Origin of the sequence: Vibrio sp. HI00D65, from assembly GCF_001635455.1 — a bacterium.
Taxonomy (GTDB): domain Bacteria; phylum Pseudomonadota; class Gammaproteobacteria; order Enterobacterales; family Vibrionaceae; genus Vibrio.
In genome coordinates this window covers 115,344-346,029 of the sequence record NZ_LWEH01000013.1, presented here as the reverse complement: position 1 = coordinate 346,029, position 230,686 = coordinate 115,344, and the positions used below count along the sequence as shown (strand labels likewise).

Annotated in this window: 207 protein-coding genes, 6 pseudogenes, 1 riboswitch and 1 other annotated feature (2 of these 215 only partly in view); of the genes and pseudogenes, 86 read left to right on the top strand and 127 right to left on the bottom strand. The window is 44.1% G+C overall.

Annotated elements, in window-relative coordinates; translation table 11 throughout:
- The 6 genes from A3712_RS04730 to idi form a co-directional block, all read right to left on the bottom strand.
- Positions 1-620, bottom strand: partial view of a lycopene cyclase family protein gene (locus A3712_RS04730; protein ID WP_082856172.1) — the 5' portion only. Its footprint begins 616 nt before the window's first position; only the first 620 of its 1,236 coding nucleotides appear in the window; its start codon is at positions 618-620; the stop codon falls past the left edge of the window.
- Complete coding sequence (locus A3712_RS04725) at positions 601-1,521, bottom strand: phytoene/squalene synthase family protein (protein WP_063522512.1); 921 nt, start codon at positions 1,519-1,521, stop codon at positions 601-603. The genes A3712_RS04730 and A3712_RS04725 overlap by 20 nt, the downstream gene beginning before the upstream one ends.
- A 2-nt stretch (positions 1,522-1,523) precedes the next feature.
- Positions 1,524-3,131: a phytoene desaturase family protein gene (gene crtI / locus A3712_RS04720; RefSeq protein WP_063522511.1), complete on the bottom strand. Its 1,608-nt coding sequence runs from the start codon at positions 3,129-3,131 to the stop codon at positions 1,524-1,526.
- Complete coding sequence (locus A3712_RS04715; RefSeq protein WP_063522510.1) at positions 3,112-3,984, bottom strand: polyprenyl synthetase family protein; 873 nt, start codon at positions 3,982-3,984, stop codon at positions 3,112-3,114. Before A3712_RS04715 ends, crtI begins: the two co-directional genes overlap by 20 nt.
- An 81-nt stretch (positions 3,985-4,065) precedes the next feature.
- Positions 4,066-4,878 carry a bacteriorhodopsin-like gene (locus A3712_RS04710; RefSeq protein WP_063522509.1) on the bottom strand — a complete coding sequence of 271 codons (813 nt, stop codon included), beginning with the start codon at positions 4,876-4,878 and terminating at the stop codon, positions 4,066-4,068.
- A gap of 467 nt (positions 4,879-5,345) precedes the next feature.
- Positions 5,346-5,921, bottom strand: coding sequence for an isopentenyl-diphosphate Delta-isomerase (idi, locus tag A3712_RS04705; RefSeq protein WP_063522508.1), 576 nt, complete (start codon positions 5,919-5,921; stop codon positions 5,346-5,348).
- Between the two features lie 382 nt (positions 5,922-6,303).
- Between idi and A3712_RS04700 the strand changes: the two genes are divergently transcribed.
- The 5 genes from A3712_RS04700 to A3712_RS04675 all read left to right on the top strand — a co-directional run bounded on the left by A3712_RS04700 (position 6,304) and on the right by A3712_RS04675 (position 11,185).
- On the top strand, positions 6,304-6,729 hold the full coding sequence (locus tag A3712_RS04700; protein ID WP_063522507.1) for a GNAT family N-acetyltransferase: 426 nt from the start codon (positions 6,304-6,306) through the stop codon (positions 6,727-6,729).
- A gap of 636 nt (positions 6,730-7,365) precedes the next feature.
- Complete coding sequence (locus A3712_RS04695; RefSeq protein ID WP_063522506.1) at positions 7,366-7,779, top strand: hypothetical protein; 414 nt, start codon at positions 7,366-7,368, stop codon at positions 7,777-7,779.
- Positions 7,780-8,120: 341 nt separating this feature from the next.
- On the top strand, positions 8,121-8,528 hold the full coding sequence (locus tag A3712_RS04685) for a hypothetical protein (RefSeq protein WP_063522504.1): 408 nt from the start codon (positions 8,121-8,123) through the stop codon (positions 8,526-8,528).
- A 524-nt stretch (positions 8,529-9,052) separates the two neighbouring features.
- Positions 9,053-10,303 (top strand): tetratricopeptide repeat protein, encoded by a 1,251-nt coding sequence (locus A3712_RS04680; protein ID WP_063522503.1) that lies wholly within the window; start codon positions 9,053-9,055, stop codon positions 10,301-10,303.
- A 453-nt stretch (positions 10,304-10,756) separates the two neighbouring features.
- On the top strand, positions 10,757-11,185 hold the full coding sequence (locus A3712_RS04675; protein ID WP_063522502.1) for a hypothetical protein: 429 nt from the start codon (positions 10,757-10,759) through the stop codon (positions 11,183-11,185).
- Positions 11,186-11,439: 254 nt separating this feature from the next.
- On the opposite strand, the gene pheT is transcribed toward A3712_RS04675, so the two are convergent.
- From pheT to A3712_RS04645, 6 genes are all read right to left on the bottom strand, one after another.
- Positions 11,440-13,842 (bottom strand): phenylalanine--tRNA ligase subunit beta, encoded by a 2,403-nt coding sequence (pheT, locus tag A3712_RS04670; protein ID WP_063522501.1) that lies wholly within the window; start codon positions 13,840-13,842, stop codon positions 11,440-11,442.
- Positions 13,843-13,860: 18 nt separating this feature from the next.
- A complete protein-coding gene (gene pheS, locus A3712_RS04665; protein ID WP_004741591.1) occupies positions 13,861-14,844 on the bottom strand; it encodes a phenylalanine--tRNA ligase subunit alpha in 984 nt (327 codons plus the stop codon).
- A gap of 430 nt (positions 14,845-15,274) precedes the next feature.
- A complete protein-coding gene (locus tag A3712_RS04660) occupies positions 15,275-16,531 on the bottom strand; it encodes a hypothetical protein (protein ID WP_063522500.1) in 1,257 nt (418 codons plus the stop codon).
- A 9-nt stretch (positions 16,532-16,540) separates the two neighbouring features.
- Positions 16,541-17,347, bottom strand: a complete 807-nt coding sequence (locus A3712_RS04655) for an outer membrane lipoprotein-sorting protein (protein WP_063522499.1) — start codon at positions 17,345-17,347, stop codon at positions 16,541-16,543.
- Between the two features lie 44 nt (positions 17,348-17,391).
- Positions 17,392-19,854, bottom strand: a complete 2,463-nt coding sequence (locus A3712_RS04650; protein ID WP_231891762.1) for an efflux RND transporter permease subunit — start codon at positions 19,852-19,854, stop codon at positions 17,392-17,394.
- A 171-nt stretch (positions 19,855-20,025) separates the two neighbouring features.
- Positions 20,026-20,811 (bottom strand): TetR/AcrR family transcriptional regulator, encoded by a 786-nt coding sequence (locus A3712_RS04645; RefSeq protein WP_063522497.1) that lies wholly within the window; start codon positions 20,809-20,811, stop codon positions 20,026-20,028.
- A gap of 529 nt (positions 20,812-21,340) precedes the next feature.
- On the opposite strand from A3712_RS04645, the gene A3712_RS04640 reads away from it, so the two are divergent.
- Positions 21,341-22,138 (top strand): hypothetical protein, encoded by a 798-nt coding sequence (locus tag A3712_RS04640; protein ID WP_063522496.1) that lies wholly within the window; start codon positions 21,341-21,343, stop codon positions 22,136-22,138.
- Positions 22,059-22,811 carry a hypothetical protein gene (locus A3712_RS04635; protein WP_063522495.1) on the top strand — a complete coding sequence of 251 codons (753 nt, stop codon included), beginning with the start codon at positions 22,059-22,061 and terminating at the stop codon, positions 22,809-22,811. The genes A3712_RS04640 and A3712_RS04635 overlap by 80 nt, the downstream gene beginning before the upstream one ends.
- Positions 22,812-22,922: 111 nt before the next feature.
- On the opposite strand, the gene A3712_RS04630 is transcribed toward A3712_RS04635, so the two are convergent.
- The 5 genes from A3712_RS04630 to A3712_RS04610 form a co-directional block, all read right to left on the bottom strand.
- Entirely contained in the window at positions 22,923-23,417 is a 495-nt protein-coding gene (locus A3712_RS04630) for an outer membrane beta-barrel protein (RefSeq protein ID WP_063522494.1), read from the bottom strand.
- A gap of 143 nt (positions 23,418-23,560) precedes the next feature.
- Positions 23,561-27,601, bottom strand: coding sequence for an ATP-dependent RNA helicase HrpA (gene hrpA / locus A3712_RS04625; protein WP_063522493.1), 4,041 nt, complete (start codon positions 27,599-27,601; stop codon positions 23,561-23,563).
- A gap of 285 nt (positions 27,602-27,886) precedes the next feature.
- Positions 27,887-29,098 carry an L-lactate MFS transporter gene (locus tag A3712_RS04620; protein ID WP_082856177.1) on the bottom strand — a complete coding sequence of 404 codons (1,212 nt, stop codon included), beginning with the start codon at positions 29,096-29,098 and terminating at the stop codon, positions 27,887-27,889.
- Between the two features lie 23 nt (positions 29,099-29,121).
- Positions 29,122-30,168 carry an alcohol dehydrogenase catalytic domain-containing protein gene (locus A3712_RS04615; RefSeq protein ID WP_063522492.1) on the bottom strand — a complete coding sequence of 349 codons (1,047 nt, stop codon included), beginning with the start codon at positions 30,166-30,168 and terminating at the stop codon, positions 29,122-29,124.
- Positions 30,169-30,567: 399 nt separating this feature from the next.
- Entirely contained in the window at positions 30,568-31,884 is a 1,317-nt protein-coding gene (locus tag A3712_RS04610) for a MipA/OmpV family protein (protein ID WP_063522491.1), read from the bottom strand.
- Positions 31,885-31,964: 80 nt separating this feature from the next.
- Between A3712_RS04610 and A3712_RS04605 the strand changes: the two genes are divergently transcribed.
- From A3712_RS04605 to A3712_RS04595, 3 genes are all read left to right on the top strand, one after another.
- Complete coding sequence (locus A3712_RS04605) at positions 31,965-32,429, top strand: hypothetical protein (RefSeq protein ID WP_082856171.1); 465 nt, start codon at positions 31,965-31,967, stop codon at positions 32,427-32,429.
- A gap of 23 nt (positions 32,430-32,452) precedes the next feature.
- Positions 32,453-34,444, top strand: a complete 1,992-nt coding sequence (locus A3712_RS04600) for an alkaline phosphatase D family protein (protein WP_063522536.1) — start codon at positions 32,453-32,455, stop codon at positions 34,442-34,444.
- A gap of 110 nt (positions 34,445-34,554) precedes the next feature.
- The gene (locus A3712_RS04595) at positions 34,555-35,004 is read left to right on the top strand and encodes a tellurite resistance TerB family protein (RefSeq protein WP_063522489.1); all 450 of its coding nucleotides are present in this window, start codon (positions 34,555-34,557) and stop codon (positions 35,002-35,004) included.
- 117 nt (positions 35,005-35,121) lie between these two features.
- Here A3712_RS04595 and A3712_RS04590 read toward each other — a convergent pair whose 3' ends face one another.
- The 5 genes from A3712_RS04590 to A3712_RS04565 all read right to left on the bottom strand — a co-directional run bounded on the left by A3712_RS04590 (position 35,122) and on the right by A3712_RS04565 (position 40,470).
- Positions 35,122-35,559, bottom strand: a complete 438-nt coding sequence (locus tag A3712_RS04590) for a hypothetical protein (protein ID WP_063522488.1) — start codon at positions 35,557-35,559, stop codon at positions 35,122-35,124.
- Positions 35,549-36,466: a transcriptional regulator gene (locus A3712_RS04585; RefSeq protein ID WP_063522487.1), complete on the bottom strand. Its 918-nt coding sequence runs from the start codon at positions 36,464-36,466 to the stop codon at positions 35,549-35,551. Before A3712_RS04585 ends, A3712_RS04590 begins: the two co-directional genes overlap by 11 nt.
- A 65-nt stretch (positions 36,467-36,531) precedes the next feature.
- Positions 36,532-37,212, bottom strand: a complete 681-nt coding sequence (locus A3712_RS04580; protein WP_063522486.1) for a hypothetical protein — start codon at positions 37,210-37,212, stop codon at positions 36,532-36,534.
- Between the two features lie 1,101 nt (positions 37,213-38,313).
- Positions 38,314-38,844, bottom strand: coding sequence for a 3'-5' exonuclease (locus A3712_RS04570; protein ID WP_063522484.1), 531 nt, complete (start codon positions 38,842-38,844; stop codon positions 38,314-38,316).
- A gap of 87 nt (positions 38,845-38,931) precedes the next feature.
- Positions 38,932-40,470 (bottom strand): sensor domain-containing diguanylate cyclase, encoded by a 1,539-nt coding sequence (locus A3712_RS04565; protein ID WP_063522483.1) that lies wholly within the window; start codon positions 40,468-40,470, stop codon positions 38,932-38,934.
- Between the two features lie 350 nt (positions 40,471-40,820).
- Between A3712_RS04565 and A3712_RS04560 the strand changes: the two genes are divergently transcribed.
- From A3712_RS04560 to A3712_RS04550, 3 genes are all read left to right on the top strand, one after another.
- Positions 40,821-41,453, top strand: coding sequence for a DUF2760 domain-containing protein (locus A3712_RS04560; RefSeq protein ID WP_019822547.1), 633 nt, complete (start codon positions 40,821-40,823; stop codon positions 41,451-41,453).
- A complete protein-coding gene (locus tag A3712_RS04555) occupies positions 41,453-43,399 on the top strand; it encodes an Hsp70 family protein (RefSeq protein ID WP_063522482.1) in 1,947 nt (648 codons plus the stop codon). The genes A3712_RS04560 and A3712_RS04555 overlap by 1 nt, the downstream gene beginning before the upstream one ends.
- Before the next feature lie 153 nt (positions 43,400-43,552).
- Positions 43,553-46,405 carry an Hsp70 family protein gene (locus A3712_RS04550; protein ID WP_063522481.1) on the top strand — a complete coding sequence of 951 codons (2,853 nt, stop codon included), beginning with the start codon at positions 43,553-43,555 and terminating at the stop codon, positions 46,403-46,405.
- A 156-nt stretch (positions 46,406-46,561) separates the two neighbouring features.
- On the opposite strand, the gene A3712_RS04545 is transcribed toward A3712_RS04550, so the two are convergent.
- A complete protein-coding gene (locus A3712_RS04545; RefSeq protein WP_004741541.1) occupies positions 46,562-46,777 on the bottom strand; it encodes a hypothetical protein in 216 nt (71 codons plus the stop codon).
- A gap of 504 nt (positions 46,778-47,281) precedes the next feature.
- On the opposite strand from A3712_RS04545, the gene A3712_RS04540 reads away from it, so the two are divergent.
- Positions 47,282-47,938, top strand: coding sequence for a sensor domain-containing diguanylate cyclase (locus tag A3712_RS04540; RefSeq protein ID WP_231891761.1), 657 nt, complete (start codon positions 47,282-47,284; stop codon positions 47,936-47,938).
- 220 nt (positions 47,939-48,158) lie between these two features.
- Here A3712_RS04540 and A3712_RS04535 read toward each other — a convergent pair whose 3' ends face one another.
- The 7 genes from A3712_RS04535 to A3712_RS04505 all read right to left on the bottom strand — a co-directional run bounded on the left by A3712_RS04535 (position 48,159) and on the right by A3712_RS04505 (position 55,607).
- Positions 48,159-48,632 (bottom strand): DUF2947 domain-containing protein, encoded by a 474-nt coding sequence (locus tag A3712_RS04535; RefSeq protein ID WP_063522480.1) that lies wholly within the window; start codon positions 48,630-48,632, stop codon positions 48,159-48,161.
- A gap of 141 nt (positions 48,633-48,773) precedes the next feature.
- Complete coding sequence (gene rimJ / locus A3712_RS04530; protein WP_063522479.1) at positions 48,774-49,361, bottom strand: ribosomal protein S5-alanine N-acetyltransferase; 588 nt, start codon at positions 49,359-49,361, stop codon at positions 48,774-48,776.
- Positions 49,362-49,379: 18 nt separating this feature from the next.
- Positions 49,380-50,924: a transcriptional regulator TyrR gene (gene tyrR, locus A3712_RS04525; RefSeq protein ID WP_063522478.1), complete on the bottom strand. Its 1,545-nt coding sequence runs from the start codon at positions 50,922-50,924 to the stop codon at positions 49,380-49,382.
- 144 nt (positions 50,925-51,068) lie between these two features.
- A complete protein-coding gene (locus A3712_RS04520; RefSeq protein WP_063522477.1) occupies positions 51,069-52,142 on the bottom strand; it encodes a YcjF family protein in 1,074 nt (357 codons plus the stop codon).
- Between the two features lie 15 nt (positions 52,143-52,157).
- Positions 52,158-53,531, bottom strand: coding sequence for a YcjX family protein (locus A3712_RS04515; RefSeq protein ID WP_063522476.1), 1,374 nt, complete (start codon positions 53,529-53,531; stop codon positions 52,158-52,160).
- Between the two features lie 208 nt (positions 53,532-53,739).
- The gene (locus tag A3712_RS04510; protein WP_004741549.1) at positions 53,740-53,925 is read right to left on the bottom strand and encodes a hypothetical protein; all 186 of its coding nucleotides are present in this window, start codon (positions 53,923-53,925) and stop codon (positions 53,740-53,742) included.
- A 164-nt stretch (positions 53,926-54,089) separates the two neighbouring features.
- Positions 54,090-55,607, bottom strand: coding sequence for a fumarate hydratase (locus A3712_RS04505; RefSeq protein WP_063522475.1), 1,518 nt, complete (start codon positions 55,605-55,607; stop codon positions 54,090-54,092).
- Positions 55,608-55,860: 253 nt separating this feature from the next.
- On the opposite strand from A3712_RS04505, the gene pabB reads away from it, so the two are divergent.
- Entirely contained in the window at positions 55,861-57,237 is a 1,377-nt protein-coding gene (gene pabB, locus A3712_RS04500) for an aminodeoxychorismate synthase component I (protein WP_063522474.1), read from the top strand.
- A 134-nt stretch (positions 57,238-57,371) separates the two neighbouring features.
- Here the strand turns inward: pabB and A3712_RS04495 are convergent, their stop codons facing one another.
- Positions 57,372-59,090: an ATP-binding protein gene (locus tag A3712_RS04495; RefSeq protein ID WP_063522473.1), complete on the bottom strand. Its 1,719-nt coding sequence runs from the start codon at positions 59,088-59,090 to the stop codon at positions 57,372-57,374.
- Between the two features lies 1 nt (position 59,091).
- Positions 59,092-59,634: a heme NO-binding domain-containing protein gene (locus A3712_RS04490; protein ID WP_063522472.1), complete on the bottom strand. Its 543-nt coding sequence runs from the start codon at positions 59,632-59,634 to the stop codon at positions 59,092-59,094.
- Between the two features lie 267 nt (positions 59,635-59,901).
- Between A3712_RS04490 and A3712_RS04485 the strand changes: the two genes are divergently transcribed.
- The 3 genes from A3712_RS04485 to A3712_RS04475 all read left to right on the top strand — a co-directional run bounded on the left by A3712_RS04485 (position 59,902) and on the right by A3712_RS04475 (position 63,546).
- Positions 59,902-60,501: a CoA pyrophosphatase gene (locus tag A3712_RS04485; RefSeq protein WP_063522471.1), complete on the top strand. Its 600-nt coding sequence runs from the start codon at positions 59,902-59,904 to the stop codon at positions 60,499-60,501.
- Positions 60,502-60,809: 308 nt separating this feature from the next.
- Positions 60,810-62,063, top strand: coding sequence for an aromatic amino acid transport family protein (locus A3712_RS04480; protein WP_063522470.1), 1,254 nt, complete (start codon positions 60,810-60,812; stop codon positions 62,061-62,063).
- Positions 62,064-62,184: 121 nt separating this feature from the next.
- Positions 62,185-63,546 (top strand): L-serine ammonia-lyase, encoded by a 1,362-nt coding sequence (locus A3712_RS04475; protein ID WP_063522469.1) that lies wholly within the window; start codon positions 62,185-62,187, stop codon positions 63,544-63,546.
- A 103-nt stretch (positions 63,547-63,649) separates the two neighbouring features.
- Here the strand turns inward: A3712_RS04475 and A3712_RS04470 are convergent, their stop codons facing one another.
- Positions 63,650-64,792 carry an amino acid permease gene (locus A3712_RS04470; protein WP_157618705.1) on the bottom strand — a complete coding sequence of 381 codons (1,143 nt, stop codon included), beginning with the start codon at positions 64,790-64,792 and terminating at the stop codon, positions 63,650-63,652.
- 98 nt (positions 64,793-64,890) lie between these two features.
- The gene (locus A3712_RS27290; RefSeq protein ID WP_157618703.1) at positions 64,891-65,061 is read right to left on the bottom strand and encodes a hypothetical protein; all 171 of its coding nucleotides are present in this window, start codon (positions 65,059-65,061) and stop codon (positions 64,891-64,893) included.
- A 477-nt stretch (positions 65,062-65,538) separates the two neighbouring features.
- On the opposite strand from A3712_RS27290, the gene A3712_RS04465 reads away from it, so the two are divergent.
- A complete protein-coding gene (locus A3712_RS04465; protein WP_063522467.1) occupies positions 65,539-67,161 on the top strand; it encodes a methyl-accepting chemotaxis protein in 1,623 nt (540 codons plus the stop codon).
- 109 nt (positions 67,162-67,270) lie between these two features.
- On the opposite strand, the gene A3712_RS04460 is transcribed toward A3712_RS04465, so the two are convergent.
- Complete coding sequence (locus A3712_RS04460) at positions 67,271-68,761, bottom strand: SulP family inorganic anion transporter (RefSeq protein ID WP_063522466.1); 1,491 nt, start codon at positions 68,759-68,761, stop codon at positions 67,271-67,273.
- Between the two features lie 616 nt (positions 68,762-69,377).
- On the opposite strand from A3712_RS04460, the gene asnS reads away from it, so the two are divergent.
- Entirely contained in the window at positions 69,378-70,778 is a 1,401-nt protein-coding gene (asnS, locus tag A3712_RS04455; protein WP_004741585.1) for an asparagine--tRNA ligase, read from the top strand.
- A 128-nt stretch (positions 70,779-70,906) separates the two neighbouring features.
- Here the strand turns inward: asnS and A3712_RS04450 are convergent, their stop codons facing one another.
- Positions 70,907-71,113, bottom strand: coding sequence for a hypothetical protein (locus A3712_RS04450; RefSeq protein WP_063522465.1), 207 nt, complete (start codon positions 71,111-71,113; stop codon positions 70,907-70,909).
- Between the two features lie 136 nt (positions 71,114-71,249).
- Entirely contained in the window at positions 71,250-72,650 is a 1,401-nt protein-coding gene (locus tag A3712_RS04445; protein WP_063522464.1) for an aminotransferase-like domain-containing protein, read from the bottom strand.
- 219 nt (positions 72,651-72,869) lie between these two features.
- Here A3712_RS04445 and A3712_RS04440 point away from each other — a divergent pair, with 219 nt between their 5' ends.
- The 3 genes and pseudogenes from A3712_RS04440 (at position 72,870) to A3712_RS04430 (ending at position 75,015) form a co-directional block, all read left to right on the top strand.
- Positions 72,870-73,169: a hypothetical protein gene (locus A3712_RS04440; protein WP_063522463.1), complete on the top strand. Its 300-nt coding sequence runs from the start codon at positions 72,870-72,872 to the stop codon at positions 73,167-73,169.
- A gap of 178 nt (positions 73,170-73,347) precedes the next feature.
- Positions 73,348-73,622: pseudogene (locus A3712_RS04435) on the top strand (metal-dependent phosphohydrolase); the annotation flags it as partial.
- A 202-nt stretch (positions 73,623-73,824) separates the two neighbouring features.
- Positions 73,825-75,015: an amino acid aminotransferase gene (locus A3712_RS04430; protein ID WP_063522461.1), complete on the top strand. Its 1,191-nt coding sequence runs from the start codon at positions 73,825-73,827 to the stop codon at positions 75,013-75,015.
- A 104-nt stretch (positions 75,016-75,119) separates the two neighbouring features.
- Here A3712_RS04430 and A3712_RS04425 read toward each other — a convergent pair whose 3' ends face one another.
- Positions 75,120-75,764, bottom strand: coding sequence for a hypothetical protein (locus A3712_RS04425; RefSeq protein ID WP_063522460.1), 645 nt, complete (start codon positions 75,762-75,764; stop codon positions 75,120-75,122).
- A 150-nt stretch (positions 75,765-75,914) separates the two neighbouring features.
- Here A3712_RS04425 and A3712_RS04420 point away from each other — a divergent pair, with 150 nt between their 5' ends.
- Positions 75,915-77,804: a DUF294 nucleotidyltransferase-like domain-containing protein gene (locus tag A3712_RS04420; RefSeq protein ID WP_063522459.1), complete on the top strand. Its 1,890-nt coding sequence runs from the start codon at positions 75,915-75,917 to the stop codon at positions 77,802-77,804.
- Positions 77,805-77,809: 5 nt separating this feature from the next.
- The gene (locus A3712_RS04415; RefSeq protein ID WP_063522458.1) at positions 77,810-78,526 is read left to right on the top strand and encodes a 3'-5' exonuclease; all 717 of its coding nucleotides are present in this window, start codon (positions 77,810-77,812) and stop codon (positions 78,524-78,526) included.
- A 76-nt stretch (positions 78,527-78,602) separates the two neighbouring features.
- On the opposite strand, the gene A3712_RS04410 is transcribed toward A3712_RS04415, so the two are convergent.
- The gene (locus tag A3712_RS04410) at positions 78,603-79,295 is read right to left on the bottom strand and encodes an MOSC domain-containing protein (protein WP_063522457.1); all 693 of its coding nucleotides are present in this window, start codon (positions 79,293-79,295) and stop codon (positions 78,603-78,605) included.
- A gap of 66 nt (positions 79,296-79,361) precedes the next feature.
- Positions 79,362-79,604 carry a hypothetical protein gene (locus A3712_RS04405; protein ID WP_063522456.1) on the bottom strand — a complete coding sequence of 81 codons (243 nt, stop codon included), beginning with the start codon at positions 79,602-79,604 and terminating at the stop codon, positions 79,362-79,364.
- Positions 79,605-79,691: 87 nt separating this feature from the next.
- On the opposite strand from A3712_RS04405, the gene A3712_RS04400 reads away from it, so the two are divergent.
- The gene (locus tag A3712_RS04400) at positions 79,692-80,504 is read left to right on the top strand and encodes an AraC family transcriptional regulator (protein ID WP_063522455.1); all 813 of its coding nucleotides are present in this window, start codon (positions 79,692-79,694) and stop codon (positions 80,502-80,504) included.
- A gap of 90 nt (positions 80,505-80,594) precedes the next feature.
- Here the strand turns inward: A3712_RS04400 and serC are convergent, their stop codons facing one another.
- On the bottom strand, positions 80,595-81,689 hold the full coding sequence (gene serC / locus A3712_RS04395) for a 3-phosphoserine/phosphohydroxythreonine transaminase (RefSeq protein ID WP_063522454.1): 1,095 nt from the start codon (positions 81,687-81,689) through the stop codon (positions 80,595-80,597).
- Positions 81,690-81,852: 163 nt separating this feature from the next.
- Positions 81,853-83,115 carry a DUF945 family protein gene (locus A3712_RS04390; protein ID WP_063522453.1) on the bottom strand — a complete coding sequence of 421 codons (1,263 nt, stop codon included), beginning with the start codon at positions 83,113-83,115 and terminating at the stop codon, positions 81,853-81,855.
- A 183-nt stretch (positions 83,116-83,298) separates the two neighbouring features.
- Here A3712_RS04390 and A3712_RS04385 point away from each other — a divergent pair, with 183 nt between their 5' ends.
- The 3 genes from A3712_RS04385 to A3712_RS04375 all read left to right on the top strand — a co-directional run bounded on the left by A3712_RS04385 (position 83,299) and on the right by A3712_RS04375 (position 86,567).
- Positions 83,299-85,242: an ATP-binding protein gene (locus A3712_RS04385; RefSeq protein ID WP_063522452.1), complete on the top strand. Its 1,944-nt coding sequence runs from the start codon at positions 83,299-83,301 to the stop codon at positions 85,240-85,242.
- Positions 85,235-85,732 carry a response regulator gene (locus A3712_RS04380; protein ID WP_063522451.1) on the top strand — a complete coding sequence of 166 codons (498 nt, stop codon included), beginning with the start codon at positions 85,235-85,237 and terminating at the stop codon, positions 85,730-85,732. Before A3712_RS04385 ends, A3712_RS04380 begins: the two co-directional genes overlap by 8 nt.
- Positions 85,733-86,024: 292 nt before the next feature.
- The gene (locus A3712_RS04375) at positions 86,025-86,567 is read left to right on the top strand and encodes a hypothetical protein (RefSeq protein WP_004741569.1); all 543 of its coding nucleotides are present in this window, start codon (positions 86,025-86,027) and stop codon (positions 86,565-86,567) included.
- A gap of 140 nt (positions 86,568-86,707) precedes the next feature.
- On the opposite strand, the gene A3712_RS04370 is transcribed toward A3712_RS04375, so the two are convergent.
- Positions 86,708-87,289 carry a TfoX/Sxy family DNA transformation protein gene (locus A3712_RS04370; protein ID WP_063522450.1) on the bottom strand — a complete coding sequence of 194 codons (582 nt, stop codon included), beginning with the start codon at positions 87,287-87,289 and terminating at the stop codon, positions 86,708-86,710.
- A 356-nt stretch (positions 87,290-87,645) separates the two neighbouring features.
- Between A3712_RS04370 and A3712_RS04365 the strand changes: the two genes are divergently transcribed.
- The 5 genes from A3712_RS04365 to A3712_RS04345 all read left to right on the top strand — a co-directional run bounded on the left by A3712_RS04365 (position 87,646) and on the right by A3712_RS04345 (position 93,190).
- On the top strand, positions 87,646-88,566 hold the full coding sequence (locus A3712_RS04365) for an HDOD domain-containing protein (RefSeq protein ID WP_063522449.1): 921 nt from the start codon (positions 87,646-87,648) through the stop codon (positions 88,564-88,566).
- A gap of 39 nt (positions 88,567-88,605) precedes the next feature.
- Positions 88,606-89,511, top strand: a complete 906-nt coding sequence (locus tag A3712_RS04360) for a lysine exporter LysO family protein (RefSeq protein WP_063522448.1) — start codon at positions 88,606-88,608, stop codon at positions 89,509-89,511.
- 174 nt (positions 89,512-89,685) lie between these two features.
- Positions 89,686-90,213 carry a hypothetical protein gene (locus tag A3712_RS04355; RefSeq protein WP_063522447.1) on the top strand — a complete coding sequence of 176 codons (528 nt, stop codon included), beginning with the start codon at positions 89,686-89,688 and terminating at the stop codon, positions 90,211-90,213.
- 119 nt (positions 90,214-90,332) lie between these two features.
- A complete protein-coding gene (gene panP / locus A3712_RS04350; protein WP_063522446.1) occupies positions 90,333-91,976 on the top strand; it encodes a pyridoxal-dependent aspartate 1-decarboxylase PanP in 1,644 nt (547 codons plus the stop codon).
- Positions 91,977-92,335: 359 nt separating this feature from the next.
- Positions 92,336-93,190, top strand: a complete 855-nt coding sequence (locus A3712_RS04345; protein WP_004734686.1) for a MurR/RpiR family transcriptional regulator — start codon at positions 92,336-92,338, stop codon at positions 93,188-93,190.
- Between the two features lie 90 nt (positions 93,191-93,280).
- Here the strand turns inward: A3712_RS04345 and A3712_RS04340 are convergent, their stop codons facing one another.
- Complete coding sequence (locus A3712_RS04340; RefSeq protein ID WP_063522445.1) at positions 93,281-94,573, bottom strand: iron-containing alcohol dehydrogenase; 1,293 nt, start codon at positions 94,571-94,573, stop codon at positions 93,281-93,283.
- Positions 94,574-95,098: 525 nt separating this feature from the next.
- Here A3712_RS04340 and A3712_RS04335 point away from each other — a divergent pair.
- Positions 95,099-95,362, top strand: coding sequence for a GrxA family glutaredoxin (locus tag A3712_RS04335; protein WP_004741562.1), 264 nt, complete (start codon positions 95,099-95,101; stop codon positions 95,360-95,362).
- Positions 95,363-95,601: 239 nt separating this feature from the next.
- Positions 95,602-97,284, top strand: a complete 1,683-nt coding sequence (locus A3712_RS04330) for an aspartate:alanine antiporter (RefSeq protein WP_004741561.1) — start codon at positions 95,602-95,604, stop codon at positions 97,282-97,284.
- 204 nt (positions 97,285-97,488) lie between these two features.
- Here A3712_RS04330 and fabV read toward each other — a convergent pair whose 3' ends face one another.
- The 4 genes from fabV to A3712_RS04305 all read right to left on the bottom strand — a co-directional run bounded on the left by fabV (position 97,489) and on the right by A3712_RS04305 (position 102,798).
- A complete protein-coding gene (gene fabV / locus A3712_RS04325) occupies positions 97,489-98,691 on the bottom strand; it encodes an enoyl-ACP reductase FabV (protein ID WP_063522444.1) in 1,203 nt (400 codons plus the stop codon).
- A 210-nt stretch (positions 98,692-98,901) separates the two neighbouring features.
- Positions 98,902-101,184, bottom strand: a complete 2,283-nt coding sequence (locus A3712_RS04320) for an acyl-CoA dehydrogenase (protein WP_063522443.1) — start codon at positions 101,182-101,184, stop codon at positions 98,902-98,904.
- 56 nt (positions 101,185-101,240) lie between these two features.
- The gene (locus tag A3712_RS04315) at positions 101,241-101,870 is read right to left on the bottom strand and encodes a TetR/AcrR family transcriptional regulator (RefSeq protein WP_063522442.1); all 630 of its coding nucleotides are present in this window, start codon (positions 101,868-101,870) and stop codon (positions 101,241-101,243) included.
- 655 nt (positions 101,871-102,525) lie between these two features.
- On the bottom strand, positions 102,526-102,798 hold the full coding sequence (locus tag A3712_RS04305; RefSeq protein WP_063522440.1) for a hypothetical protein: 273 nt from the start codon (positions 102,796-102,798) through the stop codon (positions 102,526-102,528).
- Between the two features lie 302 nt (positions 102,799-103,100).
- On the opposite strand from A3712_RS04305, the gene A3712_RS04300 reads away from it, so the two are divergent.
- The gene (locus tag A3712_RS04300; protein ID WP_063522439.1) at positions 103,101-104,408 is read left to right on the top strand and encodes a TolC family outer membrane protein; all 1,308 of its coding nucleotides are present in this window, start codon (positions 103,101-103,103) and stop codon (positions 104,406-104,408) included.
- The gene (locus A3712_RS04295) at positions 104,408-105,019 is read left to right on the top strand and encodes an OmpA family protein (RefSeq protein WP_082856176.1); all 612 of its coding nucleotides are present in this window, start codon (positions 104,408-104,410) and stop codon (positions 105,017-105,019) included. The genes A3712_RS04300 and A3712_RS04295 overlap by 1 nt, the downstream gene beginning before the upstream one ends.
- Before the next feature lie 207 nt (positions 105,020-105,226).
- Here the strand turns inward: A3712_RS04295 and nhaA are convergent, their stop codons facing one another.
- The 5 genes from nhaA to A3712_RS04270 all read right to left on the bottom strand — a co-directional run bounded on the left by nhaA (position 105,227) and on the right by A3712_RS04270 (position 112,404).
- Positions 105,227-106,390, bottom strand: a complete 1,164-nt coding sequence (gene nhaA / locus A3712_RS04290) for a Na+/H+ antiporter NhaA (protein WP_063522437.1) — start codon at positions 106,388-106,390, stop codon at positions 105,227-105,229.
- Positions 106,391-106,664: 274 nt separating this feature from the next.
- Positions 106,665-107,813, bottom strand: coding sequence for a lipocalin-like domain-containing protein (locus A3712_RS04285; protein WP_063522436.1), 1,149 nt, complete (start codon positions 107,811-107,813; stop codon positions 106,665-106,667).
- Entirely contained in the window at positions 107,803-110,256 is a 2,454-nt protein-coding gene (locus tag A3712_RS04280; RefSeq protein ID WP_063522435.1) for an ABC transporter permease, read from the bottom strand. The genes A3712_RS04285 and A3712_RS04280 overlap by 11 nt, the downstream gene beginning before the upstream one ends.
- Positions 110,237-110,908 (bottom strand): ABC transporter ATP-binding protein, encoded by a 672-nt coding sequence (locus A3712_RS04275; protein ID WP_063522434.1) that lies wholly within the window; start codon positions 110,906-110,908, stop codon positions 110,237-110,239. Before A3712_RS04275 ends, A3712_RS04280 begins: the two co-directional genes overlap by 20 nt.
- A 122-nt stretch (positions 110,909-111,030) precedes the next feature.
- The gene (locus tag A3712_RS04270) at positions 111,031-112,404 is read right to left on the bottom strand and encodes an MATE family efflux transporter (RefSeq protein ID WP_063522433.1); all 1,374 of its coding nucleotides are present in this window, start codon (positions 112,402-112,404) and stop codon (positions 111,031-111,033) included.
- Positions 112,405-112,500: 96 nt separating this feature from the next.
- Here A3712_RS04270 and A3712_RS04265 point away from each other — a divergent pair, with 96 nt between their 5' ends.
- Entirely contained in the window at positions 112,501-113,961 is a 1,461-nt protein-coding gene (locus tag A3712_RS04265; protein WP_063522432.1) for a DUF2867 domain-containing protein, read from the top strand.
- A gap of 131 nt (positions 113,962-114,092) precedes the next feature.
- Here A3712_RS04265 and A3712_RS04260 read toward each other — a convergent pair whose 3' ends face one another.
- From A3712_RS04260 to rsuA, 3 genes are all read right to left on the bottom strand, one after another.
- Positions 114,093-114,755 (bottom strand): DUF2913 family protein, encoded by a 663-nt coding sequence (locus A3712_RS04260; protein WP_063522431.1) that lies wholly within the window; start codon positions 114,753-114,755, stop codon positions 114,093-114,095.
- Positions 114,755-115,972, bottom strand: a complete 1,218-nt coding sequence (locus tag A3712_RS04255) for a Bcr/CflA family multidrug efflux MFS transporter (protein ID WP_063522430.1) — start codon at positions 115,970-115,972, stop codon at positions 114,755-114,757. The genes A3712_RS04260 and A3712_RS04255 overlap by 1 nt, the downstream gene beginning before the upstream one ends.
- A 154-nt stretch (positions 115,973-116,126) precedes the next feature.
- Entirely contained in the window at positions 116,127-116,822 is a 696-nt protein-coding gene (rsuA, locus tag A3712_RS04250) for a 16S rRNA pseudouridine(516) synthase RsuA (protein ID WP_063522429.1), read from the bottom strand.
- A 97-nt stretch (positions 116,823-116,919) separates the two neighbouring features.
- On the opposite strand from rsuA, the gene A3712_RS04245 reads away from it, so the two are divergent.
- The 4 genes from A3712_RS04245 (at position 116,920) to A3712_RS04230 (ending at position 121,442) form a co-directional block, all read left to right on the top strand.
- Positions 116,920-118,662 carry a DEAD/DEAH box helicase gene (locus A3712_RS04245; RefSeq protein WP_063522428.1) on the top strand — a complete coding sequence of 581 codons (1,743 nt, stop codon included), beginning with the start codon at positions 116,920-116,922 and terminating at the stop codon, positions 118,660-118,662.
- A gap of 158 nt (positions 118,663-118,820) precedes the next feature.
- Positions 118,821-119,219 carry a PepSY domain-containing protein gene (locus A3712_RS04240; protein ID WP_063522427.1) on the top strand — a complete coding sequence of 133 codons (399 nt, stop codon included), beginning with the start codon at positions 118,821-118,823 and terminating at the stop codon, positions 119,217-119,219.
- 79 nt (positions 119,220-119,298) lie between these two features.
- Complete coding sequence (locus tag A3712_RS04235) at positions 119,299-119,958, top strand: response regulator transcription factor (RefSeq protein WP_004741316.1); 660 nt, start codon at positions 119,299-119,301, stop codon at positions 119,956-119,958.
- 134 nt (positions 119,959-120,092) lie between these two features.
- The gene (locus tag A3712_RS04230; RefSeq protein WP_063522426.1) at positions 120,093-121,442 is read left to right on the top strand and encodes an ATP-binding protein; all 1,350 of its coding nucleotides are present in this window, start codon (positions 120,093-120,095) and stop codon (positions 121,440-121,442) included.
- 102 nt (positions 121,443-121,544) lie between these two features.
- Here A3712_RS04230 and A3712_RS04225 read toward each other — a convergent pair.
- The 3 genes and pseudogenes from A3712_RS04225 to A3712_RS04215 form a co-directional block, all read right to left on the bottom strand.
- A pseudogene (locus tag A3712_RS04225) lies at positions 121,545-121,897 on the bottom strand (VOC family protein).
- 237 nt (positions 121,898-122,134) lie between these two features.
- Positions 122,135-123,442 carry an LssY C-terminal domain-containing protein gene (locus A3712_RS04220; RefSeq protein WP_063522425.1) on the bottom strand — a complete coding sequence of 436 codons (1,308 nt, stop codon included), beginning with the start codon at positions 123,440-123,442 and terminating at the stop codon, positions 122,135-122,137.
- Between the two features lie 14 nt (positions 123,443-123,456).
- The gene (locus A3712_RS04215; protein WP_063522424.1) at positions 123,457-124,185 is read right to left on the bottom strand and encodes a glycosyltransferase family 2 protein; all 729 of its coding nucleotides are present in this window, start codon (positions 124,183-124,185) and stop codon (positions 123,457-123,459) included.
- Positions 124,186-124,540: 355 nt separating this feature from the next.
- On the opposite strand from A3712_RS04215, the gene rplY reads away from it, so the two are divergent.
- Positions 124,541-124,819 carry a 50S ribosomal protein L25 gene (rplY, locus tag A3712_RS04210; RefSeq protein WP_063522423.1) on the top strand — a complete coding sequence of 93 codons (279 nt, stop codon included), beginning with the start codon at positions 124,541-124,543 and terminating at the stop codon, positions 124,817-124,819.
- A gap of 248 nt (positions 124,820-125,067) precedes the next feature.
- Here the strand turns inward: rplY and A3712_RS04205 are convergent, their stop codons facing one another.
- Positions 125,068-125,943, bottom strand: a complete 876-nt coding sequence (locus tag A3712_RS04205) for a LysR substrate-binding domain-containing protein (protein ID WP_063522422.1) — start codon at positions 125,941-125,943, stop codon at positions 125,068-125,070.
- A gap of 391 nt (positions 125,944-126,334) precedes the next feature.
- On the opposite strand from A3712_RS04205, the gene A3712_RS04200 reads away from it, so the two are divergent.
- The 3 genes from A3712_RS04200 (at position 126,335) to A3712_RS04190 (ending at position 129,914) form a co-directional block, all read left to right on the top strand.
- Positions 126,335-126,829, top strand: a complete 495-nt coding sequence (locus tag A3712_RS04200; RefSeq protein ID WP_063522421.1) for a DUF4865 family protein — start codon at positions 126,335-126,337, stop codon at positions 126,827-126,829.
- A gap of 391 nt (positions 126,830-127,220) precedes the next feature.
- A complete protein-coding gene (locus A3712_RS04195; protein ID WP_063522420.1) occupies positions 127,221-127,910 on the top strand; it encodes a tryptophan 2,3-dioxygenase family protein in 690 nt (229 codons plus the stop codon).
- Positions 127,911-128,696: 786 nt separating this feature from the next.
- Positions 128,697-129,914 carry an MFS transporter gene (locus A3712_RS04190; protein ID WP_063522419.1) on the top strand — a complete coding sequence of 406 codons (1,218 nt, stop codon included), beginning with the start codon at positions 128,697-128,699 and terminating at the stop codon, positions 129,912-129,914.
- 70 nt (positions 129,915-129,984) lie between these two features.
- On the opposite strand, the pseudogene A3712_RS28150 reads toward A3712_RS04190, so the two are convergent.
- The 3 genes and pseudogenes from A3712_RS28150 to A3712_RS04180 form a co-directional block, all read right to left on the bottom strand.
- Positions 129,985-130,179 (bottom strand): annotated as a pseudogene (locus A3712_RS28150) (NTP pyrophosphohydrolase); the annotation flags it as partial.
- Positions 130,175-130,618 (bottom strand): annotated as a pseudogene (locus A3712_RS04185) (nucleotidyltransferase domain-containing protein); the annotation flags it as partial. The pseudogenes A3712_RS28150 and A3712_RS04185, both read right to left, overlap by 5 nt.
- 635 nt (positions 130,619-131,253) lie before the next feature.
- Positions 131,254-131,679, bottom strand: coding sequence for a TraR/DksA C4-type zinc finger protein (locus A3712_RS04180; protein WP_063522418.1), 426 nt, complete (start codon positions 131,677-131,679; stop codon positions 131,254-131,256).
- A 185-nt stretch (positions 131,680-131,864) separates the two neighbouring features.
- Here A3712_RS04180 and zigA point away from each other — a divergent pair, with 185 nt between their 5' ends.
- Positions 131,865-133,064, top strand: a complete 1,200-nt coding sequence (gene zigA / locus A3712_RS04175) for a zinc metallochaperone GTPase ZigA (protein WP_063522417.1) — start codon at positions 131,865-131,867, stop codon at positions 133,062-133,064.
- Positions 133,065-133,190: 126 nt separating this feature from the next.
- On the opposite strand, the gene A3712_RS04170 is transcribed toward zigA, so the two are convergent.
- The 6 genes from A3712_RS04170 to A3712_RS04145 form a co-directional block, all read right to left on the bottom strand.
- Positions 133,191-134,405 (bottom strand): CobW family GTP-binding protein, encoded by a 1,215-nt coding sequence (locus A3712_RS04170; protein WP_063522416.1) that lies wholly within the window; start codon positions 134,403-134,405, stop codon positions 133,191-133,193.
- A gap of 147 nt (positions 134,406-134,552) precedes the next feature.
- Positions 134,553-134,975: an NUDIX hydrolase gene (locus tag A3712_RS04165; RefSeq protein WP_063522415.1), complete on the bottom strand. Its 423-nt coding sequence runs from the start codon at positions 134,973-134,975 to the stop codon at positions 134,553-134,555.
- A 30-nt stretch (positions 134,976-135,005) separates the two neighbouring features.
- Positions 135,006-135,515, bottom strand: a complete 510-nt coding sequence (locus A3712_RS04160; protein WP_063522414.1) for an RDD family protein — start codon at positions 135,513-135,515, stop codon at positions 135,006-135,008.
- A 149-nt stretch (positions 135,516-135,664) separates the two neighbouring features.
- Positions 135,665-136,420: a nucleotidyltransferase domain-containing protein gene (locus A3712_RS04155; RefSeq protein WP_063522413.1), complete on the bottom strand. Its 756-nt coding sequence runs from the start codon at positions 136,418-136,420 to the stop codon at positions 135,665-135,667.
- Positions 136,404-137,168 carry a carbon-nitrogen hydrolase family protein gene (locus tag A3712_RS04150; protein ID WP_063522412.1) on the bottom strand — a complete coding sequence of 255 codons (765 nt, stop codon included), beginning with the start codon at positions 137,166-137,168 and terminating at the stop codon, positions 136,404-136,406. Before A3712_RS04150 ends, A3712_RS04155 begins: the two co-directional genes overlap by 17 nt.
- Positions 137,169-137,273: 105 nt before the next feature.
- On the bottom strand, positions 137,274-137,936 hold the full coding sequence (locus A3712_RS04145) for a DNA alkylation repair protein (protein ID WP_063522535.1): 663 nt from the start codon (positions 137,934-137,936) through the stop codon (positions 137,274-137,276).
- Positions 137,937-138,140: 204 nt separating this feature from the next.
- Between A3712_RS04145 and A3712_RS04140 the strand changes: the two genes are divergently transcribed.
- On the top strand, positions 138,141-138,662 hold the full coding sequence (locus A3712_RS04140; RefSeq protein WP_063522411.1) for a prepilin-type N-terminal cleavage/methylation domain-containing protein: 522 nt from the start codon (positions 138,141-138,143) through the stop codon (positions 138,660-138,662).
- An 82-nt stretch (positions 138,663-138,744) separates the two neighbouring features.
- On the opposite strand, the gene A3712_RS04135 is transcribed toward A3712_RS04140, so the two are convergent.
- The 9 genes from A3712_RS04135 to A3712_RS04095 form a co-directional block, all read right to left on the bottom strand.
- On the bottom strand, positions 138,745-139,278 hold the full coding sequence (locus tag A3712_RS04135; protein WP_063522410.1) for a GNAT family N-acetyltransferase: 534 nt from the start codon (positions 139,276-139,278) through the stop codon (positions 138,745-138,747).
- Positions 139,268-139,816: a GNAT family N-acetyltransferase gene (locus A3712_RS04130; protein ID WP_063522409.1), complete on the bottom strand. Its 549-nt coding sequence runs from the start codon at positions 139,814-139,816 to the stop codon at positions 139,268-139,270. The genes A3712_RS04135 and A3712_RS04130 overlap by 11 nt, the downstream gene beginning before the upstream one ends.
- 38 nt (positions 139,817-139,854) lie before the next feature.
- The gene (locus A3712_RS04125) at positions 139,855-140,373 is read right to left on the bottom strand and encodes a GNAT family N-acetyltransferase (RefSeq protein WP_063522408.1); all 519 of its coding nucleotides are present in this window, start codon (positions 140,371-140,373) and stop codon (positions 139,855-139,857) included.
- Between the two features lie 39 nt (positions 140,374-140,412).
- Positions 140,413-141,060, bottom strand: a complete 648-nt coding sequence (locus tag A3712_RS04120) for an HAD-IA family hydrolase (RefSeq protein WP_063522407.1) — start codon at positions 141,058-141,060, stop codon at positions 140,413-140,415.
- Between the two features lie 60 nt (positions 141,061-141,120).
- Positions 141,121-141,750, bottom strand: coding sequence for a LysE family transporter (locus A3712_RS04115; protein ID WP_063522406.1), 630 nt, complete (start codon positions 141,748-141,750; stop codon positions 141,121-141,123).
- 187 nt (positions 141,751-141,937) lie between these two features.
- Complete coding sequence (locus A3712_RS04110; RefSeq protein WP_082856170.1) at positions 141,938-142,426, bottom strand: hypothetical protein; 489 nt, start codon at positions 142,424-142,426, stop codon at positions 141,938-141,940.
- Between the two features lie 63 nt (positions 142,427-142,489).
- Positions 142,490-142,741, bottom strand: coding sequence for a TIGR03643 family protein (locus A3712_RS04105; protein ID WP_063522405.1), 252 nt, complete (start codon positions 142,739-142,741; stop codon positions 142,490-142,492).
- Between the two features lie 111 nt (positions 142,742-142,852).
- Positions 142,853-143,374, bottom strand: coding sequence for a GNAT family N-acetyltransferase (locus A3712_RS04100; RefSeq protein ID WP_063522404.1), 522 nt, complete (start codon positions 143,372-143,374; stop codon positions 142,853-142,855).
- A 154-nt stretch (positions 143,375-143,528) separates the two neighbouring features.
- Positions 143,529-143,957: a hypothetical protein gene (locus tag A3712_RS04095; RefSeq protein ID WP_063522403.1), complete on the bottom strand. Its 429-nt coding sequence runs from the start codon at positions 143,955-143,957 to the stop codon at positions 143,529-143,531.
- A 506-nt stretch (positions 143,958-144,463) separates the two neighbouring features.
- On the opposite strand from A3712_RS04095, the gene A3712_RS04090 reads away from it, so the two are divergent.
- Entirely contained in the window at positions 144,464-144,661 is a 198-nt protein-coding gene (locus A3712_RS04090; RefSeq protein ID WP_063522402.1) for a hypothetical protein, read from the top strand.
- 136 nt (positions 144,662-144,797) lie between these two features.
- On the opposite strand, the gene A3712_RS04085 is transcribed toward A3712_RS04090, so the two are convergent.
- Entirely contained in the window at positions 144,798-145,664 is an 867-nt protein-coding gene (locus A3712_RS04085) for a LysR family transcriptional regulator (RefSeq protein WP_063522401.1), read from the bottom strand.
- A gap of 140 nt (positions 145,665-145,804) precedes the next feature.
- Between A3712_RS04085 and A3712_RS04080 the strand changes: the two genes are divergently transcribed.
- Together A3712_RS04080 and A3712_RS04075 are read left to right on the top strand one after the other, a co-directional pair.
- Positions 145,805-146,179: a YybH family protein gene (locus tag A3712_RS04080; RefSeq protein WP_004742121.1), complete on the top strand. Its 375-nt coding sequence runs from the start codon at positions 145,805-145,807 to the stop codon at positions 146,177-146,179.
- Positions 146,180-146,487: 308 nt separating this feature from the next.
- Complete coding sequence (locus A3712_RS04075) at positions 146,488-147,225, top strand: HAD-IIB family hydrolase (protein WP_063522400.1); 738 nt, start codon at positions 146,488-146,490, stop codon at positions 147,223-147,225.
- Between the two features lie 62 nt (positions 147,226-147,287).
- On the opposite strand, the gene A3712_RS04070 is transcribed toward A3712_RS04075, so the two are convergent.
- The gene (locus A3712_RS04070; protein ID WP_063522399.1) at positions 147,288-147,500 is read right to left on the bottom strand and encodes a TIGR02450 family Trp-rich protein; all 213 of its coding nucleotides are present in this window, start codon (positions 147,498-147,500) and stop codon (positions 147,288-147,290) included.
- Between the two features lie 171 nt (positions 147,501-147,671).
- On the opposite strand from A3712_RS04070, the gene A3712_RS04065 reads away from it, so the two are divergent.
- Together A3712_RS04065 and A3712_RS04060 are read left to right on the top strand one after the other, a co-directional pair.
- The gene (locus A3712_RS04065; RefSeq protein WP_063522398.1) at positions 147,672-147,947 is read left to right on the top strand and encodes a nitrogenase-stabilizing/protective protein NifW; all 276 of its coding nucleotides are present in this window, start codon (positions 147,672-147,674) and stop codon (positions 147,945-147,947) included.
- A 134-nt stretch (positions 147,948-148,081) separates the two neighbouring features.
- Entirely contained in the window at positions 148,082-149,206 is a 1,125-nt protein-coding gene (locus tag A3712_RS04060; RefSeq protein ID WP_063522397.1) for a M14 family metallopeptidase, read from the top strand.
- Between the two features lie 130 nt (positions 149,207-149,336).
- Here the strand turns inward: A3712_RS04060 and A3712_RS28145 are convergent.
- Positions 149,337-149,411 (bottom strand): annotated as a pseudogene (locus A3712_RS28145) (PilZ domain-containing protein); the annotation flags it as partial.
- 61 nt (positions 149,412-149,472) lie between these two features.
- Positions 149,473-150,099, bottom strand: coding sequence for a LysE family translocator (locus A3712_RS04055; RefSeq protein WP_063522396.1), 627 nt, complete (start codon positions 150,097-150,099; stop codon positions 149,473-149,475).
- Between the two features lie 209 nt (positions 150,100-150,308).
- On the opposite strand from A3712_RS04055, the gene A3712_RS04050 reads away from it, so the two are divergent.
- The 3 genes from A3712_RS04050 (at position 150,309) to A3712_RS04040 (ending at position 152,793) form a co-directional block, all read left to right on the top strand.
- Positions 150,309-151,577 carry a DEAD/DEAH box helicase gene (locus A3712_RS04050; RefSeq protein ID WP_063522395.1) on the top strand — a complete coding sequence of 423 codons (1,269 nt, stop codon included), beginning with the start codon at positions 150,309-150,311 and terminating at the stop codon, positions 151,575-151,577.
- 286 nt (positions 151,578-151,863) lie between these two features.
- Complete coding sequence (locus A3712_RS04045) at positions 151,864-152,085, top strand: hypothetical protein (protein ID WP_063522394.1); 222 nt, start codon at positions 151,864-151,866, stop codon at positions 152,083-152,085.
- Positions 152,086-152,490: 405 nt separating this feature from the next.
- A complete protein-coding gene (locus tag A3712_RS04040) occupies positions 152,491-152,793 on the top strand; it encodes a thiamine-binding protein (protein ID WP_063522533.1) in 303 nt (100 codons plus the stop codon).
- A 29-nt stretch (positions 152,794-152,822) separates the two neighbouring features.
- On the opposite strand, the gene A3712_RS27670 is transcribed toward A3712_RS04040, so the two are convergent.
- Both A3712_RS27670 and A3712_RS04035 read right to left on the bottom strand, forming a co-directional pair.
- Positions 152,823-152,990 (bottom strand): hypothetical protein, encoded by a 168-nt coding sequence (locus A3712_RS27670; RefSeq protein WP_197465786.1) that lies wholly within the window; start codon positions 152,988-152,990, stop codon positions 152,823-152,825.
- Between the two features lie 108 nt (positions 152,991-153,098).
- The gene (locus A3712_RS04035; RefSeq protein ID WP_171368276.1) at positions 153,099-153,362 is read right to left on the bottom strand and encodes a DUF1289 domain-containing protein; all 264 of its coding nucleotides are present in this window, start codon (positions 153,360-153,362) and stop codon (positions 153,099-153,101) included.
- Between the two features lie 188 nt (positions 153,363-153,550).
- Here A3712_RS04035 and A3712_RS04030 point away from each other — a divergent pair, with 188 nt between their 5' ends.
- The 5 genes from A3712_RS04030 (at position 153,551) to A3712_RS04010 (ending at position 158,522) form a co-directional block, all read left to right on the top strand.
- Positions 153,551-153,997, top strand: a complete 447-nt coding sequence (locus A3712_RS04030) for an META domain-containing protein (protein ID WP_063522393.1) — start codon at positions 153,551-153,553, stop codon at positions 153,995-153,997.
- Positions 153,998-154,423: 426 nt separating this feature from the next.
- Positions 154,424-155,590 (top strand): ABC transporter substrate-binding protein, encoded by a 1,167-nt coding sequence (locus A3712_RS04025; protein ID WP_063522392.1) that lies wholly within the window; start codon positions 154,424-154,426, stop codon positions 155,588-155,590.
- A gap of 5 nt (positions 155,591-155,595) precedes the next feature.
- A complete protein-coding gene (locus A3712_RS04020) occupies positions 155,596-157,296 on the top strand; it encodes an ABC transporter permease (RefSeq protein ID WP_063522391.1) in 1,701 nt (566 codons plus the stop codon).
- The gene (locus A3712_RS04015; protein ID WP_063522390.1) at positions 157,262-157,912 is read left to right on the top strand and encodes an ATP-binding cassette domain-containing protein; all 651 of its coding nucleotides are present in this window, start codon (positions 157,262-157,264) and stop codon (positions 157,910-157,912) included. The genes A3712_RS04020 and A3712_RS04015 overlap by 35 nt, the downstream gene beginning before the upstream one ends.
- Positions 157,902-158,522 carry a CDP-alcohol phosphatidyltransferase family protein gene (locus tag A3712_RS04010; protein WP_063522389.1) on the top strand — a complete coding sequence of 207 codons (621 nt, stop codon included), beginning with the start codon at positions 157,902-157,904 and terminating at the stop codon, positions 158,520-158,522. Before A3712_RS04015 ends, A3712_RS04010 begins: the two co-directional genes overlap by 11 nt.
- A gap of 77 nt (positions 158,523-158,599) precedes the next feature.
- Here A3712_RS04010 and A3712_RS04005 read toward each other — a convergent pair whose 3' ends face one another.
- From A3712_RS04005 to A3712_RS03990, 4 genes and pseudogenes are all read right to left on the bottom strand, one after another.
- The gene (locus A3712_RS04005) at positions 158,600-159,553 is read right to left on the bottom strand and encodes a class I SAM-dependent methyltransferase (protein ID WP_063522388.1); all 954 of its coding nucleotides are present in this window, start codon (positions 159,551-159,553) and stop codon (positions 158,600-158,602) included.
- 8 nt (positions 159,554-159,561) lie between these two features.
- Positions 159,562-160,260, bottom strand: coding sequence for a TIGR01621 family pseudouridine synthase (locus A3712_RS04000; protein WP_063522387.1), 699 nt, complete (start codon positions 160,258-160,260; stop codon positions 159,562-159,564).
- Positions 160,261-160,431: 171 nt separating this feature from the next.
- Positions 160,432-160,798: pseudogene (locus A3712_RS28140) on the bottom strand (methyl-accepting chemotaxis protein); the annotation flags it as partial.
- Positions 160,799-161,296: 498 nt separating this feature from the next.
- Positions 161,297-162,730 (bottom strand): sodium-dependent transporter, encoded by a 1,434-nt coding sequence (locus A3712_RS03990; protein ID WP_082856169.1) that lies wholly within the window; start codon positions 162,728-162,730, stop codon positions 161,297-161,299.
- Positions 162,731-163,096: 366 nt separating this feature from the next.
- On the opposite strand from A3712_RS03990, the gene cls reads away from it, so the two are divergent.
- Positions 163,097-164,551 carry a cardiolipin synthase gene (gene cls / locus A3712_RS03985; protein WP_063522384.1) on the top strand — a complete coding sequence of 485 codons (1,455 nt, stop codon included), beginning with the start codon at positions 163,097-163,099 and terminating at the stop codon, positions 164,549-164,551.
- A 180-nt stretch (positions 164,552-164,731) separates the two neighbouring features.
- Positions 164,732-165,916, top strand: a complete 1,185-nt coding sequence (locus A3712_RS03980; RefSeq protein ID WP_063522383.1) for a cystathionine beta-lyase — start codon at positions 164,732-164,734, stop codon at positions 165,914-165,916.
- Positions 165,917-166,027: 111 nt separating this feature from the next.
- On the opposite strand, the gene A3712_RS03975 is transcribed toward A3712_RS03980, so the two are convergent.
- The 9 genes from A3712_RS03975 to pspA all read right to left on the bottom strand — a co-directional run bounded on the left by A3712_RS03975 (position 166,028) and on the right by pspA (position 174,891).
- A complete protein-coding gene (locus A3712_RS03975) occupies positions 166,028-166,498 on the bottom strand; it encodes a hypothetical protein (RefSeq protein ID WP_063522382.1) in 471 nt (156 codons plus the stop codon).
- The gene (locus A3712_RS03970; RefSeq protein ID WP_063522532.1) at positions 166,489-167,460 is read right to left on the bottom strand and encodes a winged helix-turn-helix domain-containing protein; all 972 of its coding nucleotides are present in this window, start codon (positions 167,458-167,460) and stop codon (positions 166,489-166,491) included. Before A3712_RS03970 ends, A3712_RS03975 begins: the two co-directional genes overlap by 10 nt.
- A 107-nt stretch (positions 167,461-167,567) precedes the next feature.
- Positions 167,568-168,134: a DNA-3-methyladenine glycosylase I gene (locus A3712_RS03965; RefSeq protein ID WP_063522381.1), complete on the bottom strand. Its 567-nt coding sequence runs from the start codon at positions 168,132-168,134 to the stop codon at positions 167,568-167,570.
- Positions 168,135-168,210: 76 nt separating this feature from the next.
- Entirely contained in the window at positions 168,211-171,321 is a 3,111-nt protein-coding gene (locus A3712_RS03960; protein WP_063522380.1) for an efflux RND transporter permease subunit, read from the bottom strand.
- Positions 171,314-172,399 carry an efflux RND transporter periplasmic adaptor subunit gene (locus A3712_RS03955; protein WP_063522379.1) on the bottom strand — a complete coding sequence of 362 codons (1,086 nt, stop codon included), beginning with the start codon at positions 172,397-172,399 and terminating at the stop codon, positions 171,314-171,316. Before A3712_RS03955 ends, A3712_RS03960 begins: the two co-directional genes overlap by 8 nt.
- Position 172,400: 1 nt before the next feature.
- Positions 172,401-173,435 carry an efflux RND transporter periplasmic adaptor subunit gene (locus A3712_RS03950; RefSeq protein WP_063522378.1) on the bottom strand — a complete coding sequence of 345 codons (1,035 nt, stop codon included), beginning with the start codon at positions 173,433-173,435 and terminating at the stop codon, positions 172,401-172,403.
- A gap of 157 nt (positions 173,436-173,592) precedes the next feature.
- On the bottom strand, positions 173,593-173,979 hold the full coding sequence (gene pspC, locus A3712_RS03945; RefSeq protein WP_008222647.1) for an envelope stress response membrane protein PspC: 387 nt from the start codon (positions 173,977-173,979) through the stop codon (positions 173,593-173,595).
- A complete protein-coding gene (gene pspB, locus A3712_RS03940) occupies positions 173,972-174,205 on the bottom strand; it encodes an envelope stress response membrane protein PspB (protein WP_004742066.1) in 234 nt (77 codons plus the stop codon). The genes pspC and pspB overlap by 8 nt, the downstream gene beginning before the upstream one ends.
- Positions 174,206-174,219: 14 nt before the next feature.
- Entirely contained in the window at positions 174,220-174,891 is a 672-nt protein-coding gene (pspA, locus tag A3712_RS03935) for a phage shock protein PspA (RefSeq protein WP_063522377.1), read from the bottom strand.
- A gap of 272 nt (positions 174,892-175,163) precedes the next feature.
- Between pspA and pspF the strand changes: the two genes are divergently transcribed.
- From pspF to A3712_RS03900, 7 genes are all read left to right on the top strand, one after another.
- Positions 175,164-176,186 (top strand): phage shock protein operon transcriptional activator, encoded by a 1,023-nt coding sequence (pspF, locus tag A3712_RS03930; protein WP_063522376.1) that lies wholly within the window; start codon positions 175,164-175,166, stop codon positions 176,184-176,186.
- Between the two features lie 102 nt (positions 176,187-176,288).
- A complete protein-coding gene (gene sapA / locus A3712_RS03925; RefSeq protein ID WP_063522375.1) occupies positions 176,289-177,911 on the top strand; it encodes an ABC transporter substrate-binding protein SapA in 1,623 nt (540 codons plus the stop codon).
- On the top strand, positions 177,911-178,873 hold the full coding sequence (locus A3712_RS03920) for an ABC transporter permease (protein ID WP_063522374.1): 963 nt from the start codon (positions 177,911-177,913) through the stop codon (positions 178,871-178,873). The genes sapA and A3712_RS03920 overlap by 1 nt, the downstream gene beginning before the upstream one ends.
- Positions 178,860-179,747: a putrescine export ABC transporter permease SapC gene (gene sapC, locus A3712_RS03915; protein WP_063522373.1), complete on the top strand. Its 888-nt coding sequence runs from the start codon at positions 178,860-178,862 to the stop codon at positions 179,745-179,747. The genes A3712_RS03920 and sapC overlap by 14 nt, the downstream gene beginning before the upstream one ends.
- Positions 179,747-180,748 (top strand): peptide ABC transporter ATP-binding protein, encoded by a 1,002-nt coding sequence (locus A3712_RS03910; RefSeq protein WP_063522372.1) that lies wholly within the window; start codon positions 179,747-179,749, stop codon positions 180,746-180,748. Before sapC ends, A3712_RS03910 begins: the two co-directional genes overlap by 1 nt.
- Positions 180,745-181,527 carry a peptide ABC transporter ATP-binding protein gene (locus tag A3712_RS03905; RefSeq protein WP_063522371.1) on the top strand — a complete coding sequence of 261 codons (783 nt, stop codon included), beginning with the start codon at positions 180,745-180,747 and terminating at the stop codon, positions 181,525-181,527. The genes A3712_RS03910 and A3712_RS03905 overlap by 4 nt, the downstream gene beginning before the upstream one ends.
- Positions 181,528-181,576: 49 nt before the next feature.
- Positions 181,577-182,356, top strand: a complete 780-nt coding sequence (locus A3712_RS03900; protein ID WP_063522370.1) for a DUF2927 domain-containing protein — start codon at positions 181,577-181,579, stop codon at positions 182,354-182,356.
- A 104-nt stretch (positions 182,357-182,460) separates the two neighbouring features.
- On the opposite strand, the gene A3712_RS03895 is transcribed toward A3712_RS03900, so the two are convergent.
- Together A3712_RS03895 and A3712_RS03890 are read right to left on the bottom strand one after the other, a co-directional pair.
- Positions 182,461-182,850, bottom strand: coding sequence for a DUF2750 domain-containing protein (locus A3712_RS03895; protein ID WP_004742050.1), 390 nt, complete (start codon positions 182,848-182,850; stop codon positions 182,461-182,463).
- 149 nt (positions 182,851-182,999) lie between these two features.
- Complete coding sequence (locus A3712_RS03890; RefSeq protein WP_063522369.1) at positions 183,000-183,905, bottom strand: manganese-dependent inorganic pyrophosphatase; 906 nt, start codon at positions 183,903-183,905, stop codon at positions 183,000-183,002.
- Between the two features lie 202 nt (positions 183,906-184,107).
- On the opposite strand from A3712_RS03890, the gene A3712_RS03885 reads away from it, so the two are divergent.
- Entirely contained in the window at positions 184,108-185,322 is a 1,215-nt protein-coding gene (locus A3712_RS03885) for a putative manganese transporter (protein WP_063522368.1), read from the top strand.
- 268 nt (positions 185,323-185,590) lie between these two features.
- Here A3712_RS03885 and torA read toward each other — a convergent pair whose 3' ends face one another.
- From torA to torE, 3 genes are read right to left on the bottom strand one after another with little or no spacing between them, the layout of a single operon-like run.
- On the bottom strand, positions 185,591-188,053 hold the full coding sequence (gene torA, locus A3712_RS03880; protein WP_063522367.1) for a trimethylamine-N-oxide reductase TorA: 2,463 nt from the start codon (positions 188,051-188,053) through the stop codon (positions 185,591-185,593).
- Between the two features lie 26 nt (positions 188,054-188,079).
- Complete coding sequence (torC, locus tag A3712_RS03875; protein ID WP_063522366.1) at positions 188,080-189,264, bottom strand: pentaheme c-type cytochrome TorC; 1,185 nt, start codon at positions 189,262-189,264, stop codon at positions 188,080-188,082.
- Between the two features lie 47 nt (positions 189,265-189,311).
- Positions 189,312-189,491, bottom strand: a complete 180-nt coding sequence (gene torE / locus A3712_RS03870) for a trimethylamine N-oxide reductase system protein TorE (protein WP_063522365.1) — start codon at positions 189,489-189,491, stop codon at positions 189,312-189,314.
- A 448-nt stretch (positions 189,492-189,939) separates the two neighbouring features.
- Here torE and A3712_RS03865 point away from each other — a divergent pair, with 448 nt between their 5' ends.
- Positions 189,940-190,734: an ABC transporter permease gene (locus A3712_RS03865; RefSeq protein WP_063522364.1), complete on the top strand. Its 795-nt coding sequence runs from the start codon at positions 189,940-189,942 to the stop codon at positions 190,732-190,734.
- Between the two features lie 299 nt (positions 190,735-191,033).
- Here the strand turns inward: A3712_RS03865 and focA are convergent, their stop codons facing one another.
- Both focA and A3712_RS03855 read right to left on the bottom strand, forming a co-directional pair.
- On the bottom strand, positions 191,034-191,876 hold the full coding sequence (focA, locus tag A3712_RS03860; RefSeq protein WP_063522363.1) for a formate transporter FocA: 843 nt from the start codon (positions 191,874-191,876) through the stop codon (positions 191,034-191,036).
- Between the two features lie 362 nt (positions 191,877-192,238).
- Entirely contained in the window at positions 192,239-193,543 is a 1,305-nt protein-coding gene (locus A3712_RS03855) for a hypothetical protein (protein WP_063522531.1), read from the bottom strand.
- Positions 193,544-193,802: 259 nt separating this feature from the next.
- Here A3712_RS03855 and A3712_RS03850 point away from each other — a divergent pair, with 259 nt between their 5' ends.
- From A3712_RS03850 to A3712_RS03840, 3 genes are all read left to right on the top strand, one after another.
- Positions 193,803-194,033, top strand: coding sequence for a TIGR02647 family protein (locus tag A3712_RS03850; RefSeq protein WP_004742038.1), 231 nt, complete (start codon positions 193,803-193,805; stop codon positions 194,031-194,033).
- Between the two features lie 111 nt (positions 194,034-194,144).
- Positions 194,145-194,999 carry an NAD-dependent epimerase/dehydratase family protein gene (locus A3712_RS03845; RefSeq protein ID WP_063522362.1) on the top strand — a complete coding sequence of 285 codons (855 nt, stop codon included), beginning with the start codon at positions 194,145-194,147 and terminating at the stop codon, positions 194,997-194,999.
- The gene (locus A3712_RS03840) at positions 194,992-195,639 is read left to right on the top strand and encodes a YdcF family protein (protein WP_063522361.1); all 648 of its coding nucleotides are present in this window, start codon (positions 194,992-194,994) and stop codon (positions 195,637-195,639) included. The genes A3712_RS03845 and A3712_RS03840 overlap by 8 nt, the downstream gene beginning before the upstream one ends.
- 98 nt (positions 195,640-195,737) lie before the next feature.
- Here the strand turns inward: A3712_RS03840 and A3712_RS03835 are convergent, their stop codons facing one another.
- On the bottom strand, positions 195,738-196,316 hold the full coding sequence (locus A3712_RS03835) for a thymidine kinase (protein WP_063522360.1): 579 nt from the start codon (positions 196,314-196,316) through the stop codon (positions 195,738-195,740).
- A 98-nt stretch (positions 196,317-196,414) separates the two neighbouring features.
- Entirely contained in the window at positions 196,415-197,800 is a 1,386-nt protein-coding gene (gene cysS / locus A3712_RS03830) for a cysteine--tRNA ligase (RefSeq protein WP_063522359.1), read from the bottom strand.
- A 189-nt stretch (positions 197,801-197,989) separates the two neighbouring features.
- On the opposite strand from cysS, the gene A3712_RS03825 reads away from it, so the two are divergent.
- From A3712_RS03825 to A3712_RS03810, 4 genes are all read left to right on the top strand, one after another.
- Entirely contained in the window at positions 197,990-198,484 is a 495-nt protein-coding gene (locus A3712_RS03825; RefSeq protein ID WP_004742032.1) for a peptidylprolyl isomerase, read from the top strand.
- Between the two features lie 84 nt (positions 198,485-198,568).
- Positions 198,569-199,315, top strand: coding sequence for a UDP-2,3-diacylglucosamine diphosphatase (gene lpxH, locus A3712_RS03820; protein ID WP_063522358.1), 747 nt, complete (start codon positions 198,569-198,571; stop codon positions 199,313-199,315).
- A gap of 116 nt (positions 199,316-199,431) precedes the next feature.
- On the top strand, positions 199,432-200,643 hold the full coding sequence (locus tag A3712_RS03815) for an EAL and HDOD domain-containing protein (protein WP_063522357.1): 1,212 nt from the start codon (positions 199,432-199,434) through the stop codon (positions 200,641-200,643).
- A gap of 112 nt (positions 200,644-200,755) precedes the next feature.
- On the top strand, positions 200,756-201,265 hold the full coding sequence (locus tag A3712_RS03810; RefSeq protein ID WP_063522356.1) for a YchJ family protein: 510 nt from the start codon (positions 200,756-200,758) through the stop codon (positions 201,263-201,265).
- Between the two features lie 172 nt (positions 201,266-201,437).
- On the opposite strand, the gene hisIE is transcribed toward A3712_RS03810, so the two are convergent.
- The 9 genes from hisIE to A3712_RS03765 all read right to left on the bottom strand — a co-directional run bounded on the left by hisIE (position 201,438) and on the right by A3712_RS03765 (position 210,668).
- The gene (gene hisIE / locus A3712_RS03805) at positions 201,438-202,073 is read right to left on the bottom strand and encodes a bifunctional phosphoribosyl-AMP cyclohydrolase/phosphoribosyl-ATP diphosphatase HisIE (RefSeq protein WP_063522355.1); all 636 of its coding nucleotides are present in this window, start codon (positions 202,071-202,073) and stop codon (positions 201,438-201,440) included.
- Positions 202,070-202,843 (bottom strand): imidazole glycerol phosphate synthase subunit HisF, encoded by a 774-nt coding sequence (gene hisF / locus A3712_RS03800; protein WP_063522354.1) that lies wholly within the window; start codon positions 202,841-202,843, stop codon positions 202,070-202,072. Before hisF ends, hisIE begins: the two co-directional genes overlap by 4 nt.
- Positions 202,825-203,562: a 1-(5-phosphoribosyl)-5-[(5-phosphoribosylamino)methylideneamino]imidazole-4-carboxamide isomerase gene (hisA, locus tag A3712_RS03795; protein ID WP_063522353.1), complete on the bottom strand. Its 738-nt coding sequence runs from the start codon at positions 203,560-203,562 to the stop codon at positions 202,825-202,827. Before hisA ends, hisF begins: the two co-directional genes overlap by 19 nt.
- Positions 203,563-203,605: 43 nt before the next feature.
- Positions 203,606-204,220: an imidazole glycerol phosphate synthase subunit HisH gene (hisH, locus tag A3712_RS03790; RefSeq protein ID WP_063522352.1), complete on the bottom strand. Its 615-nt coding sequence runs from the start codon at positions 204,218-204,220 to the stop codon at positions 203,606-203,608.
- Positions 204,221-204,229: 9 nt separating this feature from the next.
- The gene (gene hisB / locus A3712_RS03785) at positions 204,230-205,318 is read right to left on the bottom strand and encodes a bifunctional histidinol-phosphatase/imidazoleglycerol-phosphate dehydratase HisB (RefSeq protein WP_063522351.1); all 1,089 of its coding nucleotides are present in this window, start codon (positions 205,316-205,318) and stop codon (positions 204,230-204,232) included.
- Between the two features lie 129 nt (positions 205,319-205,447).
- Positions 205,448-206,488, bottom strand: coding sequence for a histidinol-phosphate transaminase (gene hisC, locus A3712_RS03780; RefSeq protein ID WP_063522350.1), 1,041 nt, complete (start codon positions 206,486-206,488; stop codon positions 205,448-205,450).
- A 9-nt stretch (positions 206,489-206,497) separates the two neighbouring features.
- Positions 206,498-207,799, bottom strand: a complete 1,302-nt coding sequence (hisD, locus tag A3712_RS03775) for a histidinol dehydrogenase (RefSeq protein ID WP_063522349.1) — start codon at positions 207,797-207,799, stop codon at positions 206,498-206,500.
- The gene (hisG, locus tag A3712_RS03770) at positions 207,799-208,695 is read right to left on the bottom strand and encodes an ATP phosphoribosyltransferase (protein WP_008223531.1); all 897 of its coding nucleotides are present in this window, start codon (positions 208,693-208,695) and stop codon (positions 207,799-207,801) included. Before hisG ends, hisD begins: the two co-directional genes overlap by 1 nt.
- 53 nt (positions 208,696-208,748) lie before the next feature.
- Positions 208,749-208,885 (bottom strand) — a sequence feature (His leader region).
- A gap of 190 nt (positions 208,886-209,075) precedes the next feature.
- Entirely contained in the window at positions 209,076-210,668 is a 1,593-nt protein-coding gene (locus tag A3712_RS03765; RefSeq protein WP_063522348.1) for a Na+/H+ antiporter NhaC family protein, read from the bottom strand.
- Positions 210,669-210,780: 112 nt separating this feature from the next.
- A riboswitch (Lysine riboswitch) is annotated at positions 210,781-210,958 on the bottom strand.
- A 364-nt stretch (positions 210,959-211,322) separates the two neighbouring features.
- Between A3712_RS03765 and A3712_RS03760 the strand changes: the two genes are divergently transcribed.
- Positions 211,323-211,733, top strand: a complete 411-nt coding sequence (locus tag A3712_RS03760) for an H-NS family histone-like protein (RefSeq protein WP_063522347.1) — start codon at positions 211,323-211,325, stop codon at positions 211,731-211,733.
- A gap of 210 nt (positions 211,734-211,943) precedes the next feature.
- Here A3712_RS03760 and A3712_RS03755 read toward each other — a convergent pair whose 3' ends face one another.
- Positions 211,944-213,248 carry an inosine/guanosine kinase gene (locus tag A3712_RS03755; RefSeq protein WP_063522346.1) on the bottom strand — a complete coding sequence of 435 codons (1,305 nt, stop codon included), beginning with the start codon at positions 213,246-213,248 and terminating at the stop codon, positions 211,944-211,946.
- Positions 213,249-213,350: 102 nt separating this feature from the next.
- Positions 213,351-213,620: a hypothetical protein gene (locus A3712_RS03750; RefSeq protein WP_063522345.1), complete on the bottom strand. Its 270-nt coding sequence runs from the start codon at positions 213,618-213,620 to the stop codon at positions 213,351-213,353.
- Between the two features lie 203 nt (positions 213,621-213,823).
- Here A3712_RS03750 and mnmA point away from each other — a divergent pair, with 203 nt between their 5' ends.
- The 3 genes from mnmA (at position 213,824) to purB (ending at position 217,136) form a co-directional block, all read left to right on the top strand.
- Positions 213,824-214,960: a tRNA 2-thiouridine(34) synthase MnmA gene (gene mnmA / locus A3712_RS03745; RefSeq protein WP_063522344.1), complete on the top strand. Its 1,137-nt coding sequence runs from the start codon at positions 213,824-213,826 to the stop codon at positions 214,958-214,960.
- Positions 214,961-215,003: 43 nt separating this feature from the next.
- The gene (gene hflD, locus A3712_RS03740; protein ID WP_063522343.1) at positions 215,004-215,621 is read left to right on the top strand and encodes a high frequency lysogenization protein HflD; all 618 of its coding nucleotides are present in this window, start codon (positions 215,004-215,006) and stop codon (positions 215,619-215,621) included.
- Positions 215,622-215,765: 144 nt separating this feature from the next.
- On the top strand, positions 215,766-217,136 hold the full coding sequence (purB, locus tag A3712_RS03735; protein ID WP_063522342.1) for an adenylosuccinate lyase: 1,371 nt from the start codon (positions 215,766-215,768) through the stop codon (positions 217,134-217,136).
- A 249-nt stretch (positions 217,137-217,385) separates the two neighbouring features.
- Here purB and htpX read toward each other — a convergent pair whose 3' ends face one another.
- A complete protein-coding gene (gene htpX, locus A3712_RS03730) occupies positions 217,386-218,249 on the bottom strand; it encodes a protease HtpX (protein ID WP_063522341.1) in 864 nt (287 codons plus the stop codon).
- A gap of 287 nt (positions 218,250-218,536) precedes the next feature.
- Between htpX and A3712_RS27665 the strand changes: the two genes are divergently transcribed.
- Positions 218,537-218,704: a hypothetical protein gene (locus tag A3712_RS27665; RefSeq protein ID WP_164880325.1), complete on the top strand. Its 168-nt coding sequence runs from the start codon at positions 218,537-218,539 to the stop codon at positions 218,702-218,704.
- A gap of 83 nt (positions 218,705-218,787) precedes the next feature.
- Here A3712_RS27665 and bioD read toward each other — a convergent pair whose 3' ends face one another.
- The 4 genes from bioD to bioB are packed head-to-tail and all read right to left on the bottom strand — an operon-like array spanning position 218,788 to position 222,486.
- Positions 218,788-219,471 carry a dethiobiotin synthase gene (bioD, locus tag A3712_RS03725; protein WP_063522340.1) on the bottom strand — a complete coding sequence of 228 codons (684 nt, stop codon included), beginning with the start codon at positions 219,469-219,471 and terminating at the stop codon, positions 218,788-218,790.
- A complete protein-coding gene (bioC, locus tag A3712_RS03720; protein WP_063522339.1) occupies positions 219,468-220,271 on the bottom strand; it encodes a malonyl-ACP O-methyltransferase BioC in 804 nt (267 codons plus the stop codon). The genes bioD and bioC overlap by 4 nt, the downstream gene beginning before the upstream one ends.
- A gap of 3 nt (positions 220,272-220,274) precedes the next feature.
- Entirely contained in the window at positions 220,275-221,447 is a 1,173-nt protein-coding gene (gene bioF, locus A3712_RS03715; RefSeq protein WP_063522338.1) for an 8-amino-7-oxononanoate synthase, read from the bottom strand.
- The gene (bioB, locus tag A3712_RS03710) at positions 221,434-222,486 is read right to left on the bottom strand and encodes a biotin synthase BioB (protein WP_063522337.1); all 1,053 of its coding nucleotides are present in this window, start codon (positions 222,484-222,486) and stop codon (positions 221,434-221,436) included. The genes bioF and bioB overlap by 14 nt, the downstream gene beginning before the upstream one ends.
- A 159-nt stretch (positions 222,487-222,645) precedes the next feature.
- On the opposite strand from bioB, the gene bioA reads away from it, so the two are divergent.
- On the top strand, positions 222,646-223,923 hold the full coding sequence (bioA, locus tag A3712_RS03705) for an adenosylmethionine--8-amino-7-oxononanoate transaminase (RefSeq protein WP_063522336.1): 1,278 nt from the start codon (positions 222,646-222,648) through the stop codon (positions 223,921-223,923).
- A gap of 136 nt (positions 223,924-224,059) precedes the next feature.
- On the opposite strand, the gene A3712_RS03700 is transcribed toward bioA, so the two are convergent.
- The 5 genes from A3712_RS03700 to A3712_RS03680 form a co-directional block, all read right to left on the bottom strand.
- A complete protein-coding gene (locus tag A3712_RS03700; RefSeq protein WP_063522335.1) occupies positions 224,060-224,326 on the bottom strand; it encodes a DksA/TraR family C4-type zinc finger protein in 267 nt (88 codons plus the stop codon).
- A gap of 235 nt (positions 224,327-224,561) precedes the next feature.
- Entirely contained in the window at positions 224,562-225,869 is a 1,308-nt protein-coding gene (gene serS / locus A3712_RS03695) for a serine--tRNA ligase (RefSeq protein ID WP_004741995.1), read from the bottom strand.
- A gap of 142 nt (positions 225,870-226,011) precedes the next feature.
- Positions 226,012-227,361 (bottom strand): replication-associated recombination protein A, encoded by a 1,350-nt coding sequence (locus A3712_RS03690; RefSeq protein ID WP_063522334.1) that lies wholly within the window; start codon positions 227,359-227,361, stop codon positions 226,012-226,014.
- A 93-nt stretch (positions 227,362-227,454) separates the two neighbouring features.
- Positions 227,455-228,051 carry an outer membrane lipoprotein chaperone LolA gene (gene lolA / locus A3712_RS03685; RefSeq protein ID WP_004741992.1) on the bottom strand — a complete coding sequence of 199 codons (597 nt, stop codon included), beginning with the start codon at positions 228,049-228,051 and terminating at the stop codon, positions 227,455-227,457.
- 83 nt (positions 228,052-228,134) lie between these two features.
- Positions 228,135-230,686, bottom strand: partial view of a DNA translocase FtsK 4TM domain-containing protein gene (locus A3712_RS03680; protein ID WP_063522333.1) — the 3' portion only. The gene runs 616 nt beyond the window's last position; only the last 2,552 of its 3,168 coding nucleotides appear in the window; its start codon lies beyond the right edge, outside the window — the gene reads right to left on this strand; it ends in the stop codon at positions 228,135-228,137.

Below are 230,686 nucleotides of genomic sequence, written 5' to 3'. Positions count from 1 at the left end.
CCACCCACGTTTTTTATGTCCGCCATTAAGTGGGCAGTTTGAGAGCAAAATATGGGTTCTGAACTCTTCACCCAAGCGCCAGTGAAACACTGGAGCAAGCTACCTCTACCAACATTGGTTAGCGGTGGAGGACGACTGTCAAAACCATGTGTTGCGGTGATGCTGAAATCAGCGGAACGGACCGTGACCGTGCTGGTACCCACAGCAATATCATCCACCGCGTTATTGAAAAGCATGGTGACTTTTCCGTGATTGGCAAAACGTTTAAAGCAGTAATCAAAAAAATCCGCCGCTTTAATGCAATGGTAGCCATATTCGTTGTTAGCCACAGATTGCTTTGTCTCTGCAACGAGCCAGTGACGCCACCGTTTTCTCACAAGAGGAGATAGATAACGAGGCATGTGCTTGTCACTCCAATAACACCATGTTTTATTAGTATTCACGACATCGGCTTGCTCAACCATTACTATTTCGCCCGAATATCCGGCTTCAATCAGAGCTAGTACTAACGAGCAAGAGGAGAGTCCTATCCCCACCATCACGAGATCAGCTTTATATTCCGACTGAGGGGGTACTGACGAACACGGCACAACTGGCCGGTTATTGGTGCGTAAGACCATTCGATTTACGCTCAAGCCTGTCAAAACCGACTATCTTGCTCAACGGTTTGTGCAAGTCGTGATTGTGAGGGGCTTTCTCGCGTACTTTAAAAGAGATTAAATTGGAAGATGCTAACCACAATTTACCCCCGAGCGTAATTGTGGTCCTCCCTTGCCAATACCGCAAACCTTGCCGCTCAAGTTTTACTCCTATCTCTCGGTAAACAGCCTCTGCAACAACAATTGCTCTGCGGCTTTGCGATGGCAGGTAACGATACCCTTGACGCGCACTTTGGTAATAGCGCTCTGCCAGCGCGAGTGTGCGTCTGATCGCCTGCATAACCTGTGGCCGAACCGTTTTGTCTGAGTCCTCGACGATTTGATGTGTACTGACTCCACACCATTCAAGAGGCAAGTATCTTCTCCCCAGTTGAGCATCCTCCATCACGTCTCTCGCTATATTCGTTAGTTGCATAGCGATTCCAAGATCGATTGCATGGGCAGTGCCTTGCGGCTTAGCATCGAGAATCGGACACATCATCAGCCCTACAACCCCAGCGACTTTATAAGCGTATTCGATGAGCTCATCTTCAGTAACAAAGGCAACCTCTTTCAAATCACTAGAAACACCATCAATGAGGGTCAGAGCATGGTTGATGGGTATACCTAACTCACCGGATAATATTAGGTAATCTTCGGTTATCTTATGACGTGGTTTGCCGCTAATGATTTGTTGCTTCACGTTGTCTAGCATCTCTTTCGCAAAGCTTTTGTCCTGTGTTTCATCTGCTATATCGTCAACCCAACGGCAGAACTGATAGAGCCTCGCTGCCTGGTCCACCTGTGACTTGCTAAGTAGAAGACTTGCGAATTTGAATGTCTTTCCATGAGTTGCCAAGCTATGGAGCGCTGGATTTTTCATAATTAACCCCCGCTTCCTTGATCCGCCTCTTTAGTTTTTGGGGAGGCAGTACCCTGTATTTTCTGGCTATCGCCATTCAACCAAAAGACGTTAGAGCCGCTAACATTCATCGGTTCGACAGAGGGAACGATTTTATCCAACACTTTTGCCGAGCAAAGTACGCCGGGCAACCCTGCACCTGGGTGGCTACCCGCACCAACCACAAATAGGTTTTCCGGGCCTTCACCGCGGTTGTGAAAACGAAAATAGGCCGACTGAGTGAGTGTTGGAGCGATTGAAAAGCCCGCACCGTGGACACTGTTATAGTTACACTCAAAATCTTTCGGAGTCATGCAGAAGCGTTCAACAATACAATCTGACAGCCCCGGCATCATACTGTTATTGAGTGCCTTAATGATCTGATCGCCATATTTGTTTTTGGTTTCTTCCCAATCTACGCCCGACTGTAAGTTCGGCACTGGTGCCAATACATAAAAGCTGTCGCATCCCTCCGGCGCCATACTTGGATCAGTCGCCGTTGGTCGGTGAACATATAAAGAGAAGTCATCAGCAAGTACTTGGCGATTGAATATGTCGTCAAGAAGACTTTCATAACGCTTTCCAAGCCATATGGTGTGATGCGCGATACTTGGGAACCGTTTAGTCGTACCGAAATAGAGAACGTATAGACCCATTGAAAACTTAGAATATTTGGCTTTTACTCTGGCTGACCAGCGTTGTTGATCTCTTGGTACCATCTTCTCATAGAGATATGCCGGGTCCGCGTTGGAAACAACGATATCGCACCGAATCCTTTCGCCCGCCTTAAGATCAACAGCTGTCACTCTCTTTTCCTTAGCTATGACACCTTCAACCTCTTCGCCTAAACGGATCTTTATGCCTTTACTTCGCATTAACTGTTCAAGCGCTTTGACGAGAGCACCCATACCACCGATAGCGAAATGCACTCCCCACTTTTGTTCCAAAAAGTGTATTAAGTTGTAAATACTGGTTGTGTCAAATGGGTTGCCGCCCACTAATAGAGGTTGTATCGAGAAAGCTTGTCTCAACTTTTCATGTTGTAGGTGATCAGAGACAAGCTGCCAAACCGTCTTATAACATCCAAGTTTGACTAGGTTTGGAATCTGCTTGATCATGGAGATTGGTTTGTCGAAAGGCTCGTCGGCAAGCTTGGTGAAACCGATGTCAAAAATGTCTCTCGATGTGCTGAGCAACCGCTTATATCCGTCCACATCTTCGGGGGAGATAGACTCGATTTCCGCGAGGATTTGATTTAATGAGCCGCCATAGTCAAACGTAGAGCCATCATGGTAGTGAAAACGGTACCAAGGATAGACAGGAACGATAGTCACATAATCTTGCGTCTTCTCTCCAAAAAGCTGAAAAAGTTCATCGATGAGAAAAGGAGCTGTGATTACTGTGGGTCCAGCGTCAAAAACGAAGCCACCACGATGAAACACCCGAGCGCGGCCTCCCAGTTGATCACATTTGTCGATAAGCGTCACGTCATAGCCTTTGGCTCTTAGCCTAAGGGCTGAAGCAATTCCGCCAAAACCCGCACCGATAACTACAGCGGTTGGAATAGACTGCTTATTGGTTTCTGCTTTCATGCGTTTGCCTCTCAAGCTCGCCCAGTAAATATATCGTTTTATCCAAAAACCCTGCAGCACAATCATTCGGGAGTTTTCCAAAGTCTCTTTCACAACTTTTCAGAAGATAACGAGCGCGCTGGACTGTCAGCTTAAACGCCGTAGATGGATCGTTGTGTTGCTTGTAAAAGTTGAGCAAGTTTGGTCGGGACTTGGAGCCGTCATCCACGCTGTCGGCCAAATCATCGAGTATCTGGTAAGCGACGGCAAAGTTGGTTGCAGAACGCTTGGCTATCGAAACTGAAACGGTCTCATTGGATGCTACGAGTGGGAGAACTAACGGCAGATAAAGTAGCGGACCGGCTTTCTTCGCCGCGATCTGCTCGTATTGCTTGGCTGACTTAACCTCCTCTGTGGTTAAGTCTTCAAGCTGGCCATAGATCGTTTCGCTAACGGCTTGTTGCATCTCCTCCACCAGCATCGGTAAAGCTCCAGAACAAGACACCGATGCGAGTGAGCCAAAGGCCTTAGTGATGAGGTAGTCGCCTGTACATATAGCAACGTTGTGCCCAAATTTAGACCACACCGCTTCCATACCTCGACGCGTTGGATCATGGTCTTGTATGTCGTCATGCACTAGGGACGCGTTGTGCATCAACTCTATCGATGCTGAGAGCCTAACAGCATCGCTGTCAGATAATCCCAACGAGAGGGAAGCACCGATACAAATTTTCATTCTCGTGCGGCTACCACCAGTTCTCAAATGATAGTCGGCAGGTTGATGACCGGCTACTTGGGAGTTCAGGAAACGTTCGCACTGTCTTTGCACGCTTTTGGTTTTATCTGCTAATGACAATCTCAGTGGACTATTCATTTGTGCCACCTGTGTACTGATGTGAGTGAGTGTAACTCTGCGAAGTTAGAGAGAGCCGAACAAGGTCGGCTCTCTAACCAGCTAAGCTTCCTTATGGCTTTCAGAAGTTGCTGCGTACCAAATGAGCAGACCAAAAGCGATTTTGTTGATTACATCAGCGAGGTTGTAAACCAAGTTCAAAGACGCTTCGTCTACCGCCCCCATCATGTATCCTAGAACGTAGCCGATTGGATAAATTGCCCAACCAACAGTGACAATCCAGCGCATTAAATTGTAAGCAAATCTTACAGAGTCACTGGCTTGATTAGTGGCTGCTTTACCGGCCTCACCGAAGAATATTTCATACAAGATGTAGGCCCAACCAAGCATACCTATTACAAACCCGGTGGTAACGTTGATATAACCCGCCTCGCCCAGAAAACCAGGTATCAGCATGACTAACGTACCGATGAGCAAACGCCAGAAAATGCCTGAAGAAGCTGCACCGATTGCTCTAAGGATGAGATAAAATTCGATCATCAGAAGTGGCACTGTAAGGAGCCAATCAATGTATCGGTAAACGGTTGGAGTTTCTCCTGTCGCAACCCACACATCTCTCATGTAGAAGTAGTGTACTGCGGCAATGAGAGTCACGAGAGCGGATACTGTCAATGACGTTTTCCACTTTGCAGTCACCCCTTGTGTTTCCCACAAGAAGAACACTGTCGACGCCATTAGCGCCATAGAGATTAACCAAAAAGATATTCCTACAAAGTCATCTGGTTTGAGGTTTGCAGCGGCATTAGCACTGCCTGAATAGAAAAATGCAGCGAACATGCTTACTGCAATTACGTTTGTTTTGAAAGATGTCGATTTCAGCACGCCGAGCTTTGCTGATAGTAGTTTAATTTCCATAATTTTCATCTCACTTTAGCTATGGTTATCGCGAGTACTGCTCGTGAATTCCTCGCTTTTCTCAAGACCTTACGATTAAATGTTAAAACACGATCACAAAAATAACAAACTGGAAACTTTTGAAACATAAATTTATTGACAATGAGATTTAGATTGAGTGGAGAAAGCAAACGAAAGCGGTTTAAGTGGAAACTGATAATGTATTTAAAAGGATCGAGAGGGTTATATGGCCCCAATGGGCAAGTTAGAGTTATTAACTGGTTAATATTCTCATGCGAATAGCTATCTGCATTTTCCTAATGTAAATACTTTCTGAATACAACTCTTGTCCAAGTGTGTGCTATCGCCCTACCACACATGATTTCAACGTAAACCCGACATGCTTACTTCCTAAAAATGGATGAACCTCTAGAAATTGTGCTTAAAGAGACTGAGTCCAACGAGGGCAGTAATGATGATAAGCAGCGTTAAATCTTATTTGTAAATTGGCGTTGGTCAGCGCTCTCTGACTCCACCTTAAGGTGCTCGACCACTTTAAAAAAAACGTCGGGGAACCAAACCGTAAACGCTTCAGGCTGTTGGTGAAGCATCTCTTGGATGGACTCGATTGAAAACCATTCAACCTCGCTCACTTCAGATTCGTTTGGGGATAACAAGGGCTGATTAGTAAAGCTTAAGAAAATGTGGTCGAGCTCATGCTCTGTAAGGTTGTTTTCGAGTTGTGCTTGATAAATGAATGACCCGAGAGAGCAGAGTTTTAATAGCTTGCTGGTACCTAGCTCCTCGCCAACACGACGCTGAACCGCACTTTCTAAGGCTTCACCTGGACGCGGGTGAGAGCAGCAGCTGTTACTCCATTTACCGCCACTGTGGTACTTCCCACATGCACGTTTTTGAAGCAAAAACTCATACCCATCGACCGTTTTCTTTGCGATCATCAATGAGAAAGCGCGATGCAATTTCCCGTCTATATGGGCTTTCAATTTTTCGCAGTGACCGACTTCCACATCATCTTCCGTCACTAGTATGACTTCATCTTTCATCTCACTCCTCCAGCTCTTTTATAGATGAGGGCTTCACCCGGGCCAGTTAGTTATAGCCAATTTTTGCCAGTAAAGATCAGTCAGTGCTAAAAGAAACGATATATGCCAAGCATCAAGGCTCTATGTCTGAATAACGGTGCCGACATTAGACGTTTTTGCGTCCCTCACCAGATAGACCAAAACTTTCCTAAGAATAAACAGGGGATGATGGGCTTCTGTCCCCCTTTCATGACAGCGATACTTAACCTTTGAAGTCATCGCAATATATTTTGCCTTACCTTCCCCTCATAGCTTACTAACGCCCAAGGAATAGAGGGGTACCATTACTCTTAATAATTATATGTGCATAATAGGGATATAACTCAAAAATTACGGATATAAAATGAGAATAGAAGTAACCACAAATCCCAATAAAAGCGACCTTGAAACCATAAGTAAGGGCATTCAATCCTTTAATCAAAAACACATACCTGATGCTGTGGTATTTGAGCCAGATACAAGATTTGCGACCTTTGCAAAAGACGATGATGGAAATGTATTAGGTGGAGTTAGGGCCTGTGCTTTCTGGAACTATTGCATCCTTGAGTTACTATGGCTATCCGATGAGAATCGAGGTCAGGGGTTCGGAAACAAATTAATGGATGCTGCTGAAACCTATGCTAAAGAACAAGGCTTCAGTTACATGCGAACTGAAACACTCAGCTTTCAAGCAAAGCCTTTTTACGAGAAGCGTGGCTATAAAGTTTTTGGTGAGTTACCCGATTATCCGAAAGGCCATGTCACATACTGCCTTGTAAAAGAGTTATAAAATTCGTCTCCATTAGGGATAAGTTAGGCTTGGCTGCCTTAATTTGTAGCCTGTCCACCTTGGAGATTTGGAGGTGTATGTTGGCTCGCTTTTGTACCATTTACAATTAGCACTAAGCTCCTTATCAAGAAGAGGCCCCGCACACGCGAGGCCTTAGTTTTATTTATAGAGAAATTACAACCGCCCTACTTCACTGATTTCACCGATTTCATCAAAAACTATCTAAACTAGATTCATTATTGCTGGCATCTGACCATGGAACTCCCCTTGAGCTCCCATAAAACCAAATGTATAAGGCTTCACTTCTTCGTACCTTCGACCATCAAACGCTTGTCTTTCTCGCAGCTTATTTAACAGCCAGTTATCTAACATGTTATTATATTGAATGCTTGCTCTCTCTTTACCGATAATTGGCTTTTAAGTTATTGTATTTAAATATTTTTTGGAGTGAGTTACAGCTTCAATAAGACGCATCGTTAAAAAGTGATAACAATACATTTTTTATATGTGGGTAGAGTATAAATCTCGATATATTTTCTTTAATTTTTAGTTGCTTATGATAAGTTAATTGAAAGACGAGCAGGTAGAAAAACGAGACTGCCTGTTATTAATAATGTTACGCATCAAGGAGGTTTCATGGAATTAGCCAATTTTGAAGAAGATTATTGGCAATTGAGAAATGGCGAAGAGTCTCATAGAGAGAACCCTGAGACATTTTGGATTCCAGAACTTGAACGACGAACCTCGCTACAAGTTGGTGATGCGGCGAAAGTAATATTGGAAATAGAGTGCGAAGACGAGGACGGAAAGGTCTTCATCGAAGGTGAGCGAGGTTACTTGATTGTATCCGAGATTGTAGGTAACAAATACATCGGTATTCTTGATTTTCAGCCTGTCTGTATTGAGGCTGGTCGAGACGATATTTACCTATGCTTCGGTGTAGAAATTCCATTTTCTCATGAGCACGTAATTGATATTGATCGTCCACCTGAAGATTATATTGAATGGCAGCTAGGTCAAAAACCGGAGCGAATATGGCACAGAAGATAATGCCCTACAGGGTCATCAAACATAGCTCGCTGTTGATGGCTGGCGTTAGGCGCTAGAAGAATATGAAGCACGAACTTTGGTCCAACGAACAAGAATTAGATACGTTTTGCCTGGCAGGTCCAGACGGTGACGATGCTCGATCATTAATGGAACCTGATTCAAAACTAATATGGGAATGTGAGGCCAACTCACATTTCGAAGCTATGACAAAGTATTATCAATTTAGAGGTTGGGGTGAGTATACTTCAGATTATCCCGAAATTGATAAGAGGCCGTATTGTGAGTAGCGAACTTAAAAATATGCTTAACAAGCGGGAGCAGGCGTTATCTGTTGGGAAACTATGAGAGCAATTTTCAAAAAAACAGAAGGCGAATATCTTGAGGCAACCATCGAAGTAGATGGTGTCAAGGTTGTTGCAATGGACGAATTTGGGGGCGATAGGTATAAAGCTGGAGATAATATCGATATCTGTTTATCAGTCGGCCTCCACTATGAAGACGAAGAATGGGAGTCAATGTTTTCAGGTAACCCCGAAGCCAAGAAAGAGCTAGAGCATCAATCGGGCTGGCGCTATCGGGCATATGGTATCATGACAGGCATAGATCCTGAGGTAATAGTTGATGTGGGTATTACACATCTATCAGCACCAATCGATACTAGTGATCGAAAAGTGTTAGGAGAAAGCATTGCATTTACCATTGATCGTCTGGATGCACACAGCAGCGAACAAGGCGCTGCTGTCGGATAACTTTTCCTTACTCCAATTAATCCGTTATATTCTAATTTAGTCATATAGATGACAAGATTTTGCCCCATTATTAGCTTTATCGAACAAATTAGCGTATTCAATCATCTGTGGTTTGCTCAAAAATAACTAATCTGATCCCCGAAACTAAGAAAGCACGGAAAATGGCTGTCATAGTACTATTGTTAGCTCACATGAACTCGCTGATTTGTGCCCTGCAAACTGCTTTGTAGTAGTCACAAACTTTCAAAGAGTCAAGGTGGTTAATTATTCAACAATTCGCTTAGATCGTTCGAGGCAGTCTTATAGCAAACTCGCACATTTCTATACATAGGAATAATAAACACTAGAAGAAAAAACAGATGGTAAAAAATATCACGCGTTGCGGATCGCTCTGAACCTTTACGGACATGCAATGTTAACTTTTAGGACCAAACTTTAAAAAGTAATCATTTATATTATCAATCTTAGTTGTGAAACAATTATAAATTACCAATATAATACGTATAAAACAAAATGGAGGTGTTATGCGGTTTTTAATGTTGTTTATGATTTGTACTGTCATGGCTGGGTGTGCTCAAAATTCTATTAGTGCATTAAACGATAAAATAAATGACATTAAAAAAGCCGCTGCGCAGGGGGATGCAAGAGCTCAAACGTATCTTGGTTGGATGTACGAAGATGGTGAAGGTGTGCCTCTGGATGAGGAACAAGCGGTACATTGGTATCGTCTGGCCGCTGAACAGGGGGATGTAATAGCTCAGGACAACCTCGGGGTTATGTACGTTAATGGAGAAGGTGTACTCCGCGATAATAAGCAGGCTGTTTATTGGTTTCGCAAAGCCGCTGAGCAGGGGTATGCAAGCGCCCAAACGAATCTTGGAGTCATGTACAAAGATGGTAAAGGTGTAATCCAAGATAATAAGCAGGCTGTATATTGGTGTCGTCAGGCAGCTGAGCAAGGATATGCAAGAGCTCAAGCAAACCTTGGTGTTATGTACGAACTTGGTAAAGGTGTGCCTCCTGATGAGGAGCAAGCGGTACATTGGTATCGCCTGGCAGCTGTGCAAGGATATGCAAAAGCTCAGTACCATCTTGGGCTTATGTACGAAAATGGTGAAGGTGTACCTCTTGATGAGGAGCAAGCGGCACATTGGTATCGCCAGGCAGCTGAGCAGGGATATGCAAGAGCTCAAACGAATCTTGGGCTTATTTACAAGAATGGTGAAAGTGTGCCTCTGGATGAGGAACAAGCTGTATATTGGTATCTTCAGGCTGCTGAGCAGGGATATGCAAGAGCTCAAACGAATCTTGGCTGGATGTACGAAAATGGTAAAGGCGTACCTCTGGATGAGGAACAAGCGGTACATTGGTATCGTCAGGCAGCTGAGCAGGGATATGCAAGAGCTCAAACGAATCTTGGGTGGATGTACCGAGAAGGTATAGGTCTACTTGATGATTGGAAACAAGCGGTACATTGGTATCGTCAGGCAGCTGAACAGGGATATGCAAGAGCTCAAACGAATCTTGGGAAGATGTACGAAAACGGTGAAGGTGTGCCTCCGGATGAGGAACAAGCGGTATATTGGTATCGTCAGGCCGCTGAGCAGGGGTATGCAAGAGCTCAAACGAATATTGGGGCGATGTACGAAAATGGCAGAGGAGTGCCTCAAGATGAGGAACAAGCTATATATTGGTATCGTAAAGCTGTTGAGCAGGGAGATGGGAGAGCTCAAAGATACCTTAGATGGATGTGTCCAAAAATAGGCTGTAAGTAATATTGAACTACACCATCAATATTGGATACTAAGTTAAACGACTTGCCATACCTGTAGTTATTGATGGTTTGCTAATGTATGATTTATCGAAAATGATAATTGTCCAAAACCTTCACAGGTTGAATTTTTACCCGTGGCATTTTCTAGCTCGAAAATGCCCCTTTCTGAGTTGACGAGATTTTCAGCCGATGAATCTTGTCACTACCTTCTCGACCATCCAAGCTTGAAAGTAAGCCGAGACGAGTTGGAAAGTTTCTCCCAATTTCGTTCACCCGTTAATATTTAGAGCTAACTTGCTATTCAGCTTGGGCTTGGAGTACGTTGGCTAAATCTTTAACCTAACTTTTTTGGAAGGGCGTTATCTATACAAAGCTATTTAAAAATAGATACTTGCTGGAATAAAGTTACAGAAAAAATCCGTCTATGGAGCGTTATGTATCAAGGAATATTAAAATGACTAAAACGAATAAATTACTGTTAATTTTAGCTCTCGCAATGATCCTCATGGGAGCTTCCAAGGTGGTTGGATACTATTTCAACTATGGATTAACTAACATCACATACACGGTCTATGTATTGATTGGATTGTTACTCTGCTTTCTACTTTACGCCAAAGTACAAATAGCTAATTGGTTATTGTTCGTGTTTTTTTTGGCTCAAGTCATCGTGATATATAGCCCCACTTATAGATATGATTTCACTACAGGGTTGAGCGTGCATTTCACATACTGGGCAGGCTCGATCGATACCCCTAAAAACGAGAGGTATGGATTTTCTTTCAATTTATTATCGGTTTTTCTGATGGGGTTGTGCATAACAGGGATAGGAAGCTCTAACAAAGCAGAGACCATAGAAAACAGTGGTAAGCAAGAAAATACATAACAACTAAGGATTAAGTATTGCGTAGCCAACATTAAATCCCAAGTGTTGAACAAGCTCGAGCCTATATTTAAGTAAATTGTGGGTTCTGCACATCAATTTTGCTATTTGCCATACCTTTAGTTATTCAAGGCTTGCTAATGTAAGGTTTTTCTAAACTCATTTATGTCCAATAACGAGTTACCCCCTCCTACTTACCGTAAAAATAAAAAGGCCTCGCAATGCGAGGCCTTTGGTTTTCTATCTATCAGAAGAGATTAGTCGCGAAGTGCTGCGCCGAATTTCTCTGAGATTGAAGCTACGATAGCATCTACTGAACCAGCGATGTCTGCATCTTCTAGTGTGCGCTCTACAGACTGTAGAGTCAGCGCGATAGCTAGGCTCTTCTTGCCTTCTTCTACGCCCTTACCTACGTAAACGTCGAACAGTTTCGCGTCTGTTAGGAATTCGCCACCAGCTGCGATACACGCTTCTACGATGTCGCCAGAAGCGACTGCTTCGTCAACAACAACCGCGATATCACGACGGTTTGCAGGGAACTTAGATACGGCTACTGCTTCTGGAAGCACGCGAGTGTTGATAGCTGCCCATTCGATTTCGAATACGATAGTACGGCCGTTTAGACCAAACTTACGCTCTAGTTCTGGGTGAACAGTACCAATGATACCCACTTCCCTTTCTGTTTCTAAACCAGCGTCTACTACGATAGCCGCAGTTTGACCTGGGTGAAGTGCTGGGTGCTTAGCTGCTTTGAAGCTGTAAGCTTTTTCGTTCGCTGTTAGCTCTAGAACTGCTTCTAGGTCGCCTTTCAGGTCGAAGAAGTCAACCGTGTTTGTTGCAACGTCCCAGTGCTCTTCACCACGAGTACCAGAGATAACGCCCGCTAGCATCACTTCTTGACGCATGCCGTTTTCAGCTGATGCTTCTGGAATGAAACGTAGGCCAGATTCGAATAGACGAACGCGTGGCTGTTGACGCTTCTGGTTGTGAACAACTGTGTTTAGAAGACCTTGGATTAGGCCAAGACGCATTGCTGACATATCCGCAGAGATTGGGAATGGCAGGATTAGCGGCTCAACATCAGGAACGATCAGTTTTTGCTGCTCTGGCTCAACGAAGCTGTAAGTAATTGCTTCGTGGTAGCCACGGTCTACAAGAAGGTCACGAACGCGCTTAAGCGGTTGGTCAGCTTCTTTGTGGTCATTCATTTTAAGTGCCGCTTTAGGCGCTTGGTTTGGAATGTTATCGTAACCGTAGATACGACCTACTTCTTCAATTAGGTCTTGCTCGATTGCGATATCGAAACGCCAAGATGGAGACGTTGCCGTCCAACCCGCTTCTGTCGTCTCTACTTCACAACCTAGACGAGTTAGGATTTCTACCACGTCTACAGATGGGATTTCGTGACCTAGTAGGCTGTCTAGTTTAACGCGACGTAGAGATACTACGTTTGCTTTAGGTAGATTAGCTTCTGATTCGCTGCCGTTTACTGGCGCAACTTCACCACCACAGATTTCAACTAGAAGCTGTGTTGCACGCTCCATAGCAGCTAGCTGAAGTGTTGAATCAACACCACGCTCGAAACGTAGAGAAGAATCTGTGTGAAGGCCGTAAGCACGTGCGCGACCACGGATGTGATCCGGTGCGAAGAATGCTGCTTCTAGAAGTACGTCTGTTGTTTCAGTTGTTACACCAGACTCTTCACCACCAAAGATACCAGCGATTGCTAGTGCTTTGTTGTGGTCAGCGATAACAAGCGTGTTGCTGTTTAGTTCAGCTTCGTTGCCATCTAGAAGTGTTAGTTTTTCTCCCTGCTCTGCTAAACGAACCACGATGCCACCTTCGATCTTAGCTAGATCGAATGCGTGCATTGGTTGGCCTTGCTCTAGCATCACGTAGTTTGTGATGTCTACAACTGGGTCGATTGAACGGATACCACAACGACGCAGTTTTTCTTGCATCCAGATTGGTGTTTCCGCTTTCACGTTTACGTTCTTAACCACACGGCCAAGGTAACGTGGACACGCATCCGTTGCTTTAACTTCAACAGATACTGTGTCTTCAATACTTGTTGCAACAGCTTCTACTGCTGGCTCTGTAACGTCTGCGCGGTTTAGTACGCCAACTTCACGAGCAAGGCCACGGATGCTGAAGCAGTCTGCGCGGTTTGCTGTTAGGTCTACGTCGATAGTTACGTCGTCAAGCTCAAGAAGCTCACGTACGTCCATACCTAGCGTTGTGCCTTCTGGCAGCTCAAGGATGCCGTCAGACTCTGCGTCGATACCTAGCTCAGAGAAAGAACAAAGCATGCCGTGCGATGGAACGCCACGTAGTTTTGCTTTCTTGATTTTGAAGTTACCAGGCAGTACTGCGCCAACTGTTGCTACTGCTACAGTTAGGCCAAGACGACAGTTAGATGCACCACATACGATGTCTAACAGCTCTTCTTCGCCGATATCAATTTTAGTTACTTGTAGTTTGTCTGCGTCTGGGTGCTGACCGCACTCAACCACTTTACCTACTTTAACGCCGGTGAATTCACCAGCAACAGGTTCTACATCGTCAACTTCCAAACCAGCCATAGTGATTTGGTGAGCTAGCTCTTCGCTGTTAATTGCAGGTTTAACCCACTCGCGTAGCCAAGATTCACTGAATTTCATAGTTTCGACTGCCCCGGATTACTTGAATTGTTTAAGGAAACGAAGGTCGTTCTCGAAGAACGCACGAAGGTCATTTACGCCGTAACGAAGCATCGTTAGACGCTCTACACCCATACCGAATGCAAAACCAGAGTATTTCTCAGGGTCGATGCCAACAGAGCGAAGTACGTTAGGGTGAACCATGCCACAGCCTAGAACTTCTAGCCATTTGCCATCTTTACGTTTCACGTCAACTTCAGCTGAAGGTTCTGTGAACGGGAAGAATGAAGGACGGAAACGCACTTCAACTTCTTCTTCAAAGAAGTTACAAAGGAAATCATTAAGAATGCCTTTAAGTTGTGCGAAGTTTACGTTCTCATCAACTAACATACCTTCCACTTGGTGGAACATTGGCGTGTGAGTTTGATCGTAGTCGTTACGGTAAACACGACCCGGAGCAATGAAGCGGAATGGCGGTTTGCCGTTTTCCATCGTACGGATTTGAACACCAGAAGTGTGCGTACGTAGCATTAGATCAGGGTTGAAGAAGAAAGTATCGTGATCAGTACGAGCAGGGTGATCGTCTGCGATGTTTAGTGCATCAAAGTTGTGGAATGCATCTTCGATCTCAGGGCCAGACTCAGTGTTAAAACCAAGCTCACCAAAGAACTGTTCGATACGCTCAACTGTGCGAGTAACTGGGTGAAGACCACCGTTCTCAATGCGACGACCTGGTAGGCTCACATCGATAGTTTCTTCAGCTAGTTTCGCTTCAAGCTCTGCACGTTGTAGTGCGTCTTTGCGAGCTGCGATCGCTTGTTGAACAGCACCTTTCGCTTTGTTGATCTCTTGACCAGCAGTGCGACGCTCTTCAGGTGGAAGTTTACCTAGGCTTTGTAGTTGAAGAGTAAGTTCACCCTTCTTACCTAAATACTGAACTCGCACTTCATCAAGTGCGACTAACGAATCTGCTGTATCAATAGCAGTCGTTGCATTAGCAATGATCTCTTCTAGATGTTGCATCATTTCCTCATCTACCAGTTGGTAGTGTCCGTATCGGATGATTAGTTTTTTTAGATAGCTACACATAGTAATCAAACACGCAACCAATGCCAAATTGAATCGCTAAAAGAACAAGTTATTGCCTAAAAACACGGCAAATTTAACGTTGGAAAATAGAATTTCATTGAAATCGGTGAAATCAGAGAGAAACCGATACAAAAACGTCACCAAGTGAGACAGTTTGATTACATTCACCGAACCTAGGTTGAGGCGTTGGTGTTCACAGGGTTTGGATAAGAAGGATGAAACTGAGACCAGAATGTACAAGTGAGATAACTAGTCAGAACTGAGATAAGAAACCAAGGAGCGAGGCTTAAGACCACCGCTCCTTGGTTTGTTCGTTGAGAGCTTAATTTGAACGTAAAGAATGGGAACTAAAACATCCGATCCTTTAGAAATAATACTCCAACGAGACTTCGACAAAATCATCTTTGCGAGCGAAGAACAGTAAGTCCTCTGGGGTTTCGTTCTCAAACAACCAAGCATTCAGTCGCCACTTGAGGTTGTTATTGATACGGCTTGAGGCTTCTAGCTTTGCGCTATAGACATCGCTATTGTCTAAGTCTTGAGTGATGCCAGTCAGCACTTCGGTGCCATCTTCATCATTCAAGGCGAAACGCGCGCCAAGGAACACATCGTTTTGACCGATGGTTTGCGCGTTATTCCCTCGGCTGTCATACAGGTATTCTGCGATGAAACCGATGTCCCAATAGGATTCAAGCGCCCCAACCCAGGTGTATTCAAAGCCTGTTGCTACGCCTGTGTGGTTGTCGTAACTGTCGCGATAAATGCTTTCCAGCTTCCATAACCAGTCACCAATAATGCCTTGCACGTCAAGCCCGAAGTGCTGCATTTGCGCGTAGCATGGCTTTAGCTGATTGCCTTGCACACGGTAATAAGGGTCGCGGTTTGTACCGCCCAAATAACTTAAACCGATATCCCAATCGCCGTACATTTGGCTATATCGCAGCGCGACATCAACGTGTTTTTCTTCTCGCGAGGATTCATAAAGCGCATCGTCCGAAACGGGTATCGTTGGCCTTAAGCGTCCATCTTCGCCAGCAAAAGTACGCTCACGAAAATACGGCAGTAACATGGCGTCGATGGTGCCCCACTCTTTTATCGAGGTAAAGTGCACCATGGGCTGACCTAACTTAGATTCACCATCGACCGATTCAATGGCGTCGGTTTGGTTTACCACATCCACCAAGTGCGCCGATTCAGTCACGCCCCAAAACACTTTGCCAACACCGGCACGCAGTTCGTAATCATCCCAATAGTTGAGATACAAGGCTTCACGAATATCACCATGAGTTCGTTCATCGTCTTCACTGTCTAGGCGATAAAACGGAGTGAAGGTAAAGCTGCCGTTGCCCTCTTCTTGCTCCCAGTAAAATTCTGGTTGCAACACCAGTGAGCTTTGGCCTTTGCCTTGCCCTTGTAAGCCATCGCTAAAGAACTGCCTATGTTCAAGATTAAGCTGCCCTGCTAAATCCGGACTAAACTTTTCTACTAGATTCGAGCTAAACCTTTCTACTAGACCTGAACTAGCGCTTGCCGCCACACAAGGCAACGACACCTGCATAAGCCCAACGGTCGCTGCCAAGGTTAAGGATAATTGGGTTCCTGTTACCACAATCCTTTTCATATTCCTGCCTTATTTCGCACGTTTTAGTGTGTTCTTTTGGAAATCCTTGTCTTTAAGACCGGTCTGGAACACTAAATCTGTCGTGGTTAATACGGTGCTTTTGCCTGTTTGATGGTTTTGCATCGCCATAGTGTGTGCGCGCCAGTATTGGTTTAGGTACTGTTTGTAATCTTGGAACGATAGCGTCTTAAGGAGTGCGCCTTTGCGGTCGTAAAACTCGACTTTCATTGGGCGGTAGTGCTGTTGGTCTAGCCATACTTTCTGCACGGTGTAACCTGAGTTTTTGTCGGTTGGGACTTGCTCTAAAACAAAGGTGTCCATGCCTTCCAGTTTCGCGTCTTCGATGTAGTTGAAGGTGTACTTTTCTAGCTCAAACGAGCTTAAGTCTTCATACGCAAATTCACTGCCCATAAACGGCCCAGATTTGTTACGTGAAGAGATACGTTTCACACGCTTAAGTGCAGGCAGATACAACCACTGATCATCGGACTTAGTTATGTGAGAATGGTTTAGGAAAGCCGTGCCTTTTACATCGCGTGGCTCATCAAAAATGGTTAACCCTTTATCGCCATCGTTATCGACTTCTAACGATTTCAATCGCATCAGGCGCGTGCTGCTTTCGCCTTGTTTATTCCGAAGTAGCATTTCCATAGTCGCGACAGAATCGCCCCACCCAACATCGACCGCTTTACGTTGTTCTGCAATTTCTAAGCCTTTCGCTGGGTCTGCTAACGCAGTGAAAGCGGCGAATGTGCTCACAGTCAACGAGGTCACAATAAGCAATGTAGTAACGAATGATGGTTTAACGTTGTTCATAAATATCTCCTTGAGTCGGCCCACCGCAGCAGGCTGACGATTCATTATTTGGTCGAAGTAGTCAGTTCGGCTGTCGAGCTAGGCTGAGACTTGGTGTCAGGCTCTGAATCGTGCTGAGTATTAACCGAGTAGTAGGTCTGCTTGTCGAAAATCATCAGTAAGCTTGGTAGCAAGATGAAGTCGACCACCAGCGCAATGAAAATCACAATCGCACTGAGTAAGCCCATATCGGAGTTAAGTCTGAAGCTCGACATCGCCAGTACAGTGAAACCAGCTACGAGTACCACTGTGGTGATCCACAATGCGCGTCCAACCGTGTGGAAGGCGTATCGAACCGATTCTTCTGCCGATTTACCTTCGATTCTTGCGCGCTGATATTTACTTAAGAAGTGCACCGCATCATCAACCACGATACCCAGAGTGAGCGTTACCACTACGGACAAACCAAGGTTGATTTCAGCAGAGACAAGCGCCCATAGACCAAAGCCAATGATCGCAGGTGCAATGTTTGGCACTAGGCTGATAATGCCCAAGCGAACCGAGCGCAACGCAAAGATCATCAAGCCAGAAATAAGCACTAAGGTGATAGGCAGAGTCGATAACATACTCGCCATGTTGGTTTCGCCAATGTGAGCAAACATCAGTGATGGACTCGACGCGACCACTTCATACTGAGGTGCATTGGCTGCAAACCATGAGTAAATGCGCTCTTCGAGTTCGACTAGCTCAACGCTGCCAAGGTTATCGACAGTAAGAACTATTTTGATCGATGACTTATCGACGTTGATCTGGTTGTTCAAGTCCAAGCCATACGGCAGAGACATCTCATAAAGCAGCAGGTATTGCGCAGCAAGTTCACGGTTAAGCGGCAGCTTGTAGTAACTTTCATCGTCGCCATGCATGTTCTTGTTCAAACGCATATAAACATCGGAAAGCGTTGCCACGTGGTCGGTTTCTGATTGAACGCGTAGCCAATCAGTAAAGTCACCAATCGCTTGCAGAAACAAAGGATCGGCAATCGCTTGAGACTCGTTAGTCTTCACAGCAATGCTGATGGTGGTCATGCCGCTTACCGTCTCTTCCATGAAGTCGGCCGCTTGTCTGAACTCACTTGAGGTATCAAAATACTTCACCGATTCATCATTCACTTTGTTAAGTGGAATTAACGCGGCAGCGCCAACAATCACCAGAGTTGAAATCGGCAGCAGTGCTTTACGGTTGGTAACGACAAAATCGCCCAACTTATCCATAAAAGTGATTTGGTCTTCCACTTTAGGATTGGCAGGTAGGCGTTTGACTGGTAGCAGTTTTAGCAACGCAGGCAACATGGTCACTGACAAGAAGCACGCGATGAGTACACCCAATGCCGACAAGTTACCGAAATCACGCAGAACTGGAGAGTCCGACATGTTCATCATCAAGAAACCAATCGCAGTGGTCACTGAAGTGATCAGAATCGGCATCGCATTGAGCTTGATGCTGTATTGAATGGCTTGTGCTTTCTCCATGCCGCGTTGCATTGCTTGTCTCATGGTCACAATCACGTGAACACAATCGGCTACCGCCAAAGTTAAAACCAAGGTAGGCACATTCACAGTTGCGGTACTCAAGAACATACCTGCCCAACCGGATAGACCCATGGTGGAAACAATTGAAGAGATGATCACAATAAGCGTCGCCACCACACTAAAGAACGAGCGCAGCATAAAAGTCAGGAACACCAGCACCACCAACAGCATTAAGGGGACGAGCGTTGAGCTGTCTTGTTGAGCAGAAGTCATAAAGGCGTTGTTCATGGCAATGATGCCCGCTTTATGGAACTCAACATTGGGATACTGAGCTTGGTACTTACCGATCATGGCATTGATCGCCGCAATCACCTCTTGCACTTCCGCAGTCTTGTCCACTTCTGGCAGCTGCACGGTAACGTTAACAATCGTCACATCGCCAGAGGCCGACACCAAGGCATTCTTAAGCAACGGTTCGTTTAGGGCGATCTGTTTTACTTTGGCGATTCGCTTCGGTGTGTGTTCGTACTCTTCATAAAGCAAGTCTTCTACCAAAAGATCATCTTCAATGGCTTCGGTGTGCTGATAGTTGGCAAGGGAGTCCACACGGCTTGAATACGGGATCTGCCACGCATCGACCGTGAGGTTTTGAATTAGTGTGAGAGTTTCAGTTGTGAAGACATTGCCATCTTCAGGAGCGACAACAATCGCAAGGTTGTCGGTTTTTGCAAAGGTGGTTTGAATCTCATCGAACGCCATCAACTGCTTGTTGGTGCCTTCGAAGAAGATATTATAGTCCCCTCTAAAGTAGAGGTTCTTGGCCCCTAATGCAGAGAGAATGATGATTGAAAACACCACCAGCAAAACGATAAACGATCGCTTGGTGGGTATTGAGTGCCAACTGTTTAGATCTGCGTTTGCGCTATCGGCATTCGGATTATCTCGGTTTTGCTGATCGAACGTGGGCTTTTGGCTGTCATGTTTCATCACAGTCTCCATTTGTGACGATTCGTCATATTTGTGTCATAAAAAGCCAGCCGAAGCTGACAAAAGACACAATGCTTAGTCAAATACTCAAGAAAACAGCAACCACAGTCGGTTAACCTCAAGTTTGTGACGAATCGTCAAAAATGGTTATTAATAAACCCACATGTGTGGGCTTAATGGAAGCTATCGGCCTACAGACTCTAAGTAAGCGATCTCTTCACTGAACAGTTCTTGTTCTACACGACGCCAAGTTTTACGGTAATCCCAGTCGCTAGAAAGGGGCTGCCAATTTAGGCCGTCTAGAATCATGTTCGCGTTATGTAATACTGAATACGGGTCTTGTAACCGCTTAATACAATGACTGTTTGATGCATTCTGTGACAAAGCATTTGAACCAAATGCAATTGACCAGTTAGCAAAAACGATGGCATCAGAACCAACACCAGAAGAGAACTTTAGGTCACCCACTTCTACTGCTTGGTTAACCATAGAGTCGCATTGTTCAATCACCAACTCTTCCAGTTCATTCATCTCAGCGACGCGTGCACTAGACGCTTTCTCTAGTACCCACGGGCTTTTAGCCATGATCGCACAGGTTGATAGTACTGGCTCCATGCGAGCATAGATTCGGTAAGCAACGTGCAGTGCCACGATCTTTTCACGTGTGTTGCCCTCAAACTCTCCAGAGCGAGCAAACATCATTGCTTCTGTCTTGAGAGAGTGAATACATAACGCTAAAACGACGTCTTCTTTGCTGCAAAAGTGATTGTAGATTGTCCCTTTAGAATAAGAGCTCGCTGCCGTTAGCTTGTCCATCGTTAGGTTTCCGAACCCTTGTTCTCGAACCAGATCTTTCGCCAACAACATCAACTCTACTTCTCGGTCTGCAATAGACTGCTGCTTTTTAGACAACACGCCTTTGCACCCAAAGGTACCTTGTTTATCACCTTTACAACCAAAGCCAAACATAATTTCTCAGTCCGTATTTGAGCTTAGCCATTATCTAAGCTTAGCCAGTATTTAAAACACTCCTATCCAATATGTTAACACGAATAGTAAATTCATGTAGTTAACCATTTTGTGACGCTTCGTCATTTTTGACTTAACGTCATAATAGCTCATTTATTGACCATATCAAGGCATTTTATAAATTAAATACAGTTTATGAATAGTTAGATGGATGGATTGTGGTGAATAATTCAATCATCAATAGATAACATTAAGAGAAGCCCCGTTCGTTGACCTACAGAGTGCGAAAGTGATGACACTCTTAACCTAACAAAGAATATCATCACTTTAAGATGCTACTCGTATTCATACCCAGTGATTCCTAGCGTAAACCACGAGAATGAGTGACTGTAAGCTTACTTTTTGGGACAGACCTCTCCATATGGTCAATATTTGGCTTACTAATGCCGTTTTCTGCTAAGTTGCTATAAATTCAGTATGGGGTGACTTACAATAGAGTCAACGACCTACCTTTATTGAGAACACGATATTGAGCGCCAAATATTCTTATTTAGCTTGGCAAGTGAAGACTTCTAGCCCAGCAGAAAAGCTTGTTTTATTGATGCTTGCAGACGGTGCGGATGAATCCGGTTACACCAATGTGTGCCTGCAATCGGCAAGTCAGCTTTGTGCTCTCTCTACGTTTGGTTTAGCAGACTGCCTTAAGTGCCTAGTCGACCAAGGTATCCTCGATAAGGTAAAAGTAGACTATCGAGATCAAAAAGAGATCCACGTATTCAAAATACTCATTGAGCAAGAGCAAGCTGCGGCGCCCGTTGAGGCTCAACCGGTCAATAGTATTCCGGTCTACTCTACTGCACCTGCACCTGCACCTGCACCTGCACCTGCACCTGCACCTGCACCTAAGTTTCAGCCTGCTCCGGCGCCAATGCAAAACGTGCAGCATGCCCCTCGCCCACAAAGTCGAGGCTCAATGACCAGTAACACGGTTTCCACTCATGATTTGGATGAAGAGATCATTCCAAATTGGGCGGAACGAGCGTTTAAATTCTCCGGCCTTGCTGGTGACCATAGCTTAATATGGAAAAAATTTGTCCTCTGGTATAAAGCCAAAGCCAATGAACTCATGCCAATCTCTCGCATCGAATCTAAGTTGCAGTACTGGTTAGTTAACGAGAAGCAAAATGAAAGACAACAACAGCAGAAGACCTCTCAATATTCAGGAAATGCAGGACAAGCTCAAGGAAATGGGTATCGACAAAAGCTTAGCCCATCTGAACGCTTCAGGCAGCAGCTCATTCAAAAAGGCAAAAAGCCAACCTTCTGATCCTGCACCTACAGCCGTTCCGGAAGTTTTACCGGCAGCTTCGTCGCCATCGGTACCTGTTGTTGAATCAGACACCAGCTCAAATCAACAAGTACCTGTCGTTGACCAAGATCCTGCTGAACTAGAACTGACCGATTGGTGTATCCATGTATTCGGCTCTTTCTTGAGCGTATACGAGACTCAGTGGGAATACCAATACGGTAGTGAGCCAAGCGGTAAGTTCATTGAATTTGCTAACTCAGTCGATTCTGACGGCCTTAACCGTGTGCTAATGCACTGTCATGAACGTATTCAGCTTGGCAACAGCTGGCCACCGCAAATGGGTGAGCTTTGGATTCTGAAAGACTCTCTAACAGAAGAAGAGCTGCTGGATAGCCGCATTCGAGTATTGTCTCGCACCGCTGCGAACAAGATTGAGAAATGGCTAATTCAAAACAAGCTGTATGACTTAAAACGCACTGCGGAAAACAAACTTGATGGCCTGTTTAAGAAGTACTACTTGGAAGCAAAACGTTTAGACGAGAAAGGCATGCTTGAAACGGAATTACCACAATTCCTACTTGCCGCTAACTCAGTGAAGAACTTGAACGATTTGAAGCGTGAAGAGTACGAAAGCAAGCACGGTAAAGCGCTGAACCCAAGAATCCAACAGATTCTCGACAGCAAAAAGTAACCTCCCGCTTTCTAGTGTGAAAAATACAGCGAACAGATAGAAAAATGCCAGCAATTAAGCTGGCATTTTTTATGAATTCTTACGAACTCTTTAGCGACTAAGCCCAACTAATTACAGTAGGTGAATAGTTGCGTTTAGCGTGAATACGCCAGAGTCGTCATCTTTCATTTTGAAGTTTTGGTAGCTAGCGCCTACAGATAGAGGACCAAAGATGAAGTATTCCGCACCTACACCGTACATGATATCAACATCGTCTTGCTTGAAGTTGTCGCCTTTCAACTCGTAAGAGTGAAGGCCACCTTTCGCGTATACGTGAAGAGGACCGAAGTCGATGCTTGGTTTGATCGCTAGGTAAGCAGTGCTTGCGTCCATGTTCTTAACGTCACGATTACCGTATTTAACGCTGTCGAAAGAGCCTAGATCCCAGTAACCCGCTTCAACACCGATAATTGGCAGGATACCTGTACCCACGTGGATACCCATTGCTGTTTCTTCTTCGTTACCTAATGAGTTTTGACCACCCATTACACCGCCATACAACCAAGAATCAGCCATTGCTGTTGAAGATGCACCTAGCAGTGCTAGTGCCAATAACGTTTTTTTCATATTCGACCTTTTTCGTCCTAGTGGCAGGCCTTGAGTGGTAATAAATTGCCACCAAGTCGCCCTGTATGTAATAACTATTCAATTAGTAATGCAATAAGCAAGATTTATACCCAAACCGTGCCATTGCGTCTAGCATTATTCCTTTAGCAAGCATCGATTGCGTTTTTAACACGCTTATCTGACACTGGATAAGGCGTACCGAGTTGCTGTGCGAAGAAGCTTACACGAAGCTCTTCTATCATCCAACGCACCTCTTTTACATTTTCTGGAACCGCGATCCCTTTCGGAATTTTATTCAGCAGCTCTTTGTAATCATTCATTACTGACTCAACTTTGATCATATGCAAACGATCTTTGTTAGGGTCAATTGGCAGCTTCTCCATGCGGCGTTCGATTGCCTTCATATAGCGTAGGATATCTGGCAAGCGTTTCCATCCACATTCTGTGGCAAAACCCTTAAAAATCAAACCTTCTACCTGAGCTTTTATGTCAGAAAGTGCAAATGCCATGGAAAGATCCACACGCCCTTTCAGCTTCTTGCTGATGCTGAATGCCGTCGTAAGAATGGTTTCTACCTGCTGAGCAATCTCAACTACGGTATCACCCAATTCTGCACGTACATGTTCTTTCAGTGCTTCGAACTGATCTGGTTCCCAAACTAAACCGCCCCTCTCTTCGATCAGCTTATCAATACCACAAGCGATACAGTCATCGATAAGATCGAGAACCTTGCCGTATGGGTTGAAGTACAAGCCAAGTTTCGATTTGTTCGGCAAGTTCGAGTGCAAGTATTTAATTGGCGACGGCACGTTCAACAAGATCAAGCGACGCTGACCCGATTTCATTGCTGAGATCTGCTCTTGTTCCGTCTCGAACAGTTTGATCTCTACGCTGTCTTTGCTATCCACCAACGCTGGGAAGGCTTTTACATCGTAGCCACCGCGCTTCTGTTGGTAGACTTTTGGTAACTCACCAAAGCTCCACGTATGCAGGTTTTGTTGCTCGATATCGTCATCCGCAACTTTAGAAAGCGTCTCTTGAACTTTGTCTTTCAGGCTCTCTTTCAGTTCATGTAAGTCTTTGTGTTCTTTCAACTTACGTTTGCGATGATCCACCGCACGGAATGTTACCTTTAAGTGCTCTGGAATCTGGTCTAACTTCCAATCATCTCGTACCACTTCTACACCCGTCATGCGGCGTAGCTCTTTCTCAAGAGAATCCAGTAGCGGCGCTTCAAGTGGTGTCACACGAGCCAAGAACGCATCGGCGTAGTTTGGCGCAGGCACAAAGTTACGTCGTAACGTCTTTGGTAGTGACTTGATTAAGCTAACCACCAATTCCTGACGTAGGCCTGGGATCTGCCAATCAAAACCGTTCTGGTCGATTTGGTTCAAGATAGGCAGCGGAATGTGTACCGTTACACCATCGTTGTCATCGCCCGGCTCAAACTGGTAGCTCAGTTTTAACTTCAGGCCATTTTGGTGCCAGAAGTTCGGGTAATCTAAATCAGTAACGTGGCTTGCATCACCGCGGAACAGCATCGATTTCTCGAAGTTAAGTAGCTCTGGAGTCTCTTTGCTGGTTTTCTTCCACCAAGTATCAAAGTGACGGCCCGAAACCACCTCTTCGCCTACGCGCTGGTCGTAGAATTCAAACAGTTCATCATCATCGATCAAGATGTCACGACGACGTGATTTATGCTCTAGCTCTTCCACTTCTTGTAGAAGTTTGCGGTTCTGCTTGAAGAACGCGTGCTTGGTTTCCCATTCACCTTCAACCAGTGCACTACGCACGAACAACTCACGACTAATCGTTGGGTCAATCGCGCCATAGTTCACTAGGCGTTTCGGAACAATTGGAACTCCGTAAAGCATCACTTTTTCGTGTGCCATTACCGCCGCTTGTTTCTTCGACCAGTGTGGTTCGCTGTAGCTACGCTTAATTAGGTGCTTCGCTAATGGTTCAATCCACTCAGGCTGAATTTTAGCAATCACACGACCCCAAAGTTTTGAGGTTTCCACCAGCTCAGCAGACATGATCCACTTAGGCAGTTTCTTAAATAGGCCAGACGCAGGGAAGATATGGAAGCGCGCGTTACGTGCGCCTTGGTATTCATTCTTCTCTTGGTCTTTCATACCAATGTGAGAAAGCAAACCTGATAGCAATGAGATGTGAATACCATCGTAGCTGCCCGGCTCTTCGTTGAGCTTGGTATCCAATTCACGCATTGCTTGGTGAATTTGGAAGTACACATCTTGCCACTCACGAATACGCAGGTAGTTCAGGTAATCTTGCTTACACTGTTTACGGAACTGGTTACTCGACAACGCTTTTTGCTGCTTCTTGATGTAGTCCCACAGGTTCACAAAGGTGATGAAGTCTGAGTCTTTGTCGAAGAAACGCTTGTGCTTGTCGTCAGAGGACTGCTGTTTGTCTGATGGACGCTCACGCGGGTCTTGGATTGAAAGTGCAGACGCAATAACCATCACTTCGTGTAGACAGCGATTGTTTGGCGCCTCGATCACCATGCGCGCTAAACGCGGGTCGATCGGTAGCTTCGACAGCTTACGACCAATTGCCGTTAGCTTCTTAGTATCGTCGCCTTGGTTCTTGTTCTTAGTGCTCGGTTTGCCCGATGCAATCGCACCTAGCTCTTCAAGCAGTCTTACACCATCTTGAATGTTGCGCTTATCTGGCGCTTCAACAAATGGGAATGCTTGGATGTCGCCTAGCCCTAGTGCCGTCATCTGCAGGATAACCGACGCTAGGTTGGTACGCAGGATCTCAGGATCGGTAAACTCTGGGCGTGACTCGAAATCTTCCTCAGAGTACAGACGAATACAGATACCTTCAGCCACACGACCACAACGACCTTTACGCTGGTTCGCACTCGCTTGAGAAATTGGCTCAATCGGTAGACGTTGTACTTTGGTGCGATAGCTGTAACGACTGATACGCGCAGTACCTGGGTCGATTACGTACTTGATGCCCGGAACGGTTAACGAGGTTTCTGCTACGTTAGTTGCCAATACAATGCGACGGCCAGTGTGTGACTGGAAGATACGGTTCTGTTCACCCGCCGAAAGGCGCGCGTACAAAGGTACAATCTCGGTATCACGAAGATTACGCTTACTTAGTGCGTCCGCAGTATCACGAATTTCACGCTCACCATTCATAAAGATCAGGATGTCGCCTAAGCCTTCATCACATAGCTCATCAACCGCTTCGAAGATACCTTCCATTTGGTCGCGATCAGAATCGCTGTCGTCACCACCTAATGGGCGGTAGCGTGTATCAACTGGGTAAGTACGGCCCGATACTTCAATGATTGGTGCATTGTCGAAGTGCTTAGAGAAACGCTCTGGGTCGATAGTTGCCGACGTGATGATCACTTTTAGATCAGGACGCTTTGGTAGCAACTCTTTCAGATAACCCATGATGAAATCGATGTTTAGGCTACGTTCGTGCGCTTCATCGATAATGATGGTGTCGTACTGATTTAAGAAACGGTCGTGTTGGATCTCCGCTAGTAGAATACCGTCGGTCATCAGTTTAATTTGTGTGTTGTCAGAAATCTGGTCGTTGAATCGAACCTTATAACCAACAAATTCACCCAACTGGGTTTCCATCTCTTCAGCAATACGGTTCGCAACCGAACGCGCAGCCAGACGACGAGGTTGAGTGTGACCAATTAGGCCAAAGCGGCCGCGACCAAGCTCAGAACAGATCTTAGGAAGCTGAGTGGTCTTACCCGAACCCGTTTCACCCGCCACGATAACCACTTGGTTTTCTTCAATGGCTTTCGCAATATCATCGCGCTTTTGGCTAACAGGAAGAATCTCTGGGTATTCAATGGTTGGTTTTTGCGCAGCACGCTGTGTTGCCGTCATCATCGACTGGGCAATGTCTAATGCGATTTCATCGAAAACAGCATGCTTAGATTTTTCGTTCTTAATACGGCTTGCACCAGAAATGCGCTTACTTAGACGGAAGCGGTCGCGCATCATGCACTCATTTAAGGCCTTGCGAAGAGAGGCTGGGCTATTTTGAGATGCGCTAGCTTTAGATGCTTGCTGTTTGTTGTTTTGCTTTTTTTGATTAGCTTGATCAGCAGCGGAATCCGATGTCGCGTTGGTATTCGCTACATGGTTATTTTTATCTGCTTTTTCCGGAGACGAAGTCACAGCTTGTCCTATTCTTTCTCTTATATAAACTCGCGCGATTGTAGCATAAAGGAAAGGAACGAGTTAACACAAAGCAAGGAATATTAGCGGCCTAAGCGCCTGCTGAAACAGGAGTAATGAAAACTAACGTGTTCAATTGTTACACTAAAAAGTGAAGTTCATTATTGGTAGGCTGTCGATGATTCAATTAAAAGATGTTGGCTTAGATTACCCAAGCCAACATTGGGTAGAAACACATCACTACTCGAAGCTCAAAATGCACTTGGAGCTGTGATGATCTCTTGTTTAGTATTCCAGATTAACTTCGTCTTTTAATAGCACAGACTTATCAACGGGTTTCATTAAGTAATTCATGACGGTGATTGAAACCAATAGCGCAGCGTAAGCCAAATAGGTGTTTTCAGCCGTCCCCGCTACCGAGGCGAGTATTCCTCCGAAGAACCCTGACACGCCCCATGCAGAATAGAGTATTCCAAAGTTGGTTCCGTACGTCTTCAAACCATAATCGACCGCTGTTACTGGAGGGAAAACACCAAATAACGCACCATAGGACATGGCGCCTGCGGAGATGCCGATCATCAGAGGAATCGTGGTTTCAATAGTTGTAAAAAACACCATATTGACCGCTTGCAACATAAATATTAAGCCCAGTGTATGAACACGTCCTATCCTGTCGAATACAACGCCGCCAATGACTCGCCCCGCGGTATTAAAAATCGCTAATAAAATGATACCTAACGCAATTTCTTCAGCGGTTAATCCTATCGATTTACTGACGTTGCCAATAGAGCCGATGAGCATGATACCTGCTGCTGATGACACCATGAACATTAACCATATCTGGTAAAATTGTGGTGTTTTCAGCATATCTAGCCATTTGATGTTAACGTCTGAACCATATTCCGCAGCCTTTCCTCCGGGAACTTCTGAAACATATCCTTTAGGAGGGTTCACCAATAGTGACGCCATCGGGATCATGAAGAGTAGACCGACACCAAGGATCTTGAACGTGTCTAAGATCCCATAGTGTTCAATGAGAATGGTCGATAACGGTGCTAGGTAAAGTGCTGCCATCGCAAACCCACCTGCGGTTAAACCGCTAACTAATCCCTTTCTGTTCTCTGGCCACCACTTCATGGTACATGGGCCAATACAGGCATAAGCAAACCCCATACCCGCACCGACCATACACCCGAAGGTAACCTGCAATTCCGCTAATGTTGAGGCATAACCGGATGCTAAAAGCCCCGCCCCGACAAGAAACACACCAAGTATTGTGACCTTCCTTGGTCCTATTTTGTCTTGCCATACCCCAGCCAAAAACAGACTTACCGAAAATGCAAACACGGAAGTCTGGTAAGGCCCATCTACGTCCTTAGGATCAACACCTAGCGCCTCAGCCAAAGGTTCACTGAAAACGCCCCATACATATAGGATACCGATAGATAGGTTCACGATTAAACCTATCACGAGTATTTTAAATGGTTTACTAATCAAGCTAACCTCAACAAATTCGCTGTTTATGAACAATCGTTAGAAATGATGACTTTCAACGACTTGTGGTCGGAAGCATGGATAAATGTTGAATAAGCCTCTTCTGACTCTGTTAAATTGAACTGGTGGCTAATCAGTTTTTGGGGTTCCAAATAACCCGCTCTAATTTGCTTGATTAACATTGGCGTTGTGTTGGTATGAACCATGCCAGCTGTCATAGTGAAGTTTCGTTTCCACATGTCCTCTAGGTTAATCGTTGCAGATTTACCATGAACACCAAGCACTGCAATGTTGCCTCCTGGGCACACTAACTTCTGAGACATATCCCAACCAGCAGGGATGCCAATAGCTTCAATCACCACATCAACACCCACATCATCTGTCATGTCGAGAATTTGCTGCACGGCGCTGCCATCTGAGTTATCGATCGCATGAGTTGCACCTAGCTCTTTCGCTACTTGAAGTCGATGTGGGTTATTGTCGATCGCATAGATTTCGCTTGGAGTGAAGAACTTAGAGGTCATCAGAGCCGCAAGGCCAACAGGTCCACAACCAATAACGGCAACAGAACAACCAGGTTGAACCTGCCCATCTAATACACCCACTTCGTAACCCGTTGGGAAAATATCGCTCAATAGAACCAGAGAGTCTGTATCAATGTCTTCAGGAACAAGGTGTAGGCTTGTGTCTCCATAAGGAACACGAACGTATTCCGCTTGGCAGCCATCAATTTCATTACCAAGTAGCCAGCCACCATCTAAACATTGACCAAATTTAGACACTTGACACATTTTGCAACTACCACATGAAGTAATGCATGACACGATCACGCGATCGCCTGGCTTGAACTTACTCACCAACTCACCGCACTCTTCGACTATACCAACCCCTTCATGACCCATGATTGTGCCTGGCTTAAATGTCGCAACGTTGTTTCTTAATATATGTAAATCCGTACCACAAATAGTAGTTTTCTCGATTCTTACGATGACATCGCTTTGCTTCTCAATTGTTGGGATTGGACGTTCTTCCAATTTCGCGTTGTCTTTTCCATCAAATACATATGCTTTCATTATTCATCCTAGCTGACGTTGTTGTTATATAAATTCGAGCTCATCATATAGACGCAATTAAATAATTAACGTGACCAACACAACGATTAACAATTGATTAACAGACAAGAAACACAATTAGAACGCCATAAATAATCAGGATGGCAATATAATACAAGTCATTCTAAGTAATATAAAAAAGTTAACAAACAATGAAAGAAGGTTAAATGATCAAATAGTAGTAAAATCCGAAAAGGAGACAGAGAATATTAGACAATCAGAATAAACTCATATATTAGGTTTCAGTTTAAGTGGCTTTCGAATAGTTAATTATCAGTGACTAATAGTGATTAGCCCTTTTCTTTAATGATAAAAAAATGCCGCTCTATTTGGAGCGGCATTTTTAGTAGATGTAATACTTTAGAACTCGTATTGGAAGTAAACCGTGTTGTAGTTACTGCCACCTTTGATACGTCCAAACTGGGACGCATTTTCAAAGATCGCCGAGCGGTGATGCAGTGAGTAACCAAACCATAAATTATTGAGGTCACTTTTACCGATAAGGTCACCGATATTCACATCAAATGAGAAGTCCAAGTAGTTTAATAAATGACTTGCCGTGTAGCCCTTACGGTCCATTTCGGAGCCTTCGATGTAAGTAATCGAATCTATATAAGACAAACCCTCTGCAACACCAAATCGCCACTGCGTCGGCCAGTTAAACGTGTAGTAAGCTTTAATCGCAACGATGTATTCCGTGCTACTGGATTGAACCTCTGAACTCCAATGGTGAGCAATACCTGGCGTTAAGTAGATATCCAACGGCAAACCAAAAATCTCATCAGTTAAAGGGTGACCATAAAAGAACGATGTGAGTTGGTTGTTGTACTCGTCTTTCTCTCTGTCGAACTCAATAATTTCACCAATATTCGACGGTGTTGCCCAACCGTGCGCGACTCGTACGTACGGTGCATTGCTTAACTTAGGCTTTGGCGCTTTTGTTTTGTCATTGAAGAAACCAAAACCAAGGTAAAGTTCCCCTTGGTAGCGATCTTCGATAATGGAAGAGTCGTAAGCGTTATCATCCAATCGAGTCACACTGGTTGAACCCAACAGATAAAGATTAGAGATAACATGATAACGCGCTTCAACGCCAAGATTTAAATCTACGCCTGCACCAATCGACTGGGTAGTAGCCGAGTAGTATTCACTGTTAAAGTCAGCGCTTTTATATCGCAATGTCGCACTTGGGTAGAACTCCCAGTCGCCTGTCTGGTACTTGGCTTTCGCACGCAAGTTACTATGAAGGTTGAGTTCACTATCACTCATGATTTCCGTTTCAACCGCCCACTGATCATCTAATTGGTAACTCAGCTGTCCACCAAAGTCAGCGGTATCACCTTCAATCGCATTTTGTTCAGAAGCCGGAATATCAATAAAGCGCATTCGAGATATGGCGTTGAAAGACCATTTTTCATCTTCTTTTTGATATAGGTAAGCACCCATTTCCGTGCCATCAATGAACACGTAGTCGTTTTTAAAGAACAACATTGGGACAAAAGAACTTACTGTCTTGTCACCGCCAGCGGTGTCGTAAGGGATACTGGCTGTACGGAACATTGCCGCAATGCCCCACTCTTGCTCTTCAGCAGCCCACGCCACGCTGTTCGCTAGAAAAGCGTTACTTAATAAAATCGTCCCATACGAGATGAGCCTTGGTGAAAATTTGCGCTTCATTCTTGTTTAATTACTCTTTGTCGTAAATTTTGTGGTACTGGTTAGACATTTATTGACGATTTTAGCCAACAATTTTAGGTTTGATCGAGATTGACCGTTACAATGAAGAATATTCTCGGTTAAATGAAAGTATTGTGAAAGTCTCAGAATTACAAAGCATTATAGACCACTTACCCAATGATTCCGACCCGGATATCGTTATGGGTGAGGATTGGTTGCCAGAGCGACTGATCAACACAAAATTGGACGGTGAGATGCTCTTTCTAGAATTCGATAACGCCCCTGAAGAAAACCAAGGGGATAGCGAAGGTCGTGGCTTTGTAGAGCACGAGATCGCAATGATTCGAGAAAAACTCGAGCAAGTGTTGGATGAGCCTTCTGAGACCAAATCGAAAGCCGACGCCCTATTAGCAATATTTCTGATGGGGCATGAACTTTCTAGTTCAGAAGTTATCGAAATCCTGGAATCAACAGAGCCAGACATTGAACGCAATGAACATGAAATGGCCGCTCCACAATGCAACGCCCAAGCGCTGAACGACTAACCACCAAAGATTTAGGAACCAACTTGAAACGCCCGATGACCCCCTCTCTTCCCTTCTTACTCGCTGGCCCTATTTTAAGAAAGACGACCGAAACTGAGGTTGTGCTTTGGATTGTCACAAGTACACCACTCAATGGTAATACTGTGCTATACAATCAAGGCCAAGAAGCCCCTTTCTATACGTCACCCCTTAGCGAACACGAATCGATTCAGGTCGGCACAGATGCTTGGGTAAGCTTGATTCAATTAAAAGGTGAGTTTCCAACTAACACCCCTTTGGAATATCAGATTGAGACTGACAAAGGCGCGTTAACCGAGTTAGCTCCACATTTGGTGTACCAAGATCAACCGAACACTGCTGGTGCTGCGCCAAAAATAGCCTTTAAGATCTCAACCAGCGCCGACTACATCCTGCATGGTTCATGTCGCAACCCTCATCATCCAAGCAAAGACAGCCTAGTCGCGGCAGATAATAAAGTCGAACAGCAAAGTGTAATTGAGCGACCAGATATGCTGATGATGAGTGGAGACCAAATCTACGCTGATCACGTCGCAGGTCCAACACTCGATGCAATTCATCAAGTGATTCAACTACTAGGATTAGTGAGCGAAGACCTGCCGACCGATTCATTAGACGGAACAATCGATAGCAGTGAAGCTCTGTTCAATAGCGCATATCACCTCTATCAACGCGACCACTTGCTTCCACACCACAATACATCACATTCATTACTCGATAAGCTTTTCCCAAAACGCGGAATACCAATCTTCAGCTCTACCAACTGTGAAAACCATTTGGTGACCTTGTCTGAATTTATTGCCATGTATCTGCTGGTTTGGTCACCGACCTTGTGGCAATGCATTAACCGCGAACGGTTGATCGAGAATAACTTCATGCAGGCAGGCCGCCAGCTCACGCCAGCCGAGCAACAACAATGGCGTGATGAAAGTGTCACCATTGATGATTTCATCGCCGGTCTGCCGCAAGTACAGCGTCTATTTGCTCATATTCCAACATACATGATCTTCGATGATCACGATGTCACTGACGACTGGAACCTCACCGTTGGTTGGGAACATGCGGTGGATCAAAACCAGTTTGCTACACAAGTCATTGGTAACGGCCTCGCGGCTTATTGGATGTGCCAAGGTTGGGGTAACGCACCAGAAAACTTCAACCGCGATTTCATGGAGCAAACAAAAAAGCTGTTCTCGGAGTTAGTAAATACCAATCAGAATGAACAAGCCATTGAAGCGTCTATTGGGCAACTCGAACCCACAAGACACAAACAGTACCTTGAAATGCTCGTTCGCTTTGAAGAGTGGCACTTCACCATTAACACCTCACCGAAGGTGATTGTGTTAGACACTCGTACCCGCCGCTGGCGCTCAGAATCTCGTATGAATAAGCCTTCGGGTTTGATGGATTGGGAGGCACTCACCGAGTTTCAACATCAGTTGATTAACCTAGAGAAAGTAGTGATAGTTTCTGCCGCGCCTATGTTCGGGGTGAAATTCATCGAAACACTGCAGAAGATGATGACCACACTAGGAAAACCACTAGTGATTGACGCCGAGAACTGGATGGCGCACCCAGGCAGTGCCAACACGCTGATTAGTATCTTTACTCATACCAAAACACCCACTAACTTCGTGGTGCTTTCTGGTGATGTACACTACTCCTTTGCTTACGACATTAAGCTTAGATATCGCCGAAACAGTCCAAACATCTACCAAATTACTTGTAGCGGTATTAAAAACCAGTTCCCTGCGCCGTTGCTAAAATTCTGCGACGTATGTGACCGCTTGTTGTATAGCCCACGCTCGGTGCTTAACTATTTCACTAAGCGTAAGCGTTTAAAAATAGAAAAGCGTAGCCCAGACAACCAAACCTTCTACCGCCTTTCAAACCGCAGCGCGCTTGGAGAGCTAAGGCTGGATAGCGATGGTAAGCCAGAATCAATTACCACTCTAAGCGGCGATGGTAAAGTGACGCGTTTTCCAGAGCCGACCTAATATGTTCCTTATTGCTGGCTTTTACGTAATGTCAGTTTTAAGTAAAGGGGCTTGCGATCACACTCTGTAGGCCCGATAGTTATAATATCCTCCATTACTGGAACGCTCGTATGTTTAATTCACTTACATCGTTATTTAAACAGTTGGTCGAAGGCTCTGACTTAGGTAAAACACCTAACGCCTCACCGAACTTAGCTATCGCCAGTTTGTTGTGCGAAGTCGCAGGCGCAGACCATGAAATCAACGAATCAGAGCAAGAAGCGAAGTTGAACTTACTGCAACGTCTGTTGGGCATTAATGAAGAAGATTCGAAAGCCTTATTACAACAAGCTGAGCCGCAAGTTGAACAATCTGTTTCTTTGTATGATTTCACTTCACAACTGCGCGAGTTGTCACAGCCAGTGCGAATAGACCTGATTAAGGCGATGTGGGAAGTGGCGCATGCTGACGGAGAGATTGATCCACTTGAAGATTCAGTGATTAGAAAAACCGCTGAACTGCTCTACGTTGACCACAAAGACTTCATCAAGACCAAGCTTAATGTGCTTGGCGAAGACTAAATATCCAAACAATTGAGCAGCGTTCGGGGCGCAAGCCTAACGCTGCTTCAGATTTTAGTAACGCCCCCATTTCAACAAACCTATCCTAATTAAGCGCTTCACTTGTCGCATAACCGATTAGCGCATTGCCTTCCCATAGAGAATGCCGTTGAGCTCTAGGATCGTACCGTCTTTCGTAATGTACGCGCCTCGTTGATCGGATATCAAAACACTATGCTTGTTGTCATAGTGCTTGATAAACAGATTTTTAACGTTGAAGGTTTGGTTTCCGTGGGCTTGGTGCTGTTCGAGCTGATAGAAGTAATAATGATTCCCCCAACGTAGGAACACACCAAACAACTGCTTGGTTTGCACGACTCGTCCATTTCGGTCATAGCCGACATAGCGCATTTTTGAGCGTCCATTTTTCAGCTCAAGGGTCAAGACCTCCCAGCCATAATTCTCGTACTGACTTCCAAACTGATACGAACCTTTGGTCGCTACTCCAGAGACTAAACCAAACGCTAAGATCACAAATACGGTTACAACAATCGGCAGCCAAAAGTTACGCCTCATCTGCAGTTCCTTCTACCTTTACACCTTCTTTTTGGCCTTGTGAACAGCGCCCAGACTTGAAATCTGCACTAATGTCGTGCCAGCCACTTTCGTCTAACACCACCACCTGCATACCACCACACTCGATACCCATGCGGTGAAGATAGATCGCCTCTACGCCCGGCTTCACAAGTGAAGTTAAGTCTTCCACCAGCTCTTGTTCCAACTCGACGCTATCATGGTATACATCGACCCCCTTGATGGAAGCTCTTTCCATAAACAACCCAAGATAAGACAGGATAATGACTATAAAAAGGCTTACCGCGAGCCCACTAATAAACGGGATAAACTTAGAAGATGCTTGCTTGCCTTGTGCCTGAGTTTTCTCTGATAGCCCTCGAGTGTCAGCTGATTCGTTTAAATCAGAGGATGATTTTGACTCCAGCACTGTGGATTCCGAGCGAGTAAAATCCTCCCGTTCACTCAAACTGGCAGATTGCGGTACGCCTTTGTCTTGTGCTGCTACGTTTTCTGATGCAGCTGGTTTTTCTGATCCTGGAAGGCTTTCAGATACAAAATTTTGCTCAGGTGCTTTACCGCAGCCTGGCGTGACACTACTGTCAGGAGCAACAAAGCAGTAGCCTTCCTTTTGTACCGTAATCACCTTGCAGTCTGACCCTACTTCTTTCAGAGCACTACGAACATTTTTGATTGCGACATTCAGAGAGCTGCTAGTAACAATGCGTCCCGGCCAACAATGCGTTAAAAGGAATTCACGACCTAAAGTTTGTGAGCAGCTGTCCATTAAATGCTTTAAAAGCAGACACTCTGATCGCGACAATGTCACAACTTTATCTAATGACGGGTTAATCAATGTGCGGTCATCAATTTCAATAACCAAATCATACTCTTGTAATTTATTATTCATAAGGTGAGTTAAGACTGTTAATAATCTCACCTTAGAATAACACGAGGCTTTACATTAGTTCAAAATCACAGGGATAATTTAAAACCCAACTCACTGATATTGATGCTAGCAAAGCCTAATTTAACGGCGTTAAGTTCACTCGCAATGTCAAGAGCATGTTGCTCATCCTTTGCCAATATCGAGATAGAATATATTGGTTGAATCATCGCTATCTGGTTTGGCTTCCGATCAGCAGTAGACTGATTTTTTATATAAGCCGAAGTAATTACTCCTTGAGATCTCCAATCAACCACTTTTTGTAAATCAACGCTAATAATTTTATCTACCAGCAACTGATCTTCTGGCTCTTTCCAAGTCAATTCAATCGCATAGTTTTTAAAAGCAACTTGAGTATCTACCCATTTACTTCCGATGTCTCTTACTTCAGTTATCGCGGCTAGCTTTTTAAATTGAAAAGGGAGATTTCCAATAAAGCATCTTACTTCTTCTTCACTATTGGCTTCCATCACAAATTTAATTTTTGGAAACTGATTTTCGCCATTAAAACTATCAGAAACAAACATATCGTGAATTAAACCAGCATCAATTAAGTTAGCAAATGCTTGCTTCTGTTGATGCAACGCATCTAATACAGCTCGAGCATCTTGTGTTTTCCAAGTAACCGATACACCATAAGCAGCTGAATAACTCTTAACCGAAAAAAAAAAGCTAAAAATAACTAAAAAAATTTGTGGTACATATTTCATTCAAAACACTCTCTATTATTTTCGGATGACTTAGTAAATATTAGTATCAGTAGTACCCTCTAATGATTAAGTGAGGTTGTTCCTCTCTCATTACAGAGATCGCATCTATAAAATGCTTTGGGGTTTTCCAGCTCGCGACATTTACGTGAGGTTAAGTGCGTCTGTGTTTGATGTTCAATGTAACCTAGTAGAAATAAAAGCGGGTTGTTGGGATAACACGTCCCTCACAATTTTCCAATAGGCTAAGGTTTGCTCATGCTCACTCGAATATACTGAAAATGTGTTGATAAGCATAACAGGCTGTACAAGCGCTAATGATTTTATACTTAATAATCTCAATGCGATGAAATTTTTAATAAACCACTTAATAGGACCTACGTTGATTAGATGTTGCACACGCTAACAGAAATAAAAGAGTCATCAAGAGCCAAGCTAACGATTTAATATTAATTAAGTAGATACCCTATTGTTGACATCAAACATTATATAAACAAAGCCATGAGAAATATAGCCTATTCCTCAGGCGTGGATAATTGAAGTCAGGATGTTAAAAATACTATCAAATAATAGAGAAAACCATATCCTCAAGAATCGAATCGATTTTCTTCACTCGAGAATGTTAAAGTTAACTCTCGACTTTATATCAATCCGACGCCTGCCTTTCTCTGACAAATATCCAACAATTTTAACTCATTACATACTTGATTCAATTGTCCCTATTCTCATCAATATAGTGATTGCAAGCATGCTAGTTAAGCCAGAACCAGATAAACGTAAGTTCAACTTACCTAAAATGGTTCATTTTTCAATCAGTTACATTGACCTTTATCGCTATATCAGGTTTAAGCATAGAGATGATTGATGCTACGGTTAAAGCTTTTATATCGCCAGTGACACTACATATATCCGGGCATTGAAGCGTCACTTTTTTGATAAAGGCGATAAGCTAAAGATACTATTGGGGAGATAAATGTCTTAATACACGAACGATGATGATTTATTTAGTCACTATGGTAATAACAGTCCATAGGAAGATGTAAAAAGCCACCTTATGTCGGTGGCTTTTTACATTTCGGAGCAAATATTAATATTCGCCTACTACTAAAGCATCGTCAGAACAAGCTTCGCCAGGTTGTAAGCATCAACGTAACCAGAATGCTGGCGCCCTTCCCATTCGATGTTTTTTGCTTCTTGAGCCGCTCGGTGGCCAATGCGTTTGTCTTTCAGCCGGTTTTGTACGCGATACAGCGTCGCAATATTGATGAACTCGCTAAATGGTGGTTCGATACCTTTCTCTTGACACTCTTTGTGTAAAATCAGGTCATCACGTCCCCACGCAGCATAGATCTTGTTTGGACCACCGAAGTTCTTGATCATCGATTTGATGACGGATTCTAACGGACGCCCCTGCTTTTCGATTTTACGTGGAGTAATGCCGGTTAGCTCGGCACAAAACTGAGAGACTTCGTCTTTTTCGGGCTTAACGTAGTACTGCGCTCGTTTCACGATGGTTCCAGATGCCAGATCAACCTCAGCAAGACCCACTTCAATGATCTCGCCTGTTGTTCCTACACCATTTTCGCTCCAACAGCACATTTCCAAATCGAAACACACCACTCGATTGTGATTCATACGTCGCCTAATTCTCTCGTCCAAAATTTTGTGAAATTGTACATGAGCCCAATACAGAACTCGACCCTAGTTGTATCAAGTGCTCATTTAGCCTGCAATTGTGACTCGATTTCGACCATTTAACTTACTTTGATAGAGCATGCTATCTGTTTTTTGTAGCAGTTCTTCAGTGTCTTCATTGGTATGGATGGCCGCACCAATACTCAAAGTGCAGCTCAACTGTTGCCCTTTATGCTCACAATGAGAATGACTGACGGTGTTCAGAATGCATTGTAAGTAGCGGTCTAGTGCTTCAGGCTCTGAGATACTCGAAATTATACAGAACTCGTCGCCGCCCAAACGGAAAAGATTATCCCCTTCTTTCAAATTTACCGAAATCAACTTGATGACATGAACAAGCAAAGCATCACCAGCAGGGTGACCAAACTTGTCATTAATGCTCTTAAATTTATCGACATCAAAGCCAATTAAGCTAAATGACTCACTTCGCTTAACCGCCCTGTCAAACATCTTATTGAAAGCTCGTCGGTTATAGATTTCAGTTAAGCTATCGTGGTTCGCTAAAAATCTAAGTTCTTCTGTCCTTTTGTCTAACATGCGATACAAGCGCTCTTTCTCTCTAATTTGCATATTAACGATATACGCTAGTAACAATGAGATGGTTGTTCCGACTAAGGCTATTCCAGTTAAAACTAGGTAGCCATAAAAAGAGATGCAGGAATCTATCTTGTAATCGATCTTCCAATTTCGGTTGGCCAGCTCGATTGTCTTAGTTATATGATGCCCTGTTACACCCTCATAGCCTTCAGTTTCAAACAGAACTGGGGAGTCTTCGGCTTCAAACCCGGTATCCGTCACGCGAACATACACATCCATATCACCGACAGCTGATGCTAACAGGTTTTCAAAGTAATAAGTGGTACGAACTACACCAATCACAACACCTAGCAAGTTATCACTTTCCCCTTCAAAGACCGGGTGATAAACCAACATGCCAGTCTTAGGTGTATCTGGAGTTAAGCCATCTTGAATAAGGCGTACTTTGTCAGAGATATTCGCTTGGCGCGTCTGTTTGATATTTTCGACAATACGCTTAAATCGCTCGCGTGCAGAGTAGAAACCAATCACTCTGTTGTGCGCTTCAGTATTCGGATAAATATCGGTAGCAATAAAAGCAGGCTCGCCATCTAACTGGTAACCATAGGTTTTAGGTTTATGTTTAGGGATGGTGAACAAGCGGTAAAATGGGTACTTTGCTTCCATTTTCGCAGTGTGTTCGGCAATCTGGTCTGCCGTGACTTTCTGCATCCACTGTAAGCCAATTAAACTTTTTGAGCCGTTAATGGTTTGCTGTGCAAAACGGTCAAATTTATCCCAGTCTTCAGGATCATTAGAATAGAAAAAGTTTGCGCCCGAACCTATGTAAGCCACATCATTGTCGATAAACGCTTCCAAGCTCAGTGTTTGGTGTTTAGCAAAGCTGTCCAAATTCATGTTCAATGCGCGGTTTTGGTTGAGCGCGACTAGAATAAAACACAACACTGTAATCAAAAAGCTGACCGAGAATACGACCAGTGGTAGCGTTCGTCTCTTCAACCCTGTTAATGGGTCGGTAGTGTGAGGCATAGAGTTTCCAAATTGGCTTTGATGAGGCCAAAGTATATAACGGAAGGGAATGATGCTCCATTTAAGTTTTCGTTATAAAAATGACATAAAAGATGCACACTTTACTTTGCATTCACATCACAGGTTAACAATCGACCGAATCTCGACTAAATTTCAAGCTAACACACTCAAAAACTACTGGTTTGAAAACATAAATTGCCACTCTTAAGCCTTGAATATGCTAGTATCCACCCATATTTATAGCTTGAAAGTGACCATTTGGGCCTTGCGCCTATGAGTTTCTTTCTAACCTGTATATTCCCTATAACCGACGAATATACCGTTAAATCAATCTAAAGAGAAAAATCACTATGATCGTTGATTTGAACCTAATCCCACAGACGTTTGATATGCTTCACGCAGGCCTAACTGCATCAAGCGTTTTACTACTGTTAATTGCCGTTTCTCGTAAAACCAAAGTGGTTGAGAAAGTCGTAGAAAAACCAGTAGAAAAGATCGTTGAAGTTGAAAAACCAGTTGAAAAGATTGTCGAAGTAGAAAAAGTTGTTGAAGTTGAAAAAGTCATCGAGAAAGTAGTAGAAGTTGAATCTAAGCTCGCTACAGCACCAACAGATTCTGCAATGCAATTGCTGTCTATCATGCAGCAAGAAGCACGTCTAATCGACTTCCTAAAAGAAGACTTGACCTCGTTCTCTGACGAAGAAGTTGGCGCAGCTGCGCGTGTTATTCACACTGGTGGTCAAAAAGTACTAGCGGACTACGTAACGCTTGCCCACATCCGCAGTGAAGATGAAGAGACTCGCATCACGGTAGCTGAAGGCTTCAATCCTCAAGAAATCCGTCTAACAGGTAACGTAACGGGTAACGCACCATTCAACGGCACACTTGTTCACAAAGGCTGGAAAGCAACGGACATGAACCTGCCTAAGCTTGCTGAAAACTACGATGCATCTGTAATTGCACCGGCAGAGGTAGAGCTATAATGGAACACCAAACTCAGGCATCATCGCAAGAGCTACCTACTCAAGATCAAGCATCTAAGTTCAGCGTTGGTATCGATTTGGGTACTACACACTGTGTTTTGTCTTACATCGACACAACCAATGAAGATGCACGCGTTGAGGTAATGCCAATTCCTCAGCTTACGGCTCCTGGTACAGTAGAAACTCGCAGCCAACTTGGCTCTTTCCTATACCAACCGCACGAGCACGAAATGAACGAAGCGTCACGTGTTCTACCTTGGTCTTCTGAACCAAAAGCACTAGTTGGCGCTATCGCTCGTAACCTTGGTGCTAAAACCCCTATCCGTTTAGTAGCAAGTGCGAAATCCTGGCTATGCCACGGTGGTGTAAACCGTCGTGACGCGTTCCTTCCTGCTGGTAGCCCAGAAGAAGTGGAAAAGGTATCTCCGCTTAAGACAACTGAGCTTTACCTTGAGCACCTTAAAGACGCTTGGAACCACGCAAATCCAGAACACAAACTGGCTGACCAAGACGTAACGATCACCGTTCCTGCTTCGTTTGACCCAGCGGCTCGTGACCTAACAGCAGAAGCCGCTCGTAACGTCGGTTTCACTCATCTAACGCTTTTAGAAGAGCCTCAAGCAGCTCTATACAGCTGGATCGATAACAGCAATGACAAATGGCGCGACGAAGTAGATGTTGGCGACATCGTGCTAGTTGTAGATATCGGTGGTGGTACTACCGACCTTTCTTTAGTTGAAGTAACTCAAGACGACGGTAACCTGAGCCTGAACCGTATCGCTGTAGGTGAACATATCCTACTTGGCGGTGACAACATGGACTTAGCTCTGGCTTACCGCTTGAAGATGAAGCTAGCACAAGAAGGCAAAGAGCTGGCACCTTGGCAAGTTCAAGCGATGACTCACGCATGTCGTGACGCAAAAGAAGCACTACTGAACGATGCAGAGCTTCAAGCTGTACCAATCGTGGTTCCTAGCCGTGGCTCCAAGCTACTTGGCGCGACACTAAAAACAGAACTGACTCAGCAAGAAGTACAACAAACATTGGTTGATGGCTTCTTCCCTAAAGTTGCTGTGACTGATCACCCGGTACAAAAAACGCGCGGCGCACTGACTCAAATGGGTCTGCCTTACGCTCAAGACGCAGGTATCACTCGTCACATTGCCGCATTCCTGTCTAAGCAAGCGAACGCGCTTTCTGGAAATGGTGAAACAGCTCAACAAGATTTCAATCCGTTTGCAAATATGCCGGGCATGCCAGGTGCTGAAGCGCCTGCTGCTGATTTCATCAAACCAACAGCAATTCTGTTCAACGGTGGTGTTCTAAAATCTAACCTACTTGCTGATCGTCTTTCAGACACAATCAACGAGTGGTTGATCAATGCTGATGCAGAATTTGCGAAACAACTATCAGGCTTAGATCTTGATCTAGCCGTTGCGAGTGGTGCTTCGTACTACGGCGCGGTACGTCGTGGTCAAGGCGTTCGTATCCGTGGTGGTATCGCTTCTGCTTACTACGTAGGTATTGAAAGCGCGATGCCTGCAATCCCAGGTATGGCTCCTCCAATGGAAGCACTGTGTGTTGCACCATTTGGTATGGAAGAAGGCTCAAGCGTTCAAGTTCCTAGCCAAGAGTTTGGTCTAGTGATTGGTCAGCCAGTTCACTTCCAGTTCTTCGGTTCAACTACACGCCGTGAAGATGAAGCTGGTACTCACCTTGATCACTGGGCGCCAGAAGAGCTTGATGAGCTTCCTGAAATCCAAGTGACACTGCCTGTTTCTGAAGGCCGTCGCGAAGGTGAGGTGGTTCCGGTTACTTTAGCTTCTCGCGTTACTGAGCTAGGTACTTTATACCTAGAAGCGATTGCCACTGACAATGGTCAGAAATGGCATGTTGAGTTCGACGTTCGTGAAGATTCGAACAACGACTCAAACGACGAAGCATAATGAATCAACGGCACCTTAGTGGGTGCCGTTATTTTATCAATACCATTCCCAACTCAGTCCACCCTGTTTCTCAGGAACGACGTAGACGAATAACAACAATAAGACCAAAGCTATCAACACACTGGTCATCACTCTGGAAGAATAAGGTTTTGTATGGCAACTCCTCGTTTTTTAGTCGGCATTGACTTAGGCACAACCAACACTGTGGTTGCCTACTGTGAAATTAGCGACGACCTACAACATGCTCCCGTTTCCCTTTTCGAAATCGATCAACTTATCGGCCCTGGTGAAGTGGTTCGTAAGCCCCTACTCCCATCGTTTCGTTACCACCCAGCCCAAGGTCAAACCTCTCCTTCAGACCTAACTATGCCGTGGGAACCAAACCCAGTTGAAGGCGATATCAACAATGTTATCGTCGGTGAGTGGGCGCGTGAATTGGGCGCTAAGGTCGAAGGGCGCCAAGTATCAAGTGCGAAGAGTTGGTTATCACACCAAGCGGTGGATCGTAGCTCAGACATTCTCCCTTGGGCTGGTGCAGCGGATGTCGATAAAGTTTCACCAGTTGTTGCGAGTGCTAGCTACCTCAATCACATTCGCCAAGCATGGAACTACCGTAACCCAAGCAATAAGCTTGAAGACCAAGATGTTGTTGTCACGGTTCCAGCGTCATTCGATGAGACAGCACGTAAGCTGACACTTGAAGCCGCAGAGCTAGCCGGTTTAGGCAAGATCCTCTTACTCGAAGAGCCACAAGCGGTTTGTTACGACTGGTATGCACGCCACCAGCAAACCGCCGCGGAAGAACTCCAACAGATCCCGTTGATCTTAGTGTGTGATGTCGGCGGTGGTACTACCGACTTAAGCTTAATTGAAGCCCAGTTCAATGGGAATAGCGATGCAGACAAACAAGGCCATAGTGAACTAGCACTCGACCGTATTGGCGTTGGCGAACACTTAATGCTGGGTGGTGATAATCTAGATCTAGCCCTCGCTCACCTTGCAGAGCAGCGCTTCAACCAAAACAAGAAACTGAATGCCTCTAGCCTCACCAAACTGATTCAACAAACTCGCGCAGCAAAAGAGAGCCTACTTTCTGCTGATGCGCCAGACGATGTCAAAATCACTATGCTTGGCAGCGGATCCAAGCTTTTAGGCGGCACTAAGAGTATCGGCTTAACCAAGCAAGAAGTTCATCAAATCGCATTAGAAGGCTTCTTCCCACTGTCTGAATTTACTGAAACACCAGACAAACGTCGCAGCGCTGTAGTTGAATTCGGTCTGCCTTACGTTGCGGACCCAGCGGTAAGTAAGCACGTTGCTGAATTCCTGACAACGCATCAGCAAGTGTCTAAAGCGGCGCTACAAAATTCAGATGCGGTTCAATTCGATGACACCAAACCAGCTATTCCTGTCGGTGTGCTGCTTAACGGTGGTGTGTTCAACAGTGAACTTGTCACAGAGCGTATAACTCAGCTTCTAGGTAACTGGAACGGCGCTCCAATCACAGTACTAGATAACCCTCACCCAGATTGGTCTGTGGCATTAGGCGCGGTTGCGTTTGGCAAAGCTCGCCGTGGTGCTCAGCTGAAAATCGGTGGCGGTGCTGCTCGTTCTTACTTCTTGCATCTACAAGAAAAGAACAAGATGGGTAAAGCACTGTGTCTGCTTGCTAAAGGGACCGAAGAAGGCCAAGAAATCCGTTTGAACAGCCGTCGTTTCTCACTGACGTTAGGCGAGCCAGTTCGTTTTAACCTGCTGACTTCAACTCACGATCAAATTGCTCACGATACAGCCATTCAAAATGGTGTGATGGTCGATGTGGATGCCGACCTGTTCTCCCCTCTTCCACCTTACATCTCGACGCTGGAAGGCTCAGGCACAGCGGAGCTTCAAGCTAACCAAAAAGAGCGCGTTGAAGTGCTGCTCGCTTGTCAGTTAACCGAAGTCGGCACACTGAAAATGGAGTGCGTGAGTACTGAAGATGACTCGAAACGTTGGTTACTTGAATTTGAAGTCAGGAATAAGCAAGGCGAAGAATCCGATAACTCTACAATTCACCCACGTTTAGATGAGTGTAAAGAGCTGATCTCTCGCCTGTACAGCGGCAACAAAAAGAGTGCGGAATCGAAAGAGATCAAAACACTTTCGAAAGATCTTGAGAAACGACTCGGTAAACGCGATGAATGGGATTTCACCACCCTCCGTCATCTATTTGATACTTTATCATTAGGTCGTAAACGTCGTCGCCGCTCAGAAGCACACGAGAAAAACTGGTTGCGCTTAGCGGGTTACTCACTGCGCCCTGGCTTTGGTGATCCTACTGATTCATGGCGTATCGAACAGATTTGGGGTCTCTACCAACAGAACATTCAGTTTAAGAACCACCAAGGTTGGACCGACTGGTGGGTTTTCTGGCGTCGTGTTGCCGGTGGTTTGAACCAAGAGCAGCAAGAGACAATCTTGGCTGACATTGCGAAGTACCTTCACCCAGGTGCTATGAAGAACCCTAAGAGCGCTAAAGATGCCCAAGACAATGGTTATGAAGCCATGGTGAGGCTGGCGGCATCCCTTGAGCAACTCGAAGTGGAAGACAAAGTGCTTCTTGCGTCTTGGTTCCTAAGTAAAGCGATCAATCACAACCAGTTTGAACAAGCACACTGGTGGGCGCTAGGTCGACTGGCTTCAAGAACCCCGCTATATGGCAGCCAACACAGTGTAATTCCTAGAGAGCAAGCAGAGCAGTGGTTACCAAAATTACTTGAGCAGAACTGGCAGAAAGAGCAGATGATTGCCTTTGCCGCAGTGATGATTTGTCGTAAAACTGGCGACCGTCAGTTTGATATTTCTGACGATTATCGCAATCAAGTGATTGAGAAGCTAAAGCAGAGTAAGGTTCCAGAGTCTTGGTTAACGCTGGTTAGCGAAGTCACTGAGCTTTCAGAGAGCGAATCTAAGCGTGTGTTTGGTGATGCTTTGCCAAGTGGTTTAAGTCTAATCAACAGCTAGGGCTGAATGCAGATCTTACTTCTAAGCAGCTAGAAAAGAAAAAGCCACTTTCGATACGTTGAAAGTGGCTTTTTTATTGGTGGCTAAAGGCTGGTGTGTGTCGTTGATATGTAGCTTTCGGGTTAAGAGCCTCAGCCGTGTTGCGGTTAATCATTGTTAATGTTTCGTTCCGTTTGGGTTGATAGTGAAGTCTGTATTCTCATAGATGTCAGACAGTTTTTTGGGTTTCTTTTCTTTGGCTCCTTTATTGGGTTGATTATGAGTTTCGCTCAAAAGCCACTCCTCATGCATTTTTGCTGAATCCAAGAATTCTGGATCCTCCATTGCTTCCTTGCGAAGTTTATTTACACGTTCGAGAATATCCCAAATCATAATACTTCACCTCCACTAAGGCTACACTTTCCAATATAGGACTCCGCCCTATTGATTCAATACTTTCCGGTTAAACCATAGTGAATTTGTGATTTAGATATCGAAAACCGCCTTATAAGCACATTATTTAAACAGGTAGAATTCACTTATTTTTATTAAAAAATAAATATGGTCGAAGTGTTTTTTATATAGTTTTTATAAACACACCACCTATAGGCTATGCCTTTGTCTTATTAAAAATACAAACGAAAGGAAATACATTATTTCAGATTGCAAAGGCAGAAATTTGACATTATAGTCAACCGTATGACATTCCAAAAAGGTGAGCATTCATGCCATGTACCAATATCTATCAATCCAGCTCTAAATATGCCATCAATGATCTAGTGTAAGAAATGGACCTCTCTTTATGGAAAAGCATGCTCAATAACATAGCAGAAGTGCTTAATGCTCCCGCTGTTGGGCTTATTCTTACGTCTGAAGTTGGATTCCAAGAACATTGCGGTGTCTTCTTCACCAGGTGTTAAAGCGGACCCTGGCAAAATCATCCCCAGAGACATCAATTTTTACTGCAAGAAAGTGATGGAAACCAGAGCCATGCTTTATGTAAAAAATGCGTCTGGTAAAGAGGAATGGAGCGACAATCCCGAACTCACGCAGATGGGCTATGTCTCTTATCTAGGTTTACCGATCTTCCAATCGGACGGCAGCATGTTCGCAACACTCTGCGCGCTAGACACTAAAGAGACCTCTTATAAACCAATACAGATAAATTTAATGGAGAGTATTCGCGCGCTATTGGAAAGAGAAGTACATACTGCAGAACGAATTCGGAAATTGAAATATACATCTAATCACGACGAACTGACTCAAGTATTTAATCGTAGAGCGATATTAAGCGAGTCACCCAAATTCATCGATAGCACTATTGAAAATAGCATCAATATTAAAGCTGTTTATTTTGATATCGACGGACTTAAGTATGTCAATGATAACTTGGGAGATACTATAGGCGACCAATATATAAAGTCCTTCTCTCATTCACTTCAACGTAACACTCGTAAGGATGATATTTGTGGAAGACTTGGAGGAGATGAGTTTCTCTTATTGTGTAGAGACATCACCGAAGATTCCCTAAACAAGATAATAAGCAGAGTGTAATCTGACTTTAATAAACACTCCCAAAACTGGGTATAGATTGCCACGCCACTTTTAGCCATGGTTCACTTATTTACTCGTCAAATATTCCACCTATCGATGAGTTAATTCGACTGACGGATGAACAAATGTACGAAAACAAAATGAGTAAACGTTACGCCCAACTAAAATAAAAAAAGCGAGCACTATGCTCGCTTTTCTACCGCTTAAAATTCGTTTCAGCTTACGCACGGTTACCAATTTTCACCGTACCATTAGTCGCAAACCAAAGCGCTTCAGAGCGACGACGACCTAATAGAATTGGACCATCATCGTAGAACAAAAAGTTCTTCCAATGCTTCTTAAAAACGGCCCATTTGGTTTCAAGAACATTATATTTTTCATAACAAAAATAGATAGTTACGTCATCTTGCCAATCAATAAAATTAAGGATCTCTTCTGGCATTTCCGGTTCATCGGCTTCCCAATGTGCCATCCAGCTGATCTCTTCTTTCCAGTTCGATGCTTTGCTAGGCCAGTCTTGCGGGCTTAGTCGCTCAGCGTCTGGGCTTTGAGGACTCACGTTCTCTTTCCAAAACTGAGACGCTCTTGCCTGTGTCATTGGCTTAATCTTTTCCAAATCCTCAGCCGGAAGTGGCATAGATTGGTGAGTAAAAATCCATTTTCTTTGGTATTCGTCCAAAGTTGTGTATGACATCAAAATTCCTCAAATATCTTCTCAGGCCGATGGTTCAACCATGGCTCAATGTTCTTTTAGTAAAGGCAGCAACGCTACATCGCTTAATATTCGCTACCTTTTTTAATCGCTGCTCGTTTGTGGGCTTATAGACTGCGTTGTCTAAATGTTGCGTCTATCTTCCCAGTTAGGATTGACGAGCGCCGTCAGTATGTGGTCTTCCCATTTACCGTTAATTTGTAGGTAATCTTTGGCAAAACCTTCACGTACAAAACCGAGATGCTCAAGAACACCCGCACTTCGTTCATTGTGAGGCATATAACCCGCCATTAGGCGATGCATGTTCTGCACGTCAAACATATAGTCTTTCGCCATGCTGAGGCCTCTGCGCATGTAGCCATGCCCCTGAGCTTGCTCTGCGAGTGAATAACCCACGTTACACGCATAGAACGGGAAACGAGACAAATTACTGAACGAGATAGTCCCTAACATTTCGTTAGTATCGGCATTAATCAATAAACAGTAATAGCCGAGCCCCATTTTATGAAGCTCGTTTAGCTTAATTAGGCGCTGTGCCCAGCCCGTTCTATCAAAAAATGCATCTTCACGAATCGGTTCCCAAGGTTTGAGATACTCTCGATTCACCTGAAAGTACTCACTGATCATAGTCGCATCGTCTATCTCAGCGGTACGTAGGATCAGATTTCCATCTCGCTTGTAAATACGTTCTGGTGTGCTTAAGTCTTCCATAATTTAGGTCTTATTCGATCAGTTCTTTCTAATACCGTAATCACGAAGTTTATTCGCAATAGAGGTATGAGACACGTTCAAACGCTTGGCTAACTTACGACTTGATGGGAATGACTGGTAAAGCTTCTCCAAAATCTGAGACTCATAGTCTTTCATGATCTCATCCAGAGAGCCATCTAAACACAAGTTCGCCATACCTGTTGTCATGGTTTCTAACTGAGGCAAGTGGAACTGCTCAACCGTTAGCGTATCTGAGTCCAGTTCAGTAAGCGCACGTAATACCATGTTGTCTAGCTGACGAATGTTACCCGGCCATTGGTAATTACCAAGTTGGTCGATTAACTCTTGAGTAAGCTTAGGCTTAAGCATACCAAGCTGTTGTGCATATTTAGCTACGAACAGTTCCAGTAATGGCCCAACGTCGTTAGAACGTTCACGCAATGCAGGAATAGAGAGCGTCAGTACATTCAAGCGGTAGAATAAGTCTTCACGGAACGAGCCTGAATCAGCAAGTTCAGAAAGACGGTGGCGCGTTGACGCAATAATACGAACATCAGCGTGCATCTCTTCTTCTTCACCAACACGACGGAATGAACCATCTTGTAGGAAGCGAAGCAGTTTGATTTGTAGATGCGGGCTCATTTCGCCAATCTCATCTAAAAATACGGTACCACCATTGGCTTGTTCGAAAATGCCTTTATGACCTTGTTCATGGTTGAATGACCCCGGGGCGTGACCAAACAGCTCAGTTTCAGCTACGTCATCAGGCATCGATGCACAGCTCAGAATCAAGAATGGGAAAGACGAGCGGTTTGAGCGGTTATGACACGCTTTCGCCAACATCTCTTTACCTGTACCTGTATCACCTTCAATTAGCAGAGGCTGATCCAGCATCGCCAGTTTCTTAGCTTGGCTTATTAACGCTTTATGGCGATTAGAAACACCAACAAAATGCTCAAAGCCTAAGTTGTTCTGTTCCGAAATCGCATCGGGCGTATTCATCTCTTGGTTGCAAGAACGAATCGTCATAACCGCGCTCGCAAGCACAGGTTCGTTGACGTCACCACCCAGATAGATAGGTAGGATTTCAATAGAGAAGTCTAAACCGTCCAACACAACAACTTCACGGTGGCGTGTTACTTCACCTTCGATCCAACGACCAAAGTTAAAGCTTGGTACGAAGGAGGCGAGTGGTTCGCCAATCACTTCGTCTTCTTGCTTGCCAAATAGGCTGAGTGCAGCGTGGTTTGCCATATCGACTGAACCTTTAAGGTCAATCGCAATCACGGGGTCAGGTAGGTTAGCCAGCAAAGCGATCAGCTCAGTGTTGTGCCTTTCGCTCGGCATGAATTGTATTTTTCGTACATCCTTTACACCTGAAATTCGACGAATTTCAGCCATAAGCTGACTAAAAGCATCAAAGTCAATATCAGGGCAGTTCAGGTAAATAATGCCTTTAACATCGATTTCGATTCCTCGTAAATCAATGCTTTTTGAGGCCAAGATATCGAGCAACTCACGCGTTAAGCCGAGTCGGTCTTCACACAATACTTCAAGACGCACAAATAGTCCTATTATAAGTGTCAGGATAAGTTGACAGTAGTGTGAATTAAGGTCTGAGTTCAGTCAAGAAGAAGAGTAAACATATGTTTACTCTTCGCTCGCAAACCACTCAATGTCATACATTTTGTTTCAACGACGTACGTTTTATTTGAGGGTGATACGCTTTATTTCAGAAAGGACGGCTTTACGCATGTCGGCCAGTTTTACTTTGCGTTCATTATGCCAAGGCATAGGGCGAAGTAGTGTCATGGCTTTTAGACCCAATCGAGCCGTCAGGATACCAACACCCAAGCCCTGCCCCGCTCTCGCTGAGACTTTACCAGCCAAATCCATCGAAACTAAGTCCATAGTCGCATCAATCGCCAACTCACTTACCCCTGCAGCTGCCATGTTGATTAACACCAACTTAAAAAGTTTGATGCGTGACCAGTATCCAAGTTCAATGCCATACACATCAGCTAGCTCGTCTATCATGGTGAAATTGCGCCAAGCCACCAGCAACATGTCTGCCGCTGCTAATGGACTCACCGCAACCAAGGCTGCTGATTCAGTCGAGAATTTAGTGACGATTTGAGTAGCCACTTTGTCTTGCTGGGCAACAACTAATGCATCGTACATATCCAACACTTCAGCATCACTGTGTGCAGGGTTGATGCTATTTCTCCACTTATCGAACTCCGGAGACTCCGCAATAATGCCGCCCTGCTTAGCGATGTTTTCACAGAACGCTTTGCCTTTGCCGACACTTTGGCTTTGTAGTAGCTCTTCACTCTGCTCTTGTACGCTAAAGTGATCTTTCAATGAGCGTAGCTTCCACAGCTCTTTGCATATTGCACCCAAGCCCAGTGACGCGATTGCCGCGATAAAACTGGCCCAACCAAGTGCGAGCCAATCTGCTGATTGAACCGCCGTGATGACAGAATCAATCGCTTGCCAGCCAACCAAGCCTGAGAAAGCAACCATTAAGCCAGAGCCCAACCACTTTCTCTTTTTACTTGGTCGGATGATTTGTTCTAGTTGCTGCTCAGCTTCGCCATCTAGCTCGCTCTCAACCTGTGGTGCAACGGTTACAAATTTCTCTTGTTCAGTAAACAACTGCTGGGCACCTAATTCTGGAGTCGCTTCCCCCACGCCATGCTTACCCAAAGCACTATCATTGTCATCAAAAGAGGTCTTCAGCGGCTCATTAAAGACCTGCTTTGTTTTTAATTCACTCATCTTTTATTGCCTCAATTACTTTAACTTATCGCCAATGAGATACTCTAAAACCTTATCAATTCTTAGGTGTTGGCAAGGTTCATCAGAATGTTGTTCCATTGGCCTAAAGCTCGTGAAATCAAACTGGTTAGTTTCCCAGTACTGCTTGTTCGGCAGCTTCCGTGGCACCTCACCCGGATACATAGTCTGGGGAACGTTATCCAAAGTAACACCTTGCAGCGCTGGCACATTGTCCGATCCCGATGAGATATAACCTGCGCTGGTCGCTTGAATGGAAGCGATACTCATGCAGCTCATATCGATATGCTCAAACGCCGCCTGTTGCCACGCTGGGTGTACCATCTGTTGCAGCAGTGACACCAAGTTTGGATGCTGATCTGGTGTTACATGGTCTGCCTTAGTCGCTGCAAACAGGATCTTGTCGATCTTCGGAGCAAACAAACGTCTCAGGATATTGCTTCGGCCATATTTAAAGCTCTTCAATAACTGTTCAAGTGCACTACGCATATCCATGAAAGAGTCGTAACCTGCATTGAGTGGCTGCAAACAATCCACCAGTACAATTTGTCTGTCGAAGGTTGAGAAATGATTCTTGTAGAACGCTTTAACAACCTTCTGTTGGTACTCTTCATATCGCGCTTTCAGCACCGCATAGTTACTTGTTTTCGAGAATTTACTTTCTGGTGCTGCGCATGGGAAAAACTGCAGCACAGGCGCGCCTTCAAGCTCACCAGGTAATACAGATCGCCCCGGTTGCACCCAATGTAGTCCATTGCTCTTACAAGTATGGAGATACTGAGTGTAACTATCCGCAATGTTAACCAGTTTCTTCTCATCAGCTTCAGCCAACAGGTCAACGTCGCCAAGCATTGCGCTCCACTCTTGCGAGTAAGTTTCTCGGTCACCTTTTAATGCGGCAAACTGAGATTGACTCCACGTTTCAAAATCCATATCCAATAATGGCAAGTCAAGTAACCATTCACCCGGATAGTCAACAATGTCGAGATAAAGCGTACTGTTTTTACTCAGTAACTTCTTCGCGCCTTTTGCCGGCTTGTATTTGATAGCCAAGCGAATTTCACTGACATCGCGTGTCGGTACTGGCCATTCTGGTGGCTGACCATTTAATGATTCCATCGCTTCGTCATAAGAGAAACGCGGAATCATCATGTTGTGTTGTGGGATGCGCTTTGCACCAATAATTCTTCCGTCTCGCGCTGATGCAAGAAGCGGTAAATTATTATGTGTAGAGGTATGAAGAAGTTGGTTAACCAACGAGGTAATGAATGCTGTTTTACCTGCACGAGACAGACCCGTGACCGCAACTCTAATGTGAGAGTCCGTTCCTCTGCTTATAAAGTCACTCATTTCTTGAGTTAGGTGTTTCATTTGAACGACTCCGTGATATTTAGGCAAGCTGGTTATGATGATGGAGAGGCAAGCCTATGTTCTTTCCCTATTGGGATAGTTTGTATACTGTTGCTTATTCGTTTGCTAATAGTAGTGAGTATGCAATACCCATTCTTAATGCTAGATGAATAAAAGCCCCTGATTACATTAATAATCAGGGGCTTTGAAATTTTTCATGAATAGCAGACTAATCGTCTTCTATGAGTTTGTAGATAACAAACAGTGCTATCTCAGCAATCAACCACAATACACATGTAATGGTTACGTATTTTTCGTTAAAGATGCTGATTCCGTGCAAGATCAAATCGTAACCAATGAAACTACCGATCACCACTGCCAAGATAATTTGTAGGATATGAATAAAACGAGGCATTCCTATCTCCTATGTTCTTATATCAAACGATGTATTTGTCACTATATCATTGATAATAAGACAAAAGTGCAGATAATGCTGCACTTTTGTCTTTAACTTTCTATCAAAACTTGCAATTCAAACGCTAGAGTCAGCATCAATTACGACTTTTTGACTTCGGTTGATTAAGCTTTTTCAGCTTCGGCAATTTTCACTTTCCACGTGTCAGGACCTATCTGATGAGCGTTTGCGCCCGTTGAGTCAACCGCTACCGTTACTGGCATGTCTTCAACTTCAAACTCGTAAATCGCTTCCATACCAAGATCTTCAAACGCAACAACACGAGCTTTTTTGATTGCTTTTGCTACAAGGTAAGCAGCGCCACCTACAGCCATCAAGTAAACCGCTTTATGCTCTTTGATTGATTCAACCGTAGCAGGACCACGTTCCGCTTTACCGATCATACCCATGATGCCCGTTTCGTTTAGCATCATGTCAGTGAACTTATCCATACGTGTCGATGTTGTTGGGCCTGCAGGACCTACCGCTTCGTCGCCTACTGCATCAACAGGACCTACGTAGTAGATAAACTTACCTTTGAAATCAACGCCTTCAGGTAGACCTTCGCCGCCCTCTAGCATGCCTTGAATACGCTTATGCGCAGCATCACGGCCCGTTAGGATTTTGCCTGATAGAAGAACCGTTTCACCTGTCTTCCACTCTTGAACATCTTCTTTACTCACTTCATCAAGGTTAACACGGCGTGTGTTGGCGCCCGCTTCCCAGGTGATGTCTGGCCATTCTTCTAGTTTCGGTGGCGTTAGCTCTGCTGGACCGCTGCCGTCTAGTGTGAAGTGTACGTGACGTGTTGCTGCACAGTTAGGGATCAAACATACTGGCTTAGACGCGGCGTGTGTTGGTGCTGTTTTGATTTTCACATCTACCACAGTTGTTAGACCACCAAGACCTTGTGCACCAATACCTAGTTTATTTACGCGGTTGAAGATATCTAGACGAAGCTCTTCTTCTGCGTTCTCTGGACCTTTTTCGATAAGCTCCTGGATATCGATGTGTTCCATCAGAGACTCTTTCGCCAGTACCGCTGCTTTCTCAGCGGTACCGCCGATGCCTATACCTAGCATACCCGGCGGGCACCAGCCCGCGCCCATCGTTGGTAGCGTCTTCTCTACCCACTCTGCAATGTCATCAGAAGGGTTTAGCATAACCATCTTAGTTTTGTTCTCTGAACCGCCGCCTTTCGCCGCGATTTGAATTTCAACTTTGTTGCCCGGAACCATATTAATGTGAACAACCGCTGGTGTGTTGTCTTTAGTATTAATACGCTTCCCTGCAGGGTCCATTAGGACAGAGGCACGCAGTGGGTTATCTGGGTTGTTGTAAGCTTGACGAACGCCTTCATCAACCATTTGTTGTACTGTTAGATCCGTTTCCCACTTCACATCCATACCGATATTCACGAAACAAGTAACGATACCTGTATCCTGACAGATAGGACGGTGACCTTCCGCAGACATACGTGAGTTAATAAGAATTTGTGCGATCGCATCTTTAGCTGCTTGGCTCTCTTCTTTCTCGTACGCTTTTTCTAGGGCTTGGACAAAGTCTAAAGGGTGATAATAAGAAATATACTGAAGTGCGTCAGCGACACTGCTGATCACATCTTGCTTACGAATAACCGTCATTGCATGCCTCTTTATTGTTCTAGTTCCATGTGGGTTCACTATTTAACGAATAACGCTAAATGAGATCAGTAGGTTTAGCTTTTATAATGTTGATCTGTATTTAGTTGCTTTAGCAATCGCTTGCATAGCTTTAAACTAAACCACTTGGATTACACCGTTCTAATCAAGAACCCATTTTATTTTCAATTTATGATACTCTTGCTTCCTCTCACAAGCCATGCAGTGATCGAACTCTTTGTCACAAATTAAACAAATGAATAACAACGAATTTCGCGCTATCCAAATCAAGCCGCTTGAATATCAATCAACTTTAGCTAGACAGCTGTTTTCTCATATCGAAAACTTGCCGTGGGCAATGCTATTACGCTCTGCTTCAGAAAGCCACGTTGATAGTCGATACGACATTTTAGTTGCTCAACCCATCGCCACCTTCGAAACAATCGGTGCAAAAACCACCATTAGTGTTAAAGAGACGTTTGATGTTTCAGACTCCGATCCTTTCGAACTGCTAAACCACTATCAGCAGCAATTGTTACCAGCCACAAATGAGCACTCTGAGTTGCCGTTCATCGGTGGTGCATTAGGCTACTTTAGCTACGATTTGGGTCGAAGAGTAGAAACGCTTCCAACCACTTCAACACGTGATATTGATGCACCCGATATGGCGGTGGGTCTTTACGAGTGGGCGATTGTGGTTGACCACAAGTTGAAGACAGCTTGTGTGGTTGGGCAAAACATAGAAGCACACTGGGATTGGTTATCTCAACAGCAAGAAACTCAACCTACGGTTGAAGAGTTTAGCCTGATAACACCGTGGCAATCGAACATGAGCGAGCAGAGCTACGCAGATAAGTTTGATAGCGTCCAAGAATATCTACTGTCTGGTGACTGCTATCAAATCAACTTGGCTCAGCGCTTCAATGCAAAATACCAAGGCAGCGAATGGTTGGCCTACAAAAAGCTTGAGCAATATAACTCTGCTCCGTTTTCTGGCTTCATCCGTCTAGCCAACAGTGCCATTATCAGTGTCTCACCTGAGCGCTTCTTAGAACTGAAAGACAATGTGATTGAGACTAAGCCGATCAAAGGCACTCGCCCTCGTTCTGATGACCAAGTGATTGATGATACTAACGCACAAGACTTAGCGAGCGCAGATAAAGATCAGGCGGAAAACCTGATGATTGTAGATTTACTTCGTAACGATATCGGTCGAGTGGCAAAGCCAGGAACGGTTTATGTCCCTAAATTGTTCGATATTGAAAGCTTCCCTGCTGTGCACCACTTGGTAAGCACCATCAGAGCTGACCTTGATTACCAATATTCTGCAACAGACTTATTAAGAGCTTGTTTCCCAGGCGGCTCTATTACCGGCGCCCCTAAAGTTCGTGCGATGCAGATCATCGAGGAGCTAGAGCCACATCGACGTTCAGCATATTGTGGCAGTATCGGTTACATCAGCCGAAATGGCAGAATGGACACCAGTATTACCATCCGAACCTTAGTGGCAGAACACAACACGCTTTATGCTTGGGCAGGCGGTGGTGTGGTATTCGATAGTGATTGTGCGTCTGAATACCAAGAAACGCTGGATAAACTAAGTCGAATCCTTCCTGTACTGGAAGAGTGCTAAGCGACGCCAGTTTACTGAACGCTTAGTACAAGTTCTAAGCCCAAACGAAAAGTATAAAAAGCCGAAGTCATCGCGATGATCACTTCGGCTTTGTTTCTCCAAACGTTTTGCTAAAGCTGTTATGCAGTCATCAACTATGACGTAGTGATAGGCCCCCCCCCCCACTTCTTAAGCATTTCTTTTAAGTCATTAGCCGTATAAGGCTTACTGAGGATGTCGTTCATCCCACATTGAATACAACGCTCACGTTCTTCCAACGTAGTCCCTGCCGTAAGCGCGACAATAGACTTAGAATAACCTTTCTCTCTGAGTGTCTCCGTTGCTTCAAAGCCATCCATGAGTGGCATCCGGCAATCCATAAACACTATGTCATATTCTGTGTCTAACGCGAGCTCTACTCCTTCAACACCGTTGCTTGCAATCGCTGGCTCTATCTTATGTTTTCGTAGCATCTGCTGAATGATGATCTGGTTCATCTTAATATCATCAACCACCAACACTTTCAGCAATGAAAGTTCAACTTCAGATTCAACCCCTTTGGAAATCGTATCGCTACCATCAGGAACATCGATAACTTGGAGGGGAACTGAAATGGTAAATATCGTCCCTGCACCAACAATGCTGGTTACACCTATATCACCATCCATCAGGCCGACGAGCTTACGGCAAATCGCTAAACCTAGCCCAGTACCTTCATAATTACGGCTACTTGAGTTATCCGCTTGGGTAAAGGGTTCAAACAGCGTTTTATAAGCAGACTCAGCAATACCGACTCCAGTATCTTCTACAGAGAAAACGAAGTGCTGGTCACGCCATTCGATATCAACGTTTACATGCCCTTCCTCGGTAAACTTAATCGCATTACCAATAAGATTTACAAATAACTGAGTGATACGCTCTAAATCGCCTTTAAAGTGTGACGGGACGTCGGAAGCCACGCTAATATTGAAGTCGAGCTGTTTCTCAATCGCTCGATTGGTAAAGATGCTCTCAATCGTATTTCTTAAGTTATGCAAAGAGAACTTTTTCGGGATCAACTCCAGCATACCTGCATTGATTTTACTGTAGTCCAATAAGTCATTAATGATATTTCTTAAAAACTCACCTGATTGGCTTAGATTATTTACGATTTCTCGTTGGGAACTATTGAGCTCGGTATCACTGATTAATTCAGCACTTCCCAATAAACCATTGAGCGGGGTTCTTAGCTCATGGTTAATCATCGCAACAAAATCGCGCGTGGCCCTTTCAGATTCCTCTGCTCGCTTACGAGACTCAATATTTCGATTGATGGCTAATTGGTGAGTAATGGCACTGCAGATAAGATCTGTGACCAATAAGAGTTGGCTCTCTATAAAGTCGACATCTTGTTCAGATAGGTTGACCTTGACGACCAATGCTCCAACGATAACCTTCTCAACTTCAAGTGGTACTGTGAGTAAATCACCTTCCCATTGGGTTTCTACGATTTCTTGGTCGAAATCGCCAACCGATGCATCACCATAATCGTAAGTTTGAAGCTGTGGGAGTAGTTTTAATGGCAATATTAAGCGGCTAGCTTCAATCAGGTAACTGTTGGTCACGTTTGTGGTCAGTTGAGACAGCATCACATCATCTAAGTCGCTTCGAAGAAACGCGCGACCGAAATCTATCAATAGATTATCGATTTGCTCTTGAAACTCGATACGACGAATATTCGCGTTGGAACGTTTTTCCAACTGGCGCAGAGCAAGCTCCAACTGTTGGTTCGCTTCAAACAGCTCAAGGCTTTTTTGCTCCAACAGAGCTTCAGCCGCTTTGCGGGCGGCTATTTGGCGCTTTAGTTTCTTCTCTAAGGCAGAGGCCGGATCCATATTATTTTTCTACTTTGAGATTAAACCTAACCACACTTTGGTCATCATTCTGAGGCGTCATTTCCACCGTAATCGATTCTCCATGATGTTCAGCACATCCTTCAATTAACCCTAAACAGACATGCGACATGCATCGTGCGCTTTTATAATCGAAAACTAGTTCAGCTTCCGTCGTAGTGATAAAACTAAACTCAGGTGGCTCAGCATCTGAGTAAAGCTTTTTTACTTCAACGTGAATGTATCGCTCAACGTGCTGGATAAATTGAAAGGTAGTATTGCTGTGTGTGAGACTTGCTTTGTCAGGTAGCGAAGCTAGTAAGTTCTTAAACACGGATTGCCCGAACACGCGCTGTAAAGTAGCGGCATCAATGTCCGTTTTTTTGCTCAAGTTAATAATAAGCTTAACCAGGGCCTTGTGATCATAACTGCCAACAGAGGTGTAAATACCTTCGTCTTCAGACATCTCTAGCACTTCTTCCAACAGCCCTAGTCCAAATTTATCTTCAACAAGATCCAAAAATTCGGTGAATATGATTCCTTTCATCTCATACCTTATCTTTTGTTTCTTTTTAGAGTGGTCTACTAAGTCTTTGCTATCAAATTCTTAATCAAAAAAGTAGGGATTTTCAGCTTATTTTATGACATTGATAACGGATACTCATCTAGATGCTCACTTCAAATATAGCAAAAATCAACAATATTGAGCGTTCTAGCTCACCGATAACCTATATCGTACGTACCTGTTAGATTGGTATTACGCGAAAGGTTGAGTCTATACTTAAGGCAATATTAATCAATATATTGGCAAGCTATGAACCGAAATAACTTCCTACAACAGTTTCAACTAAACCCACCTGTTGGCTATCACCCGGAGTCCTTTGATCGCGTTTCTCGTATCAGTAGTGAGGAATTGCGAAAAGCGGCAGTGGTAGTTGGTTTAGTAGAAAGGGAAGGTGGTTTACACGTCATTTTTACTAAAAGAGCAGCCCATTTAAAACATCACCCAGGACAAGTGAGCTTTCCAGGAGGGAAACATGAGCTCTCCGACCCATCTATGCAATTTACTGCACTTAGAGAGCTTCATGAAGAGGTGGGAATTCGATCGGATCAGGTTAAAGTTGTTGGGCAATTACCTACCTTGAGTACTATTAGTAAATTTTCTGTTACGCCGATTGTCGCATTAGTCGAGCCCGACTATAAACCCATCATTGATCAGAACGAAGTCGCTTCCATTTTTGAGGTTCCGGCCACCTATGTTTTAGACCAAACAAAATTGCACAGCCACATTTTCAACTTCAAGAAAATCAAACATCGTGTTTTCGCGATGCCCTTCGAAGAGCACCTTATATGGGGCCTCACAGCACAAATCATCCAATATATGCAGCAGCATGTAGTGACACAAACCACATAGCAACTACGTTTTGTTTAACCTTTATTAACAAACAACACCCTTCGTATAGAACAGATTTATTAATGCAACTTTACGCAATCGTTTACTTGGTATAATTCTGTACACCCCCCCTTTCAGATAAGATAAACTAATATCACACATAAACATAAATCACATGTAGCACGCCATTTTCGTGATCAAAAATCCGTTTTTCGCATATCATGTGACACGCCGTTTCATTACATGATTTAGATCTATTTTTTGCCGACGAAAATTCTGCAAAATTAGCTCCGACTTATTTCCTGTTCCCAAAAAATGAGTAATTTAACATGAACACAACAACTTCTTCGGCAAATGCCTTAAAAGACTCGAGCAAGTTTAACTATAAAGATTTTACCTGGTGTTTATCACTATTCGGTACAGCAGTTGGTGCTGGTGTACTATTCCTTCCAATTAAAGCTGGTGCGGGTGGCTTTTGGCCATTAGTTATCCTAGCTCTTATTGCTGCACCAATGACTTGGTTCGCACACAAATCTCTAGCACGTTTCGTACTGTCTGCAAAAAATCCTGAAGCTGACATTACAGATACAGTAGAAGAGCACTTCGGTAAGACTGGCGCAAACCTTATTACTTTCGCTTACTTTTTCGCTATCTACCCAATCGTTCTAATTTACGGTGTTGGTATCACAAACACTGTTGATTCTTTCCTAGTAAACCAAATGGGTATGGAATCTATTCCTCGTCCTCTTCTTTCTGGTGCTCTTATCCTTGCAATGACAGCAGGTGTTGTATTCGGTAAAGAACTAATGCTGAAAGCAACTTCAGCAATGGTTTACCCACTAGTATTCATCCTACTGGCGCTCTCTTTCTACCTAGTTCCAGAGTGGAACACTTCAATGATGGAAGTAACGCCTGAATGGTCAACAATGCCTTCTGTTATCTGGCTAGCAATTCCAATCATCGTATTCTCTTTCAACCACAGCCCAATCATTTCTCAGTTCTCTAAAGAGCAACGTCGTGTATACGGTGAAAACGCAGTTAAGAAAACTGACGCTATCACTGGCGGCGCAGCAATGATGCTAATGGGTTTTGTGATGTTCTTCGTATTCTCTGTTGTACTTTCTCTATCTCCAGAGCAACTAGCGAATGCACAAGCACAGAACATCTCTGTACTTTCTTACCTAGCTAACGTTCACGAGTCTCCGCTTATCTCTTACATGGGTCCTCTAGTAGCATTCGCAGCAATCACTTCTAGCTACTTCGGTCACTTCCTAGGTGCTCACGAAGGTCTTGTTGGTTTAATCAAGTCTCGCTCTGGTTCTTCAGTAAGCACTATCGAGAAGGTATCTCTAGCGTTCATCGTTGTGACTACTTGGATTGTTGCGGTAGTAAACCCAAGCATCCTAGGCATGATTGAAACAATGGGTGCTCCAATGATTGCAGCTATCTTATTCCTAATGCCTGTATTCGCGATGAACAAAGTACCAGCAATGGCTAAGTACAAAACTTCAGCACCTGTACAAATCTTTACAGCTTTATGTGGTCTAGCGGCTATTAGTTCTGTAATCTACGGCGCTCTTTAATCTATAAGCAGCTTTTATAAGATGCCTTTCATCTTATATCGCGAGATTAGACACAAAATATAATGATAATAAATGAGCCTCCCTACTCCCCTTGGGAGGCTCTCTTTTTGAGGTAATCGCTATGATTAGTGTATTTGATATCTATAAAATCGGTGTTGGTCCATCGAGCTCACACACAGTTGGACCAATGAAAGCGGGTAAAGAATTTATTGATGACCTACGTTCAATGGGAAAATTGCGCGACATCACTAAAATCACCGTGGACGTATATGGATCACTATCACTGACAGGGAAAGGTCACCACACAGATATCGCAATCATCATGGGTCTTGCTGGCAATACTCCTGAGCGTGTTGATATCGATTCTATCCCGGGCTTTATTGCTCGCGTAGAAGAAACTGAACGCCTTCCTGTTGGCATGCACTGTCACACAGTTTCGTTCCCTCGCGATGGTGGTATGAACTTCCATACTAGCAACCTTTCTCTACACGAGAACGGCATGAGCATCCACGCATGGATTGACGACGAAGTTGCATACTCAAAAACTTACTACTCAATTGGTGGCGGTTTCATCGTTGACGAAGAGAATTTCGGCAAAGAAGAAAAAAACCCAATCAAAGCACCTTACGAATTCACGACAGCTGAAGAGTTAGTTAATCAGTGTAAAGAAAGCGGCCTTTCTATCAGCACACTGGTTATGAAAAACCAAGCAGCTTTCCACTCTGACGAAGAGTCTCGTACTTACTTCGCAAACATTTGGAAAACAATGCGTGAGTGTATGGATCGCGGTATGAATACTGAAGGTATCCTGCCTGGCCCACTACGTGTACCTCGCCGTGCTGCTGCACTTCGCCAACAGCTAATGACTTCAGAAAAAACAACAAACGATCCAATGTCTGTTGTTGACTGGGTGAACATGTTCGCATTCGCAGTAAACGAAGAGAACGCAGCTGGCGGGCGTGTTGTAACGGCTCCAACAAACGGCGCATGTGGCATCATCCCTGCGGTTTTAGCATATTACGACAAGTTCATCCAAACAGTGACAGAGAAAGACTACATCCGTTACTTCGCGGCTTCTGGCGCTATCGGTGGTCTTTATAAGCGTAACGCTTCTATCTCTGGTGCAGAAGTTGGCTGTCAGGGTGAAGTTGGCGTGGCATGTTCGATGGCTGCGGCTGGTCTTGCTGAGCTTATGGGCGGTAGCCCTGAGCAAGTCTGTATGGCTGCGGAAATTGGCATGGAGCACAACTTAGGTCTTACATGTGACCCAGTTGCAGGCCAAGTACAAGTACCATGTATCGAACGTAACGGTATTGCTGCAGTGAAGTCAATCAACTCTGCTCGTATGGCACTTCGTCGTTCTTCTGCTCCTACTGTTTCTCTAGATAAAGTTATCGAAACAATGCTAGAAACAGGTAAAGACATGAACGCTAAATACCGTGAGACATCTCAAGGTGGTTTGGCTGTTAAGGTTGTTTGTTAATCGACTCTCGCTAACAAACGAGCAATAAAAAGGAACGCATATGCGTTCCTTTTTGTATACCTCAATATTAGTTGCTGCCAGTCACAGCAACTGAATCGATTGATTAAATCACTTGAGAGATAAGTAAGAAGCAACCAAACAACAATGAGAAAAGCACCATTGGCTTGCCGCCTTCCGCACTGTATCTATCTTCTGCTACTTTCATAAAGCGTTGCTTGTGAACCATTGCCAGAGGAACGAATACGGCCAAGAACACAAGGATGATGCCAGCGTAGTTCAGCACTTGTAGAAACTTATCCGCAGCTAGTAGTGAGCCTGCTAGCGGCAGAATAAAGCTAATGCAGTAAGTCACCGCAGTGTTCTGGTTGAACATATCTCGGTTTTGGTTGAATAGCGACATAGCCACACCAAAGAACGAAGTCAGCAGAGCCAAACCTGTGAAAATAGATAACACGGTACCAACCCATGGTGACTGAGCTTCAAATGCAGCCATCAAGTCTGATACATTGTGGAAGCTTCTAAACTGCTCTTCACTCAAGTTACCTACTACAGCAAACAACCAACATAGGTAGCACACTAGAGGAATAAGAGAGCCTACGATTACCATATTACGAAGCTGCTTGTCGGTCGCTTCATGGTTGTAAGAAACCAAAGTTGGAATCACGACCATAAAGCCAAAACTAGTGAACAAGATTGCACTCGTTTTGATTAGGTCAACATGATTGTGACTCGTTACCTGCATTAAGTTATCTTGCGTCATGCTTGGTGCTAAAAATGCCATCGTTGCAAACAAGCTTGCCAGCATCACGAAGAACAGTGCACGGTTGAGCTTATCAATTACGCCTGTGCCACTTGCCACAACAGCGCCTGCAATCAAGGTAAAAGTGATTTGACTCGTTGTTGCAGTAATCTCGGCACCGAAGTTATACAGCAACTTACTCAGCAAGTCACCCGCGCCTAGGATGTAAGCCATTAGCAAGCAAATCAGCAATGCGTAAAGCAGACCATTGGTGATCAGTTGCCCTTTTTTGCCTAATGTCTTTCTAGCGATAGAGTTTAATCCTAAGCCACCACCCGCTTTGATGGTTGCTTCTAGAAGTAGTAATGCCGCGTAAGTAGTACCGAAACAGATCAGAACCATTAGCATTGTGCCGTAAAGCAATCCGAATTGAGCCAATACCATTGGGATTGCAAGCATACCAGCACCGAGAGCGGTACCAGCGATAATTAGGGAGCTACCCATCATTTTAATATTCATTGTCTTTAACTTATTTATTTAGTTTTTAATAGTTGTAGTTCTTTGTCATCAACCAAGATGCAAAAAAATTCGAAAGAAGTTAAGCTTTAAAACGAATATCGATAGGAGCGATAAGCGGAGTTAAATCGCGAAAAGGCAGTAGAAAACGAGTAGTACAAGCGAGGGTATAGAGAGGTGTGATCAGATGAAGAAGCCATGTTCTGATGTGGTGACCCTTCTGTCGGTTCGATGATCGGTGATGTAATCTTGAATTTCATGTATGTGTCCAATATCAATAAGTCACATTCCATATTATTTAAAGCAGCGTATCCGTTGCCGCCCTACCTCTATTATTAGAGGTGACTGCATATTATCGAATGAACTCTGAAACACAACGCTATAACCAGATTTTTTGCTATTAAATTGAACAAAACAAGCTTTTGGGCATTAATTAACCACCAAACATCAAAAAATAATAATCATTATTAATAGGAGACTTGTTAGCCTATACAACTCGATCATCCAAAATAGTACTTTTATTCGCGATAGCTTCGACTCACTTGCTAGACGAAACTATCAAAACCGGATCCTTACTCTTTAGATGTTCCAATTAAACCTCACTTAACATACAAACTCGCTACATCACAGAAAAAAAACCACAACCGGAGTGTGGTCACACTATTCGATATACCCCATAGGTGGTAAAGACTCTTGCCAGTACAGTAGTCGCGTCATCAGAATTAATAAAAACACCTATGCGCTCAACAATAACCTTCAAGATCCTGGTTGCTCTTGCCATTGTATTTACCTTTTTACTGGCAATATCCACCTACTTTCAATACTCCCAACAAAAACAACTGGTTAATTCACTCCTAAGTGAACAGCTTCACGATAAAGCGAGCAACTATTTCGATAGCCTTAATATGATGATGCTTACAGGCACCATGGCACAGAAAGAAACGCTGCGTCAGAAAGCATTAGCGCAAGAAGGCATTGAAGACGTTCGAGTATTACGTGCCGAAGCAGTAAGTAAGTTGTATGGTCCAGGAAATGACAACCAAACACCTGTTGACGAGATTGATAAAAGAGCCTTGTCAGGCGAAACGATCATCGAGCCATTTTCTGCTGACTGGGGTAAAGGCTTGGTGATAGCTCTACCAATGAAGTCGAGTGAGAATTATCGTGGTACTAATTGTGTCGCTTGTCATATGGCGCCAGAAGGCGAAGTATTGGGCGCAATACGACTGGAGTACAATCTGAGTCATGTTAATTCGCTGATTAACACTCAAACTACGGCTGCGATCGGTATCATGGCAGTGATCTCCTTTGCTGGCTTTGTGCTGACGATGGGGCTGATTCGTAAAATCATTGTCCGCCCGCTTCAGCAAACCTCGCGCTTTATGACTCAAGTCAGCAGCGATAAAAACCTTTCAAACCGCTTGCCTGAACAGAGCCAAGATGAAATTGGCACTTTAGCCAAATCAATCAACTCATTCATGGGAACCGTCTCAAACAGCTTGGAACAAGTACAAGATACTTCGCATAAGCTGAACGCGTCCGCCAATCAACTGACAAGCGTCGCACAGATTACTGAGCAAGCCGCTAGCGACCAACAAAATGAAACGGCGGAAGTTCAAAGTAATATTGAAGGAATACAAGCTCAGCAAGTCAATGTAGAACAAGCGACATTAACCGCATCTGACCTCATCAATCACACTTCGGATGTGGCATGTAAAAGTGCGGACCAAGCCCATGATGCAAGTAGCGAAATAAAGAACCTTGTTAGTAGTATCGAAGAGGTGAAACACAAGATCAGCACACTCAATGAGCAGACTGGCGAAGTGTCTTCGATATTGAGTGTGATTCGTGGCATTGCCGATCAGACCAACCTTTTGGCACTCAATGCGGCGATAGAAGCAGCAAGAGCGGGTGAACAAGGCCGAGGATTTGCTGTCGTTGCTGACGAGGTTCGCCATCTCGCCTCTCGAACGGCAGAAGCGACGGGAAGTATCGAATCGATCATCCACCAATTCCAACAAGGCAGCGAAGAATCTTTAACCTCAGCTGACCGTGTATGTGAACAAGCGCACCGAAGCTCAAGTGACATCGACGCACTCGCTGCTGAGATGAATGGTGTTGTCGAAGAGATGAAACAGGTGCTTTCCCATGCGCAGAATATTCAGCAACAGACACAATCCACCACCCATGCAACCAAAGATGTTCAGCAGGAAGTCGAAACCATCACTTCACATGCTAATGACACATCACTATCGGCAGGTGAGACGCGTAATATCAGTAATGACTTAGAAGAGCTGTCTGATCACCTAGAGTCTCTGATTAATCAGTTCACCTTGTCTTGTACAAAAGAAAAATCCTAAACCAATTACAACACCTAGCAGCGACCCAACAAAAAAGCGCTCAATCATGAGCGCTTCACCTTTCTACTTTACCACTTTTTAGGCTTTGAACTCTGAGTTCAAACAGCCGCTAGTGCGTAATCGACACGGCTGATAAGTCTTTACGCTTGTGGTACATAGCATGCTTGTAAATAAGCTTTGCGCTGACTTCATCCATCCCAGAGACCTCAACATAAGCGCCTTTCTTGCGAAACTTAAAAACTACCTTATCGAGCGCTTCGACTGAGGTGTTATCTAAGAATGAGGCTTCAGAAACATCGATTGTGACCAACGACGTCGCCTTGTCGTAATCGAACAAATCAACAAAGGCATCGGAAGAAGCAAAGAACACATGCCCCTTAACTCTATGAGTTGTGTGCAGTTGATTAGCCACGACCTCATCAGAAATAAAGACCATAGACTTACTCGCGTGAGCATAAAATAGGGCCGAAAGTACTACGCCAACCGCAACACCAATCGCAAGGTTATGAGTAAAGACAACCACAACAACCGTCGCTAGCATCGTGACATTTGTCGGTAAAGTATGGTCTTTAAGTTCGACGATAGAACGCCAAGAGAAAGTACCGATTGATACCATAATCATCACAGAGACTAACGCCGCCATTGGAATCAACTTTAACCAATCAGATACGAACACCACCATCAGTAAAAGTAGTACGCCTGCGATCATGCTCGATAGCCTAGTTAAACCACCCGATTTAATATTGATGATCGACTGACCTATCATGGCGCAACCTGCCATACCACCAAACAGTGACGCAACAATGTTCGCAACACCCTGTCCTTTGCACTCATTATTCTTATTGCTTTCTGTATCCGTCAGATCATCAACAATGGTCGCGGTCATCAAGGACTCCAAGATGCCAACAACAGACAAAGCGATGGAATATGGAAGTATGGTTTCGAAGGCTTCTAATGAGAATGGAATATTAGGAATTACGAAGGTTGGGAGCGAGTCAGGAAGTTTTCCCATGTCACCAATGGTTCTCACTTCTAAGCCAAACATCGAACTGACAATAGTGAGCACGATAATAGCCACCAAAGGTGACGGTATCGAGGTGCCCAATTTAGGTAAGTAAGGCAACAAATAGATAATCGCTAGTCCCAAAACAACCAAGAGATAGACGCTTGTGGGTACGTTAATCAGTTCAGGTAATTGAGCCATAAAGATCAAAATAGCAAGCGCGTTTACAAATCCGGTAATCACGGATTTCGACACGAAGTTCATCAAATTACCTAGCTTCAAATAGCCTGCAATAATCTGAATCACACCAGCTAAAAAGGATGCCGCTAGTAGATAATCAAGCCCGTGCTCTTTAACTAATGTGACCATCAACAGCGCCATTGCGCCTGTCGTACCAGATATCATCCCCGGGCGGCTGCCCACTAAGGCGGTGACAACACAGATACAAAATGAAGCGTACAAACCAACCTTGGGGTCGACGCCTGCGATAATAGAAAATGCGATAGCTTCAGGGATCAATGCAAGTGCAACCACAATCCCCGATAATGAATCTCCTTTGATATTTGATAACCAGTGTGTTTTTAGATAATTAAGCATGTAATTCTCTTTTACTTGTACAGCCAGTCCTGCCTTGTTCAGACATCATGTGATCGACTGTTTTTCATGAATGAGCGAGCGCTCGAAAAGTGCGGGTGTAGAGAGAATGCAGGGGCTACGGCGGCGTAATTAACACGTGAATATTAAACTCCTCTGGTAACTCTTTAGTTTGCAGCGACATGATCTCGTGCCAAACAAAGAAGGTGAATGGCCTCCTAGATAGGAGAAGCCGCGACAATATAGTGTGAGGTTCGATGCAATCACACAATCATTATTGGAAACAAAGATTGCGATGGTTCAGTCAATATAGGTCACGCGCAAGGTGAGTTGAGCTAAAGAAAAGTTAACAAATAACCACAGCCAAAGTTAAACCCATGGCCAGATCGAACAAAAAACAAACCCTTTGTGAGCTTTATAGCGGACATACACAATATTTCTTTCGATAAGCAAGAATAAAGGTTGAAGCTCTCTGTATGACAGGTAATATGTTCTATTGATTTAAAAAGTTTATACAACTCAATTTTTCGATTGTTTTTTGTTCAAAACTTAGCGAGCTATAGACAATCACTTGCAAATATTGCGTTGAATTTGTCCCTCAATGGAGAATGAAACCAACATGACTTACGCGCCTGTAAAAGACGTACTTGGCGGCAAGCTAGCGGTAGACAGTGAAGTAACTGTTCGCGGCTGGATCCGTTCACGTCGTGATTCCAAAGCTGGAATCTCTTTCCTTGCCATTTATGACGGCTCTTGTTTCGACCCGATTCAGGCCGTGGTCCCTAATAATCTTAATAATTACGAAAACGAAGTATTAAAGCTAACTACTGGCTGCTCTGTTGAAGTAACAGGTAAGATTGTTGAGTCTCCAGCGAAAGGTCAAGATTTTGAGCTTGCTGCAACTGACGTTAAAGTTGTTGGTTGGGTTGAAGACGCGGAAACATACCCAATGGCGAAAACTCGTCACTCTATCGAATACCTTCGTGAAGTAGCTCACCTACGCCCACGTACAAACGTAATCGGTGCAGTAGCGCGTGTTCGTAACTGTCTATCTCAAGCGATTCACCGCTTCTACCACGAGCAAGGTTTCTTCTGGGTTTCTGCTCCGCTAATCACGGCTTCTGATGCTGAGGGTGCTGGTGAAATGTTCCGCGTTTCTACGTTAGACATGGAAAACCTACCTCGCACAGAAAAAGGCGATGTTGATTACAACGAAGATTTCTTCGGTAAAGAAACATTCCTAACAGTATCTGGCCAGCTAAACGGTGAAGCTTACGCTTGTGCACTAAGCAAAGTTTACACGTTCGGTCCTACGTTCCGTGCTGAAAACTCAAACACAAGCCGCCACCTAGCTGAATTCTGGATGGTTGAACCTGAAGTAGCTTTCGCGGATCTAGAAGATATCGCTAAGCTATCTGAAGACATGCTTAAGTTTGTATTCAAAGCCGTACTAGAGGAGTGTCGTGACGACCTTGAGTTCTTCGCTCAACGTATCGACAAAGAAGCAATTACTCGTCTAGAGCAGTTCGTAACTTCTGACTTCGCACAAGTAGACTATACTGACGCAATCCAGATCCTTCTAGATTCAGGTCGTGAGTTCGAATTCCCAGTTGAATGGGGTATCGATATGTCTTCTGAGCACGAGCGTTACCTAGCTGAAGAACACTTCAAAGCGCCTGTAATTGTTAAGAACTACCCGAAAGACATCAAAGCATTTTACATGCGTGCTAACGATGACGGTAAGACTGTAGCGGCGATGGACGTACTAGCACCTGGTATCGGCGAAATCATCGGTGGTTCTCAGCGTGAAGAGCGTCTAGACATTCTAGATGAGCGCATGCGTGAAGTAGGTATCGACCCAGAGCACATGAACTGGTACCGCGACCTACGTAAATACGGCACAGTACCTCATTCTGGCTTCGGTCTAGGTTTCGAGCGACTAGTATCTTACGTAACAGGCATGGGCAACGTACGTGACGTTATTCCATTCCCACGTACTCCTCGCTCTGCGAACTTCTAATGCCGCGTTAAGCTCGAATTTAAAGAAAGAAAACAAAAACCTCCGCAATTGCGGAGGTTTTTTTATGTTCAAAACAGAACGAGAACGTTATTAGGAGTCATGCCAAACCAAGCTCCTTGATAGGTGCGCTAATCAACGTCCTGATTACTTGCATACTTTATCGCGAGACCACAAATCGCCATCATTACAAATGGAATAGCAGCGGTGGTGTATTCCGCCCATGCCGTATCAGCGAATGCTTTTGCCAATAATACATGGCCAAGAATAAGCAGAAGCGCGCACACAATCGCGACGACAATCAGCTTCACTTCATTTCCTATAGTCATTTTCAACATAACTGTACCTCCAATATTTGGTCTAACGTTATTGAATCACAACTGTTCGGTAAATAAGGCGTACAGTTTCCCCACAATAAAACCGTACAGTTAGCATTATGTTGTTTTATGAGTCAGTTAGCGTTTATATCTGCACTTAATATGCCAACTGATGGGCGAGTTTTCCGAGCAATACGAGGGCGTTTTCTCTCTCTTGAGTGAGTTCGTAGGAGAAGTTCAGACGAATTGCATTGTCAACTCTCCCCTGCTCACTAAACAAGTTACCTGATGCGACACTTATTCCCTGCGCAATCGCAAGTTGATGAAGCTGCTGGCTGTCGAAGCCAGAATTGAAGCGGATCCAGATGAAGTAACCACCAGCGGGATCTTCAATTTTGATAGAGTGTGGAAAGTACTGCTTAATAATTTCTATAAAACGCGCTTTTCGCTCCAAAAGACTCTTACGTAATTTACGTAGATGATTATCGTAGCTTTCATGAGTTAAGAAATGTGTGACACCAAGCTGAACTGGCGCGCTACTAGAGAGCGTGGAAAGCAGTTGTAGTTTCTGAATCGCATCATTGAAGCGAGCATTCACCACCCATCCCACTCGATAGCCTGGGCATAGACTTTTTGAATAAGAACCACACAGTAAAACCGAATCCGTTTTATCAGACGCCTTCAGAGGCTTAGGTTTATGTCCTTCATGGTAAAGGTCACCGTACACATCATCTTCAATAATATACGTGTTGTTCTGCTCTGCTATCTCGACTACTCGACGTTTGGCTTCGTCCGACAAACTTGTGCCTGTTGGGTTTTGAAAAGTCGTCATCAGCCAACATGCTTTCACATTATTGTTCTTCAGTACGATTTCAAACTGCTCAATATCCAATCCTTTAACAGGGCAAACGTCCACTTCGATAGGCTTAAGCCCCAGCCTCTCTACGGCTTGCAAAGCGCCATAAAATGCCGGCGATTCAATCACAACATGGTCGCCAGATTGGGTCACGGTTTGCAGACTCAAGTTCAGAGCTTCCATCGCACCCGACGTAATCACAACATCTTGATGGTTAACGCTAATACCTTGTTGTAAGTAGCGCTGTGCGATCTGCCTTCTTAATGACTCGCTCCCTGGTGGCAAGTTATTAATCACACTCGCACCCGTCATTTTTCTTCCGGCACTGGCTAGATTTCGAGTTAAGGTGGGTAAAGGAAAAAGATCTGGGTCAGGAAAGGCGGAACCAAAAGGAACTATACCCTTAGCAGAACTGGATTTTAGAAAATCAAATAAGCGATCGTTAATCGCCTTCTTCTCTCGAGCTACTGGCGGCTGATAATCCACACCATCGACTTTAGGAGCAACAAAGTAGCCAGACTGAGGCTTAGCAATGATCCAACCTTCACTTTCTAGCAACTGATAGGCTTGTAGCACAGTACTATTACTGACGTTGTAGTTACGACAGCTCATGCGCACAGAGGGGATCTTCTCTCCTGAACGCCATGTGTTATTAGCGATCTGAGTTCGAATATCCATTGCAAGCTCTTCATAACGCGCCATCTAATTGTACTACCTAGATAAATTCCTTTGGACGGGTGATCTTATCATTAACGTGAGCAACTATTGCTTCTATCCATATGCTTGCACCTAATTTCTATAATTGTGTGAATTGGTTCACAGCTAACTTTGTAAGCTTTGCTAAGTTTGTATCCAAGGTAAGAGCTAAATTCGCTTTATGCCTCAATAATTTGATGTAACCCAAAAACATGCGAGATAACAATGAAAAAAATAGAAGCAGATCAGTTAAGTTATAAAGGAGAGTCAAACGGTGTTCATAGTTGGACAACACCGAGTGGCCAGCCATACTACTGGCACCCAGATTGGCTCCATATTGCTGAAGATGCGACAGGCTCACATCCAAAGCAGAAGCTAGATGTAGAACAAGATCAAGCACCTACTGAAAAGCACGCGGTATCTGCAATTCTTAAACACATCAACCAATGGGCAGCAGACAAACTAGCGTCACACCCGGAAATTGAAACTGGCTCTATTGAAGCTGAAATCAATCTTAAAAAGTAGCTAGCTTTTTATAGTCGTTAGGCCGCGTTGCAGCTAGTCCTCTTAGTTCTCATCGCAACCTCATCGACGTAATAGCCTCGAGATTCAACCGAGGCTATTCAAATCTCTTCATAATAACGCTGTATTATCCCCCACCTAGCGAACAAAAATTCAACACTAACCACTTTCTTGTATCGATCCGCAAAAGCTATCGATAGAGTTTCCTTTGACGGGTCGCTTAATGGCCTTAGCCGATGTTTATGACACATTAATATATAAACGCGTCTATAAACCTGTATTTACACATCAACAAGCCAAAGAGATCATTTTAGAAAGTTCTCATTTCGATCCGCAAGTTGTTCAAGCCTTTTTAGCCGTAGAATGCCTTATTGTTAAATCGCAGCCACTTATAAAGATGGGAAAAGCGTAGAAAACGAAATCGAGAGAGAAAACCTTATTGCTTCCACTGCATAATGTTTTCAAAAACCACTAACTTCTTGCATCCTATAGGTTAATCCGTAGGGTGTTTTGTTATCAAATACCCTATTTAGCCAATAAATCTGGTTGAAATGGATTTTTTTTGGTCTTTCTGTTCACTTCGTATTGTCTTAAAAATTCCATACAGGTATAACTACCCATAGATACTATCCCCTCTCAATTGACATGGATGAAGATTATGTTTGAAAAAGTGTTAGCTGCGCCTGCCGACCCTATCCTCGGCCTTACTGAAGAGTTTAAAAACGACTCTCGTGCAGAGAAAATCAACCTTGGTGTTGGCATCTACAAAAATGAAGATGGTCAAACGCCAGTACTTAAAACAGTAAAGAAAGCAGAAGCTGCACTTCTTGAAAACGAAAAAACCAAATCTTACCTGACGATTGAAGGTACAGCTGAATACGGTCTTGCCGTTCAGAAACTACTTTTCGGTTCAGATGCTGAAATCGTAACTTCTCAACGCGCTAAAACAGCACAAGCTCCGGGTGGTACTGGTGCTCTACGTGTTGCTGGTGAATTCATTAAGCGTCAACTTGGCGATGTGAAAATCTGGATCAGCAACCCGACTTGGGCTAACCACAACGGTGTTTTCGCTGCTGCGGGTATCGAAACTGCTCAGTACAGCTACTACAACGCTGAAACAAAAGATAAAGACTTCGCTGGCATGGTTGCTGATCTAGAGAAAGCATCTGAAGGTGATATCGTTCTTCTCCACGGCTGCTGTCACAACCCAACAGGTATCGACCCAACAGCTGAAGAGTGGGAAGTACTGGCTAAACTCGTTGCTGAGAAGAAACTTCTTCCACTATTCGACTTTGCTTACCAAGGTTTTGCAAAAGGCGTTGAAGAAGATGCTGCTGGCCTTCGTACTTTCGCTAAGTACAACAAAGAGATTCTAGTTGCGAGCTCCTTCTCTAAGAACTTCGGTCTGTACAACGAGCGTGTTGGTGCATTCACTTTAGTTGCTGAATCTGCAGACGTAGCAACAACAGCATTCTCTCAAGTTAAGAGCATCATCCGCTCCATCTACTCTAACCCACCAGCGCACGGTAGTGCTGTCGTAACTCACATCCTTGGTGATGCTGGTCTACGTGCGGAATGGGAAGCGGAAGTCGCTGAGATGCGCGACCGTATTCAAGAGATGCGTGAGCTATTCGTTGCAACACTGAAATCGGAAGGTGTTGATGCAGACTTCACGTTCATCGAGCGCCAAAACGGCATGTTCTCTTTCTCTGGTTTGAGCAAAGAGCAAGTAAACCGCCTAAAAGAAGAATTCGCAATCTACATTGTTGGCTCTGGCCGTATCAGTGTAGCGGGCATGACTAAGTCAAACATGGGCCCTCTATGTAAAGGTATCGCTGCGGTTCTTTAATCGTCACAATACCAAGCCTGCTCTTGCAGGTACTTAGATATGCAAAAGCCAGCGATTAAGCTGGCTTTTTTTATAACTGGCATAATGTGTTAGGTTTGATTCAATTAATACTCGAGGAAGAACTCGACACCTAACTCATTAGTCCTCTCACTTACGCCAGTGATCCCTTCACCATCTCTATGCTGGTATGACCCACCAATCGCAAATTTGTTGGTCACTAGGTAACGTAAACCTAGGTGGTAAATCTCTTCATCGAACAAATCGCTTCGGTTAAGCTGCACGCTGCCGTTCGCAATCCAACGTTTGGCGAAACCATAGTTAAGCTCGGCTTTAACACCTTGGACAAATTCCGTACCTGACTCTAAGGTCTCATTGGTGCCATTCAGCTCAACTTCCCCTCTAGTCACGCCAAGCAAATAAGAAGCGACAATATCCAAGTCTTTCTTGATGCTATAACGATAACCTGCACCAGCCATTAATGTATCAATACGAGTCGTGCTCTCGTCAGGGTGGATGAAACGCGCGGTATAATCACCAAGCAGTAACCAATCGTCGGTCATTATGTAGCTAATACCCAATCCAAACGCCGATGCATTATTATTTCCCCCAGCATCTTCGTTCAAACTGCCTGAATGCGCCGTTGCATAAACGTGGTCGTAATCAAGAATATCCACAGTATGAGTGTCTGCCCACAAACTTGGAGAAAACATAAAAACTGCAGATACAAAACTAAGCTTCCACTTCGACATTCCCATCATCCTTAAACTGTCACTCCATTATTTGAAAGGTTAGTCTATCCCTAAGACTTTAAGAAGGTTTTAGGTCACAGATTGATTTGTGACGGCAAATTATTATCAAATGTTGTACCATGAAATCATACAAACCAATGGATGATTACTATGGATGCTGAGTTATTAGAGATTCAAAACTTTCTGGCACAATACCCCCCTTTCAATGAGCTCCCTGAGGAGATGTTGACGAAAGTGACCAGTAGCGTGGAAATTTCTTATTACCGCCAAGACACACCTATCATTCACTTTGGTGATCAAATTCATGACCTGTATATGGTTCGAAGCGGCGAAGTCGAAGTCTATCGCCGTAAAGGCGAGCTGTATAACCGCCTTGATGAAGGCCATCTGTTTGGTCAAATGGGCCTGCTTACCAACAACAAGGTGCGCTTCCCAGTAAAAGCGACCGAAGATACCCTGCTCTACTGTGTTCCTGAGCCTATTTTCCAAGAACTCTACGATAACTACGACTCTTTTGCTGATTTCGTAGAGGTTGAAGATAATGCGCGCCTTCGTCAGGCAAACTCTAGTAATAACGATGCCAACGACCTCACGACATCTAAAGTAAAAACGCTGCTGACCAGTGAAGCACCGATGATCGAAAAAACGCGCACCATTCAACAAGCGGCCACCATGATGGCGGAAGAGAATGTCTCTTCTTTGTTGATCATCGACCCTGACATCGTTGAAGATGATGAAGACGATTCAACACCCGTTATCGGTATTATTACTGACCGAGATTTATGTACTCGCGTACTGGCAGAAGGTCTCGATCCATCCGATGAAGTCTCTAGCGTGATGACACCTGAGGTTATCTCTCTTGACCACAATGCCTACGTATACGAAGCCATGATGACCATGCTTCGTTACAACGTGCACCACTTACCTGTCCTGAAAGATAAGAAGCCAATCGGTATTATCGAAGCGACCGACATCGTCCGTTACGAATCTCAAAACTCGCTGCTCTTAGTAAGTAGTATCTTCCAGCAACAGAGTATTGAAGACCTCAAAGTACTCTCTGAACAAGTGAAAGACAGCTTTGTCCGTCTCGTTAACGAAGATGCCAATGCTCACATGGTCGGCACCGCAATGTCGGTAATTGGCCGTAGCTTTAAGCAACGTATTATCGAACTCGCGGAAGAGCAGTTAGGTAAATCGCCAATTCCATATTGTTTCCTCGCTTTAGGCTCTATGGGGCGTGATGAGCAGCTACTGGTGACAGACCAAGATAACGCCATCATTCTTGACGACACCTACGACAAAGCAAAACATGGCAAGTACTTTGAAGCGCTCTCAAAGTTCATTTGTGACGGCTTAGACCAATGTGGTTATGTGTATTGCACGGGTGACATCATGGCGACCAACCCAACGTGGCGAATGACCCGCAGAGAATGGGAAGAATGCTTCGCTGACTGGATTGATGATCCGAACCCGAAAGCACTGTTGAACGCGTCGATCTTCTTCGACCTAGACGGTGTATATGGCCGCTTGAAATGGGCAGAACAATTAAACAGCTTTATTGTAAGACGTGCACGTAAGAATAACCGCTTCCTGGCGTGTCTGGCACGTAATGCGCTCAACCGAACTCCACCACTCGGTTTCTTTAAAGACTTCGTTATGGAGAAAGACGGTCGTCATAACAACTCCATCAACCTCAAACGACGCGGTACAGCTCCTCTAGCAGACTTAATTCGTGTCCACGCTCTAGCGGTAGGTTCTCGCTCTAAGAACTCATTTGAACGCTTAGACGACATTATCGACGCAGGTATTCTGCCAAAAGGTAGAGCACAAGATCTTAAAGATGCGATGGAATTTATCTCTCTGGTTCGTATTCGCCATCAAGCGCACGATGTTGATAATAATGTCGAACCGGATAACAACATTGAACCTGAGAATCTGTCTGATTTTGAACGTCGTAACCTAAAGGATGCATTCCAAATCTTAAGTAATGCGCAAAACTTCCTTAAGTTCCGTTACCAAGCCAGTAACAAGTTTAAGTAGGGTCTATGAACAAGCTATTCAGATCACCAGCGGTCGATTGGCCATTTAAGTTTGCTCAAAAGCTTGAACGTGCCCAGGATGAACGCTTAAAACAGTTCTACAGCCAACCTCTTCCTGCGCCTGACACACCGCTTTCAGAGGTAATGTTCTTAGCTTTGGATTTCGAAACAACCGGTTTGAACCCTTCGAAAGATGGGATCATCACCATAGGTTTGGTGCCATTTACTCTTAACCGAATCTACCTTCGAAAAGCAAGGCACTGGACACTGCGTCCGAGGCAGAAACTAGAGGAAGAGTCAGTGGTTATCCACGGCATTACCCACAATGACATCATCGATGCGCCAGATCTTGATGAAGTGTTGGATGAAGTATTGCAAGCGATGGCTAGCCATATTCCCGTTGTTCACTACCGCCGTATTGAGCGAGATTTCTTGAACAACGCATTGAAAGTGCGATTGAATGAAGGCATCGAGTTTCCGGTATTGGATACGCTGGAGATTGAGTCTCAGATCCAGAACAAACTGGCTGGCGGCTTATGGAATAAATTAAAAGGTAAGAAGCCAGGTTCAGTTCGACTCGGGCAAAGCCGTCGTCGATATCACCTACCCGACTACACGCCACATCATGCGCTTACTGATGCAATTGCAACCGCAGAGTTACTTCAAGCACAGGTTGCTCATCACTTTGCGCCTGATATACCGCTAAAGAATTTCTGGTTGTAACGGTTCTTACAAAGCTCATCACTATTAAAAAGCCCGCTATATCTAAATAGCGGGCTTTCTCTATCTAATTACTATTTTATACCGCAGTAGGCCCAACTAAGCGCATTTCCCAATCTTCGACTTTACTCGTTTCGAGGCGACGTGCAATAAGCGCTCCCCAAGACTCAACCAATGGCAATTCCGTCATTTGACTTAATAAATCTTTATCTAAGCTACCGGTAAAAACGGCACCCATGATACGAGCAAGCGACCAATCAGGGTAAGGACGCTCGCACAGTATGATTTCATCACCTGCACCGATCTCGCCCTCTTCTAACACTCGGAAGTACCAACCGGTTCTGAGTGTGTCTTGCAGCCTTTTTGCCATATCGTGTTGGTCAAAACGCACATTGAGCTTCCAACAAGGCATACGCCCTTGCGATACTTCCAACAAAGTAGAGCCAATACGGATTTTATCTTTTAAGCAAATCGATTGTTCGGTTACACCACTTGAGCTGATGTTTTCTCCAAAAGCGCCAGCTGATTGGAAGACGCCTTTGTCACCTAGCTCCTGCTGCCAAACTTGATAGTGTTCACTTGGATAGATATGAAGGGCTTTCTGAAGGCCGCCATGGAAACGCGGATCACCTTGCTCATCATTGTTAAAACCCAGTTCCGTTGCGAGTTGACGCTCCAACAAGACTTGTTTGTTGATGGCACTTTTTGCACCATATGCGAAAGCGACTGTTTTGCCTGCCAATACACAGTTAACCACGCCTAACTTCTTCATATCTCTCCCTTCTTGTCTAAATCTTATTGTTATTTCTTGCGAGAATATTACCTTTTGCGAGCAGCACTATCGCACGCCTAATGATCTAAATATCGGAATCGCCGCCAACACTTCAATATTCTGATCGGTGCTTTTGAGGTAGCGAGTCTCACTATCAGAAGCCAATACATGACGCTGATAGCCCTCTCCGATTGGAAACTTAGATAGTACGGTATCGAGTGATGTTTCACATTTACTGCGGTCGATATTCTCTATATCAACTTTAAACAAAAGCTGATTTTGTTTGGATATCTCTACTTGAAAGCGCATGCGCATATCCTCTTGGCTTCATTCTATTTGCCGAGCATGATAGCCTAAGGTCGCCGCGTCAGAATAGGGACATAAGGACACTTAACCATGCTAACCCGCCAAATCGATTCTCGTACTGGAGTTGTCACCTCCAACAAGATGATGGCCGCCAATCCAAATTCGCCAGCGCTCGTTAAGACTATCGACATGCCGAAAGGTTACATCGATGCGATGCACCAACACACGTGGCATCAAGTGATCTTTCCACTCAAAGGCTTGCTACAAACCCAAACAGAACACTATCAACACCTTGTTCCGCACACTTCAGCTTTGTTTGTACCTGCCGGTATTTCACATGAATCTATCGCATTGAGCCATACCACGTTTGTTGGTATTTACCTTAACCCAACCTATGGAACAGAGTATGAGCGCGAGGTTCGAACTATTACACTGACTCCCTTTCTAAACGAGCTTTTACAAGAAATTCGCAGGCAATGTGAAGGCTTGGTGAGCGATGAAGAAGTGTCTCGCTTACTGTCCGTATTGTACGACCAAATAATGAAAGACAACGTACAGACATTTCAGTTGTTATTACCACAAGACAGACGTTTGAAGTTTATATTTGAGGCCCTCACTGATGAGCCAAATTTAGATTTGTCACTCAAAGCGTGGGGAGAAAAAGTAGGTGCATCCGAGCGAACCTTATCGCGATTATTCTCGAAAGAGTTCAACACCTCGTTTCAGCTGTGGCGCCAACAAATACGACTGATTTACTCATTGTCCCTGCTAGACGAAGATGACTCAATACAAAGCATTGCTTATCAAGTGGGTTATCAAAACGACTCCTCTTACATTAAAGCCTTCAAAGCGACTTTCGATGTCACGCCACAGCAGTTTCGTTTGAACAGTAAAAGAAGATAGCTAGTGTTACATAAGAGTGTTTGAGGAACTGAAGAAGAAAAAGAGGAACCGTTAGCTCCTCTTTTAAATATTTAATCTCAGTTAGGCAGATTAAGCGTACTTCTCTTCGAAATCTTTCATGAAGCTTACAAGCGCTTGCACACCTTCTAAAGACATCGCATTGTAAAGCGATGCTCTCATGCCACCTGCAGCTCGGTGCCCTTTCAGTGACTTAAGACCAGCAGCGTCAGCCAATTCTAAGAACTTCGCATCTAGCTCAGGTTTCGCAAGTTGGAACGGTACGTTCATTCTTGAACGGTTTTTTGCGTGCACTTCGTTCTTGTAGAAATCAGAATCATCGATCGCGTTGTAAAGTCGTGCTGCTTTTTCCTGATTAACACTCTCCATCGCTTCGACACCGCCTTGAGCCTTCAACCATTTGAAAACAAGACCAGACAAATACCAAGCGTAAGTTGGTGGCGTGTTAAACATAGAATCTTTTTCAGCCAGTACTTTGTAGTTAAGAATACTTGGCAATACGTCATTTGCAAGATCCAGCAGATCATCACGTACGATAGCGATACAGATACCCGCCGGGCCAATGTTCTTCTGCGCCCCAGCATAGATAACGCCATATTGAGACACATCGATCTTGCGAGACAAGATGTTAGATGACATATCGGCGACAATAGGCTTATCAGTTTGTGGTAGCTCGCTGATCTCAATGCCATCGATGGTTTCATTCGGGCAGAAGTGAACATAAGCCGCTTCAGGATCGATCTCCCAGTCTTTTGCTGGAACCACAGCCGCTTTCCCATCGACTGTCGTTTTTGCATTGAACACGTCGATTTCACAGTACTTACTTGCTTCCGTAACTGCGCTTTCAGCCCAATAGCCCGCATCAATGTACGTCGCTTTTGTTGCATCGCCAAGAAGGTTTAAAGGCACAGCGGCGAATTGAGCACGAGCGCCCCCCTGACAGAACAGAACTTTGTAGTTGTCTGGGATGTTCAGAAGATCACGTAGGTCTTGCTCAGACTCATCAGCAACTTTAATAAATTCCTTGCTGCGATGGCTGATTTCCATAACGGAAGTGCCTAAACCGTTCCAATCAATGAAGTCAGCTTGTGCCTGCTTCATTACTGGCTTAGGCAGAGCCGCTGGGCCAGCACTAAAATTGAATACGTTATCTAATGTAAGTTCCATGGTGATGATTGCTCCTGCTAAATAATAACTATGCAAGTAATACCATGTTTTACTCAACATAAAAACAACAAAAGAGGTCTTACGACCTCTTTTGTTTCGTACAGTGCAAAATCTTTAACTTAATGCGCTAAATTGCCCTATGAGTATTCTTGCCTACTCAGTTTTATTGAACAAAAGCCGGCATAAGGAGTGCGATCAATGGGATTTCTTGTCCATTTTCAAACACTAGGTTTCCATTTTTTAGGTCAGCGCTGATTTCGTAACCCTTGTCCGTTTCTTTGATCATTTCCATCACGATCAACTCATCGATACCTTCGCGAATAAACGGGTACTCCTCTACCAGTCCGTTTGAGAAGCTAGAGTGAAGATTACCCGTTAGTGCAGGCATAATCATTGAAGGGTTACTGGTGATGTTTTCTGTACCTTCAGGAACACTCACTAACCACTTCGATTCAAACTGGCCTTTGCCTAACTCTAGTGACATGTTGTTCATTGAAAGGTCAAAGCCCTTAGCAAACAGAATGTCGATGAATGGGGTGATCTCAGCAACGTCTTCTTGTGTCAGAACAGGATTAGACTGGTAAAGCTCAAAGATTTTCTCGAACGACTCGCTATCGAGTTTCGACATTTCGAAATCAACATTTAAGTTGTTCAATTGCCCTTCGCTCGTCTCGATATTAGCGATATCCAGTTTAAGGTTGCTGCGTAGACGCTTAGTTGCTTCATCTAGGTGAGATTCAAAGTCATAGGTTGAGTTCTCGATAGTCATGAATGGCTGCATTGCCGAATCTGAAATCAAGAAACTATCAATCGTGAAGTTCTGCGTGCCTAGCCAGTAACCTTTAGCTTGTTGACCAGAACCCGTCCCTTTTAGGTTTGACAGTGTCACCTCTTCACCCGTTTCAAAATCGATTTGAACAGAAGGGATAAAAAGCTGGTAATCCACTTGGCCTAGAACAGTCGCATGGCCTGTGAGGTTAGATTTAGTGATAGATACCGAGGTGCCATTCTCATCAGTACCTTGATGATTGAATTGGCTTAGATCGAAATCGAAATCCGTATTGCCGTTCAGCTCTGTGCTCGTCGTTAAGGTAAGTGGCAGAATATCTGCATTGTCTAACGTCGAGACAGCGTTGAGGCTAACCAAGCCATGGCTAACCGCACTATTAATGACAAACTCACTGGGTAGGCCATCAATCGCAAGCTGTTCTTTTAGATTTTCATCCATCACAGTGATGCGAGTGGTTACATTAGAAGAAAGGTAACCCCTATCGTACTCAACGATCTCAGCTTGAATGCTCGAATTGTTAAGTTTTGCAACGCCATCAGTAATCGCATTTTGTCCAATTTGCCCGACCGCTAGAGGCCAGCAAAGAGCCAATGAGATTGCGCCGCCAATTGCGCCAATTTTTCTTAACTGTTCCATGAGTTCTCTTTCTACATGTGTTTGTTTTTTTCAGTCTAACCCATCAGTCGCAAACAAGAAACATTGAGTTAAATCAGTCTATTGCTCGATACTTCAAATCACTCAGCAAATTAACGGCTAGCTCTCATCCTTAATCTGCAGTTCTTGCTAGGCTAAAAGCGTTGCGACTACTAAGGAAAAGCTGTGAATCAATACGCTGTTATCTGTTTGGACAATAATCCAGTTAGCATCGAGCGAATACGTACGGAATTAGCTCCGTTGTCTTGTGTGTTCGATATCTACACTGCCGAGAACATTGAAGATGCGCACCATACATTGGAAGACATACACGATAATCATCAAACCGTTGCTTTGGTGATCACTCATCATCACCCTCAGTTCAATGGCGTGCAGTTTCTCATTGAGCTCGAACAGATACCTCATGGTAATACAGCCAGAACTATACTCGTCAGTGCATCGTCAGACATTCAATCCATTCTAACTGCGGTAAACGAAGGCAGACTTAATCACTGCTTAACCAAACCGGTTCAAGATCAGGTTCTCTTCAAGTCAGCACAGAAGGAACTGACCTCTTTCGTTATCCGATACGATGCCGAAAATCTACTGTCATATAGTGATACATTAGATCAACAGCGCTTACTAAGAGCTCATATAGAGCAAAGGATTCAATCTTTTCAGTCAGGCTTTATTCACGATTACCACCAGCTTTCAGACAATGCGCTCGCTGAACGTGTCCTCAGTGCCTTGCAAGAGGTCTTCTCAAAAGATGATGAGATCAAAGTAATTCGCGATTACTCTCCAGAGCACTTATTAACAGTTGAAGGAGAAGACAATCGCTTCTTATGGTTGATCATTGAGGGTGAAGTCGCCCTCTATAAGAAAGATGAATTAGGACAGCAACGAGAAGTGGTAAGTCACTCTAAAGGCAACATCGTTGGTGGAATGTCATTTGTGACGGGCGAACCTTCATTCTCTACCGGGATCACTTTGACACCAACTCGAGTCATTAAGCTAGATAAAGAGAGTTTTGCTCAGGTGATGCATTCCAATAATACTTTGCTGCCTTTGTTTACCAACCTACTGCTCCGTCATTTTAATCGCCGCTTACAACGTAGTATCACCAACAAAATCAGGCTGCAACAAACACTTGAATCATTGGATTCCGCACACCAGCAATTAATTGAAAAAGAGAAAATGGCAATACTTGGGCAACTTGTCGCAGGTGTCGCGCATGAGCTTAATAACCCCATATCGGCTATTATGAGAAGTATTGAAACGCTATCAGAGCATCTAGACCAGATACTCGAGAACCTCGCTGTTCCCGAATTCAAAAAAGGAACAAAGATATTAGCGTGTTCAAAATTAGCTAAACCACTCTCCACTTCTCAGGAGAGACAATTGGTAAAACATTTAGCATCAACCATTGATGATCGTGCCCTCGCAAAAAAAGCCGTGAGATTGAATTTAAGCCAAGATGCTAAAGTTCTAGAGACCCTAAAAGACTCCCCTGTCGCAGGCAAAGAGTTACTCAACGACTTGGAGCATTACCACTACGTCGGCAACTCTATCCGATCCATTCAAGTTTGTAGCAAGTGCATTGCCGACATGGTTAAGAGCCTAAAAAGCTATGCACGTGAAGACGATGAGCTTCGCCATTACACAGACATACACGAAGGCATCGAAGACACTTTGGTGGTCTTTGAAAACCGCTTGAAACACCATCAACTTGAGAAGCACTACGACACTAACTTGCCATCTTTGCTCTGCCAATCACTGGCGCTGCAACAAGTCTGGACCAACCTTCTTTCTAACGCACTCGATGCCATTCCAGAACGGGGCAAGGTTTCTATCTCCACTTCACAACAGACTAAAGAAAATCAAACGTTTCTAGTGGTGCAGATATCAGACACAGGCATTGGAATCGCTAAAGAAGACATTCATTCTATTTTCAACCCTAATTTCACGACCAAAAAAGAAGGTAACTTTGGTTTAGGGATTGGGTTATCTATTTCTCAACAGATCGTTTCAGCCCATCAAGGATTTATTTTGGTGGAATCTGAGGTTGGAAGCCACACTCACATGCAAGTATGGCTGCCGTTTAAACAAGAAGGAGCACCTCATGAATAAGTACTTAATTTTATGTGTCGATGATGAACCAGAAGTGCTCAATAGTGTGCTTCAAGATTTAGCTATATTTGAAGAAAACTTTATCGTTGAAGGAGCTGAATCAGTAGATGAAGCAAAACAAGTCATCACAGAGCTGGAGCAAGACAGCATTAAGCTCGCTTTGATCTTATGCGACCACATTATGCCGGAAAAAACAGGTATCGATTTTCTTATCGAACTTAACCAGCGCGACTCTACAAAGCCTACGCGCAAGTTACTGCTCACCGGGCAAGCCGGGCTTGAAGATACGGTAACTGCCATTAATAACGCGGCCCTAGATTTCTATATATCCAAACCTTGGCAAGGCGACCAACTCAGAGACACCATTACTCAGCAGCTCACCGATTACGTGATTACCAACGATAAACAACTACTGAATTGGACTTCCATTTTAGATACAGAGCGCATTCTTACCTCAATGGCAAACAAGCGCACAAACTTTGGCGAGTAATGCTCACGATGAACGTTTAAAGGGTAATGACATAAACAGCAGTCAATATAAAACGCGAACGAACACATATAAAAACTGGATAATTCACTCGTCTAACTTCCTGATTTATCCCAAACATGAGATCTTCGTTGCAGACTGACCCTTAATTTGTTTATTTTTTAACTAAATGATTAAGGATTTACATTTTAATGGATTACTTTTCCGTGAGTTAGATTAAACTGTCTCGATGTTTATGGTTTGCCGATTTCTCTCAAACCAAATGAATTAACACTAATAAAGGTTTACGGTCGTTATGCGCAAAATACTACTTACTACCGCTATGCTATTGGCTTCAAGCCAAGCGCTAGCTGTCGAAGAACAACCACAAGTAATGAGCAACTTCAGCTACGATTACTTCGAAGCACGTATCGGTGCTAGCCCTGTTACATTTGGTGGCGCGTTCAGTAAGTCAATCCACCCGAATGCTCACGCAATTGCGCGCATTGATTCAGAATTTGAAAGTGATTTCGACTCTGCTGTTGGTCTTGGTTTCCACGCTCCAATTAACAACTGGGCAGACCTAACAGGTGAAATGCTAGCGCGCATCGTTCAGCCTGAACACACAAGCTCTACAGACATCGGTATGGAAGTTAACATTGGTGTTCGCCAATGGCTTGGTCCACAACTAGAAGTTGGTGGTAAAGGTGGTTACGTTTCTATCGATGACAACGATGATTGGATCGGTTCTGTTTACGCACGTTTCCACTCTACAGAACTATTCTCTATCGGCGCTGAAGCTCGTATCAACGACTTCTACGGTGATCAGCTAATGTTCACAGCTCGCTTCAAGTACTAATACTTAGCTGACGAGTTCGAACCTTTGGGTTCCAAGAGAATACTCAGTCTCTTTCGTTGAGACAGAAACAAAAAAACCGAGGATTTATTCCTCGGTTTTTATTTATAAACTGTAACTTCAAGCATATAAGGACGACTTCTTTAGTGGCAGCTCTTTAGTAATTGCTGCTTGCGTGGTTCTTGTAATAGTTTCCAGTGGATACCATCAATCGCACCCGCAAATTTCCAAAGTAGTTTTAGGTCAACATCGTTTCCGTACGCTTTGCGAACCTTATTAAATACTTCTGGTGCGCCTAACTGCATAAACATAGAAACATCATCGACACCCGCCTTTTTCACCATGCGCTCTAACGTAAGCTGCATGTTAGGAAGATCTCTTAATCTACGGCTAGCAGATGACTTCTTGAAGCTGCGCTGCTGAATTGAATTATCGATAGAAGTACGAATAATGCTATCCAATTCAGGATGTTCGCATGTGAACAGATCAGTAATGTCGTAGTAGTTTACGGTTGCTGTTGTCTGTTTTTTCACATGGCGATACTTTTCACAGTCAAGATCTGCCAATTTTTTATCTAATGACTTGCCACCTCTAATGAATAAACAACCTTCACTCAATAAGGCAAACATCGCGTCATTTTGAAAGAGGCCAATACCTCCGAACATAGAACGTTTTTGATGGTCACCAAATTGATTCACGTAGTTAATAAATGCTATCTCGGTCATATCCGTTGATCCTTAATCAAATTACCCCGATTAGGTTGATCACCAGACAAGCAGCTTTTTATGCGAAAAATTTTAAATCTAATTTTGTTGTTTAGGTGAATATTATAGTTGCGTTTTTCACCTTTAAACAAATGATACTTCGAAAAGAAAAATAAGTCTGGACTTAGTTCACATCAATCAATTGTATATTCCGCTTTTTCATGATTGACATCACACAAAGCTATCATCCCGTGATTGAATTTTGACGTTTGATGATACACCGGTTCAATATTTAAAAGCTTGTGGGGACTGTTCAGTATTGCCTCGCAGCATTGTGACTTGTAAAATGGTAGAACATACATGTTTTAACTTTTTATATGAATCATTTATCATTTTTCTGGCTACCACAAAACAAGGCACTTCTTCTTAAGGGCCTAGAATCAGAATTTGCCCAACTTATTGGACATTCCATCTCAGCGGGAAAAATAACCCTTCCTCCTATCCCTAATGTTGTACTTAAAATCCAAAAGCTTTGTACCCTTGAATCGACTGGGATAGCCGAGGTTGCCGAATGCTTGCTTGAAGATCCAGGCCTTACAGCCATCGTCATTCGAGTTGCAAACTCAGTCGTCTTCAACAGACGCAACATTACCTGTGTCGACATTGTGACGGCCGTTTCACGCCTAGGTATATTGCGTGTTCGTGACATCGTGACTGCACAAGCGATCGAGCAACTCAAGCATTCAGTTGATTTAAGTAAAGAGTGTAACCAGCTATTGATTCAAAGCGCTTCTGTATCAAAAGAGTTAGGCGCAACCATGGTACTGGTGACCAATGGCTTTAAAGAAATCGCTCCTGCTGAATACCGCTACCTTGAACATGAAAAGTCTTTGCTAGTTGGTTTGTTAGCCGATATTGGGCTGTTCTGCCTAGTAAGCGAGTACCACCTATACCTTGAGAACGGTAACTACCTCGACCACGATATCGCGCTGCAGATTTTCCAAGGCCAATGTTCAGCCACCAGCAAGCTAGTACTCAAGCGCTGGGGCTTTGACAGCGACTTCATTGACGTGTGCAGCAACACCATCAACAAACAAGAAGAACGTGAAGTTTCTTACTTGGATATCGCACGCATTGCTAACCACCTACTGATGTTCAGAAACAAGGATGAGAACATCGATGAACACGAAGTGGAGCTCAACGTGACAGGCGCAGAGGTGCTTTATAATCTAAGCAACTTGAGTAAACATGATTTTAATGCAAAGCTAAACGACGTGATCAACGCTAGTGGCTTCTAAGTCACAGAAAAAGTTGAAGTAATTGCAGTAGAGGAAAGCATGTTTACAGGGATGATCTTCATATTTGCTCCACTTGTTGTGGGGTATCTATTTTCAATTTCAAACACCCAAACGCTAGAATTCATCAACCGCTCTACATCGCGTTTGATCTATGTAATTCTAGCTCTGATGGGATTAAGCCTTGCCGCGCTTGATAATCTTGGTAGCAACCTACAGACAATCCTTCTTTACACAGTCACTTTCTTCATCTGCTTGAGCGTTTGTAACCTGATGGCACTGCCCGCGATAGACAAAGTATTACCACTCAAAACAGACAGTAGTCAAAAGAAGCTGCCCCTTTCTTCGATGGCAATGGAGTCTGCCAAACTCATTTTGGTTGTCGGCTCAGGCCTTATTGCGGGACTTGTTCTGCCTATCGGCCTTCATTGGGTCGATACAGCGAGTGAATGGATTCTGTTCGTTCTTTTATTCTTCATTGGCATCCAGCTGCGAAACAGCGGACTGACCCTGAGACAAATCTTGCTCAACAAGCATGGCATGGTTATCGCTGTCACGATAATTATCACATCTATGTTAGGTGGTGTTATCGCTGCTTACTTGCTGGATATTCCCCTGTTTAAAGCGCTAGCCATGTCTTCTGGTTTTGGCTGGTACTCTTTGTCTGGAATCCTAATGGGCGATGCGTTTGGTCCAGTCTACGGCGGAGCATCATTCATGCTCGAGCTACTGAGAGAGCTCGTCGCGTTGGTTCTGATTCCAGTGCTCATTCGAAGCTATCCATGCACGTCGATTGGTTATGCTGGAGCTACTGCCATGGACTTCACTTTGCCTGTCATTCAAACAACAGGCGGCGTTCGCTGTGTGCCTATCGCGATTGTTAGTGGATTTATATTGAGTCTACTCGTGCCCATTTTGATGTTGTTCTTTGTATCTCTTGCTAACTAGATCGCAGGAATAGCGATCAATTTAAATTAGAATGCATCTCGAATACCATTGCTCAAGACACCGATACAGTTACACAAATAAAAAGACACTAAGTGTCATTGCTCAACAAAGAATGATCACGGTAACCTGTAACGACAAAGTAATAACAAGAATAAACTTACAAAAGGATCCGCTATGAAACGCCTTTGCGTCGCATTACTGCTAGCTTCAACATCTACTTTCTCTTTTGCAGCAGATTCAATGTCTGAAACAAACCAGTGCCAAGCGAAAAAATACGATGCTTACATCGACGCCTCTCTAATTTGGTACGCTGATCTTGCTGAACTCACCTCAAAGCAATACCCAGAGCTAACAGAAGTAAGTGAATGGTTCCTTGAAGGCCGTAAGCACCACTTCGAATTAAATCGTGCTGCGGTACACTACTACCTAGTGAATGACTCAAGTAAAGTAGCAACAGAACAACCGGTTGAAGGCTGGCTGCAACTTGAACAGCATGACATCAAGGCCCTATCAAAACGTGATGACGAGCTAGGCAAAGTCGCTAAAACGACGTTTGACGACCGTCAATCAAAGCCTCATGAGCAAAATTACGAGCTACGTTCGGCATTCGCAGAACTGCTGAGCCACCCTAAAAAAATCGACACTGCACTTCAGCGCTACAACAGCTCTATCGCTGAACTTGAAGCGATTAAATGTAAGTAACCCCTCATTTAATAAGCTTTTGTGAGAAGTTGGATTTCATAATTAAGACGGGACATTGTTCCCGTTTTCGTTTAGATTGTCCCGCTCGCGTCAATATTAAAAAAAATAACTCGCTTGCTATGGTTACGGAACAAAAAACAGCAGATGTTAGCTTCGACAGTCTTCTACGTATCTTCACGGTACCCGAAGGCCCAGATTCAACACTCACTCAAATTGAAGACAAACTTTCACGAAACCTCAATCAATTCTTACGTGAACACATCGTGGCTGAAGAAAAGCCACTGCGTGAAATTGAGAAAGATTTTTCAAATGCTCAGATCCCAGAGCAACCTGAGTTTGTTTCTGAACATACTGAGCATCTCCTCGATTCTCTTGTATCGCACTCGGTTCATACTTCATCGCCAAGCTTCATTGGTCACATGACGTCTGCCCTGCCTTACTTTTTAATGCCGCTTTCAAAAATCATGATCGCGCTCAATCAGAACCTAGTAAAGATCGAGACTTCCAAAGCTTTCACCCCCCTAGAACGTCAAGTTCTAGGTATGCTTCATCGCTTGATCTATCAAGATGATGACGCGTTCTATTCTCGTTGGATGCACAGTGCCAATCACTCATTAGGGGCGTTTTGTTCTGGTGGTACAATCGCAAACATTACTGCGCTTTGGGTCGCACGTAACAATGCACTAAAAGCACAGGGCTCATTCAAAGGTGTCGAGAAAGAAGGTTTATTCAAAGCCATGAGACACTACGACTACGAAGGCCTAGCCATCTTAGTCTCTGAACGTGGTCACTACTCCCTTAAAAAAGCGGCTGACGTGCTGGGTATTGGTCAGGAAGGTCTTGTATCAGTTAAAACGGATAACGATAACCGTATTTGTACTGAAGACCTACGACTGAAGATCGAGCAGCTCAAGCAGAACAAGATTAAGCCTTTCGCCGTTATCGGTGTCGCAGGTACAACTGAAACCGGTAATATCGACCCACTAAGAGATATTGCAGAGGTATGTGCCGAGTCTGACTGCCACTTCCACGTCGATGCAGCTTGGGGCGGCGCGACTTTGATGTCCAACAATCATCGCCACCTACTTGATGGTATTGAACTAGCTGACTCTGTCACCATCGATGCTCACAAGCAGCTTTACATCCCTATGGGTGCAGGCATGGTTCTGTTTAAGAAACCAGACGCGATGACTGCGATTGAGCACCACGCTCAATATATCCTACGAAAGGGCTCTAAAGACTTAGGTAGCCATACGTTGGAAGGCTCTCGCTCAGGTATGGCGATGCTGGTTTATGCTGCAATGCACATCATCAGTCGTCCAGGCTATGAACTGCTGATCGATCAAAGCATCAACAAAGCACGTTACTTTGCAGACCTGATTAAAGAACAAGATGATTTCGAGTTAGTCTCTGAACCAGAACTTTGTCTACTGACATACCGCTACGTTCCTGAGAAGGTAAAAGCAGCCCTACTTAAAGCCGCTCCTAATCAGCGTGTAGAGTTGAACGAACTTCTGAACGAACTTACCAAGTTTATCCAGAAGAAACAGCGCGAAACCGGAAAGTCATTTGTCTCTCGTACTCAACTAAACCCTGAAGCGTGGGCTCACCAACCCATCATCGTTTTCCGCGTAGTATTGGCTAACCCGCTAACGGGCAATGAAATTCTTTCTTCGGTACTTGAAGAGCAGCGTGAGATTTCAAAACTAGCGCCAAACTTAATGGGTAAAATCACTCAGTTAGTTACGCAAATCAACGCATAGCCATTCAATTTTAGTTGCATCAAATTGAAAATTTCTTTCTTTTTGATGTAACTTTGCTGTCAGTTCGTACTGAATTCGCATTCTTTTTGCTCAAAGCCTCTTCCAGTTCTGTAGTTTTCTAAAATTTTGTTGAGGCTTGTCATATTCTTAAGCATTCATCCCGTGTTTTTGTATTAGTGAATAGTATGTTAGGTTTATACTGACTCTATGGTGCTAGTTAGCTTGATATCTATTTGATACAACAGTAATTACAACATCCAATAAACGTTGGTATTGTGCTTGCTGATATTTGTTTCAGCCATACCCCCTGGTAATAAGATATTAACTGGCAAGTTGTTCTCTATACCCTTGTGAACACTATGAATACATTAGAAAAAATACAAAAAAACCTGGAAAATTTCAGCAAGTCTGAGCGTAAGGTAGCCGAAGTAATTATGGCTTCCCCTCAAACTGCAATCCATTCTAGCATTGCTACCTTAGCTAAAATGGCTGACGTAAGTGAGCCTACAGTTAATCGCTTCTGTCGTCGTTTAGACACAAAGGGCTTCCCTGACTTTAAACTTCACCTTGCTCAAAGCTTGGCGAATGGTACACCTTATGTGAACCGCAATGTCGAAGAAGATGATGGCCCTGATGCTTACACGCACAAAATCTTCGAATCAACAATGGCATGCCTAGACGTTGCAAAAAACAGTCTAGATGCGATGCAAGTAAACCGTGCGGTTGACTTGCTCACTCAGGCAAAACGCATTTCATTCTTTGGGCTAGGTGCTTCTTCTGCCGTAGCAAAAGACGCTCAAAACAAGTTTATTCGTTTTAATATCCCAATCACGTGTTTTGAAGACATCGTGATGCAAAGAATGAGCTGCATTAACTGCAGTGACAACGACGTTATCGTATTGATCTCTCACACAGGTCGTACAAAGAGCCAAGTTGAGATTGCCAACCTAGCTCGTGAAAACGGTGCAACGGTTATCGCTATCACAGCGAAAGACTCTCCACTTGATAAGGCAAGCTCGCTGTCTATCTCATTGGATGTGCCAGAAGACACTGACGTTTACATGCCAATGGCAAGCCGTGTTGTTCAGATGACGGTTATCGATGTATTAGCAACTGGCTTTACACTGCGTCGTGGCTCAGGTTTCAGAGAAAATCTTAAGCGTGTCAAAGAGTCACTTCGTGATTCACGCTACGAGAAATACTCTCAGTTCTAACCCCAAAGATATGAATTAAAAAACGGAGCCTAGTGCTCCGCTTTTATTTATCTGCGTCTTTAATAGTGTCATGCACATTAACCAATACTATTAAATGGTCCAGCTGTTCCCCTTCTCCACCACACTATTCTCTGAGGCATAAGAGTTGATGATCGTGAAACCTGACTCCGCTTTTTGAGACTCGTCATCGTTATGACTAAACGTAACTTCACCCTGGGCTTCACCACAATGACACTTATCACAAACCTGCTGCAGGATATGTATCAAACGCTCTTGATTCAATGGCAATGGATTACCTTTAATAGCAACTGACTTAAGTGCATCAGCCGATACCTCTTCGAATTGCGCTTCACAAACACCAAAATCTAGTAGGCTTGGTAGCTTAAGCGTATCGAGCACTTCTGATAACCAAGAAATTGCATCTTCTGCGGATGCTTGCGCTTTACCCGTCACAATTTGAGCAATCCTTTGGTAGCGCTCTAAAATGTCGCTTCGCTGCTGCTCTCTTGCAACCTCAATATTCTCTAGCATCACAAATGGCGCTAATCGAGCAGTAATCACACTGTGTGGAGCTGAAATCTTACCACCCAATGCAGAAGCCAATCCGTGTGCAGCACCCAGCTTGGCATTGGTAATAGCCATACCACCAAGCATGGAAGCAAACGCCAGATCTGAGCGTGCTTGAGGCTCATCATAAACACACGCTTTTACTACTGAGCCACTCAGCTTACGTAACCCTTCTTCGCAAATCATATCCGTCAATGGGTTTGGATCACCGCATACATAGGCCTCCATCAAGTGAGTGAAAGCGTCCATCGCGCCCCTGCCCGACAAATACAGATTGGTACCATGAGTCAAAGTCGGATCGACAATCGCCACATCAGCAAGCATGTCAGGGCTTCGTAAGCTGATCTTCACTTGGTCTTGCCCTGATTTGAGTACCGCATTCTTAGTCACCTCAGCGCCGGTACTCGCGGTTGTGGGAATAGCAATAAATGGCAATGGTTTAGCTTTTAGAGGGACATTGCGCCCAACCACTTCAACGTAGTCATAGAGGTTGCCTTGATTAGGTAACACGGCAGCTAACGCTTTGCCCATGTCTATCGCACTGCCACCTCCCATAGCGATAACCATATCGGGCTTAAACCGTCGAGCTGATATCGCAGCCTCTTCGACCATTTTAATATTAGGCTCACCAGAAACCGCGATGTGTTGGTAGCGCATGCTTTGCGCATCTAGGTAATCAGTGACAATTGAAGTGCGCTGGAGTGTATTCCCGGTCACTAATAACACGCTATAACCATATTGGTTGAAGAGAGACAATGAAGCGGGGAGTGCTCCACCACCAAAGATAATCTTTGTAGATGTCATAAATTGAAACATGGTGCCTCCTGCGCCTATGACCAAACAAAACTGCGAACTCTTGGTTGTTGGAATGTTGCTTTTATACCTTGTGCCTGTTTTAAAAAAGACTCATCAAGAAAACGGCTCTTGTTGCCAGCCAACACGCCTAAAGACAATACTTCGCTGATTGCGCATGAACGTTCTAACCTTCATCGTTTAATTTTCGTCAATCAGTTATAAGATGCCTCGTTCTAAAGACAATTTTTTTGACGAAGTGCAACTTGTTACACTAAAAGTGCATAAAAGTCGCTTTCTTAGGGGTAATTCACATTCTGATAATATGGGTACTCGACCTTGATACTCATCAAAAATTCGAGCGGATCGCTTTTGTGAACATTATTTGCTCTGATAGGCAAAGCCTATTGTATTAAGAGGTAATTCCATCTTTATTTCCCTAAAGCATTAGGGCATAGTTGGATTCAAGAATTTTTGAGTCTTGTTCAATTAAGAATAGTTGACGTATTTTAGGTTAACGATCCTCATCCCGTATTTAGGAGAAATGAAATGTTTGTAGTTATTTTTGGTCGCCCTGCTTGCCCATTCTGTGTTCGTGCAAAAGAGCATGCTGAAACTCTTAAAGCAAAACGCGATGACTTCAACTACCGCTATGTTGACATCCACGCTGAAGGCATCAGCAAAGCAGACCTAGAGAAGACGGTTGGTAAGCCAGTTGAAACTGTGCCACAAATCTTCATCGACCAAGATCACATCGGCGGCTGCACAGAATTTGAAGCATACGCAAAAGAAAACCTAGGTCTTTTCGACTAATCTAGAGTTCGAACCTTGGGCTAAGCCCTTAATCAGCTAAGCTTTAGTGTCAGACTGTAAGATTTCTATTAAGCCCGCTTATTAAAGCGGGCTTTTTTTATAGCCAGTTTTCATACGATATAAGAATCTGGTCAAAATCAAGTAAAAAGGGAAAATATCACTTATAATTTATTTATATTTAGATACAATCCACATTTCAAACTGACCCTGTTTTTCACGCCTATTATTGAGCGACCACTGTGAATATCGACGTTGTTTTTCTGCTAGAACAAAACCCCATTCTCCTCATCTTTGTTGTTTTATCGATTGGTTTGGCCATTGGTAAAATTCGTTTCGGTAGCCTGCAACTTGGTAATTCAATCGGCGTTCTGATTACTTCCCTTGTGATGGGCCACCTTGGTTTCTCATTTAACGCAGACGCCCTAACCATTGGCTTTATGCTATTCATCTACTGTGTCGGTATTGAAGCAGGACCGAACTTCTTTGGTATATTTTTCCGAGATGGCAAACACTACCTGATTTTAAGTTTAGTGGTGCTCTCTACCGCTATTGCGCTGACTTACTTCTGTAGCGAGTACTTAGGCCTTGGTTTCGGACTTTCTGCCGGTATGATGGCTGGCGCACTGACCGCAACACCAATCTTGGTAGGTGCGCAGGACGCACTCAACTCAGGGCTTGCTGAAGTGCCAAGGAACATGGATTTAAGCCTGATTATCGAAAACCTATCGGTCGGTTACGCGATGGCTTATCTAGTTGGCCTTATCAGTATGATTATGTTTGCCCGTCTGATTCCAAAGCTTCAAAAAGTGAACCTACACGACTCAGCCGAACAAATTGCTCAGGAACGTGGCTTAGGTGCATCAGGACAGCGCAAGGTTTATCTGCCAATCATTCGTGCTTATCGTGTTGGCCAAGAGCTGATCTCTTGGACAGACGGCAAAAACTTACGTGAACTAGGTATCTACCGCCAAACGGGTTGTTATATCGAACGTATTCGCCGTAATGGCATTCTTGCCCACCCAGATGGGGATGCCATCCTGCAAGAAGGCGATGAGATCGCATTGGTTGGTTTCCCAGATAGTCACGCTCGTCTGGACCCAAGCTTTCGTAACGGGAAAGAGGTTTTCGACCGCAACCTTTTGGACTTACGTATTGTTGAAGAAGAAATCGTCGTTAAGAGCGATAGCATTGCAGGTAAACGTCTTTCAGATTTAAACCTATCTGAATATGGCTGTTTCCTTAACCGCGTAGTGCGAGCTCAGATTGAAATGCCTATGGACTTAAACATCGTGCTTGCTAAAGGTGATGTTCTACAAGTGAGTGGTGAGAAGAGTCGCGTTCACGGCCTAGCAGAGAAAATTGGTTTCATCTCGATCCACAGCCAAATGGCAGATCTAATGGCTTTCTGTAGCTTCTTCATCTTGGGCATTCTATTTGGTTTGATCACCATGACATTTGGCCAAGTTTCATTTGGTTTAGGTAACGCGGTTGGTCTACTGCTATCAGGTATCATGCTAGGTTTCCTACGTGCAAACCACCCTACTTTTGGTTATGTACCTCAAGGGGCACTGAACATGGTCAAAGACCTCGGTTTGATGTTCTTTATGGTAGGTATCGGTTTAAGCGCCGGTGGTAAGATATTTGAGCACTTAACTCAAGTTGGTCCCCAGGTTATTGGTATTGCTCTGATAGTCAGCGTAATCCCTGTATTCTTCGCTTATTTAGTGGGAGCTTACGTACTTAAAATGAACCGCGCACTACTGTTTGGTGCGATCATCGGAGCACGAACCTGCGCCCCTGCGATGGACATCGTAAATGACCACGCTCGCTCAACAATCCCAGCTCTGGGTTATGCAGGCACCTATGCAATAGCAAACATCTTGATGACCTTAGCCGGTACCTTCATCATCATTATCAGCTAGCCACACATCGCTAATTGATTCATTTCTAATGCACTAATTCATGTTTGGGTTAGTGCATTTTTATGGTCTGTTTTAAGCAGTTCAGCCTCCTTCCCCGCTCCTGCTCTAAACTCACTTTGTATCTCGAACCTCTTCACTCGTATCTGCTTTTGAGACAAAAAAATAGGCGCTCAATGAGCGCCTATTTGTCTAGATTCGATGAATTTAGATGTCAGCTACATCAAATTCAACAGCTGGATTAACGTCAGCTTCGTAATCAACACCTTCAACACCGAAACCGAATAGTTTCAAGAACTCTTCTTTGTACTCAACGTAGTCAGTCAGTTCTTTTAGGTTTTCAGTTGTGATTTGAGGCCACAGGTTACGACAGTGCTCTTGGATGTCGTCACGCAGTTCTAGGTCATCCAGACGCAGACGGTTTACGTCATCAACTTCTGGAGCGCTGCCGTCTTCTTTGTATAAACGTTGGCTGAACATACGGAAGATCTGTTCCATACAACCTTCGTGAATACCTTCTTCACGCATCTTCTTGAACACCATAGCGATGTAAAGAGGCATAACAGGAATTGCAGAGCTTGCTTGAGTCACAACAGACTTAAGAACAGCAACGTTTGCAGTGCCGCCAGTTTGGCCTAGTTTCTCGTTTAGCGCTGCCGCTGCACGGTCTAGATCCATCTTAGCTTTACCTAGCGCGCCATCCCAGTAGATTGGCCACGTTAGTTCAGTACCGATGTAGCTGTAAGCAACCGTCTTACAACCGTCAGCTAGAACACCAGCTTCAGAAAGAGCATTGATCCAAAGTTCCCAATCTTCACCGCCCATTACAGTAACAGTGTCTTTGATCTCTTCTTCAGTTGCAGGATCTACGCTTGCTTCAATGATTGTGTCTTTGTTTGTATCAACCGCAGTCGACGTGTACGTTTCACCGATAGGCTTTAGAGATGAACGGATGACTTCGCCAGTCTCTGGCATTTTACGCACTGGAGACGCCAGTGAGTATACAACCATATCGATCTGGCCTAGATCTTCTTTGATCAGGTCAATCGTTTTCTGTTTAGCTTCGTTAGAGAAAGCATCGCCATTCAGGCTTTTTGAATATAGGCCTTCTTCTTTAGCAAACTTGTCGAACGCTGCTGAGTTGTAGTAACCAGCTGTGCCTGGCTTTTTCTCAGTACCGGCTTTCTCAAAGAAAACACCGATAGTTGAAGCGCCGCCACCAAATGCAGCCGCAATACGTGAAGACAAGCCGTAGCCACTTGAAGAGCCAACAACTAGTACACGTTTAGGTGCGTTTGTGATTGGGCCTTGAGCTTTTGTGTAAGCAATTTGTTCTTTTACATTAGCTTCACAACCGACTGGATGTGTTGTAGTACAGATGAATCCGCGAATTCGAGGTTTGATGATCATATTCAACTTCCTTAAAAAATCAGGTTAAGGATAAAAGTTTCGTACGCAAATGGCATCTAATTTCTGTAAAAATGTGGTGAAAATGCAAGTGGTTGGAGCACTCAGTGAATATTTGCTGACTAAGTCACCATTTGTTAACGCGTCTATTGCGACTTCTACGACAAAAACAAAAAAAGGCACCTTTTAAGGTGCCTTTTATCATTTCTTAATCTAAGCAACGCTATTTAGCTTAGGTTTTAACTCTTTTCGCGTCAAAGTTTCACTGTAATCGTGACTGAAGTGGTCAACTTGGATGGCAGCGTAGCGTAGTTTGTCTGCCGCAACTATTTGGTCAACTTCATCTTGAGTCAGTACATCTGCCGCAAGTGCTTGAGCAAGTTTGTCTTGCAGTAGACCTTTACGTGCAACTTTGCCCTCTTTAACCGCTTTGAAGACCTTACGCTCAAGTGGTTTAATGCTGTACATCGCATTGAACGCGTTTTCCATCAAACCAACACTATCGTCCTCTTCCTGACCGATGTAGCAAAGGTGAGTAAGGCGTTCACGGTGTGCACCCGGAGTCATCAAGCTTTCAGCCAACTGAACAGTTAGATCATCACTTGGTTTCTCGAAGTGGTTGCCCACAGGGAATACTAGACCTTTAAGTACCTTACCAACGACCTTATTCGGGAAGTTCCGGTACGCCTCTTGTAGTGCTTTTGCAGCATGGTGGAAACAGTGCTTAACCGCATAGTGTACGTAGTCTAGGTCTGCTTGTTGACGACCTTCGTCTTCATACTTCTTAAGCGCAGCTGAAGCCATGTATAGGTAACTCAGACCATCACCCAAACGTGCAGAGATAAGCTCTTTACGTTTCAGTTCACCACCGAGAGTTAGCATCGCGAAGTCTGCACTTACCGCTAATGCACGGCTCAGACGAGTTAAGTCTTGGTAGTAAGGCCTCGTTGGGCCGCTCATGTCCGCTTTAATGAACTTAGAGCCGGTCAATGCTGCACCGAACGCGCCAAACGTGTTCTTAGTTGCGTGACCAATATGCTTGAACAACAAGTCATCGAAGTCTTTCGCACCTTGCTTCTCATCAGGGTTAGCTGCCGCTTCCATCTCGCTCAATACGTAAGGGTGACAACGTGTCGCACCTTGACCGAAAATCATCAGGTTACGAGTCAGGATGTTTGCGCCTTCTACCGTGATTGCAACTGGGATGCCTAGGTAAGGTGCTGCCAAGTAGTTCATTGGACCATCTTGAATTGCACGACCAGAGTGAATATCCATTGAATCATTCAGAATTGTACGTGCCATTTCTGTCATGTGGTATTTCGCAATAGCCGTTATGATGCCCGGCTTCTCTTTCATATCAAGCGATGTCGTCGTCAAAGTTCTTGTCGCTTCTAGTAGATACGTTAAACCACCGATACGACCTAAGCTCTCTGCAACGCCCTCAAACTTACCAATCGACATACCAAACTGCTTACGAACGTATGCGTATGCACCTGTTGTTCTTGCCGTTAGGTGGCCCATTGCCGTGCCTAGTGCTGGCAATGAGATACCACGACCCGCAGATAGACATTCTACTAGCATACGCCAGCCTTTACCTGCGTAATCCGCGCCACCGATTAACCATTCCATTGGAATGAATACATCATGACCACGTGTTGGACCGTTCATGAATGCAAGACCTAGTGGGTCATGACGTTCACCAATAACAACGCCTTCATGGTCTGCTGGAATAAGCGCACACGTGATGCCGATATCTTCTTTATCACCCAACAGTTTTTCTGGATCGTGCAGTTTGAATGCAAGGCCAAGCACTGTTGCTACTGGTGCTAGCGTGATGTAACGCTTGTTCCAGTTAAGCTTGATACCCAGTGTCTCTTTACCTTGGTGCGTACCCATACATACGGTGCCAACATCAGGGATACCGCCTGCATCAGAACCCGCTTCAGGGCCAGTTAGCGCGAAACATGGGATATCTGTACCGTCAGCAAGACGTGGCAGCCAGTAATCTTTCTGTTCTTGAGTGCCATAGTGAGATAGCAGCTCACCTGGACCCAGTGAGTTAGGAACCATTACAGAAACTGCGGCACTAATACTGCGAGTTGCGATCTTAGTAACAATCGTTGAGTTTGCGTGTGCCGAAAATTCACGACCACCGTACTCTTTAGAAATAATCAACGAGAAGAAGCGTTCTTTTCGTAAGAAGTTCCAAACTTCCTTCGGAAGATCTCGATCTTCTTTCACAATCTGATGGTCATCAAGCATAGAAAGCAAGGTTTCTAGCTCATTGTCCATAAAAGACTGCTCTTCTGACGAAAGTTGAGGCTTTGGATATTGGTGCAGCTTAGTGAAATCTGGTTTACCAGAGAACAGCTCTCCGTCCCACCACACGCTACCCGCTTCCATCGCTTCTTTCTCAGTGCTAGATAGTGGTGGTAGTACTTTTTTAAAGAGTTTAAAAGCTGGGTCACTTACCCATTTTTGTCTTAGAGAGCTCATAGTTCAGATCCTTTTGTTCACTATATTGGTTGTGAATTTATTCGCTTTTTATTGTTTTATTCTTCTGCTGACATGCCAGCGGCCAAGTATGGAATTAAAATATCGACCACTGCTTTGGCATCTATTTTCTTTCCGTAATCATTCTCTGCAATTTCTACGAGAGCCTGACTTGAAGCCATGGTGAATACACAAGTCCCGAGGGTGAAGTGCAAACGCCAAAATAACTGTTCTTTAGTGAGGTTCGGGTTAGCTTTCATTACTGAGCCAGTAAACAAAGTCAGCACTTCGCTATAACGAGTTGTAATGAACCAACGCAAATGCCCCTGTACGTCCGTGTAGCCTCTGCCGATAAGTAACATAAATCTGCTGGTACCATTTGGCCTTACATCATTCAGTGCTCGTAGTGGCTGCCTTAGAGACTCAAACACGTCACTCATAGAATACGTTTCGTTCAAGTTTAAGTTCACTAGTGCATCTTGCAGTGCAGGCATAAATGCTTCCAAGTAGCGATTGAGTACTGCACGAACCAGAGTTTTCTTGTCGCCAAAGTGGTAGTTCACTGAAGCTAGATTGACATTCGCTTTGCCCGTAATGGTGCGTAAAGAGGTGTCATTAAAACCATGCTCAGCAAACAAGCCTTCAGCTACGTCTAAGATTTTGTCTTTGGTTGTACTTCTTGGTGCCATTTCAATCACTCGTATTAAACAACTGTTTGAAATATACGACGAGAACATTTATTTAACAAGCAAGCAACATCACATTTTCACAAATTGGTCGTACCAGTAAAAAAATATCGTCACTAACCGATTGAATCGCGGGAGATTTAAGAAAAAAGTAAAATTTAATGAATTTTCTGGGAACTGATTCAGAAATGGAGAGTCATAAATTACGTAGAAAACAGAGTATTTAGAAGTTTAACAGGCCGTCAAACTTGTTGTTTTCCCTGCTTTCTTAATTACTGCATTTTCCTTATTAACTCCTATACTTGTATCCGCCCAAACCACGTTGGTTTGGGCTTTTTTTGCCTGTGATTGGCGATCCTTCGACACTAAATCTCCACAACAATTTCAGGAATTAGATCATTTAGAGAGTCACTACCCGTCGCGTCTAAAATGTAACTAGACTCAAGCAAGTCCTCATCTACAGCGAACTCATGAACCACATTGATCCTGTTATCGAGCGCTGACCCTCTCTTCCCCAAGTAATCATATAACTCTGTAAATCTAACTACCACTGGGAGCAATAAAGAGCTCACCTTGTGGAATCGTATTAGCAGGCTCAACTTGATGAGCTGTTGGGTAAAGATTGGGGCTTTATTATTAACCTCGATTCTCGGTCTAGCTAATCTTCTAACTCAGTTGGATCAAAACCACCTTCAATGGCACGTTCGACTTGTGCTATTGCGTTATCAATCTCCAAGTCACTTTGTTGCCCTTGGCTATCAACGAATCGTGCCGAAACACTTGGCACTCTCTCTTCGTTCTCGGCAAAACTAATCACGACATCATTCGAAGCTGGTTGTTCGCCCGGTGCTAACTGACGCAACCTACCCTGAGCATCAAGCACAATACCGGCGCTAGCAAGGCCTAGGATATTAAGGTTCACACTACCCATAACTCACTTCCTACTTCAGCCCAAAACCAACCACAAACGCGCCAAAGCCCACCCAGAGATGTGGTTGCTCCACTCCATAAATTTAGCAGTGCCACTATTGACAATTAATTCACTAACAGCTGACAATTGGAGCTAATATCAAATTGTTCAACAGCAATAGCAACTTACAAGCAAAAAATAAGGCTTCAAACTTCGCATTTTTTTACAGATGTCCTAAGCTTCGATTAGTACACTTCTCTCAATTCAACGGGGAACATTGGTTGAGAAAAAGAGGAGGCAATTAGAGTAGAAGGAGAGCTAGTTTGAGATTGTTCAAATTATCCATGATGTATTGCTTAGTCATCACCACACCGCTCGCCGCTCAAACCTTGGAACAGGCTGTCGCTATCACTTTGGCAACCAACCCCGAGATAAAAAGTATCTTTAACGAGTTTGAGAGCGTCAGAAAGCGGAACGATGCCTCTGGGGGTGCTTACCGACCAAGTATCGATCTAGATGCCGGAATTGGTTACGAGGGCATAAACCCTGCACCAAACAATGGCCCAGATACCGACCTCACTAGAAAAGAAGCAACGATTTCCCTCACCCAATTATTGTGGGATGGTTCTGCGACGCTCTACGATATGGATCGTACTGCTGCAGAAGCCGAATCGGTCCGGTTACAGCTATTAGCGGATGCTGAAGACAAAGCGCTTGAAGTTACACAGATTTACTTAGACGCGGTAAAAGCGACTGAGGTATTAGCTTTGTCAGAGAGTAACCTTGCTATACACAAGAAAATTTACAAAGACATCAAAAAGCGAGCAAGCTCTGGTATAGGCTCTACAGCAGACGTATCACAAGTAGAAGCAAGGATCGCAAAAGCTCACGGTAACCTACTCGCTGCACAAAACAACCTAATAGATACACATACCCAATTTAGAAGAATCGTGGGGCAAGAACCACTCGGCTTAGTCTATCCGAGAGCCGATATTTCAATGATCCCACTGTCACTGTCGGATGCACTGGTTGATGCACTCGACCAACATCCCGTCATAAAAGTCGCCAACGCGGATGTCGATTCAGCACACTTCCAATATAAACAATCAAAAGGCGTGAATTACCCAACATTCTCCATTGAAGCATCACAATCGTGGCGGGATGACGCTGGCGGTGACGAAGGTTCTAGCCAAGAAACATTGGCGATGCTTAGAATGCGATACAACCTGTACAACGGTGGCACAGACAGCGCGAACTCGGAAGCCGCCGCCTATCAATTGAATAAAGCCAAAGATTTGAGAGACAGAGCTTATCGACAAGTAGAAGAAGGGCTGCGTCTATCGTGGAGTGCATTAGATTTAACACTGCAACAAAAGAACTTCTTATCTGACCATGTGGACTCTGCATCAGAAACGGTTGTCGCTTATGGCAAACAGTACCGGATAGGTAAACGTACTCTTCTTGACTTGCTAAACACTGAGAATGAATTGTTTGAAGCTCGAAAAGATTACCTAGATGCTCATTACGCAGAGCAATATGCTAAGTATCGAGTAATGAACGCGACAGGTTCTTTATTGAACGCTCTGCTGGTTGACATTCCAGATGAGTGGACAACGGCCGTGGAGTATTGATCATGAAGACAACCTACTTACTGCTTCCTGCACTAACAATGTCACTACTCGCTTGTTCTAGCCAACAAGAGGAGGAATATATTGAGACACCCGAAGCCGAGCAAATATCCGATCTACAAGACGATGACAAAGACGGTGTCGTCAATGCGAGAGACGCCTGCACTGCAACACCTCCAGCGTCGTTAGTCGACAACGAAGGTTGTGGGGAGATCATACTTTCGGAAGAAGTTAGACAGCTCAATATACTATTTGCTAACGATTCTTACGAAGTGAACCCGATTTTCTCTGACCAGATAGCCACCATGGTTGAGTTTTTGGAAACCTACCAAAGTGCGTCCATCGAGATTCAAGGATACGCAAGTAAAGTTGGCTCTAGCGAATACAACCTAGAGCTGTCAAAGAAACGCGCTCACAATGTCGAAGATGAGTTGCTATCTAACGGCATAGATCCAAGCCGAGTTAGAGTCGTAGGTTACGGTGAAGATAGTTTAGAAAGTGACGGTGACGATGCAACATCACACGCTTTGAACCGCAGAGTAACCGCAACCGTGGTTGGCTTAAGCGAACGAATCGTTGAGGAATGGACTATTTTCACCACACTTAAAAAATAGATAAAGATTCACCGATAACAGAAGGTAAAAAGATAAACCGCTATAACAAGCATAACAAGAGAAAAGCCGCGATAGGATTACCTATCGCGGCTTTTATGTATTTGTAACCACATTGCTCTCGGGAATAGCTCAGTGGTTATTGTTACGATTCAAGATTTTACTTGTTACTCAGGAAATGGCTCGACGGTTAGCCGAGCCAATCACCAATTAAAGTTTTACTTCTTGGTGCTTAGTTTTAGGTAAAGAAATGCTTAGCAGGAAGTAACCTAAGATAGCTGCAGTCGTTGAGCCCATCAGGATACCTAATCGAGCAAGCGTATCGAAATCTGCGTTTGTAGGACCAAATGCCAGCGATGAAATAAATATAGACATAGTAAAGCCGATACCACACAACACAGATACCGCAAAGATATTCATAAAGTTCACACCTTCAGGAAGCTTAGCAACACCTGTTTTCACAGCACCCCAGCTGAATAGGAAGATACCCAGCGGCTTACCAATCAATAGACCTAGAGCGATACCAAGAGGCAGCATACCTGTAAGGTTTGAAATTGAAATACCTTCCAGTGAGATACCTGCGTTTGCAAATGCGAAGATTGGCAGAATTACAAAAGCTACGTATGGGTGCAGTGCGTGCTCTAGGTGTTTCAGTGGTGAGTGCTCCCCTCTATTACCTTTCAGTGGGATGGCAAAACCAATTACTACACCTGCCAATGTTGCATGAACACCAGACTTCAATACTGCGAACCACAGAATCGCACCGACAATCAGGTAAGCGCCCAGTTTAGTCACATGCTTGTTGTTTAGCATGAACAGCACACCTGTTGCGATGAAACCAACTGTAAGTGCAAGTGTTGATAAGTCACCTGAGTAGAACAATGCAATGATAACAACAACACCTAGGTCATCAATAATTGCTAAAGCTAGCAGGAACACTTTCAAGCTTACCGGTACGCGGTTACCAAGAAGTGCCATGATACCTAACGCGAAGGCGATATCAGTTGCAGCCGGGATAGCCCAACCTTGAAGCGCTTCAGGGTTACTAGAATTAAATAGCACGTAAATAAGTGCAGGAGCCAACATACCACCTACCGCAGCGATAGCTGGGAATATAGCAGTCTCTTTAGACTTTAATGCGCCTTCTAAAAGCTCACGTTTAACTTCTAAGCCAATTAGAAGGAAGAAGACAGCCATTAAGCCATCGTTGATCCAGTGAGACACAGACATACCGAGAACGTAACTGTGCAGGACGCCCTGGTACATTTCGTTCAGTGGTGAGTTTGCTACAAACATTGCGATCGCCGCAGCGATAACTAGGATGATGCCGCCAGCAGATTCCATTTTAAAAAAGTCACGGATGACGTCGGTCATGATTTCGCCCTTATATTTATTATTTAAATAAACGAATAACAAAGAATAACCATGAGTTTATATCCAAGCTTTATCGATAGATAATCACTTCTTTGGATGTTTAACTTCGGTTTTTCCTACAAATACTAAACAATACGTCGTATATTCCATAATGTTGTTATGCACCATAAATTAAGTATAGATGAGAACATCACACCTGTATGCACAATTCATTGAGTGCTAACAAAATTAGGAAGCATAAAAAAGGCTATCAAATGATAGCCTTAGGTGTTTTTTAGTAGCCGGTGAGCTGCATAAAGCCGGTCGCTTCATGGCTGCCGCTGGCCATTATTGGCCCTTCCCAATAAGGTATGACAAATGGCAGCCACATATCTCGACGTATGATACGCGTAGTCAAGTTGATATCGTGCTCAGGGACGTTAATGATCCATTGCAGCGGCATTCGTCTGCCGTTCATTAGCCTTGTGTTCTGCAAAGGCTGAATCGAAATATCCGATTCCGTTAACTGGTAAACCTTACCAGAACGAGTGGCTAACGTTCCAAACACATAAGGTAACTGCTGATTATGGCGATAGCGGTTGATGCTCAGTGCTGTACCGTCATCAAGGTTAAACACAAACCAATCCCATCCTTGCTGACCAACTCCAAGTAAGCCACTACCCCACTCTTTGTGGACCCACGCTGTTCCTTCTACTTCTTTAGCTACGCCATCAAGATTCAGTGCACCATTCAGTGATAAAAACGGTGCGTTAAAGTTGTAAGACGCGACAGGTAGCAGATCATGCTTTTTCTGATAACCGTTATCACCATTAAGTACATATGGTCCTTTTGTCACTGTATCTAATTGCATCCCAAACGTATCCGTTTGTACTTGTAGGCGACCTGGAAACGGAGTATTCCCCAGTGAGCGCCAATTCCAATTATCAATCCAAATTCTAAATGGACGACTGGTTATCCCCGCTTGGCCAATGCCACCACGAGCCATTCGCTGCTCTTTCCACACTTTGGATTTAGAAGAGATCACCACATTCGAGATGTAAACTTGTGGGCTCTGCCATCCCGGTGTTTCACGCTCATCAGTTGCAATGCGGAAGAAGCTCCATTGAACCGAATAGTCCTTGCCATCGTCGCCTTTCAAAGACGCAAAATAGTGCCACCACTCGTGCTGAAATTCCGGGTGGAACTTGAAGTCTCGTGGAAGCGATACACCTCGGTCAGGCAAGACAGGTTCAAATACATTGAACTGTTCGCTGACCAACACCGAATTAATCTCGTTGACTCCTTTCTCGCCAGGGTCGACAAAATAAGAATAGTAGCCCCACACACTCAAAAAGATGCCGAAGAAGCTGATCAATAACAGAGATGATAAAAATCGATGTCTTAACTTGGTTGAGCTATTCCTTAGAAACATATTAAAGCGCATCCCTTAGTGATTTCATCGGTGTGTTCCGAATCATTCTCATCACTGGTAAAGCACCAGCCAAAATCAATGCTGCCATTGCCCAAGCAAATGTCTCGAAATAGTCCCAAGGAAGTACTTGTAGTTCGAGTGACCAGCCAAAAGACTGCTTGATAACGATATCAACGATCAAGTTCGCCAACGCTAAACCAAGTGGAACTGCGATTAATGAAGAGATAAGCCCGAACACAAACAGCTGTAAACTCCCGGTAAGGATCAACTCTTTCGCCGATACGCCTAAACACCGTTGCAACGATATATGCCTTTGTCTTGAAACCTCACCAGCGACTGTCGCAAAGAAAATACCAAACACGGCTATCACAAGGGTAATGTTACCCAAGGTATCTGCAATGGCGAAGGTTCTATCAAACACTCGCATCGCTTGGCTATGAATATTGTTGTTATCGAATATGCGTTCAGAACCGAGTCTAAATACACTTTCCAATCGGCTTCTAAGCCCTACTGAATTCACATCATCTTTCAGAATGACGCCAAGCCCCACATTGCCCCGACCTGCAAAACCGTATAACCAGTTTCGATGTGACATCATCACTTGGTGATAAGGATTACCATAATCGTAATACACACCGACGACCTGCCAGCCAGAGCCTAAATTATCGTAGAGATCAATATAATCGCCTGGGCGAATATCTAGCTTGAGTGACATGGATTCACTGATCAATACACCTTTAGAGTGGTGTAACTGATACCAGTAATTCGGGATACCGAGTTTAATCGTTAATGCTTCAAGCTCGCCCTCTGAAGGCCCGGTGCTCACCACTTGAATACTGCCTACTGGAGAAGCGACATCTTTTTCCCAACGCCACCACACAGAGTCAACTTCTGGCTGCTCTGACAACCAGTTACTCATACGTGCTGCTGCATTGTTTGTTGGGTATATATAGAGGTCAGCGGCTAATCGCTGTGTTAACCATTTGTCCGTAGTGTCTCTAAAACTACCGACCATGATTTCAACACCAATGTTTGCGGTTAACGCCAACATAAAGGCCATAGTCGCAACACCGCGGTAACTCATGCTAGAAGCAGCGTCAGCAAAGAACCAGCGAGCACGGTCCCAACGCAGTGAGTAAGAGAGACTGTTGAACAGCTTCCACATCAAGAACGGTGTAAACAGAGCCACACTTACCAACATCAAAGCAATGATTGCAAAGCCAGACTCTTGAGTTTGTGGCGCTTGATAAACCGCAACAGCAGCTACAAGGAAACCACAACCTATCAAAGCTTGCCAAGTGAATTCAGTACCCGCAAAACGCATCAGGGATAAGCGAGAAGACAAACGAATCGGCTGAGATTTGAGTAAGCGAACCAATGGCCATGCACAAGCTAAGAATGCACCAATCAATGCCATCATCAAGCTGTAACCACTCCAACGCCAATTCCAGTCAATCGTTAAGCCAATATTGGCGTCATACAAGTCGCCAAGGCTAGAAGACACAGCAGGTAATAGTTGGTTGGCCAACATCACACCAAAGACATTGCCGCAGATCCAGCTCAGTAAAACCAGAATTAATAGCTCCAAACATAGCGCTCTAGTGAGCTGCCAACCCGAGACACCGGTTTGTCTTAAGAGCCCCACTAACGGCTGACGCTGGATAAATGATAACGACATAGCTTGGTAGAAAATAAACAAACCTACGACAAACGACAGCATCCCCATCGCTTTTAGGTTTAAGTGGAATGCATTAGTGAGGGACTCAAGTTCTGCTTTAGAGCTTCGCGAAATCGTCAAGCCATTAGGTAGTATATTTTTGAGGCGTTCAAACTTTTCGGTAGACATATCTGAACACGCAATCACCGACAAACCAGCGCTACGTTTCAGCATTCTGAGTAACGAAATGTCGGCAATCAGCCTAGTGCCATCAATGATGTTGTTTTGATCAACCATTAACGGGCCAAGCTCTGAACCATCCATAAGGTGGATATTGTCACCGTTCTTCCACTTCATGTGTTCAGCAAGATCGTCGCTCACAAGGATTGGGTACGGCGGTTTCATAAGGTTCAACGTATTGAGGTCTTTTAACGCCACGCCCGGTTGCAGTTGAAGCATCGAAACAGTATCGATACCAATCAACATGAAATTCGCGCCATTTTCATCAGTGATACGATGGTGATCAAAAGGAGAGCACTGCTGAAAGCCTTCACGGCGAAGCTGGATATAAAAACCTTGCGGGATTTTATTGGCGTTGTGTTTTGGTCGAATACGGTAAGGAAGAGGATTCGAAAAGAGTTTTTCGCCATGAGCATAACTTTGCTTGGCGTGTTGATTGATAGCAGTAACACCAACCAATAGTGATACGCCAAGAGTTAAGCCTAGCCATACCAAGATAATTTGTAGAGGATAACGTCGATAGTGACCGAGTAGTGCCTTAACTACGGGCCATAACATGCAGCTGTCCTCCTTGTAGGCGGATCCGGCCGTCCATGTGCAGGGCAACTTTTTCACTGTGCGTTACCAACAGTAGCGTACATTCTAATTGGCGTGCTAAAGAGGTCAGCAAGCGCATTACCGCTTCGGCGTTACGCTCATCTAGGCTACCTGTCGGTTCATCGGCCAATAAGATTTTTGGTTCCATATACAAAGCTCGAGCGATCGCGGCACGTTGTTGCTGACCACCCGATGCTTCCTCTGGGTAACGACCAAGTAGAGGCATAAGGTCTAAAGCAGAAAGAATCTGTCTCCATAAACCTTTATCTTCAGGTAAGCCTTTTAGTTGGCGGCAAAAACGGATGTTATCTGCGATATTCAACGTTGGTAATAAGTTGAACTGCTGGAAAATATGACCAATATTGTTTCGACGATAAGCGGTACGTTCACGCTCGGTAGAATCGTGCATGTTGAAATTTGGAAAAACGATTTCGCCAGAGTCAGCGAGATCCAAACCTGCAATTAGGTTGAGCAGAGTACTTTTTCCTGAGCCGCTTTCGCCCATTAATGCGAGTTGGTCACCTTTATTCAATGTCAGTTCAGCACCTTGCAAAACAGGGTGGAATTCCCCCCCATCAACATAGCCTTTACATAGGTCTGACAGCTTTAACATTCAACAGCTCGCATTAGTTAGAATTTGGAAGGAGAATCTACACTAATTCCCTGTTAGGAGGAAGTATTTTGAAAGATAGATCACATGCCAACGATAAAGTGATGCGATTGATGCGCCCTACTTCAACTTCCTATCAAATTTTTAATCCATTTTCTTGTTTTCATGCGATACAGCGAACCGCTCCACTTAATCACCTCTTCAGTGAGGAAAAGCAAGTACACCCACTCAGGTGGAAATCTAAAGTAGATGGCCGCGATAGCCGCTAACGGAATACCAATCACCCACTGTGCTATGAGATCTTGGTAGAGGCAGAACTTAACATCGCCACCCGCTCTTAACACACCGACAATCACCGTCATCGGAATTGAGCGAATAACAATGCCGACACTGAGGATCAGAATAAACTTCTCAGAAAGCGATCGGGTTTCTTCCGTTAATGCACTAAACGCGTTCAAGATTGGTGTTTGAACAAAGTAGAGGAAAATCGCTACCACAATACTAGTTAAGAAACATAATATGGTAATACCGAGCGCTTGGTAATAAACCGCTTCGTTGTTCTTGGCGCCGAGTTGGTTCCCCACCAATACTGCAGCTGCGTTCGACATCCCTATCAATAAGCTCAATGAGATAGATTCAACAGGCGTCATCACCGAAAGCGCAGCTAAACCTTGCACACCGGATTGTCCCATGATGGCGTGATAAGCAAACAACCCACCAGCCCAAGCCAAGAAGTTGAAAGTTGTAGGCAGGGACAGCTTCAAGAAGCGCACGGCTTTATCTACTGTTGCAGCAGCTTTGATGTCACAGAACTTAAAAGCGAGCAAGTGTTTAGAGAAATAGAGGTAACCAAATAAGGTCGCGACCTCAATAGCACCACTTAATACCGTTGCTATCGCGGCACCTTTGATGCCAAGAGCTGGAAAACCTAGCTTACCGAAGATCAGCACCCAGTTTAAAAACACGTTGGACAAGATACCGATACCACTGAAGAAGGTACTTAGTCCAGGTTTGTGCATCGCTCGTAAGCCAACGGCCATACTACTAACGCACGACACAGCCAACATACTAAAAGACGTAATGACGATATATTCAACGCCTAAACTGATCACTTCTTGAGAATCGGTCGTGACGCCCATGATTTGAGCAGGGAAAGAGACAAAGAAGACAATCGTCAGAAGAGCAAACAGGGTCGAAACCAACCAGGTTAATGCGGTACTCTCTCTTACCCCTTGCCTATCACCAGCCCCCCAATACTGGGCGGTAAGCAGAGCACCACCAGTAGTCACACCCACCAGCATAATAGTCGTCACAAACATAGCACGGCTTGCGACACCAACCGCTGCAATATCTGCTTCGCCAAGTTGACCTAACATCAGCACATCCACCAAGCCTCGGCTTGAAAACATAATGCTCTGTAAGGTGATTGGCAAAGCAATGGAAATCAGCCTGCGAACAAAGTCACCGCGAGTGTGATGGATAATTGAATAGAGCAGCATAGGTACACCTGAACGGAACGTGTTGATGAATATAGATAAATATCAGGCTATTATATCAATGTTCGGTTTTTAACCACAGATATAAATGGAGTAACGATGAAGAAAGTACTGGTTTTAGGCGCTTCTGGATATGTTGGTTCACAGCTGCTTCCTCTGCTGTTAGAACAAGGTTATCAAGTAACCGCTGCAGCAAGGCACGTCGACTACTTAAAAGCGCGAACCGAGCCACATGAAAATTTATCACTCGAATATCTCGATCTGGCTGACCAAGCAGCAACACAAGCTTTAGTCCCTGATTTTGACCTCATCTTCTTCCTTGTCCATGGTATGGCGGAAGGTCATGATTTCATTGACTACGAGTTAAGTCTGGCCCGTAACTTTGTCTCCGCACTTGGCGCTAAAAACCAACACGTCATCTACCTAAGTTCACTTCAACCTCAAACTGGTGATTCTGAGCACCTTCAAGCGAGAAAAAAAACCGGAGAAGTGCTTCGTAAAGGATCGGTTCCCGTTACTGAGCTACGAGCTGGTGTCATCATTGGTCCTGGTTCGGCGGCCTTTGAAATAATGCGAGACTTCGTTTACAACCTACCAATCATGATTGCGCCGAAATGGGTCGACTCAAAAGCCAACCCTATCGCATTGAAAAACCTTAATCACTACTTGTTAAAGCTAGCGCAAGATACCCCAAGCGACAATCAGACTTTTGAGGTTGGCGGTCCAGATATCGTCTCTTATCGCAATCAATTCATGCATATCGCCAAAACTGCCGATCGTCCACTTAGATTATGGGCGACTTCCCTACTTACGCCTAAAATCGCCTCTTATTGGCTTGGCGTGGTGACCTCTGTCCCTTCCAATATAGGGAGAGCATTGCTCGCGGGTTTAAAGCATGACTTCATAGCCAACTCGACCACCATCCAAGAAAAATATCCGCAAAAACTCGTGTCGTTCAAGAGCATGGTTGAACAAGCGATTCACGCTGAGGGAAACTTCGTAAAAAGTAATGTGTGGGGCTTTGATAAAACCGCTTTTAAACGCTGGCAAGCGGGATACGGTTACTATCCGAAAAAGACAGGTGCAAGTATCACGTCGACAGCCTCACTAGAATCGCTCTGGCACGTAGCTCAACAGATTGGAAGCCCCAAACAGGGTTACTTCTTCGCTAACACTCTATGGCGCACAAGGGAGTGGTTAGATCTTCTCTTTGGTGGCGGAGTACCCGTTCGACAAATGCCAAAAGGGCCAAAACTAAAAGTAGGCGACAAAATTGACTCATGGAAAGTGATTCGCTGTGAAGAGAACCAATTCTTATCGTTGCTGTTCGGCATGAAGGGGCCAGGCTTAGGACGACTGGAAATCACGGTTTCTGATAACGGAGACACGCGTGAATTAAACATCACTGCTTGGTGGCACCCTAAAGGCTTTCTGGGGCTACTGTATTGGTTCGCAATGATGCCAGCTCACCTGTTTATATTTAGAGGCATGGTAAAAGCGATAGAGAAGCAGGCACAAGAGCAGATACGGGAGTCTAGTGACGAGATTAGAAAAGATTAAAAGCAGAGGTGGGACTCGAGTGGCGAGATGCGGATTAATTAAAGCAGAGTTTGGGTCGAATAGCGACACTCGCTATGAGAGGCAAAAAAGAGCGGATAATTCCGCTCTTGGTATCTCTAATCTCGTTTCTGCTACTCAGCAACAAAGCTAATTGGAATCTCAGCCAATTGGTTGCCTTGGTTCGCTGGGTACACGATATATTCACCGTGGTACTTCACAGCAGACTTGTAGTCCGTCACTTTGTGAAGCATAAAACCCGCTTCCGTCGCTGCTTGGATAAACTCAGCGTGGTTACCACGAACAAACCAGTTCATCGGCTTAACCATCAACTCACCGTCGAAAGAGTCATCACACTGCTTACCACATAGCGCGAATGAGTGCTCACCATCGGTAAAGAACTGAATTTTGCCACCCGTGGTTAACTCATCTTCACTCGATACACTCCAACCCATCTCGTACATTTTGTCCATAAAGGCCTCAACATCACTGTCTTTTAGCTCTTTAGGTTCTTCACCCTCAGGGAAGAACTGAGCGTAAAACGCTGAGATTCGCTTAAACGTAAAGGTTAAATCAGAGTTGTTACCCTTTGAACGGCCCTGCTTTTGCCAGCGAACCAAATCAGGCACAACAACACGATCATACGCTTGTGCTTTGATTGCTTTAGTTACCCAGCGAACAAGGTATAGGTTGTTTGCGATAGGTGCGTCAATCGCTTTGCCTGACTTGTGTAACGCATAAAGCTCACCAAGTGCGGTGTTCACAAGCTTCTGAATTTCAATATAGTATTTTGACATTATGCCTTCTTTCCTAATGTCCAATATAGTAATGCTGACAGTATTGCACATGCTGCCATCACCATAGCCATTGGGCCTGCAGTATCACTCGGTAGCATTGCGACGATTGCTCCAACCACAGAACCAGTACCAAATCTTAATGTGCCCGCGAGTGATGATGCCGTACCAGCCATATTCGGGTACCCACTGAGTAACAGCGCCATTGAATTACTACCAATGGTAGACAATGTGCCGATAAACAGCATCACGAATGGCACAATGCCCCACAGGCCGATATCTAATGACCAGCCGACCAACAAACCTAAACCAGCGAACAACTGAATGGTTAAACCCACTCGCAGCATCGCGTGAGAACCGACTTTCTTCACGATTCGGCCATTAATGCTCGTCATCAAGATCATCGCAACGATATTCAAGCCAAACAGGTAACCAAATAGGTCTGGGCGAACGCCGTAGATGTCGATGTAAACAAACGAACCAGCGGTTAAGAATGCGAACATTCCCGAGAAAGAAAACGCACCAGAAAAAATCAAGCCCATTGCCGTTGGGTTCTTACATAAACGAGCGTAGTTACGAATCGTCGTTTTGAAACGCAATGGCTGTCGATTTTCTACCGGTAGCGTCTCAGGGATCTTCATGGATACCGCTAGAATGACGATTACTGCAAAGATAGATAGTACCCAGAAAATTGAGCGCCAACCAAACCACAATGCCAAGTAACCACCAATCATTGGTGCGATAAGTGGCGCAACCGTCATAACCAAGGTTACGAAAGACATGGTTCTCGCAAAATCTTCTCGATCAAACATGTCACGTACAACCGCTTGGATAATTACAGCTGCTGCTGCGCCTGCAAAACCTTGTGCAGTACGAACGTAAGTTAGCGCTTCAATGCCGTGGGTTGTTGCACTCACCATAGAAGCAATCGCAAACAATAACACACCAATCAAGAGTACTGGCTTGCGTCCATAGCTATCAGCTAATGGGCCATGCAGCAGCTGACCCAACGCAAAACCTGCAGTATAAGCCGTTAGCGTGATCTGAACTTCGCCCGCCGTTACACCAAGATCTTTTGCAATAGTGGGCATCGCAGGCAAGTACATATCGATCGCGAGAGGCGTTAGCGCACCAATCGCACCTAAGATCAAGAATAGTACTAAGCCTAATTGAGGAGTTTCTGGTTGAGAACTTGGGCTCTGTGGGTTAAATGTCTGCATGGTTCTCCGAATGTTTAACTGATAAAGCTAGGACCAGCGTGAACACGCAAGTCAAAAGATTGGCTGAGACTTTCCTAGTACCAGTCAACATCATCAGCCGACGCTATCCTTGGTCGGCTTTGCAACGAGAGTGCTATAAAATTAATAGCTAAGGTTACTTCCAGATAGAATCCACTTCTTCTTGCGTTAGGTAACGGTACTCACCTAGCTCAAGAGATTCGTCCATCTCTATTTCACCAATACGTTCACGGTGTAGTGCTTCTACCTTGTTACCAAGTGCTGCAAACATGCGTTTTACTTGGTGGTATTTGCCTTCGTGAATCGTTAATAGCACTTCACGCTCGGCACGCACTTCAAGGTGCGCAGGAAGTGTTAGGCCATCTTCGCTCTTAAGCTGGATGCCCTCTTTGAATTTTTCAACGTAGTCTGATTCTACTGGATCAACCAACCACACACGGTACATCTTTTCGCACTTGTGTTTTGGTGCGGTAATACGGTGAGACCATTTACCGTCATCAGTGATCAGTACTAGACCTGTAGTATCAACGTCTAGACGACCTGCAAAGTGCAGCTTGTCCATTTTAATTTCATCAAGCAATTCAAATGCGGTGCGATTTGAGCCATCTTCGTGCGAACAAACAAAGCCTTCTGGCTTGTACAACATAATGTAACGTGGGCCTTGAACTCGAAGTTCATTGCCTTGCCATTCCACAACACACTCTTCAGTTACTTTAACTGAGCCGCTTTTTTGCATGACACCATTTACTGTCACAGTCTTTGTTTTTAATAATTGTGTTGCTTCTTTTCGAGTAATGCCTAGTGCATCGCACAGAAATTTATCTAAACGCATGAATACCTCAACTAATCTAAGTCGGGTATTATAGTCACCTTTGCTCGATTAGTTGAGCTATTTCACACTATTTGTTCTCCATTTTACAAGACGCGATATGTATACACTCCGCCCATACCAAGCAGACTCAGTAAAATCAGTCATTCATTACTTCAGAAAACATCAAACACCGGCTGTTCTCGTGCTACCGACAGGGGCTGGAAAAAGTTTGGTCATCGCTGAGCTGGCAAGGCTTGCCAAAGGTCGCGTATTGGTACTGGCTCACGTGAAAGAGTTAGTCGAGCAAAACCATGAAAAGTATGAAGGTTATGGGTTAAAAGGCTCCATTTTCTCTGCAGGATTAGGCCGTAAGGAGACCGACCAACAAGTGGTATTCGCATCCGTTCAATCTGTAGTCCGCAACCTCGATTCATTCTCCAACCAATTTTCACTCTTGGTTATCGATGAATGCCACCGAGTACCTGACGAAAAGAACAGTAGCTATCAGAAAGTGATCACTCACTTGCGTGAAAACAACTCGGGTATCAAGGTGCTTGGCTTAACGGCAACCCCTTATCGCTTAGGTATGGGTTGGATTTACCAATACCACACTCGCGGACAAGTGCGTTCAGAAGAACCAAGATTCTTCAGAGATTGTATTTTCGAGTTACCGATTCGTTACCTGCTCGACGAAGGCTTCTTAACACCAGCTCGCATGATAGATGCGCCGGTATTGAGTTATGACTTCTCACAATTAAAACCTGCGAGCACAGGTCGATACAAAGAAGCCGAGCTGGATATGGTGATCGAACAATCGAAGCGAGCCACACCACAGATTGTCGATCAAATTATTCACCTCGCCCAAGACAAGCTGGGCATCATGGTGTTTGCCGCAACCGTAAGGCATGCTCAAGAGATCCTAGGCTTACTACCCGAAGGTGAAGCTGCGATTGTCATTGGTGATACACCTACATTAGAGCGCGACCAAATCATCAATGATTTCAAAGAACGCAAAATAAAATTCTTGGTCAACGTGTCGGTATTGACGACTGGTTTTGACGCTCCTCACGTTGATTTAATCGCGATTCTTCGCCCAACAGAATCCATCAGCTTATACCAACAAATCGTAGGACGTGGCTTACGTTTATCTCCGGGCAAAAAAGAGTGTTTGGTGCTCGATTACGCGGGTAACAGCTATGACCTTTACCAGCCAGAAGTTGGCGATCCTAAACCGGATTCAGACAGCGAAATTATCACTATTCCCTGCCCAGCTTGTGGCTTCAATAACAATTTCTGGGGCAAGCTAGACAGCAATGGCTTCTTGATTGAACACTTTGGCCGCAAATGCCAAGGATACTTCACAGATGAAGACACAGGTGAACGTGAGCATTGTAACTATCGCTTCCGCGCCAAATACTGTGGAGACTGTGGTGCCGACAACGACATTGCAGCACGCATTTGTCATGAATGTGACGCAACCTTGGTAGACCCAGACAAAAAGCTCAAAGAGGCACTCAATCTAAAAGATGCTTTAGTGTTTGAATGTTTAGAGATGGACCTTAATGTGCTTAAGGACGACAAAGGCAAGTCACAACTTAAGGTCACCTACCGTGGTGAAAACCAAGCGCAAGTCCATGAATTTTGGTCATTGACCACCAAGAAGCAAAAGCAGAACTTTAAAGATCAGTTCGTTCGCCCTCATCTTGCGGATAGACACAGACCTTTCGAGGAAGCGTCACCGTCGAAAGTGGTTGCTCACCAACATAGATTCCGCCCACCACAATTTGTAATTGCACGTAAAGTTGGTCGCTTTTGGAAAATGAGAGACAAGATATTCGAAGACGAACTTCAACAACGTTAATGATTATCGTCTTGACACTTGATGGTTAGTCTCCGTGATGTGTTGGCGATCTAATCGTCAAATTTTTAGGTATCAATTTCTCATTATTAATCAGGTTCACTTTCTGTTCAGAATTACTTTTTTATACTGAACGCTATCAACCTTCTCTAGGATTCGCTATGTTTAGTAAAGCTATGATTTCTTTGTTTTCTATAAGCTTAGGCTTATTTGTTTCTGCTGGCGCATGGGCTGACTCGCATCACAATGGTCACGAATTAGTGCAGGACGTTCATAAACCAGGAACCCGCATTGAATTTGAAGAAGACCAAGACGAAGTCTATGAAGCGGTTCGGGAAGGTTATATTCGCCCTTTCTCTGAGATGTATGCAGCAGTAGAAAACGACCTTCATGGCCGAATCATTAAAGTCGAACTAGAAGAAGATGATGATATTTGGGTGTATGAGTTAAAAATTAACTATCAAAACAACATCATCAAAGTTGAATACAACGCCGAAACGCTAGAAATGCTAAAAATTGAAGGCCGCAACTTTAAAAACGCTATTAAGCACAGCGATTAATTTAGCGCGACGACATAGTTAAGCAAGGCAAATAGTTAAGCACAGCGAACAGTCATTCCAAAAATTAAGAAGAACAATTATGAAAATTTTAGTCGTTGAAGACGAACCTCGTTTGGGCCAACAGATTATTGAAACACTTGAGGGAGCCGACTGGGTTCCTGAGCTGTCTCAAGATGGTATCGATGCGCTTTATCGCGCGACATCAGAAGAGTGGGATGCGATAGTTCTCGACCTAGGTCTACCTAAGCTTGATGGCCTAACCGTTTTAAAAGGTATTCGAGACGAAAACATCAACACGCCAGTGATTATCTTAAGTGCTCGTGACACCCTAACCCAACGCGTTGAAGGCTTGAACGCTGGCGCCGACGATTACCTAACTAAGCCATTCGAAATGGTCGAACTGATTGCCCGTATTCGTGCACAACTTCGCCGAGCGTCAGGCAGTGCAGCACCTGTTCTTCAAATTGGTGATTTAAGCTTGGACACTCGCAGTTCAAAAGTGTTGTGGCAAGGCCAAGCAGTCAGCCTAACGGCACTAGAATATAAGGTTGTCGCGTATTTCATGCACAACCAAAACAAGGTTATTTCGCGTACCGAGTTGGTTGAGCACATCTACAAACAAGACTTCGACCGTGACTCGAATACGGTTGAGGTATTTATTGGTCGTATCCGTAAGAAAATCGCACCAAAGATCATCAAAACCGTCCGTGGCCTTGGCTACCAACTGAATGCTGAGTAAATCTCTATTTATTTGGATGTACAAACGTCAATTAAGCAAAGAGAAATCAGGCACACTCACCCACTAAGTGGACAGCCTGTACTGACCATCGAAATACAACTCAATAACGATGGGCAAAGGCAGGCTGGAAATGCATGAATCTAAAGAAACGAACACTTAAAAACATCAGTTTAAAAAGCCGCTTGCTTCTCGCTGCGGCTTTTTGGCTAGGTGCGATGATATTAGCGGCCGGTGTTGGTATACCAAAACTGGTAAACGATTACCTTGTCGACGACATGAAGCAGCAACTTGCCCTAACCATGGACGAGCTCACCGCGAATATTGAAACCAACGACAATGGCAGCCTAATCATGGCAGAACGCCTATCTGACCCTAGGTTTAACCAACCTTACAGCGGTATTTACTGGCGCGCTTCGACTCAAGATCAAATCATTCGTTCTCGCTCCTTATGGGACAAAGACCTCACCATCAAGCGCTCTCCTATTCACACTTCCGTTAAGGGACCTGAAAAAGAGAAGTTGATTTACATTGAGCAAGATATCTACCTGCCTTCACTGAGCGACCCAATTACCATCACCATTGGTATTGATGAAGACCCACTTGAGTCGACGCTAGCGGAGTTAACGGGTCAGGTATGGCTGATCCTGATGCTGTTGTTTGTCGGCGTACTCATGTTGATTGGTATTCAAGTTAGCTGGTCTCTATTACCGCTGAGTAAGATGCAACGTGAACTAGTGATGCTGAGAAAAGGTGAGCAACAAGGGCTAAGCGATAACTACCCGAAAGAGGTCTCGCCACTCGTCTCTGACCTTAATGCCCTACTCTTTCACTACCAAGAGTTACTGGAGCGTGCTCGTAACCACGCAGGTAACCTATCTCATGCGTTAAAGACGCCGTTGTCGGTGATGAAAAATGAAATTGAGATGCTACCTGACAACGAGAAGAAACTATTACAACAACCGATTCAACAGATCCAAAGCCAGATCGACTATCACCTCGGTCGCGCTCGTATGGCGGGTGCAATGAACATCCTTTCGGTGAAGTCGTCGCCTTGTGAGCGTGTTGAAGCGATTTCGATGGCTTTTGATAAAGTTTATGCTGCCAATGAAGTCACTATGATCAATGAGCTGGACTCTGAACTAGAGGTTGCCGTAGAAAAAACCGACCTTGATGAGATGGTCGGAAACCTACTCGAAAATAGTTATAAGTGGGCGGGCAGTATTATTCGCGTTCACGCTTATGAACTGGCCGATGGCAGTGTAGAGTTGATTATTGAAGACGACGGACAAGGTATTCCTGAAGAAAAGCTCGAACAGGTGACCAAACGAGGCGTAAGGCTCGATGAAACGACTCCTGGAACCGGTCTAGGGCTGAATATTGTCAATGAAATGGCACACAGTTACCGCGGGAGCTTAACGCTAAGTAAGAGCTCAATGGGTGGCTTAAAAGCTTCTCTTGTTTTAAAGGTATCTCAAGCCTCTTAAACGACTCCATTCGAACACCCGCTATACCTTGAATAAAAATAAGGAGTTTACGCATCACGCATAAACTCCTGTTTGATCCTGTACCATTTTTAATCTGCAAGTTTAAGCCGTCGAATGTGAACCAATGACATTGCCTTCGGTATCGCTGACCACACTGATGAAACGGTATTATCCATGAAGAAAGTAGGCTGTCCAATCACCATTTTAAGCACTTGCAAAACACCACCATTCGCCGCAGCCAAGCTTGCTTCTGTCGCACAATCATCACAAGAGAAATACACCATAGTGCTGTTTCCCAGTTTTACAACAGGCATCGAGCACAAAGCCCCTGTCGCACCTGATTTTTTACATCTCGCTAGGCAACACCCACATTTCAATATCGATGCCCGTTTCGTTATCTAGCTTCTCCAACACCACTTTGAATAAGGCTTCGTAAAACGTTTTGTTCTCACCATATCGTCGACATAGATCTCAAACTAACCAACCGGATTCATTTGCATACCTTGTCCTTAGCTTTCGCCCTTGTTCACCCTTAATTAGAATAGACAAGGTTGACACTATTAGAACGATAGAAACGCCCAAAAGAGGCTCGGTTTTAACAAGCAGAAATAACAGAACCTTGTTTGATTGATATTCAAATAAGGTTCGTATTTGTCGGAGGACTAAAGTAGAGAAGGTCTTAATGCCATACTTTATATATCATTCACCGCAACATCTAAGGTTTGTGAATCATCACTGTATGTCGTTGATCCAATAACCAAGATCTTTCCGTCTGTGTAGTAGTCATGTTGATCATTCATTACCTGTGCATTCGCTAGAGGTAAATTGACCAGTTCCATATTCGGGTAAGTTGACTTAATTTGCTGCGCCAACCGATCGCGTTCTTCATCAACATTCGGATCTATTTTATGGAGTATGGTGACAATGCCAGAATACGGTGTCACTTTTAAACCATCATCGTAGCTGATTGCCCCTAACCACTTTGTTTGATTACTGCTTCTGTCTAACCCCGCATTCCACCAGCGAATATGGCTTCTCTTCATCAGGTTTCCAGGCAATTGAAAGGCCATATCTTGTGGTTGGTTTCGCCAATACAAGTCAGATACAGGCGGTGTCTTATCTTTTAGGAGAGTAAGGTAACTCGACCACTCAATATCATTTCGAGAGAATGTTTGATTTTCTATCCAGCCCAACTGGTTCATGAGTTCACGAGGCGATTCTCCGACATAAACAACATTGATCGCTTGAGCATCATAGATTGGAGAAAGCCCAGGAAACGCTTTGTAAGTCACTTGTTGTAAATCAACAGAGTTCATCGATGCCGATGTTTGTTGACTTTGAAAGTCATCAGCTTTCCAGAAGAAATGGGCATAATTTGCATAACACAGCCAAACCACTAAAAACGCGCTGGTTTTCAAGGTTAGCTTACGCCATTTAAGTTTGTTACCCACAACAACAAAAATGGTCACGGCAACTAAACCAATCAGCAAGCTTTGGTGCTCGCCTAGGAAAACCTTAACCGAACCCAATAAAGGAAACTGTTCGACACCATGTGCCAACAACATACCCCAAGCAATAAATTGACCACCGCCAAGCAATAAACCTATCGAAGACAACAGCGTAAAACTGTGCCACTTAACGCGATGAGAACCTGCGATAACAGGAACAACCCAAGCAATGGGTCCCAAAAGGCGTGCCACGACTATGATGTACGTGCCCTTCTTCGTAATGAGATAACGACACCGAGCGATCACTCTTTTGGTTTTTGGTCGAAATTTAATAAGCTTCTTTTGGGCAGTTCTGCCCCACTTTAAGCCAATGAAGTAACTCAGTTGATCCCCAACGAAACCACCTAACATTACAAACACCAACGCCATCCATGCACCTGAATACAGCTGAAAGCCCGCAGCGATAAAAAAGGGCTCTCCCGGTACAAATAGGTTTGGGCCGATGAGAGCATCACCCAATGCTCCCAAAAACAGCCCTAGTCCATCAAACATAACAACCCCAATGCTTACTGTTCTTTGTAGTGACCAAACTTGTAGTTCATTTCGTTGTTACGCATTTCGCCTTTAAAGAAGCGCCTTATATTGGCTTTTAGGTAAGTTGACCCCGTCTTCACAACACCATCTTGGTCTAATCGGCGTGGGTCAAAACCGAAAGTCATATTTAGGAACCTAAATCGCCATGTTTTGCTCGCACGTTTTACGTAATCACAGTCCTCACACAGAACGATCTCCTCATCGAAGCCGCCGATCTCTTCATGCGCTCGTTTGGTTGAGAAAATACAAGCGCCAATCGCTGTAGGGAAGAAGAACTGCGTCGCAAATAAGCCCACATTAAACAGCCCATAACCGAATTTATGAATTAATGGCAGCCCTTTTGAACTCATATATGCGCCAGCAACTTCAAGCTTATTCTCTTCTAGCTCATACAGCGCTTTAGCAAGGAAGTTACGAGGCAGGCTAACGTCGGCATCCAAGAAAAGGATTCTGTTGTACTGCGCCAAAGCAGCACCGGTGTTTCGGCCAAGGCTAACACCGCGTTCTTGCATATGGTGGATAGTCAATTTCGGCAACGCACTTTCATAGGCCTGTGCGACTTCTCGGGTGTTATCTTCACTGTTTGAGTCGACAACGATCACTTCGAACTCTTGATGGGTTTGCACGCTCAACTCTTCCATTAAGCGACTAATGCATTTCTCTTCGTTTAACGTAATAACGACAATACTGACCGGTTCCATGTTTTCACCTATTCACTCTGCTGATTAATTAACACTAAAGTTACCTAACCAAGCATTAACCAAGCCTTAGGCGAACATTCATTTTCCGTTCATTAACTTGATGATTTCGCGACGATATAAACAGGGCAAAAGAGCAAAGAAAGCGATAAAATAGGGTTAGAGAGCGTTTTATCTACAAACGAGCCAAATATCGAAGGAAATTCACTTTGTGATAGGCTTCTTACTTGCTCATATTCAAATGTGATGTTAGTATCCGCGCTCGCTTAAGCATGAACTCGTTCTGCCTAAGCATTACCACATACTCAAGGTCGCATTGAGATGTGAAGTTAATTTTTACTAATTTGAGAGTAAAACTATGAAATTTGAAGCAGTAGTACGTACTGAACTAGGTAAAGGTGCGAGCCGCCGCCTACGTCACGCTGGTAAATTCCCAGCTGTAATCTACGGTGGTGAAGCAGCAGCTGTATCTATCGAACTTAATCACGACGAAGTGATCAACCAAATGGACAAGCCTGAGTTCTACGAAGCAATCACTCTAGTGGTTGACGGCGCAGAAGTAAAGGTTAAGCCACAAGACGTTCAACGTCACGCGTTCAAGCCAAAAGTTGAGCACATGGACTTCATCCGCATCTAATTCCCTACCAAGGAATAAGATTGGATTAATCCAGCCTTCTGCATAGAAAAGATAATCGAACTTACCAATCGAAAAATCTAAAAATTCGAAACCCCGATGCTACCAACATCGGGGTTTCAGCGTTTTTGAGCCATCGAAACGCCCAATACCACTTCCCCCATCGTAAAAAGCTCTGATAGTAAGTTGTTTTAGTATCTTTACTCTTTCACATCCTGTTTATGACATTTTCTTAATAAAAGTTATTCATGTCAGCTGTAGTTTGCCTTAATCACCCTTGTTATTAGATCAATCAACTTTTCCTTCACGTTGTCAGTTGCTGCTTGTGAACGATGAATTTGAACGCCAATATTTCCCAATTCTGGTAATCCTTTTTTGATGATTTCGAGGGGAGCTGGACAACCCATGCTCGTTCGAACTGTAATACCTATTCCTGCGTGCACAGCAGGCCAAACACCACCGAGACTTTGGCTTTGGTATACAACTTTCCATTTTATTCTTTCAGCATCCAACGCTTCTATAGCTTTCTGTTTAAAAAGGCAATTTGGCTCAACCACTACCAATGGTAAAGGTATATTTTTTTCGAGAAAATGACCGAGCGGGAAATCTGGTGAGGATACCCAACGTACTGGAGTGTGGGCAATGGTATCAGAGTATGGAGTTCGCTTAACGCCTTGCCAGGTAACAGATATATCGAGTGAACCATCTTCAATAGCCGATATTAGTCCAGCGTACCTCTCGATCATTGTATTCATTTGAATTTGTTCATTAATGCGACTAAAGCGTCCAAGGCATTCGGTGAGAATTTCTTCTGCGAAATCTTCTTGTAACCCCACATTTACTGTGCCTTGCAAATCAACGCATCTTAAGGTTTCCAACACTTCATCGTTTAGAGCAAGCATTCTCTTTGCGTAGCTCAATAAGTACTCTCCTTGCTCAGTTGGTAATAGATATCTGCCCTCTTTCTTTACTAGTGTGGAATCAGTCTGCATTTCTAGTTTTTTCAAATGTGCACTTACAGCAGATGTTGACTTGTGTTGATGCTTTGCAGCGAGGGCAAAGCTTTTATATTCAATGCCAAGTACGAATGTTTTTAGAGCCTGAAGATCCAATACTGTATCTTTCATGTCATTGACTATCCCAAATTTGTGAATCAATCGTCCTGAATGTTTTGATTTTTCGAATTACCTGCAGATGTCATTATAAACATCAGTTTTGAAATCGGAAGTAATGGAATGACTAATAACCAAGATAAATTAACGATTACCCCGAGGCTAAACGAGTTAGCTAAAAATGTACTGTCGGGTGACGCTTACAAACCTAGCCTTGTTAGGAAGGCTTAAAGAATTGCCCCAGCACATAGATCTCGCAAGAACTGACGGGATCAATAATAGAGAATTCAAAGAAACGTTAACTCATCTGGCTTTTTATGTTCGGTGGTTTGCAGCCGACAGTGTGATTAAGCGTGTAAGTAACACCATTAGCTTAGATAGAGTATTCAGTAAATAGGAGATAGAAATGATCGCTATGCAATATAAAGTAGTTCTTCCATCTGATTATCCGATGGAGTCTATTGAGAAAAGAATTCAAGAAAAAGGTCACCTTTTTGATGGGGTTCCAGGGTTAATTTTTAAGGCTTTTCTATATTCACGTAAAGATGCTAAAAGTTATGAAAATCCTATAAATAGTTATGCGCCTTTTTATGTTTGGAGAGATCATCATGCAATGGTCTCATTTCTTCAAAGTGATGGTTTTAAAGCGGTTTGTGAACATTTTGGTCGCCCGAGGGTTGAAGTATGGTATGTTGATGAGGAGCCAACGGTGCCAACCTCTCAACACTCCTTTGCGTGCATTTATAAGAATCTGAGTCAGCCTAAAGATGTTCACGGACTAAACTATACTTCGTGGGAAACAATTGGGGTGACGTGGTTGTGTAGTTCTGACGACATTAATGGTAGCAGGGGAGAAGTTTACTCTGTGGGCTATGTTGCTCATGGTCAAAATGATACTTAGTTAGAAGTTCTAACGCGCTGCTCTCAAAAACTAAAAGACTGCAATTTGCAATTTGCACTTATGGCACTTCTCAACTCGAGAGTGCCGCAAGAGAGACTCAAAATGATAGAACCTGCGTTTTGTATACGATCAGTTAAACCAACATAGATCGGCGACCAAAACTTACCTGAGCATGTTGCTTTGAGTTTCATTGATATATGTCTTTAATTTTTTGTATTGGCTTGTTGTATTCTACCCGTAAAGGGACTCTAGGTTATTGTTAAATGAGCGTCCATTTATTAATAGTTAAGCTTATTTAGAACTAGCTAACACTTCTTAGATTTAATATGCATTCGGTTGCTTATTTTGTTTTCTAGCCATTAAGATGTTGATTTTTTGAGGTCTAGAATCAATGAAAACGGATAACTGTGCAGTATTAGATGGTGAAGGGCGTAATGATTATGCACGCTACATGAAGACCGATGTTTTGTTGTCACTTCAACTGCCTGATGAAAAGCTGATCCATAAGGATGAGATGATGTTTCAAATTGTGCATCAATCGACGGAGCTATGGCTCAAACTAAGTTGCTATGAGTTGAAGCAGGCAAGATCATCGATAGAACAGGAAAAAATTCAACAAGCCATGACTCATGTCAGAAGAGCAGCACTGGCAGTTGCTCAGATCATCGAGCAGTTGAGTATATTAAAGTCTATGACTCCATGGGATTTCCAAGGTATACGGCCTGCACTGGGTAATGGCTCAGGTATAGAATCACCGGGTTGGCGTGAAACTCAGTCTATGGCCAAGCAATTAAACATTGCGGTGGAGACTTATTTGTCAGAGAAAGACATTGACCTTGTCAACCTATACCAATCGCAAACCCATACTCCACTATTCGCTTTGATGGAATCTTTGATTGACTGGGATGAGAATGTCAGCTTATGGCGAACATATCATTACAAACTTGCCGTTAGAACCTTGGGAATGAATACTCAAGGAACAAGAGGTAAGCCGATTGAGAAGTTAACCAGATTGATTGATCGCCAATTCTTCCCTCAAATTTGGCAAGTAAGAACTAAATTAACTTCTTCAGTCTACTAATCATGGTCATGCTCCCGCAGCTGAGCTTTGATAAATATATTCCGATATAAAATGTACTAAGTGGCGAGCTTTATGATTCGCTGATTGGGATTATTGCAAAAGGTAAAGGTTATTTCAGAGGTGTCCATATGAGCACCTCATTTCATTCGTAAATTCTAAAGAGGTTAAAAGTTTGTTGAGGTAAGCGAAACTCTCCTGCCTTCTCAATATCAGCTCAACACGACTTAACAGTTCAGCTATGGTTGACAATGCCGCCGTTAACTTGGTCATGTCACTCGTAGAATATCCAAACATTTTCAATTCCCTCAACCTCAGTCGTCAGCAGTATAGGTAAGCAATATTACCTTTCTGCCCAGAATCGAGCTTACAGACTACTTGTAATACTTTGCTCGTTTTAGTATTTCGATTAGCCTGTCGGGTTAACGTGAAAGTGTTACCAAATCTAAAATAAACCTATAATCTACGTTCCTCCCAAGCAGTTTACCTAACACGATTGCTGAACGACTCGCAGCCACCATTATTCGACAAGGCGTCCTATAAAGCCCCAAAATTGAATACCTAATCAACACCATGTCAAACAGTTGGTTGAAAATTTCCTACGATCTACTTCAAGCTTCCGAAAAGGAACCGTCATCACAAAAATACACTCACAAATATGAGACAGCATGCATCTTTTAGGGTGATTTTATAAAATATAGCGATAATTAAGACTGCTAAGTCTTCTTGTTAAAAACAACACCGATTGAGCAGCAGGTGACTTAAAGGCGTGGCAACGTAAGTGTGAAAATGATTAACATCCCAGTATACATCGAGTTTTTTACAAAGATGAGTAGCGCTATATTTACGTTACTTCTAGGCAAGTTACTTTTTGATGAAACCAATAGTTTATGGGCATTTGCTTCAGCATATGGAGGGGAGTTTGTCATTGTTACACTCATTCAAATGTATGCAGGTTCCATTGCGGATAAATACTCTCCTCTTAGAATTCTAATATTCACAAATGCGATCAGTTCTACTGTTTTTATCTCCTTGTTTACTGTGTATGACTACTTTTTGTCCCATAGTTTGTTTATCGCCGCAGCAATTGTCTATATCTTCAGGCCATTTTATAGGACCAGCTTGTTTGTTCTTATTAGAACCGTAGCAAAAAAAGAAGAGCTTAAAGTACTAAATGGAAGAGTAACCTCTGCATCACAACTAGGCCAAATATTCGGTCTAACTCTTACAGGCGCAATGCTCTCTTTTTACTCGGTAAACTACATATTCCTAGCAATGGCAATTATCTACATTTCGTGTTTGTTTATGTCAATAAAATTCTGTACGTCCTCACATTATAATTGCTCTACAAATGCGAGAGGTGATGGAAACAGAATTAACTGGAGAGAGTTTGGGCAATTTTTAAAACTAGAAAAGCATTTCAGTATCAGATTATTGAGTAGCTTTTCAATAGCATTTTGCTTGGGCGGCTTCTATGTTCACCTTGCACCTGTAGTTGTAGAAAAGTTCGCCAATAGTGAAATATGGCTATCTATTCTCAGTGTAAGTTACGCTGCTGGTGCCATTATTTCAGGTATGCTCATAAAAAAGACAAATAACAGCTTATCTAATACATCATCAGATAACCTACTATTATTCAATCAAATACTAGCCATAGCCACCTTCATGTCTTTTGGTCTATTCGATAATCTTTACTGGGTACCAATTTTACTGTTCACATTCGGTATATCTACCACTTTATCAGCTGTTGGCTTATCTACGTACTTACAAAAAAACACGCTCGATGAGGTAGCAGGCAGGACCGCAGCAGCACAGAACATTGTGATCGCATCAGGTAACGCGTTGGTTGCTTTCTACTCCTCGTATCTGTTCGACTATTCTTTTATTTACTCGTCGATAGGTGTTTCTATAATACTATTTTTCCAAGCTATCTTTTTTAGAGTTTTATTTTTGTTATATCCAGGAAAACCAAGTGATGTTTTTTGTATGGACACGATAAAATCATAGGTAGCGATGAATTTTCTTCAAAGTTCATCAACTCTATAAAACATTGAACATTTTTGGTGTAGCTGGATAGTCACAGGTAATGTCCCACCCGCCCTACTTCTTTCAAAGCGACACCATCAGCACTGATACCGACGGGCGCCGAATTCAATGGATACCACGAGATGCTGTCTGCTTCTTGTGCTGTGATTTCACCTTGCCATTGGGTTACCACAAAGTAATAAATAAGCTGTAACTCTTTTGTTGGGTGATAGAGCGAACATAAGAATGTAGTACGCCGCCCGCACTAACTTCTTGCCAATCACTTTAGCGGCATCCGCATCAGTCATTGTTTTAAAGGCCGGATTCATTTGCTCCAGAAAAGTAGACTAGCCACCATTAAGCGCTTGGGCTATTTCACGACTAGGTTTGTAACGCGTAAAATCAATAGATAGATCATTACCCCAAATACAACAGCAACAGTGTTTGAGCCAAAACTGCCAATGGAATTTTTCTTGTGGTTGCAGCACTTCAGAAAGAAAGCCAGGGTCGATATCAAGCTTACTGACTTGGGGATATGCTTTGGGAATGATTTCGGAAAGGCGCTGAAATACTCGCTTCTCTTTTGGGTTAATCGGTGTATTGAGTATGATAGAAACATCCAAATCCGAGCGACCAACAACCGCCGTGCCTCTCGGCACACTTCCGTATAGGCAAAACCCATCAATAAATTGTCTAGGTCTGATTTTACGCGTCGCCATGTCGTTCTCCTTGCCTTTCTCACTACATGAAAATTAAGATTTTTCATCTACTGGTAGAAAAACTATGCACGATTTTTTCAGTGACATTCTATTTGCGCTGCAATGAACGAAAAGGATTCCCGAAGCGTAAAACGATTCAACGAATCGATTTCAAGCCTACTTTAGGGTGGACTAATACAGTAGTACCAAGCTTCTAATCTATTGATTTATTTGACTATTTCATTGGCTTTTTTAACCGTTCTTTAGGCCAATTAGAGCTTAACCACCAGCTCTAAATGTATACAATGTATATAAATCAATACCATACAGCTAAGGTTACTACCAACATCGGGGTTTCACCGTTTTTGGGGGTTGAAAAGTCGAGTAATATTACCAATTTTTCATAGCCTTAGGCGGCAAATGGGTAAAGCACTGAAGATCACTACTGTGACAATAGAACGTGCTCACATGGTCAATTAGTCACTCTATATGCCTCCATGCCCCCCTCGTACCGCCACCTACTATTATAAGATTTCTCCTTTTTGTGATCTAAAAGCCTCTGCACTTGGTTGTACTACACAAAACCCTAAAACCACTTTTCCCTAATTAATTTAAATGGATCTTCAGTGCTTGTACCAATGCTCTTTCGACTCCATTTGAGTTTTCACTTCTGTACTGTATTCAGCAGTCGGCCGTGCCAGTAGCCTTGGAATGCCTATAGGTTCTCCAGAAGATAAGCAGTAGCCATACTCACCTTCACGCAAACGAGCCAAAGATTGCTGAATTTTAGGTAACAGTTTTTGCTCTCTATCTATTATTCTGAGTGCAATTGCAGATTGCTCCTCACTGGATGCCCTGTCACTTTCGTCACTGAATTCCATTGGTGTAATCACCTCGCTTTTCGCACGTTCAATATGTTCACATGTCGATTCATAAAGCTCGATTAATCGTTTCTCAAAAAAAGCGAGCTGAGCGTCATTCATATAATCCGCCTCAGGCGCTGCAAGAATTTCTTGCTCTGTCATGACATGTTTTTTGTCTTCATTCATAGAACCTCCACACCGAGATAAGAGCACGGTGACTTTTAGTGCATCTGAACCTCGCAATTTAAAAGAGAATGAAATTGCCAATAAAGTGCAGAGCTCGACAGAGTAACAAACTCCTTGATGCATGAGTCAAGATCACCGATCATACTTATTGTTATAATATAACATTACACTAAAAGAGCATAAGCATGAACACCCAAAAACTCCCTGTTACGGTTTTATCTGGCTTTCTAGGCGCAGGAAAAACAACAGTTTTAAGTCATATTCTTAACAACAGACAAGGCAGAAAAGTTGCGGTCATCGTCAACGACATGAGTGAAATCAACATCGATGCAGCGACCGTTCAGAATGAAGTTTCGCTCAACCACAGTGAAGAAAAGTTGGTTGAAATGAGTAACGGCTGTATCTGTTGTACCCTGCGTGAGGATCTACTTGAAGAAGTCACCAAGCTCGCTCAAGAAGGAAGATTCGATTATCTAGTTATTGAGTCCACTGGTATCGCTGAGCCACTCCCGGTTGCAGAGACTTTTACTTTTGCCGATGAAAATGGGCTTTCGCTGTCAGACGTTGCCCGTTTAGACACCATGGTAACAGTTGTTGATTCCATCAACTTCCTACGAGATTACGATGAAGCTAAGTTCTTATCAGATACGCCAGAGTCGTTAGGTGAAGACGATGAACGCAGCGTCGCCGACTTGCTCGTTGATCAAGTAGAGTTCGCAGACGTCATCTTGATAAGTAAAACCGACCTAGCTGAAAAATCAGAAATCGAAAGGCTTTTAGCGATTCTTAAAACACTCAATACCTCAGCCACTATTATTCCTATCTCGAATGGTGAAGTGGAACTTGATGCGGTACTCGACACGCAGAGCTTTAGTTTTGAAAAGGCACAACAAGCCCCAGGTTGGTTGAAAGAAATGCGTGGCGAACATATACCTGAAACCGAAGAATATGGTATTTCCAGCTTTATATATCATGCAAGGCGCCCGTTCCACCCAGAGAAGTTTTATGATTTCCTCCACAACGCAGAAGACTACGGCAAACTGATTCGTTCTAAAGGCTACTTTTGGTTGGCGACGAGGCCGGATTTTGTCGGCCAATGGAGCCAAGCAGGCGGTATCGCACGTTATGGCGCCGCAGGCATGTTTTGGAAATCAATTCCGAAAGAGGATTGGCCGACGGATCAAGACTCCCTTGATGCCATCACAAACATTTGGCAAGAACCCTATGGCGATATGCGACAAGAATTGGTGTTTATTGGTCAGGGATTAGAACAAGAGAAATTGATTGCCCGTCTCAACGAATGTTTGCTGACAGAAGATGAGGTGAAGCAAGGGCGCAACTATTGGTTGTCTCTGGAAGACCCTTTCCCTGAGTGGGAAGAGTAAATAGCTTAAATCAAAAAGCCTCCCGTTACTTAGGAGGCTTTCACATTTTATGGGGTCACTCAGTGATACCTTTATTGGAGCAAGCCGAAATGTAACAACGCAACGACGTGTTATTCACTAGTCTACTTAAAGTGTTCTCTTCTGGTTTAGCTTAGCAATTTTCTTTGGCCAAGGATCTTCAAACGTCTCCCCTTGCTGCCACTGATCCAATTCGGCATCAGTCAAAAAGCAGCTTTCCAGTGCATCGATAAAGGCATCGACTTCATCTTCTTGCCCAATCACCGTAAGACGACAGCGACGATCACCAAAGCGGCTTTCAACACTGTCTATCTTATCTTGTAAGATTTGACGATGCTCCTCTGTATAGTTTTGCGATTCATCTTCGATTACCGAAGCGCGCCAAAAGCCTGTGATTTCAAGGCCTATATTACCGTGCGCTTGGCTCCAAAGAAGTGAAACATCGTCTCGAGTTGGGAACCAAAAGAATCCTTTGCTACGAAATACGCCTTTCGTTAAGTACTGTTGGCAGATATTCCATAAACGAGCTGGATGAAATGGGCGATCACCTTTGAGCACTTTTGCAACAAGACTTTGTTCGTCTTTATCAGATAAATTCAACGGTTCATTCACAGCCTCTCGAAGTTCTGTGATTAACTGTTCAACTAGTACGAAGTTATAATCTTTCTTACCTTTCAACGTGCGAATATCCAAATTTCCCCAAGACGTTTTAATTATCTCGGCGTACACATTGAGAGGATGAATCGCCTGCGCAATGTTGCGAACAGTATTGTCATCCACCTTATCTGTTTTAGTTAGCATGACACGATTTGAAAACATGATTTGCTCAACCAACAAGTTTTCTACCCCCCTAATACCTCGCTGAACATTTTCCTGCCACTTAGGGATTAACGTAGCTCCTTGTTGAAAATCATCTCGCAGCCAAGTCGCATCGACTAAAGTAATCACGTCTTTGAGTGCTAATTGTACGCTGTTTTTGAAATACTCGACCAAAGGTAAAGGATGGCTACTACCCGACGTTTCAATCACAATCCATTCTGGTGAGTTTTCTGCACAGAGTTTTTTAAGCGCTTTGTCAAGTTTCTGTACACCAGTCGGGCTACTGATACTATCGCCACTGATCGTGACAAAGTTGCCCTGATCTTCACTCACCGCATCCGTATTTAAGATAAGCACGCCATCGACATCTAGCTCACTCATATCATTTACAATAACGGACAGTTCATCACCGGAATACTCGGTTTGTTGGAGAATGTTGCGTAAAAACGTAGTTTTCCCTGCCCCGAGAAAACCATGCAAAATAGTGACTGGAATTGACGACATTTCTTTTACCTAAAAACCGGAATCAATCGAACGTTATAACATAACAATCCTATATAAAGAAGTAATCCCGAGTTGTCTTAGGTCAATAGCTGATGAAAAGGTAAATATAAGATAAAGCCCAAGATTGCCGCGCAGGTAACGATAAAACTAAATTGGAAACAGGCAAGTATCTATATTTTTGAGAAACATCCCCACTCGCTCCACTTCTTTCAAAGCGACTTCATCAGCACTGATACCGACGGGCGCCGAATTCAGTGGATACCACGCGATGCTGTCTGCTTCTTGTGCTGTGATTTCACCTTGCCATTGGGTTACCACAAAGTAATGAATAAGCTGTAACTCTTTTGTAGGGTGATAGAGCGAACATAAGAATGTGTATTCAGTTGGAATAACGTTTAGCTCTTCGTTAAGCTCTCGAAACAATGCTTGAATTTGATTTTCACCCAGCTCTATATGTCCACCAGGTATTGTTATTAAGCCGGGGTCGGTGTCCTTAGAATCGCTGCGCTTCTCTAACAACACTTGTGATTCATTGAGCAAGATAAAAGAGACACACTCATGGACATTCATCGATTTTTCCTTAGGCCAAAGTTTAGATAATTAGACTTTCTTTAAGACAACAGAGCCTGCGATGAAATCATGAATCGCTCTGCGTTTGTGATTAAATAGCATGGAAATGAACTCTAAAAGAACCCAACCAATCATTGCGTAGCCGACAAACATAAAGGCACGGCCTTGCTCTAAACTTTCCCAAGTTTGTCCGTAGAAAGACAGTTGCGTGTAAGCATAGAGGCTAAAGGGGATAAGCATGATTGGGACAATATCTCTCATACAAGACTGTTTAAGGGTTAGGTTTCGACTTTCAGATACATCCACTACTTTCACTCGAGTGACCATTTTCCCGATCGTTTGCCCAAACTTAGCATGCATGCCAACGTAGTAAACGATACCAATCAGTGAATTCACTACTCCCCAAGCAAAAACACCACCCGAGCTAATCACGCCAGAAAGCACATAATCGTCTATCCACTCCAAAGGTAAAAATACGATTGAATCTATCCAGATAGCAAAGAATCGTCTCCAGAAATTAGAATACTTATTGGCGTACATTCTTGTTCCTTAGTCTCTATTGGCAATACAGCAGAGACCCTACAACACATCATTTTTTAATACATTCAACTAACTATGATTTATAAAAAATGCCAAGTGGCATGCATATGCCAATGATTTACCCCACCGATTTGCAGGCTCACTAACACTCACGACAAGTTCTTGCTCAGTCTTTCATACAATTCCAAGGCTTCAACTTTAGAGGTTAATTGCCCGAGAGCGTATTGATGTGCTAACTCAATATCGTCACTTTGTTCTGGATAATAACGCTTAGCTACTGTAGTACACTGGCTCAGGTTGATGTGCCAACTTGCATCTTTCTCAGCGACAAAGTAGTACGCCGCCCGCACTAACTTCTTGCCAATCACTTTAGCGGCATCCGCATCAGTCATTGTTTTAAAGGCTGGACTCATTTGCTCCAGAAAAGTAGACAAGTCACCATTAAGCGCTTGGGCTATTTCACGACTAGGTTTGTAACGTGAAAAACCAATAGATAAATCATTACCCCAAATACAACAGCAACAGTGCTTGAGCCAAAACTGCCAATGGAATTTTTCTTGTGGTTGCAGCACTTCCGAAAGAAAGCCAGAGTCAATATCAAGCTTACTGACTTGGGGATATGCTTTGGGAATACAGTCAGACAGGCGTTGAAATACTCGCTTCTCTTTTTTGCCAATAGGTGTATTGAGTACGATAGAAACATCCAAATCCGAGCGACCAACAACCGCCGTACCTCTCGGAACACTTCCATATAGATAGATACCATCAATTTGATTCGGAAGGTCGCTTAACAACGAATCAACAACGGCACTTACAACCTCTTGGAATTCGGGATCGATATTCCTAGGAGAGTATAGGTTTTCTATGAACCCGTCTTTGTCGAGACCTCTAGATTGATTCAGCATGCCACTTTCCAGTTAGATTAAGATCCGTTTCACAGCCCGAGATAGTACATAGAACAATGCCACTCTCTTTGGAGTTTGCACTGATCACGAGCTCTCCTTGCGAACTCCAAACCGAGCTCTTGCCACACGTTTCCCAACCTCCCGTCATAGAGATATGGTTACTCAGTAATACTGGTATACCGTGTTCCGACGCAATTCCAGATAAGATTTTAGAATCCGGGACAAAGCCATTCTCGGAGATTAAAGCGCTTGCTAAATAGATATCAGCACCCAGATGTTTGGCTCGTCGGGAGTGATCTGCCTCTATGAAGTCAGCACATACTGCTAGCGCGATTTTATGCCCCTTGACATTAAATACATAGTCAACATCGCCAGTGGAGCAGTATTCACCTTCACCATCATGCAGGTGCTGTTTAGAGTAGAACTCAACCCCACCATCAGGAAAGCAAACAACAGCACCTATGGTGGGATGGGATAAGCCTGGAACTCGCAGGGGACAACCAGCCACAACAATAATCTCACTTTGAACCGAAGCTCGGGAGAGTTCTTCAAAATTTGATGGCTCAAGAGACAATGCAAGTTCTTCGGCTAAATCAAGCTCATAGCCGGTTAGTGATAGCTCAGGGAAAACAACCACATCCGCATTGTAATTTGACGATTGCTCTATCATTTTTAAATGTTGCTTTCGGTTTTCTTTCCAATTGCCTCTTACGACAGGAATTTGGGCCAAACTGATAGTGACACTCATTTCAAACTTCTCCAAAAAACAAAAAATGCTACAAAAATCGCTACATAACTAAATGCGGTTTACGTTAGGGTGCTGTGGTTATTATTCGGCTTCAAACAACGCTAATCAAAGCGACATTAGCTCTCGCTTAATTTCATTATCCAGCTTTTCAATCGCGTAACGAAAAGCCACTCTTGGTATTGCGGCATGCTTAGCATTCAAATAACCAATGACCTGTTGAGGCTCTTTTTGACTGAGTACTTTAAGCATCCAACCATAGCCTTTCTGTACTAACTCATGCTCATCTTCGAGCAATAGATCCACCACGAGAAACGGTTCCAACGCCGCGTATCGATTCTTATTAATCGGATAAATTAAGATGACCGCAGCGGCCCTGCGTACAGCAAAATTCGAATGCTCGACCCATTTTGTTGTGAGATCGAACAAGTCATTGTATTGAGACAGTAACTCCCCAAAAGCATGAGTACAAAAGTCGTCACAATCGTTCCAGTCTGTGACGAACTCTTTTAACCAACGCTCAAAAACAGGAAACGTGTCTCTTGAATATTGTTTTCTTACTCTAAAAGCCCAATCGTACGCGATAACTCCTAGCGCCCAATCTCTTTGTTCCAATAATTGAGTACACAGAGGCAAAACATGAGAAATATCTTTGTCTTCAAGAGTCTTAAAAACCTGAGCAGAAATGGAACGAACCAGAGCTGTTTTGATATCCACTTTCGGATAACCCACTTCTGAAAGATACTGCTTTACCGTTTCGACCATATTCACCACAACAAAATCCTTATCTATCTAAATTCAATATTGGATTGAGATATCCAGCTCTTAAGTGATTACTCTATTGAGTTTTACAAAATAAAGCTATGCAAATCACAACATTCATTTTTGGTTTATAAATCCACCTCTGAAATGTATAGATCTCCTTTAATAACAGTAATTTATGTTACATACTTGCTATTTAAAAAAGGGGGCATAATGAAAAAGAACGGTTTTACGATTATAGAGCTTGTTGTCGTTATTGTGATTATTGGAATAATCGCCGTTACGACAGCGCCCAGGTTCCTGAATATCAGTACAGATTCGCACATTGCAGCCGTGAAGGGTACTGGCGCAGCGTTCAAAGCAGGTGTCGATCTTGCCTATTCAAAAAATTTGACCTTAAACGGTAGCGGTCCATCTACGAATATCCCTATCTATGATGACTCCGCCACTGGCCAACTTGACTTCAATGAATGGGGATACCCAGTACAGCAATGGCCTTACGCAGAGGATTTTCCAAGGTTGGACAATCCGGAAGACTGTATTTCGGTATGGGGAGCTATCCAGCTTGATCCACCGAGCGTTTCTAGCTTCAACTCACCGAATGATACTGACTACATCGCTGAATACATCTACACCGACCAATGCCGTTATCATTATCGAGTCGTACCGGGGATATCTATTTACTACAACTCTATGAATGGCGATGTCACGGTAGATGACGAACCAAACAACTAAGTTCAAGTCTAAAGCTCAACATGTTAGTACTTACAAATAAACTTAGAAAATCCCACACATCAAGATTCAACCATCCCAGAAATTAAGATAAGCACGTTTTGGCATAAACCAGCGTGCTATCTAACTCTCCAGAAGGTAAACGCCGAGCATTAGCTAAACATGCTTCTTGCTGGTAGCCACATCGCTTCGCCACTGCCTGACTTTTCAAATTCGTTGCTGCCATTTTTATTTCAACCCGCTTTGCCCCTTTATTAAGGAAGGCAAACTCTTCGACGAGATGAATGGCCTCGCTCACATAACCAAAACCAGTTTTAGAAGTTCGTAACCAATAACCTATTTCAAAACAAGGTATAGAGTCGTCTCGGACAATAAAACCAATGGCTCCGATGAACGCCTCAGTGTTCTTTTCAATAATATTGAACCAAAACTCCCCCATAAAATTAGTGAAATTATTGGCGGCCTCTTGAGTATTGAGTTCAAGTTTTTGCCGAGTTAAGGATTCAGAAACCCAAGGCAGGAATTCGGACAGCTCAGCCATACATTCCTGAACAACGTTAAACATTTCATCAGTATGGATTAATGAAGGAGGCGTTAATTTAAGTCGTTCACTTTCCATTACTCTCACCTTCCCACTCTGAGCGAAGCATCGCTAATACAACGGTATCCCACCACTTATTTTTGAAGAATCGGTGCTCTTTAAAGCAAGCTTCTTGTCTCATCCCGAGTGACTTGCACAGCCTTATCGCCGCTAGATTCTCACCAATGGTTTCCGCATAAATTCGATGAACACCCAACTCTGAAAACCCAAAACCAGCCAGAGCTTTGGCCGCTTCTATGGGTAGCCCTTTCCCCTGAATTTCTCTCGCAAAAGCGCAACCCATTGAAGCTTGCAGGTTCTCTTCAAGGCGTAAACACACGGTTCCGACAAACTTCCCTGACTCTTTACTTTCAACAGCTAATTGATAGGACTGACGGGGATCTTCCTTAGCCTGTTCAACAAACAATTGGGTGAGTTGATGGTACTTACTAGGCTCACAATCAGTTTCATCATAGAAACGCAGATATTTGGCGTCCTGTGACATGGCCACAAACTCGCTTTGATCCTCAAACGTCATGTCCCTCAGAACCAATCTGGCCGTCTCTATTTTGAACATCAACATTCCTTTTTATCTGTCGCCTAAACTGCACTGCGTTACTGGCAGTCAAGCCAATAACGGGCAACTGGGCCAGGAAAAACTTTACCGAAAATTATTTTTTCAAACTTACCGCCATTTGCCTCAATGACTTTTCGTGAAGCTATATTGTCTTCGTCCGCGGTAATCAAAGCTTGTTTAATACCCAGAGAGCTCGCTTTTGGAACAGCGAATTTGAGCATTGCCTTACCGTAGCCAGAACCTCTCTTTGAGGGAGCAATATCGTAGCCAATGTGCCCCGCTTCAAGTGACAGAAACTCATTATCGATGCGATGACGAACACGAATGGCGCCGAGTATCTCTCCTCCATCATTTACCAACCAATAATGATTACATGGCACATAACCGTCGGGTAAGTTAACGCCTCTAGCCTCATCATTTAAGCATTCAATATAACGAGAAAAATCAAGAACACCGTCTTTGTAATAATCAGAGTTATCGATGTCGTGCTCCAAGAAGTCTTGGTAATACAACTTAAAAGCGGACTCAAATTCTTTGGAGGGCGACACTAGTTTCATTGTTATCTATTCCTCTTACGATAAAATTAAAAGATCTTTCTAATAAGCACGATGAACCTGATAGGTTCCAATCGGACTGCAGGTAAGTTTGAGCTCATCAAAACCATTTACGATCAAATCTGCTGATTTTAATTCTTCTCTGGTATGGCTGGTTAATAGAGCGATCGTGAAACATCCTGCCTTCTTGGCCGATAGTACGCCAGATGGTGAATCTTCAACTGCAACGCAATCTTCTGGTTTTGCGCCCAAAGCTTCTGCGGCTTTAAGGAAAGGATCCGGTGCTGGCTTACCTCGTACCACATCTTCGGCACAAATCATGACCTTTGGCAACGTAAAACCGGAGGCTTCCAAGCTTGTTGTTGCGACCGCTCTAGGTCCACTCGTTGCGATTGACCAGCAATCCGGGCCTAATTTTGATAAAAAATCATGAGAATTTGGTATAGCCTTGGCGCGCTTCATCTCTTGGGTCGCAATAGTTTTGACTTTATTGACCTCTGTGACATTAGAGAATTCCATGCCAATACAGCTCAGTGTCTCTTCGATTTTTCGCCCGTGGATATACTCATTCATGGTTTCAAAACGAACACCAACAGTCTTGCACCATTTTTTCCAAATATTGTCGATAACCACTTGGGTATCAACCAGTGTTGCATCGACATCAAAAATAAACTTCTTACATTCAATCATGAACTCTAAAACCTATGAAAAACACTTTGATACAGTATTGATATGAGCAGATAACACACATTAAGACGCCATGACTTTAATACCAAACAGTGTAAACAAGCCGCCGGTTACATAATCCATGATACTTGAGATACGTGCATAAACACTTTTCGCTGCTCGATGTGAAAAGGCTGTCGCCAAAAACATATGCCAGCATAAAGTAATACTGGACATAGTCAGCATAATGGCGATGACCATCGGGATGGTAATATTTTCAGGTATAGAGACACTAAACAAACTCACGACAAAGAAACCCGTTTTAGGGTTTAAAATGCTAGTGATAAACGCAGACATAAAGACTTTTCTACTTGAAGGCAGCATCACTTCACTAGTAGTCAAGCCTTCATCTAGCTGTTTGGCTTTTCGTGTTGAAAGGATCTGGCGCATACCCAAATACAACAAATAACTGCCACCAACGATCTTCATAACATTAAACAGTGCCGGGAAATGGGATAGCAAAATGACCAAGCCAGTGCATCCAAACAGTGACCATAACAATATGGACGTACTAACTCCAAAAGCAGAGTATTTTGCTAGCTTGCGGTTGTAGTGCAGCGCTGTGTTAATCGTTAACAGCACATTCGCGCCGGGCGTTGCGACTGCCAGCATCCAGATTAACGCAACGTGAAGAAGAACCAATAAATATTCCATTCGTCTCTACCCAATTTACTCAAGCTTCATTAATGATATCGTACGCACTGACGGTTTTGCGTCACTTGATTCAAAAAATCAGTGCGCTCGGACATGATGTGATAAGTGTCTTTTAATTCAGAATTACAGTCCACATTTGGATCTAAAAAATGCCAAGCCATAAGATTCAACCAATCAATTTAGACCCCTACTCTCGACGCTTTACTACGTCATAAAGTTCCAGTAGTTGCCTACCGTCACTAGGCATCCCTTTATAGGCACCAAACGCACTAGGGTAATAGATAGGCAATGCTGTCATCACAAACTGAGCCAATGAAAAATAGACACCAAAATTAATGACGTAAGAAGCGATGTAAGGGAGTTGATTGCTATTAATAAAATACAACGATAGACACAGGAGTAATGAGGTAAGCGGCCCCATAACTAGAGACCATGCTTGTAAGGATTTACTGCCCTGTTGAGTTATTGAGGCAAAGCCAACATTCATTGAAAAGCTTGAAATTGAAAGTGTCAGATTACCAATTTGAACAACCTTGGCCTTTTCGCTATTCCCGAGGGTCACCTCGACTTTGTGACCCGTAATGAGCTGAGGGATTGCATGACCCAATTCATGCAATAAGGTGGCGATAGGCATCACACACAAAAAGCCTATCGCTAATCCAATCAAACTATTCAATCTCAATCTCCCTATTTAGTTCGATAGCCACTGATAGAAAGAGGTAAATGGTCGGTAGAAAACCTACTGCCGCTTATATTGTGTTGGGCAATAACCTCTCGACACTTCAGAGCTACGAAGTTTTACATGTTTTGTCGCACGCCCCGCGACGCGAGCGCGCCACAATTTGAAGCTACCCGGCTTCATATGGCTTCGCATAAAACGAATCACCTGTGATTCATTTAAACCAAATTGGTGTTCTATTGCCTCAAATGGCGTTCGGTCTTCCCACGCCATTTCAATAATTCTTGATTCATTCTCTTTAGATAATTTCATTGTCTACTCATCCTTTAAAATCCGAGTAGAAGTACGCTCACTCTCACTTTTTAGATCAGGGTGTTACCACTGAGTTGATAAGGAATCATCAAACAAAAAAGAAATTTGTCGCTATCCTCTCTCCATCCACTCGCTGCGCAGCACCCCATACTTCACCGAGTCATAATACTCGCCTTGGTAATATCGCACCTTTCTCAGCCTCGCCTCTTGCTGGAAACCTAGCTTCAAAGCGAGAGACATCATGCGCGGGTTACCTGACCAAGTAGTTAGCCCAACACGCTCAATTTGTTTGTTTTCGAATAAGTAAGTAATCCAGAGCGAAAGTGCTAATGCTGCAATCCCCTTCCCCCAATAATCAGAGTTATAAATGACTACGCCAGCTTCAAGCCAACGTGTCTCTTCACACTCCCAGTAGCAACTCACGGTTCCGACAGGTACACCGTCGTCAACCACTAGCTGTAGGTCATCGCCCTCAAGCAGTCGTTTAAACGAATTCGCTTCAAAGCTTTCTAATGACGGATGAGAATACGAAAAATAAGGGCCATTAAACTTAGTCCACTCATCGTTTGAGATAACCAAAGCATAAATAGCAGCCAATTCGCTCGGCATTGCTGGTCTTATCGTTATGTCCATTCGCTTTCCTTGTCCTGTTACTCAGTCCAAATAACCCCGAGTGATGAGTTTTGGTTATTCATCGCAGAGGAGGTTAAGCCCTTCAGAAAGTAAAAAGCTCGCCAATGATGGCGAGCCTTGTTTAGGGTTGAACTATGCTAACTGCAGAGCGCACTTAGCTTACAACTTGTTCTCGCAAATTCACTTCGACACTTTTTAAGACCTTAAACTCTTCACGAGTGCAGCCTCGAGCTACAGATACCCAGTGGTCACCAGTTTCGTCTGACCCTTTAAACTCTGCACGAAGCTCGTATTTTCGCCACGAAACAAAAGCCAAAATAAAGGTCAGAGCGAGCATAGGTAACCCAAACTGAGGTACGAACGCCCAAGTTGCTGCAGATAGCATCAAGGCCAATGAAATGACGTTGATTGCGTTTTCTTTGATGCCCAATTGACGAATTTCTAGCTGTTTGATTTTACGTAAGCTGTAAACATCCTTCTTGACTCGAAGTTCATCAGAGCTCACTAGAAAGTCAGATGCCTTGTATGCTCTACGCAGCCTCAATAAATTCGCTAACCTATTGCGTGTTGGGTTCTTATTCATCGCCTTTCTCCATGTTATTAAAGGTTAGTAAAAACTAATATAATCATGAATTTATCGGTGAATGCTTATTTTATAAATCAAGAGAATATAAAAAGCAAGGATATGAAATTAGTAACATTTATAACATTAGAAAATGTATATCCATGAACAATTATGAGTTCCATGAGTTCCAATACATCCAAACCGAATACCTCAGCTTAAATATCAACCCAAGATAGAACAATTAAATTGAGAGTATTACGCAACAGCGCCCACTACTTTGTTACTATTTATTTCAATCAGTTTTCTACAGGAAACAGCGGCGCTCCAAAAAACTTGACCAATTTCACATCAATTTATCTAAACCATAAGCTACACATTGTTAATACAAGAAGATCATCAGTGAATTAAATATCGAAAATAATTAAACAGAATCCATAAATTCAAACTATTATTTAAGCAATTGATCTCATAACAAAGAGTCTATACCTTTACATTATGTACAGTGTTCAGCAATGGAGAAAATTATGGACGAGCTACTAACACACGCTATGGAACAAAAACAACGCACGGTCGTCACAAGCTTATTTGCTAAAAATGGATTTAAAATCGCAGCGACAGATTTTGACGATGTCACCTTTGAACGAGAGTCGGTCTTGGTAAATGTAAAATTTGATACTTCTTCTAACGTTGAGTCAATTTCAGTATCCAACCACAAACCTTAAAAATATTGCTCTGAAGCAAGAGTGACCAGCATTCTGTATGCCTTCATGATGGAGATACCACTACTTAGTAGGTTTACCTCCATCAAAAGAATTACAGCTATCAAGCGAGAGCATGCTCCAACAAAGTTTCTTCATATCAAGTCAAGTTTTGTTTGAGCTTTTCTTCTAATGCTTGGACACACAACTGGATCGCAATCGGCGTGTTTGAAGTAAATGGGTTCAATGCATAAACCGTGTTGGTCGGTAATTCAAAGCTAGGCAGTATATCCACAACCTGACCAGATAACTGAGGAATGCAGAAGTCTGGGATTACACCAATACCAACACCCGATTTAATAAGTGCAAGACAACTGTGAAACGAATTAGTCACACAACTAGCTTGTTGTTGATAAACAAAGTTCTCTTCGGTTTGAGAACTAAAATGGTGAGTCACCTGCTTTCCCTGCCATGAATTTGCAATGTATGGAATCGATTCAAGCTCGCGTTCACGCATGCTTTTGACACCACACAATACATCTTTAAACTTACCTAAACGTTTCTGTTTTAGATTACTGTCACGTGAGCTACCAACTCGTACCGCAAGATCAATATCGTGCTCCATGAAATCTAAGTGTTGATCATCACTAATCAACTCCGGCTTTAATTTTGGATACTGTTTCATTAGGTCTGCAATAACAGGCACCACCAGCAAATCCATCAACGCATTCGGAGCCGTGATGCGAATCCGCCCTTGTGGCTCTTCCAATTCCGATTTCGCCATATCCCACGCCGATTCGGCGATCACATTAATATCCTTACAACTTAGATAAAAACGTTCTCCCATACTGGTTAAGGTTTGTCTTCGCGTTGTTCGTTTAAGAAGGGAAGCGCCTAGCTCTTGCTCCAATATTTTTAGATGCTGACTGACAACAGATTTAGACAACTCTAGTTTTTCAGCCGCGGCCGATACAGAGCCTTGCTCTACAATATGAGCGAAAATCGACATCTGCTTTAGTTTACTCATCTTATTGTTCTCTTTTTACAAACAGTATTTTCTATTATCTCTGTTTTTCAAGTCAATTACCAAGGATAAACTACATTCAACTTATCAAGGTTACCCAATCAAAACACAGTGTTTAGAAGAAGACTGTAACGGAGAAAACAATGACAAATAATCAAGTATTAGAAGCATGTAAGCAAGGTATCAACGCATGGCAAAAAGCATTCAACAACCAAGATGCAAAAGGTTGTGCAGATCAGTATGTAGAAAACTGTGTAATGGAAGCGCGCCCATTTGGCACTTTTGAAGGCCGTGAAGCAATTCAAGCATTCTGGCAAGGGATCATGGACCAAGGTTTCAAAGATGTTGACTACACAGATGTTAAATGGGAAGAACACCCAGAAGGCGGCTACGTTCTTACGGCAAGCTGGACGATGAATAAAGCATTTGGTGTAGTTCATCATGAACACTGGGCAGTACAAGAAGATGGTAAAGCTCGTCTTGTCAGTGATGACTTTGAAGTTCAAGGTGAGCGCTAAACACTAGCGGTTTGAATCAGTAGCAAAAAGCCAGCAATCGACATCAGGTAGCTGGCTTTTTATATTGCCAATACAATCCTATTCCGTCGTTATCTCAACTAAACATCACAATTATCCACAACAAAGAGTCAATAGATTTATCTTTTTTCTCAGAGGTATAGCAACGAGTGTGATACTTGCTGCAAACTGCAGAATATAGCTGATCGAAAACCAAAGATGACTTGAGATGTTGTTATTGCTGAGCCATTCTTTGTGTAAACGTTGGTGAATACGCCCATCACTTTCATAAAGAACGACAAGGAATCCGAATGATAAAAATGTTGGTTTGTGACTTTGACGGTACACTCGATGGTGGTCCCTCTCACGGGGTTAATCAACTGTTCGATTACCTCACCGAGCAACCCGATATCCGCTTTATCATCGCGACAGGTAGGACTCTCCCTTCTATACGAGTTGGCTTAGCATCAGATAACTACCCAGAACCTCACAGCATCATCAGTGATGTTGGCACTAGAATTCATCACAACTACTCCCAAAAGCCTGACCACTGTTGGCATGAGAAACTCGAGGCATCTTGGAACAAGTCAAAGGTAGAATCGGCGTTAGCACCACTCGACTTTATGGGGGAACGCTTAGAGAACCACCAAGGTCCCCATAAGATGACTTTTGAGGGCAAGCTGTCTGAACCTCAGCATGCATTAATTGAATCACAATTAGAATCACATGGCTTAGATGTCCACCTCACCTATTCACACGACTGGTATCTGGATATCACACCAAAAGGCGTCAATAAAGCAACTGCAATCCATCACCTGCTGAAGCAACATGACTTAAGCATTGAACAGGTGTGTGTTGCCGGTGATTCAGCGAATGATACGTCAATGCTGACGATAGAAGGGGTAAACTCCATATTAGTGGCAAACCACTACCCTGAAGTGGCCCACCTATCAGGCAGAGATAACGTATATACCAGTAAGGCGACCCATGCGGAAGGCGTGTTAGAAGGCCTCAAGTATTGGCAACAACGAGCTTCCATCAGTCGCTAAAATGTATCTCGTCGAAAGCTCCAGCTACGCAGCTCAATAGACGCTGGCTCCCCTCCCCCTTCCTACTTCCAACCTGGGAGCCAAGTTTGATTGTCGGTGAGGTCGCGCCAATTTATCGCTTCTTCCCGTTTCGTCATCACCGCTTCGATCAAACAGCGCACCACTTCTCCCTCGTCAAACTCTACCTCCGTAACCATGAAGTGCTTTTCCTTTTTCACTGGGCTAACGGCCGTCCACTTACTACGAAATAGTTTCTTGGGGTTGATACGGTTCATGGGCTTTTCCTGTCTCAATTGCAACAGAACTTTATAAGACTTGTAGATTTAAAAAGATCACTACATACCAAAAAACATAATTTAAATCCAAGTACGTCACAAGTAAGATCAATAAAGTCGGGCCATAAATTCGATACAATTAATGCTCACCAATTCAAAAACTAACTTTCCATGAGCCGAACAGAATTCCAGCAAAAAATAGCGAGTTTCACCTCGATTGAACAAGCGCTTGATTACTTCGAAATTGGGTTTGATAGTAAGTTCATCGACCAAAATAAAGTCGAGCTTGTGAAACGCTTTAATGGCTATCTGATTCTATCGAAACCTGACGATTGGTTTTCTGGAAGAAGAGTCCTGAAAAATGCCTACTGCAAGGTGCAACGCAGTAAGTTAGATCGTTATACGCGTTCGGCATGCCGAGGCTGCACAACTTGCCAGCGTCGATAGATATAAAGTGCCGTTCAAAAAGAGAGCTCGGAAATAGATAGCTGAAATAACATCTCATTACGATTTAGTTAGTAGTTTGCTCGAAAAAAAGTGTGCTAGTCTTACGACAACTCAACTACGAGATAACAACTACGATGAAAATTTTCAGCAATTTCGAAAGCGGCAACATTCACGTCGTTTCAGCAGATTCACCACAAAACATTCAACTGACTATCCCTGCAGACAACCAAACTGAAATCTCTCAGTGGTTCCATTTCCGTTTAGAAAGTGAAGCGCAACAAGCTCACCACTTTGAAATCGGGCAATTGGCGACGTCTGCTTACCCTGAGGGCTGGAAGGAGTACGATGTCGTTGCATCGTATGACCGCGAAGAGTGGTTCCGTATCCCATCTCAGTTCGATGGTGACACACTAAGCTTTGACATCATCCCTGAGCACGATTCAATGTACTTCGCGTACTTTGCGCCGTACTCATACGATCGTCACCAAGACCTTCTGCACAGTGCGCAAACGCACCCTGCATGTAAGCTTGAAACTCTAGGTCACACGCTAGACAACAACGACATTACTTTGCTCACCATTGGTGATCCAAGTGAAGAGAAGAAAAACATTTGGGTTATTGGTCGTCAACACCCTGGCGAGACAATGGCTGAATGGTTGATCGAAGGTCTGCTCCAGCGCCTACTTGACGAAACAGACACGGTAGGCCGCTCTCTTCTAGACAGCGTAGTATTCCGCATTGTTCCGAACATGAACCCAGATGGCAGCATCCGTGGCCACCTGCGTACCAACGCAATTGGCGTGAACCTGAACCGCGAATGGCAATCACCGTCTATGGAACGTAGCCCAGAGGTATTCCTTGTGCGTGAACGCATGTTAGAAATTGGCGTTGATATGTGTTTAGACATTCATGGCGACGAAGCGATTCCATATAACTTTGTGGCAGGTAGCGAAGGTACACCTTCTTACAATGAGCGTATCGCGAAGCTAGAGAACCACTTCAAGCAAGCACTACTCATGATTACGCCAGAGTTCCAAGATGAGTTTGGCTACGATAAAGATGAACCAGGCAAAGCGAACATGACAGTAGGTACCAACTGGATCAGTGAGCAGTTCAAGTGCTTGGCGTACACGGTTGAGATGCCATTTAAAGATCATATCAGCCACGCTGACGAACTTTACGGTTGGTCGCCAGAGCGTAGTGTTGCGTTTGGTCACGACATGCTAGCGGCGGTTTGGGCGACAGTAGACGAGCTCTAAAACAACGAGTATCTTGGCTATCAAAAACAGCCCTATAGATAGAACAAAGCCCAGCACTTGCGAAAGTGCTAGGCTTTTTAATGTTTGCCTATGATTCACGATTTATTGAGCCACCTAGCTCTGTACGCCATTATGCAACTCTGAGGCTCGCGAAAAAGACTGGGTATTTCTTCCTGATGTGCCTTTGCTCAGACACCATCTCCTCAAGAAAAGAGAGATATGAGTCGTATCGTCTTAGCCTCAATACCTCACAACGCTCATTAAACCTAAAGTTGAAACAAGGCTAACTGAATACTGAAACCGACAAATAGAACGCCACATACAATATTCATCATTTGCGAGGTACGCTTTTGAACCAATAAGCGTTTAAAGGTATCTGCCATTAAAATCACAACCAAGAACCAGATTGAAACGACCATCGCCTGAATCCCACCAAGAATCAGGCTGTCGGACACAATTGAGTCTGAAGTAACAAATTGGGGGAAGATCGATAGATAAAACAGGACGATCTTAGGGTTAAGTAGATTAGTAAGTAGTCCTTTAAAAAACTGGCTATAAAGTTTATTCCCAGAAGCGCTCACGACAGAAAGCACCCCCTCTTGAGCACGTAATGCCGCCCGAAAGTGGTTGTAGCCTAACCAGAGCAAATACAAAACACCCGCCCACTTAAGCCCCTCAAATGCCATTGGCGTTTTCGACAATAACAGGCTGATACCATTCGAAGAAATAAAGGCATGAAAAAAGAAACCACATGACACGCCTAACACATTCACAAATGCGAACAGCTTCCTTTGAGTCAACGCTGTGCTTAACACAAGCAATGCATTGGGTCCTGGAATAACGGCAATAAAAAAGACAATAACAATGAACAGCCAGATACTATCCCAACTCATTTTGTTCTCGTACAGTGAAGGTTTTTAGGGCATCAATTGTACGTCCAATTGATGCCATTACAATATGATAAACGCTTAATTAACTCGTATGTCTAACTTACAAAATTAGCGCATATAATAAATATGTTTATCGTCAAGCAAACAAAACTGATTCTCTAACATTTCTAGCCCTGTTAGACTCCACCTCCCTTTTGATACTTGGTTCATTTATGTCATTTGCAAACCTAACCCTCAACACAAAAACTGTTGCTGCCCTCCCGTCTCAATTCAATAAGCCGACGGAGATCCAACAAGCGGTCATTCCTGCGATTGTTTCGGGGAAAGATGTGCTTGCATTGGCTCAAACAGGTAGTGGGAAAACATTGGCATTTGGGTTACCTTTGCTCAATAACATCGACCAAAGTTCGAATAAACTGCAAGCGCTTGTCATCGTTCCAACACGAGAGCTAGCGTCTCAAGTGACTGAGTCTTTACAACCAATTGCAACTGCCCTGCGTATCAAAACGGTAACGCTTACGGGCGGTATAGATGCAGATGAACAACAGCAACAATTGTCAACCGCACCGCAGCTCGCCATCGCTACACCAGGGCGCCTGCTTGCACTCATACAAAGTGGTGAATTAGAGTTAGCTCAATGCACATCTCTGGTTTTGGATGAAGCAGACCGATTGATCGACATGGGCTTTTGGCCAGATATTCAAGCGATCACCGCAGCTCTGCCGACTAAGCGCCATTCACTGTTATTCTCTGCAACGCTTCCACCTGAGTTAGTGAGCCAAGCTGAAACGCTTTTATCGAACCCAGAAAAAATTACAACTCATAAAGAAAACAGCGTTGTAGAAACGATTGAAGAAACACTGTATCTTGTAAATAAAGGCAGTAAAGCTCAAGCATTGATTGCCCTGCTCCATCAGAACCCCTGGCCGCAAGTATTAGTTTTTATTGGCGCGAAAGACAACGCAGACGCACTAACCAAGCGATTAAACAAAGCCAAAATCAGTGTGAGCGCATTACATGGCAATAAAAGCCAAGAAGAACGAGCACAAGCGTTAGACAGCTTTAAAAATGGTGACACCCGTGTTCTTATCGCGACCGATGTGATGGCTCGAGGCATCCATATTGATCAGCTACCTATTGTGATTAACTTTGAGTTGCCACCTCATTCAGCGACTTATGTCCACCGCGTTGGAAGAACGGCGAGAGCAGGAGATACTGGTTGTGCAATCTCGCTGGTTAGCCACAGTGAAACTGACTACCTGACTGCCATTCGCACTTTAACCAACAAAGCACTGCCGTTACAGCCATTGGAAGGCTTCCCAGTCACAGACAAACCAGCGTCAGAAACAACCGCTCGTAAGCGCCCACCTAAAGACAAAATGGCAAACCGCAGAACGGCTAAAAAGAGGAGCGTCAAACAGTTTAAGAGCAAATCGAATAGCCCCAGATCCAACAGCACTAAGCCAACGAGATCGAAGTAGAGCAATAACAACGATTCAGCGTTTATCCCAGTTAATCCCCAAACTAAACGACGGTCATTTTAATTAAATTCAGCCCAGAGTTTTCTGGGCTTTTTTCGCTTCAATCATCCATTTTCTGGTGCTAGATATGACACTAATGTGATGCACTAGATGACATTTTTGTGAATTACGGAGGCAAGGTATTGATTCTTGGTTGCTTAAAAAAAATACTTTCTGATCACGTTGACGCCCCTATATCTGGCAACTAGATTTTTCTATTAGTGTCTAAAACTAGGAGGTCATTGAAATGAAACGTGCTAGCTCTACATATCGATTACAACTGATTAAGGAAGTGGCAACTCGCCGAGATCGTCAACGTTCTAATGACCCGATGGCCAACTACATTCAAACCCTAATCGACAACAAAGATGACTGTGATACTTCAGTTGAACGCAACCAAAGATTCAGTGGAAACCATTTTGATGAACACATTGGAGGATGGGTTAGCGATCATTGGGGAATTAAATAAAACCAAGAAACTAGGGCGCGTTGACCTCTCGTGGTTAAATTTCGTTCGAGACAAAAGCATTTTAATCGCGGCGAGGGGGAAGTAGCCTAGTCACTCTAAGCAAATCCCTCTCAACAAAGAGTAAAACGCTTTTTGCGGGGGTGCCCAGCTCGAACCCTTCGGGCAGCGTTTGCTGGTCATTTCTACTTCGTTATTGGCTTCTCATGTAGGCTAGCTACACATAAACGCCCCTGCCTTGTATAAATACCCAGCTACTCGCTGCAAAAATCAGTTCGAAAGATCAACACGCCCTAATTACCAGCTTTGCTGCTGTAGAATCAATCTCCGCATTAACCTATCATCTGCAACAACTTCCAATCATTGAGTAAGCAGAAAGTGTCTGAGTTAAAAAGAGAAAAAGAAATGATGGTTGCCTTCCAAGTGATCCCTCGCGTTAAAGAAGGCAACAACTTCGAAGTGGGCGATAAAGCAATTGAAGTCGAGAAAGAAGCTGGCGTTCCCTTTCAAGTCGGTGCGATGGAAACGACCATGAAAGGCGAACTCACTCATTTACTCGATATCGTCAAAAATGCTGAGCAGGATTGTTACGATGCTGGTGCGATAGAGGTCATCACAAACATAAAGATTCACAGCAATACCACCGCTGCCGATAATACATTTTGCACGTATCATCGTGGTGTGACCAAAGCGAATCATATGTCTGTGTAAGAAAGCTCTACTCTGATTAATAAGTGATGTTATTGAAAAGGCATGTCGGAAAGGTGAGACAGTATCTCCATGCGCTCTTCTTCAGACATTGTATGCCAGTCACGCGCGCTTTCCTCGGGGTCATGTCTCGCCCCCAATCGCTTTCTATCCAAAGCTTTAACTGGTTTCTTGTTGAGTTTTACGTCCTTTTTATTCATACCGACACCACTCCTCTGGTACAAAGGTACCTATCTAAATATTACACCCCCACCATTATGTAAAGTAATAGTTACTGTGGGGTTAAATAAAACCTTAATACTTCCTCTTTAGCCAAAAAGATCTCTTTGGGGGCTTGTACTTCCCTCTTCTTCTACTGGCTGACCAACCAAGTTGTTTTGCTTCATTATTTTTCTTCTGTAACGCTGACGACATAGCTTGATGACGTGTAATTGCTCTGCGGGAGTCATCGACATCCAATTAAAACGTTCGTCTCTTTTTCTCATACACCCATTGCAATAACCTTTGTCATCGCTAGAGCAAACCCCAACACAAGGGCTTGGAACTTGGAAAAACTCTAACTGCTCCACCACGCCTCCTTACACATCCAAAATTACGCTTACTATCTCAAAAATAAACGATTGATTTGTCGCCACGCCTACGATATCCATACTAAACTATGACCTTATACTGACACATATAGTGTTTTGTAAACTATACTTTTTACCCATCAAGTTACAGATTTTCGGTAACTTCGTTTTTTCCTTTGGAGCCATATAATATGAAGTTTAGTTCAAAAAAATTACTAGCAGTAGCCGCTTTACCTATGATGCTAGCAGCATGCACAACAACAGGTGATAACGCGATGCAAGTAACACCAACCGATCTACAGCACCATAATTGGGAACTTGTACAAATTGATGGCAAAGACATTGAGAAAAGCGAACACCAAGCGACACCTCGTCTAGAAATCGGTGAAAAGATGACTGCAAACGGCGTAGCTGGTTGTAACAACTTCTTTGGCCAAGGTGAGCTGAAAGACGGTCAATTCCGCATTAAGCAAATGGGCATGACTATGAAAATGTGTCACGGCTCAGCGATGGAAATCGAGCAATCAGTTTCTGCTACTCTAAATGAGTGGAGCGACGTAACCCTAACAAAAGATACGCTAGTACTTAAAAACGATGTACACACGCTAACGTATACAATTCGTGACTGGGTAAACTAATCTGTCATCGGCATCAAATACCGAAGAGGAGCCTTAATGGCTCCTTTTTTATTGTCTGCTTCAAAGCTCAACCTATCCCAAACGGCTCTTCACACCAGCTTTTCGTGCCAAGCTCCGATAGATCATAAAAAAACCTCATTTAGATGCAATTAATTCACAGCTTTAACGGTCTGTTGCTAGGATGGCAAAAGCCCAAAGTCTGTTGAGTTACATAGATAACTGCACATTGAATAAAGCTCAACCGAGAACCTCCCGTGTATTCTCAAGTAATTGATTGAATTTACTGTTGAATTAGAATTTATTTGAGAAACAGATAGAATAACTATTAAGCCATGTTGATCTTTCGTTGGCCACGAAAGGTCAACACGCCCTAGGGAGTTCGAAAACACAATGCTCTTGCCCGTTCACTACCAAATGGAAAAGTTTATGAACAAGATAGTAAGTACGTTAGGAATCATGGCAACCGTTGCCTACAGCGCAACCATTTATGCTGATGAAGCAACATCCACCGATAGCTGGAATCAAATAGAACAGCAGGCAGAAGGGCAAACTGTCTACTTTCACGCTTGGGGCGGAAGCCAAGAGATCAACCGTTACCTACAATGGGCAGGCAAGAAGTTACAAAGTGACTATGGCGTAACGTTAAAACATGTAAAAGTCACAGATATCGCTGAAACAGCGACTCGCCTGCTTGCGGAGAAAGCCGCAGGTAGGAATAGCGAAGGCAGCGTCGATATCGTTTGGATCAACGGCGAGAACTTCCGTTCGATGAAAGACAACAAACTGTTGTTTGGCCCATTCACAGAATCCCTTCCTAACTGGAAGTACGTCGATAAGTCTTTGCCCATTGATGTCGACTTCTCTGAGCCAACGGAAGGTCTAGAAGCACCTTGGGGCGTTGGGCAATTAGTGTTCATTCATGACCAAGAAACACTGCACAATCCACCACAATCGTTTTCTGAGATGTTGAGCTACGCTCAGGCATTCCCTAACCGTTTGAGCTACCCTCGCCCACCAGAATTTCACGGCACTAGCTTTATTAAGTCTTTACTGATTGAGCTAACCAACAATAGCCCTGAACTCGCAAAGCAGGTTTCAGAAAAGAACTTCCAAGCGATCACTGCACCATTATGGGCTTACTTAGATAAATTCCACAAAGTTGCGTGGCGCGGTGGTAAACAATTCCCGGCAGGCACATCAGAAAGTATTCAGCTTTTGGATGACGGACAACTCGACCTCGCGATTACGTTCAATCCAAACTCTGTGTATTCAGCCCAATCAAGTGGCCGTTTAGCAGAAACAACCAAAGCCTATGCGATGGAAAACGGTGCTCTATCTAACATCCACTTCCTTGCGATCCCTTGGAATGCAAATGCTACCGCTGGCGCACAAGTGACCATCAACTTCTTGTTAAGCCCAGAAGCACAATCACGCAAAGGTGACCTGAATGTTTGGGGTGACCCTTCAGTATTGAGCAGTAAGTACCTAACAGGTAGTGCTAAGAATACTCAGCAATTTAAATCGATTGATGAACCGCACCCAAGCTGGCAAAACGCACTCGAGAAAGAGTGGCTAAAACGATACGGTAACTAAGCTCGATGCTACGTGCTCTATATTTTGTCGTTATAGTGGTATGCATTATCCCAACAATTCCTGGGGTCGCGGGAGTAGTGGCTTCGTCACTGAGTTATATCCCGCCCCTAGGGTTGATGGAGCCCTCTCTCAACGGTTTTGGCCAAGTATTCAAATGGGAAGGTGCTTGGCACTCTATTGGTTTGAGTCTTTGTTCTGCGATTGCGAGCAGCTACATCGCATGTGTTCTTACCTTTTGTATTCTTCAAGCCTCTTGGGGAAACAAATTTTGGAGAAAGATAGAACTGACCCTTTCACCCATGCTGGCTATTCCCCATGTGGCTTTCGCTATTGGCTTTGCTTTTCTATTTAGCCCGACTGGTCTCGGAGCGAGAGCTGTACATCATTTGCTGGGTGAATCCGCGACCAGTTCAGAGTTAGCGCTGCTCGTAAAAGATCCGTATGCATTTGGCTTGATCATTATGTTGGCACTCAAAGAAGTACCTTTCTTATTGCTTATGAGTATATCGGTACTTCAGCAAATTGATGTAGAGCGTACTACTAAGGTCAGTGCTTCATTGGGCTATAGTCGCTCACAGATATGGTGGAAGTGCATTTTTCCACAATGGTTCACCAAGCTTCGCTTCCCAATGTTGGCGGTGCTCGCCTACAGCGTATCAGTTGTCGATATTGCGCTAATCATTGGCCCAACTAACCCGCCTACTTTTGCCGTTTTGGTATGGCAATGGTTCAACGATCCCGAGCTGAACCTACTGCCGAGAGCAGCGGCTGGCGCTATTGTTTTGTTCGGATTAGCGTCCTTGATCATCGCCTTAGCCCGCTTTATTGAATGGGCTGTGTTGAAGTTCTTTAGAGCTTGGCAATATTCGGGGCGAACAGGCATTGAACTACCAGGAAAAACCGTATTCACAGGTTTAGCAGCACTATCACTCGCAATCATTCCTTTGATGATGATTTGGAGCGTGGCTCAACGTTGGCGCTTCCCTGACTTACTTCCGAGTCGCTACAGCATGCGCTTTTGGGAATTTGAATGGGATGGCATCATGAGTACCGTTGGTCAAAGCTTATGGATTGGTCTGATCGCTGCTTCAGTTGCGCTGGTCCTTGCACTGATTGCTCATGAGTACCGAATCAAATACAAGTGGCAAGTGCCTGGTTTTGTTATCGCGATTCCGATGTTGATCCCGCAGCTATCGGTATTATTCGGTATGCAGGTCACCACGCTGTATGTAGGAAGCAACGCCTATGAATTCTGGGTGATTTGGGCACACGTATTCTTCGCCTTCCCATTTGTCTATTTATCTTTAGATGGACCATGGAAAAGCTTCAACGATGGGCTCATTAAAGCATCACTCAGCTTGGGTAAATCACCATTTCAAAGCTGGTACTCCATAAAACTGCCTATATTGCTACCAGCTATTGCCTTTGCGTGGGCCGTTGGTATCAGCGTGAGTTTGACTCAATACTTACCAACATTGATGCTAGGTGCAGGGCGTATTAGCACCATCACGACAGAAGCTGTCGCCCTAACGAGCGGTTTCGACCGTAGAGTGACTGCAATTTATGCCATTTGGCAGGCCTTGTTGCCTCTGTTCTTCTTCTCTTTAGCGATATTAGTCAGCCGACTTCAACTCAGATATCGCCGTCTTACTTTCAAAGGTTTCTTAAGTAATGAGTCTGTACCTCAACGACCTCGCCATCCGTAAAACCGATGGCGACTCGCTGTTTTCAGCGCTAAATGTAACATTAGAATCAGGCCAGATACTGGCATTGATGGGACCGAGCGGTTGCGGTAAATCCACCTTATTGGATGCGATCGCCGGCCACTTGAACGAAGAGTTTTCGTACTCTGGAAGTGTCGTTTTGAATGACATTCATCTGGATGAGCTCCCATCACATCAACGTGAGGTCGGTATTCTCTTTCAAGATGACCTATTGTTCCCTCACCTAAATGTATGGGAAAACTTGGCATTTTCACTACCAAATTCGATTAAAGGCTCTGCTCGACAACAGCAAGCTATGGCAGCGTTAAAAGACATTGAACTGACACACTTAGCAGAGTCTTTTCCTGATCAGATTTCTGGTGGTCAACGAGCAAGAATCAGTTTAACTCGTATGTTACTGGCGAAGCCTAAATTGGCTCTACTTGATGAACCGTTCAGTAAGTTAGACCAAGAGCTCAGAGCACAATTTCGAGACTGGGTCTTTGAACAATTAACCAAAGCCAATATCCCAACCCTGATGGTGACGCACGACGAAGCAGATGTGCCTCAAGGGGCTCAAGTACTCTCTTGGCCATGGAGAAGTAACCATGCTGGATAAGTACTCAATAAAGGTCATCAAGTGGCCATTAAACCAGTCTGCCAAAGTACTGAATCGAGTCGGTATTACCGCCAATCAAACCACCCTATTCGGTTTTTTGGTCGGCTGTTTAGCGTTTCCGGCGTTGGCGCTTGAGCAATATGAGTGGGCGTTAGGTTTCATCATCTTCAACAGAGTTTGTGATGGACTTGATGGCGCCTTAGCCCGAATTCAAGGCATCAGTGATGCGGGCGGCTTTCTCGATATCAGTTTAGATTTCCTTTTCTATTCACTGATCCCTTTTGGTTTTGTGATTGCCAATCCAGAACACAACGCCATTGCCGGTGCATTTTTGATCTTCTCTTTTATCGGCACGGGCAGTAGCTTTTTGGCTTTTGCAGTCATGGCGGGCAAACGAGGTATTGAGAATCCAGTGTACAAGCATAAGTCTCTCTACTACATGTCTGGCCTAACCGAAGGGACAGAGACCATCGCCTGTTTCATTGCCTTTTGTATTTGGCCACAACACTTTTCTCTTATCGCCTATACCTTTGGTACTGCGTGTTGGCTCACTACATTTATGCGTATCTATTTTGGGTTCCAAACTCTTAAGATCCAGCAGGAAAGTTAGCGGTCTAACGACACCAACAAGATACAAAAACGCCACTCAATATGAGTAGCGTTTTCTTTTCTAATGCTGACGTTAAATTAAGCGTCAGCAGGCATGTTAATTCTAAATCTCAGTACTTTGAGGCTTGAATCAAGGTCCACATCCACAAACTCAGGTGGGTTGTCTAGGCGTTCAATAAACTCAACATTTGGCGCTTCTTCTGCCATCGTCTCGATAAGAAAGTTAGGCGACACTGCAGGTGAGTTCACACACGCGATTACTTCACCGCCTACCGTTAGAAGCTCTGGCAAACGGCGTAAGATCTTTTTGTAATCTTTAGTTAGGGCGAAGCTGCTTTTTTGGAACGAAGGTGGGTCGATGATCACCAACTCATAAGGACCGCCCTTCTTAATTTTGCCCCACGATTTAAAGATATCGTAACCAAGGAAATTCACGGAGCGCATGTCATGTTCGTTCAAACGGTGGTTATCACGACCCTTGTTCAGTGAGCCACGCGACATATCAACGTTCAAACATTGACGAGCTCCGCCCGCAATTGCAGCCACAGAGAAGCCACAAGTATACGCGAACAAATTAAGTACGTTCTTACCCTTGGCATTGCCTTGCACCCACTGACGGCCATTACGCATGTCTAAGAACAGACCAAAGTTCTGGTTACGGCCAATGTCTAACTGATACTTAAGACCATGCTCAACAACCACCGGAGAGTCGTTAAGCTCACCCCATAGTACTTCCGAAGGTGCGCCGTCAGCATAACGGTGTTGAAGCACGATGCTGGTACCTTGCTTGGTCTGCCAAATATCTTTGTTGGTCAGCGCAAGCAAACCGTCTTTAAGCGATGACAAAAACGCGTCATCAACCTCTTTAAACACGTTCACCAATAATTGGCCGTCGACCCAATCACACGTTATCTGTTCTAGGCCAGGCCAAAACTTACCACGACCATGAAAAATACGACGTAGCTCGTTAGGTACTTCGTTTAGCTGTTGTTTGATATGTTCAAAAAATACCGGTAAAGCAGATGCTTCCATTATTTCACTCACTTAGTGTTTAACTTTGGCCACGCCAGTGACCATGGTTCAAGCCAACCATCCAAACCATTAGATACGGTTTCTTGGTGCCACTTCTCGCCCAAAGAGTCTAGGCTCCTTGGGTCACAGACAAATTGGTAGGCTTGTGATTGATAAGTAAATCGAATCGCGAAGGCGTGCAGATAGCCTCTGTCAGCCTCACTCGATGGATTATAAATTGGGTCACCAACGATGGCTGAACCTATCGACTTCATCGCCACGCGGATCTGGTGTGTGCGCCCTGTATAGGGTTTACATAGAAGGAGTCTCTCACCGGGTTCAGCCGCTGCTGATAAAAATTGAGTTATCGCCGGGTTTTCTTTGGTTGTTAAGAGTTTCCAGCTAGAGCGTCGAGACCGCTCCATATCCCCAGAAATCAAACCCTGTTTTTTCTTCGGCTTCTTAGAGCCAATCGCCAAGTAGTACTTCTCTACTTCGCGCTCAGCAAATAGCTGTGAAAGCTCACTCGCTGCTGATGCACTCTTGGCTAATAACAGAATGCCTGAAGTCATTTTATCGAGACGATGAACTAGATATAGCTTAGGCTCATTGATTGCCTTAGCCACTTCTTGAAGCAACATAGTATCACCGTCATCTTTATGGACGCTGATTCCAGGGTGCTTATTAATGAGTAAAAAATCAGAGTGATGGAGAAGAATATCGAACATGTAAGGGCTAGCTCCGTTATAGAAGGTGGAGTATACCGTGTCTGAATCCAGATTCCAGCAATGTAAAAGCCCAACTTACTCAATAAAGATTGAATCGTTGGGCTTGTTTCTCGTTGTCTGCACTCTGGGGGAGGTTTTAACTCCTGTGAATAGAAACTAAGCGAGCTTAAACTAACAGACCAAATCTTCTGGCTCCGCAACCTTCCCGTTCAAACCCGGAGCGTTTTCTGAGCTACGCGTTGCCAGTTGCAAAGATTGCTCAGGGATATCGCTGATCGCCTTAATACCTGCATTAATTTCTTTGGCCACAGCGATCTGCTCTTCTGTTGCGCTAGCAAGTGAGTTAACCATACTTTGTACATTGCCTACACCGCTTACAATGGCTTCTAAGGCAAAAACATTAACGAGCTTTGCACAACGCCTATCTCGACCAAGCTGCAACTATCTTGGGTATAAGTCATCGTTTGTTGAGTATCAGGCTAGATCTATTGAATGATACCTGATAGTTTTGTGTCGCTTTGGTTAGTCTCTCTAACAATATTCACACTTCAACAACAAGATCATGCCCCAAATCGCATACACGTGCTGGCTCACTCGCCTGAACGAAATTACTCTTATTAGTGCGATAGTCATTCAGTGCATTATCAACCAGAGCAATTGCAACAAGCGCGTCTCGGTATAAATCACACGCTTAATCAATCAGTAAAGGTAGATAACAGTGCTCGGACATCGTCCATTCTAATTTCAACTGTGCTTTTATGGGCACCAATTACTTCAAACCAGACGGTGGTAACTAAGATAACAAGCACCGCCAAAATTGAGCCAAACCCGGCATAAATCTTTTTTCTCACAGGATAGTTTCACACAACACCTCCCTAAATAAACAACGACCTATATAGCCTTAGCATTTACAGTTAACACGCCATATGAATTACTTTTGTGAATATTAGTGGTCATTTTTACCAATTATTAAGTTGCAGACATAAAAAAACGGGAGCCATTGCTCCCGTTTTTTCGTTATTTACTTCGCTTGCGATTATAGCTTCTTAGAGATAAGCGCAAAACCAGCAATAATACCAATACCTAGTAGCATGATTGCACCTTTACCGCTGTCGAAGCCAGAAGAGATACCCATGAACGCAACAATTGCGATAGCTACTGGGATTATGTACTTAACTAGTGCGTACCATAGACCGAATAGAGGGAAAGATACTTCACCGTCGTTAGTGATTTCTTTCTCTAGGTCTGCACGGTTTAGTCTCCAACCGGCGAAGATACATACCAGCATACCGCCAACAGCTAGGAAGATCTTATCTGTTAGTAGGTCGAAGATATCAAATGCGCCAGTGTCGAATAGTGTTGGACCAACGCCGCCTAGAGATAGAGAAGCGAAGATACATAGCGCAGCCATTACAACACTTGCAGACACTACTGCTGTTACACGTTTCATGCCTTTCTCGTCGATTAGGTAAGAAACCACAACCTCAAGTAGAGAAACTGAAGATGTTAGAGCCGCAACACTTAGACCGATGAAGAACATAAGTGCGAATAGAAGACCGATTACGCCGCCCATTTCAGCAAATAGCTGAGGAACAACAACGAACACTAGACCAGGACCTGCTGCTGGTTCCATACCGAATGCGAACATCGCTGGGAACATTGCAACACCAGCAAGGATAGCAACACCTGTATCCATTGCGGTAACCATAGCGGTAGTTTGAACCAGGTTTTCTTTCTTCTTAAGGTAAGAACCGTAAGTCAACATACAACCCATACCTAGAGATAGTGAGAAGAATGCTTGGCCAAGTGCAGCTAGAATTACGTTACTGTCTACCTTAGAAAAGTCAGGGCTGAATAGAAACTCAAGACCAGCCATAGAACCTGGAAGAGTCAGACCTTTGATCGATACCACGATAAGGATCAAGAATAGCAATGGCATTAGAACTTTACCCGCTTTCTCGATACCGCCCGAGATACCTTTCATAACGATAACAACGTTAAGAAGAAGGTATAGACCCATCCACATTAGTGGTTGAACTGGGTGAGAGATGAAACCACCGAAGCTATCACCGATTGCTTCAGGTGCGTCTAGAAGACCACCAGCAATCTTACCGATGTATGCGATAGACCAGCCGCCCACTACAGGGTAGAAACCCATGATCAGTAGACCACTTACTACGCCAATAACACCTGTGAAAGTCCAACGACGGTCAGTTGATTTAAATGCACCTACTGCTGATTTTTGCGTATGACGGCCGATAGCAAATTCAGTCAGCATTACACTGAAACCGATGAAAATTACAAAAAACAGGTAAATTGCAACGAATGCACCACCGCCACTCTCGCCTGCTGTGTATGGGAATTTCCAAATGTTACCTAAGCCAACAGCAGAACCTGCTGCAGCCATTACGAATCCTAACTTCGAACCCCAGGTATCACGGGGTGTTGTGGTTGTATTACTAGTAGCCACGTTTACTCCAAAATTTGTGTTGTGTGATGTTGTGTTTTGCTTTAGGTGGCGTCTTTAAAAGATAAGGTGTACAAACGGCTTTACACACCTAGAAGGTTTGATTGACGCTACTTGTATAGCAAGTAAAGCAGTTTAAGAGTATAATTGGAAGCCCGAACCGTATGTTTCCCGCTAAAAATGTGAGTTTTTATGATTAAATGCCGCTTTTTCATACAAAACTACCGTTTCCGTCTTAAGTTAACCAAAACTTAACAACTATAACCTGTTTACAGCCTTTGCTCTAATTTGTAAATAGTTGATTCCTTGAATTCCCATATTCGTAAAATAGCATTACTATCTAAGTGTCTCTTTTTTCGAGTATTCAATGTGGAAAAGCTCTACCATTTTTTAACTTTAGCCTCTGTCGCTTTGTACTGGGTCCTTGTAGCCGGTGTAACACTGCGTGTTGTACTAAAACGACGCTCTGTCAGCGTTTCTCTCGCCTGGCTTATGGTTATCTACATTATCCCAATTGTAGGGGTGGCTTGTTACTTCCTTTTTGGTGAACTGAACCTCGGTAGAAAAAGGGCTGAGCGCGCACATCGCATGTTTACTCCCTTTGGAGATTGGTTCCGTCAATTGAACGATTGCCAACTTCACCAACCAGGAAAAGTCGGCTCCCCTATCCATAAGATCGACGAGCTTTGTAACAATCGAATGGGCATTCCTGCGCTCAGTGGAAATACTCTATCCCTACAATCGTCACCAAACGAAATCCTACACGCAATCATCGAAGATATAGAAAATGCCCAAACCAGTATTAAGATGGTTTTCTATATTTGGCACCCAGGCGGCCTAACAGATTCAGTGGCCTCTGCTCTGATTCACGCAGCAAAACGTGGTGTAGATGTTAAAGTTTTGCTCGATTCAGCGGGTAGCCCACGCTTTTTCAAAAGCCATTGGCTGCTTATGATGGAAGATGCCGGTGTGCAGGTTGTACAAGCTCTGGAAGTAAGCCCTTGGCGTATTTTCTTGCGACGCCTTGATCTAAGGCAGCACCGTAAGATCATCGTGATTGATGAGACTATTGCTTACACAGGCTCGATGAATATGGTTGACCCTGCTCATTTCAAACAGAGCTCAGGTGTTGGCCAGTGGATCGATGTTATGGTTCGTGTGACAGGTCCAACCGTTAACGTACTCTCTGCAATCCATGGTTGGGACTGGGAAGTAGAAACCGGAGACCGCATTCTACCTGAACTACCAGAATGTTCTGTAGAAGAAGCGGTGACGCATCATCCCGTACAAGTTGTGCCGTCGGGCCCAGGTATGCCGGAGTTTTTGATCCTGCAGGTTCTGACTATTGCGATCAATCAGGCTAACCATACCGTGCGTATTACGACCCCTTATTTTGTACCGAGTGCGGACTTATTAGAAACACTTAAGATGACAGCTCAACGTGGTGTCAACGTCGAACTCCTCATTCCCCATAACAATGATTCGTTGATGGTAAAATGGGCCTCTCGCGCTTTCTATACCGAATTGCTCGAAGCCGGCGTTAAGATCTACGAATTCTATGGTGGTCTTCTTCATACCAAGTCGGTAGTCATCGATGAAGAGTTCTGCTTGATTGGAACGGTCAATATAGACATGCGCAGTTTATGGCTCAACTTCGAAGTAACGCTCGCCGTGGATGATGTGCATTTCACTCAGAACCTCTCTGAGCTGCAGAAATCTTACATCGATTCATCTTACTCAGTTGAGTTAGAGCAGTGGGAGCAAAGAAGTTTACGCAACCGCTTCTTTGAAAGACTGTTCTATCTGTTCAATCCTCTTCTGTAATTTAAGCGGTTAGCTGTAATAGCTCGCCGTTTCCCCATCGATCATTTTAATCTTTCGCTCTTTACTGAGTGAAAGATTAAAAATCGTAAGAAAAGCGTAAAAAACCCCGCTCCGCTCTTGCTTTGAATACTCTTGGCATGTTTTAAATAGGACATAACCGATTGATAAGGAATTCATAGCATGTCCGAGAACAAAACCACTAAACTGATCACAGCCGGTCGTGATAAGAAGTGGACCAATGGTGTTGTTAACCCACCAGTACAACGCGCTTCAACTGTGGTATTTAACTCAGTAGAAGAGAAGCGTAAAGCGACGATTAACCGCGCTAACAAGACCCTTTTTTACGGACGTCGTGGAACCAACACTCATTTTGCCCTCCAAGATGCGATGGTTGAAGTGGAAGGCGGCGCAGGCTGTGCACTCTACCCTTGTGGAACGGCAGCCATCTCCAATACGATCCTTTCTTTTGTAGAAACAGGTGACCATATTCTGATGGTTGACACTTGCTACGAGCCAACTCGCGATTTCTGTGACACCATCATGAAAAAGATGGGCGTAGAAACCACCTACTACGAACCAACAATTGGCGAAGGCATCAAAGAGCTTATCAAACCAAATACCAAGGTGTTATTTACCGAGTCTCCAGGTTCAATCACCATGGAAGTTCAGGATGTTCCAACACTTGCGCGCATTGCTCACGAGCATGACATCACCGTGATGTTAGACAACACGTGGGCTGCTGGTGTTAATTTTTCTCCATTTGATTTTGGTGTTGATATCTCAATTCAAGCGGCGACTAAATACATCGTCGGTCACTCTGATGTGATGTTAGGTACTGCCGTTGCCAACGAGAAGTGCTGGGATCAACTAAGGGAACAAAGCTACTTAATGGGCCAATGTGTTTCACCAGATGACGCTTACCTTGGCCTGCGCGGCATTCGTACCTTAGAAGTGCGACTACGCCAACATGCGGAAAGCAGTTTAAAAGTCGCGAAGTGGTTAGAAACTCGACCTGAGGTAGACCACGTTCGTCACCCTGCTCTTGAATCATGCCCTGGTCATGAATTTTTTAAACGAGATTTTACCGGTGGTAATGGCCTGTTTTCGTTTGTGCTAAAGAACTCGAATACACAAGCAACCACAGCGCTGCTTGATGGTATGAAACACTTCAGCATGGGCTACTCATGGGGTGGATTTGAGAGCTTAATTCTCGCGAACGAGCCGAGCAGCTTTGACAGCCTAAGAACAGTAGCAAATCCAAACTTCGACGGTACTTTAATTCGTATACATATCGGCTTAGAAAGTGTTGATGATCTGATTGCAGACCTAGAGGCAGGATTAGATCGCTACAGCGCTCTGGTTTAACTAGAAACGGTATATTCAACATACAAAAAAGGCAGGGTACTCCTGCCTTTTCCAGTTCTGCGCCTCAGTAGACTATAGCTCCACAACTGACGCAAAGTGCTTTAAAGTTCATTATTGAACTTGGTAGCATGTCCAATTAAAGATTTCAGAGCGGTGTTCATTGAACAAATACAGGGACCGCTCTTTCTCCAAAATCGAGTAATCAATGGTCACTCCTTTGTACTCACTGTATTCCTGATTAATGATCGGATCATGAAATGGAGTTGCGGTTCTTACGTCAATAATGCTCATCGACAAATGATCCCCCTCCAAACCGTAGTAACCAGAATAAAGGTTTTCCATTGTGCCTTCGGTGCCGTCTTTTTCAGTGATCGTCACAAACTCTCTCATGCTATAAGTTTGGTCAGACTGAAAAGTAAAGATTATTCGCTCATATAGTGATTGGTACGGTTGATATGCCTGAGATAAGAAATCCGTTTTTAGCGTTTTACAATGCCATCGAGTACCGGTTAGTGTGTTCTGGTCTAGAAAAAAGCTCACCGATGCAATTGCTAATAAAATGAGTAAGCCAATTAATCGCAAAAGTAGCCCCTCTTTTCCATATAGGCAGCAAACGAGTCAAAAGACGTTTCTACATTGAAAATTGTCGCCCCGTAATTGAGAGCCTCGCCATCCTTCCTTTGAACTAACATGTACAAAGCATCACTCTCTGGTTGGTCGACAGATGGATAAATACGAACAAACACATCCACATTACAATAGCTAGGTATCACACTGGTCAGCTTTTCTGTTATCGCTGGTAGCGAATAAGAATCTCCATGAGCAATATGGAAAAAGTAGTGGTTAGTATCGTCTGTGTAACTATCTCGATATTCCGACTTATCAATAAAGTAAGGCGTTGGCTTGTAGAAAGTTTGGAGTAGATTGAACGCAGTAACGAGAACACAAATAAGTGCGAATGTATAGCCCGCTATTACCGCATGCTTATTGCTAGTGATATTTGATAAACCAAGTGCAACCGAACCGTGCGCTTGATTTGAAGTTGTGGAGCCCGAAGTGATAGTCGAAGAAATCTCTACAGGCTGCTGGCTTGTCGTTGATGCTGCATCTGCTGGTACACTGGACTCCTTTTGAATTTTAGGCTTTGCTATCATACTAGCCTCAGAGGCAGACTGAGCTTCACCAAGGTCTACTTGAGACCTAGTTTGGGTGCTTGGGCTTGCCTTTTTCGATTCATCGATTTCAAGAGAATAGCCGCTTTTACTAACAGTTCGGATCGTCGCACAGCCACAGGTTACCTTAGATAATGTTTTTCTGATCTTTGAGATTACATTGGTAAGCGCTTGTTCCGAAACAATGACATTGCCCCAGCATCTATCAAATATCAAACCTCGTTCGATGCACTCGCCCACGTTTTCAAGCAAGAGGAGGAATACCTTGCCTTCAAGTGGCGCAATAGTCTCTACGTGTCCATCTTCACGCACAAACTGCCTGAGTAAGGGATCATAACTAGCATCACATATTTGGTAGTTTTGTTGTTTCACTATCATTTTCTATCTTTAAATTCGATCACATATAATATTGAATAGTTTATAAATGGCTAGTGCTTTTTTGTCACCTATAAGTAACTTTTTTCGTGACAATAAATAATCTACCTGTGGGGACAACTCACCATATGGTCATTCACCATACCTGTTGCCTGCATAAACGCGTAACAGATTGTTTGACCTACAAACTTAAAGCCTCTCTTTTTTAAAAACTTACTCATAGTTCTAGATTGCTCAGTAGAAGCAGGGACTTGTGACATCTCTGTCCACTGATTATCGATCACCTTGTTATCAACAAACTGCCATAAGGCATTCGATAAAGAGCCGAACTCTTTTTGAAGTTCCAGCGCTGCACGAGCATTGTTGTACACGGAAGCAATCTTGCCCTTATGCTTAACCACATCAAAATTTTCAATGATATTGGGTACATTGTCTTCATCGAGTTCGGCTAATTTGTGTAAGTCGTAGTTCTCAAATGCCGCGCGATAGCATTCGCGTTTTTTCAGTATCGTAATCCAACTAAGCCCCGCTTGAGCTCCCTCTAGAGTGATGAATTCAAACAACACTTGATCATCATGGACAGGCACGCCCCATTCCGTATCGTGGTATACCCTTTCAAGTTCATGTTTAAGTGCCCATGCACACGTTCTCTCCGCAGCATTCGCTTCCATTTCAATAATCTCACTTTAGTAAAATACATAAAAATAATGCCCCAGTTAGGGGCATTATTTTAAAGGTAAATTGGCGTTATGCTACGTCAATCTTATGGAAAAGGCGGTACAGTACCGGTACGACGATAAGCGTCAGCACCGTCGCAAAGCCCAAACCAAACATAATGGTTACCGCCATTGGCTTGAAGAAGATATCAGGCAATAGTGGAATCATACCAAGAATCGTCGTAATCGCTGCCATACATACCGGGCGAACACGGCTTAGTGCAGCATCAACAATAGCCACATAAGGGTGCTTACCTGACTTCATCTCAATCTCGATTTGGTCAAGCAGTACAATACCGTTCTTCAAAAGCATCCCGGATAGACTCAAGAAACCTAACAGAGCCATAAAGCCAAATGGGGTGTTTAAGGCCAGCAAGCCAGTCGTCACACCAATTAAAGCCAGCGGTACCGTTAACCAGACGATCAGCGGCTCTTTCACTGAGTTAAACAGGAACACAGTGATCAAGAACATAAACAAATAGCCAAGAGGCATGGTTGTAAACAGAGATGCCTGCGCTTTAGCTGATGATTCATACTCACCACCCCACTCAAGAGAATAACCAGGTGGCATCTCAATCGCTTCAATTTGTGGCTGTAGGCGCTTTTGTAGCGTAGAAGCAGTTTCTTCGCCCAGTAGGTCAGGATCCGCCATGACTGTCAGCATACGCTTACGGTTTTTACGGATGATCAGTGGATCTTCCCATTCCAACTCGTAACCTAAAGTCACTTGTTGTAGTGGGATGTATTCACTTAGCGCAGGGCTCCAAATCTTCATACCTTCGATGTTACGAATATCAACACGCTCATCTTCCGGTAAACGAGCCACAATTGGCATCAGCGTTGTACCATCACGATACACACCAATCGACTTACCAGAGAAAGACATCGCGAGGAAATCATCAACATCAGACTTGGTGATACCGTAACGACGAGCTTGGCTTTCATTGAACTGAGGCTCTAGAACCTTAGTTCTTTCACGCCAGTCGTGGCGAACGTTAAATGCACCGCTATCAGCACGCATGACATCCATCACTTGCGCTGCGATTGAACGTAATACCGTTGGATCAGAGCCTACAATACGAGCTTCAATCTTCGCACCACCACCAGGCCCTAACTCAATCTTTTTAAGCTTGTAGTCGATCTCAGGGAATTGACCATTAACATGCTCACGGAAGCGCTTCATTAACCCTTCAAGCACTTCGTAACTCTTAACGCGAACTGTTATCTCGCCATAAGCGCTATAGCTTTTCTCAGGCGCGTAAGTCAGCATGAAACGTTGCAAGCCTTTACCTGCGGTCGTCGTGATGTGTTCAACTTCGTCCTGTTCAGCTAACCAGCTTTCAAGCACTTTAAGCTTAGTGTTGGTCGCTCGAATATCGGTCCCTTCCGGCATCCAAACATCAACTTGGAACATAGGTGTTGTCGATGATGGGAAGAAAGCTTGTTTTACGAAACCAAAACCGTAAACACTCGCACCGAGACCAATAACCAGAACAATCATGGTTAGCCAAGCACGCTTCATACAGAATTCTAGGAAGTTTTTGTAGACAACAAAAACCATCCCATTATACGGATCTTTGCCCTCATTATCAGCATCAACCTTCTGGCCTTTAAAGAAGATATCGGCAAAGAATGGCGTAATTGAGATAGCCGTAAACCAGCTCAACATTAGCGAGATAAGTAGAACCGTGAACAAGGTGCCACAGTACTCACCCGTCGAGTCTTCAGACAAACCGATTGGCGCAAATGCCGTTACCGCAATCACCGTTGCACCCAGCAATGGCCATTTAGTCTGAGTTACGATATCAGTGGCAGCCTGCATCCGGGTTCGCCCCTTCTGCGTGCCGATCAATATCCCTTCAACCACCACTATGGCGTTATCCACCAGCATCCCCAGTGCGATAACCAATGCACCCAATGAGATACGTTGTAGGTCGATTTTGAAGTACTGCATGAAAATGAAGGTGCCAAACACGGTCAGTAGCAGTATCAAGCCAATCAGAAGACCTGAACGAAGACCCATAAAGAACAGCAGCACCACGATTACGATTGCAACAGCCTGCCCTAAGCTCACCACGAAGCCACTTACTGACTTATCTACTTCTTTAGGTTGGTTATAAACTTCTGAAATGTCGATGCCTACTGGCTGTTGGTATTTCAATTCAGCAAGTCTTCGGTCAAACGCTTCACCCACCGCGACCACGTTTACGCCTTGAGCAAAGGACACACCAAGGTTAAGCGCTAGTTTGCCGTTGTAACCGATAATGTTAGTCGGTACTTCAACATAACCGCGGGTTACTTCTGCCACATCTTTTAGATAGATAAGGCCTTGAGCACCACCTTCGGTCAGAATCAAATCACCCAACTGTTCTACGTTCTGAAATTCGCCCGTAGGATGGATACGAATGTATTCGTCCCCAATTCTCACCGCGCCTGCACTGGAAACAATGTTTTGAGTCGATAAAAGATTAAATACCGTGCTCGGCGAAATACCCAAAGAACTGATCCGTTTCATCGAGATTTCGATGAATACTTGCTCTTGCTGCTGACCAGAAACAGAAACTTTACTGACCCCATCAACTAGCTCCAGCTCACGCCTTAAATAATCGATATAATCCAACAGCTCTTTGTAGCTGTAGCCATCACCGGTTACCGCAAGCAAAATACCGTAAACATCACCAAAATCATCGATGACTTGTGGATCGTTCACACCGGGCGGCAGTGACACTTTCAAATCATTCACTTTTCGACGAAGTTCATCCCAAATCTGCGGCAGATCGTCTGGGCCATAGTTATTCTTCATCGTTACCGTTACCTGAGACAGGCCTCGACTGGAGATAGAGTTAACCTCGTCAACATAGGTAAGTTGTTGGATCGCTTTCTCTAGCGGATAGGTTACTTCCTCTTCCACTTGCTGCGGTGTCGCACCCGGGTAAGAGGTGACAACCATCGCATCTTTGATGGTAAAGGCCGGGTCCTCTAGACGTCCCAAACCAAAGAAGGCAGACACACCACCAATCAGGAAGATTAACGACAGCATCCAGCTGATGACTTTATTGCGAATAAAATAAGCCGCTACACCCGTGATCTGGTCATCACCCTGTTGAGCGTCATTCTGGGGCTTGTTATTTGCTTCACTCATTGTTCGCCTCCTGAGATAATACTTCCACTGTCATCCCATCTCGCAATCGCGATACGCCCGCTACAACTATATGCTGCCCCATCTCTAATCCTTTGATTATTTGCAACGTTTTCTGATTGGCTTTACCTAATACCACTTTCTGCTTTGAAACTGTGTTGTCGTCATTAATGACCCAGACGAATGAATTCTTACGAGTAAGTTCATCGCCGTCAGCATTAAATACCGCCTCAATAGGTACTAAAACACCGGCTTTCAGTTCTAAGCCAATATCTCGACCATGTGAGGTAACATCGACCGCCATACCATCCAGAATCAGATCGTCTTCAGGCATCGGTAGTGCCAAGGTCACGGTAAAGGTTCCGGTGCTTGGATCGGGCTCTGTTGTGAACTCTTTAATGCCTGCTGGATACTCATTACCGCTTGGAACTCGTACCAAGGCCGTCATATTTTCAAGGATGGCCTCGCTAGGCTGATTAACGTAGATTTGATCAGGTAGCTGAATCACCACCTCAACATCCTCGACGCTGTGAATATTCACGATTTGCTGACCCACTTGAATGTTCTCAAATTGGTCGACACTGACACGGGAAATGATGCCATCAACGGGAGCTTTGAGCTTAGTGAAAGACAAGCGAAGCTTCGCCAGTTCTAACTCGGCGTATGCAATCTGACGTTGAGCGGCAATCTCATCAAACTGAGACTTCGCGAGTAAGCCCTTTTTCACTAGAGGCTTTGAACGCCTGAACTGGCTGTTCACCACAGTATATCGAGCTTGGGCATTATCGACGTCTAATTGATAGTCCGTAGGATCAAGCTCAGCAATCACATCCCCAGCCTCAACTCGTTCGCCTTCTTTGACATCGAGCCTGTATATCTCGCCCGCCACACGAAAGCTCAGATGTGCTTTTTCTGCCGCATTGGCAACGGCAGGGAAATAGAGTTTGTCATTGAAATCTAATACTGAAATCTCAATCGCTTTAACTAATGGAATGTTCTCGGCTTCTACTTGAGACTTTTCTCCACAAGCGGTCAGCAAAGCTAAACATGACAGTCCTGTCGCTAATTTGAATGCACTCATGTTATAGCCCCCTTTCCTTGATCCACTCTCGAACCTTAATCCCGGATTCAAGGCCATTCACACCAGAAGTTACGATGCGGTCGCCATCGTTTAGGCCAGAGACAATGTGACGTTTTTCATCAATCACAATTGCCACTTTTTCAACGATACCATCACTATTCACTCGCCAAACTGAGACATCATCGCCATCACTCATCATGGCAGAGGTCGGGATTTTGGTTGCAGCTGCTTGGGCCGACACAAGATTCACGGTACCAGACATGCCTGGCAAGATGCCGATATCGGTTGGTCTTTCCATCACCATGGTCACTTTATATGAACCAGTTTTTGGGTCAGCTTCTGTATCTACCTCTTGGAACGTCAGTACGTAGGAGTTTTCAGGAAACGCATCAAATACCATGGTCGCATCGGTTTCAAACCCAGAAGAAAAGCGCGCAATGAGTTGGTCGGGCAATAAGAAAACGACTTTAAGAATCTGATTAGTTTGAATATTCATGACGCCTTCTTTAGCGGCAATGTACTCATGATTTTCAGCTGGAATAATGGAAATGGTGCCATCATAAGGGGCAACTAAAGTGGTGTAGCGAAGATTCGCATTCGCTTGATTAAGCATCGCGCGAGCCGAATTGTGGTTCGCTTTCGCTTGGTCGAAATCTTGCTCTGACACTACGCGGTCTTTACGCAGTTTAATCGCACGTTGATACTGAACATCGGCAAGCTGAAAGTTTGCTTGTGCTTGCTTCTCTAGCAGTTGATATTCATCAGGGTTTAACATGGCGAGTTTATCGCCTTTCGACACATGCTGCCCAGCAGTCACGTCGATGCTCTGTAATAATCCGGGAACGCGGAATGCGAGTACCGCTCTATCACCAGCTTCAGTTGTAGCAGGGAAATTACGCTCAAAAGCATTGTTACCGACGGAGACAGTAAAGAGTTTGGCGGGTCTAGATTCAGGTTCAGGGACGGGAAGAAGCTCCTTACCACACCCAGACAACCCAGCTAAAGCCGTCAATAGGACAAGGGAGGCTCTATACATTGGTGATCATCCATATCTATAAATATTTTACAACATAGATTAATCGCATGTAACTTACCAGTCGACGTAAGATTTATTTAGAGAAAATTATCAAAAAAAATAACGGCTTGGAATAAATTTTCCTAAACCGTCATCTTATATTGTTTAGGTTTTGCCGCTACATGTTCTTGAATTCGCGGTTCACTTTAAACGTATCGGATGTGACATAAGCTTCCATGTTGCGGACACTGGTCTCTAACTTCTGGAAATCACCCTCTAAAGTGTTCAATAGCGACTCTGCAGTTTGCCCTTTTTCCCAAGGCTTTTGCTTGAGCGTATGCTCTTGTTTAGCCTTCATTTGGTCGACATACTGAGGTGGTTGTTTTTCAAGCATAAATGTCAAAGCAATATACGCCAATAACACCAAAAAACTACCACCGAGAAGTGCAGCAGAGATAACCATGATACGAACCAGCCAAACTTCCAGGCCGAAATAGTTCGCCAACCCTGCACACACGCCAGACAACTTACCGTTAATTGGATCGCGATACAGATCTCTACTCATAGTTTCGTCTCCAGTTAGGTGACTCCGCATCCAGTATTTTTTCTAGCGTTGTTACACGATCTTGCATCGACTCTGCTTGTGCTGAAAGCTTATGCAGGCGTTGAAGATCCGTTTCCGATAGCCCATTACTGGATTTCTTCTTGCTGCGGTAATGTAAGAATAACCATAGCGGTGCCACGAAGATCAAAAAGACAATCAGTGGACCTGCAATTAGAAATGTGGACATAGACAACTCCTGAATTATTTATCGCGGTTTTCAACTTGTTGCTTCAGCTTCGCTAGCTCTTTTTCAATTTCATCTTGAGCTTGTAGTTCTGCAAATTCTTGGTCTAACGATTTTGCATTGCCTGTCTTCGCGTAAACATCCGCTTCAGCTTCTAATTCATCCACTTTACGCGAGAATTGCTCAAACTTCGCCATTGCTTCACTGGTTTTGCTTGAGTGCAGATGTTTTTGCACATCACGACGATTGCTTGCTGCGTTGTTGCGGATCATCAATGCTTGCTGCTTAGCACGTGTTTCTGCGATCTTAGTTTCAAGCTTACCAATCTCATTCGTTAGTTTCTCAATCGTTTCATGCACCAACGTTTGCTCTGTGTGTAGACTCTTGATGATGTCTTCAAGCTTTTGCTTTTCGATCAGCGCTGCTCTCGCTAGATCTTCACGTTGCTTAGTGAGTGCCAGTGTCGCTTTATTCTGCCAATCAAGAATCTGAGTTTCGATAGCTTCAACTTTACGAGCGAGTTCTTTCTTGTCCGCAATAGCTTTTGCTGAATTAGTGCGAACCTCTACCAATGTATCTTCCATTTCTTGGATGATCAGGCGAATCATTTTTTCAGGATCTTCAGCCTTGTCTAATAATGCGCTGATGTTTGAATTTACGATGTCTGCAAAGCGAGAAAAAATACCCATGAGGAACTCCTTAATTACAATTGAAGGCAAATGCGTTTTAAATCGTTGTGCGACTCATCACCACTTGCTCGCTAATTTACATTTGTTGTTAAACCTACCATAACTAATCCAAGTAGCGTGCCAACTTTTAAGGCACTAATTATCAGTCACTTACAATGCAATGGCGATTAACCTGAATCATGCTATGATGAATTTAACCAAGTATTGGTATTTTTCACCATTACAGCCCTTATATGACCTCCACCATCGCTCAGCTACTACAAGGACTCGCTATGCAGCAGAATCTCATTGGTGAATCACCCAGCTTTCTTTCTGTGTTGGACAAAGTTTCTAAACTGGCTCCAATAGAGAGACCTATTCTGATCATTGGCGAGCGTGGTACAGGTAAAGAGTTGATTGCACAAAGGCTCCATTACCTCTCAAAGCGTTGGGACCAGCCCCTGATCTCGCTAAACTGTTCAACACTGAACGAAGGCTTAATTGATTCAGAGCTGTTTGGTCATGAGTCAGGCTCCTTTACCGGTTCAAAAGGTCGTCACCATGGCCGATTTGAAAGAGCAGAGGGCGGCACACTATTTCTTGATGAACTCGCGACAACGCCCCTTGCAGTTCAAGAGAAACTATTGCGGGTTATCGAATACGGACAATATGAACGTGTTGGTGGACAAAAAGCACTGAGTGCAAATGTAAGGCTGGTGTGTGCGACCAATGCAGACCTACCAGAGATGGCATCTAAGGGCGAATTCAGAGCTGACTTATTGGACAGACTCGCCTTTGATGTGATTACTATTCCCCCTCTTCGTGAGCGAAAAGAAGACATCACATTACTGGCCGAATACTACGCTATTAAGATGTGCCGTGAATTAGAGCTTGAGCTATTTGTTGGCTTTGCACCATCAGCCATTGAATCTTTATTGTCATACTCTTGGCCGGGTAATGTCAGAGAGCTCAAAAACGTCATCGAGCGTGCCATCTACCAACATGGCAATAACTCATATCCTATTGAATCTTTGGTATTTAACCCGTTCAAGCCAGCATGGGGCACGAATCAAGAATCCTCTCAAGGAATTGGCAATGATCCATCCAACAGCCATACTTCTACTGAGAACTCGTTTTCTTTGCCTCTTGACTACAAAGCATGGCAGGAACAACAAGACATCAAACTGCTCAATCAAGCCTTAAAACAGAGCAAGTACAACCAAAAACAAGCCGCCGAATTACTCGGGCTCACCTACAACCAATTAAGGGGAATGGTGAGGAAGTACGCGATTGTCGGACAAGGCAGTGAGAAATAGCCACACTCATAGGATTATTATTTGGAGCCGAATAAATAAAATGTTAAATTATCGGGATCTTGAGGCTCCTCTAACGCCTCGTTTCGAAAAGTATTTCTTTTTATGAAAGCACTAATAAGACTATCACTGAGCATCTGCACGCTGAGCTTTTTAGCCGGATGTGGTGAGAGTGTGAATCACGAGCAAATTCGTGAAAAAGGCTTCATTTATTGCGGCCAAGGTAATCCTAGTACCTTCAACCCTCAATTGGTTGATAGTGGAATTACAGCGGAATCGCTGAGCCCTCAAATCTTCGATACGCTGCTCACACTTGATCCTATTACCTATCGACCACAACAGAATTTGGCAACAAGCTGGTCTGTCGATAAATCAGGTACTGAATACACTTTCAAACTGCGCCCTAACGTTGCGTTCCAGACCACAGACTGGTTTACGCCAACCCGTTCTATGAACGCGCAAGATGTGGTTTTTAGTTTCGAACGTATCATTGATAGCTCAAACCCATTCCACTATGTGGGCGGTGGTCTATATCCGTGGTTTGCTGGCATCGACTTCAAGAACTTGATTGTCGATATCACGGCAGTGGATGACTTAACCGTTAAATTCAAATTAAGTCGACCAGATAATTCTTTTCTAAATAACATCGCGACCAGTTACGCGGTGATTCACTCTAAAGAATACGCAAACCAACTCGTGGCTGCTGATGAGAAGAATGAGATCGATTCAAAGCCAGTTGGTACAGGCCCATTCTATCTGGATGAATATCAAATCAACGACTTGGTGCGTCTTAAAAAGAACAAGCATTACTGGAAAGGTGATGTGCAAATGGACCAAGTGGTTTTCGATACCTCACAACGCGGAACTGGCACACTCGCTAAGTTGCTGCGCAATGAATGTGATGTGTTGAACTCGCCGATTTCTAGCCAGATTCCAATCATTCAAGCACATGAAGAGCTGCAAATATCCGCGACACCAGCGGTGAATGTCTCTTTCATCGCCCTTAATACTGAGCACCCAGCCCTGCGTGATTCTCGCGTGCGTAAAGCGCTGAACTTGGCCATCAACCGCCAGAATATTCTTGATTCGGTATACTACGGTACAGGAACCAAGGCTTATACGCTACTGCCTCCAACATCTTGGGCTCATCAGAAAGACAATGTTCAAGTACGCTATGACCGAAACTATGCGATAGCCCTTCTCAAAGAAGCCGGCGTAGAGCCAGGATTAGAGCTTTCAATGTGGGTACCGCTAGAACCAAGATCTTACAACCCAAGCCCGCGTAAGACCGCTGAGCTTATACAAGCTAACTTAGCGGACATCGGCATCGAATTGAAACTTTACACTGACGATCGATTCGACCGTACACAGCTGTCTTCAATCGACTCAACAGATCTGCTACTAACAGGTTGGATCGGTAATACTGGTGACCCTGATAACTTCTTGCGTCCCCTACTCTCGTGCAGCTCTGAGCGCGCAGGACTCAACGTATCGATGTGGTGTAATTCAGATTTCGATTTCCTTCTGGATTTAGCCTTAGAGATCAACCAACAAAGGCACCGTGTAAACTTGTATCGCCAAGCCCAAAACATTCTCAACGAGGAAGTACCTGTGATCCCTCTGGCTCACGGAGTGCAGTTCCGCGTGCATGATCGTTCACTAACCGGCTTTAAACAAAGCCCGTTCAATGCCCAACCTTTTGATCAAGTCAGAAGAGAGGTGCACTGATGTTTTGGTATACATTAAGACGTATTAACCTGTTCGTTATCACGCTCGCGATCCTGACGATGGTCGGCTTTTCGTTACTACGACTCGACCAAACCTCACCGTGGGCGATTCAAGATTTCTGGCCGGGCTGGATAAGCTACATCACTGAATTGTCGACGCTGAATTTTGGCTTGAGCAAACACGGTACCCCTATCATTGAGGAGCTTGTGGTTGTGTTCCCAGCCACATTAGAACTGTGTTTCTTTGCGTTTGTGTTAGCGCTTTTGATTGGCATCCCTTTTGGGACCATCGCAGGCATGAGACAAGGTAAATTTGTCGACACCACTATCTCGTTCACCTCGATGGCCGGTTACTCAGCACCAATATTCTGGGTCGCACTCTTGATGATCATGGTGTTCTCTCTGCATTTTGAGATGTTCCCTGTTGGCGGTCGATACGATCTACTTTATGAGATTGAACACGTGACAGGCTTTGCGATCATCGATGCCTTTTTTGCTGAAGGTCGCTACCGCGCGCACGCTTTGCAAAGTGTCATCGAGCACATGGCGCTGCCGTGTCTTGTTTTAGCATTGGCACCGACGACTCAGGTTATCCGTTTAATGCGAGCATCTGTGGCTGAAGTGATGACGCAGAACTACATCCGTGCGGCACGTATTAAAGGTCTATCAACAAGAGAGATCGTGACTCAACACGTATTACGAAATGCGATTCCACCGATTATTCCTAAGGTCGGTGTTCAACTGTCGAGTATGTTAACGCTTGCGATCATTACCGAGTCTATCTTTAACTGGCCGGGGATTGGGCGCTGGTTACTGGACGCTTTATCGAATCAAGATTACGTTTCTATTCAAGCTGGCGTAATTGTGGTGGCAACTCTGGTTTTGACTGCAAATATTCTGTCTGACCTGCTAGGCGCTATGGTCAACCCACTGGTAAGGAAGGAATGGTATGCTAACAAATAACGTCTACCAAGAAGAACAGATTCCTACCCAGTTTGAGCGCTTCTGGCGTAGCTTCCGCTCTAACAACCTTGCGATGTTTGGCTTGTGGTGTTTGATACTTATCATTCTGGTGACGATCACTTCTCCGTGGTTAGCGCCCCATGATGCACAAGAGCAAACGGGTCATCTTTTAACACCGCCATCTTGGGATCCAGCAGGTACTGTTGAATACTTCTTAGGTACAGACGATCTAGGTCGAGATATTCTTTCTCGCTTGATCATTGGTTCTCAGCTTACCTTTGGCGCTGCGGTCGTGATTACCTTAATTGCGGCTGTCATTGGCTGTCTCATTGGCGTACTTGCGGGTATGACGCGCGGTTTGCTATCAAGTACTCTAAACCACCTGCTTGATACAGTAATGTCGATTCCGTCTCTGCTACTGGCAATTATCTTTGTGGCATTCCTTGGCTTTGGCGAGTTCAATATCTTGCTGGCCTTATGTTTGGCATTGATTCCGCGCTTTATTCGTTCGGTCTACATTGCCGTGCATGCAGAGGTAGAGAAAGACTATATTCTGGCTTCTCGACTTGATGGTGCGAACGACTTCTACCTACTGTGGAACTCAATTCTTCCGAATATTCTTACTGTCGTGGCACTAGAAATTACGCTGGCGTTGTCGGTCGCAATTCTTGATATCACTGCTTTAGGCTTCCTTGGTCTTGGCGCTCAAGCACCAAGCACCGAATGGGGATCTATCCTCGGTGATTCTGTAGAACTTATTTATCTCGCACCATGGACAGTAACCTTACCCGGCCTAGCCATTATGTTTGCAGTGATAGTGATTAACCTCGTCGGTGAAGGTGTTCGCCAAGCGCTAAATGCAGGAATCGAATAATGCCGTTACTTGATATTCGACATCTAACCATTGAAATTGAGACCCCTCAAGGGATGGTTAAAGCGGTAGATCGAATGAGTATTACCCTCAATGAAGGGGAAATTCGTGGTTTAGTAGGTGAATCAGGCTCTGGTAAAAGCTTGGTTGCTAAAGCAATCGTTGGTGTTTGTAAAGAAAACTGGAAGGTATCCGCTGACCGTATGCGACTGGGGAATGTTGACCTGCTTCAACTGACACCGAAAGAGCGCAGACGTGTTATTGCTCGTGACATCGCGATGATTTTCCAAGAACCATCGACGTGTCTTGATCCTTCGGAAAAAGTGGGCAATCAACTGATCGAAGCCATTCCCTCACACGCCTTTGAAGGTCGATGGTGGCAACGATTTAAGTGGCGCAAGAAACAAGCTACCGCTCTGTTGCACAAAGTCGGCATCAAAGATCACTCGCGTCTAATGGACAGCTACTCTTATGAGCTTACCGATGGTGAGTGTCAAAAAGTGATGATCGCGATGGCAATTGCTGCCAAGCCAAAAGTCTTGATTGCCGATGAACCGACCAACGACTTGGACCCAATTACCCAGTCTCAGATCTTGCGATTATTGAGCCGAATGAATCAGCTCCATAACACGACCATTATCCTGATCGGCCATGACTTAACGACCATCACTCAATGGGCGACTCGAATTACCGTTATGTACTGTGGCCAATCTGTTGAATCTGCGGATACACAAAAACTGTTGGATGCACCAAAGCACCCATACACTGTGGCTCTATTGAAAGCGATGCCAGACTTTAATGACTGGATCCCACACAAAGAGAAACTTCAGTCACTGCCAGGGTCGATTCCTCCACTACAGCACCTTCCTATTGGTTGTCGATTGGGGCCACGTTGCCCTTACGCGCAGAGGCAGTGTGTGGAAATCCCGCATACCAAGCGAATTAAGAACCATAAGTTTAACTGTCATTTCCCTCTGAATATGGAGAAGAAAAAGAAATCATGAGTGCATTATTAGAAGTTAGTGAATTATCTAAGGACTTTACGACTCGCTCTGGCCTTTTCCGTAAAAAGATTCATCAAGCGGTGAAACCGGTAAGCTTTACGCTTGAAGCAGGTCAAACGATCGGCTTCATTGGTCAGAATGGCTCTGGGAAATCGACATTAGCAAGAATGCTAGCAGGCATGGTAGAACCAACTGCGGGTGAAATTCGTGTAAACGGTGAAAAGCTGGAACACAAAGACTACTCTACTCGCTGTAAGTTAATTCGCATGATCTTCCAAGATCCCAACACTTCCCTTAACCCGCGTATTCAGATTGGTCGTATTCTGGAAGGCCCTTTAAAGCGAAACACCAACATGCCACCAGAAGCCCGTATGCGCCGTGTAAAAGACACACTCTTACGTGTAGGCCTTCTACCTGAACATGCTTACTTCTACCCTCAGATGCTTGCTGCGGGCCAGAAACAAAGGGTTTGTCTAGCTCGTGCCTTGATACTTCAGCCATCAATCATTGTCGCTGACGAAGCTCTGAACGGTCTAGATATGGCAATGCGTTCTCAGATCATCAACCTGTTCTTAGAACTGCAAGAAGAGATGGGCGTATCCTTCGTCTACGTATCTCAACACCTTGGTATTGTTAAGCACATCACCGACAAAATCATTGTGATGCACGAAGGCAATGTGGTTGAGAACGGGGACACCGATGAAGTACTGACCAACCCAAGCCACCAAATCACCCAAAGACTGGTTGAGAGCCATTTCTCCAAAGCGCCAAATCACTAGTCTGAAACTACTAAGCTAAGACCACGCGATGTTTAATAGGAGGGAAAGTATGTTACGAACCGCTTCAATGCTTCCCCTCTTGCTTGTTGGCCTCTCATTTAAAGCGGCAAGCACACCGCTTACTTGGTTAGATAAAGCCTTCATAGAAACTGCGTTTTATAACGTGGCACTGCAACACGAATACTCCTCAGGAACTAAACCACTCGCCAAATGGCAGCAACCTATCAAAGTTTGGATTGACCATCGTGTCGGCGATAAAGAACTTCATCAAGAACTCGCCGAACTACATATCCAGCACTTAGCTCAAGTGACCCAACACCCCATCTCACTCGTCAGTAAAGAGTCTGAAGCGAACGTTAAGTGGATATACACCAGACAAAGCAAGTGGATTTCAGAATCCAAACGCGTACTCAATCTCAAATCGACCGAGCACTTAAACAGTGCTATTTGCACAGCGGGCTATCGAATTAACGCAAAAGGTGAAATTGTCTATGCAGGAATCATTATTCCTGTTGATCAGGCCAGATCACGAGGAAAGCTTGTCGCCTGTATCGTAGAAGAAATCACACAAGTTCTTGGGCTACCCAATGATTCAGATAAAGCCTACCCTTCCATCTTCAACGATCATACGCCAGAAGACCTACTTTCACCGCTAGACATGGTGCTACTTCAATTACTTTACGAACCAGAGTTAAAACCTGGGATGACCAAAGCACAAGCAAAGCCCATTGTGCGAAAAGTTTTAAAAAGTTACCAAGAGGCGGGTGTACTTAAACGAGCACCAAAGACAGCACAGCAAGCACCTTTGTATCAGTTGGTTGGATATTAGTACGTGAGATAGTGATTGTGTTGTTTGGGGAGCGCTGGGGCAGCATACAGAATGAAAGCGTTGCCTAACACGAGGCAACGCTGAATTATGATGTAACGAGAAGATTAACGCTTAGCAGCCTGTTTCTTCAGCTCAAAGTCGAATTCATCAGGGAACAGGATAACGCCTTCTTCTTGCTCATTAGGGAATACAACCACAGCAAGTTCATCGTCTTCTAGACCGTTCGTCCAGCGGCTGTGCCATTTGTTTAATGAGATAGACTCAGCCTTACACTCAGCCCAGTCACCTGTCGCCCATGACTCAGCAAACTCTTGGTTTGGCCATACAGGAACGCAGTCTTCGTCTTCTGTGTTTAGCATTACACAACCGTGCTCATCGGTTAAGATCCATACTTCACGGTTTGCTACGATTTCTTTCACACAGTACTTAAGGCGTTGCTCACCCGTGTACTTATTGATTTCAGCGATTCTTTTATCGTCTAGCTGTGTAGTCATCTTAATTTCCTACTTTAGTCAGTAACTTTGCGCTTAAAGTTATTTTATGCGGAGTGCTTTTAACTGCAAATATTATCGATGAAGAAAAGTGCTTACTTCAAAGAAAAACGCCTGCTAACTTAGCAGGCGTTTATTATTAAGAGACTTGATTAAACAAGCTCACCTTGAAGCCAAGGCCAGCCTTGCTTCTTACGACTTAATGTATTTTCCATCATTAGCACGCCATCTTTTTCGTGCTTAACCAATTTCTCAGCCCACTCACCTTTGTAAAGTAGACGAGTTTGAGCAGTAGTGATGTCAGTAAGCATTACAGCAGCGAATGCTAGACCGTCTTTCTCACAACGCTCTTCAAGATCCGCTTCAAGTGCTTCGATCATGCCATCTACTTGCTCAAGAGTTGCAAGTTCAACTTGACCAACAACAACATCGCGACCGTTAAATGGGTAGCCTTTAAGGTCTTTTTCTACTAGCTGTGCTGCAGATAGGCCTTCGATGTTTGTTTTAGCGATTAGAAGTGCTTTGATGAATGCATCAACGTCGTCTACGCCAGCGATTTCAGCAAGTTCAGCAACCGCGTCTTTATCTTTTTGAGTACAAGTTGGAGATGCGAAACCAACAGTGTCTGAAAGGATTGCAGACATCATTAGCTTAGCGATTTGTTGAGAGATAGCGTGACCTTCAATCTTGAACATGTTGAAAAGTACCGTGTTAGTACAACCAACAGGCCAGATCCAAGCTTCCATTGGGTTAACTGTCATCACGTCGCCTAGACGGTGGTGATCGACAATACCTAGGATCTCTGCGTCTGCAACATCGTCTGGTGCTTGTGCTAGATCTGAGTAGTCTACTAGCCAGATTTTCTCACCAGCAACAGAAGTACGAAGTTCTGGCATTTCTGCACCAGCGACTTCAAGAATGTGTTGAGTTTCGCGGTTGATCTCGCCTTGGCGAATTGGTGTCGCTTCCTCGCCACGAGCTTTAAGAAGCTCTGTTGCAACTAACGCACTACAAATACTGTCACTATCAGGGTTTTTGTGACCAACAACTAAAATCATGTTTCTTCCTATTACACTATCAATTACGACTCTACCTATAGAGCCTATCTTTATTAGGCACACTTTACCCTATTTTTTTAGTTTGGTCATGTTTCGTCGATTTTCCCCACCTCAAGAATAGAGAAAAAACCCAATAATGCAATTGATAATTATTATCATTCATATATATTAATATCTAGACACCTATTTTTGAGTAACATCTATGGATCGACTAATCTCATTTTTACCAAGCAGTAGCACTGCGAAAACCACTCAGTTTTCACTCTCTTTCAAGCGACTGCTTTTGCCAATTTCACTTGCCGCTCTTGTCGCAGCACCGGCTACGCGAGAGCTTACGGTAACCACCTTATCTGACGCATTCTGGGCCGTATCTTGTTATGTTGCTCTAACCTTAGCGGTCTACCACTGGCTAGCTCTCTATATCAACAAAGACAACATATTCAGTAAGTTAGTCCGTCAATCTCGCTCTAACCAAGTTGTATTTGCCGCCCTTATGGGTGCGCTGCCCGGTTGTGGTGGTGCTATCGTGGTAACCACACAATTTATCTCGGGTAAGCTCGGTTTCGGTGCTGTTGTCGCTGTGTTGGTGTCCACTATGGGCGATGCAGCCTTCCTTCTTATTGCCAGCGAACCGAAAACAGGCCTCGCTATGATGGCGATGGGTGTCATCGTCGGCACGGCTTCAGGTCGAATCATTAACCTATTCCACGCCGATGACTTTTTACGCCCTAAACAAGTTGAGAATAATGAACCTGTTAGAAGCTGTTCATCGCAATCACAAGACAAAGAAGCCGTTTCTAAAAAAGCGATCAATTTGCAAGGTTACTTGTGGTCAGTATTGATTGTCCCAGGCGCTGCGGTTGCCCTACTCGGCTCATTTCAAGTCGATGTCAATCAACTGCTCGCTTTACCTGAGATGTCGATGGAATGGGTTGGCGCTATCTTGTTGATTAGCTCAATGTTTTTGTGGGGCCTTACTCGTGAGATTAAAGACTACAAATCAGCGGTAAGTGAGGACGAGAAATGTTTGGGCTCTCATCCACTACAAAAAACAGCGCAGGATACGAACTTCGTTACAGCCTGGGTTGTGGTCGCTTTCCTCTTCTTTGAGTTCGGCTCCGTAATAGCAAATGTTGATTTTGCAACGTTATTCTCAAGCTGGGGAATGATGCTCCCCCTGGCTGGGGTCCTGATGGGTTTGCTACCGGGCTGTGGACCACAATTATTGGTGACTAGCCTTTACCTTTCAGGCGCACTTCCACTTTCAGCTCAGGTAGGTAATGCAATTTCAAATGATGGTGATGCACTTTTCCCTGCCATTGCGATGGCACCTAAAGCCGCACTGGTCGCGACCTTGTACTCAAGTATACCCGCTTTACTCTGTGCATACGGGTATTGGTTTATATTCGAGATTTAAATCTCGCAGCTCGATAGGTTTCTATTAGGTCGATACTTGGTATCGACCCTTTTGCTTTGTCATCCTAATTACTACTTACAGCAACTCTTGGCTATCAACACACTCTAGCCTGGAAGCTTAACTATCTGTCCTCTATCCGTACTCTTCCGGACGCGCTCCAAAAGCGTCTAACCATAAATACTTATATGTAATTGTCAAAATCAAAAAAGCCCCTATAAGCTTGGCTTACAGGGGCTTTAACCTAAACTTGGCTGCTTAAATAATTTGTTTAAGATGCATCGATAGGTCCGCCAAAAGCAGTAACTGGAGGTGCCTTACCAACAAACTTCTCAAAGTCCACAATACATGTGTGCGCAGAAGTAGCCTGTGCTAGCTCAGAAGAGCCGATATCTTGAGTAAGTGTGTTAGGGTCACCATAAGTACAAATTGCACCTACTTTTTCATTTAGAGGACCATACCAAGCACCTTCTTCGATACGGACAACTCCACGTGGGTAGCTGTCAGTAAGTACGGCACCAGCAAGAAGCTGACCACGGTCGTTAAATACACGCACCAAGTCGCCGTCTCTAATACCTTTCGCTTTTGCATCAACTGGGTTGATGTATACAGGCTCACGACCTTTAACAGCGTAAGTAGCACGGAAATCTTCAGATTCACACATCTGAGAGTGCAGACGCTTGTCCGGGTGGCAAGATTGTAGCCAGTACGGGTGTTTGTCAGAGCCAGGACCACCGTGTGAACGTTCTGATTTCTCAAACCACATAGGGTGTTCTTGACAGTGTTCGTAACCGTAACGACCGATCTTACGAGAAGTGATCTCGATGAAGCCAGAAGGTGTACCCAGTGGGTTGATTTCTGGGTCTTGGCGGAAGTCAGCGTGACGAACCCAAGGCTTACCTTGACCGAAGTCTAGTACGCTCTTCTCCCAGAACTCATTAAACTCTGGCATTTCGAACTTACCGTCGTTCGCTTTCTTACAGTCGTTGTAAAGACTGCGAATCCACTCCATCTCACTCATACCACGAGTGTATTCCTCACGACGACCGAAGCGTTGAGTAAGTTCGCTCATGATTTGAAAATCAGACTTAGAATGGAACAATGGATCAACTAGGCGATGCATTGCAATCAGACCCTTGCTTGAATAAGATCCGTATACGTCAATATCATTTCGCTCCCACTGCGTACATGCAGGCAGAACGATATCAGAGAAACGACAAGTTGCTGTCCATGCAAAATCAATAGTGACGACTGTTTGAAGCTTTTGAAACGCTTGCTTCATACGGTTTCGATCTTGGTGATGGTGCCATGGGTTATTTCCTGAAATAACCATCATCTTGAAACCAGGCAGTTTAACTTTACTCCCGTTGTAATTGATCTCTTTGCCAGGTTCTAGCAAACTGTCGACCCATCTTGCAACCGGTATAGTACGGCTGTAGCCATTAAAGTTACTATTATCCCATTTAGGTTTCATACCTGTATCTAAGTTTCGAGGAAAGCCACCGGGACCCGCGAAACCAGTTGAAGGTACACCAATACTTGAGTAGTGATGACCGTAAGAGATACCACCACCAGGTAGGCCTATTTGACCAACCATTGCTGCCACTACTGCTACTGCCCAGTATGGCTGCTCACCGTGCTCTTGACGTTGGATACACCACCCCATAAGGATCTGTGTACGACCATTCACTAGCATGCGTGCGAATTCACGAATCTTGTCCGCTTTCACGCCACAGATAGGTGCAGCCCACTCAGGTGTCTTAACAACTTTATCTTTCGTTTCACCTTGAACGTACTTGATGAAATCTTCGAAACCTAGACAGTAAGTTTCAATGAACTTCTTGTCGTACAGGTCTTCGTTGTACAGCACGTGGGCAACAGCAAGCATGAATGCTACGTCTGTTAGCGGGTTAATGTATAGGTGATCGTTCTCTAGGTAACGTTGAGTCTTGTTCTTAACTGGGTCTACAGAAAGAACATTGATCTCGCCTTTCGCTACTTTTTCCTTCAACTGCGCTAGGTAGTTGAAAGATTCGTGAGTTTCACAGTTCCAACCTACTTGTAGGTTTTTCACTGGGTCGTTTGCCCAAAGAATGATGTTGTCTGAATTATCTAGGATTTCAGACCAAGATGTACCTTGTGCATAAACTTCAGTTGAACCAAGTACGTAAGGCATGATGGTTTGACCTGCACCAGTTGAGTAGTCACCTACTTTAGTGATGAAGTTACCGTGCATACCTACAGCACGTTGCATGTGTGCAGTACAGTTGTTGAACGCACCAGTTTGGTTCCAACCAGTTTGACCTGCGTGTAAAGCCCATGGACCGTATTCTTTCTGAACACGCTCTAGCTCACGGTAGAACAGGTCTAGAGCCTCATCCCACGTTACACGGATGAAACGGTTGTTACCGCGCGTCTCAGAACTGTATTTATGCTTCTTCAGCCAATCTAGACGAACCATTGGGTAACGAACACGTGATGGGCTGTAGATAATGCCCTTAATGCCGTTCAACATTTCTGTTGGGTTCTGGTCTAGTTCTAGCGGTTTGATCTCTTGAACTTTACCCGCATAGATGTGGGCGCGGAACGCGCCCCAGTGTGACCCTGTTACTTTCCAAGTACCTGTAGACTCAGCTGCGTTTGCAGATGCTGAAGCCAATAAGCTTGGACCGATAACTGACGCTGCACTTGTGGTTGCTACACCTTTAAGAAAACTTCTTCGTGTAATAGCCATTTATTTTTACTCCAATCCGACGCTTATTAGTGGTGACCTTCAGCATAATCTGAAGAGTGTTTCTGTAGGTACTTCAAGATCAGTGCTTCACTGTCTGTATCTAGGTTAACGAACGCTAGCATACCGTCGAACATACCTGGCCATGTGTTCGCATCGAAGTGCGCTTCAGCTGGTTGTGTGTGACATACAGAACAGTTAGTTTTGTAAGCTTCTTTCGATTTTTCCCATACAGGGTTGATGTCATTCAGCATAGATTCTTTCTTGATCCATACTGTCGCAGCTACTTTCTCCCAAGGAAGACCAGTTAGCTCATCAACTTTCTTCTCACCAGCCGTAACAACGTTCGCGTCTGTTGATGCTTCTTTCAGTAGAGATGCTACTGCGATGTTTTTACCGAAGTCTTCTTGAATTACACGACCGAAGCCTTTCGCTTTACGCCAGCCGTCGATTTCAATTTCAACGTAGTCGCCTTTGTCTTCAAGAACTTTTACAGTTGATGCTGGGTTTAGTAGACCCGCTTCTTTCGCACCTTTGTCATCAAAGTAGATTGGCAAGTGACGAACACTTACTAGTTGCTGACCTACACCGTAATCAGTGTTTGAGGTCATACCTTCAAGATCACCAACGATACCACCGATGCTATCCATGCCCGCAGGTAAATGGTGGGCGATACCTTTATGACAATCAACACAACTCTGATCTTTCTCTGCTGCTTGTTTCATCTGAATTCGAGCCGTTGGGGACATCTGGTTAAAATCCATCGAGTCATAGTTATGACAGTTTTTACACTCTAAAGATTTATTCGCTGAGAAGCGGTCCCACTCGTGCTTGGCAAGCTCAATACGGCGTTCTTCGAAAACACCCGGTTCACCATAGTTACCAAATACCTGTGCAAACACTTCTTTTGAAGCTTGCATTTTACGGGCAATCTTATCAGTCCAATTATGAGGTACGTGACAATCAGGGCAAGTAGCTCGAACCCCCGAGTGGTTTTTCCAGTGAACCGTTTCCTGCAGTTCAACGTATACGTTATCACGCATGGTGTGACAGCTGATGCAAAACTTTTCAGTGTTTGTAGCTTCTAGGGCTGTATTAAAACCACCCCAGAAAATAACACCAGCTATAAAGCCACCCATGGTAAGCACACCAAGGCTGATGTGGACGGCTGGGCGAGACATAGTTCGCCACAGTTTAATGATCAACGATTTCATTTTTTACTCTCTTAAACTTTCTAAATGCTAATGAGGCTTGATAGACGTTAAACGCCATGCGCACCAGGAGGACCGAAGACGAATACCTGAAGTGCCCAGACGATAAACCCATACCCACCTACAAACGCTACACTCAATACTGGAAAGAGAACTACCGCGATAAAGAGGAATGACTTCCACTCTAGCGAGCGTTTTTCGCCCGCTTCAACTTTTTTAACATCACTCATACACTGTGCCTATTTTGTATTTAGTAATTCCGATTAACCCGTTTGCGGAGCTAATTTACTGGGAACATTTTCTTAGCTATCTACTCACGAATATTAAACCATACACAAAGTGTGGTTCAACGAAATCCATACTTTAATTGTTGTTAATCAATACTTTTTTGAGCTCATCCAGTTTTGTTTTCAGTTAAAGAAATATATTAAAAAGTATTAATAAAAATGAATAATTAAGTGTATTTCAAAAACGAAAAAGGCCAACACTTATGAAACTGTGCTGTAACCAAATTTAACGTTCTACTTACTAAGTAGTAGCTAACAATGCCTCAAATAACCAATATTTTTAGCTGTAATTGTCAAGCTATTGCGTAACAATTGAAGAAAAAACTGGCGTACTGAAATGTATCATTTGGCACTTTCAAACATGATCTGTGTCCATTAAAAAGGAAGCACTATGCAAGAGGTTATCGACATATCTTGGTGGCAGTTACTGCTATTTAGCTCACTTCTCATTCTGCCGATCACCATTAATCACAAACTGAAGTTAGGTCTGGACAAAGAGGCTTCTATTAGTATTGTGCGTATGGCTGTACAGCTCTTTCTGGTAGGGCTTTATCTAGAGTACCTATTTACTCTGAATAGCTTATGGGTCAACTTACTGTGGTTATTTACCATGATAGTCGTCGGAGCAAGTTCGATTGTCGAAAAATCTAAGCTGCCCAGAAAACTGCTACTTGGCCCAGTTGCTGTAGGTCTTGCTGTAACGTGCGTACCCATTGTTTTGTTTATCTGCTTCTTTATCATCAAGCCGACACCGTTGTTTAGTGCACAATACCTTATCCCCATTGCAGGGATCCTATTAGGTAACAGCGTAAGCAGTAATATAGTGGCACTACAGAACTTGTTTGGCGCTTTCGAAACACATAAATCAGAATATGAAGCAGCTATAGCCCTAGGAGCATCACCGAGTTACGCAGCCGCACCATTTGTACGCAATGCAATACACAAGGCGATGTCACCAATCATGGCGTCGATGGCCACTACCGGCTTAGTAACACTACCAGGAATGATGACAGGACAAATTCTAGGTGGGGCTTCACCAATGATCGCAATTAAATATCAACTGATGATCATGTTGGCTATTTTTGTAATGATGAGTTGCTCTTTGGCGCTTGCATTGCACCTATCTTTAAAGACATCACTGACCAAAGAAGGTCGAGTTCTTGCACAAATTCAGGCTTCTAAATAGCCGCTCCACTACCATGAGATCTGGTTACTCACTGAATTTGAGACAGGTTATCCACAGAAACTGTGGATAACCAAATCAATATAGATCCTTTTTTATCCAACTCACCCTCCCAAAAGATCATTTCCTTTGATCCTTGGTAACTTTCAACAACATATACATATCTGTAGATCGTAGTAACTAAGCCTTCTGGTATTAACGAGAGAACCCTACGGCATGGTTTTCCACAAATAAAAAACGGCCTGCGATGCAGTCCGTTTTTTTAATGTCACAGTCAGTGCGGTGCAGTCACCGAGCATGAATTAGTCGCGTAGATAAATCATCCAATACCACATGCCAACAAAGATACCACCACCGATGATATTACCTAAAGTCACAGGCAGCAGGTTATTGATCAGAAAATCCATCATATTAAGGTCAACATAGTCCGCAGGGTTAGCTCCGGTCATCGTCCAGAACTCATCAGGAGCGAATGTCTTGATACCAACAGCAAGCGGGACTTGGAACATATTCGCAATACAGTGCTCAAAACCTGATGATACAAACATCGCAACTGGCAAGATCATAACCGCGATTTTGTCAGTCAGTGTGCGTCCACTGAAAGTCATCCACACCGCAATACAAACCAACACGTTACACATGATGCCTAGCGCGACAGCTTGGGTAAAATCGTGATGCATCTTATGTTGAGAAATCGCCATCGCGTTCAAACCAACTTGCCCATGATCAAACATGTATTGCTTAGTCAATAGCATACAAGTTACGAGCAATAGTGCCCCAATCAGGTTACCAATATAAACCGTCGCCCAGTTCTTAATCAGTGTTTTCCAAGTGATTTTACCACTTGCACGAGCCACCAAAGTAAGTACTGAACTTGTAAACAGTTCACCACCAGTCACAACAACAAGAATTAAGCCCAAGCTAAATGCTAGACCACCCAATAGGCGAGTGATACCCCATGGCAAATCGCCAGCACCAGTAGTAACGATGGTGTAAAACACAAACGCAATACCGATATGGATACCAGCTGAAATCGCTAGTAGAAAAGATTTGATTGGATCTTTAGTTGCTTTACCTACGCCAATATCTGCAGCGCGCTCAGCCATTTGTGGCGGTAATAATGAGTCAAATTGGTTTAGATTCATGATGATTTACATTTTGAAACATATCGTCGGGAGCGCGATAATCCTCTCTTTCATTTCTGAATTCAAGAGCTATTTTTGACTCAAATTCCGCTCAACAACCAAAAATATGCAAAACTCACAATGATATTGAAATTTCATACGACTTTAGTAGTAAAAGCAAAACTGTGATGAATGAAAATATGTTACCAATAAAAACAAAAAATTCTTAAATATCATATATTTAAATTAAAACAATAAAAATAACGTACACTAAAATCGTATTTTTAGGGCTTTTGCATCCAGATTTTGACATAGATCAACAGAACATAAAAAAACGCCCTCAGGCGCTCTTAACTCAGTCACAGATTAAGAGATTTGTTGTCCTAAACCGACGGGACAACCACTTCATCTGATACCGATTCTAACCTTGTATCTTCAAGATCTGATTCAGTATTTGTGGACGTCAGTTCAGAATCACTTTCATTAGCAACCTTCCCGCCTAGAGTCTTCAAACTATCCACCAGCTCTTCCAAGCTCTTAATATGTGCATCACTCTTCGCTACTTGTTCGTCTAGAAGTTGACTACATTTTGTTGCCTCAGACAATTGTTGTGCCTGTAGCTGGTTTTCTCTTTCTAACTGAGCGAGCTGGTCAGTTAAAAATTCAATCTCAGATTTAAGCATGGCTGTCATATCTGAGCTTTTAAGTTCATTGATACTTAAAACAATCTTCTGAAACTGAAGACGCAGTACTACGTCACGATAATCTTCTTCATTGATCGCCTGTGAGATGCTTAATAACTGATTCTCAGCATTCAGCACCGATTGTTCGAACTTGTCCCCTTTAACACTCGCAAGTACTTTTACTTCATGAGCAACGCTTCGTACGTGGTCCAACTCAAACTCTGCGGCTTTTACTGCGTCTTCGATAATGGACTTTTCACGAGGGCTCACTTTGACCTGATGATCAGCTAATGCAACTTGCGCAGCGGCCTTAGCAAAGGTCAACGGTACGACATCATCAAAGTCTTCATCTTCTAAATACTCTAATTCGTCTTTGAGCGGTTCGATATATTTCTTGTGTGCGACTTTCACTTCTAACAAGCGTGCATTATTGAGGAACTCAACTTGAGCTTCTTGAGCGTCCTCTAGTTCGTCGACTAAAACATACTCAAATAGCTCGCTGTATTCTGAATACAGTCGTTTGTAACTCGAAGCAAACATAGTGTCAGCACCAAGATATTTGAGGTAATCCATTTGCACGATCGAATCGGCAAGTACCCTATCCGCCTTTTCCTTAAGTGCGAGAATCGCATCATAGTTTGATTTGATTAACGCGATCTTCTCATCGAAGGCTTCAGCATAAGTTAAGCTCGAGAAGATTGAATAACTCTTAGTAAGACGCGTCTCGTCTTTAAGTAAATCGGTATAAATACTTTCCGCGTCTTCCCATGCATCGAGCAGTTCATTGTAATTCTCTGGAGCATAAATAGACAATTGAGGGTGGTCTTCCAGCTTTGACTGCCACTCTGTATAGACAACTTGCACAGAATGAAACGAACGGACCTCTACTGCAGATTCATTGTTGTTTGTGGTTTGACTTGTGTCTGTCTGCTCTGAGGGTGTGCTTTGACAACCTGAGATTGCAAATAGCATATTAATTACTAATGCTAATTTGTTCGATCTCACCTGATGCATTTCCTTTTTTGTACAATATTAGCCGAATGCAATATATTTCTAATAACATTATATTACAGACACTTAGCAATAAACATCGTTCGCCATTTAAGTGGGCACAAATCACTCAATGCACTCAAAATAAGTTCACGATACGACGATTAATCATTCAATTTGGTATCAGTTATCAAATCTATTTATTTGCTGTTGCCTGAGCCGAGAATGCGCACTAAGGTGAAGATAGAGAACGTTATGAATATATAGGTTAATTATGAAATACACCGCTGAACATATTGCTGATTTAAACCTCCTTCTTCAATTTGATGTAAGTAGCGCGGCTACAGGTATTAAAGTTCATCAAGAGGCTAGCCAAGAAACTCAAGACGCTGTTAAGCGCCTATTCGAAAAGAACCTTTGTACTCAACCAGACGGCGGTTACCTGACCGATGAAGGTATTGAGATGGCAGAGCGTGCAGACAAGCTACTTCGCGTACTTAAATAAAACGCGACGTTTATAGTAAAAACTCCACTCGCTTCGGCCGTGGAGTTTTTTATTTTTGCCCAAAGGTTTGTTAGGCTTATTAAATCCATAGCTTGTCGTTGTGAGGAACAGATGGCTTCTATATTTATTGTTGGTGCTGGATGGGTAGGCGCACCTTTATCTGAACACCTAGAGAGACATGGTAACCGCGTCGTCGTCACTAAAACGACCCAAGCAGGTGCAGATACGATCAGTAGTGAACGTATTCCCTGCGAAGTATTCAGCTTTGATTCGTCAAACCCAGAGCAAACCGTCGGACAACTCTATTCTTTACTGCTCGAACACAATACCGAGATCGTGATTGGTAGCTTCCCTCCTGGTTTTAGAAAAGGCGCAGGAAAAGAGTATGCAGACTATTGGCAGCTACTTACGAAAGCTTGTCAGCAAGCCAATATTAAGAAACTGATTATGGTCAGTTCAACAACGGTGTATCCAACTAAGCCAGGTATCATGTACGAGCAGGATGCATCACTTGTGCTTGCGAACGCTGACAGCAATGACGCTTGCACATTCTCCGATAACGCGCGAATTATGCTTCAAGCTGAACTATCAGTGATGGATTCTGATATTGATTACACCATTCTTCGCTTTAGTGGATTAATTGGTCCAAATCGCCACCCATCGCGCTTTGCCAGCAAACTAAAACAAGTGAGTAACCAAGCCCCTGCGAATATGCTGCACCTTGATGACGCCATTGGCGCGGTTGATTTTGCGATTAACCACCTACATAACGAAATCGCAAATGTGACGACACCAAACACGGTAAGCAAAGCTGAGTTCTACGCTGCCGCTTTAAAAAGCGCCAACAGTAGTGAGCCACTCCCACCTGTCGTTAATGAACCAGATAAACTGATTTCTTCGAAAAAGATCCTCGATTTAGGTTATTCATTTAAATTTGAATCCACATTGGAAGCTCTTCATGACTAAGAAATCTCCAAAGAACCTACACCGCTCAATCGATACCCTTTGGAATTTCATGTCTATGGGACACAAGGTTGAGCCCTCAGATTGTATTTTTGTATTGTGCAGTAACGACACTCGCGTTGCTGAATATGCAGCGGAACTCTACCAACAGAAAGTCGCACCTTATATCGTGTTTTCTGGAGGCGTCGGACGATTTACTGAAAGCAGTTTTGAACGCTCAGAAGCAGAAACTTTTGCAGCCATTGCTAGAGACTGTGGCGTACCTGATTCTGATATCGTCATCGAAAAACACGCGACAAATACTGGTGAAAATGTCCGTTTTACACACGAGCTACTTACTGAGTTAGGATTATCTCCTAAAAGACTGACCTTGGTGCAGAAGCCCTTTATGGAGAAAAGAACCTACGCGACCTTCAGTAAACAATGGCCTGGAGAGACAACGGAAATAACCGTAACCTCCAAATGGCAGGACTGGGTCGATTACTTTAATGAGGAGTTGCCATTAGATATGGTGCTAGGCGCGTTGATGGCGGATTTTGAACGCATCAAATCGTACCCCGCTAAAGGTTTTCAGATTGAAATGCCTATCCCTGAGGAAGTGGATAACGCCTATAACGCGATTAAGAAGCTCGGCTTTGAATAGATCGCGACAACCAATAAGAAAACAAAAACGGTGACACTAAGCCACCGTTTTTTTTATCACTTTGCCTTTCAACTATTGTCACAGGACGTAAGACGTGTTTATTTACCAAGCGCTTCTTTGTAGTGAAGACGACATACAGACACGTATTTGTCGTTGCCACCAATTGCCACTTGATCACCTTCCGCGATCGCGACACCGTGCTCATCAGTACGAATTACCATGTTAGCTTTGCGCCCACAGTGACAGATAGTTTTAAGCTCAACCAGTTTATCTGCCCAAGACAGCAAGTAACGGCTGCCTTCAAATAACTCACCTAGGAAGTCGGTACGTAAACCGTAGCACAGTACAGGAATATGCAGTTTATCAACCACTTCAGTTAACTGATATACCTGCTCTTTCGACAAGAACTGACACTCATCAATCAGTACACAGTGACGCTTTTCTTGCTCGTTCAGCTCGTTAATCGCCTCGAAAAGATTCGTGTCATTCTTAAAAAGCTGCGCTTCAGATTGCAGACCAATTCGAGAACTCACTTTACCAATACCGTAGCGATCATCGATTGCTGCTGTAAAGATCACTGGCGTCATGCCGCGCTCTTGGTAGTTGAATGAAGATTGAAGAAGCGTTGTCGATTTACCCGCATTCATTGCTGAGTAATAAAAATACATCTGAGCCACAGAAATATTCCTGTTTAATAAAGTTAAATATTGAAAAGATGAAATTCGAGAATTTTTGCTAGAAAAAAGGGCTGAAAATCAGCCCTTTTTTCTAAGATTTACTTGCGACGCCAAGTCGTACCTTCTGGACCGTCTTCCAGAACGATACCTAATTCGTTTAACTTATCACGTGCAAGGTCGGCATTTGCCCAATCCTTAGAAGCACGCGAATCGTTACGCAATTTGATCAGCGCTTCGATTTCAGCCACTTCGTCATCGTTACCTGCAGCATCACCTTGTAAGAAAGCTTCTGGATCTTGGTGAAGAATACCGATGATATCCGCAAGCTCACGCATCAATGCACCAAGTCCACTCGCTTTTTCAATACTTTCTGTCTTGATACGGTTGATTTCACGCGCCATTTCAAACAGTACTGAGTATGCTTCTGGCGTATTGAAGTCATCGTTCATCGCTGCGGTAAAGCGTGATACGTACTCTTCGCCACCAGCAGGGGCTGCAGTAAGATCTAGACCACGAAGTGATGTGTACAGACGCTCAAGTGATGCACGAGCTTGGTTTAAGTTGTCTTCGCTGTAGTTAAGTTGGCTACGGTAGTGACCAGACATTAGGAAGTAACGAACCGTTTCCGCATCGTAGTGTGCCAGGACATCACGGATAGTGAAGAAGTTTCCTAGAGACTTAGACATCTTCTCTCTGTCTACCATCACCATGCCACTGTGCATCCATGTGTTTACATAGTCAGTACCGTGTGCACAGCAAGATTGCGCGATTTCGTTCTCGTGGTGTGGGAACTGCAGATCCGAACCGCCACCGTGGATATCGAAGTGATTACCAAGAATAGACGAGTTCATTGCTGAACATTCAATGTGCCAACCTGGACGACCTGGGCCCCATGGTGATTCCCATGTTGGTTCACCCGGCTTAGACATCTTCCAAACCACGAAATCTAACGGGCTACGTTTTGCAGAGTCAACATCAACACGAGCACCAGCTTGAAGCTGATCTAGGTCTTGCTTAGAAAGCTTGCCGTATTCATCAAACTTCTTAACTTCAAACATTACATCGCCGTTACTTGCAACATAAGCAAAACCACGTTTAATCAGCTTTTCTACAAGCTCAATGATTTCAGTAATAAATTCCGTTGCACGAGGCTCAACGTCTGGACGCTTCATGTTCAACGCATCGAAGTCAGCGTGCATTTCACCGATTAAGCGCTCAGTCAGAGAATCGCAAGACTCACCGTTTTCATTCGCACGCTTGATGATTTTGTCATCGATGTCAGTGATGTTACGAACAAACGTTAGGTCGTAACCTAAGTAACGCAAGTAACGAGTCACAACGTCGAAAGAAACGAACGTACGGCCATGACCAATATGACAGAGATCGTATATGGTTACCCCACAGACATACATGCCGACTTTGCCAACTGTAATTGGTTTGAATTCCTCTTTCTGTCTTGTGAGCGTGTTATATATCTTTAGCATGATCTCTATCTATTTTATGGATTAATCAAAATAAGCTCGCAGTATAACAAGTCATACCTTAATAGGTAATACCTTTCACCATCAAATCAGCTAAACTCCTTGTTATCTATTGACGATTTCGTATTTTGAAACTCAATCAAACTAGGCTAGAATCGCTTTTCATATTAAAAAAACAGTAAGGTAACAATCATGATCATCCTTCACACAAATTTTGGTGACATCAAAGTTCAACTAAACGAAGAAAAAGCACCAGAAACAAGCGCAAACTTCCTACAGTATTGCCGTGACGGTTTCTACGACAACACACTATTCCACCGTGTTATCGATGGTTTCATGATTCAAGGCGGCGGCATGACTTCTGGCCTTAAAGAAAAAGCAACTCGCGCTACTATCAAGAACGAAGCAAACAACGGTCTAGCGAACAAAGTTGGTACGCTAGCAATGGCTCGTACTATGGAACCGCACTCAGCGAGCTCTCAGTTCTTCATCAACGTAAACGACAACTCTTTCCTTAACTTCCGCAGCGAAAGCCTAGACGGTTGGGGTTACTGTGTATTCGCAGAAGTTGTAGAAGGCATGGACGTAGTAAACAAGATCAAAGGTGTTAGCACTGGTTCTATGGGTATGCACCAAGACGTACCACTAGAAGAAGTGATCATCACTGGTACAACAATCGAAGCTTAATTACTTGCTTTCGGTTAGTATTAATAATTGATGAGCCGATAAAATCAGGATACAGGGAGCGAATCGCTCCCTTTTTTTAGATCTATGAAAACATATTTTATATCAGACCTTCACCTTGCTCCGTCACGACAAGACATTACGGACTGCTTCCTAACCTTCATGAAGAATGAAGCGGTAGAAGCGGATGCACTCTACGTATTAGGTGATCTGTTTGAATTCTGGATTGGTGACGACGATAAAAGTGAATTCGCCAATTCCATTCGCGAAGCATTTATCGATTTGGTGAAAGCTGGTGTCCCTTGTTACTTCACGCAAGGTAACCGTGACTTTTTAGTCGGCAAAAGATTTGCCAAGCAGACTGGTGTGCAGCTTCTCGACGAAGTGACGACTATCGATATCTACGGGCAAAAAGCCGTGGTACTGCATGGTGACACTCTATGTACTGAAGACGTAAAGTACCTCGCTTTCCGTGAGAAAGTACACCAGCCTTGGCTACAATGGATCTTCAACAGAATTCCATTCTTTATTAAGAAGAAAATCGTTTCAAAAGTTCAGTCTGATATTAAAGATGATAAGCAGACTAAGTCGCTAGACATCATGGATGTGTCACAACAAGAGGTCGAAAACGTGATGGAGAAAAACAATGTTGACCTCATGATCCACGGCCATACCCATCGTCCAAACGTCCACACTTTTGATGCTAACAATTGCACTAAAACTCGTATTGTACTTGGTGATTGGTATACACAAGGCTCTGTACTGGTGTTTACCCCGAAAAGTTTTGAACTACAGAATCGAGCGTTTAGCAATAGCTTTCAACAACAGCCTTAAACTTTCAGTTTGATTATTATAGTGGGTCAGACTTTCTTAGATTGTATATGGTAATTTCTAGTGAATTAGCTATCATCTCTCTATCCTATCTGAAATAAACCGAACACAGTACCAAGTTGAAATATTCATACGTAGCGCGTCAACCAATACTCGATGCAGACAAGAAAACCATAGGTTACGAGTTGCTATTCAGGGATGGTCCTAAGAACACTTTCCCTGAAGTAGAGCCGGAACTCGCTACTAGTCGTTTGCTATCTGACCATTTCTTATCGACTCACTACAATACCTTGGGTGACAAACTTGGTTTCGTTAACTTCCCTTATGCAAGCCTGATCAACTTAGTCCCGACTCTGTTCCCCAAAGAAAGCTTAGTCGTTGAAGTTCTAGAAGACTGCGAACCAACTGACGAGTTACTTGAGGCGATCAAGGCCATCTATGATGCTGGTTACACTATTGCATTAGATGACTTTGTACCAAGTAAGGCTTGGAAGCGTTTCCTACCTTACGTATCGATTATCAAATTCGATATTCGTTTAGTCTCTATTGAAAAAGCTTCGATGTTCATGAGCTCATTGAAAGGGTTAGATATTAAGTTTCTTGCTGAAAAAGTAGAGACTTATGAGGAATATCAAGAAGCAAATAGAGCGGGTTTCAGCTACTTCCAAGGCTACTTTTTTAGCAAGCCAGAGATGATTCAAACTCGAGCACTCAATCCTGCTTTTTTAACTATCGTGCAACTGTTGAAAGAGATCGCCAACGATCCTATTGATTTTGGCGAAGTAGAACGCCTGATCACCTTAGATGTTACGCTTTCATATAAGCTGCTTACCTACGTAAACTCGGCAGGTGGCTCAGCGACGACCATTCGCTCTTTCCGACAAGCATTAGTTTACCTAGGAGAGCAGAAGCTGCGTAAATTTGTTTCTCTTGTTGCGATTGCGTCTGCGAAGGAAGACAAGCCTGACTCACTTTACGGCTTAGCTGTCATTCGCGCTCGCCAGTGTGAACTGTTAGTCGAAAAGATGAACGTGAAAGTGGAGCCAGGACAAGCTTTCTTAACCGGTATGTTCTCGTTATTAGATTCATTGTTCGATCAACCGTTAAAACAGGTTCTGGATTCTGTGCCAATTGACGCAGAGATAAAACAAGCACTAATACTGCGCAAAGGTGTATTAGGTGCGGTCTTAGCCATGGTTGTTGCTTATGAACAAGCTCGATGGGAAGAAACGACCCGCATTCGTAAACTCCTCAAACTCAGTGAGGCTCAACTCGGCCTCGCCTATGACGAAGCGACAGCCTGGGCGCAAGATTTGTTAGCTCCTGCTTAATCAACCATTGGCTTGGTAGAAACGTCCTCTTTAGTGGACCTTAATTTCTTGTTAAACTCCAACGCATTCATTTATGGCCTCTTACTCAGAGGCCATTTTACAGGATCTGACTATGTCTTTATGCCCATGTGGTAGCAACAATAATTACCTTCAGTGCTGTGAATCAGCACACCTTGATCACAGCTCAGTTGAAACGCCAGAGCAGTTGATGCGCTCGCGTTATTCCGCGCATGTTTTAGGGTTGGTCGATTATGTGGTTGCTACCTACCATCCTAGCTGCAATGCTGAAGTACAAAGAGAAGGCATTGCTGATTCGATCAACAGTGATTGGGCAGGCTTAGAAGTTATCGACACTGCTGCTGGTTCCCACGAAAACGAGGGCTATGTTGAATTTAAAGCCTATTTTAATGAAGATGGCGCGCAATACTGTATGCAAGAACGCTCTCGTTTCGTTCGTGAAAACGGCCATTGGTTCTATATCGATGGTGAGTTTCCAGAACAAAGCCAACCTGAGCCTATGATTGACCCTCGCCTAAACCAAACCGTAGAGAGCTTTAAGATCGGCCGTAATGACCCGTGTATTTGTGGCAGCGGTAAGAAATACAAGAAGTGCTGTGGCTAACTCGTACGCATAGGAAGCCAGATTAGAAGTAGAGATTCCTGATGTCACTTAGGCTCCTCGGAATGACGAGACCTAAATGTGGAAGAGATACACAGGATAGAACACTCAAAAAGCCCCGTAAACATAGTTGTTAACGGGGCCTTAGCTAATCTAGATATATCTGAAAGAAAGCTTACTTATGACGCTCTTTTAGCATATTCACCACATCGTTCATCGATAAGCCTTGGTCTTGAAGAAGCACCATCAAGTGGTAAATCAAATCCGCAGATTCACACACTAATTCCGCATTATCACCCGACGTCGCCGCAAGCGCGACTTCAACGCCTTCTTCACCCACTTTTTGCGATATACGCTTGGTGCCACGGGCATATAAGCTGGCAGTGTAAGAAGAGTAAGGATCTGCGTCCTTGCGGGCAGCCAGTAGCTGCTCAAGTTGATGAAGCCACACCATCTGAGACTCTTCCTGTGGATCAGAATCCCAGCATGTTGTCGTACCCAAGTGACACGTAGGACCAATTGGGTTCACTTTTACTAGCAAGGTATCGTTGTCGCAGTCCAGTGACATATTCACCAGTTGCAGAACATTTCCTGAAGTCTCACCTTTAGTCCAGAGGCGCTCTTTAGTACGAGAGAAGAAGGTCACTTGACCTGTTTCGCCCGTCTTTGCTAGCGCATCTTGGTTCATGTAACCCATCATCAGCACTTGGCTTGACTGGAAATCTTGTACAATCGCAGGGACGAGACCGTCGACTTTATCCCAATTGATACGTTCAGCTAGCGTATTTACTTCTGTCGCTGCAAAACTCATAGACGCACCTCTACACCTTGTTGTTTTAGATACTGCTTTAATTCACCAATATTGATGACTTGTTTGTGAAATACTGAAGCCGCAAGTGCTCCATCCACATTAGTTTTGTTGTACGCTTCTGCGAAGTGCTCCATTGCACCTGCGCCACCCGAAGCAATCAATGGAACGTTACAGACTTCACGTACCATGTTGAGTTGCTCAAGGTCATAGCCGTTGCGAACACCATCTTGGTTCATCATGTTCAACACAATTTCACCAGCACCGCGTTTCTGCACTTCCTGCACCCAATCTTTGGTTTCCCACTTGGTTGCTTTGGTACGCGCTTCATCGCCAGTGAATTGGTAAACCTGGTACTTACCGGTTTCTTTATCAAAGTATGAGTCGATGCCAACAACGATACATTGCACACCGAATTTATCAGCAAGGTCAGTGATCAATTGAGGTTTAGCCAGCGCTGGCGAGTTAATGGATACTTTGTCAGCTCCAAACTCAAGAATACGCGCTGCATCTTCAGCCGACTTAATACCACCAGCGACACAGAAAGGAATATCAATCACCTCTGCAACACGCTTTACCCAACTCTTATCAACAACACGTCCATCACTTGATGCCGTGATATCGTAAAATACTAACTCATCCGCGCCCTCTTCTGCATAGCGCTGTGCTAGCGGAACGATATCGCCAATGATTTCGTGGTTACGGAACTGAACGCCCTTAACCACTTGTCCGTCACGGACATCCAAACAAGGAATTATTCGCTTTGCCAGCATGCAAATGCCTCCTCTGCGGTGAACTTACCATCAAGTAGCGCACGACCCACAATTACACCAGCAACACCGCTACCTTTTAGCGCTTCGATGTCTGCTAGGCTGCCAATACCGCCCGATGACTGGAACTCAACCTGCGGGTACTGCTTACAAAGATCCACGTAAAGCTCTACGTTTGATCCTACTAGCGTGCCATCACGAGAGATGTCAGTACACAGAACGTGCTTAAGACCAACGGTCAAGTAATCTTCAATTAGCGCCTCAATGGTCACACCTGAATCTTCCTGCCAACCTGAAATCGCAACTTTGCGAGTACCGTTTTCGTCAATGTTGATATCCAGAGCAAGAACGATTTTTTCAGCACCGTACTTTTCCATCCATCCTTTAACAAGCTCTGGCTGTTTCACTGCTGTTGAGCCAACAACAACACGTTGTGCTCCGGCTTCCAATAGATCAATCACATCTTGCTCATTACGTACACCGCCGCCAATTTGAATGTTAGCTGGCGTACTATCAAGTAGCTTAGCGATCAGGTCTAACTGGCGAGCTGTCGTGTCTTTTGCACCTGTTAAATCAACAAGGTGCAACCAGTCAGCACCAGCTTGGTGATATAGGTTGAACTGCTCTGCTGGGTCTACTTTATATTCTGTTACTTGACCGTAGTCCCCTTGAAATAAGCGAACTACTTGGCCTTCAATTAAATCTAATGCGGGAATAATCATTTACATTCCTTATATGGCAACGTCAGCCGCTGCCTAATCCTTATTACAATTCCAAGAAGTTCTGAATCAGTTTAGAACCAGCTTTTGATGAACGTTCTGGGTGGAACTGAACACCATAATAGTTACCGCTTTGCACCGCTGCGGTAAACGGATTGCCGTAATTACACTGTGCGATGGTGTAGTCACCTACTGGCATTGCGAAGCTGTGAACAAAGTAAAAGTACTCGCCTTCTTCAATGTCTTTAAATAGAGAGTGATTCGGTGTTGCAGTGACTGTGTTCCAGCCCATGTGTGGCAGTGGTAAATCGCCCGTATCCAGTAAACGAACTTCACCCTCACACAAGCCTAAACATTCAACTAGCTCATCGGCCTTTTGGCCTTTTTCTTGAGATAACTTACCAAGAAGCTGCATGCCTAAACAAATACCAAGCAGAGGCTTCTCTACTTGCTTTACAAGAGCGACAAGATCGCGCTCTTGTAAGTTTTTCATTGCTTCATTTGCTGTACCTACACCAGGTAGAAATAGCTTGTCGGCTGCAAGAACCACTTCTGGCTCTTTTGAAATTTCAACGGTGTACCCTAGACGTTCAATCGCAAATTTAACCGATGAGACGTTGGCACAACCCGTATCAATAATAACTACTTTCTGCTCTTTCATACCGATTCCTTACAGAACGCCTTTGCTGCTTGGTAAATCGTTACCTTCAACTTTAATTGCTTGGCGCATAGTACGACCAAATGCTTTGAATAGGCTCTCAATAATGTGGTGATCATTATTGCCAGCAGAAGAAAGGTGTAGCGTACAAGCTAGCGTGTCAGTTAGAGAACGGAAGAAGTGAACCACCATTTCCGTTGACAGGTCCCCCACTTGCTCGCGGCTAAACTCTGCATCAAACTTCAGGTATGGACGGCCAGAAAGGTCTAACGCACACTGAGCTAAACACTCATCCATTGGCAAGCTAAAACCAAAGCGGCCAATGCCACGTTTGTCGCCTAGCGCATCTTTCAAAGCTTGGCCTAACGCAAGCGCTGTGTCTTCTACCGTGTGGTGATCGTCAATGTGCAGATCGCCTTTCACAGTCAGGTTCATTTGGAAACCACCGTGCGTTGCAATTTGATCAAGCATATGGTCGAAGAAACCCATACCAGTGTCAATCTTGTTGTCGCCCGTTTCATCAAGGTTTACCGCTACCTTAATGTCCGTTTCTTTCGTAGTTCGAATCACTTCAGCAACACGAGCGTTGACCGTTAAGTCTTTAACAATTTGTGGCCAGTTAAGTGTGCCTTCTGTTTCAGCATCCGGACCATACTGAATACCACGGATTGCCATGTTCTCTGCCAATTGCAGGTCAGTCACGCGATCACCAATCACAACAGAGTGTTGGAAGTCTACTTTACCGCCTTGCAGGTACTCTTTAACCATGCCCAATTTTGGCTTACGGCAAGAGCAGTTGTCTTCGTCAAAGTGAGGGCAAATAAGCACGTCATCAAACTTTACGCCTTGAGATTCAAAGAAATCAATCATCATGTTATGTGGCGCATCGAAATCTTCTTGTGGGTAGTTATCAGTACCAAGTCCATCTTGGTTAGTTACCATTACTAAGCGGTAGCCAGCGTCTTGCAGTGCAAGCAGGCTAGGAATCACTAGCGGTTCAAATTTCAGTTTGTCTAAACGGTCTACTTGAAAATCGACTGGCGGCTCAACAATTAAGGTGCCGTCGCGGTCTATAAAAAGTATTTTTTGTTGTTTACTCACTTGAACTTCCTTTTAATTTTAAATCTGGTGGCCTAGCTAAAATTAAACGCTAACCCAAAATATAAGTTTCATTTATCAGCCTGTTTATCGAATCAAGGCTGACAAATGTTATTACTGGCAAGCCTTTCGTTACTGGTAAAAGTTACGAATGAATCCAAGTGTCTTCTCGCACTCTTCGCGGTTACCAATACTAATTCGAACACAGTCTTTAATTGGCGAATTACGTAAGATAATGCCGCTGTCCCATGCTGCTTTAAACAGTTCGTCACCGTTCGGGAATTTAACCAAAAGGTAGTTCCCCCAACCATCGAATACCGTAACGTTAGGCATTCCCATCAGACCAGCCTGTAGGTACGCTCGGTTAGCACTTAAATCCAGAACCTGAAACTTCGCTCTTGCGAGACCTTGTTCTGAAAGTGCTTGAACTGCGATATCAGTAACGGGGATTGGCACTGGGTATGGTGCAATCACTTTCAACAATACATCGATAAGCTCTTGGTTCGCTAGCGTAAAGCCGCAGCGTAGTCCAGCCAATGCAAAAGCTTTAGACAGAGTACGCAGAATCGCTAGGTTCGGGTATTGCTCAAGCAAATCAACGGTTGATGCTTCTGGGCAAAAGTCGATGTACGCTTCATCCATCACAACAATTGCTTTATCTTGTGTCATCTGAAGTAGCTTGATGATGTCCTTACGTTCAACCAAATTACCAGTTGGGTTATTTGGGCTACACACAAACACCACTTTCACCTTGTTTAGCTGGGCTTCAATCGCAGGAAGGTCAAGTTGCCACTCTGCAGTTAGAGGCACAACTTTACGCTCAACACCGATGGTTTCTGCACTGATTGCGTACATACCGTAGGTTGGTGGACAGTAAAGGATAGCGTCTTCATTCGGCTCACAAAAAGCACGAATCAGCAGTTCGATACCTTCATCAGCGCCTCGTGTCGTCAGAGTTTGATCTGATTTCACACCTGCATATTGCGCGTAAGCATCAATCAACTCTTTAGGCTGACACTCGCTGTAACGATTAAGACGAGACAGTTTTAAGTTGTACTCGTTATCAAACGGAGATTCGTTGGCGTTTAACCATACATCACCAGTACCGCCAATGCGTCTTGCAGACAAGTAAGGTGTGAGAGCCTGAACTTGTTTTCTTGCTAACTTTTCCATGCCCTGCCCTTATTTAACTTGGTTTAACTTTTCAACTCGAATAGTCACAGCACGTTTGTGAGCATCCAAGCCTTCGGCTTCCGCCATAGTAACAACTGTTGGAGCTAAGCCTTTTAGCCCATCAGCGCTCAATTCTTGTACTGTCATACGTTTTGAGAAATCAGCTAAACCAAGGCTAGAGTATGTCTTGGTGTAACCGTAAGTCGGCAATACGTGGTTAGTACCAGAAGCATAATCGCCTGCCGATTCTGGAGACCAATCGCCAAGGAAGATAGAGCCTGCATTGTCTAGCAATGGCAGCAATTCACGTGGGTTCTTGGTTTGAACGATCAAGTGTTCAGGACCGTAGAAGTTTGAAATCGCAATCGCTTGAGTGATGGATTCAGCAATGATGATTAGGCTTGATGCCAATGCTTGCTGAGCGATACTCGCACGAGACAACTCTTTCAATTGTTTTTGAACGGAATCGGTCACTTGATCCGCAATCAATGGAGAAGGTGTGACCAACACCACTTGAGAGTCAGGACCGTGCTCCGCTTGGCTCAACAAGTCAGCAGCAATGAAGTCTGCGTCTGCTGTTTCATCAGCAATGACTAGCACTTCTGATGGGCCCGCTGGCATATCAATCGCCGCGCCGCGGAAGTCGTTGCTTACTTGGCGTTTTGCTTCAGTCACAAAAGCATTACCTGGGCCGAAAATCTTATCGACTTTAGCAACACTTTCCGTACCGTAGGCCATCGCAGCAACCGCTTGACCACCACCAACATTGTAAACCTCATCGATCTTACAAAGCTTAGCGACATACAAAATTTCGTCAGCGATTGGCGGAGGCGAACAAAGTACAACCTTGCGACAACCTGCGATTTGAGCGGGAACACCTAACATAAGAACCGTTGACGGAAGCGGCGCACTGCCACCTGGGATGTACAGACCAACCGTGTTAATCGCACGTGTCACTTGCTCACACATAACACCTGGTTGCGTCTCAACCTTAATTGGTTGAGGTTTCTGTGCTTCGTGGAACTTAGCAATATTGCTGTAAGCTTGTTCTAGCGCCTGCTTCATTTCTGGAGTTAAACGAGCGCTTGCTTCTTCAATTTCATCCGAGTTCACTCGAATTGATTTTGGAGTAACGCGGTCAAACTTCTCAGTCAGTTCTTTAAGCGCTGCATCGCCTTCATTTCGTACTTTTGCAATAACATCAGAAACTGTCGCTGTGATGTTTGCACCTGCAGCAATAGCAGGACGCTCTAATACCGAGTCTTGCTGTGATTCACTTAAAGATTGCCAAACAACGGTTCTCATCGTCATTACCCCATCATTTTTTCGATTGGTAGTACTAGAATCGAGCTTGCGCCTAACTCTTTCAGCTGTTCCATCGTTTCCCAGAACAAGTTCTCGGTACTTACTAGGTGAACGGCAACTTTATCTTTGTCTGTTGAAAGTGGCAGTACTGTTGGATCCTCAGCGCCAGGCAGTAGTGCTTTGATTTGCTCAAGCTGAGATGTTGGCGCGTGTAGCATGATATACTTCGACTCTTTCGCTTGTTGAACACCCTGCATACGAGTCAGTAGTTTTTCAATCAATGCCGTTTTGTCTGCGTCAAATTCACCAGTACGTTGAATCAAAGTCGCTTTAGACTGAAAAATCACTTCCGCTTCTTTTAGGCCGTTTGCTTCTAGCGTTGCGCCGGTAGAAACCAAGTCCGCGATTGCGTCAGCTAGGCCAGCGCGAGGAGCGACTTCAACCGAGCCTGTTAGCATACAAGTGCTGAAGTCAACACCCTGCTCGTCCATGTAGGCTTTAAGTAGTTGTGGGTAGGTTGTTGCAATACGCTTGCCCGCTAGATCTTGTGGGCCGTTGTACTGTTCATCTTTGTTAATTGCGATAGATAAACGGCAGCCACCGAAATCTAGACGACGTAGTGTTTCGAACTCTGCAGGCTCTTTAAGAGCAAGGCGATCTAGGCGAACTTCTTCAAGCTCGTTTTCACCGATAAAACCAAGGTCAACCACACCATCCATGATGAGACCTGGGATGTCGTCATCACGAACTAGCAGCAGGTCAATAGGCATATTTAGTGAATGAACGACTAGGCGCTCACCCATGATGTTAAATTTAACACCACATTTTTTTAGTAGGTCTTGGCACTCTTTACTTAGGCGACCTTTCTTTTGAATTGCGATTCTTAGGCGTTGTGTCTGCATTGCTGTATCCCTGTGCAAATATTTGAATTTATTGATTATTTCAAAGCGCTAAAACTAAAAAACCCTCGGAAGACTCTGTCATCCCGAGGGTTTAAATCTAAATTCTTTTGACTTAACCTCCGGGAGTAATCTTGCTCCCGGGTATACGTAAATCTCCCCGAAAGACTAGTTAGGGTGATGATGGTGGTGAATGTTCATTACTAATTTACGCATAATTATCATTTATTAGGTTGTTTGCTGTCTTATCTCCACACTAACCAAGGTAAGTTCCTTTTTCAACCATTAATTCGAACTTTTTTCTCGAAACTTAAAATTAAATTAACAGGCACAAAAAAGGGAGGCTAACGCCTCCCTGATAGCTTACTGATTAACTTTCGTTTTTAGCTTTTGCATGTCGCCATTTTGCAGCGAGAGAAATAAGCCAGAGCGAAACACACAGCGACGAACGTTAGAGCTGCCGCGCTGAATGCAATACCGATAGAAGCTGTCATACCTAGGGTAATAAAGCCTATGCACGATACAAACGCTACTGATAACGCGTATGGAAGCTGTGTTGATACGTGGTCGATGTGGTTACAACGAGCACCTGTCGAAGACAGAATCGTTGTATCTGAAATTGGAGAACAGTGGTCACCAAACACAGCGCCCGCTAGAACCGCACTTAGCATAGGAAGAATCAGTGCAATATCCGATGCTGCAGCCATATCACCCGCGATAGGTAGCATAATACCGAACGTACCCCATGAAGTACCGGTAGAGAAAGCCATGATGCCTGCAAGTAGGAACAAGATAACCGGTAACCAGTGGTAATCAATGCTGCCTGTTACTAGAGAAGACAAGTACGTACCTGTTTTCATGTCACCGATTACAGAACCGATAGTCCAAGCAAACACAAGAATTAGGATAGCGCCAAACATAGAGCTTGCACCGATCCACATCGTTCTTGCGATGCCTGCCATAGATAACTTCTGCTTAAATACGGTCGCAAGTGCAACAAGAAGACCGATGATGCCACCGTAAACAAGAGACTTACCAACATCTGTATTTTCGAATGCACCAAGTAGATTAAACGCTTGACCGTCAGCAGCTAGCGCTTGGCCGCCAGTGTAAAGCATCGCTGCAACCGTCGCGACGATCAATGAAACGATCGGCATGATTAAGTCAGAAACAGAACCATTCTCGCTCTCTTCGATATCTAGCTCTTCATTTAAATCGTGAGCTTGTTGGCTGTCATTGTCACCTTCAAAGCCACGACCTTGAGATGCTTCGATCTCGTGATCACGCATCTTACCAATATCTAGACCGAACCACGCCACTGCGAACACCATAAGAAGTGCAAATACCGCATAGAAGTTCATTGGAATTAGGCGAACGTAAGCGCCGAGGGCTGAATACTCAGTCACACCGTGTGTTACTAGGATGCCACCGATAATAGTAATGATGTAAGCACCCCAACTAGAAGCAGGCATGATCACACACATTGGAGCTGCAGTAGAATCAAGAATATAAGCTAGCTTAGCGCGAGATACATAGAAACGGTCTGTTACAGGACGAGAGATCGCACCTACCGCCAAGCTATTGAAGTAATCATCCACAAAGATGAATACGCCTAAGAAAGCTGCAAGCAGTTTTGAACCGCGCTTGCTTTTAACGCGAGACTGAGCCCATTCAGCGAATGCGCGAGTACCGCCAGATAGTGTTAGTAGCGCCGTTGTCATTCCCAGGATAATTAGGAAAGCAATGATGCTCATATTCCAAGTGTTGATACCGCCATCTTCAATGAAAACACCAGATGCTTTTGTAAATACGTAGCTAGCGGCATTACCCACTGAGTAATCAGCAAGTAAAATAGCACCCATAACGATACCGACACCCAAAGAAACCAATACACGGCGGGTAACGATAGCAAGGCTCAAAGCCACAAGTGGCGGAAGCAAAGATAAAGGAGATGTTGCAAAATCTATTAAATTCATGATCTTCAAAAACCAGTTTTTTATTTGGCTAGAGATCTACTGCAGACAAACTTGATACAGATGACCAAGTTCATGTTGAACTAAGCGAAAGGGAAGTGAACACTTCACCCAACCCTACAGTAGCGCTCCATAGTTTAAAATTAAGACTATGGCAGTGTTGTACCTATTGAGCACAACCCCAGCAAATTGCTTAGATATACAATTTACTTCGGCAATTACACCTTTCATCTTCGTTCATTGGCATCACCCCAACGAAAACTACTTTTTATAATTGCACCTCTACGTGCGACGACATTATTTACCACTCAAACAGTAGTTTAACAAATGATTAACCCAAACATCGCATCAGGTAGCCGCAATTGTACCCATCAAGAGCAACAATGCAACATATCATTCCAAGAAAAGTAGCTTTTTATTTATGAACTAATCAACCAAAGAATAGTCTACATAGTGGAATTACTCCACCAGTCACATATCAGATATTAAGATATTCTTAATATCTATTGTAAATGCAATAGAAAGGAGCATGGGAATTTTCAACTATTCATCTCACTTTTATATTTAAATATGTAATAAAAGAAATACTATTTGTTTTATTCCCAAGCTCTGTTTATTATTAGGTGGATTATTTAGTTTACCTTGATGGAAAATATCATGTCTGAATTAACAAAAACTCTATTAAATATCCGTAGCCTTCGCGCATTCTCACGTGAATTAACTCTTGAGCAACTAGAAGAAGCGCTAGACAAGCTAACTATTGTTGTACAAGAGCGTCAGGAGTCTGAAGCTGAAGAACGTGCGGCTAAAGCAGCACAAGAAGCTAAACTTTCTGCTATTGCTGAGCAAATCGCAAAAGACGGAATTGATGTTGCTGATCTTATTGCTGCGCTTTCTGGCGAAGCAAAGTCTAAGTCAGCAAAAGCTAAACGCGCTCCTCGCCCAGCTAAATACAAATATGTAGATGCAAACGGCGACGAGAAAACTTGGACAGGCCAAGGTCGCACACCTTCAGCTATACAAGAACAACTAGATGCTGGTAAATCTCTAGAAGATTTCGCTATCTAAGCGTTTAGTTTGTAGAGTGAGCAATCCAATTACCGACTAAGCAATATAGTTAATATTTAAGTCGACTAGAGTATTATTTACGGCTTCAATATATCAAGAAACAAAAAAGGCTCTTTTGGGAGCCTTTTTTATATTTTTTTACTAATTAATGTGTTTTATAAACATACTGCGCATTTGATAAACTTTTGCACAGCGGATGAACAAAATTTCTTATCTTTCCCAGTACGCTTCTTCTAGGCTATCTTCTCTTTCAGGAAGACCGCGAGATAAACGTGGAGAGTGCTGAACCAATACTTCGTAGCTCGCACGGTTCGAATATTTACAAACTTGTGAGAAAGAAGAATACGTCAAGAATGAATGCTGGTGCTTACTTGAGTTTGGCACGTTTTCTTTGTGGTACTTATTCGCTGCCATATCATGTAATAGAGCAGATAAAGCCGCATCACCTGCACCATTGGTATTTTTGATTTTCTCAGGACCGCCCATATAAGGCGCAATATGTGAATAAACTTTAGTAGGGTTTTCACATAAATCTTTATGAGCCGGACGGCTAAATTCATAACGGTTAAATTCAGCAATTGAACCTGGAAGTAAAGGCAGTGATGTTTCACGTTTCGCTGCATCTTCCGTGTAACCCGCCATAAATAGACCAACAGGACCTGCAGTACATAGTACTAGGTCTACCCAATCTAGCGCCTTATCAGAAGCAGCGAGTGGATCGCTTTCGCCAGTTAGAGCTTCGGCTTCGTCTTCATTCATTGCAACAACTGTTACGTGCTGCTCTAAGAAATCTTTCCAGAATTCAGGATCGTCTTGAATAACGAATTTAGTACCCAGTGTTAAAACAACAGGCACATCGTATTTCTTCGCGTATTCGATCGCTTTCATTGTTGCTTCAGGCATCGGGTCACCTGGCTTACAACGAACTAAATAAGCCGTTAATACTAAAGCAGAAGCACTTTTGAAAATCTTTTCAGGAATACTGTCTGGTTTTAGTTGGTTCATTTGTCCTTCGCTAATTGCGAAAGTACGCTCACCGTCTTCAGTAATTAATGCAAAGCAGCGACCAATTGCTCCATCTACCCCTTGTAAATGGTTCAAGTCCATTCTGCTTGATGTATTACATAAATAGCGGTAACCATAGCTACCAATTTTAATATCTTGGCTCATTACACCGAGTAGCGTTGAACGGTCATCCGCAAGTACTGAGTAATTGTGCAATGTATTACCGATAGTACCACCAGCATATTCATTGGTAATTAGGCACTGTTCTTTTAGTTCTTGATACAAAGACTCAGCCGCTTCATCACCGATAACCAGTGAGTGTCCCTTACTTAAACCATACTTCTCAATAAGTTCAGAACTCACTTTTGCTTCAATATCAACCAAAGTTTGGTCAATACCGATAATATGAGTGCGTGACATTCTTTTACTGCTTTGAGCTTGGCTCACTAATGGGTCACGTGCGTGAACCGGAAAATAGTGCTTTGATTTACGTTGTCCAGGGAATTTCATAGGGCTAGTCTAAGTCAAAGGGAAATAGGTGGCGGATTCTACCGCGCTATATTTAACGCGGCAATCGTTCAAACTATAGCAAACGTTTGCTGAGTTATTTTTTTATTCACCTTCCATAAAGCTTAAATCAGGCAGCATCTCTAAATGCTCGGCATAGCGCTTTTGATTAAACTCTGCGCCATTTTTCATTACGTCAAATACTTCAACCGCAAGTGCACATGCCATTGCTGCAATTGCGTCTTCACGCGGTGTGCCTGTCATCATAAGGCGCAGTAAAGTCTCTTTTACTTTAATTGGCTGACCGTCTTCTAGCTGATTTTCAATAATTTCAATCAACTGCTCTTCTTGCATAAATTCATTTTGTTCAGACATTTTGTTATCTCAAGTCTTGGATTTCGAGCGACTATGCCACATATACTTCTGACATCCTAGCGACTCACCTCGCTCTCATGCGATTACTAGCAAAGTCAGCGCACTATTTGTGCAAATGAAACTGTGATTCCGGTCTCGGATCTGTCACGGCGTTTCTCTTTCTGTTAGAATCTGCGATCAAGTAATAGTAACGGTGTTTAGACATGTCAGATATCAGCTCTGGAAACAGCGAAAAGAAAGTAATTGTCGGTATGTCCGGCGGTGTAGATTCGTCAGTATCGGCGTATCTTCTTCAGCAACAAGGCTATCAAGTAGAAGGCCTTTTCATGAAAAACTGGGAAGAAGACGATAACGAAGAATACTGCACGGCAGCTGAAGATCTTGCTGATGCTCAGGCGGTATGTGACAAACTAGGTATCCACCTTCACACTATCAACTTTGCTGCGGAATACTGGGACAATGTGTTCGAATACTTCCTTGCGGAATACAAAGCAGGTCGTACGCCTAACCCTGATATTCTTTGTAACAAAGAAATCAAATTCAAAGCATTCTTAGAGTTTGCCGATGAAGTACTAGACGCAGACTACATTGCGATGGGTCACTATGTTCGTCGTACTTTCCCAACTCAAGAAGAGTTAGATGCTGGCGTAAAACCAGAAATGCTACGTGGTCTAGACAGTAACAAAGACCAAAGCTACTTCCTTTACACGCTAAGCTCAGACCAAGTCGCGCGCAGCCTATTCCCAGTTGGTGAATTAGAGAAACCAGAAGTACGACGTATTGCTGAAGAGCAAGACTTAATCACAGCGAAGAAGAAAGATTCTACAGGTATATGCTTTATCGGTGAGCGTAAGTTCACAGAATTCCTTGGCAAATACCTACCAGCACAACCAGGTGACATCGAAACACCAGAAGGTAAAGTGATTGGTAAACACAATGGCTTGATGTACCACACGCTGGGCCAACGTAAAGGCCTTCACATTGGCGGTACCAAAGGTGGTGGCGGTAATGAAGAACCATGGTTTGTTGGTGAAAAAGACCTTAAGCGTAATGTTCTGATTGCCGTACAAGGTAAAGAACACCCTCTTCTTAAATCAGAAGGTTTAATCGCTTCTCAGCTTCATTGGGTAAATCGCGCACCAATTACTGAAGTTATGACATGCACGGTGAAAACACGTTACCGTCAAACCGATATTCCTTGTACAATCATCCCAATTGATGACGAGAACATTAAGGTTATTTTTGACGAGCCACAGATCGCAGTGACTCCAGGTCAATCTGCAGTATTCTACCAAGACGACGTATGTCTTGGCGGTGGTATCATCGAAAAACGCATCTAACTGATCGAACGACAAACGATAGAAGATAACTAGGAGTTACTACGTGGCTAATACACTTTATGACCGTACTATTGCTTTCGCCGGAATTTGCCAAGCTGTGGCTTTGGTTCAACAAGTAGCGAAAGACGGCCATTGTGATAAAGATGCCTTCGAAGCCTCACTCAGTGCTATTTTGAATACTAGCCCAGCAAACACTGTTGGTGTTTTTGGACGTGAAGCTAACCTAAAATTAGGTCTTGAGTGTCTAGTAAAAGGTATCGATAGTACTCCTGCTGGTAGCGATATCACTCGTTACATCATCAGCTTAATGGCGCTTGAACGTAAGCTATCATCTCGCAACGACTCTATGTCTCAGCTTGGTGACCGCATTCAAACTGCAGAGCGCCAGAGTGAGCATTTCGACTTGTTTGACGAGCAGATGGTCAGCAACCTAGCGAGCATCTACCTTGATGTTGTGAGCCCAATCGGCCCTCGTATTCAGGTTTCTGGCACGCCTGCGGTACTTCAACAAACCTCGACCCAACATAAGGTTCGTGCCCTACTACTCTCAGGGATTCGAAGTGCTGTTCTATGGCGTCAGGTGGGCGGCAAACGTCGTCACCTTATCTTCGGTCGCAAGAAGATGATCGAGCAGGCTCAAATCCTATTAGCTCGAATGTAACTTATTGGCTCGCGTCTCGTCGCGAGCTTGTTTTTTTGTATCAATACAACCCTCACGCAAACGTTTGCGCAATATGCGTGACAATTGAGAGTGTTACTGGTATAAACCTCTCAAAATTTTGAAAACTCAATTCAGGAGAACACCATGGAACTGTCAGCATTGACTGCTGTTTCACCAGTAGACGGCCGTTACGGAAGTAAGACTATTGCATTACGCAGCATCTTTAGTGAGTTTGGTCTACTAAAGTACCGCTCTATCGTTGAAATTCGTTGGTTACAAAAGCTTGCAGCTACTGATGCAATCAAAGAAGTACCAGCGTTCAGTGCAGAAGCTAACCAGTTTCTTGATGAACTAGCCGCTAACTTCAGCGAAGAAGACGCTCTACGTATCAAAGAGATCGAGCGCACAACAAACCACGACGTAAAAGCGGTTGAGTACTTCTTGAAAGAGAAAGTAGCTGGCGTTCCTGAGCTTCACGCTGTTAACGAATTCATTCACTTTGCATGTACTTCTGAAGACATCAACAACACGTCTCACGCGCTTATGCTTAAAGAAGCTCGTGACGAAGTTGTTCTTCCAGAAATCCGCAACGTAATCGACGCAATCAAAGCACTTGCGAACGAATACCGCGACATTCCTCTTCTTTCTCGTACACACGGTCAGCCTGCTTCACCTTCTACTATGGGTAAAGAGATGGCTAACGTTGCGTATCGTATGGAACGTCAATACAAGCAAATCGAAAACGTTGAGATCCTCGCTAAAATCAACGGCGCTGTTGGTAACTACAACGCACACCTTTCTGCATACCCAGAAGTAGATTGGCACCAGTTCTCTGAAGAGTTCATCACTGAATCTCTTGGTGTAACTTGGAACCCGTACACAACTCAAATCGAACCTCACGATTACATCGCTGAGCTATTCGACGCGATTGCTCGTTTCAACACTATTCTTCTAGACTTCGACCGTGACGTTTGGGGCTACATTGCGCTTGGCCACTTCAAGCAGAAGACGATTGCTGGTGAGATCGGCTCTTCTACAATGCCGCATAAAGTTAACCCAATTGACTTCGAAAACTCGGAAGGCAACCTTGGTCTAGCTAACGCTGTATTCGGCCACCTAGCACAAAAACTTCCAGTTTCTCGCTGGCAACGTGACCTAACTGACTCTACGGTTCTTCGTAACCTAGGTGTTGGTGTTGGCTACGCTATCATTGCATACACTTCAACTCTGAAAGGTATTAGCAAGCTAGAAGTTAACCGCGAAGCACTACTTGCTGAACTAGACAAGAACTGGGAAGTTCTAGCTGAACCAGTACAAACAGTAATGCGTCGTTACGGCATCGAGAAGCCATACGAGAAGCTTAAAGAACTAACTCGTGGTAAGCGTGTAGACGGCGAAGGCATGCGTGCATTCATCGATGGTCTAGAGATCCCTGAAAACGAGAAAGTTCGTCTAAAAGAGATGACTCCAGCGAACTACATCGGTCAAGCTGCTGAGCTAACTGACAAGCTATAATTCGAGGTTCGAATTAGATGATATGAGAAGGCTTTCCATGTGAAAGCCTTTTTTGTTGCGTGCAATAACGTGTGCAAGCAACGCAAGAGTTATCAAACAAGAAACCAAAAACCAGTCCTAACCTCATTTTGATAGAGCTAAACTCTCACAATAACGAAAACCACATCCCTTCAATCTCCGGTCTTAACAGTTGAGATCAAAAAAGGCCTCCCGAAGGAAGCCTTTAATATTCTCTAATGGTGTTAGAGATTACATATTACGCAGAGACGCGATGCGCTTATCTAGCGGTGGGTGGCTCATTAGAAGCTCTGTTAGAGAACGCTTACCGTTGATACCAAGTGCCATCATAGAACCTTCTAGTTGTGGCTCGTGGCTCATCTTTAGACGTTCTAGTGCAGCAATCATCTTCTCTTTACCCACCAAGTGAGCAGCACCTGCATCGGCATGGAACTCACGATGACGGCTGTACCACATGGTGATGAAGCTCGCTAGGAAGCCAAATACCAATTCCAACACCATAGACACACCGAAGTACACCATCATGTTGCTACCACCTTCTTCCTCGTTGTCATTCGATGCCACAATGTTGGCAATGAAACGAGATAAGAAAATAACGAACGTGTTCACAACACCTTGCATCAACGTCATTGTCACCATGTCGCCGTTTGCGATGTGGCTAACTTCATGCGCCAGTACCGCTTCAGCTTCATCACGCGTCATGTTGTGTAGCAAACCAGTTGATACCGCGACCAATGAATCGTCACGCTTAGCACCAGTTGCAAATGCGTTGATGTCTGGCGAGTCATAGATCGCCACTGTCGGCATACCAATACCAACCTGTTGAGATTGACGGCTTACCGTCTCCATCAACCAATGTTCTGTTTCGTTACGCGGGCTTTCAATCACCATACCGCCAACAGAACGAAGTGCCATTTTCTTTGACATCATTAGTGAGATGAATGAGCCGCCGAAACCGAATACCGCAGCCATCACCAGTAAGCCTGAGAGGCTACCTGGTTGCATACCTGTGACTGCGTATACAATATTAAGAACAACACTTAGAACCAATACAACCGCAAGGTTGGTTGCAAGGAACAACATTACTCGCTTCATTACTTATCTCCGCATGAAAGCTGTTTTTATCAAACTTATTGTTATAAACAAGGCAGACAGCAATTGATTCCAACCTTGACGACTTATACTTACTTATACTTACTTATACATATAGTCTTAGATTAAGAAAACAAGGTTAAGCATTAAATTGAAACATTTGATTACGGGAGTAGCGCAATTCGCACTCGTCCATTAGACCTAAGTCGTATGGTCTACCTCTGGCGATCCGTTTAGAGTGTCAATCAATTAATTGTATTGGCTAGTTCATGTAACAAAAGGAAAGGATCATGGTTGAAGGTACTAACACTCAAATGGCTATCGATTTACTGTGCTGTCACCTAGGGATTACTGAAGAAGAAGCGAAAAAACAGATCGGTATTCTTACGCCAGAAGCAGCTCAAAAAAACATCACAGAGACACAGCAAGCACTAATGGGTCTGACAAAAGAGCACTAATCCCTCGCTTGACTCTATAAAGGCTTAAATAGCAAAAGGGCTGCAATCGCAGCCCTTATCTTATTTTATGCTCTACTCACCAATTAAAGTGCAAGCAATGGCTGAACATCGATGTACTTACCAATGTTCTTAGACTTAGCTTTTGGTACGTAAGGGATCTCACCTAGCTTTGGCGCACCTAGCTTATCTTCAAGCATCGCAATAATATCCGCGTAATGTTCCGTGCCTGGATTAATTCGGTTAGCCACCCAACCTACTAGGTTTAAGCCGTCAGCACGAATCGCTTCTGCAGTTAATAGAGCGTGGCTCAAGCAGCCTAGCTTAATACCTACCGTCAGAACCACTGGAAGCTGTTCTTTTTTAACCCAGCTAGACAGATACTCATCATCTGAAACGGGTACTCGCCATCCACCTGCGCCCTCGACTAAAACGATGTCAGAGTTCTGTTTATGTTCAGCTAGCTTAGCCGATAGCACTTCTTCTTCAATCACCACACCGTCATGCTTAGCCGCAATGTGAGGAGATGAAGGTAGTAGTAATGCGTACGGGTTAACGTCTTCATAAGCGATCTCTTGTGTCGCTGCTTCTTGAAGATGTAGCGCGTCGCTATTACGTAACCCTTCAGGGTACTTTTCACACCCTGCAGCAACTGGTTTATAACCAATTGTTGATAAATCTTGTGCGGCCAAAGCTTGAAGAATCGCTTTTGAAACCACAGTTTTTCCCACTTCGGTATCCGTACCTGCAATGAATACTGCATCAATCATAATTGAATAACCCCTAAACAAACTTGATATGTTGCTGGTAAGAAACCTTGATGGTTTTTAAACTCTCGATATTCCCGTTCAACAAGCTGCAACATGTGACGACTTGTCAAACCTTGTGAGCGACCAATTACGTGATTAGCACCAATGCCTTTAAGGTCTCGCATCAGTTCAAACGCAGTGTCGTACCAAAAGGTGATGGTGGGCAAGTCTAGTTGATGAGCCGTACAGCTAGATTGCGCTAACGCAATTTTTACCTGATTGATTGTAATAAAATGGTTAACATGTTGATGTGAGTCAATTTTGGACCATGACTTTTCTAGCTCAAACAGTGATCCATCAAGCAAAGTTGAGAAGATGACTTGTCCATTAGCCGCAGCAACACGCTTCATTTCCTTTAAAGGCGACGATAAATCGTCACACCATTGCAACGCTAAGCTCGAGAAAACAATATCGAAGCATCCATTTGCAAACGGCAATTGTTCGGCATCAGCTTGTTGATATAAAGAGACGGCAGAACCACAGCGCTGCTTTGCCTTCTCTAGCATTCCAAGAGAAAGATCGACACAAACCACTTCGGCACCGCGACTCAAAAGCTGTTCTGAGAAATAACCCGTTCCGCAACCGAGGTCGAGGACCTTAAGACCAGAAAGATCGCTTGGTAGCTTATCCAGTAAGCGGTGGCCCACATCACGCTGAAACTCAGCATGTTTGTCATAGGTAGTTGCCGCTTTACCAAACGCTTCGGCAATCGCACTTTTATCTTGGCCTAGGTATTCATGCACTACTGCTTCCTGTGACATTTGCTAAACCTCTTCCTTTAATGCACAGCTCAATTCGATAGCTTGAAGCAACGAACGGCTTAATTGGTTAACCTGCTTTTGAGTGTGATTGGCGGTTAATGTAATTCGCAAACGAGCCGTCCCAGCCTGAACGGTCGGCGGTCTTATCGCCGTTACCCATATCTGATTGCGCTTTAACTCTTCTGCTATCGATAATGCCGCCTGCGTTTCCCCTATCACAAATGGCTTAATAGGAGTCTTGGTATCTACAAAGCCATGTATACCTCTCATCTGCTCCGCATATATACCACCTAGCTCAATCAGTTTTTCTCTGCGCCACTCTTGGGTTTGAATCATCTGACACGCATGGGACAAAGCGAAAGCCTGTGAGGGTGGCATTGCCGTCGAATAGACATGATGCCGTGCAAACTGGGTTAAGTAATCACCCACCTCGGCTGAACATAGAATCGCAGCACCGGAAAGACCAAATGCTTTACCGAAGGTCACCACCAAAATATCAGGTGTGATTTGCACAGCATTGCAGCTACCTGCCCCTCTGTCGCCTAACACACCGATGCCATGAGCGTCATCAACCGCCAACCAACTGTCATATTCATTGGTAAGGCTAGTGATATCTTCGAGAGGTGCTTGGTCACCATCCATGCTGAAAACGCCCTCCGTCACGATTAACGATTGTGGAGAACGGCTTAGTAACGACTCAAGATGCTGCACATTGTTGTGCTTAAAGCGTTTCATTGAGGCCGGAGAAAGCACACCCGCTTCTATCAAAGAGGCGTGATTAAGCTTGTCTTGTAGCAAGACGTCATCTTTCTCGAGCAGAGAAAACAACAAGGCTTGATTGGCGCTGAATCCAGAATTGAAAAGAATGGCACGCTCGAAGCCAAGCCACTCACACAGCTGAGCTTCTAGGTTTCGATGAGCTGAGCTAAACCCGGTGACTAATGGCGACGCTGCACTGCCAGCACCATACTGATACAACCCGTTTTGCCATGCTTCGACCAACTCAGGATCGTTCGCCAGTCCCAAGTAGTCATTACTCGAAAAGTTTATGAAGTGTGAACCTTCACTACTAAGCAATGGACCATTACTGTTTTCAAGCACCTTGAGTTGACGTGTTAACCCTTGCTCACGGCGATAAACAAGGGCTTCTTTGATGCGAGATTTAAACCGTGGCATCGTAGAACATGTCATCTTTCGTAGGGCGAGCTGCAACGCGCTCCACCACTTGATCTAACAGTTCGTTTTCTTGAATTTCATCAGGCTTTTGAGCCACTTCTTGGCTGTTGATACCCAGCTTCTTGAACAGCTGCATATCTGTATCTTCATCTGGGTTTGGCGTAGTCAATAGCTTACAGCCGTAGAAGATAGAGTTTGCACCTGCCATGAAACACATCGCTTGCATCTGTTCGTTCATGTTCTCGCGACCTGCAGATAAACGAACCGCAGACTTAGGCATCATGATACGAGCAATCGCGATCAATTTAATAAAGTCGAAAGACTCAACATCATCGACGTTTTCCATCGGTGTGCCTTTCACTTTAACAAGCATATTGATTGGCACACTCTCTGGGTGTACCGGAAGGTTAGCTAGCTCTACCAGAAGACCTGCACGGTCATTAGTGCTTTCACCCATACCAATAATACCGCCTGAACAGATCTTCATACCGGCATCACGAACGTGAGATAGCGTGTCTAGACGATCTTGATAGGTACGAGTGGTAATAATGCTGCCATAAAACTCTGGAGAGGTATCAAGGTTGTGGTTGTAGTAATCCAACCCTGCATCGGCTAATTCACCTGCTTGCTCGGGCGTTAGCATGCCTAGTGTCATACAGGTTTCTAGTCCCATACCTTTTACACCTTTAATCATATCGGTAAGGTGTGGCATATCGCGCGCTTTCGGGTTCTTCCATGCTGCGCCCATACAAAAACGTGTTGAGCCCGCATTCTTAGCTTTCTGTGCGGCATCCAACACACGCTCAACTTCCATCAGGCGCTCTTTATCGACATCAGTTCGATAGTGAGCACTTTGCGGACAGTATTTACAATCTTCAGGACAAGCACCTGTTTTGATCGATAACAGCGTACTCACCTGCACGTGGTTGTGCTCTTGGTACTGTCTGTGAACCAGTTGTGCTTCAAACATTAAATCCATAAATGGTTTTTCAAGCAGTGCCTTTACTTCAGCGACTGTCCAGTCATGACGAACTTCCACGTGTCGATCCTTTTTTATTATTTGATGTCGCATCTCCATCAATAGAGATTGCATTTATGCTTGGCTAGTCTACCGACAAGCTTTAGACTGTCAACACATTGATAATAACAAAAGTTTACATATGGTTGCTTTTTAACCGCAACAGGAACGGAAATCGTTATGGATCTCGCCTTTGATCGCCAGCATATCTGGCATCCCTACACATCAACTTTAACACCTCTGACCTGCTATCCTGTTACCAATGCAGACGGCGTTTACCTAGAACTAGAAGACGGAAATCGAATTATTGATGGCATGTCCTCTTGGTGGTCAACGATCCACGGATACAATCATCCGGTCTTAAACGAAGCAGCGCACAGCCAGATCGAAAAGGTTTCACACGTGATGTTTGGTGGCATCACCCACCAGCCCGCTATCGATTTATGTAAGAAGCTTCTTAAGCTAGCACCAGACAATCTAGAACACGTATTTTTGGCTGATTCGGGCTCAGTTGCTGTAGAAGTGAGCCTAAAAATGGCACTTCAGTTTTGGCATGCGAAAGGACAACCTCGCTCTAAATTCTTAACGCTGAGAGATGGTTATCATGGTGACACGTTCGCTGCGATGTCAGTGACAGATCCCGATAACTCAATGCACAGTCTCTATAAGGGTTTTTTACCTGAGCATATTTTCGCTGACTCACCGAAGACTGGCTTTTGGGATGACTGGAACCCAAGTGACATTGATAGTTTTCGTGAAAAGCTATCCGCACATCATCAAGAAGTCGCCGCCGTGATCTTAGAGCCGATTGTTCAAGGCGCTGGCGGTATGCGTATTTATCACCCTGAGTTCTTAAAACAAGTTCGCTTGCTTTGTGACGAATTTAACGTGCTGTTAATTTTGGATGAGATTGCGACCGGCTTTGGCCGCACAGGTAAATTGTTTGCCTGCGAGTATGCAGATACTCAACCGGATATTTTGTGTGTCGGCAAAGCACTGACTGGTGGTTACATGACGCTTTCCGCAACACTAGCAAGCAAAGAAGTCGCAGACACCGTATGTGGAGGTGAAGCAGGTTGCTTCATGCACGGCCCAACTTTTATGGGTAACCCATTAGCTTGTGCCGTTGGGGCCGCGAGTTTATCCCTAATAGAGCAAGGCCACTGGCAAAATCAAACTCTACAAATTGAACAGCTCTTCTCAGAGCTACTGCCACCGTTGCTCAAACATGAACTGGTTAAAGACGTTCGTTGGTTAGGCGCTATTGGCGTCGTAGAGACCCACTCGCCAGTCGAAATGGAAACTATACAGGCTCATTTTGTCGAGCAAGGTGTTTGGATTCGTCCATTCGGAAGGTTAATTTATATGATGCCTCCGTTTATTAGCGAACCACAACATATCGAAAAATTGGTCGCTGCTATCGACACTGCATTACAAAATACTCATTGCTTTAAATAGCTATTAAATAATGAGTTTATTGTTCTGAACAAGAGTGGTGATTATTTCCGTATATCTTCAGTAATAAATAATTTAATAAAACTAAAAGGCCTTACATAAAAGTAAGGCCTTATCTATTTTGAAGATATCCGTCAGTTTAACGTAATTGACTATCTTTACTTGCTCGACGGTTAAACAATGAATGTCGATGTGCGTCGTGCTCTAATAATAACTGACATTCGATACACAAACGAACGCCTTTTAACGCGAGTCGTCTTTTTTCTGGTATCTCGTCGCCACACTCATCACAATAACGCAAACTCTCACCACCTCGAAGGTTTCCTCTTACACGAGAGATCTCATCATCGATGGTATTTTGTATTTGCTGGCTGACACTGTCGTCTCCAGCCCATCCTACGGCCATAAGCCCTCCTCTATACATAAACGAGAAAATCTTTACCTACCGCGGTAAGAGCACATTATAGCCGGATATCAATTGGGTAATAATAACCACAAATAACAAATTACTATTACAAATTGGTAATAGTAATTAAATAAAAGTAGTTAAGGAATGCATCAACCAATGATTAAGGTAATAAAAAACCCAGCCAATAGGCTGGGTTTTCAATATTTTATGAGCTCATTAAATCGTAAAACGATTAGCCGATGTGCGTTACGCCGCCCATGTATGGCTGAAGTACTGCTGGGATAGCAATACGGCCATCTGCTTCTTGGTTGTTCTCAAGAATCGCAACCATAGTACGACCAACAGCAAGACCAGAACCGTTTAGTGTGTGCACAAGTTCAGGTTTCTTCTCGCCTTTACGACGGAAACGAGCTTGCATACGACGAGCTTGGAAATCCCACATGTTTGAACAAGAAGAGATTTCACGGTAAGTCTCTTGTGCTGGAACCCATACTTCTAAATCGTAAGTTTTCGCAGCGCCGAAGCCCATGTCACCAGTACATAGAACCACTTTACGGTAAGGAAGCTCTAGAAGTTGAAGTACTTTCTCAGCGTGACCTGTTAGCTCTTCAAGAGCTGCCATTGAGTCTTCTGGCTTAGTGATTTGTACTAGTTCAACTTTGTCGAATTGGTGCATACGGATAAGACCACGAGTGTCACGACCGTAAGAACCCGCTTCAGAACGGAAACATGGAGTGTGAGCTGTCATCTTAAGTGGCAGTTCAGCTTCGTCTGTAATGGTATCGCGAACCATGTTTGTTACCGGTACTTCCGCAGTAGGGATAAGTGATAGCGTCTTAAGAGGAACATCACTTACTTGCTCAGTTAGCGGGCTTGTGTGGAACAAGTCTTCGCCAAACTTAGGAAGTTGACCCGTGCCGTATAGGCTATCGTGGTTCACTAGGTACGGTACGTACATTTCTGTGTAGCCGTGCTCATCAGTGTGAAGGTCCAACATGAACTGAGCAATCGCACGGTGTAGACGTGCAAATTTGCCTTTCATCACGATGAAACGAGAACCAGAGATTTTTACTGCGCTAGCAAAATCAAGACCGCCAGACATTTCGCCAAGATCAACATGATCTTTTACTTCGAAGTCGTAAGTCTTAGGTTGACCCCAACGAGAAACTTCAACGTTATCATCTTCGTCTTTACCTTCTGGCACAGACTCGTCTGGCAGGTTTGGAATAGACATAGTGATCGTTTCTAGATCAGATTGAAGCTCAGCCAATGCTGCTTTAGCTTGGTCTAGTTCTGCGCCTAAGTTGCCTACTTCAGCAAGGATACGCTCAGCTTCTTCATGGTCGCCTTTTGCTTTCGCTTGACCAATGGACTTCGATCGAGAGTTACGTAACGCTTGTAGCTCTTCAGTTTTCATCTGAAGGGACTTACGTTTTTCTTCAAGTTCACGAATTGTCTCTACATCAAGGGCGAAGCCTCGACGTGCTAATTTTGCCGCTGTTTCATCCAGCTCAGCTCGAAGTAATTTAGAATCCAGCATTGCTAATCCTATGCTTTAGTTATTTGAATATTCAGTAATTTGCTACTGAATCACTGCTAAACCCCTAAAACTGGTGCTATTTCAACCAATTTGTAACGATTTAATTTAAATTTTATGACTAGGTAACGATATCCAAAAAAGACTACTTTTCATAGCGTTTTTGTGGGCTTTTTGCGTCCAAATCCGCCAGATAATCTAGCTTCTCGCCAATTTTGGTCTCTAAGCCTCGTTTTGTTGGGAAATAGTATTGCTTCTCTCCCATTTCAGAAGGCAAGTACTTTTCACCCGCAGCGTAGGCTCCTGGTTCATCATGAGCATAACGGTATTCTTGCCCGTAGCCCATGTCCTTCATCAAGGTCGTTGGTGCATTTCGCAAATGATGAGGCACTTCGTACTCAGGGAGGTTATGAGCATCGGATAACGCTTGCTTCCATGCTGTATAAACCGCATTACTCTTTGGTGCACAAGCTAAATAAACAACCGCCTGTGCAATCGCGCGTTCTCCCTCAGCAGGACCAATACGTGTAAAGCAATCCCAAGCAGACATCGCAACCTGCATGGCACGAGGGTCAGCGTTACCAATATCTTCAGAAGCTATTGCCAATAAGCGCCTAACGATATAAAGCGGATCACAGCCTGCCGCAATCATTCGAGCCGACCAGTACAGCGCCGCATCAGGTTTTGAACCACGAATCGATTTATGAACAGCGGATATTAGGTCATACCAAATATCACCCTTGTTATCAAAGCGAGCCACTTTCTCACCTGCTACTTCCGCAAGCAACTGTATGGTAACCGACTTCTCACCTTTGTCGTTGTCTTCAGCCATGTCATACAGCAGCTCAAGGTAGTTGAGCGACATACGCGCGTCACCGTTCACTAACTCAGCTAAGCGATCCAAAACATTGTCAGCAAAGTGAGCAGGAACGTCACCAAGGCCACGCTGCTTATCTTCAACCGCTTGGCGTATTACCGTCGCAATATCATCGGTATTGAGAGAAGTCAGCTTGTACACTCGCGCACGAGATAACAGAGCATTGTTTAACTCGAAGGAAGGATTTTCGGTCGTCGCACCAATGAAGGTAACCGTACCTTCCTCAATATGAGGCAGAAAAGCATCTTGCTGGCTTTTATTAAAACGATGGACCTCATCCACAAACAAGATGGTTCTTCGCCCTGCTTGCTTGTTTTCACGCGCTTTTTCGATAGCGATGCGAATGTCTTTCACGCCAGATGTCACAGCAGACACACGCTCCACTTCTGCATTAGCATAATTGGCGGCTACTTCTGCGAGCGTGGTTTTACCGGTGCCAGGAGGCCCCCACAAAATCATCGAGTGTATATGGCCCGCTTCAAGGGCTCTACGCAGGGGTTTTCCTGGACCTAATATGTGCTGCTGACCGATGTACTGCTCTACAGTTTCTGGTCTCATACGAGCAGCAAGGGGACGAAAATCTTCGTCCCCTGCAAAATCTAAGCTGTAATTACTCAATTGCAATCTCTTGATTATTTGATGGCATCGAGCTGATGGAAACAATATCCCTCAACCCTATCGACGTACTACCAAACGATCGGCTTGTTTCGATCAATTTCTTTGGTCGTCGACCTCGACACCTTCCGGTGCTACAAAAGTAAAGCGGTCTGCTGCTGGTTTCCCCAGGTTCACATTGCTGAAGGTAAACTCACCTTTTTGACCGTCTTGTTCAATCACATTAAAGCCTTGAACAATGCCTTTTTCATTGATATTAATCTGGAAGTCACCCTGATTAGAGTCAACTGCCGTTGGTGTTAACGTAAATTGGTTACCCGATTGCGCCACATTGTAGTTATCCCAATCGCTTTCTTGGTTACGAGTCAGTAGTACAAAAGGCGTTTGCGATGTCGCTTGCTCTTGCCAGTAAATGCTGACTTGCTCAATGAACGGGCTGTAATACCACAAACTCTGCCCATCAGAGACCAATAGGTTTTCATCCGGGAAAGTGGTTTCCCAACGGAATAAGCTTGGACGTGCAATTTCAACCGTGCCTTCACCTTCCATTACAACATCACCGTCAGGGCTTGTGACCACTTGTTTAAAATCAGCACTAAACCCTGCGTTCAATGCCAAGCGGCTGCTCAACTCTTCTTTGGGAGAAGCAAACACTGAGAAGCTCATAAATAAAAGTGCGAATACTTTTTTCATTAATAGTCCTATTACAAGGTAAATCGGTCATAAAACTACGACCGATTATTAAGGGTTGAGTTCCTATCTACACAATTAAGTGATTACTCTTTCGGCGGCGCTGGAGCCAAGACTTCTCGGTTACCGTTATGACCCGGAGCACTTACAATGCCTTGCGCCTCAAGCTGCTCAACAATTCGTGCCGCTCGGTTGTAACCGATCTTGAATCGACGTTGTACACCGGAAACTGAACCGCGACGAGAATGAACAACGTGCTCGACTACTTGATCAAACAGAGGGTCAACCTGTTCATCACCTTCCATCTTCTCACCCGGAAGCAAGGTTTCGGGCGTTTGCTCACCATTGGTAATTTCATCAATGTAGTTTGGTTTACCACGTGCCTTCCAGTTATTTACCACTGCGTGTACATCATCATCTGACGCAAACGCACCATGAACTCGGATTGTATGGCTAGAACCTGGCGGTAAGTAAAGCATATCACCCATACCAAGCAGCGATTCTGCACCACCTTGGTCAAGAATCGTTCGAGAGTCAGTCTTAGTTGATACGGTAAAGGCAACACGCGTTGGAATGTTAGCTTTAATCAGACCGGTAATAACATCAACCGATGGGCGCTGAGTTGCAAGAATCAAGTGAACACCTGCCGCACGAGCTTTTTGTGCCAAGCGGGCAATCAGTTCTTCTACTTTCTTACCCACTACCATGATTAAGTCGGCAAATTCATCGACGATAACCACAATATATGGCAGCTTCTCGAGCAATGGCGCTTCTGGGTCCATGCTATCACCCGGTTTCCACAATGGATCGTGAATTGGGTGACCGGCATCTGCAGCCATCTTAAGCTTGTCGTTATAGCCTTTAATGTTACGAACACCAAGTGCTGACATCAGTTTGTAACGACGTTCCATTTCACCAACACACCAACGAAGTGCATTCGACGCATCTTTCATGTCGGTAACCACTTCAGACAACAGATGAGGAATCCCCTCATACACCGATAGCTCAAGCATTTTCGGGTCAATCATGATGAATCGCACGTCTTCAGGCGATGCCTTATACAGCATACTCAAGATCATTACGTTCACACCCACCGATTTACCAGAACCTGTGGTACCCGCAACCAGAACGTGTGGCATCTTAGCTAAGTCAGCAATCACAGCTTCACCTGCAATATCTTGTCCTAATACCACCGTCGTTGGTGATTTCGCTTCTTGGAACTTCTCGCTGCTCACTACGTCTGAGAAGAATACGGTTTGACGACTCATGTTTGGCAGCTCTAAACCGACATAAGGTTTACCCGGAATCACTTCAACAACACGTACCGCCAACGCAGACAATGAACGAGCCAAGTCCATAGAAAGGCCTGAAATACGGCTTACTTTGACACCTGGAGCCAAATCTAACTCGAAGCGCGTGATTACTGGACCAGGGAAGATATCAACAACATCCGCTTTAATCTTGTAGTCAGCTAGCTTGGATTCAACCAAACGAGCGATCGCTTCTAGTGCATCACGATCGATAAATGTTTCACGCTTCTCTGGGTGAAACAATAGATCCAGTGTCGGTAGTGGCTCTGCCGGTTTCGGCAAGTTAACTTCCTGCTGAACCAAGAATGGGTTTTGTGCAGCTGCCATATTCGCTTGAGCTTCAGAAACAATATTCTGGAAGGCCGCAACGTCTTTATCCAGATTTAGGTCTTCATCTTCCGTTACTTCTTCCCAAGGAAGATCAATCTCCTGCTCTTCATCCGCAACGGCAGGTTGTGCTGTTTGCTCTTGCTGATAAGAGAATGATTCACGTTGTTCTTCGATATCATTCTCTACTATTTCAGATTCAAATTCAGAAGGCTGCTCGTAACCTTGCTCTTCAGGCGCATCATATGGTGCACGGTGCGCTGAGAATTCATCTTGCGCATCAGCTTCTGGTTCACCCATAGGTGACGCATACAAAGATTCAGGCTGAACGTCGTCAGCGTCAAATTCTGTAGACGCTTGAGCTTCGTTCTCAATCTCTGGTTGTACATGTTGCTCATCAAGAGCTGTTTCTGCGCTCTCTTCCACAATAGGCTCAGTAGGACTAACGGATTCCGGCTCTTGCTGCATATATTGTTGATAAGCAGCTTGAGATTCATGGGCATCTGTCTGATCTTGTTCTGCAAGATCATCTTCATACATTGCAGCACTTTCTAACTGCTCTATCGTCGCGTTCAGCTGCTTAGAACGCTCAACGCCCTCTTCCAATGGCTCTTGTGGCGCTTGATAAACAGGGGCGGCAGCAATTGGTTTTTCTGGTTGAGGAGCAACAGCGGGTTGAGTCACTCGAGAAACAGGCTCTTGAGAAACCGAAGCTTGCTGCTTAGCCAGCGCTTCCGCAGGCATATGAATATTGTAATGACGTTTCTCTGCTGCGCCATCATTAGCCATGCTGGTCGCAATACCAGAAGGTTCATTAGTCGCTAAGAAGCTCATTGCAGGATCGAGAGCTTCCGATGCCGTACCAGATTCCTCGATTACATCTTCATTGTAGATTGGCTGCTGACGGTTCTCTTGCATAGGATCTCGGTCTGCCGACTCTTTCAATTCTGGCTCAAGTAATTCTTGGTCTTGACCACGAGCTTTATTTACCGCTGAAGTAA

What these genes read in the sequence shown, in the direction of transcription:
- A3712_RS04725 (WP_063522512.1), bottom strand. Translation starts at nt 1,521, where the DNA reads ATGAAAAATCCAGCGCTCCATAGCTTGGCAACTCATGGAAAGACATTC.
- crtI (WP_063522511.1), bottom strand. Translation starts at nt 3,131, where the DNA reads ATGAAAGCAGAAACCAATAAGCAGTCTATTCCAACCGCTGTAGTTATC.
- A3712_RS04715 (WP_063522510.1), bottom strand. Translation starts at nt 3,984, where the DNA reads ATGAATAGTCCACTGAGATTGTCATTAGCAGATAAAACCAAAAGCGTG.
- A3712_RS04710 (WP_063522509.1), bottom strand. Translation starts at nt 4,878, where the DNA reads ATGGAAATTAAACTACTATCAGCAAAGCTCGGCGTGCTGAAATCGACA.
- idi (WP_063522508.1), bottom strand. Translation starts at nt 5,921, where the DNA reads ATGAAAGATGAAGTCATACTAGTGACGGAAGATGATGTGGAAGTCGGT.
- A3712_RS04700 (WP_063522507.1), top strand. Translation starts at nt 6,304, where the DNA reads ATGAGAATAGAAGTAACCACAAATCCCAATAAAAGCGACCTTGAAACC.
- A3712_RS04695 (WP_063522506.1), top strand. Translation starts at nt 7,366, where the DNA reads ATGGAATTAGCCAATTTTGAAGAAGATTATTGGCAATTGAGAAATGGC.
- A3712_RS04685 (WP_063522504.1), top strand. Translation starts at nt 8,121, where the DNA reads ATGAGAGCAATTTTCAAAAAAACAGAAGGCGAATATCTTGAGGCAACC.
- A3712_RS04680 (WP_063522503.1), top strand. Translation starts at nt 9,053, where the DNA reads ATGCGGTTTTTAATGTTGTTTATGATTTGTACTGTCATGGCTGGGTGT.
- A3712_RS04675 (WP_063522502.1), top strand. Translation starts at nt 10,757, where the DNA reads ATGACTAAAACGAATAAATTACTGTTAATTTTAGCTCTCGCAATGATC.
- pheT (WP_063522501.1), bottom strand. Translation starts at nt 13,842, where the DNA reads ATGAAATTCAGTGAATCTTGGCTACGCGAGTGGGTTAAACCTGCAATT.
- pheS (WP_004741591.1), bottom strand. Translation starts at nt 14,844, where the DNA reads ATGCAACATCTAGAAGAGATCATTGCTAATGCAACGACTGCTATTGAT.
- A3712_RS04660 (WP_063522500.1), bottom strand. Translation starts at nt 16,531, where the DNA reads ATGAAAAGGATTGTGGTAACAGGAACCCAATTATCCTTAACCTTGGCA.
- A3712_RS04655 (WP_063522499.1), bottom strand. Translation starts at nt 17,347, where the DNA reads ATGAACAACGTTAAACCATCATTCGTTACTACATTGCTTATTGTGACC.
- A3712_RS04650 (WP_231891762.1), bottom strand. Translation starts at nt 19,854, where the DNA reads ATGGAGACTGTGATGAAACATGACAGCCAAAAGCCCACGTTCGATCAG.
- A3712_RS04645 (WP_063522497.1), bottom strand. Translation starts at nt 20,811, where the DNA reads ATGTTTGGCTTTGGTTGTAAAGGTGATAAACAAGGTACCTTTGGGTGC.
- A3712_RS04635 (WP_063522495.1), top strand. Translation starts at nt 22,059, where the DNA reads ATGGGTATCGACAAAAGCTTAGCCCATCTGAACGCTTCAGGCAGCAGC.
- A3712_RS04630 (WP_063522494.1), bottom strand. Translation starts at nt 23,417, where the DNA reads ATGAAAAAAACGTTATTGGCACTAGCACTGCTAGGTGCATCTTCAACA.
- A3712_RS04615 (WP_063522492.1), bottom strand. Translation starts at nt 30,168, where the DNA reads ATGAAAGCATATGTATTTGATGGAAAAGACAACGCGAAATTGGAAGAA.
- A3712_RS04610 (WP_063522491.1), bottom strand. Translation starts at nt 31,884, where the DNA reads ATGAAGCGCAAATTTTCACCAAGGCTCATCTCGTATGGGACGATTTTA.
- A3712_RS04595 (WP_063522489.1), top strand. Translation starts at nt 34,555, where the DNA reads ATGTTTAATTCACTTACATCGTTATTTAAACAGTTGGTCGAAGGCTCT.
- A3712_RS04590 (WP_063522488.1), bottom strand. Translation starts at nt 35,559, where the DNA reads ATGAGGCGTAACTTTTGGCTGCCGATTGTTGTAACCGTATTTGTGATC.
- A3712_RS04585 (WP_063522487.1), bottom strand. Translation starts at nt 36,466, where the DNA reads ATGAATAATAAATTACAAGAGTATGATTTGGTTATTGAAATTGATGAC.
- A3712_RS04580 (WP_063522486.1), bottom strand. Translation starts at nt 37,212, where the DNA reads ATGAAATATGTACCACAAATTTTTTTAGTTATTTTTAGCTTTTTTTTT.
- A3712_RS04570 (WP_063522484.1), bottom strand. Translation starts at nt 38,844, where the DNA reads ATGAATCACAATCGAGTGGTGTGTTTCGATTTGGAAATGTGCTGTTGG.
- A3712_RS04565 (WP_063522483.1), bottom strand. Translation starts at nt 40,470, where the DNA reads ATGCCTCACACTACCGACCCATTAACAGGGTTGAAGAGACGAACGCTA.
- A3712_RS04560 (WP_019822547.1), top strand. Translation starts at nt 40,821, where the DNA reads ATGATCGTTGATTTGAACCTAATCCCACAGACGTTTGATATGCTTCAC.
- A3712_RS04555 (WP_063522482.1), top strand. Translation starts at nt 41,453, where the DNA reads ATGGAACACCAAACTCAGGCATCATCGCAAGAGCTACCTACTCAAGAT.
- A3712_RS04550 (WP_063522481.1), top strand. Translation starts at nt 43,553, where the DNA reads ATGGCAACTCCTCGTTTTTTAGTCGGCATTGACTTAGGCACAACCAAC.
- A3712_RS04545 (WP_004741541.1), bottom strand. Translation starts at nt 46,777, where the DNA reads ATGATTTGGGATATTCTCGAACGTGTAAATAAACTTCGCAAGGAAGCA.
- A3712_RS04535 (WP_063522480.1), bottom strand. Translation starts at nt 48,632, where the DNA reads ATGTCATACACAACTTTGGACGAATACCAAAGAAAATGGATTTTTACT.
- rimJ (WP_063522479.1), bottom strand. Translation starts at nt 49,361, where the DNA reads ATGGAAGACTTAAGCACACCAGAACGTATTTACAAGCGAGATGGAAAT.
- A3712_RS04520 (WP_063522477.1), bottom strand. Translation starts at nt 52,142, where the DNA reads ATGAGTGAATTAAAAACAAAGCAGGTCTTTAATGAGCCGCTGAAGACC.
- A3712_RS04515 (WP_063522476.1), bottom strand. Translation starts at nt 53,531, where the DNA reads ATGAAACACCTAACTCAAGAAATGAGTGACTTTATAAGCAGAGGAACG.
- A3712_RS04510 (WP_004741549.1), bottom strand. Translation starts at nt 53,925, where the DNA reads ATGCCTCGTTTTATTCATATCCTACAAATTATCTTGGCAGTGGTGATC.
- A3712_RS04505 (WP_063522475.1), bottom strand. Translation starts at nt 55,607, where the DNA reads ATGACGGTTATTCGTAAGCAAGATGTGATCAGCAGTGTCGCTGACGCA.
- pabB (WP_063522474.1), top strand. Translation starts at nt 55,861, where the DNA reads ATGAATAACAACGAATTTCGCGCTATCCAAATCAAGCCGCTTGAATAT.
- A3712_RS04495 (WP_063522473.1), bottom strand. Translation starts at nt 59,090, where the DNA reads ATGGATCCGGCCTCTGCCTTAGAGAAGAAACTAAAGCGCCAAATAGCC.
- A3712_RS04490 (WP_063522472.1), bottom strand. Translation starts at nt 59,634, where the DNA reads ATGAAAGGAATCATATTCACCGAATTTTTGGATCTTGTTGAAGATAAA.
- A3712_RS04485 (WP_063522471.1), top strand. Translation starts at nt 59,902, where the DNA reads ATGAACCGAAATAACTTCCTACAACAGTTTCAACTAAACCCACCTGTT.
- A3712_RS04480 (WP_063522470.1), top strand. Translation starts at nt 60,810, where the DNA reads ATGAACACAACAACTTCTTCGGCAAATGCCTTAAAAGACTCGAGCAAG.
- A3712_RS04475 (WP_063522469.1), top strand. Translation starts at nt 62,185, where the DNA reads ATGATTAGTGTATTTGATATCTATAAAATCGGTGTTGGTCCATCGAGC.
- A3712_RS04470 (WP_157618705.1), bottom strand. Translation starts at nt 64,792, where the DNA reads ATGATGGGTAGCTCCCTAATTATCGCTGGTACCGCTCTCGGTGCTGGT.
- A3712_RS27290 (WP_157618703.1), bottom strand. Translation starts at nt 65,061, where the DNA reads ATGAAATTCAAGATTACATCACCGATCATCGAACCGACAGAAGGGTCA.
- A3712_RS04465 (WP_063522467.1), top strand. Translation starts at nt 65,539, where the DNA reads ATGCGCTCAACAATAACCTTCAAGATCCTGGTTGCTCTTGCCATTGTA.
- A3712_RS04460 (WP_063522466.1), bottom strand. Translation starts at nt 68,761, where the DNA reads ATGCTTAATTATCTAAAAACACACTGGTTATCAAATATCAAAGGAGAT.
- asnS (WP_004741585.1), top strand. Translation starts at nt 69,378, where the DNA reads ATGACTTACGCGCCTGTAAAAGACGTACTTGGCGGCAAGCTAGCGGTA.
- A3712_RS04450 (WP_063522465.1), bottom strand. Translation starts at nt 71,113, where the DNA reads ATGTTGAAAATGACTATAGGAAATGAAGTGAAGCTGATTGTCGTCGCG.
- A3712_RS04445 (WP_063522464.1), bottom strand. Translation starts at nt 72,650, where the DNA reads ATGGCGCGTTATGAAGAGCTTGCAATGGATATTCGAACTCAGATCGCT.
- A3712_RS04440 (WP_063522463.1), top strand. Translation starts at nt 72,870, where the DNA reads ATGAAAAAAATAGAAGCAGATCAGTTAAGTTATAAAGGAGAGTCAAAC.
- A3712_RS04430 (WP_063522461.1), top strand. Translation starts at nt 73,825, where the DNA reads ATGTTTGAAAAAGTGTTAGCTGCGCCTGCCGACCCTATCCTCGGCCTT.
- A3712_RS04425 (WP_063522460.1), bottom strand. Translation starts at nt 75,764, where the DNA reads ATGTCGAAGTGGAAGCTTAGTTTTGTATCTGCAGTTTTTATGTTTTCT.
- A3712_RS04420 (WP_063522459.1), top strand. Translation starts at nt 75,915, where the DNA reads ATGGATGCTGAGTTATTAGAGATTCAAAACTTTCTGGCACAATACCCC.
- A3712_RS04415 (WP_063522458.1), top strand. Translation starts at nt 77,810, where the DNA reads ATGAACAAGCTATTCAGATCACCAGCGGTCGATTGGCCATTTAAGTTT.
- A3712_RS04410 (WP_063522457.1), bottom strand. Translation starts at nt 79,295, where the DNA reads ATGAAGAAGTTAGGCGTGGTTAACTGTGTATTGGCAGGCAAAACAGTC.
- A3712_RS04405 (WP_063522456.1), bottom strand. Translation starts at nt 79,604, where the DNA reads ATGCGCTTTCAAGTAGAGATATCCAAACAAAATCAGCTTTTGTTTAAA.
- A3712_RS04400 (WP_063522455.1), top strand. Translation starts at nt 79,692, where the DNA reads ATGCTAACCCGCCAAATCGATTCTCGTACTGGAGTTGTCACCTCCAAC.
- serC (WP_063522454.1), bottom strand. Translation starts at nt 81,689, where the DNA reads ATGGAACTTACATTAGATAACGTATTCAATTTTAGTGCTGGCCCAGCG.
- A3712_RS04390 (WP_063522453.1), bottom strand. Translation starts at nt 83,115, where the DNA reads ATGGAACAGTTAAGAAAAATTGGCGCAATTGGCGGCGCAATCTCATTG.
- A3712_RS04380 (WP_063522451.1), top strand. Translation starts at nt 85,235, where the DNA reads ATGAATAAGTACTTAATTTTATGTGTCGATGATGAACCAGAAGTGCTC.
- A3712_RS04375 (WP_004741569.1), top strand. Translation starts at nt 86,025, where the DNA reads ATGCGCAAAATACTACTTACTACCGCTATGCTATTGGCTTCAAGCCAA.
- A3712_RS04370 (WP_063522450.1), bottom strand. Translation starts at nt 87,289, where the DNA reads ATGACCGAGATAGCATTTATTAACTACGTGAATCAATTTGGTGACCAT.
- A3712_RS04365 (WP_063522449.1), top strand. Translation starts at nt 87,646, where the DNA reads ATGAATCATTTATCATTTTTCTGGCTACCACAAAACAAGGCACTTCTT.
- A3712_RS04360 (WP_063522448.1), top strand. Translation starts at nt 88,606, where the DNA reads ATGTTTACAGGGATGATCTTCATATTTGCTCCACTTGTTGTGGGGTAT.
- A3712_RS04355 (WP_063522447.1), top strand. Translation starts at nt 89,686, where the DNA reads ATGAAACGCCTTTGCGTCGCATTACTGCTAGCTTCAACATCTACTTTC.
- panP (WP_063522446.1), top strand. Translation starts at nt 90,333, where the DNA reads ATGGTTACGGAACAAAAAACAGCAGATGTTAGCTTCGACAGTCTTCTA.
- A3712_RS04345 (WP_004734686.1), top strand. Translation starts at nt 92,336, where the DNA reads ATGAATACATTAGAAAAAATACAAAAAAACCTGGAAAATTTCAGCAAG.
- A3712_RS04340 (WP_063522445.1), bottom strand. Translation starts at nt 94,573, where the DNA reads ATGTTTCAATTTATGACATCTACAAAGATTATCTTTGGTGGTGGAGCA.
- A3712_RS04335 (WP_004741562.1), top strand. Translation starts at nt 95,099, where the DNA reads ATGTTTGTAGTTATTTTTGGTCGCCCTGCTTGCCCATTCTGTGTTCGT.
- fabV (WP_063522444.1), bottom strand. Translation starts at nt 98,691, where the DNA reads ATGATCATCAAACCTCGAATTCGCGGATTCATCTGTACTACAACACAT.
- A3712_RS04320 (WP_063522443.1), bottom strand. Translation starts at nt 101,184, where the DNA reads ATGAGCTCTCTAAGACAAAAATGGGTAAGTGACCCAGCTTTTAAACTC.
- A3712_RS04315 (WP_063522442.1), bottom strand. Translation starts at nt 101,870, where the DNA reads ATGGCACCAAGAAGTACAACCAAAGACAAAATCTTAGACGTAGCTGAA.
- A3712_RS04305 (WP_063522440.1), bottom strand. Translation starts at nt 102,798, where the DNA reads ATGGGTAGTGTGAACCTTAATATCCTAGGCCTTGCTAGCGCCGGTATT.
- nhaA (WP_063522437.1), bottom strand. Translation starts at nt 106,390, where the DNA reads ATGACCGACGTCATCCGTGACTTTTTTAAAATGGAATCTGCTGGCGGC.
- A3712_RS04285 (WP_063522436.1), bottom strand. Translation starts at nt 107,813, where the DNA reads ATGCGCTTTAATATGTTTCTAAGGAATAGCTCAACCAAGTTAAGACAT.
- A3712_RS04280 (WP_063522435.1), bottom strand. Translation starts at nt 110,256, where the DNA reads ATGTTATGGCCCGTAGTTAAGGCACTACTCGGTCACTATCGACGTTAT.
- A3712_RS04275 (WP_063522434.1), bottom strand. Translation starts at nt 110,908, where the DNA reads ATGTTAAAGCTGTCAGACCTATGTAAAGGCTATGTTGATGGGGGGGAA.
- A3712_RS04270 (WP_063522433.1), bottom strand. Translation starts at nt 112,404, where the DNA reads ATGCTGCTCTATTCAATTATCCATCACACTCGCGGTGACTTTGTTCGC.
- A3712_RS04265 (WP_063522432.1), top strand. Translation starts at nt 112,501, where the DNA reads ATGAAGAAAGTACTGGTTTTAGGCGCTTCTGGATATGTTGGTTCACAG.
- A3712_RS04260 (WP_063522431.1), bottom strand. Translation starts at nt 114,755, where the DNA reads ATGTCAAAATACTATATTGAAATTCAGAAGCTTGTGAACACCGCACTT.
- A3712_RS04255 (WP_063522430.1), bottom strand. Translation starts at nt 115,972, where the DNA reads ATGCAGACATTTAACCCACAGAGCCCAAGTTCTCAACCAGAAACTCCT.
- rsuA (WP_063522429.1), bottom strand. Translation starts at nt 116,822, where the DNA reads ATGCGTTTAGATAAATTTCTGTGCGATGCACTAGGCATTACTCGAAAA.
- A3712_RS04245 (WP_063522428.1), top strand. Translation starts at nt 116,920, where the DNA reads ATGTATACACTCCGCCCATACCAAGCAGACTCAGTAAAATCAGTCATT.
- A3712_RS04240 (WP_063522427.1), top strand. Translation starts at nt 118,821, where the DNA reads ATGTTTAGTAAAGCTATGATTTCTTTGTTTTCTATAAGCTTAGGCTTA.
- A3712_RS04235 (WP_004741316.1), top strand. Translation starts at nt 119,299, where the DNA reads ATGAAAATTTTAGTCGTTGAAGACGAACCTCGTTTGGGCCAACAGATT.
- A3712_RS04230 (WP_063522426.1), top strand. Translation starts at nt 120,093, where the DNA reads ATGAATCTAAAGAAACGAACACTTAAAAACATCAGTTTAAAAAGCCGC.
- A3712_RS04220 (WP_063522425.1), bottom strand. Translation starts at nt 123,442, where the DNA reads ATGTTTGATGGACTAGGGCTGTTTTTGGGAGCATTGGGTGATGCTCTC.
- A3712_RS04215 (WP_063522424.1), bottom strand. Translation starts at nt 124,185, where the DNA reads ATGGAACCGGTCAGTATTGTCGTTATTACGTTAAACGAAGAGAAATGC.
- rplY (WP_063522423.1), top strand. Translation starts at nt 124,541, where the DNA reads ATGAAATTTGAAGCAGTAGTACGTACTGAACTAGGTAAAGGTGCGAGC.
- A3712_RS04205 (WP_063522422.1), bottom strand. Translation starts at nt 125,943, where the DNA reads ATGAAAGATACAGTATTGGATCTTCAGGCTCTAAAAACATTCGTACTT.
- A3712_RS04200 (WP_063522421.1), top strand. Translation starts at nt 126,335, where the DNA reads ATGATCGCTATGCAATATAAAGTAGTTCTTCCATCTGATTATCCGATG.
- A3712_RS04195 (WP_063522420.1), top strand. Translation starts at nt 127,221, where the DNA reads ATGAAAACGGATAACTGTGCAGTATTAGATGGTGAAGGGCGTAATGAT.
- A3712_RS04190 (WP_063522419.1), top strand. Translation starts at nt 128,697, where the DNA reads ATGATTAACATCCCAGTATACATCGAGTTTTTTACAAAGATGAGTAGC.
- A3712_RS04180 (WP_063522418.1), bottom strand. Translation starts at nt 131,679, where the DNA reads ATGAATGAAGACAAAAAACATGTCATGACAGAGCAAGAAATTCTTGCA.
- zigA (WP_063522417.1), top strand. Translation starts at nt 131,865, where the DNA reads ATGAACACCCAAAAACTCCCTGTTACGGTTTTATCTGGCTTTCTAGGC.
- A3712_RS04170 (WP_063522416.1), bottom strand. Translation starts at nt 134,405, where the DNA reads ATGTCGTCAATTCCAGTCACTATTTTGCATGGTTTTCTCGGGGCAGGG.
- A3712_RS04165 (WP_063522415.1), bottom strand. Translation starts at nt 134,975, where the DNA reads ATGAATGTCCATGAGTGTGTCTCTTTTATCTTGCTCAATGAATCACAA.
- A3712_RS04160 (WP_063522414.1), bottom strand. Translation starts at nt 135,515, where the DNA reads ATGTACGCCAATAAGTATTCTAATTTCTGGAGACGATTCTTTGCTATC.
- A3712_RS04155 (WP_063522413.1), bottom strand. Translation starts at nt 136,420, where the DNA reads ATGCTGAATCAATCTAGAGGTCTCGACAAAGACGGGTTCATAGAAAAC.
- A3712_RS04150 (WP_063522412.1), bottom strand. Translation starts at nt 137,168, where the DNA reads ATGAGTGTCACTATCAGTTTGGCCCAAATTCCTGTCGTAAGAGGCAAT.
- A3712_RS04140 (WP_063522411.1), top strand. Translation starts at nt 138,141, where the DNA reads ATGAAAAAGAACGGTTTTACGATTATAGAGCTTGTTGTCGTTATTGTG.
- A3712_RS04135 (WP_063522410.1), bottom strand. Translation starts at nt 139,278, where the DNA reads ATGGAAAGTGAACGACTTAAATTAACGCCTCCTTCATTAATCCATACT.
- A3712_RS04130 (WP_063522409.1), bottom strand. Translation starts at nt 139,816, where the DNA reads ATGTTCAAAATAGAGACGGCCAGATTGGTTCTGAGGGACATGACGTTT.
- A3712_RS04125 (WP_063522408.1), bottom strand. Translation starts at nt 140,373, where the DNA reads ATGAAACTAGTGTCGCCCTCCAAAGAATTTGAGTCCGCTTTTAAGTTG.
- A3712_RS04120 (WP_063522407.1), bottom strand. Translation starts at nt 141,060, where the DNA reads ATGATTGAATGTAAGAAGTTTATTTTTGATGTCGATGCAACACTGGTT.
- A3712_RS04115 (WP_063522406.1), bottom strand. Translation starts at nt 141,750, where the DNA reads ATGGAATATTTATTGGTTCTTCTTCACGTTGCGTTAATCTGGATGCTG.
- A3712_RS04105 (WP_063522405.1), bottom strand. Translation starts at nt 142,741, where the DNA reads ATGAAATTATCTAAAGAGAATGAATCAAGAATTATTGAAATGGCGTGG.
- A3712_RS04100 (WP_063522404.1), bottom strand. Translation starts at nt 143,374, where the DNA reads ATGGACATAACGATAAGACCAGCAATGCCGAGCGAATTGGCTGCTATT.
- A3712_RS04095 (WP_063522403.1), bottom strand. Translation starts at nt 143,957, where the DNA reads ATGAATAAGAACCCAACACGCAATAGGTTAGCGAATTTATTGAGGCTG.
- A3712_RS04090 (WP_063522402.1), top strand. Translation starts at nt 144,464, where the DNA reads ATGGACGAGCTACTAACACACGCTATGGAACAAAAACAACGCACGGTC.
- A3712_RS04085 (WP_063522401.1), bottom strand. Translation starts at nt 145,664, where the DNA reads ATGAGTAAACTAAAGCAGATGTCGATTTTCGCTCATATTGTAGAGCAA.
- A3712_RS04080 (WP_004742121.1), top strand. Translation starts at nt 145,805, where the DNA reads ATGACAAATAATCAAGTATTAGAAGCATGTAAGCAAGGTATCAACGCA.
- A3712_RS04075 (WP_063522400.1), top strand. Translation starts at nt 146,488, where the DNA reads ATGATAAAAATGTTGGTTTGTGACTTTGACGGTACACTCGATGGTGGT.
- A3712_RS04070 (WP_063522399.1), bottom strand. Translation starts at nt 147,500, where the DNA reads ATGAACCGTATCAACCCCAAGAAACTATTTCGTAGTAAGTGGACGGCC.
- A3712_RS04065 (WP_063522398.1), top strand. Translation starts at nt 147,672, where the DNA reads ATGAGCCGAACAGAATTCCAGCAAAAAATAGCGAGTTTCACCTCGATT.
- A3712_RS04060 (WP_063522397.1), top strand. Translation starts at nt 148,082, where the DNA reads ATGAAAATTTTCAGCAATTTCGAAAGCGGCAACATTCACGTCGTTTCA.
- A3712_RS04055 (WP_063522396.1), bottom strand. Translation starts at nt 150,099, where the DNA reads ATGAGTTGGGATAGTATCTGGCTGTTCATTGTTATTGTCTTTTTTATT.
- A3712_RS04050 (WP_063522395.1), top strand. Translation starts at nt 150,309, where the DNA reads ATGTCATTTGCAAACCTAACCCTCAACACAAAAACTGTTGCTGCCCTC.
- A3712_RS04045 (WP_063522394.1), top strand. Translation starts at nt 151,864, where the DNA reads ATGAAACGTGCTAGCTCTACATATCGATTACAACTGATTAAGGAAGTG.
- A3712_RS04040 (WP_063522533.1), top strand. Translation starts at nt 152,491, where the DNA reads ATGGTTGCCTTCCAAGTGATCCCTCGCGTTAAAGAAGGCAACAACTTC.
- A3712_RS27670 (WP_197465786.1), bottom strand. Translation starts at nt 152,990, where the DNA reads ATGAATAAAAAGGACGTAAAACTCAACAAGAAACCAGTTAAAGCTTTG.
- A3712_RS04030 (WP_063522393.1), top strand. Translation starts at nt 153,551, where the DNA reads ATGAAGTTTAGTTCAAAAAAATTACTAGCAGTAGCCGCTTTACCTATG.
- A3712_RS04025 (WP_063522392.1), top strand. Translation starts at nt 154,424, where the DNA reads ATGAACAAGATAGTAAGTACGTTAGGAATCATGGCAACCGTTGCCTAC.
- A3712_RS04020 (WP_063522391.1), top strand. Translation starts at nt 155,596, where the DNA reads ATGCTACGTGCTCTATATTTTGTCGTTATAGTGGTATGCATTATCCCA.
- A3712_RS04015 (WP_063522390.1), top strand. Translation starts at nt 157,262, where the DNA reads ATGAGTCTGTACCTCAACGACCTCGCCATCCGTAAAACCGATGGCGAC.
- A3712_RS04010 (WP_063522389.1), top strand. Translation starts at nt 157,902, where the DNA reads ATGCTGGATAAGTACTCAATAAAGGTCATCAAGTGGCCATTAAACCAG.
- A3712_RS04005 (WP_063522388.1), bottom strand. Translation starts at nt 159,553, where the DNA reads ATGGAAGCATCTGCTTTACCGGTATTTTTTGAACATATCAAACAACAG.
- A3712_RS04000 (WP_063522387.1), bottom strand. Translation starts at nt 160,260, where the DNA reads ATGTTCGATATTCTTCTCCATCACTCTGATTTTTTACTCATTAATAAG.
- A3712_RS03980 (WP_063522383.1), top strand. Translation starts at nt 164,732, where the DNA reads ATGTCCGAGAACAAAACCACTAAACTGATCACAGCCGGTCGTGATAAG.
- A3712_RS03965 (WP_063522381.1), bottom strand. Translation starts at nt 168,134, where the DNA reads ATGGAAGCGAATGCTGCGGAGAGAACGTGTGCATGGGCACTTAAACAT.
- A3712_RS03960 (WP_063522380.1), bottom strand. Translation starts at nt 171,321, where the DNA reads ATGAGTGAAGCAAATAACAAGCCCCAGAATGACGCTCAACAGGGTGAT.
- A3712_RS03955 (WP_063522379.1), bottom strand. Translation starts at nt 172,399, where the DNA reads ATGAGTGCATTCAAATTAGCGACAGGACTGTCATGTTTAGCTTTGCTG.
- A3712_RS03950 (WP_063522378.1), bottom strand. Translation starts at nt 173,435, where the DNA reads ATGTATAGAGCCTCCCTTGTCCTATTGACGGCTTTAGCTGGGTTGTCT.
- pspC (WP_008222647.1), bottom strand. Translation starts at nt 173,979, where the DNA reads ATGAGTAGAGATCTGTATCGCGATCCAATTAACGGTAAGTTGTCTGGC.
- pspB (WP_004742066.1), bottom strand. Translation starts at nt 174,205, where the DNA reads ATGTCCACATTTCTAATTGCAGGTCCACTGATTGTCTTTTTGATCTTC.
- pspA (WP_063522377.1), bottom strand. Translation starts at nt 174,891, where the DNA reads ATGGGTATTTTTTCTCGCTTTGCAGACATCGTAAATTCAAACATCAGC.
- pspF (WP_063522376.1), top strand. Translation starts at nt 175,164, where the DNA reads ATGCAGCAGAATCTCATTGGTGAATCACCCAGCTTTCTTTCTGTGTTG.
- sapA (WP_063522375.1), top strand. Translation starts at nt 176,289, where the DNA reads ATGAAAGCACTAATAAGACTATCACTGAGCATCTGCACGCTGAGCTTT.
- A3712_RS03920 (WP_063522374.1), top strand. Translation starts at nt 177,911, where the DNA reads ATGTTTTGGTATACATTAAGACGTATTAACCTGTTCGTTATCACGCTC.
- sapC (WP_063522373.1), top strand. Translation starts at nt 178,860, where the DNA reads ATGCTAACAAATAACGTCTACCAAGAAGAACAGATTCCTACCCAGTTT.
- A3712_RS03910 (WP_063522372.1), top strand. Translation starts at nt 179,747, where the DNA reads ATGCCGTTACTTGATATTCGACATCTAACCATTGAAATTGAGACCCCT.
- A3712_RS03905 (WP_063522371.1), top strand. Translation starts at nt 180,745, where the DNA reads ATGAGTGCATTATTAGAAGTTAGTGAATTATCTAAGGACTTTACGACT.
- A3712_RS03900 (WP_063522370.1), top strand. Translation starts at nt 181,577, where the DNA reads ATGTTACGAACCGCTTCAATGCTTCCCCTCTTGCTTGTTGGCCTCTCA.
- A3712_RS03895 (WP_004742050.1), bottom strand. Translation starts at nt 182,850, where the DNA reads ATGACTACACAGCTAGACGATAAAAGAATCGCTGAAATCAATAAGTAC.
- A3712_RS03890 (WP_063522369.1), bottom strand. Translation starts at nt 183,905, where the DNA reads ATGATTTTAGTTGTTGGTCACAAAAACCCTGATAGTGACAGTATTTGT.
- A3712_RS03885 (WP_063522368.1), top strand. Translation starts at nt 184,108, where the DNA reads ATGGATCGACTAATCTCATTTTTACCAAGCAGTAGCACTGCGAAAACC.
- torA (WP_063522367.1), bottom strand. Translation starts at nt 188,053, where the DNA reads ATGGCTATTACACGAAGAAGTTTTCTTAAAGGTGTAGCAACCACAAGT.
- torC (WP_063522366.1), bottom strand. Translation starts at nt 189,264, where the DNA reads ATGAAATCGTTGATCATTAAACTGTGGCGAACTATGTCTCGCCCAGCC.
- torE (WP_063522365.1), bottom strand. Translation starts at nt 189,491, where the DNA reads ATGAGTGATGTTAAAAAAGTTGAAGCGGGCGAAAAACGCTCGCTAGAG.
- A3712_RS03865 (WP_063522364.1), top strand. Translation starts at nt 189,940, where the DNA reads ATGCAAGAGGTTATCGACATATCTTGGTGGCAGTTACTGCTATTTAGC.
- focA (WP_063522363.1), bottom strand. Translation starts at nt 191,876, where the DNA reads ATGAATCTAAACCAATTTGACTCATTATTACCGCCACAAATGGCTGAG.
- A3712_RS03850 (WP_004742038.1), top strand. Translation starts at nt 193,803, where the DNA reads ATGAAATACACCGCTGAACATATTGCTGATTTAAACCTCCTTCTTCAA.
- A3712_RS03845 (WP_063522362.1), top strand. Translation starts at nt 194,145, where the DNA reads ATGGCTTCTATATTTATTGTTGGTGCTGGATGGGTAGGCGCACCTTTA.
- A3712_RS03840 (WP_063522361.1), top strand. Translation starts at nt 194,992, where the DNA reads ATGACTAAGAAATCTCCAAAGAACCTACACCGCTCAATCGATACCCTT.
- cysS (WP_063522359.1), bottom strand. Translation starts at nt 197,800, where the DNA reads ATGCTAAAGATATATAACACGCTCACAAGACAGAAAGAGGAATTCAAA.
- A3712_RS03825 (WP_004742032.1), top strand. Translation starts at nt 197,990, where the DNA reads ATGATCATCCTTCACACAAATTTTGGTGACATCAAAGTTCAACTAAAC.
- lpxH (WP_063522358.1), top strand. Translation starts at nt 198,569, where the DNA reads ATGAAAACATATTTTATATCAGACCTTCACCTTGCTCCGTCACGACAA.
- A3712_RS03810 (WP_063522356.1), top strand. Translation starts at nt 200,756, where the DNA reads ATGTCTTTATGCCCATGTGGTAGCAACAATAATTACCTTCAGTGCTGT.
- hisIE (WP_063522355.1), bottom strand. Translation starts at nt 202,073, where the DNA reads ATGAGTTTTGCAGCGACAGAAGTAAATACGCTAGCTGAACGTATCAAT.
- hisF (WP_063522354.1), bottom strand. Translation starts at nt 202,843, where the DNA reads ATGCTGGCAAAGCGAATAATTCCTTGTTTGGATGTCCGTGACGGACAA.
- hisA (WP_063522353.1), bottom strand. Translation starts at nt 203,562, where the DNA reads ATGATTATTCCCGCATTAGATTTAATTGAAGGCCAAGTAGTTCGCTTA.
- hisH (WP_063522352.1), bottom strand. Translation starts at nt 204,220, where the DNA reads ATGAAAGAGCAGAAAGTAGTTATTATTGATACGGGTTGTGCCAACGTC.
- hisC (WP_063522350.1), bottom strand. Translation starts at nt 206,488, where the DNA reads ATGGAAAAGTTAGCAAGAAAACAAGTTCAGGCTCTCACACCTTACTTG.
- hisD (WP_063522349.1), bottom strand. Translation starts at nt 207,799, where the DNA reads ATGACGATGAGAACCGTTGTTTGGCAATCTTTAAGTGAATCACAGCAA.
- hisG (WP_008223531.1), bottom strand. Translation starts at nt 208,695, where the DNA reads ATGCAGACACAACGCCTAAGAATCGCAATTCAAAAGAAAGGTCGCCTA.
- A3712_RS03765 (WP_063522348.1), bottom strand. Translation starts at nt 210,668, where the DNA reads ATGAATTTAATAGATTTTGCAACATCTCCTTTATCTTTGCTTCCGCCA.
- A3712_RS03760 (WP_063522347.1), top strand. Translation starts at nt 211,323, where the DNA reads ATGTCTGAATTAACAAAAACTCTATTAAATATCCGTAGCCTTCGCGCA.
- A3712_RS03755 (WP_063522346.1), bottom strand. Translation starts at nt 213,248, where the DNA reads ATGAAATTCCCTGGACAACGTAAATCAAAGCACTATTTTCCGGTTCAC.
- A3712_RS03750 (WP_063522345.1), bottom strand. Translation starts at nt 213,620, where the DNA reads ATGTCTGAACAAAATGAATTTATGCAAGAAGAGCAGTTGATTGAAATT.
- mnmA (WP_063522344.1), top strand. Translation starts at nt 213,824, where the DNA reads ATGTCAGATATCAGCTCTGGAAACAGCGAAAAGAAAGTAATTGTCGGT.
- purB (WP_063522342.1), top strand. Translation starts at nt 215,766, where the DNA reads ATGGAACTGTCAGCATTGACTGCTGTTTCACCAGTAGACGGCCGTTAC.
- htpX (WP_063522341.1), bottom strand. Translation starts at nt 218,249, where the DNA reads ATGAAGCGAGTAATGTTGTTCCTTGCAACCAACCTTGCGGTTGTATTG.
- A3712_RS27665 (WP_164880325.1), top strand. Translation starts at nt 218,537, where the DNA reads ATGGTTGAAGGTACTAACACTCAAATGGCTATCGATTTACTGTGCTGT.
- bioD (WP_063522340.1), bottom strand. Translation starts at nt 219,471, where the DNA reads ATGATTGATGCAGTATTCATTGCAGGTACGGATACCGAAGTGGGAAAA.
- bioC (WP_063522339.1), bottom strand. Translation starts at nt 220,271, where the DNA reads ATGTCACAGGAAGCAGTAGTGCATGAATACCTAGGCCAAGATAAAAGT.
- bioF (WP_063522338.1), bottom strand. Translation starts at nt 221,447, where the DNA reads ATGCCACGGTTTAAATCTCGCATCAAAGAAGCCCTTGTTTATCGCCGT.
- bioA (WP_063522336.1), top strand. Translation starts at nt 222,646, where the DNA reads ATGGATCTCGCCTTTGATCGCCAGCATATCTGGCATCCCTACACATCA.
- A3712_RS03700 (WP_063522335.1), bottom strand. Translation starts at nt 224,326, where the DNA reads ATGGCCGTAGGATGGGCTGGAGACGACAGTGTCAGCCAGCAAATACAA.
- serS (WP_004741995.1), bottom strand. Translation starts at nt 225,869, where the DNA reads ATGCTGGATTCTAAATTACTTCGAGCTGAGCTGGATGAAACAGCGGCA.
- lolA (WP_004741992.1), bottom strand. Translation starts at nt 228,051, where the DNA reads ATGAAAAAAGTATTCGCACTTTTATTTATGAGCTTCTCAGTGTTTGCT.